Origin of the sequence: Streptomyces sp. NRRL S-378 (genome assembly GCF_000720645.1) — a bacterium.
GTDB lineage: Bacteria > Actinomycetota > Actinomycetes > Streptomycetales > Streptomycetaceae > Streptomyces.
Map to the genome: position 1 here is coordinate 110,842 of NZ_JOBX01000001.1, position 227,724 is coordinate 338,565.

A 227,724-nucleotide genomic window follows, 5' to 3' on the forward strand; every position below is an offset into this window, starting at 1 on the left:
GGCATCCGCCCCAGGCCCGCGATGCCCGCGGCCCGGTCGGGCCGTACGGCGAGGGCCGCGACCCCGGTGGGGTGGACGCGGGGCAGGAGCTCCTTGAGCACGGCCGGCCGCACCAGGCGGACCACGTCCGCCTCCACGTCCGGAGCCAGCGCGCGGGCCAGGGCCCGTACGGCGCCGGGGTCGTCCGCGACGGCCATGCGCACGTCGGCCCCGAAGCGCAGGGCGTGCTTGAGCGCGTGGAAGCCGTCGAGGAACACGAGGTCCCCGCGGCCGGACGCCTCGTGCCAGTCCCGCGCGATTTCCCCGGACCCCTGATCCTCACTCATGCCCCGACCCTACGGCCCCGGCCCGGGCCCCCGGACATCCGCCCACGGGCCTCTCGCCGGGCGGAGCCCCGCCCCGGCCCCGCGCTCAGCCCGTCCCGCGGTCGAGGGCCGGGTCGGGGCGGAGCCCGGTTTCGGGCCGCGGCGGGGCGGGGGAAGGTGCCGCAGGGCTCCGCTCCGGCCGCCGGACCACCCGCTGCGCGACCCGCAGCGCCGCGGCCCGCGCACCGAGCCACACCAGGAAGCCCGTCGGCAGGAACACCGCGTCGGCGGCGATCATCGCCAGCGAGAAGAACGGCAGCCCCAGCAGCACCGCGATCCCCGCGTGCTCCAGCATCATCAGGACCAGCAGCACGTTCTTGATGCGCCGGTTGAAGAGCGTGAACGGGAAGGCCACCTGTACCGCCACCGTCCCGTACGACAGCAGCATCACCAGCGTCCCGCTGCCCGCCAGCAGCGCCGACAGGGCCGGCCACGGGGTGAAGTAGTCCAGCCCCAGGGGGTAGTACAACGCCGTCCCGTCCTGCCACCGCGAGCCCTGGATCTTGTACCAGCCGGCCGTGGCGTAGATCAGGCAGACCTCGACCATGATCACCAGCATGCCGGCGTTGTGCAGCAGGTTCGCCAGGACGTCCAGGACCGCCCGCGCCTCGCCGTCCGGCTCGTGGCGGTCGACCAGCCACCACAGTCCGCAGGCCACCCACACCGCGGCGAACGCCGCCAGCCAGCCGGGACCGAACCGCCCGGTGGCGGCGTCGTGGGCGCAGACGACCCCCAGCGCCCCCCACAGCACCGGCCCGGCCGCCCCCGCCGTCGCGGAGCCGCGCCTGCGCGCCCTGCGCGCGTCCAGCGACCACACCTGCGCGCACCGGGTCAGCACCAGGTAGATCGCGACCAGGTGGATGACGTTGTCCCCGCCGTCGCCCATGAACACGCTGCGGTTCTGCAGGGACAGCACGCCGATCATGAACACCACGGACGTCGCCCGGGTCCGCCAGCCCAGCAGCAGGCCGGCGCTCGCCAGCACGGCCACGGCGTAGACGGTCTCGAACCACAGCGCCGAGCCGGACCACGTCAGGACCGTGAAGGCACCGTTGGAGTCGAGCAGGCGCTGCGCCAGGTCCAGGCTCCACGGCCCGTCCGGGCCGTACAGCTCGGCGCGGTGGGGGAACTCCCGCAGCAGGAAGAAGAGCCAGGTGCCGGCGAAACCGATGCGGACGACGGCGCTCTGGTACGGGCCCAGCGCCTGCCCGCTGACCTCGGCGACGGCCCGCGCCAGCCGGGCACGGGCCCGTCTCACACCTTCCACCACGGCAGCTCCCGGTAGTAGGTCTGGGTGTCGGTGGTCTCGGTGCTCCACTTCGGCGCGGGCACGGCCGTCGTCGCCGAGCGCATCTGGATCCGCAGGATGCGCCCGCCGCGGTGGTCCGGCGCGAGCCGGTCGACTGCGATCCGCCGCAAGTACTCCTCGGAGAGCTCGCCGCGCTCGCCGACGGGCTTCTCGTCCTCGTCGTGGGAGCCGGTGTAGAAGTCCCAGGCCCTGCGCAGCTCGTTCTGCTCGGTGTGGCTCGGCAGCAGGCTGTGCCGGATGGCGGCGGCGTCCTCGGCGCTCAGGTCCCGCCAGCCGGTGGTGAGCAGCTCGCCGGCGGCGGTCCGCACCTCCGCGCGGACCTCCACGGCGATGTTCTGCTGGAGCGGGTTGGGCGCGAAGAGCTTCCAGTTCTGTTCGAACTCGGGGTAGATCCAGGCGTCGACCGTCCCCGCGTGCTGCTTGCTCAGCGTGTTGGAGGGGGCCACGTGCAGGAAGACCAGCGCGAGGTGGGTGCACGCGGCGATGCCCACGGCGCCCAGGGCCAGGGAGGTCAGCACCCGGTACGGGGTGGACAGACCGGCGATTCCGGGCGCCCTCGGGGGTGGTGGAGCGGCCCCTTCGGCGAGCTCGTGCTCGTTCGAATCCATCCCGCCCCGATCGTCCGGCGTCCACAGGGTTGACCACAGAGGTTGACACCCTACGGGCCGCCGTCTCACCATTGAAGCGAAGGAACCGAACGATCGGTCGGTCGGGTGGACGGACGGCCGACATACACCGACAAGGGGCCGTAATGGTGGCAGTGACCCCGGAAACGGGCCCGGACACGGCCCTGGGGACAGACGGGACGGACGGGACGCGCATGACGGCTGATCTGGGCGCACAGCTCGCGGCGGCGTTCGACGCCGCCGTGGCGGCGGACGAGCGCGTGGAACCGCGCGACTGGATGCCGGAGGAGTACCGCGCATCCCTCGTCCGGCAGATGGCGCAGCACGCCCACTCCGAGATCATCGGCATGCAGCCCGAGGCCAACTGGATCACCCGCGCGCCCTCCCTGCGCCGCAAGGCGATCCTGATGGCCAAGGTCCAGGACGAGGCGGGCCACGGCCTCTACCTCTACAGCGCGGCCGAAACCCTCGGCACCAGCCGCGACGAGCTTCTCGACAAGCTCCACTCGGGCAAGCAGAAGTACTCCTCGATCTTCAACTACCCCACCCTGACCTGGGCGGACGTCGGCGCCATCGGCTGGCTCGTGGACGGCGCGGCGATCACCAACCAGGTGCCGATCTGCCGCTGCTCCTACGGGCCCTACGCCCGTGCCATGGTCCGGATCTGCAAGGAGGAGTCCTTCCACCAGCGCCAGGGCTTCGAGCTCCTCATGGCCCTCTCCAAGGGCACCGAGGAGCAGCACGCCATGGCGCAGGACGCGGTGAACCGCTGGTGGTGGCCCTCCCTGATGATGTTCGGCCCGCCGGACGACGAGTCGGCGCACTCGGCGCAGTCGATGGCCTGGCGCATCAAGCGCCACTCGAACGACGAGCTGCGCCAGCGGTTCGTGGACATCGCCGTCCCCCAGGCCGAGTCCCTCGGCCTGACCCTGCCCGACCCGGACCTGAAGTGGAACGAGGAGCGCGGCCACCACGACTTCGGCGCCATCGACTGGGCCGAGTTCTGGGACGTGCTCAAGGGCAACGGCCCCTGCAACGAGCAGCGGATCGGCCAGCGGCGCCGGGCCCACGAGGAAGGCGCCTGGGTGCGCGACGCGGCCGCCGCGTACGCGCAGAAGCAGGCGGCACAGCAGCAGACGGCGAAGCCCGCCGGACAGAACGAGGAGGCACGGGTATGACGCAGAACTGGCCCCTGTGGGAGGTGTTCGTGCGCTCGCGCCGCGGCCTCTCGCACACGCACGCGGGAAGCCTGCACGCCCCCGACGCGGAAATGGCCCTGCGCAACGCCCGCGACCTCTACACCCGGCGCAACGAAGGCATCTCGATCTGGGTGGTCCCCTCCACCGCGATCACCGCCTCCTCGCCGGACGAGCGGGACCCCTTCTTCGCCCCGTCCGCCGACAAGCCCTACCGGCACCCCACCTTCTACGACATCCCAGAGGGAGTGAGCCACCTGTGACCGGCACCGACACCACCACCACCGCCCCCGCGACGGCGGCCCTCGCCCTCGGCGACGACGCGCTGATCCTCTCCCACCGCCTCGGCGAGTGGGCCGGCCACGCCCCCGTCCTGGAGGAGGAGGTCGCCCTCGCCAACATCGCCCTCGACCTGCTCGGCCAGGCCCGCATCCTGCTGTCCATGGTCGGCGACGAGGACGAGCTGGCCTTCCTGCGCGAGGAGCGGTCCTTCCGCAACCTCCAGCTGGTCGAGCAGCCGAACGGCGACTTCGCCCACACCATCGCCCGCCAGCTGTACTTCTCCGTCCACCAGCACGAGCTCTACTCGGAACTGGCCCGCGGGGACGGCCCGTTCGCGCCGCTCGCGGCCAAGGCCGTCAAGGAGACCGCGTACCACCGCGACCACGCCGAGCAGTGGACCCTGCGGCTCGGCGACGGCACCGAGGAGAGCCACGCCCGCATGCAGGCGGCGCTGAAGGCGCTGTGGAAGTTCACCGGGGAGCTCTTCCAGCCGGTGGAGGGCCTCGACGGCGTGGACTGGGCCGCCCTCGAAGAGCGCTGGCTGGCCGCCCTGACCGATCTCGTGGAGCGTGCCGGGCTCACCCTGCCCGAAGGACCGCGCACCGGCGCCTGGGCGGCCGGCGCCGGCCGCCAGGGCCTGCACACCGAGTCCTTCGGCCGGATGCTGGCGGAGATGCAGCACCTGCACCGCAGCCACCCGGGGGCGTCATGGTGACCACCGCCGACGTCGCGACGACCCGCCTGGAGGCCGAGCTGGCCGAGCTGGCCGGCTCCGTCCCGGACCCCGAACTGCCGGTGCTCACCCTCGGCGAGCTGGGCGTGGTGCGCGGGGTGCGGATGCACGAGGACGGCCACGCCGAGGTCACCCTCACCCCCACCTACACCGGCTGCCCGGCCATCGAGGCCATGTCCGCCGACATCGAGCGGGTCCTGACCGGCCACGGCATCCCCGAGGTGCGGGTGACCACCGTGCTGGCCCCGGCCTGGTCCACGGACGACATCAGCGCCGAGGGCCGACGCAAGCTGGCCGAGTTCGGCATCGCCCCGCCCAGGCCGCACGCGGCCGGCGGGCCGGTCCCGGTGACCCTGTCCGTCCGCTGCCCGAACTGCGGATCGACCGACACCGAGCTGCTCAGCCGTTTCTCCTCCACCGCGTGCAAGGCGCTGCGCCGCTGCACCGCCTGCCGCGAACCGTTCGACCACTTCAAGGAGCTGTAGATGGCCGCCCCCCGCCACGGCGCGTTCCACCCGCTGACGGTGGCGGAAGTCGACCGGCTCACCGACGACTCGGTGGCGCTGACCCTCCGGGTCCCCGAGGAGCTGCGCGAGGACTACCGGCACGCCCCCGGCCAGCACCTGACGCTGCGCCGCACCGCCCCGGAGGGCGGCGTCGAGGTCCGCCGCACCTACTCGATCTGCTCGCCCGCCCCCACGGCGGACGGCCCGGGCCCGGCGCTGCTGCGGGTCGGCGTGCGGCTGGTGGAGGGCGGGGAGTTCTCCACCTTCGCGCACAAGGAGATCGCGGCCGGCGACGTGCTCGACGTCATGGTCCCGGCCGGGCGCTTCGTGCTGGACCCCGCCGCGGCCCCCGCCTCCGGGCACTACGCCGCGATCGTCGGCGGCAGCGGGATCACGCCCGTGCTGTCGATCGCCGCGAGCCTGCTGGCCGCGCGGGCCGACGCCCGCTTCTGCCTCGTGCGCAGCGACCGTACGGCCGCTTCGACGATGTTCCTGGAGGAGGTCGCCGACCTCAAGGACCGCTATCCCTCGCGGTTCCAGCTCGTCACGGTGCTCTCCCGGGAGGAGCAGGAGTCGGGTCTGCCGTCCGGCCGGCTCGACGAGGAGCGCCTGGCGTCCCTGCTGCCCGCCCTGCTTCCGGTGGCGGAGGTCACGGGCTGGTTCCTGTGCGGGCCGTACGGTCTGGTGCAGGGCGCGGAGCGGGCCCTGAGCACGCTCGGCGTCGCCCGGACCCGGGTGCACGAGGAGATCTTCCACGTCGAGGACACCACCCCGGCGCCGGTCCGCTCGGCGGCGTCGGCCGCGGCCGCGCAGGGCCGGGTCACCGCACGGCTCGACGGGCGCTCCGGCACCTGGCCCGTCCAGGAGGGCGAGTCCCTGCTGGACGCGGTGCTCCGCAACCGCGCGGACGCCCCGTACGCCTGCAAGGGCGGCGTCTGCGGCACGTGCCGGGCATTCGTGGTGTCGGGTGAGGTCCGGATGGACCGGAACTTCGCCCTGGAGGCCGAGGAGACGGACGCCGGCTTCGTCCTGGCCTGCCAGTCGCACCCGGTCACCGAGGAAGTGGAGATCGACTTCGACCGCTAGGGAGCGTCCGCGGTCCCTCTCCCCGCCCCCGTCCCTGCCGTCCTCCTCCCCTGTCCATTTCCAGGAACCTGTTCTATCTTGACGCCCCGTCAGGTCAGAACGGGAGGACAGGCAGTGGACTTCACCTTCACCGAGGAGCAGCGGGCCGCCGTCGAGGCGGCCAGGGCCGTGTTCGCGGACGTCGCACCCGACGGCGTGCCCAGCCCCGCGCTCACCCCGGGAGCCGTAGCGGACGACTTCGACCGCCCGCTGTGGGCCCGGCTCGCCGCGTCCGACCTGCTGGGCCTGGTCCTCGCCGAGGAGCACGGCGGCGCCGGCCTGGACACCATCGCCCTGTGCCTCGTCCTGCGCGAGGCCGCCCGGGTGCTGGCCAGGGTCCCGCTGCTGGAGCACTGCGCCACCGCCATGGCCGTCCAGGCCTACGGCAACCCCGAACTGGCCGCCGCCCTGCTGCCCGGCGCCGGGCGCGGCACGCTCGTCCTGACCGCCGCCGCACACGGGCGCTCCGGCCACGACCCGGCCGAACTCGCCGTCACCGCACGGCTCGACGGTGAGGCCTGGGTCCTGGAGGGCACCCAGACCGCCGTCCCCTGGGCGCACACCGCCGACTGGATCGCCGTGCCGGCCCACACCGGGGAGGGCCAGGGCGTCCTCGCACTGGTCCCGCGCACGGCCGACGGCCTCGCCCTCGCCGAGCAGGTCTCCACCAGCGGGGAGCGGTTCGCCGAACTCGCCCTGGACGGCGTGCGGGTGGACCCGACCCACCTGATCGACACCCCGGCAGCCGGGGAGCGCCTGCGCCAGATCCTCACCACCGGCACCTGCGCCCTGGCGCTCGGGCTGGGCGAGGGCGTCCTCGGCATGACGAGCCGGTACACCAGCAAGCGCGAGCAGTTCGGCTTCCCGGTGGCCACCTTCCAGGCGGTCGCCGTCCAGGCCGCCGACCGCTACATCGACCTGCGCGCCATGGAGGTCACCCTGTGGCAGGCCGCCTGGCGGCTCGATGCCGCAACGGGCGGCGCCGGCGGGCCGCTGCCGAGCGCCGGTGACGTGGCGGTCGCCAAGATCTGGGCCTCGGAGGGCGTGCGCAGGGTCGTCCAGACCGCCCAGCACCTGCACGGCGGCTTCGGCGCCGACACCGACTACCCACTGCACCGCTACCACGCCTGGGCCAAGCAACTGGAACTCCAGCTGGGCCCGGCGGCCGCGCACGAGGAGGCCCTGGGCGACCTGCTGGCCGCCCACCCCCTCGCCTGAAGCCGCCCCTCACGGGGTCAGAGCACGAAGGCCGGGCTTCCGTTGTCCGTCACCATCGGGCGCCCCGCCCCGTCCCAGGCCTGCATACCGCCGTCGACGTTCACGGCGTCGATGTCCTGGCGCACCAGGTACTGGGTGACCTGCGCGGAACGCCCGCCGACCCGGCACATCACGTACACGCGGCGGCCGTCCTCGACGGCCTCCGTCAGCTCGCCGAAGCGGGCCACGAAGTCGCTCATCGGAATGTGCAGAGCGCCCTCGACGTGGCCGGCCGCCCATTCGTCGTCCTCACGGACGTCGAGGACAAAGCCTTCGGAGGGCACCGCGGCGGCGTCCACCGAGGGAAGCGGTCCGAAGTTCATAACTGTCGCCTTCTCTCTTCACAGGTCTGCTGCCAACCTATCCGACCAGCAGCCCCGCCCGTGCGTGCGCGAACGGCCCCGTCCTCACTGGGCGGCGAGCTCGGCCGCCAGCTCCGCCTCGCGCTCGGACACCTGCGCGAGCAGCTGCTCCGCGATCTCCTCCAGCAGCCGGTCCGGGTCGTCGGGAGCCATCCTCAGCATCGACCCGATCGCGCTCTCCTCCAGCTCCTTGGCCACGAGCGACAGCAGCTCCTTGCGGCGCGCCAGCCACTCCAGCCGGGCGTACAGCTCCTCGCTCTCGCCGGGCCCGGCCGTCTCGGGCACCGGCCCGGCCGCCCACTCCTCGGCCAGCTCGCGCAGCAGCCCCTCGTCGCCCCGGCCGTACGCGGCGTTGACCCGCGCGATGAAGGCGTCGCGGCGCTCCCGCTCGGGCTCCTCCTGGGCCAGGTCGGGGTGGGCCTGGCGGACCAGCTCGCGGTACAGGCGGCGCACCTCCTCGGAGGGGCGTACCCGCTCCGGCGGCCGCACCGGCCGGTCGGTGAGCATCGCGGCGGCGTCGTCGGAGATGCCCTCCGAGTCCAGCCAGTCGTGGAAGAGCTCCTCCACCCCGGGCATCGGCATGACCAGCGAGCGCGCGTCACGCGCCCGCCGGAGGTCATCGGCATCGCCGGTGCGCGCAGCCTTCGCCTCGGCGATCAGCGCGTCCAGTTCGTCGAGCCGCGTGTACATGGGGCCGAGCTTCTGATGGTGCAGGCGGGAGAAGTTCTCCACCTCCACGCGGAAGGTCTCCACCGCGATCTCGAACTCGATCAGCGCCTGCTCCGCGGCCCGTACGGCCCGCTCCAGGCGCGCCTCGGGGCGCTCCTCACTGGTGACGGAGGAGTCGCCGGATCCACCGGGGACTGTCTGCTCGGGCTGCTCGGTCTGCTCGCTCACCCGGCCAGGGTACGGCCCGCCCGCGCGGGCGATGTTTCACGTGAAACATCGCCCCTCGCGCAGGGACCGGCGCGACTGCGCGATCTAGACCCCGGTTTCCGCGGCGATCCGGCCGGCCCGCACCGCGGCGACCAAGTCGGCGTGATCGGCTTCGGTCCGGTCGGCGTAGGCCACCGCGAAGGCCGCCATCGCCTCGTCCAGCTCCTCGTTCTTGCCGCAGTACCCGGCCAGCAGCCGGGGGTCGACGCTGTGCGCGTGCGCCCGGGCCAGCAGGGCACCGGTCATCCGCCCGTAGTCGTCGATCTGGTCGGGAGCCAGCGCCGCCGGGTCCACACTGCCCTTGCGGTTGCGGAACTGACGGACCTGGTACGGGTGCCCGTCCACCGTGGTCCAGCCCAGCATGATGTCGGAGACCACCTGCATCCGCTTCTGCCCGGCCACCACCCGGCGGCCCTCGTGCTCCTCCGGCGGCGAGACGAAGCCCAGCCCGGGCAGGTGCGGGAGCAGCACCGAGGGCCGTGCCTCCTTCACCTGGAGGACCAGCGGTTCGCCCCGGTGGTCCAGCAGCAGGACCACGTACGAGCGGGTGCCGACGCTCCCGGTGCCCACCACGCGGAAGGCCACGTCGTGGATCGCGTAGCGGGCCAGCAGCGGCAGCCGGTCGCCCTGGAGGGTCTGCAGGTAGGGGCCGAGCGAGGCCGCCACGGCCGCCGCCTCCCCGTCCGTGACGCGGCGCAGTACGGGCAGCGCGTCGACGAAACGGCGGCCGCCGTCAGGCCCGATCTCCGTCGACTTGGTGGCGAACCGGGCGGAGGTGTTGTTGCGGGCCTTCTCGGAGACCCGCTCCAGGGTGCCCAGCAGATCGCGGGCATCGGCGTGCGAGACCAGTTCCTCGTCGGCGATGGCGTTCCACGCGTCGAGCGCGGGCAGCTTGGCCAGCAGCCGCATGGTCCGCCGGTAGGCGCCCACGGCGTCCAGCGCGGCCGCCCGGCAGGTGCCCTCGTCCGCTCCGGCCACCCGCCCGGCGAGCACCAGGGAGGCCGCCAGCCGCTTCACGTCCCACTCCCACGGGCCGAACACGGTCTCGTCGAAGTCGTTCAGGTCGATGACGAGCTGGCCGCGCGGGTCCCCGTACAGACCGAAGTTCGCCGCGTGCGCGTCACCGCAGATCTGCGCACCGACACCGGTCACCGGACCACCGGACAGGTCGTGCGCCATCAGCCCGGCCGCACCGCGCAGGAACGCGAAGGGGTTGGCGGCCATCCGGCCGACCCGTATGGGCGTCAGCTCGGCCACCCGCCCGGCGTTGGACTCCTCCACCGCCCGCACCGCGTCCGGCCGCCCGGCCGGCACCGTGAAGCCGGCGTGCGCCGCCCTCGGCACGCGGGCGCGCAACGCCTTGCCCGCCTCCTTCGGCGAGTCCGCCGTCACGCGCGGCGCGAACCCCGCCACGTCCGGAATCCGCTGTCCCGCTGTCGCCGCCATCGGCGCCGCCCCCACCCGTTCATTCATGTGATCGCTTAGAGAACGGGCTGACCGTACCGACAGCCCGGTGTCCCTGGCCAGCACCCAGGGCCCCGGCTTCCCGGCCGGTGCCGCAGCCCGGCGCCCCCGGCCGGCGTCTACAACCCGGCGTCCCTGGCCAGCAGCGCCGCCTGGACCCGGTTCTCACAGCCCAGCTTCGCCAGGATCCGGCTCACGTACGTCTTCACGGTCGCCTCGCTCATGTGCAGCCGCCGGCCCGCGTCCGCGTTGGACAGGCCCTCCCCGAGCAGCGCCAGGACCCCCCGCTCCCGCTCGCTGAGCTCGGCGACCTGACGGCGGGCCTCCTCGCCGCGCGCCGCCGCCTTCCCGGACGCCAGTTGGTCCACCACGTGCCGGGTCGCCCCGGGCGAGAGGTAGGCGTCCCCGGCCGCGGCCGCCCGGACCGCGCCGATCAGCTCGCCCGGCGCCGAGTCCTTGAGCAGGAACCCCGCCCCGCCCTGACCCAGCGCGCGCAGCACGTTCTCCTTCTCGCCGAAGGTGGTCAGGATCAGGGCCCGCACCTCCGGCGCGGCCCGCCGCAGCTCCCCCAGTGCGGTCAGACCGTCCATCACCGGCATCTGGATGTCCAGCAGCATCACCTCGGGGGCGTGCGAACGGGCCAGCTCGACCGCCTCCCGGCCGTTCGCCGCCTCCGCGACGACCTCGATGTCCGGCGCCGAGGTCAGGATCATCCTGATCCCGGCCCGGATCAGCGGCTCGTCGTCGGCGATCACCACTCTGATCACTTCGGCTGTCACCCCGTGCTCCTACTGCTTGACCTCGTACGCCTGCTTGTCCACGAGCTTGCCGTCCTTGAAGCAGAACCGGAAAACCAGGTCCGTGGTCAGGCTCTGGCCGGACTGGTCGTTGGCCAGCAGCGCCAGGCACTCCGAGCCCTCCGGCCGGGGCGGCCCCTTCCGGTCGGCTCCCGCGGTCAGGAAGCTCTCGCCGGTCGGCAGCCGGTCGCGGACCGTCTTCTCGGCCTCGCCGACGTGCACGGCGTCGTACTCGTCCCTGCCGATCATCGACTCGCCCGCCGAGTCCATCAGCATCACCGCCGCTGCGACCAGCACGATCACCAGCACCACCACCGCCGCGAACGCGATCCCGCAGCCCACGGCGATACCACCGGCACGGCTGGGCACCCGTACGGCCAGCTCCCGGTCCACCGCCGCCCAGTCCATCGGCTGCTGCCCGCCCCGCCGCCCCCGCGCCAGGGGCAGGGTGCCCTTCTGCGCCTGCGCCTGCTGCCCGAAGTCGTCGGCCACGTCCTGGGCTCCGGCCGGCTCGGCGCCGTACGGCAGCACGCCGGCCACCCGGAACCCGCCGCCCTCGGCAGGGCCCGCGTGCACCATGCCGCCGACCAGCCGGGCCCGCTCGCGCAGCCCCGTCAGCCCCTGCCCGCCCGACACCACGTCCTCGCCCGGTCCGGCCGACGGCCCGTTGGCGATCTCCACCACCAGGGAGTCGTCCTCGTACCGCAGCTCCACCGTGATCGGGGCCCCCGGAGCGTGCTTGTAGGCGTTGGTCAGGGCCTCCTGCACGATCCGGTAGGCCGCGTGGTCGCAGGCCGCGACCAGCTGCCTCGGCCGCCCCGAGGTGGTCATCCGCACCTCGGTCCCGGCGGCCCGCGCCGCCTCCACGACCCCGGCGATCCCGGCCACACCGCGCGCCGCGGGCTGTGCCTCCTCCACGGGCGGGGGCGCCTCCACGCCGTCCCGCAGGATCCCGACGACCTCGCGCAGTTCGTGCATGGCGGACACCGAGGCCTGCCGCAGCACGCCCACGGCCTCCCGCTGACGGTCGGTGAGTTCGGGGTCCACCTCCAGCGCACCCGTGTGCACGGAGATCAACGCCAGCTGGTGGCCCAGGCTGTCGTGCATGTCCTGGGCGATGCGCTGCCGCTCGCGCAGCCGCGCCTGCCCGGCGACCATGGCCCGCTCGCGCAGGAGTTGCCCGTTGCGTTCGTGCAGGGCCGCCAAGAGGGTGCGGCGCTGGGACCAGTACCGGCTGGCCAGGCCCGGCATCACGGTGACGGCCAGGAACATCAGCGTGGAGAACACGATGATCAGCAGCGGTCGCATCTGCGACCACTGGTCCAGGACGCTGAAGGCGAGCGCCGCGACGAAGGCCAGGGTGAAGGCGCCCAGCGCACGCCCCACGCCGACGATCCGCCGCCCGGCCGACCAGCCCAGCAGCGGCAGGACGAAGAACAGCCCCGGGAGGGCCGAGCTCAGCGCCGAACCGGCCACGAGCGTCGCCGCCGGCAGCCGCCTGCGCAGCAGGGTCAGCGCCACCACGACCACGGCGCCCAGCAGCATCCGCTGCCCGGACCCCCGGTCGAGTTCCTCGACGCCCAGCCCGAGTATGGCCAGCACGGCGGCGAGCGCGAGGTCCCCGGCCAGCATCCGCCGCGTCCACGCCTCGGGCCCCCGCAGCCAGTCCCGGCCCGCACGTGTCTTCGCCATCACATCCACGCGCCCGACCCTAGACATCCGGCCACCGCCCCGGCCGCCCTCTTTCGTCTCACCCGCCGCGACGAAAGTCTGATCGCGCACCAGCAGTTGGCCCCGCACGCATCCACGGCCGGCTCCGCCGTGACCGACACCACACAGGAAACACCGGACACCGCACGCCGATCCGCCGGCCCGTCACGGATCCCGTGCACACCGGGTCACGGCCACAAAGCGAAACGGCCGCCACCGCTTTCGCAGTGACGACCGTCTCGTCGATGTGGGCGAGGGGGGATTTGAACCCCCACGTCCCGAAGGACACTGGCACCTGAAGCCAGCGCGTCTGCCGTTCCGCCACTCGCCCGAGCAGCGTCCCAGTGGTCTCTCCCTTTCGGGCCGTTCCCCTGGCGACGTCGAAACATTAGCACGTAGAACGGGGTGGATTCACATCGCTTTCCCCCGGGGCATACGCCCCCGTGCGGACAGCCCCTCCCGCACTCCGCTCCGGGTGCGGGACACTGTTCCTCGAGGCGCCCCTACGATCCCTTGTGAGGACCAACACTCGTCCCCACAGGTACGAAGGGGAACCACCCGAATCCGCCACGCGTGGATACGATCAGTAAGCAGTACAGGGCGACAACGACGGAGGAGGTGCCCCATGGGAGTTCTGAAGCGGTTCGAGCAGCGACTCGAAGGTCTGGTGAACGGCACCTTCGCCAAGGTGTTCAAGTCCGAGGTCCAGCCGGTGGAGATCGCCGGAGCCCTCCAGCGCGAGTGCGACAACAACGCCACCATCTGGAACCGCGAGCGGACCGTCGTCCCCAACGACTTCATCGTGGAGCTCAGCGCCGGCGACTACGACCGCCTGAGCCCCTACTCCGGGCAGCTCGGCGACGAGCTCGCGGGCCTCGTCCGCGACTACGCCAAGCAGCAGCGGTACAGCTTCATGGGCCCCATCAAGGTCCATCTGGAGAAGGCCGAGGACCTCGACACCGGGCTCTACCGGGTCCGCAGTCGCACCCTCGCCTCCAGCACCTCCCAGCCCCAGGGGGCGCCGCCGTCCCCTGCGAGCGGCTACGGCTATCCGCCGGTCGCCGCACCTCCCATGCCCGCCGGCCCGCCCCCGGGCGGACCCGGCGCCCGCAGGCCCGCCCCGGGCGGTCCCGGCGCGGCGGCTCCGGGGGCAGGATCCGGCGGCCCGCGGCGGCACTGGATCGAGATCAACGGCACCCGCCACCAGATCTCGCGCCCCACGCTCGTACTCGGCCGAAGCACCGAAGCCGACGTGCGGATCGACGACCCCGGCGTATCGCGCCGGCACTGTGAGATCCGGACCGGAACGCCCTCGACGATCCAGGATCTCGGGTCCACCAACGGCATCGTGGTGGACGGGCAGCACACCACCCGCGCTACGCTCCGCGACGGCTCGCGGATCGTCGTGGGCAGCACCACCATCATTTACCGGCAAGCCGAAGGGTGAAGCGGGGGCAATGTCAGAGCTGACCCTGACGGTCATGCGGTTGGGTTTCCTGGCCGTTCTGTGGCTGTTCGTCATCGTGGCCGTCCAGGTCATCCGCAGCGATCTCTTCGGCACGAGGGTGACCCAGCGCGGCTCCTCCCGCCGCGGCGGCGCCGGCGGCGCCCCGCAGCAGGGCGGCCGCCAGGCCGCGCCTCCGCAGCAGCGCCAGCGTCGCGGTGCACCCACCAAGCTCGTCGTCTCCGAGGGCATTCTCACGGGCACCACCGTGGCCCTCGCCGGACAGACGATCACCCTGGGACGCGCCCACGACTCCACGATCGTGCTGGACGACGACTACGCGTCCAGCCGCCATGCCAGGATCTACCCCGACCGTGACGGCCAGTGGATCGTCGAGGATCTCGGGTCCACCAACGGCACGTATCTCGACCGGACCCGGCTGACCACCCCGACGCCCATTCCGCCGGGCGCACCGATCCGCATCGGCAAGACCGTCATCGAGCTGCGGAAGTAGTACGACAATGAGCGAGCGGAGCGAGCGCGCGGCGGTGATCCGTGCCAGCGAGGACACGGACACGAGCGCGCTCCCGACCGGAGGGTGGGCAGTGTGGCTCGAGACCGGTTGTACCCGGAGCATGCTTCGTCGACAGGGCAGGTGCGCATGAGTCTGTCCCTGCGGTTCGCAGCCGGATCCCACAAAGGCATGATCCGCGAGGGGAACGAGGACTCCGGCTACGCCGGCCCACGTCTCCTGGCGATCGCCGACGGCATGGGAGGCCAGGCCGCCGGCGAGGTCGCGAGCTCCGAGGTGATCTCCACCCTCGTGCAGCTCGACGACGACGTACCGGGCTCCGACATCCTCACCTCGCTGGCCACCGCCGTGCAGCGCGCCAACGACCAGCTGCGCGTCATGGTCGAGGAGGACCCCCAGCTCGAGGGCATGGGCACCACCCTCACCGCCCTGCTGTGGACCGGCCAGCGCCTCGGCCTCGTCCACGTCGGCGACTCCCGCGCCTACCTGCTCCGCGACGGCGTCCTCACGCAGATCACCCAGGACCACACCTGGGTGCAGCGCCTGGTCGACGAGGGCCGCATCACGGAGGAGGAGGCGACGACCCATCCGCAGCGCTCCCTGCTGATGCGCGCGCTGGGCAGCGGCGACATCGTCGAGCCCGACCTCTCCATCCGTGAGGTCCGCGCCGGCGACCGCTACCTGATCTGCTCCGACGGGCTCTCCGGCGTCGTCTCCCACCAGACCCTGGAGGAGACCCTCGCCGACTACCACGGCCCCCGCGAGACCGTGCAGTCCCTGATCCAGCTCGCGCTGCGCGGCGGCGGACCCGACAACATCACCTGCATCGTCGCCGACGTCCTCGACACCGACAGCGGCGACACCCTCGCCGCCCAGGTCAGCGACACCCCGGTGGTCGTCGGCGCGGTCGCCGAGACCCAGCACCAGCTCTTCGACAACAACAACGCCATGCAGACGCCGGCCGGCCGCGCCTCCGGGCTCGGCCGCCAGGCCCCGCCGCCCGCGGGCGCCTTCGGTCCCCCCGGCAGCGGCGACGCCCCCGGCTACGGGTACGGCGACCACGGCCAGGGCGGCGGCTACGGCTCCTTCGGCGAGGCCGACGGGTACGACTCCGACTCCGGCTACGACGACACGTACGACCACCCCCGCAGGCGCCGCAGCAAAGGGCGCAAGTGGACCACCCGCACCCTGACCCTGCTCGTCGTCGCCGGTGTCATCGGCGGCGGCCTCTACGCCGGCTGGCGCTGGACCCAGACCCAGTTCTACGTCGGCGTGAAGGGCGAGCACGTCGCGCTCTTCCGCGGCATCAGCCCGAAGCTCGGACCGCTGGAGCTCTCCAAGGTGGAGACCGACCGCCCCGACATCGAACTGAAGTACCTGCCGCCCTTCAAGCGGAAGCTGGTCGAGGCCACCATCAGCGAGGGCAGCCTCGACGGTGCCCGCAAGAAGCTGGACGACCTCGGCGTCCAGGTCTCCGCCTGCAAGAAGGACGAAGAGCGCAGAGGCGCCGAGGCGCAGAACAGCCAGACACCCGGCCCCAGCCTGACTCCCGAGGAGCAGCAGCTGGTCGGCCTGTGCGGAAAGTAGCCCGCGGGCACAGGGGGCCTGCCACACCATGAGCGTTGTCACCAATACGACCACCATCGGCGCCATCGAGCTGCCGAGCCGGCGGAACACCGAGCTCCTGCTGCTCGCCTTCGCCGTGGTCATCCCGATCTTCGCCTACGCCAACGTGGGTCTGGCGATCCACGGCGAGCTGCCCCCCGGCATGTTCGCCTACGGGGCCGGCTTCGCCGTGCTCGCCGGCATAGCGCACTTCGTCGTACGCCGGTACGCGAAGTACGCCGACCCGCTGCTCCTGCCGCTCGCCACCCTGCTCAACGGCCTCGGCGTCGTGCTCATCTGGCGCCTGGACCAGTCCGAGCGGCTGCAGAACCTCGCCAAGCGCAGCTTCGGGGCCTTCTCGCCCTCCGCGCCCCGTCAGATGATGTACACGGCACTGGCGATCGCCCTGTTCGCGGCCGTGCTGCTGATCCTCAAGGACCACCGCGTCCTGCAGCGGTTCACGTACATCTCCATGGCCGGCGCGCTGGTGCTGCTGATCCTGCCCGTCGTCCCGGGCCTGGGCGCCGACGTCTTCGGCGCCAAGATCTGGATCAGCGTCGGTGGTTTCTCCATCCAGCCCGGTGAGTTCGCCAAGATCGTCATCGCGATCTTCTTCGCCGGCTACCTGATGGTGAAGCGCGACGCGCTCGCGCTGGCCAGCCGCCGCTTCATGGGCCTCTACCTGCCGCGCGGCCGCGACCTCGGCCCGATCCTGATGATCTGGGCGATGAGCCTGCTCGTCCTGGTCTTCGAGAACGACCTCGGCACCTCGCTGCTCTTCTTCGGCATGTTCGTGATCATGCTGTACGTGGCCACCGAGCGCACCAGCTGGATCGTCATCGGTCTGCTGATGTCGGTCGGCGGCGCGGTCGTGGTGGCCTCCTTCGCCAGCCACGTCCAGGCCCGCGTCAACGCCTGGCTCGACCCCTTCGGCTGCTACACCACCTCGGGCGCCTGCGAGCAGGTCGGCCAGTCGATCATGAGCTTCGGTTCCGGCGGGGTCCTCGGCGCCGGATGGGGCCAGGGCAACTCCGACCTCATCGGCTTCGCCGCGAACTCCGACTTCATCTTCTCCACCGTCGGCGAAGAGCTCGGCCTCTCCGGTGTGATGGCCTTCCTGCTGATCTACGGGCTCATCATCGAGCGGGGCGTCCGCACCGCCCTCGCCGCCCGCGACCCCTTCGGCAAGCTCTTCGCCATCGGTCTCTCCGGCGCCTTCGCGCTCCAGATCTTCGTCGTCGCCGGCGGAGTCATGGGGCTCATCCCCCTCACCGGCATGACGATGCCCTTCCTCGCTTCCGGCGGTTCCTCCGTCCTCGCGAACTGGATCCTCATCGCCGTCCTCATCCGGATCAGCGACACCGCCCGCCGACCGGCACCGGCCCCGGCCCCGTCCCCCGACTCCGAGATGACCCAGGTGGTCCGCCCGTCATGAACAAGCCCCTGCGCCGCATCTCGCTGTTCTGCGGGCTGCTCGTCCTCGCGCTGCTGATCCGGACCAACTGGCTGCAGTACGTCCAGGCCGAGGAACTCAGCACGCGCAAGGAGAACCGACGGGTCCAGATCGCCCAGTACGCGACCGAGCGCGGCAACATCATCGTGCAGGGCCAGCCGATCACCGGCTCCGCGGTCACCGACGGCAGCGACTACAAGTACAAGCGCACCTACACCGAAGGGGAGCTCTGGTCCCCGGTCACCGGGTACGCCTCGCAGGCCTTCGGTGCCACGCAGCTCGAATCGCTCGAGGACGGCATCCTCACCGGCAACGACGACCGGCTGTTCTTCGACCGCACCATCGGCATGTTCACCGGCGAGAAGAAGCAGGGCGGCAACGTCGTCACCACGCTGAACCGCGCCGCGCAGCAGGCCGCCTTCGAGAAGCTCGGCACCAAGAAGGGCGCGGTCGCCGCCATCGACCCGCGCACCGGCGCCATCCTCGCGCTGGTCTCCACCCCCTCCTACGACCCGTCCAGCTTCGCCGGCAACTCCAAGGCCGACGAGAAGGCCTGGGTCGAGCTGAAGGACAGCGAGGACAAGAAGCTCGTCAACCGCGCCCTGCGCGAGACCTACCCGCCCGGCTCCACCTTCAAGGTGGTCACCGCCGCGGCCGCGCTGGAGCACGGGGTGGTCAACGGGATCGACGACCCGACGGACACCCCCGAGCCGTACATCCTCCCCGGCACCAAGACCCAGCTGCCCAACTCCCACACCGGGTGCGAGAAGGCCAGCCTGAACGAGGCGCTGCGGATCTCCTGCAACTCCGTCTTCGCGAACCTCGGCGACAAGGTCACCCGCGACAAGATGGTGGAGACGGCCGAGAAGTTCGGCTTCAACAACGACAAGATCGACACCCCGGTCCGCGCCTTCGCCAGCGTCTACGACAAGAAGATGGGCCGGGACGGCAACGCCCAGAGCTCGATCGGCCAGTTCAACACCGCCGCCACTCCGCTGCAGATGGCCATGGTCACCGCGGCGATCGCCAACGACGGCAAGCTGATGAAGCCGTACATGGTCGACCACCTCACCGCGCCGAACCTGGACATCGTCGAGAAGCACGAGCCGCAGGAGATGAGCCGGCCGCTGTCCGCGGGCAACGCGCAGAAGGTCCAGCAGATGATGGTCAACGTCGTCGCGAAGGGCACCGGCGAGAAGGCCCAGATCAAGAACGTGACGGTCGGCGGCAAGACGGGTACCGCCCAGCACGGCGAGGGCAACAAGAAGCGCCCGTACGCCTGGTTCATCTCCTACGCCGAGAACGCGGACGGCACCTCGCCGGTCGCCGTCGCCGTCGTGATCGAGGACAGCGAGGGCACCGCCCGTGACGACATCAGCGGTGGCGGTCTCGCCGCCCCGGTCGCCAAGGCGGTCATGGAAGCGGTGCTGAAGAGCCAGGGGTGACCGGGGGATCACGGGGCGGCCGACGTGACGCACGTCACTGAATCCGCCCCGGATCCGAGCGTACGGTACCGGTCCTGTATCAGGCTGTGGCCACGATCCGATCACGGACGATCGGCCGGTAGCCTTTGCGCGAACAGCACACCGCCGGACCACACACAGGTGCGGTCGGGACTGACGGAGAGGGCTGCAACGTTATGGAAGAGCCGCGTCGCCTCGGCGGCCGGTACGAGCTGAGCCACGTGCTCGGCCGCGGTGGCATGGCCGAGGTGTACCTCGCCCACGACACCCGGCTCGGCCGTACCGTCGCCGTCAAGACCCTGCGCGCCGACCTCGCCCGCGACCCGTCCTTCCAGGCCCGGTTCCGGCGCGAGGCCCAGTCGGCCGCGTCGCTGAACCACCCGGCGATCGTCGCCGTTTACGACACCGGCGAGGACTACGTCGACAACATCTCCATCCCGTACATCGTGATGGAGTACGTCGACGGTTCGACCCTGCGCGAACTGCTGCACTCGGGCCGCAAGCTGCTGCCCGAGCGCACGCTGGAGATGTGCATCGGCATCCTCCAGGCGCTGGAGTACTCGCACCGCGCCGGCATCGTGCACCGTGACATCAAGCCCGCCAACGTGATGCTGACCCGCACGGGCCAGGTCAAGGTCATGGACTTCGGCATCGCCCGCGCCATGGGCGACTCCGGCATGACCATGACGCAGACGGCCGCCGTCATCGGCACCGCCCAGTACCTCTCCCCGGAGCAGGCCAAGGGCGAGCAGGTCGACGCGCGCTCCGACCTCTACTCCGCGGGCTGCCTGCTCTACGAACTCCTCAGCGTGCGGCCCCCGTTCGTCGGCGACTCGCCGGTGGCCGTGGCCTACCAGCACGTGCGGGAGGAGCCGCAGCCCCCGTCGAACTTCGACCCCGAGATCACGCCCGAGATGGACGCCATCGTCCTCAAGGCACTGGTCAAGGACCCCGACTACCGCTACCAGTCGGCGGACGAGATGCGCGCCGACATCGAGGCCTGCCTCGACGGCCAGCCCGTCGCCGCCACCGCCGCCATGGGCGCGGCCGGCTACGGCTACCCGCACGACCAGGGCCACGGCTACGGCCCGCAGGGCTACGACCAGCCCACCACCGCCCTGCGCACCACCGACCCCGGCGCCCAGACGTCGATGATGCCGCCCATGCCCCCGGGCGACGGCGGCTACGGCTACGGCGACCAGGGCCACGGCGGCTACGACCAGGGTTCGAACCGCCGCCAGAGCCAGAAGAAGAGCAAGGCGTCCACCGTGCTGCTCGTGGCGGCGGGCATCCTCGTGCTGGTCGGCGCGATCCTGATCGGCCGGGCCCTGTCCTCGAACACGGCCGACAACCGGCCCAGCGTGCCCAAGCTCATCGGCCAGACCCTGGAACAGGCGACGAAGAGCGCCGAGAACTCCAAGCTCAAGGTGGTCAAGGGCGCCGACGCGCCCTGCGACGACCAGCCCAAGGGCAACGTCTGCAAGCAGGACCCGGCGCCCGACACCAAGGTCGAAGAGGGCTCCACGGTCACGATCACCATCTCCTCGGGCGCCCCGAAGGTGTCCGTGGTCGACGTGCTCAACATGAAGTACGAAGAGGCCGAGAAGGCGCTGAAGGACAAGGGTTTCCAGGTCGACCGCAAGACGCAGGAGTCCGACCGCACGCCGGGGACCGTCCTGGACCAGAACCCGAAGGCGGGTTCCGAGGCCGAGAAGAACAGCGTGATCACGCTGACGGTGGCCAAGGAGCAGTCCAAGTCCGAGGTCCCCGAGCTGAAGGGCAAGACCAAGGACGAGGCGGAGAAGGCCCTCAAGGCCGTCAACCTCCGGCTCGGCAGCGTCACGGAGTCCGACCAGCAGCCCGGAGCCCTTCCGGGCACGGTCATCAGCCAGCAGATCGCGGCGGGCCAGCAGATCGAGCAGGGCAAGACGGTGAACGTCACCATCGCCAAGGCCGCGCAGGCGACGGTCGTCCCGAACTTCGCCGGCCGGACCCTGGGCCAGTACAAGAACGACCTCCAGCGGGCCAACCTGCGGGTCGGCATCGTCACCGGTCCCTCGGACGACAACGCGATCGTGGTGGGCACCGACCCCCAGCCCGGCACTCCGGGCACCTCGGGGCAGGCCGTGAACGTGTTCACGATGGCCGGTCAGCAGGGCGGGAACAACGGCAGCATCTTCGACGGCCTGACCGGCGGCGGAGGCCGCCGCTGACATCGGCACGGCGCGAAAAGGTCCGGCCCCTCCTCTCCGCGAGAGGGGGGCCGGACCTTTTCGTACGCGGGGGCCCGCAGGCGGCCTCCTGCGGCCCTTTCCGGGACGGGTGGGCTCCCGGGGCCGCCCGGGACCCGCAGTGGCTCCCGGGGCCGCTCAGGGCCCCTGGTGCGCCCCTGTCAGCGCAGTTCCGCCGGCAGGGTGCGCTTCGCGTCCACCTTCTCCGTGCGGACCAGCTCGCCCCACACGATGTAGCGGTACTTCGACGTGTAGACCGGCGTGCAGGTGGTGAGCGTGATGTACCGGCCCGCAGCGGTCCTGCCGGACTCCTTGGGGACCGGGTTGATCACGTCGGTGTTGTACTTCGAGGTCTGGCGCAACTCCGCGAAGACCTTGTAGACGTACCAGGTGTCCCGGGTCTCGAAGACGATCGCGTCGCCGTTCTTCACCTTGTCGATGTTGTGGAACTTCGCCCCGTGCCCGTCCCGGTGCGCGGCCAGCGAGAAGTTCCCCTTCTCGTCCCAGGGCAGCGCGGACTTCACGGGCTCCGTGTAGTAGCCGGCCACGCCGTCGTCGAGGACGTCCGGCGCCGTGCCCGCCTTGACGAGCACCTCGCCGTTCTTCATCGCCGGTACGTGCAGGAAGCCGACCCCGCCCCGGGTGTCGAGCGCCCCCGGCCCGGCCTGCTCGGGGGCCGGGGCCTGCCACTGCCGGCGGATCTCGTCGCCCCGCGCCGCGGCCTGCCGGTCCGCGAGGACGTTGGTCCACCACAGCGAGTACGCCACGAACAGGCCCAGGACCAGGCCCGCCGTGATCAGGAGCTCTCCCAGCAGGCTCAGGAACCCGGCGAGCACACTGCGGCTGCCGGCGGGCGGGGCCGCGGCGCGGCGGCTGGCACGAGACACGCTTGATTCGTCCTTAGCTGGTCAGCGCGGGCGGCGGGCCCTGGCTGCGGGGGCGTTCCTCGGTCATCCTGCCCCATACGATCATCCGGTAGGTGCTGGTGAACTCCGGTGTGCAGGTGGTCAGCGTGATGTACCGGCCCTCGGAAGTGAACCCCGAGCCCTCCGGCACGGGTTTGATCACCCCGACGTTCGTCGGCGGTGTCTGCGCCAGCGACGAGGTCATCTCGTACGTGTAGTACGCGTCCCGGGTCTCGACCACGACGGGATCCCCGGGCACCAGCCGGTTGATGTAGCGGAACGGCTCCCCGTGGGTGTTGCGGTGTCCGGCCACCGCGAAGTTGCCCTGCTTGTCGGCGGGCATCGCGGTCTTCAGCGCGCCCTCGCCGTAGTGCCCGACCATGCCCTTGTCCAGCACCTTGGGCTTGCTGATGCCCTCGGCGACCGGGACCTTCACGTCCAGCTTGGGGATGTGGAGGATCGCGAAGCCCTGGCCCGGTTCGAAGGCCGTCACGGGCGGCGCGGCGGCCGCGCCGTCCGGCTGCCGCTCCCAGGTCTGCCGCAGCGAGCCGGCGGCACCGTTCGCCGTCCGCTCGGCCACCAGGTTCGTGTACCAGAGCTGGTAGGCGACGAACAGCAGCATCACGAGGCCCATCGTGATGAACAGCTCCCCGCCCAGCCGGCTCGCGATGACCACCGGGCCGCCCGACGCCGGTCGCTTGCGCCGCCGCCCGCCCCTCCTCCGGGAGTTCCTGGCGGCCCGTTTCGCGGCCTCCTGAGCTGCCCTGCGTCGCGCGGCCCGGCCCTCGGTGGGCGCGGACGGCGCGACCGTCGTCACGCGACGGCCTTGCCCACCACCGGGGCCAGCCCCACCGAGCGTTCCACCGCGCCGGCGTCGCCGCAGCGCACCAGCCAGTTCGCGAGCATCCGGTGGCCCCATTCGGTCAGCACCGACTCGGGGTGGAACTGCACGCCCTCGACGTCGTGCTCCCGGTGGCGCAGGCCCATGATGATCCCGTCCTCGGTCCGGGCCGTGACCTCCAGGGCGTCGGGCAGGGTCCCGGGCTCGGCGGCGAGGGAGTGGTACCGGGTCGCGGTGAACGGGGAGGGCAGCCCCTCGAACACGCCCAGGCCCTCGTGCACCACGGGCGAGGTCTTGCCGTGGAGCAGCTCGGGGGCCCGGCCCACGACGCCCCCGTAGGCGACCGCCATGGACTGCATGCCCAGGCACACGCCGAAGACGGGGACGCCGGTGTCGGCGCAGTGCCGGACCATGTCCACGCAGACGCCGGCCTCCTCGGGCGTGCCCGGCCCGGGGGAGAGCAGTACGCCGTCGAAGCCGTCCTGCGCGTGCGCGAGGGCGACCTCGTCGTTGCGCAGCACCTCGCACTCGGCTCCGAGCTGGTAGAGGTACTGGACCAGGTTGAAGACGAAGCTGTCGTAGTTGTCGACCACCAGAATGCGTGCGCTCACGGAGTGGCTCCCGATCCCTCGTCCACCGTCACATCGTTGAACGGAAGGAGCGGCTCGGCCCACGGGAAGACGTACTGGAACAGCACGAAGACCACGGCGAGGACCAGTACGAGGGAGATCAGCGCGCGTACCCACGCGTTGCCCGGCAGATGCCGCCAGATCCAGCCGTACATGCCGCCTGATTCCTTTTCGTCCACATTCGTTCAACGCACCGCGGGGGCGGTACGCGAACAGACTAAAGGCAGCGGCCGGGCGGGGAGGGTCACCTGGACGAACCCTCCGGTCCGCCCCGTCCGGCGGGGCGCGTCCCGGTCAGTTCCGCCCAGACCACAAGCCGGTGGCTGTGTCCCCATTCCGGATCGCAGGTGGTCAGCGTCAGGTACCGGCCCGGTGCCGTGAACGGGGACTTCAGCGGGACCGGATCGACCACGCCCACGTCGGTGGGCAGGGTGCGCAGGGGCCCGCCCCGGATCGTGTACGTGTACCGGGTGCCCGCGTCCTTGAGGATCACCTCGTCGCCCGGGCGCAGATCGGGGAAGTCCTTGAAGGGGTCTCCGTAGGTGCGGCGGTGGCCGGCCACGGAGAAGTTCCCGACGGCGCCGAGGCGGGCGGTGGCGGGGTAGTGGCCCAGGCCCTTCTTGAGCAGGTCGGGATCCGTGCCCTCCAGGACGGGCCGGACCCAGTCCGGGCCGAAGCGGGGGACGTACATCTCGGCGAAGGCCCGGCCCGCGGGGTAGCGCGGTTCCGCGGGGGCGGGGGATCCGGCCGGCGGCGGCGCGGACCCGGTGGCCGCGGCCGGGGCGGCCGGGGCCGTCGGCGGCGCCGCAGCCGCCCAGCTGTGGCGCAGCCGGGCCATCTCGCCGTCCGCGGCCCGGTCCGCCTTGACCCCCGTCCACACCAGGACGTAGGTGACGAAGAGCACGATCAGCGTGCCCGCCGTCAGGCACACCTCGCTGAACGTCCGTACCGCCAGGCGCAGGAGGACGTCGGGACGGACCCGGTCACGGGGTGGTGCCCACCGGCTTCGCATAGTGGAGGTCCACTGTGCCGGAGTAGGGGGGCAGTGTCAGCGCCCTGTGCTCGTCCACTTTCCAGCCCAGGCCGTAGGCGTTCACGTACGCCTGGTAGTTCTGCAGGGCCGGGGAGGCGGCGAGGGCCTTCTTGAGCGCCGCCGGGTCGCCGACCGCCGAGATCTTGTACGGGGGCGAGTAGACGCGGCCCTGGAGGATCAGGGTGTTGCCCACGCAGCGCACCGCGCTGGTGGAGATGAGCCGCTGGTCCATGACCTGGATGCCCTCGGCGCCGCCCTGCCACAGGGCGTTCACCACGGCCTGGAGGTCCTGCTGGTGGATCACCAGGTCGTTGGGCTGCGGCTCGGGCACGTTGGGGATGCGGGCGGTGGCGTTCGGCGGGGCGTCGTTGAGGGTGACGGTCAGGCCCTTGCCGGAGAGTTCCTCGGTGCCCGAGGCGGCGCGCAGGGCGGCCAGCTTCGCGTCCTCGGCCCTGGTGCTGCCGTCGTCGCGGTCGGCGGGGGCGTCCACGCGGGCGCGGGCCGCTCCGGTGCTCTCCTCCAGCTCCGCGTTGTCCTGGCTGCGTTCCTTGATCAGGTCCGACAGCTTGAGGAGCGAGGCGTCCGTGCGGATGTTCGTACCCTTGGAGGTGTTGAAACTGGTGACGAAGAGCAGCCCGGCCAGGGCAAAGACGGCGGCCGTCAGCAACCGGACCGGCCTGGCCCGGCGACGGGGACCCGTGGAGGAGTCGTCTGAATTGCTCAACGTACCCTTCTCCTTCAACGCCACAGGTCCACTACGCTAACGGACGCCCGGGGCAGGCAAGGTCCCCAGCGCATCGACAGGAGAGCCCCTCGTGCCGAAGTCACGTATCCGCAAGAAGGACGACTACACCCCGCCGCCCACGCGGCAGCCGCAGAACATCCGGCTGACGAACCGCAGCTGGGTCGCCCCGGTCATGCTGGCGTTCTTCCTGATCGGTCTCGCGTGGATCGTCGTCTTCTACGTGACCGAGACCCAGTTGCCGGTCGAGGCCCTCGGCAACTGGAACATCGTGGTCGGTTTCGGCTTCATCGCGGCGGGATTCGGCGTTTCCACGCAGTGGAAGTAGCACCCGGCAGTCCCTGAACGGAAGCTCTCCCCATGAGTTATCCACAGCGTCATCCACACCTGAGGAAAAGACAGAAGATCTGTGGATAACTCTGTGGAGAGTTGACGCCGGTGTGATCAGGTGAGTTCCGCCGTACGGAGCATGATCAGCGCCGCTGCCAGCAGGAACACCACCGCACAGGTGCCCCACTGGACGAATGCGCGACTGCGGACACCGGTCGGCAGGAGCATGCCCAGGCCCAGCAGCGCACCCGTGATCAGACCGCCCACGTGGGCCTGCCATGACACGCGCAGGACGCCGCCGAACGGCACGAAGGTCAGCACCAGCATCAGCACGACCATGATGATCACCGGACGCATCTCGTACCTCAGCCGCCGTGCCAGCACCACGGTGGCGCCGAGCAGGCCGAAGATCGCCCCGGAGGCGCCGACGGTCCGGATGTACGGCTCGGCCAGGAGATAGACGAAGGCGCTCGCGCCCAGGCCCGACAGCAGGTAGACGGCGAGGTACCGGGCCCGGCCGAGAGCCGCTTCCAGCGGACCGCCGATGACCCACAGCGCGATCATGTTGCTGATGATGTGCCACCACTCGGTGTGCAGGAACACCGAGGTCAGCAGCCGGTGGTACTCGCCCCCGGCGACGCCGTGGACGGGGCCGCCGAGGTACTCGAGGTAGCCGCCGACCAGCTGCAGCTGCCCCGCCAGCGCCGGGGCCAGCAGGCAGAGGAAGAACACGGCGACGTTGATCCCGATGAGGATCTTGGTGACCAGCTGGGGGTCCTCGGCGACCACACCGCCCGCGATGGTGCGCGGCGCGTTGGCGGTGGGCCGGTGCCCGGTCCCGGAGCCCTCGCGGACGCACTCGGGGCACTGGAACCCCACCGCCGCGCTGATCATGCACTCGGGACAGATGGGGCGTTCGCAGCGCGTGCAGCTGATCCCCGTGTCGCGGTCCGGGTGGCGGTAGCAGCCCGGCAGACGGTCGGTGTCCATCGGTCCCCTCGGTCGGCGGCGGGGCGAGCAGGGTGCACCCCGCCGGTCCGGTACGTATGCAGTACGGACGGGCGGGGCGGAAAGGTTCCCGGTACGCGGTGGCTCGGGTGCGCGGTGGCGTGGGCGGGCGGTGGCGCGGGCGGGCGGTGGCGCGGTGGCGCGGACCGGGCGTCAGCGCTTCTCGACCACGACGGACTTGATGATCACGTCGTCCAGCGGCCGTTCGGTGCGGGGGTTGGTGGCACCGGAGGCGATCGCGTCCACGACCTTCCTGCTCGCCGGGTCGGTGACCTCGCCGAAGATGGTGTGCTTGCGCGTCAGCCAGGCGGTCGGGGCGACGGTGATGAAGAACTGCGAGCCGTTGGTGCCCGGGCCGGCGTTGGCCATGGCGAGCAGGTACGGCTTGGTGAAGGCCAGGTCGGGGTGGAACTCGTCCGCGAACGCGTAGCCGGGACCGCCGGTGCCGTTGCCGAGCGGGTCACCGCCCTGGATCATGAAGCCGCTGATGACACGGTGGAAGACGGTGCCGTCGTACAGCGGGTCCGTGGTCTTCTGGCCGTCGGTGGGACGCGTCCACTCGCGGGCGCCCGTGGCGAGCTCGACGAAGTTCCGGACGGTCTTCGGAGCGAAGTTCTCCAGGAGCTCGATCTCGATGTCGCCGTGCGTGGTCTTCAGGGTGGCGTAGAGCTTCTCGGCCACGGATCTGCCTTCCATAGTCATCACTGTCGGTCCAGATGGTCGCACGGAGCGCTCCGCGGCACTGAAATCCTCCACTCGTATGCCCTGTCACGCATGCCTGTCGGCGCCATGGCAGGCATGATCCGACAAAGGGTGGAAAGGTGAACTGTGTCCGCCACCGAGGAGGAGGATCCCGTGACCGGCAAGGACAGCGCGCGCCTGGCAGCCGAGAGCGCCAGGGAGAGCGTGCGGTACGCGGCTGAAATGGTGGCGCCGTACGCGGAATCCGCCAGGGACGCTGCGGTGCACTACGCGCACGAGGCCAACGAACGGCTGACACCGATGGTGTCCCAGGCGGCCACCGGCGCTGCGCGCCAGGCCCGGATGACCTACGACTGCCATCTGCAACCACGGCTGAAAGCGGCGCGGGCGCACGTCCCGCCACCCGTGGACCGGGCGGCGACCCGCGCGGTCCACCAGACCCGCCTGGCGGCCCGTCAGGCCGCCGACTACACGCAGCCGAAGATCGAGAGCGCCCTCGCAGCAGCCACGCCCGTGGCCGAGGAGGCCGCGGCGCGGTCGACCGCGGCCCTGGCGGCGCTGCGCGGCCAGGTGACGGCCAAGGAAGTGCAGAAGCTCGTGCGCAAGCACGAGCGGGCGCGCCGCCGCGGCCGGACGCTGCGCGGTGCCGCGCTGGTCGGCCTGCTCGCGGCCGGCGCGTACCTGGCCTGGCGGTGGTGGGACCAGCAGTCCAACCCGGACTGGCTGGTCGAGCCGCCGGCGGCGACGGAGCTGTCGGACCGCGACGCCGCGCCGGCCAGCTTCGACGACGAGCTGGCGGAGAAGGAGCGCGAGGCGGGCTCCGGACCGGAGCCCGGCCCGGGCCACTAGCACGTCCCGGCAGTGGTGGGGCCCGGACCCCGAGGGGTCCGGGCCCCACCACTTTGTGCGGGCGGAGCCGGGGTCAGGCCGGGAGCGTCAGGACCGCGCCCGGCGGCAGGAGGTCGGGGTTGGCGCCGATGACGCCCCTGTTCATGGCGTAGAGCTCGCGCCAGCGCGCCTCGTTGCCGAGCTCGCGGCCGGCGATCGCGGCGAGCGTGTCGCCCTGCTGGACGGTGTACGTGCGCTTCGTGGCGGTGGGCCCCGGCTTGCCCACGGGGGCGGCGGGCACCGCCTTGTGCGCGGCCGAATGGGGCGTGGGCGTGTGTGCCGCCCCGGGCGCGGTCGAGGGCGGCGCGGGCTTCGGCATCGCGGCGGGCCTGGGCGGTGCGGGCACCGCCTTGTGCGCCGCCGAGCCGGGAGTCGGGGTCGCGGGGCCGGGCCCCCGCCTGGGCGGGGCGGCGGCCGCCATGCGCTCGGCGGCGGCCCGCGTCGCCGAGGCGGCGTCGGCCGCGGCGCTCCTGGACCGGCCCGCCCCCTCGTCCGCCTGCTGCTGCGCCTGCTCCTTCGCCCTGTCGGCGCTCTCGTGCGCCTTCTTCTTGTCGGACTTCAGGAAGTCGAAGAGTCCCATGTCTGTACGCCTCCGGCGTGAGGGTTCCCCCCTGGTGTCGATGCCCTTCTCCCCACTGTCCGCCACCGGGCGGCGGGAGGCCCAGCGACGGGGCCGTCCGGGGGACGCGCGGCCCGCGGGCGCTCCGGGAAGGGACCGGGAAGGGACCGGGAAAACGCGGCGCCGGCCTCGTGGGGCACGACGCTGGTGGTCTTCAAGTCGGCCGACGGGTCCGGCTGCTGGTGGACCGTACCGGTGCACGACCGACCCGGAGGAACAACTCCGTTCAGGACGGGGCCGGAAGGGCGCCCGGCGGCGGGGACCGCCGCGAACGGGCCGCGGTACGGGGGAGGCTGCACCGCAGGCCCCGCCCCCGGGGCCGCCGGGGGCACCCCGGGGCGGAACGGCCGGGCAGACCTTCGCCGTCCGCGGACATGAAAAAATGCCCCCTGAGCCGCGTTATCGCAGATCAGAGGGCATTTGGATGTGGAGCCTAGGAGATTCGAACTCCTGACATCTGCCTTGCAAAGGCAGCGCTCTACCAACTGAGCTAAGGCCCCATGGAACTGGACGCACCCGTCCCGCGTGAGGGATGTGGTCGTTCCGCAGAACAGAGTACCGGGTCTACCCCCTCATCTCGCAAAATGATAGGGACTCCCGCCCTGCGACCACTCTCCGTAAGATGCTCGCGAGGTTCGCACCAGCGAAGGGGAGTAGTAAGAGTGGACGCAGTGCAGCAAGAGGCCACGGCCAGAGCCAGAGAGCTCCAGCGAAGCTGGTACGGAGAGCCGCTGGGGGCGCTCTTCCGCAGGCTCATAGATGACCTCGGCCTGAACCAGGCCCGTCTCGCTGCAGTACTCGGGCTGTCGGCGCCCATGCTGTCCCAGCTGATGAGCGGCCAGCGCGCCAAGATCGGAAATCCTGCCGTGGTCCAGCGCGTCCAGGCCCTCCAGGACCTCGCCGGACAGGTGGCCGACGGCAGCGTCAGCGCGGCGGAGGCGACCGACCGGATGGACGAGATCAAGAAGACCCAGGGGGGCTCCGTCCTCAGCAGCAGCGGCCAGACCACCACCGGTTCCGGCGCACCCACCGTCAAGCGCGTGGTCCGCGAGATCCAGTCGCTGCTGCGCTCGGTCTCCGCGGCCGGCGACATCATCGACGCGGCGAACAGCCTCGCCCCCAGCCACCCGGAACTGGCAGAGTTCCTCCGGGTGTACGGAGCGGGCCGCACCGCGGACGCGGTCGCCCACTACGAGGCGCACCAGAACTGACACGCACGACGGCGGACGACGGGTGACGGGGGACGGGCGCAGCGATGGGTGAGGTCTTCGCCGGCCGGTACGAGCTGATCGATCCGATCGGGCGCGGGGGCGCCGGTGCCGTGTGGCGGGCCTGGGACCACCGCCGTCGCCGCTACGTCGCCGCGAAGGTCCTGCTGCAGAGCGACGCCCACACGCTCCTGCGGTTCGTACGGGAGCAGGCGCTGCGGATCGACCACCCGCACGTACTGGCGCCGGCGAGCTGGGCGGCCGACGACGACAAGGTCCTGTTCACCATGGACCTGGTCGGCGGCGGCTCCCTCGGCCATGTGATCGGGGACTACGGCCCCCTCCCTCCCCGCTTCGTGTGCACGCTGCTCGACCAGCTGCTGTCGGGCCTGGCGGCGGTGCACGCGGAAGGCGTCGTGCACCGCGACATCAAACCGGCCAACATCCTCATGGAGGCCACCGGAAGCGGGCGGCCGCACCTGCGGCTGTCCGACTTCGGCATCTCCATGCGCAAGGGCGAGCCCCGCCTGACCGAGACCGACTACGTGGTCGGCACGCCGGGCTATTTCGCACCCGAGCAACTGATGGGGGCGGAGCCCGACTTCGCGGCGGACCTCTTCGCCGTGGGCCTGGTCTCCCTGTACCTCCTCCAGGGGCGCAAGCCCGACTCCCGGGCCCTGGTGGACCACTTCCTCGCGCACGGGACCCCGGACGCCCCGCAAGGCGTCCCCGGCCCGCTCTGGGACGTCGTCGCGAACCTCCTGCAGCCCGACCCCCAGAACCGGTTCCGGACGGCCACAGGCGCGCGCAAGGCCCTTGCCGCGGCCGTGGAGCTGCTGCCCGCGCCCGCCCCGGACGAGGATCCGGTGGAGGTCTTCGACCAACTCGGCCCGCTGCCGCCCGGATTCGGTCCCGACGGACCCGAGCGACCGACGGGCACGGCCCGGTCCACGCCACCGTCCGCCGCTCCGTCCCCACCACCGTCCGCAGCCGCCTCCGGGTCCGCGGCTGCTGTCGCGGCGACCCCGCAGGCGACCGCAGCGGGCCCCGCGGTCACCGATCCCCGCAGCGCCGCCGCCACAGTGCCCCTGGTCCCGCAACAGGCCGCCGCCGCGGTCGAAGCGCCCGCGTACGGACCCCCGGACGGGCCCGCGTACGGACCCTCCTACGGGCCCGCGTACGGCCCTTCGGAGACGGGCAGCTTCCACCTGCCCCCGCCGGCCGTGCAGGCCGCGCCCGGGGTGCCGGGGGCGACCGGGGCACCCACCGCGGCGGTCCCGGCGCGCAGGGGCATCGCCCCGCCCCCGCCGAGGGCGGTGGTCTCGCTGCTCGCCGCAGCGCTGGTGTGCTTCGCGGTCGGCGTCTGGGCCCTCACGCAGATGTAGCGCCGCGCCCCCGCCGGCCGAGCAGGACCCAGCCGCCCAGCACCGCCAGCAGCAGCGTCCCGCCGCCGAAGCCGGCGCTCGCGACGACCCGCATCACCTTCCGGGTCCCGGCCGCTTCGGCGGCCTCCGGGGCCGTGAGGCCCTCCTTCGCCGCCGTCCGGTCGTCCGCCCCGACCCCGAAGCCGCCCGCGGCCGGATCCTCCTTGTACGCGGGCGCCTTGGCCGGGGTGCCGGCCACCTCCAGCCGCAGCGTGAGCGGGACGGGGACGGCGTCCTCGGTGAAGTCGGCGACCTTCGCGCCCATCGTCACGGCGATGTAGTACCAGCCCGCGACGCCGACGGGCCGCGTCTCCCGGTCGCCGGAGAAACGGTTCCCGTAGTCCACCGGGGGCGTCTTCTCCAGGGTCACCCCCGCCTGCACGCCGTCGTAGGACACCTCCTTGCCCGAAACCGCGGCCCGGTAGGGGTTGTAGAGGGTCACGGCCAGTCCGCCCGAGGCGGAGGTGTACTTCTTGGTCACCTGGGCGGCGGCGAGCTCCGCTCCCAGGCCGAGCCGCTGCCCCCAGTCCAGCGGGACGCGGTACCAGCGGGTCTGCCCGGGCCGCAGCTCGTCGCGCCACACTCCGGCGCCCAGGGCACGCGCGTCGTTGAAGCCGGTGCCGCCGACGCGGCCGACCGCCTCGGTGCCGGGCAGGGACGGCGCCTCCGTGGGCCGGCCACTGGGCGCGGTGGTCGGGGCACCCGCGCCGCGGCCGGGTTCGCGCTGCACCTTCAGTTCGAGCGGCCATGGGCTCTGGTCGGAGTCCTTGGCCGCAGTCCGGGTGACCTTCGCGTAGTAGACGCCGGTGGCCGCGCACAGCTCGTCCTCGGTACCCCAGCGGACGCCGGCGGCGGCGAGGGGCACGGCGTCGTAGCCGAAGGTCGCACGGCCGGTGCTGTTGTCGCAGGACCTGCCCGCGGTGGTCATCAGCTCGACCTCGATGCCGTCGCTGCCGGAGACCTTGGCACCCGCCGGGGGCCGGACCACGGCGCTGACGAAGGCGTTGGAGCCGTCGCCGGCCAGGACGAGGCGGTAGTAGCGCGGCCCGGGCCCGATGGTGTCCTCGTAGATGTTCCCGGCCTCGACGAGCGGGGCGTCGGCGGAGGAGGGCTTGCCCTCGACCGGCCTGGCGCCGTCGGCGGGGCGGTATGCGGGCAGCGGCTGGGGCGCGCTCTCCCCGGCGTACGCGGCGCCGGGCACGCCCGCCACCACCGTGCCGAGGGCCACCGCCCACACCGTCGTCCGTACCCGACCCATCACGCCCACCCCGAGTTTGCTACCGCAAGCCAAATCTTTGCAAAACGTAAGTTTTCGTCACAGAACAGCACAAAGCCCCGGCCGCTGCGGCAGCCGGGGCTTCATGTACTCAGCCTTTGGTCTCACACACCGGAACCAGAGGGCACGGAGTCGGTTGCCTCCGTCCACAGGTCCTGCTCGGCGCGGTCCGCCTGGATCTGGCGGTACACGAGGAGCCCGCCGATGGCGGCCAGTGCGACCAGGAGCAGCTTCTTCACCGCGCGACCTCGTCTTTCGTTGACGTAGGGGACTTCTGGCGCCCAACAATACACACCGACCGATACCGATCGGTGACCTGCCGGTCCACCAACTGGCCCGACGAAGAAGACCCCCAGGCCTGGGGCCTGGGGGTCTTCGACACTGTGGGGCTAACAGGATTTGAACCTGTGGCCTCATCCTTATCAGGGATGCGCTCTAACCAACTGAGCTATAGCCCCATCCGCGCTGCGCGCTGACTCCTGAAGATTAGCGCACAGACCCGGTCAGGCCAAAATCCGTTCCCGGGGGGCGTCTGCGCAGGTCATCCGACCCCTCACAGGCGCTCCACCGGAGGCCTACTCGTCCTCGGCGAGGGTGAGCTCGACACCGCCGACGAATCCCGCCGACAGGTTGTAGATGAACGCGCCCAGCGTCGCCAGCGCCGTCGCCAGCACCACGTCGATCACCGCGATCACCGACGTGAAGATCAGCACGCGCGGCAGCGACATGAACGCCTGGAGGTCGAAGCCGTTGCCCTCGTTCGAGCCGGTCGCCTCGCTGATCGTGCCGCCGACGGTCGAGAAGACGCCCATCGCGTCCATGACCATCCACAGGACCGCCGCCGCCACGATCGTGCAGATGCCCAGCGCGATCGACAGCAGGAAGCTGACCTTCATCACCGACCACGGGTCGGCCTTGGCCACCCGCAGCCGCGCCTTGCGCGTCCTGGGAGCCGTCCGCACCGGCGTACGCGGCTTGCGCTGTGTGGTGGCGCCCGCACCGCCGCCGCGCGGCGCACCCGGGCCCGCGGGGGCCGCGTAGGCCTGCGGCGGCTGGTACGGCTGCGCGGGCTGGTCCGTTCCGGCAGCGGGCTTGGCCTCGGCCTCGTCCGGTGCCTGCGGTCCTCGGGTGTCCGTCACGGTTCCCCCCTGGGAGTCCGCGGCGGGGCCACGGGCACCGTTCGCTCCAGTCTTGGCCGGTCCGGCGCCCGTGGCTCCACTCACGACTTACTCCTCGTGCTCCCCGGCCGAAGGCTGCGTGCCCTCGGCTGCCTCGACGGCCTGTGCGTCGGCCGCCTCGGTCTCGTTCTCGTCGGCCTCGACCTCGTCAGCTTCCTGACCGGCCTCGGCGTTGCGGGCGATGCCGACCACGGCATCGCGCTTGCCCAGGTTGATCAGCTGGACGCCCATGGTGTCACGGCCGGTCTCCCTGACTTCATTGACGCGCGTACGAATCACACCACCGCTGAGCGTGATGGCGAGAATCTCGTCCGTTTCGTCCACCACGAGGGCACCGACGAGGGACCCGCGGTCCTCCACGATCTTCGCGGCCTTGATGCCCAGACCGCCACGACCCTGGACGCGGTACTCGTCGACCGCCGTCCGCTTGGCGTAGCCGCCGTCGGTCGCGGTGAAGACGAACGTACCGGGCCGGACCACGCTCATGGAGAGCAGTTCGTCTCCTTCTCGGAAACTCATGCCCTTCACGCCCGAGGTCGCGCGGCCCATCGGACGCAGCGCGTCGTCGGTCGCCGTGAAGCGGATCGACTGCGCCTTCTTGCTGATCAGCAGCAGGTCGTCCTCGGCGGACACCAGCTCGGCACCGATCAGCTCGTCGTCGCTGCCGTCCTCGGTCTCCCGGAGGTTGATGGCGATGACGCCACCGGAGCGCGGCGAGTCGTAGTCCTTGAGCGCCGTCTTCTTCACCAGGCCGCCCTTGGTGGCCAGGATCAGGTAGGGCGCCGCCTCGTAGTCGCGGATGGCGAGGATCTGCGCGATCTTCTCGTCCGGCTGGAAGGCCAGCAGGTTCGCCACGTGCTGCCCGCGGGCGTCGCGGCCGGCGTCCGGCAGCTCGTACGCCTTGGACCGGTAGACCCGGCCCTTGTTCGTGAAGAACAGCAGCCAGTGGTGCGTGGTGGAGACGAAGAAGTGGTCGACCAGGTCGTCCTGCTTCAGCTTCGTCCCGCGCACGCCCTTGCCGCCGCGCTTCTGCGAGCGGTAGTCCTCGGTCTTGGTGCGCTTGACGTAACCGCCGTGCGTGATGGTGACGACGATGTCCTCTTCGGCGATCAGGTCCTCGATGGACATGTCACCGTCGAAGGGCACCAGCTTGGAGCGCCGGTCGTCGCCGAACTTCTCGACGAGCGCGGCCAGTTCCTCGCTGACGATGGAGCGCTGGCGGTCCTCGGAGGCCAGGATCGCGTTGTACTCGTTGATCCGGGCCTGGAGCTCGTCGTGCTCGGCGACGATCTTCTGCCGCTCCAGGGCTGCGAGGCGGCGCAGCTGCATCTCCAGGATCGCGTTCGCCTGGATCTCGTCGATCTCCAGCAGGCCCATCAGGCCCTCGCGCGCGATCTCGACCGTGTTGCTGCGCCGGATCAGCGCGATGACCTCGTCGATCGCGTCCAGGGCCTTGAGCAGACCGCGCAGGATGTGCGCGCGCTCCTCGGCCTTGCGCAGGCGGAAGCGCGTGCGCCGGACGATGACCTCGATCTGGTGCGTCACCCAGTGGCGGATGAAGGCGTCGATCGACAGGGTGCGCGGCACCCCGTCCACCAGCGCCAGCATGTTCGCGCCGAAGTTCGTCTGCAGATCGGTGTGCTTGTAGAGGTTGTTCAGCACGACCTTGGCGACGGCGTCGCGCTTGAGCACGATCACCAGGCGCTGGCCGGTCCGCGAGGAGGTCTCGTCGCGGACGTCGGCGATGCCGCCGATCTTGCCGTCCTTGACCAGGTCGGCGATCTTCTGCGCGAGGTTGTCGGGGTTGGTCTGGTACGGGAGCTCCGTGACCACCAGGCACTGGCGGTTCTGGATCTCCTCGACCTCGACCACCGCGCGCATCGTGATGGAGCCGCGCCCGGTCCGGTACGCCTCCTCGATGCCCTTGCGGCCCACGACGAGCGCGCCCGTCGGGAAGTCCGGGCCCTTGATGCGCTCCAGGAGCGCGTCCTGGAGCTCCTCGTGCGTGGCGTTCGGGTGCTCCAGCGCCCACTGGGCACCGGCGGCGACCTCGCGCAGGTTGTGCGGCGGGATGTTGGTCGCCATACCGACCGCGATGCCGGCGCTGCCGTTGACCAGCAGGTTCGGGAAGCGCGCCGGGAGGACCGTCGGCTCCTGGTTGCGGCCGTCGTAGTTGTCCTGGAAGTCGACGGTCTCCTCGTCGATGTCCCGGAGCATCTCCATGGCCAGCGGCATCAGCTTGCACTCGGTGTAGCGCATGGCGGCCGCCGGGTCGTTGCCCGGGGAGCCGAAGTTGCCGTTGGAGTCCACCAGCGGCATGCGCATCGACCACGGCTGGGCCAGGCGGACCAGGGCGTCGTAGATGGAGCTGTCACCGTGCGGGTGGTAGGTGCCCATGACGTCGCCGACGACGCGGGCGCACTTGTAGAAGCCCTTCTCGGGCCGGTAGCCGCCGTCGTACATCGCGTACAGCACGCGACGGTGGACGGGCTTGAGGCCGTCCCGCACGTCGGGCAGCGCACGGGAGACGATGACGGACATCGCGTAGTCGAGGTAGGAGCGCTGCATCTCCGTCTCGAGCCCGACGGGCTCGATGCGCAGCACGGGCTGCTCCTCCGCGTTGTTCTCTGCGGTGGGGGTGGTTTCGTCGGCCATTGCCGGTCAGAAATCCTTTCAGGCGGCGGTCAGCGTCGGGCCGACTCAGATGTCGAGGAAGCGGACGTCCTTGGCGTTGCGCTGGATGAAGGAGCGCCGGGCCTCGACGTCCTCACCCATCAGCACCGAGAACAGGTCGTCGGCCTGCGCCGCGTCGTCGAGGGTGACCTGGCCGAGCACGCGGTGGTCCACGTCCATCGTGGTGACGCGCAGTTCCTCGGCGTTCATCTCGCCCAGACCCTTGAAGCGCTGGATCGAGTCTTCCTTGATGCGCTTGCCGTTCTGCTTGCCGATCTCGACCAGGGCGTCGCGCTCGCGGTCCGAGTACGCGTACTCGAAGTCGTCACGACCCCACTTGATCTTGTAGAGCGGCGGACGCGAGAGGTACACGTGACCGGCCTCGACCAGCGGGCGCATGAAGCGGAAGAGGAAGGTGAGCAGCAGGGTGTTGATGTGCTGACCGTCGACGTCGGCGTCGGCCATCAGGATGATCTTGTGATAGCGGAGCTTCTCGATGTCGAAGTCCTCGTGCACACCCGTGCCGAAGGCGCTGATCAGCGCCTGGACCTCGGTGTTCTGGAGGATCTTGTCGATGCGCGCCTTCTCGACGTTCAGGATCTTGCCGCGGATCGGCAGGATGGCCTGGTACATCGGGTTGCGGCCGGACTTCGCCGAACCGCCGGCGGAGTCACCCTCGACGATGAAGATCTCGCACTTGGTCGGGTCGTTCGACTGGCAGTCGGACAGCTTGCCCGGGAGCGAGGCGCTCTCCAGCAGACCCTTGCGGCGCGTCAGGTCGCGGGCCTTGCGGGCCGCGACGCGCGCCGTGGCCGCCTGGATCGCCTTGCGGACGATGTCCGCGGCCTCGACCGGGTTGCGGTCGAACCAGTCGTTGAGGTGCTCGTGGACGACCTTCTGCACGAAGGTCTTGGCCTCCGTGTTGCCCAGCTTGGTCTTCGTCTGGCCCTCGAACTGCGGCTCGCCCAGCTTGACCGAGATGATCGCCGTCAGACCCTCGCGGATGTCCTCGCCGGCGAGGTTGTCGTCCTTCTCGCGCAGCAGCTTCTTGTCGCGCGCGTAACGGTTCACCAGACCCGTCAGCGCGGCGCGGAAGCCCTCCTCGTGGGTGCCGCCCTCGTGCGTGTGGATCGTGTTCGCGAAGGAGTAGACGCCCTCCGTGTACTGCGAGTTCCACTGCATCGCGATCTCGACCGAGAGCATGCGCTCCTTGTCCTCGGCCTCGACGTCGATGACGGTCGGGTGGATCAGCTCGCCCTTGCGCGAGTTGAGGTACTTCACGAAGTCGACGATGCCGCCCTCGTAGTAGTACTTCACCGTGCGCGCCGTGGGGTCCGCCGTGTCCGCGTCCGGGTCGTCCGCGCCCACGGTCGCCTTCGCGGACTCGCGCTCGTCGGTCAGCGACAGGGTCAGGCCCTTGTTGAGGAAGGCCATCTCCTGGAAACGCCGCGACAGCGTCTCGAAGGAGTACTCGGTCGTCTCGAAGATGTCGCCGTCGGCCCAGAAGGTGACCGAGGTGCCGGTCTCCGCCGTCTCCTCGTTCTTGGCCAGCGGAGCCGTCGGCACGCCCAGCTTGTAGTCCTGGGTCCAGCGGTGGCCGTCCGTCTTGACCTCGACCGCGACCTTGGTGGACAGCGCGTTCACAACGGACACACCGACGCCGTGGAGACCGCCGGAGACGGCGTAGCCGCCACCGCCGAACTTGCCGCCCGCGTGCAGGACCGTCAGGACGACCTCGAGGGCCGGCTTCCCCTCGGACGGAACGATGCCGACGGGGATGCCACGGCCGTTGTCGACCACGCGCACCCCGCCGTCGGCGAGGATCGTCACGTCGATGGTGTCCGCGTGCCCGGCCAGCGCCTCGTCGACCGAGTTGTCGACGACCTCGTAGACGAGGTGGTGCAGACCACGCTCGCCCGTCGAGCCGATGTACATACCCGGCCGCTTGCGGACCGCGTCCAGGCCCTCGAGGACCTGGATCGCACTGGCGTCGTAATTCTTCTCGTTGGAGTCGCCGGAATCGGCCACGAAGCGCCCTTTCTGGCACAGCGCAGCCCGTACTCCGGACCAGCAAGTGCGCCGGCGGGAGCGGCCGCGTCGATCTGCGTTGTCTGCGTGATCCCGCGAACGGGGCGGGATTTCCTCCAGTCTACCGGTACCACGGACATGAATGGGGGTTTGCCGGTACCTGAGTCCGCATGTGCCGCCCTGAACCGCCACTCTCCGACTCCCCATATCCGGGAAGGGGCTCAAAGAGGCTCACACGGGCACCCAGCGCTTCGGCCTGTCAACCTCCGGCTACCGTGAGGGACGCCACCCGCCGACGCGCGCGCGACAGCGGTCCACGGGTGCTACTCACCCGTAGGTGTCGCCGGGTCCGGTGCTCCCGGGAGCCCGCCAGGGCCCGTACCCCTTCGGGCGTCCGCCCGGTCCCTGCACCTTGATCATGCGGACCGTGCCCTGGCCCAGATCCGCGTTCAGCCGCGCCACCAGCTGCGGGGCCAGCAGCTTCAGCTGCGCCGCCCACGCCGAGGAGTCGCACCTCACGACCAGCTCACGGTTCTCGTAGCGCTGCGGTTCACAGTGGGCCGCGATCTCGGGCCCGACGATCTCCGGCCAGCGCTCCATCACGCCCGCCACCGCCATCGGCATCTCCCAGCCGCGCTCGGTGCGCAGCCGGTCCAGCGCCGCCATCAACGGCATCGGGTCGCGGCCGTCCGCGCGGGCGCCCGACCGCAGCCCCGGCTGCTGCTGGCGCTTCCTGCCGCCCGCCGCGTCGCCGCGGGCCCGCGCCTGCTCCCGGGCCGCCGCGAGGGCCTGGCGGGCCAGGTCCACCCCGGAGGCCTCCGGTGCCCTGCGCGCCTGCTGCGGGTCCTTGCCCTGCTCGTTCACAACCGGGTCACCTCACCGCCGGACACCCCGTACCGGGCTCCCACCAGCACGCCGGGGACGTCGTCGTCCACGGCCGCCGTCACGAGCACCTGCTCGCCCGGCGCCACCAGCTCCGCCAGCCGCTCCCGGCGCCGCGCGTCGAGTTCCGCGAACACGTCGTCCAGGATCAGCACCGGCTCGCTGCCCTCGGAGCGCAGCAGCTCGTAGGAGGCCAGCCGCAGCGCCAGCGCGTACGACCAGGACTCGCCGTGGCTGGCGTACCCCTTGGCCGGCAGGTCTCCCAGGCGCAGGGCCACGTCGTCGCGGTGCGGGCCGACCAGGGTCACCCCGCGCTCGATCTCCTGCTTGCGCACCTCGCCGAGAGCGGCCAGGAGCACCTCGTACAGGGCCTCGCGGGTGCGGGCCGCCCCGCTGTCCACCGGCTCGCCCGCCGAGCACTTGTACGCCAGCCCCAGCGGGCCGCCGCCGGGCGCGAGCTGCTCGTACGCCTTGTCGGCCAGCGGCAGCAGCGTCGCGATCAGGTCGAGGCGCTGCGCCAGCAGCTCCGCGCCCGCGCGGGCGAGGTGCTGGTCCCACACGTCCAGCGTGGACAGGTCCATCGAGCGTCCGCCGTGCCGGCGGGCCATCGCCGCGGACTTCAGCAGGGTGTTGCGCTGCTTGAGGACGCGCTCGTAGTCGGAGCGGACCCCGGCCATCCGCGGCGAGCGCGCGGTGACCAGCTCGTCGAGGAACTTGCGGCGTTCGCCCGGGTCGCCCTTGACCAGGGCCAGGTCCTCCGGGGCGAACAGCACGGTCCGTACGATCCCCAGCACGTCCCGCGGCCTGACCTGTGAGGACCGGTTGATCCGGGCCCGATTGGCGCGGCCCGGGTTCAGCTCCAGCTCGACCAGCTGCTGGCGCTCGCCCTGGGTGACGGCCGCCCGGATCACCGCCCGGTCCGCGCCCATCCGTACGAGCGGGGCGTCCGAGGAGACGCGGTGGCTGCCCAGGGTCGCGAGGTAGCCGACCGCCTCGACGAGGTTGGTCTTGCCCTGGCCGTTGGGACCCACGAACGCGGTGACGCCCGGGTCGAGGGGAACCTCGGCCCGGGCGTACGAGCGGAAGTCGGCCAGTGAGAGATGCGAAACATGCATACGGCGCCGACCTCCCCCGGCTTTCCACTGCTCTTTCGTGCTGCTGTGCTGCTGAGCTGCTACTTCTTCTCGACCGCGTGGCCGCCGAACTGGTTGCGGAGGGCGGCGATCATCTTCATCTGCGGGGAGTCGTCCTGACGCGAGGCGAACCGCGCGAACAGCGACGCCGTGATCGCGGGCAGCGGTACGGCGTTGTCGATCGCCGCCTCCACCGTCCAGCGGCCCTCGCCCGAGTCCTGCGCGAAGCCGCGCAGCTTCTCCAGGTGCTCGTCCTCGTCGAGGGCGTTCACGGCCAGGTCCAGCAGCCAGGAGCGGATGACGGTGCCTTCCTGCCAGGAGCGGAAGACCTCGCGGACGTCGGTGACCGAGTCCACCTTCTCCAGGAGCTCCCAGCCCTCGGCGTAGGCCTGCATCATGGCGTACTCGATGCCGTTGTGGACCATCTTCGCGAAGTGGCCCGCGCCGACCTTGCCGGCGTGCACGGCGCCGAACTCGCCCTCGGGCTTGAGGGCGTCGAAGATCGGCTGGACGCGGGCGACGTGGTCCTTGGCACCGCCGTACATGAGCGCGTAGCCGTTCTCCAGGCCCCACACGCCACCGGAGACACCGCAGTCGACGAAGCCGATGCCCTTGGCCGCCAGCTCCTCGGCGTGCTTCTCGTCGTCCGTCCAGCGGGAGTTGCCGCCGTCGACGACGATGTCGCCGATCGAGAGCAGCTCGGCCAGCTCGTCGACGGTGGACTGCGTCGCCGCACCGGCGGGGACCATCACCCACACGACGCGGGGGGCCTGCAGACTGTCCACAAGTTCCCGCAGGCTGTGGACATCCGCGAGGTCCGGGTTGCGGTCGTATCCGATGACGGTGTGGCCTGCGCGGCGGATGCGCTCGCGCATGTTGCCGCCCATCTTGCCGAGACCGACGAGACCAAGCTCCATCAGGTGGTTCCTTAAGCGTTGTGGCCGTCTTTGCCGGGGCTGCCCCGGCCGTGCCCTCGCGGGACGCGCGGGGGCCGCCCACCGGATCCGAGCCTACGCCGGGCCGCGGCGACGGGCCCCGCGGGCGCTCCATGGCGAGCGGTCCGGCTTTCCCGGTGTCCTCCCCAGCCTGTGGACGACGCCGGGCCCGGTCCGCAGCGGTGTGCGCAACCGGGCCCGGCGTCGACGGGCGGGACGTCAGCCGGACAGGCGCACCGGCATGATCAGGTACTTGTAGGCCTCGTCGGCCTCCGCGTCGATCGCCGGGCGGCCGCTGAGCAGCGCGGGCTTGGTCGACGTGGTGAAGCTGAGCTGGGCCACCGGGGAGGCGATCGCGCTCAGGCCGTCCAGCAGGAAGGTCGGGTTGAAGGCGATCGAGATGTCGTCGCCGTCGAGCTGGGCGTCGACCCTTTCCACAGCCTGTGCGTCGTCGGAGGAACCGGCCTCCAGGATGAGCACGCCCTTCTCGAAGCTGAGCCGGACCGGGGTGTTGCGCTCGGCCACCAGGGCCACGCGCTTGACGGCCTCGACGAACGGCGCGGTCTCGATCACGGCGATCGAGTTGAACTCCGTCGGGAACAGCGTGCGGTACTTGGGCAGGTCGCCCTCGAGCAGCCGGGTGGTGGTGCGGCGGCCGGCACCCTCGAAACCGATCAGGCCCTCGCCCGCGCCGGAGCCGGACAGCGCCAGGGTGACGGTGTCACCGCTGGTCAGAGAGTTGGCGATCTCCTGGAGCGTCTTGGCGGGCACCAGGGCCACGGCCGACGCGTCCGGGTTCTCCGGCTTCCACAGGAACTCGCGGACCGCGAAGCGGTAGCGGTCGGTGGAGGCCAGGGTGACGCGGTCGCCCTCGATCTCGATGCGGACACCCGTCAGGACCGGCAGCGTGTCGTCACGGCCGGCGGCGGTGGCGACCTGCTTGGCGGCGGAGGCGAAGACCTCGCCGGCCACGGTGCCGGTGGCGGTGGGCATCTGCGGCAGCGCCGGGTACTCCTCCACAGGAAGGGTGTGGAGTGTGAACCGCGAGGAGCCGCAGACCACGGTCGCCCGTACACCGTCTGTGGAAATCTCCACCGGTCGGTTGGGGAGGGCGCGGCAGATGTCGGCGAGCAGCCGGCCGGAGACCAGGACCGTGCCGTCCTCCTCGACGTCCGCCTCGACCGAGACGCGGGCCGAGACCTCGTAGTCGAAGCCGGAGAGGCTCAGGGTGCCTTCCTCGGCCTTGAGCAGCAGGCCCGCGAGGACGGGCACCGGCGGCCGGGCCGGGAGGCTGCGGGCCGCCCAGGCCACCGCCTCCGCGAGTACGTCGCGCTCCACCCGGATCTTCACCGGAACCGCCTCCTGCTGTTGCTCGCTCGTCTGCCGGCCTTCGTCGTCGGCTCGTCGATGCCTCGACCGATGCCGGGGACCAGTCTGACGTACGGCGCCGACACTCGGTGCGGCCGGCGGTCAAGTCGGGAGCGGGGCGGCGGGACGGGCGAGCGACGAGTTGTGCACAGGACCCGCTTGAAAACCGAAACCGGGCTAACTCTCTATGGGGGTAGTAGTAGGGCCTGTGGAAACGGTGGATAAGCCCGTCGACGCAGGTCAGAGTGCGTTTTTTATCCACCGGCCCTGTGGGTGACACCGGTGGACAACACGGTGTCCCTGTGGAGAACGGAAAGTTCTGCACAGGCTGTCCCCAGGTGCCCCCCATTACTCCACAGGTGTGTCCCCAGCTTTCCCCCGGTACTCCACAGCCCAAACGTCTACATCCATGTGACGCCTTTCACTCCGGGCGGTGAGAGGGGGTGGCGGGTTGCCGAACAGTGGACAAGGGTGTGGAGAAGTCCGCAGAACCTGTGCACAGCATGAGGGAACCTGTGGGGTGGCGGTGGACAACGGCGTGGAAAGGCCTGTGGACGAGATTTTTGTCCACAGCCTGTGGATGACGCTTGCGCACAAATCCACAGGGTTCTGACCAGGCCTGATGGATCCTCAACAGTCACCCCTGTGGACAGATTGTGGGCGACGCGGGCGGTCCCCAGGGTGTGGACGGAAGAAAGTCCCCGAATCTGTGGATGAGTTGCTCCTCAGGGGGCGTATTCGAACAGGTCAGGGGCGCACGCATGAAGAAGGGCGCCCCCGTTGTGGACCGGGAGCGCCCTCTGAGGGTGTTTGAAAGGGGCCTGACGCGGCGCCGGTCCAGCCGGCCGGCGCCCGCGCTCAGCCGTTCTTGATGCGGTTGGTGAGCTCCGTGACCTGGTTGTAGATGGAGCGCCGCTCGGCCATCAGAGCCCGGATCTTGCGGTCCGCGTGCATGACCGTGGTGTGGTCGCGGCCGCCGAACTGCGCCCCGATCTTCGGCAGCGACAGGTCCGTGAGCTCCCGGCACAGGTACATGGCGATCTGGCGGGCGGTGACCAGGACCCGGCTGCGCGAGGAGCCGCACAGGTCGTCCACGGTCAGGCCGAAGTAGTCCGCGGTGGCCGCCATGATGTCGCTGGCCGTGATCTCCGGCGCGCTGTCCTCGCCGCCCGGGATCAGGTTCTTGAGGACGTCCTCGGTGAGCCCCAGGTCCACCGGCTGCCGGTTGAGGCTCGCGAAGGCCGTGACCCGGATCAGCGCCCCCTCCAGCTCGCGGATGTTGCGCGAGATGCGGGAGGCGATGAACTCCAGTACCTCCGGAGGGGCGTTGAGCTGCTCCTGGACCGCCTTCTTGCGCAGGATCGCGATGCGGGTCTCCAGCTCGGGCGGCTGGACGTCCGTGATCAGGCCCCACTCGAAACGGTTGCGGAGCCGGTCCTCGAGGGTGACGAGCTGCTTGGGCGGCCGGTCGGAGGAGAGGACGATCTGCTTGTTGGCGTTGTGGAGCGTGTTGAAGGTGTGGAAGAACTCCTCCTGCGTCGACTCCTTGCTCGCGAGGAACTGGATGTCGTCGACGAGCAGGATGTCCATCTCGCGGTAGCGCTTGCGGAACGCGTCGCCCTTGCCGTCGCGGATCGAGTTGATGAACTCGTTCGTGAACTCCTCGGAGCTCACGTACCGCACGCGGGTGCCGGGGTAGAGGCTCCGCGCGTAATGCCCGATGGCGTGCAGCAGGTGCGTCTTGCCGAGGCCCGACTCCCCGTAGATGAAGAGGGGGTTGTAGGCCTTCGCCGGTGCCTCGGCGACGGCCACCGCGGCGGCGTGCGCGAAGCGGTTGGACGCACCGATGACGAAGGTGTCGAACAGGTACTTGGGGTTCAGCCGGGCGGTCGGCTCCAGCGGGCCGGAGGTGGAACCGCCGGACGGGGCCGGGGGCGCGGCGGGCCGGCCGGGGGGCTGGCGCGGTGCGGGCTGCTCGTAGGACTGCTGCTCGTATTGATGGGCCTGGTGGGGCTGGTGGGACTGCTGCTGCTCGTACGGGGCCTGCTCGTACTGCTTCTGGTCGTAGGAGCCCTGGTCGTACTGCTGCTGGTCGTACTGCTGCTGGTCGTAGCCCGAGGGCTCGGCCTGCTGGAGGTAGCCCGGCTGCGGGGAGGCGTAGGGGTCGCGCTCGGGGAAGCCGCCCAGGCGCGGCTGCTGCCAGCCGTAGTCGTCCTGCTGTCCGCCGCGGGGCCACGCGCCGGGCTCGGAGCGCGGCTGCTGGTAGTCCGGGTACGCGGGGCGGGCCGTGGGGAGCTGGTCGTCCGAGGGGCCGCCGCCGGGGCGCTGGCCGCCGTACGGTTCGTAGCCGCCGGGCTGCTGGGCGGGAGGCGCGGCGGGGGCGGGCTCGCCGGCGGAGTCGTCCACCGTGATGGCGATCCGGATGGGGCGGCCGCACTCCCGGCTGAGAGCGTCACTGATCAGCGGGGCGAGGCGGCCTTCGAGGACGCGCTTGCCCCACTCGTTGGGGACGGCGAGCAGGGCGGTGTCGGCGACGAGTGCCAGGGGCTGGCACCGCTCCACCCACTGCTTGTCCTTGGGCTCGATGCCCGGCTGTCCCTCCCCGAGGAGCTTCTCGAGCACCCTTGGCCACACTGCGGCAAGATCGGCAGGTACGTCAGCCACAGAGCACGCTCTCTCACAGGGGGTCCCACGAATGTGTGGTTCTTTGGGACGGTCGGGACGAAAAATCCGGGGTCAAGCAACGGTAGTCAGGCCAGAGGCTGCGGTTCAAGTCGTTGTCCACAGCCTGTGCACAGTGCGGCGTCGGGCAGGCTCGGTTTGACCGGATGGCGTAGCCGCGCGTACCGTAACGAGGTCGAGTTGTCGATGGCTGCTGCCGCCTGCCTACCGATGGGCGAAGGTCACTGATAGTGATCCATTAGCGGTGCCACTCGGGCGAACACGCGAGTTTCCTCGTGGGCGCACGGTGACAGCCAGGCGATGTCCCGCCACAACGATTCATTCTCTGGAGCCCCCGAGTGAGCAAGCGCACCTTCCAGCCGAACAACCGCCGTCGCGCCAAGACCCACGGCTTCCGCCTGCGGATGCGTACCCGTGCCGGTCGCGCGATCCTCGCGAACCGTCGTTCCAAGGGCCGCGCCGCCCTTTCCGCGTAACAACGCGCAGGTCGTGACGTCGTGCTGTCTCCCGAGAATCGGCTGAGGCGGCGCGAGGACTTCGCGAGCGCGGTACGCCGAGGACGCCGGGCCGGTCGCCCACTCCTCGTCGTCCACCTACGTACAAGCGGTGCAACGGACCCGCACGAGTCGGGGGAGATCGATCCCTCGTCGCGTGCGGGTTTCGTCGTCAGCAAGGCCGTCGGCAATGCCGTCGTACGGAACCGGGTGAAGCGCCGTCTTCGCCATCTGGTCCGCGAGCGGCTGTCGCAGCTGCCCGCCGGTAGCCTGGTGGTGGTACGAGCGTTGCCCGGAGCGGGCGAGGCCGGCCCCGACGAACTGGCCCGGGACCTGGATGCCGCTCTGGTGCGGCTCCTGGGAGGCGTGGCTCGATGAAGTACCCGCTGCTCGCTTTGATCAAGCTGTACCAGTGGACGATCAGTCCGCTGCTCGGGCCGGTGTGCCGCTACTACCCGTCGTGTTCGCACTACGGGTACACGGCCATCGACCGGCATGGTGCGGTGAAGGGGACAGCGCTGACCGCCTGGCGGATCCTGCGGTGCAATCCGTGGTCCCCGGGCGGCGTGGACCATGTCCCACCCCGTAAACGCCCGCGTTGGCACGAGCAGCTGCGCAGTGCGTTGCGTAGATCTCGCAATGCTCAAGGAGCCTGATTAGTGGACACGATCGCCGGTCTGTTCAGCTTTATCACCACACCCGTTTCATGGATCATCGTTCAGTTCCACTCGCTGTACGGGGCGGTCTTCGGGCCGGACAGCGGATGGGCCTGGGGCCTGTCCATCGTGTCCCTGGTGGTCTTGATCCGTATCTGCCTGATCCCGCTCTTCGTGAAGCAGATCAAGGCGACGCGTGGCATGCAGGCGCTCCAGCCGAAGATGAAGGCGATCCAGGAGCGCTACAAGAACGACAAGCAGCGTCAGTCCGAAGAGATGATGAAGCTGTACAAGGAGACGGGTACCAACCCGCTCTCCTCGTGCCTTCCCATCCTGGCGCAGTCGCCGTTCTTCTTCGCGCTGTACCACGTGCTGGCGAACATCGCCGACGGCAAGACCATCGGCGTCCTGAACCAGCAGCTCGTCGACAGCGCCCGTGAGGCCAAGATCTTCGGCGCGCCGATCGCCGCCAAGTTCATGGACAGCTCCGAGAAGGTCGCCGCCCTCGGCGCCTCGCTGACGGACGTCCGGATCGTGACCGCGGTCATGATCGTCCTGATGTCGCTGTCGCAGTTCTACACCCAGCGTCAGCTGATGCAGAAGAACGTCGACCTGTCGGTCAAGACGCCCTTCATGCAGCAGCAGAAGATGCTGATGTACATCTTCCCGGTGATCTTCGCGGTCATGGGTATCAACTTCCCCGTCGGTGTCCTCGTCTACTGGCTGACCACCAACGTCTGGACCATGGGTCAGCAGATGTACGTGATCAACCAGAACCCGACGCCGGGCAGCAAGGCGCAGGACCAGTACCTGACGCGGCTGCTCAAGCACGCCACCTCGCACGGTGAGGTCAAGGGCCGGGGCAAGAAGAAGATCGTCGCTGCCATCGTGGCCAAGGGTCCGGACCGCAACGACATCGAGCGGAAGTTCATCACGTCCCTGTCCAAGCAGGGCCTGGCCGCTCAGGCGGACGGTTCCGTGATCAAGAGTTCCGAGGCCACGGCGGACTCGGATGCTGCGAGCGGCGGTGCCGCGAAGCGGCAGCAGCCGAAGCGGCAGACGAAGTCGCAGCGCCAGACGCCCAGCAAGCCCTCTCCCAAGAAGTAAGAAGGAGTCCCTCCCGTGACGGAAGGCACCACCACCGCCGCCGCTGAGAGTGGCGACACCCTGACCCGCCTCGAGCAGGAGGGTGAGATCGCGGCCGACTACCTCGAGGGTCTGCTGGACATCGCAGACCTGGACGGCGACATCGACATGGACGTCGAGGCCGACCGGGCCGCGGTGTCAATCGTCAGTGACTCCGCCAGCCGCGACCTGCAGAAGCTCGTGGGTCGCGACGGTGAGGTCCTGGAGGCCCTGCAGGAGCTGACGCGTCTGGCCGTCCACCGGGAGACCGGGGACCGCAGCCGGCTGATGCTCGACATTGCCGGGTTCCGTGCGAAGAAGCGCGAGGAACTGGCGGCCCTGGGCGCGAAGGCGGCGGCGGACGTGAAGGCGTCCGGCGAGCCGCTGAAGCTGGCTCCGATGACCCCGTTCGAGCGGAAGGTCGTCCACGACGCCGTGGCGGCCGCCGGTCTGCGGAGCGAGTCGGAGGGCGAGGAGCCGCAGCGCTTCGTCGTTGTGCTCCCGGCCTGATCGCCGGCATGAGTGTTCGGCCCCGTCTGTGTCGCAGGCGGGGCCGAAGTTTGTCAGCCTGGCATGTGAACGACGCGGCATCTTGAATACGTGGTCTGCAGGACCACGAGGTACGGAAGGACGGTCCCGTGACGGAGGCAGCTGAGCTTCCCGAGGCGCCCGAAGAGGCGCGCGCGGTGTTCGGTGAGTTTTTCCCGGAAGCTGTGCGGTATGCGGAGCTGCTCGCGGACGCGGGAGTCAAGCGCGGCCTGATCGGGCCGCGCGAGGTGCCGCGGCTGTGGGAGCGGCACCTGCTGAACTGCGCAGTGCTCTCGGAGGTGGTGCCCCAGGGCGTCACCGTGTGCGACGTGGGCTCGGGTGCGGGCCTGCCCGGCATTCCGCTCGCCCTGGTGCGGCGGGATCTCAAGATCACACTGCTGGAGCCGCTGCTCCGGCGGACGACCTTCCTCCAGGAGGCCGTGGAACTGCTCGGCCTCGACCACGTCACGGTGGTGCGCGGGCGGGCCGAGGAGGTCCTCGGCAAGCTGCAGCCGGTGCACGTGGTGACGGCGCGGGCGGTGGCTCCGCTGGACCGGCTGGCCGGCTGGGGCGTTCCCCTGCTGCGTCCGTACGGAGAGATGCTGGCACTCAAGGGCGACACTGCCGAGGAAGAGCTGGTGTCCGCCAAGACGGCGCTGACGAAGCTGGGTGTGGTGAAGACCTCGGTGCTGCAGGTGGGCGAGGGCCTGGTGGACCCGCTGTCGACGGTGGTCCGGGTCGAGGTCGGAGAAAGCCCCGGTGGGGTGAGGTTCGCGGCCAAGCGGGCTAAGGCCGCCAGGGTCGGACGGTCTCGTCGCCGTCGTTGATTCACTGGCTGTGTGGGGCCCATGCGGAGATTTCGTCTGGGTTGGGCCCTATAGGTATGGATTTCGGAGTGTCGTAGAGGCCTGAAGACTCCGTCCGGGCATCGTGTTTCACGTGAAACGTCGCTCTCTGCTGCACGGAATCATCAGCCGCGGTCGTGCGGCTGCGTCCCCCCTCCAACGCAAGGACGCAAGGGGGACGGAGTTGTCCACATCGGTGGATTCATCCACAGGAGTACGGGCCCCGCTGGTTCGCGACCCCGGTGACATGGCAGGCTCTGTTCATCGCGAGCCTGATGTCGAGGAGAGTGACACCGTGCGGTCCGACGCCAACCTCGCGGGGCCGATGGCCGACCCGGTCCCCGGTCCCCGCTCTGAACAGGTGGGTGAGGATGTTTCACGTGAAACATCGCCCCCACCCCTTGTAGACAATGAGACCCCCCTCGGCAGAGCCGCCCAGCTGGCGGTGGAGGCCATGGGGCGCTCTGGTGCGGTCATGCCGCGCCCGGAGCAGACCCGTGTCATGGTGGTCGCCAACCAGAAGGGCGGCGTGGGCAAGACCACGACGACCGTGAACCTGGCGGCCTCGCTGGCTCTGAACGGAGCTCGGGTCCTCGTGGTCGACCTCGACCCGCAGGGGAACGCGTCCACCGCACTGGGTATCGACCACCACGCCGATGTGCCGTCCATCTACCACGTGCTCGTGGACAGCCGACCGCTCATGGAGGTCGTCCAGCCGGTCGTGGACGTCGAGGGCCTCTTCTGTGCTCCCGCCACGATCGATCTGGCGGGTGCCGAGATCGAGCTGGTGTCGCTGGTGGCGAGGGAGAGCCGCCTCCAGCGGGCGATCCAGGCGTACGATCAGCCGCTCGACTACATCCTGATCGACTGCCCGCCCTCACTCGGACTGCTGACGGTGAACGCCCTGGTGGCCGGCGCCGAGGTGCTGATTCCGATCCAGTGCGAGTACTACGCGCTGGAGGGACTGGGCCAGCTGCTGCGCAACGTCGATCTGGTGCGGGCCCACCTCAACCCTTCTCTCCACGTGTCGACCATCCTGCTGACGATGTACGACGGCAGGACCCGGCTGGCATCGCAGGTGGCGGAGGAGGTGCGCAGCCACTTCGGCAAGGAGGTGCTGCGCACGAGCATCCCCCGCTCGGTGCGCATCTCGGAGGCACCGAGCTATGGGCAGACGGTGCTCACGTATGACCCGGGTTCCAGCGGTTCCCTCTCCTATCTGGAGGCGGCGCGGGAGATCGCGTATCGGGGGGTCGGAATGCAGTACGAGTCCCAGCACGCCCATCTGGGCACGGGCATGAACGGCACGCAGAGTGTGGCGGAGGGGATCCAGTGAGTGAACGACGTAGAGGGCTGGGACGGGGGCTCGCTGCACTGATCCCGCAGGCTCCGCAGGAGAAGACGCTGCCGGCGAGCAGTGCCGGTGCCACCTCCCCGGCGGCGGTACCGGAGCTGACGTCCGAGCGCGGCATCGCGGCGGCGAAGCTCGCGGCTCTGGCCCAGGCCGATGTTTCACGTGAAACATCGCTTGCGGTCCTTCCGGTGGATGAGCCGGGTCCGGAGCCGGAAGCGAACCTGGTGGCGGGAGCGACGTTCGCGGAGCTTCCGATGGACGCGATCACGCCCAACCCGCGGCAGCCGCGGGAGGTGTTCGACGAGGACGCCCTCGCCGAGCTGGTCACCTCTATCCAGGAGGTGGGCCTGCTCCAGCCGGTGGTGGTGCGCCAGGCGTCCCCCGGTCGCTATGAGCTGATCATGGGTGAGCGGCGCTGGCGTGCCTGTCGGGAGGCCGGGCTCGAGGCCATCCCGGCGATCATCCGTGCGACGGACGACGAGAAGCTCCTGCTGGACGCCCTCCTGGAGAACCTGCACCGGGCGCAACTGAACCCGCTGGAAGAGGCCGCGGCCTACGACCAGCTGCTCCAGGACTTCAACTGCACGCACGACCAGCTGGCCGACCGGATCGGTCGTTCACGTCCCCAGGTGTCGAACACCCTGCGGCTGCTGAAGCTGTCGCCGCCGGTGCAGCGCCGGGTGGCTGCCGGGGTGCTGTCGGCAGGGCACGCGCGTGCGCTGCTCTCGGTGGAGGACTCCGCGGAACAGGACCGGCTCGCCCACCGGATCGTCGCCGAGGGACTGTCGGTGCGCGCGGTCGAGGAGATCGTGACGCTGATGGCCTCGGAGTCTTCGAGCGCGGTGAAGCCGAAGGGCCCGCGCGCGGGAGCCCGGGTGTCACCGGCGCTCAGCGAGCTGGCGACGCGACTCTCGGACCGGTTCGAGACCCGGGTGAAGGTTGATCTCGGGCAGAAGAAGGGCAAGATCACCGTCGAGTTCGCTTCGATGGAGGATCTGGAGCGGATCCTGGGCACGTTGGCACCGGGCGAGGGCCGGGTGCTGGATCAGGGTCTCTCCGGGGAGTGACCTCCCGGTCGGCCGAGGGGCGGATCCTGCCGGTGTGAAACGGCGCGATCCGCCCCTTCGCTTGCTGTCGAAGAACGCTGGACCAGTGGATACGATGCCGTCATGGGTCGTCGGCTGGTACCGCTCACGCTGGACAACCTCCAGGATCTGCCCCGACGTTGCCGGTCCTGCGTCTTCTGGGAACTGGACCCGGTCAGCGGTGAGGCCGCCGTGAAGGCGGGCACCTCGGCGACGGAGAAGGAGGCGTGGATCTCCGCTGTCCTGCTGGAGTGGGGATCCTGCGGCCGTGTGGTCTACGTGGACGAGGTCCCGGTCGGCTTCGTGCTGTACGCGCCGCCGGCGTACGTTCCCCGGGCCACGGCCTTCCCGACGAGTCCGGTCTCACCGGACGCCGTACAGCTGATCACCGCATGGATCATGCCCGGATACCAGGGGCAGGGGCTGGGCCGCGTCATGGTGCAGACGGTGGCCAAGGACCTGCTGCGCAGGGGGTTCCGGGCGATCGAGGCGTTCGGGGACGCACGGTGGGAGGGTCCGGCCTGCCTGCTGCCGGCGGACCATCTCCTGGCGGTGGGCTTCAAGACCGTACGGCCTCATCCGGCCCATCCGCGGCTGCGACTGGAGCTGAGGTCGACCCTGTCCTGGAAGGAAGACGTCGAGCTCGCCCTGGACCGGTTGCTGGGAGCCGCGCGCAAGGAGCCGGCACTACGGCCTCTCTGACGAGGCACGTGAGGCTCTGACGGCCTATGCGAAACGGGCCCGCCCCTTGGAGGGGGCGGGCCCGTTTCACGTGAAACATGGCCGCGGTCAGGCGGTCTTGACCTCGACGAAGTCAGCGAGGTCGCGCAGGATGGCGGCCTTCGGCTTGGCGCCGACGATGGTCTTGGCGACCTCGCCACCCTGGTAGACGTTCAGCGTCGGGATGGACATGACGCCGTACTTGGCGGCGGTGGCCGGGTTCTCGTCGATGTTGAGCTTGACGATCTCGATCTGGTCGCCGTACTCGGCGGCGATGGCCTCGAGGGACGGCGCGATCTGGCGGCACGGTCCGCACCAGGCGGCCCAGAAGTCGACCAGTACGGGCTTGTCGCTCCTGAGGACCTCGGCGTCGAAGTCGGCGTCGGTCACGTTCTTGAGGGTGCCGGCCACAGCGGCCTCCTTGTTCTTCCTGCGGGGTGGGGTGTGGGGCTGGTGCGGGGGTGGGACCGGTCAGACCGCTGCGTGCGCCTTCTCGGCGTCCGCGAGGGCGGCGAGGAAGCGCTCGGCGTCGAGGGCGGCGGAGCAACCGGTGCCCGCGGCGGTGATGGCCTGACGGTACGTGTGGTCCACGACGTCGCCGGCGCCGAACACGCCGGTGACGCTGGTGCGGGTGGAGGGGGCTTCGACCTTGAGGTAGCCCTCGTCGTCGAGGTCCAGCTGGTCCTTGAAGAGCTCGGTGCGCGGGTCGTGGCCGACGGCGATGAAGAGGCCGGTCACGGGCAGCTCGGAGGTCTCACCGGTCTTGGTGTTGCGCAGGGTGAGGCCGGAGAGCTTCTGGTCGCCGTGGATCTCGGAGACCTCGCTGTCCCAGGCGAACTTGATCTTCGGGTCGGCGAACGCGCGGTCCTGCATGGCCTTGGAGGCGCGCAGGCTGTCACGGCGGTGGACGATCGTGACGGACTTGGCGAAGCGGGAGAGGAAGGTGGCTTCCTCGATCGCGGTGTCACCGCCGCCGACGACGGCGATGTCGTGGTCCTTGAAGAAGAAGCCGTCGCAGGTGGCGCACCAGGAGACACCGCGACCGGAGAGCGCGTCCTCGTTGGGCAGGCCGAGCTTGCGGTGCTGCGAACCGGTGGTGACGATGATGGCCTTCGCGCGGTGCACGGTGCCGGCGGTGTCGGTCACGGTCTTGATCTCACCGGTGAGGTCCACGGACACGATGTCGTCCGGAACCAGCTCGGCACCGAAGCGCTCGGCCTGGCCACGCATGTTGTCCATGAGGTCCGGGCCCATGATGCCGTCCTGGAACCCGGGGAAGTTCTCCACCTCGGTGGTGTTCATCAGGGCGCCACCCGCGGTGACGGCACCTTCGAAGACCAGGGGCTTGAGCGAAGCGCGTGCGGTGTACAGGGCGGCGGTGTAACCGGCCGGCCCGGAGCCGATGATGATCACGTTTCGAACGTCGCTCACGGGTTTCTTCCTCGTCTCTGCGGACTGCGTGCTGCCTACCGGGGGCCGGTGCGGACTCTCACCCCACCCAACGGATCCTACGGCGCCCGCATTCCCCACCCGTCGCAGCGGACCTGAACGGGTCAGCTATCGGGGATAGGTGTTCTTCAGGAGGACCTTTCCCGGCGTGCCTGAAGCGGTGCTCTCGCACGTGGTGTCGACGAGGTAGGCGTCCACGCGGGAGGCGTCGTCCGGGTGCGGCAGGACGAGGAGGTAGACGGCAGCGCCCTGGTAGCTGCCGCGTTCGGCGGCGAGCGGGGCCTCGGAGCGGCTGGTGGCGTCCTGGACGCAGGGGGGAACCGCGGACACCGCCCGCTTGTCGCCGGGAGCGACACCGGGGGCGCCGGTGGTTTCCTCCACCCCGTACGTGTTGTTCTGCTCGCCGGGGTCGGTCTTGGCAGCCGCTCCGGAGGCGATGAGCCGCTGCACGCTGCCCTGCAGACCCTGTGCCGTGTAGGTACCGCCGGCAGCCGCGCTGGCGGGCGGGTGGGCTGCCGAGTCCGAAGCCGCGCTGTTGGGGTGGGGGGTGCCGGCGAAGTCGACGAAGAGGAAGACGCCGAGGGCGCATGTGGCGGCGCCGGCCAGGCCGCCGAGGACGGCCATCCGACGGCGGGCGCGGCGTCGCCCGGGACCGGTTGGGCCGGTCGGGTGACCGACGGGCGCTGTTTCACGTGAAACGGCGCGTTCCGTCGTGCGGGGACGGGGGGCCGGCGCGGCTTCGTCCCGCGGCTGGGTCGCGTCGAGCAGGGCCTCGGCGGCTAGGGCCGCGTCGATCCGTCCGGCGATGTCGCCGGGCATGCGGGCAGGCCCGGGCAGGGTGCCGAGGAGGCCGCGGATCTCCTCCAGGGAGGAGCGGACGTCGGCGCACAGGGCGCAGCCGTCGAGATGGCGGCGGATCTCCGCAGTCCGGGACGGGGAGAGCAGCCCTTCGGTCAGGTCGGAGATCTCCGAGACGTCCGGATGCCGGATCGTGCCGGTCGTGCCGGGCGTGCCAGTCGCAGGGCTCACGGTCGTCCACCTCCGCCCTTCACAGCGTCTGGGTCTGATTGCCGGGGTTCTGCTGCCGCTGGTGGGACGGGCGTGCCCGGCGTCCGGTTCCTTCCCCGCTCGGCGGTGGTGTTATCCCCGGCATTCGTGCGCAGATGAGTGAGGAGCGGCAGGAGTTTCGCCCGGCCGCGTGCACACCTGCTCTTCACGGTTCCGGTGGGCACTTCGAGGATGTCGGCGGCCTCGGCGACGGGGTATCCCTGCATGTCGACGAGGACCAGCGCGGCCCGCTGCTCGTCCGGGAGCGTCCTGAGTGCGGCCAGGAGCTGGCGGTGGAGGTCCTGGCGTTCCGCGGGTGCCTCTGCGGACTCATGGGGCTCCAGGAGACGCTCCAAGCGCTCCGTGTCGTCCAGGGGAGCGGTCCTGCGCGAGGCGGCCTTACGGGCTCGGTCGAGGCAGGCGTTGACGGTGATCCGGTGCAGCCAGGTGGTGACGGCGGAATCCCCGCGGAAGGTGTGCGCGGCCCGGTACGCGGAGACCAGGGCGTCCTGCACGGCGTCCGCGGCCTCTTCCCGGTCCCCGAGCGTCCGCAGCGCCACGGCCCACAACCGATCCCGATGCCGCCGCACCAGCTCTCCGAAGGCATCAGGATCCCCGGCCGCGTGCAGCGCCAGGAGATCCTGGTCGCTGGTGCCCTCGGCCTTCGCTTCGTGCATCACACCTCGCCTCCCCGGGGGAGATTACGGCCTGGGCTCGGGAAACACGAGGGTCCGCCGTGCCGGTGGCGCGGCGGACCCTGCGGGAACGGACCGGCTAGGAGGGCTTGCCCAGGACCCTGATCTCGTTGATGCCTCCGCGGTAGCCGCCTTCGCCGTCGGACGGCAGATCGGTGATGTGGATCAGGACGAACCGCGTGCGAACCGGCTTCTCGAGGGTGGCGGCCAGCTTCTTCGGCGCGACCTCCAGCTTGGTGAGCTGCTGGGAGAAGGCGGAGAGGGAGTTCGGGTTGGAGGCATCCTCGGGCGCGGCGAGGACCTGGACCTTCTGTCCCTCGACGTAGAGGTCCACGTCGAGCCCCGTCACGTCCTTGACCTTGCCCAGGTCCACGACGATGCCACTGCCGTCCTTGCGGCCGGGCAGGTTGCCGAGGTTCGAGTACCCGAGGTACTGCGGGGTGACCCAGCCCGGTTCCGCGCTGCCGTCGATGGCTTTCGCGGCGAGTTCGGGCTTCACCTGGTCGTCGCCGCCTATGGCGAGGACCCTGGCGTGTGCCAGCGGCAGCTGCTCGCCGGGCTCGGCCTTCGGGTCGTCGTCGGCCGTGCCGGGCTTGGTGTTGTTGCTCGTGCCGCTGTTGCCCTTCTGGGTGCCGCGTTCCAGGAGGGTGTCGGCCAGCTGCCAGCTGCCCAGGCCGAGGGCGGCAATGAGCAGGGCGGCGACGCCCCACTTCAGCGCGCGGCCGGTACGGCTCTGCAGGGGCGGCGGCGGAGGCGCGACGGGCAGGCTCTGGACGGTGGTCATGCCGACGGGCGTGGTGCGGCCGTAGCTGCCCTGCTGGTAGGTGGTGTGCTGGTATTCCGGCGGGGCCGTGAAGGCGGGCTCCGGCGGCCGGATGCGGGGCATCGCGGCCACGGCCTTGGACAGCTCTTCCGGGGTGGTGCAGGCCGGCTCCTGACGGGAGGCGGTGGCCCCGTCGTTGGCCAGAGCGCGCATGGCGAGCTCGCCCAGGCCCCGGTGGACGCCTGCGCGGACCTGGTCGGGGGCGATCAGGCCGACCCCCTTGGGCAGCCCGGCCAGGCCGTACGCGTCGCTCTCGTAGGGCCAGCGCTGGGTGAGGGCGGCGTACAGCAGGGCACCGATGGCCTCGGTGTCGGCGCGCTGCGGGGTCTCACTGGTGATCCCGCGCAGCGCCGCGTTCACGGCGAGGCCGCGGATGCGCCACTGGCCCGTGGAGGTGCGCAGTATGGCGCTCGGCGTCAGCCGCAGGTGAGCGAGGCCCTCGCGGTGTGCGGCTGCCATCGCCTGGGAGACCTGGCTGACGAGCTGGTAGGCCTCGTGGGCCTCCAGCGGGCCGGCGGCGAGCAGGGCGGTGAGCTCGGTGGCGTCGGGCAGCCACTCGTGGACGACGTAGACGAGGTCGTTCTCCTCCACGGCATCGAGCACCTGCACGAAGCGCGGGTCGCCGAGGAGCGCGGACGAGCGGGCGGCGGCCAGGACCGAGCGCGCCCGCGAGTGGTCGGAGGGCATGAGGTGCACACCCACGGCCCGGCGCAGCTTCTCGTCCATTGCGCGCCAACTGCTGAATCCGTCCACACGGGTGACGCACTCTTCCAGCCGGTAGCGTCTGGCGAGCTTGTGGCCGCTGTGGAGTTCGGGTGCGGCCGTGGAGGCCGTGTTCGTGCGTTCGCCGTCCTTGTCGGGCATGGGTCCGTCCGCGGCTCGTCCGTTCTGGGTGTCCACCCCGTCGGACGTGGCCCTCGCCGCCTGAGCGGCAGACGGCTCGTCACCGTCGTTGTCGGCCACGTCGACGGCAGCCGTGCTACGTTCCGCCACCGTCGTTCCTGCCTCCCCATCCGTTGCGCGCTGTAGGCCAGTCTGCGAAGCCATGCCAATTGTGCCCACAGTCCGACGCTATGCACGACACACGAAAGGGGGCGACGGTTGTGCGCATCAGCGCCCCAAACGTCCGCGGACCATTCCGACCATCGCGTTGAGCTCTTCGATCCGCATCCGCTTGGCGGCGATGAGGAAGACGGCAGCCAGGGCGATACCGCCGGCGACCAGGGCCGTGGCGGAACCGAGAACTCCGCTGCCGAGCCACTGGGTGACCCCGTAGGCGGCGGCGCCGGCCACCACGGCCGCCGGGACGCAGGCCCCGGTGAGGCGGGCGTAGGTCCGCATCACGTGGGCTCCGTCGAGGTCGCCGCCGAGCCGGGTACGCAGGCGGCGCCAGGCCACGCCGACACCCACGGCGTAGCCGAGACCGTAGGAGGCGGCCATGCCGACGACGGCCCAGCGGGAGGGGAGGACGAAGAAGGAGATCGCCGAGCCCGCCGCGTTGACGGCGGCGACGATGACGGTGTTGTAGAAGGGCGTCCGGGTGTCCTCGTAGGCGTAGAAGCCGCGCAGGACGACGTACTGGACGGAGTACGGGATCAGTCCGAGGCCGAAGGCCATCAGGACGTAGCCGATGTTCTGGGCGCCGGCGCCGGAGCCCGCGTACAGCAGGGTGGCCATCGGGACGCCGAGCGCGAGGAACGCGAAGGCGCAGGGCACGATCGCGACGGCCGAGGTGCGCAGTCCGTAGGAGATGTCGTCGCGGACCGCGGCGGCGTCCCCGTCGTGCGCGGAGCGGGAGATACGGGGCAGGACGGCCGTCATGACGGAGACGGTGATGATCGCCTGCGGCATCTGCCACAGCAGCAGTGCGTAGTTGTAGGCGGTGATACCGGTGCCGGGGTGGCCCTGCTTCTCGGCGACCGCACCGGCCCAGGTGGCGAGCTGGGTGACGATGACGAGGCCGACCTGGTTGGCGAGGACGAAGAAGAACGTCCACTTGGCCAGGCGGGCGGCCTTGCCGAGGCCGTGGCCCTTCCAGTCGAAGCGCAGGCGTGGCTTGAAGCCGGCGTCGCGCAGGTACGGGAGCATTGCGAGGGCCTGGACGGTCAGGCCGAGCAGAGTGCCCAGACCCAGCAGGCGGATGCCTTCCGGGGTGACCGTGGTGGCGTTGACGCCGGAGGTGGTGAAGCCGCCGAAGGCCCAGATGAAGGCGCCGAAGGTGGCGATGACCACGATGTTGTTGAGGACCGGGGTCCACATCATCGCGCCGAACCGGCCGCGGGCGTTCAGGATCTGACCGAGCACCACGTGCACGCCCATGAAGAACATGGTGGGCAGGCAGTAGCGCGCGAAGGCGACGGCCACGTCCATCTGCTGCGGGTCGGAGGCGATCTTCGGCGACATCATCGTGATGAACACCGGGGCGGCCAGGACGCAGATGGTGGTGATGCCGGCCAGCAGGACCACGACGAGGGTCAGCAGCCGGTTGGCGTATGCCTCTCCCCCGTCGTCGTCGTTCTTCATCGCGCGGACCAGCTGCGGGATGAAGACCGCGTTGAGGGCGCCGCCGCCGACCAGGACGTAGATCATCGTGGGCAGCGTGTTGGCGATCTGGTACGTGTCGTTGAAGGTGCCGACGCCGATCGCCGCGGCGATGACCAGGGTTCTGAGGAATCCGGTGATGCGGGAGACGATCGTGCCCGCGGCCATGAGTGCGCTGGACTTCAGCAGGCTCGCGGCGCGGCCGGCCGGCTTGCTCGGAGCCGGTGCCGCGACGGGGGCGTCCTCGGTGGGGGTACGGGGCGCCGCCTCCTGGTCCCGGTAGAGGTGGGCGAAGGCATCCGGTTCGGGCTGCTCCTCCGAGGCCCGTGTGACGAGGGAGTCCACGCCCACGAACTCGGTGGTGGCGGCACGGTCGCCGTACGGCAGGTGCCGTGAGGGGCCGTCCGGCTCCGGCGGCGGGGTCTGGGCCCAGACGCGCGGGTCGGGGGAGTACATGGGTGCGGTCGGGGCCGCGTAGAGCGGACCGGGCTCCTGGAAGGTGCCGGGGGGCGGCGGCGGGTGCGCGGCACGGTCGTAGAGGACCTCGCCGACGGGGTCCTGGGCGGAGAGGTCCTGGGACCGGTACGGGTCGTAGTCGTAGGCATCCTGGACATACGGGTCACGGTCAGGCGCGGGCGCGGGCAGGGGAACCTGCCCGGGCACCGGGGCGCCCGGGGCAGTGCCCTGGGAGGGCGCAGGCCCGCCAGTGCCCTGCGCGCGGTCACCGTCGTACGGCGCGTTCATCGAAACCCCACCTCATCGTCCCCAGGCCGACCGGCCACGGCATCGCTCAACGGTCCACTGTCTCACTCGTGCCGGACCCCTCGGTGCTTTGCGGTTCGGTGTCCGGGGACTCGTCACTCGGCTGCGTGCTCTCCTCGGCGGCGGCGCGGGCCGCGACACGCTTGCGACTGGCGTACATCTTGATGCCTGCCAGGACCAGGAGGAGCACGCCGCCGGCGATCACGAGCATCACGGTGGGAGTGATCTCGGTGGCCTCCACGGTGAACCGGCGTTCCTTGCCGTAAGGAATGCCGTCCTTGGTGAAGAGCTGCGCGGTGACCTCGACAGGTCCGCTCGCGGTGGCGTTGGCGGGGAACTTCACCGTCTGGGTGTGGTCTCCCTGCACGGTGACCTGCTGCTCCGCCTGGCCGCTGTCGCCGAACATCAGGCGGGACGGGTTGGCGGACTTCACCCGCAGGACCAGGTCGTGCACGTCCTGCACGAGGCTGTTCTGGACGCTGACCGGGATGGTGGCGCTGTGTCCGGACAGGGTGGCGTCGGACTTGGGGATGACCTTGACCTTCTCGGTGAGACCGATCAGGTATTCCTGCACCTGGTCCCGGTAGAGGCGGGCCTCGTCGGGGCGTCCTCGCCAGGAGGCCGACATCTCCCGGTTGATGGTGTTGCCGAAGGGGATCTCCACGCGGTCGGGTGCGGCGAGGATCACCTTGAAATGGTCGAGCGTGTTCTGGGTGGTGCGGATCTTCTCGAAGGCCGACACCGGCAGCTCCTGCTTGCGCAGGTCCTCCGGGTACTGGCCGGCGCCCGGCACCTGGGTGGCGGCGCCGGGGTCGGGCTTGGCGGCGGCGGCCGCCTCGAGGTCCGCCGGCTGCGTCCAGCGGCCCCCCTGGAGGCCGCGCACGGCGGCGGCCATCGTCTGCGCCTGGCTGACGGTCGGCGTCCGCTGCGGGGCCACGACGAAGCTGCGCTGCTCGTCGGTCTTCTGCAGGTTGAGCGCGAGGCTGTGGGCGAGGAACCGCTGTACGGCGAGCGTGGAGCTGCCGGCGTTCAGCATGTCGCCCTCGAAGGCGGTGGACAGCTCGGCGTCCGCCACGACGGCGGTGGTGCCGGCCCCGATGGGGCGGGCGGCCGACGGGGTGTAGCCGAGGGCGCCGCTCTCCACGAGGCTGTCGCTGCGGGTCAGGACGTTGTGGGCGCCGGCCGAGGTGGCCACGTTGACGATGGCCGGGTCGATGGCGCCGTTCACGGGCCAGGAGAAGTCGGTGGACGCGGGGACGTGCAGGACGGTCTGGACGGCGGCCTTGGCCTTGTCGGTGGCAGGGCGCAGCTGTCCGAGGGTGCCGGAGACGTCCTTGCCGTGGTGTGCCAGGGAGGCGAGGTCGGGGTCGGCGAAGGGCAGGGCGACGACCTTCTTGCCCTGGACGGCCGCCTCCAGTGAGCTCAGCCACTGTTCGGCGACGGCCTTGTTCTTGCCCTGGACGGACTTCCCGTTGGCGGTGCGGACCCGGTAGCCCTTGGTCATCGCGTCGACCGTGTACAGCAGGTCGGGATCGATGACCCAGGTGATCGGCAGGTCCTTGCCGAGCGTCACCATCTGTTCCAGGCGGCCGCCGGGCTTGATCTCCTCGGAGAGGGAGTCGTCGAGGAAGACCGGCGTCTGGAGCTCGTCCGACCCGGTCTCGGCCGTGACGCGGGTGGTGGAGATCAGCGGCCACACGTAGGTGAGCTGCGAGCGCTTGGCGGCCGCCTCGGGCTGCCAGGGCAGGAAGGTCCGCTTGATGCCCAGCACCTGCTCGGACGGCCGGCTGTCGGTCACCCCGGACAGGGAGACCCCGAGCTGGTAGACGCCGTCCTTGTCGAGCTCGAGCTTGTTCACCGGGACGGTGAGGGTGAAGTTCTGGGTGACCTTGGACGGCAGGGAGGCGATCTTCACGGCGTAGGCCGAGTCGATCTCGCCCGGGTCGGTGCCGGCCCGGAAGCCGTTGCGGTCCGCCGTCTCGTCGATGGACGAACGGTCCGTGAGCGCGGGTCCGACCCGCAGCCCGACGTGGGCGTCGGTGATCGTCTCGGAGCCGGTGTTGACCACCGTGCCCTGGATGGTGAGGGTGTCGCCCTTCACCGGGGCGGTGGGGGCCATGGAGACCAGCTGGACGTCGACGGAGGAGGTCTGCGCGGCCTCGGCCTGTGGAGCGGGGGCGTAGACGAGAGCGGCCAGCACGGGGGTCCCGGCGAGCAGGACGATCGCGCGCCGCAGCCATCGGCGCCGGACAGGGGCGGGGGAGGCCCCTTGGATGTCTGCCGCCTCGGCCACGCGCTAGCCCGTCCCTAGAAGTGTCAGTGGTCGTCTTTTGTGCGTCCACGAATGGTAACGAGGTGCGCTGTGTGCGAGTGCCGCCCCTTGCTCCACATGATCGGCACAGCCCCACCGCGGCCGGGTACCGGGGTCGCCGATAAACGGGGCGGTCCCGGGTGGGCCGGGCACGTACCCTTTTCTGTTGTGCCGAACGCCAACGAAGACAATCCCAGTGCCCTGAGTCAGGTGCAGCGCCGCGCGGTCAGTGAACTGCTGCGGGTCGCTCCTGTCGCCGACGAGCTCGGCCGCCGGTTCCAGGAGGCGGGCTTCCGCCTCGCCCTGGTCGGCGGGTCCGTCCGCGATGCGCTGCTCGGGCGTCTCGGCAACGATCTCGACTTCACCACCGACGCCCGCCCCGAGGACGTCCTGAAGATCGTCCGGCCGTGGGCCGACTCGGTCTGGGACGTCGGCATCGCCTTCGGCACCGTCGGGGCCCAGAAGAACGCGCGCGTCGGAGACGTCGTGCGGAACTTCCAGATCGAGGTGACGACGTACCGCTCGGAGGCCTACGACCGCACGTCGCGCAAGCCGGAGGTCTCCTACGGCAACTCGATCGACGAGGACCTCGTGCGCCGTGACTTCACGGTCAACGCGATGGCCCTGGCCCTGCCCGAGCAGGAGTTCATCGACCCGCACGGTGGCCTGGACGACCTGGCCGCGGGTGTGCTGCGCACCCCGGGAACCCCTGAGGACTCCTTCTCCGACGATCCCCTGCGAATGCTGCGGGCGGCGCGCTTCTCGGCCCAGCTGGACTTCGAGGTCGCCCCGGAGGTCGTGGCGGCGATGACGGCGATGTCCGACCGGATCGAGATCGTCTCGGCCGAGCGGGTCCAGGGCGAGCTGAACAAGCTGATCCTCTCCGCCAACCCGCGCCGGGGTCTGGGACTGCTGGTGGACACCGGGCTGGCCGACCGGGTGCTGCCCGAACTGCCCGCCCTGCGGCTGGAGAGTGACGAGCACCACCGGCACAAGGACGTCTACGACCACTCGCTGATCGTGCTGGAGCAGGCGATCGCGCTGGAGGAGGACGGCCCGGACCTCGTGCTGCGGCTGGCCGCCCTGCTGCACGATATCGGCAAGCCCCGCACCCGCCGTTTCGAGAGCGACGGCCGGGTCTCCTTCCACCACCACGAGGTGGTGGGCGCGAAGATGACCAAGAAGCGGCTGACCGCGCTGAAGTACTCCAACGACATGGTCAAGGACGTGTCCCGGCTGGTCGAGCTGCACCTGCGCTTCCACGGCTACGGAGACGGGGAGTGGACGGACTCCGCGGTGCGGCGCTACGTCCGTGACGCCGGCCCGCTGCTGGACCGCCTGCACAAGCTGACCCGGTCCGACTGCACCACGCGCAACAAGCGCAAGGCCAACGCGCTCTCCCGCACCTACGACGGGCTGGAGGAGCGAATCGCACAGCTGCAGGAGCAGGAGGAGCTGGACGCGATCCGGCCCGACCTGGACGGCAACGAGATCATGCGCGTCCTGGACGTGGGCCCGGGGCCGGTGATCGGCAAGGCCTACGCCTTCCTGCTGGAGATGCGCCTGGAGAACGGCCCGATGGGCCATGACGCCGCCGTCGCCGCGCTCAAGGAGTGGTGGGCGGCCCAGGCCTGACCCGCGGGAGGCGGTGCCGATGTTCACGTGAAACATCGGCACCGGCGGTCCCGGCTTCGCCGATGTTTCACGTGAAACATCGGCTGCGTCGGCCGAGGAGCACCGCGGTCAGGGCATAGAGGACGGACACGCAGGCGAGCAGGACCACGGACCGCCCGTCCGCGGGGAGCATCAGGGCGGCCACCGCTGCCGCCCCGACGAAGGCGACGTTGAACAGCACGTCGTAGACGGAGAACACCCGGCCCCGGTAGTCGTCGTCCACCCGGGACTGCAGTTCGGTGTCGGTGGAGATCTTGGCGCCCTGGGTGGCGAGGCCCAGGACGAACGCGGCGACCAGCATCGGACCCGGGGCGAAGAACAGGCCCAGGGCCGGCACCAGGACGGCGGAGCCCGCGGCGCAGGCGGTGATCCAGCCGAGGGTCCCCAGCCGCCCCACCAGCCACGGGGTCACGACGGCGGCTGCGAAGAATCCCGCTCCGGAGGCGCCGACCGCGATGCCCAGGAGGGCGAGCCCGTCGGCCTCGTTGTCCGACCAGGCGTAGCGGCAGAGCATCAGCAGCATGACGAACAGGGCCCCGTAGCAGAACCTCATCATGGTCATCGCGGTGAGTGCCCGGGCCGCCCGGCGCCGGGAGGCGAGGTGGCGGAGGCCTTCGGTCATGCCCCGCACGGTGAGGGCGATGCCCTGGGCCACCGAGGGGTGGGCCTGCCCAGCGGAGTGGTCGGGACCGAGCAGCCCGATGGCCAGTCGCAGGGAGACGAGGGCCGCACACAGATAGAGGCAGGCCCCGAGCAGTACGACGAGGGCATTGGAGCCGGATGCGAGCAGCCGGACGAGGAAGGCCAGTCCTCCGCCGGCCACGGCCGCGAGGGTCCCCGCGGTGGGGGAGAGTGCGTTCGCGGTGACCAGCTGATCGGCTCCGACGACGCGGGGCAGCGAGGCGGCCAGCCCGGCCAGCACGAAGCGGTTGACTGCGGTCACGGACAGCGCCGAGGCGTAGAACAGCCAGTCGGGAACGTGGGCGACGATCAGCACCGCGGTGATGCAGGCGAGGAAGGCCCGCAGCAGATTGCCGTAGAGGAAGACCTGGCGGCGCCGCCAGCGGTCGAGCAGCACCCCGGCGAAGGGGCCGATCACCGAGTAGGGGAGCAGCAGGACCGCCATGGCCGAGGCGATGGCCGCGGGCGAGGTCTGCTTCTCGGGGGAGAAGACGACATAGGTGGCGAGCGCGACCTGGTACACGCCGTCCGCCGCCTGGGAGAGCAGCCGTACGGCGAGCAGGTTGCGGAAGTCCCTCAGGCGCAGGAGTACGCGCAGATCACGTACGACAGGCATGAGGGAAAGGGTCACATACGCGGAGGGTCCCCGGGCACATTGCCCGGGGACCCTCCGCGGAAGAACAACCGAAGTCCAGGTGTCGACAGGACTCTCGGGGCTTCGACTAGCGCTCGACCTCGCCCTTGATGAACTTCTCGACATTGGCCAGGGCCTCGTCGTCGAAGTACTGGACCGGCGGGGACTTCATGAAGTAGCTGGACGCCGACAGGATCGGGCCGCCGATGCCGCGGTCCTTGGCGATCTTCGCGGCGCGCAGGGCGTCGATGATGACACCGGCGGAGTTCGGGGAGTCCCACACCTCGAGCTTGTACTCGAGGTTCAGCGGGACGTCGCCGAAGGCGCGGCCCTCGAGGCGGACGTAGGCCCACTTGCGGTCGTCGAGCCACGCGACGTAGTCGGACGGGCCGATGTGGACGTTCTTCTCGCCCAGCTCGCGGTCGGGGATCTGCGAGGTGACGGCCTGCGTCTTGGAGATCTTCTTCGACTCGAGGCGGTCGCGCTCGAGCATGTTCTTGAAGTCCATGTTGCCGCCGACGTTGAGCTGCATGGTGCGCTCAAGACGGACACCGCGGTCCTCGAACAGCTTCGCCATCACGCGGTGTGTGATGGTGGCACCGACCTGGGACTTGATGTCGTCGCCGACGATCGGGACACCGGCCTCGGTGAACTTGTCGGCCCACTCCTTGGTGCCGGCGATGAAGACCGGGAGGGCGTTGACGAAGGCGACCTTGGCGTCGATGGCGCACTGCGCGTAGAACTTCGCCGCGTCCTCGGAGCCGACCGGCAGGTAGCAGATCAGGACGTCGACCTCACGGTCCTTGAGGACCTGGACGACGTCGACCGGGGCCTCGGCGGACTCCTCGATCGTCTGGCGGTAGTACTTGCCCAGACCGTCGTAGGTGTGGCCGCGCTGAACGGTCACACCGGCGTTCGGGACGTCGCAGATCTTGATGGTGTTGTTCTCGCTGGCGCCGATGGCGTCCGAAAGGTCGAGGCCGACCTTCTTCGCGTCGACGTCGAACGCGGCGACGAACTCGATGTCACGCACGTGGTAGTCGCCGAACTGGACGTGCATCAGCCCGGGGACCTTGGACGCCGGGTCGGCGTCCTTGTAGTACTCGACGCCCTGCACCAGCGAGGCGGCGCAGTTGCCCACGCCGACGATGGCTACGCGAACCGAACCCATTCCGGTTGCTCCCTGTTTGTTCTCGGACGAGGTCTGCAAGATGCAGTCCTCATTTTTCGGTTTCGTCGGACGGACCTGATCGTCGCCGATCCCGTCCCGCCCGCTCACTCTCGATGAGCTCGTTCAACCAGCGCACTTCGCGCTCCACGGACTCCATGCCGTGCCGCTGCAGCTCAAGCGTGTAGTCGTCGAGGCGCTCCCGCGTTCTGGCGAGGGAGGCGCGCATCTTTTCCAGGCGCTCCTCCAGCCGGCTGCGGCGGCCCTCCAGCACCCGCATGCGCACGTCTCGTTCGGTCTGGCCGAAGAAGGCGAAGCGGGCGGCGAAGGACTCGTCCTCCCAGGTCTCGGGGCCCGTGTGGGAGAGGAGCTCCTCGAAGCGCTCCTTACCCGCGGCCGTCAACCGGTAGACGATCTTGGCGCGGCGCCCTGCGAGTGAAGCGGCGAGAGCGTCTTCCGGGGCGTTGCCCGGTTCTTCGATCAACCAGCCGTTGGCGACGAGCGTCTTGAGGCAGGGGTAGAGCGTCCCGTAGCTGAAGGCCCTGAACACTCCCAGCGAGGTGTTGAGCCGCTTGCGCAGCTCGTAGCCGTGCATGGGGGATTCGCGGAGCAGCCCGAGGACGGCGAACTCGAGGATGCCGGAGCGTCTGCTCATCCGCCTGCCTCTCCTCCACCCCTGAGTCCTTATGTCGAGCTGATGTATCGACTCGATACATCCAGACGATAGAACGGGCTGCCTTCATCGACAAGGGGAGACATGGTGACCGGCATCACATCACCGATTCGCACCAGGCAGGTTGCCTGATTTGGGGTGAACTTCGGCACTGGGCGGGTTTTGAGCGTGCGTAGTCTGTGCGCCATGACACCGGGGGGAACCGGAATTGATCTGCCGCTTCCAGGCCACTCGCCTGCCCGAGGAGTAGTCGTTCGATGAGCGAGCACCGCCGCAAACCGCCGCAGCCCCAGGGCGGGGGGCGGGCCTCTGCCCGCCGCGCCGCCCCGCCGCGCCCCGGCAGGGGTGCCCCGGCCGGACGTGACGTCCCCACCGCGTCACACAGCGGCCCCTACGCACAGCAGCCCGCGCAGGGCAGTCGCGCCGATGCCCGCCGGGCCGCGCAGAGAGGATCCTCGGGCCGTGGCAGAGGAAGCGCCGGCAGCGCACGCGGTGCGGGCCGTCCGGACAAGCGGCTGATCAACTACCCGCGCTCCGACCGGGACGGCTGGAAGCGCTTCGTGCCCTCCTGGAAGCTGGTGTCCGGCACCGCCCTGGGCTTCTTCGCGGTCATCATCGCCGGTACCGGCATCGGCATCGCCATGGTGAGCACGCCCGACCCCAACAAGGCGGCCCAGGCGCAGAACAACGTCTTCTACTGGGCCGACGGCAGCCAGATGGTGGCGACGGGCGGTTCGATGAACCGGCAGATCGTCCCCATCTCGAGCATCCCCCGGTCGATGAGGGACGCCGTGATCGCGGCGGAGAACGAATCCTTCGAGACCGACAAGGGCGTGGACCCGATGGGCATCGCCCGCGCCGTATGGAACATGGGCACGGGCGGCTCCACCCAGGGCGGCTCGACCATCACCCAGCAGTACGTGAAGAACACGTACCTGGACTCCGACCAGACGCTCAAGCGCAAGGTCACCGAGCTCTTCATCGCGATAAGGCTTGGCGTCACGGAGGAGAAGGACACGGTCCTCGCGGGCTACCTCAACACCGCCTACTACGGGCGGGACGCCTACGGCATCCAGGCTGCGGCCCGCGCCTACTTCGGCAAGGACAGCCAGGACCTGAACCCCTCCGAGTGCGCCTTCCTCGCCGCCGTGCTCAAGGGACCCAACCTCTACAACCCGGACGGCGGCATCGGTGCCGCCGCCACCCCCGTCCTCAACGAGGACCGGGCCCGCAAGCGCTGGGCCTGGGTGCTGGACCGCGAGGTCGAAGTGGGCCGCATGGACCCCGCGGAGCGGGCGAAGTACACGGAGTTCCCGGCGCGCGTCGAGTCGGAGCAGGCCCGCGGCATGACCGGTCAGATCGGCTACCTGGTCGACACGGCCAAGGCGTACGTGATGAAGACCAAGGGCATCACCGCCGAACAGATGGCCATGGGCGGCTACCGGATCAAGACCACCTTCGACAAGCCCAAGGTGGACGCCATGACGAAGGCGGTCGAGGACATCCGCGCCGGGCTGATCGACGAGAAGAAGCGCCCGGAGACCGACACCTTCGTACAGTTCGGCGCCGCCTCCGTGGACGTGAAGACCGGCGCGCTCGTGGCCCTGTACGGCGGCCCGGGCTGGGACAAGAAGTACTTCAGCAACAACGCCAACACCAGCGGCGTCCCGGTCGGCTCGACCTGGAAACCGTACGTGCTGGCGGCGGCCATGGAGTACGGCACCCAGAACTCCAACGGCAAGGGCATCTCGGTCGACAGCAAGTACCAGGCGAACGACCTCACGGTGATCAACAACCGTGACGGCAAGCCGCTGCGCGACTCCTCGGGCAATCCGTTCAGGCAGAAGAACGAGAGCCCGACCGCCTTCGGGTACGTGACCCTCAACGAGGCGATGGAGAAGTCCATCAACGTCCCGTTCGCCCAGCTCGTCTTCGACGTCGGCCACGACAAGGTCAAGAACGTGGCGAAGTCCACGGGCATCCTCGAGGAGTCGATCAACCCGAACAACGACGCCTCCTTCGCCCTGGGCACCTCCACCCCCAGCGCCATCCGCATGGCCGACTCGTACGCGACCTTCGCCGCCTCCGGCATGCACCGCGAGCCGTACTCCGTGACCGCGGTCGAGAAGAACGGCGAGAAGCTGACCGGCTTCGAGGCCCCCAAGGACCAGCGGGCCATGGACAACGCGGTCGCGGACAACATCACCAAGGTGCTGCAGAACGTCGTCGAGAACGGCACCGGCAAGAAGGCCAAGAAGCTGGGCCGGCCCGCCGCGGGCAAGACCGGCACCACGGACGAGAACAAGTCGGCGTGGTTCGTCGGCTACACCCCGGAACTGTCCACTTCCGTGGTCCTCTTCCGCACCGACCCCAACTCGGCCGAGAAGAAGTTGATCTCCATGAAGGGCGTGGGCGACATCCCCTCCCTGCACGGTGGTGACATCCCGGCCGAGATCTGGACCGAGTACATGGGCGAGGCCCTCAAGGGCGCCCCGGTCAAGGACTTCCCGGAGGCGGAGGACATCGGTGTCACAGCCGACTCCGCCGGCGCCCCCTCCCCGACGCCCGCGGCACCCGTGACGCCGTCCCAGTCCCCGTCCTCGCTCCCGCCGAGCAGCCCGCCGCCGTCCCCGACGCCGTCCAAGGGCGGCCGGCCGTGCAAGCCGTGGGAGCTGTACTGCGACCCGGACACCACGCGCGGGACCACCGACGGAGGCACGAACAGCGGCAGCACGAGCGGGATCATCGGCGGACCCAGCGGATCGCCGTCCCCGTCGCCCAGCGGCAGACCGGGCCGCCCGGGCGGCCTGACCGGAGGGTCCACCACCACCGGCAGCACGCAGGACTGATCCACCCCACCGCCCCGTGGACCGAGGAAGGCCGTCGCACCCGTCCGTGCGGCGGCCTTCCCCCGTGCCGGTCCCCGTACGGCAGGATGACCCCCATGACGAAGGTGCACGAGGACCGCCCCGTACGGCCCACGCAGCAGGACGAGGTCGCCGCAGCCGGCAGCGAGCTCATCGGCGGCCCCATCGGCCGCTACGCCCGCCTCGGCGGACACTGGCTGGGACCGGTGCGCGTCGTGGCCCTCATCGCCATCGGCATGTTCGCGCTCGGCATGGTGCAGAAATTGCCCTGCTACGACTGGGCGTGGTTCCAGGGCGCGACCTCGCAGTACACCCACGCGTGCTACTCCGACATCCCGCACCTGTACGCGGTCCGCGGCTTCGCCGACAACCTCACGCCCTACTTCGACCGGCTCCCCGGGGACATGGAGTACCTGGAGTACCCGGTGCTCACCGGTCTCTTCATGGAGATCGCCTCCTGGCTGACCCCCGGCAGCGGCTCCATGCAGCACCGCGAGCAGATGTACTGGATGGTCAACGCGGGCATGCTGATGGCCTGTACCGCCGTCATCGCCGTGTGCGTCGCCCGCACCCACCGCCGCCGGCCCTGGGACGCCCTGCTCTTCGCCCTCGCGCCCGCCTTCGCCCTCACGGCGACGATCAACTGGGACCTGCTGGCCATCGCCCTGACCGCGACCGGGATGCTCATGTGGTCCCGGGGGCGGACGGTCCTCTTCGGGGTCTTCATCGGTCTGGCGACCGCGGCGAAGCTCTACCCCGTCCTGCTCCTCGGGGTCCTGTTCGTCCTGTGCTGGCGGGCCGGCACGTGGCGTGCCTTCGGCGGGGCGGCCCTGGGCGCGGCCGGTGCCTGGCTCGTGGCGAACCTGCCCGTCATGCTGTTCGCCTGGGAGGGCTGGACGAAGTTCTACACCTTCAGCCAGGAGCGGCCCATCGACTTCGGCTCCGTCTGGCTGCTGATCTCCCAGCGCTCGGGCAACCCGCTGCACGACGCCAACACCTACGCGACCGGGCTGACGCTCCTGCTGTGCGGGGCCATCGGACTGCTCACCCTGACCGCCCCCCGCCGCCCCCGCTTCGCCCAGCTGGCCTTCCTGGTCGTCGCGGCCTTCATCCTCTGCAACAAGGTCTACTCACCGCAGTACGTGCTGTGGCTGATCCCGCTCGCCGCGCTGGCCCGGCCGCGCTGGCGGGACTTCCTCATCTGGCAGGCCGGCGAGGTCGTCTACTTCCTCGGCATCTGGTTCTACCTCGCCTACATCAACAGCGGGGACAAGCACCAGGGGCTGCCCGTGGAGGGCTACCAGCTGGCGATCGCCGCCCACCTGCTGGCCACGCTGTACCTCTGCGCCGTCGTCGTCCGCGACATCCTCCTCCCGGAGCACGACGTCGTACGCCGGGACGGCTCGGACGACCCCTCCGGCGGCGTCCTGGACGGCGCCGAGGACGTGTTCGTGCTGTCGGACGCAGCGAGGGCGCCGCGGTACGCGACGCCCTCGGAGGGACAGCGGGTCGACTGGGGCACCGGCCCCGGGAACTGACCGGGACGGCTCAGGAGTCGAGCATCCGGTCGAACTGCGTGGTCGTGTGGCGCAGGTGGGCGACCAGCTCGTCGCCGACCTTCGGCTCGGCCGCGTCGGCCGGCACGAAGAGGATCGACACCTGCATGTGCGGCGGCTCGGCGAACCAGCGCTGCTTGCCCGCCCACACGAACGGCGACAGGTTCCTGTTGACCGTGGCGAGGCCCGCCCGGGCGACACCCTTGGCGCGCGGCATCACACCGTGCAGCGCCTTCGGGGCCTCCAGACCGACACCGTGCGAGGTACCGCCGGCGACCACGACCAGCCAGCCGTCCGAGGCGGCCTTCTGCTGGCGGTAGCCGAACCGGTCCCCCTTGGCCACGCGGGTGACGTCGAGCACCGATCCGCGGTACTCGGTCGCCTCGTGGTCGCCCAGCCACAGCCGGGTGCCGATCCGGGCCCGGAAGCGGGTCTGGGGGAACTGCTGCTGGAGCCGTGCCAGCTCCTCGGCCCGCAAGTGGCTGACGAACATGGTGTGCAGCGGCAGGCGGGCCGCGCGCAGCCGGTCCATCCAGCCGATGACCTCCTCCACGGCGTCCGAGCCGTCCGGGCGGTCCAGCGGCAGGTGCAGGGCGAAGCCCTCCAGCCGCACGTCCTCGATCGCACCGTGCAGCTGGCCCAGGTCCTGCTCGGAGATGCCGTGGCGGCGCATCGAGCTCATGCACTCGATGACCACGCGGGCGCCGACCAGGCTGCGGACGCCTTCCAGCGAGGACACCGAGCGGATGACCCGGTCCGGCAGCGGCACCGGCTCCTCACCCCGGCGGAACGGGGTGAGGACGAGCAGGTCGCCGCCGAACCAGTCCTTGATGCTGGCGGCCTCGTACGTCGTGCCGACCGCGAGCACGTCGGCGCCCATCCGGGTCGCCTCCTCGCACAGCCGCTCGTGGCCGAAGCCGTAGCCGTTGCCCTTGCAGACCGGGATCATCCCGGGGAACTGGTCCTGGACCTGCTTCTGGTGCGCACGCCAGCGCGCGGTGTCGACGTAGAGCGTGAGCGCCATGCCCGTCCGGAACCTCTCCGATGAAGCTGCGCGGTGCAGCGGGACTGTGTGGGGAAAGCGGGGTGGATCTGGGTCAGCGACGCGACATGTAGATGTCGAGCGCCTTGTGCAGCACCTTGTTCAGCGGGAAGTCCCACTCGCCGACGTACTCCACGGCTTCGCCGCCGGTACCGACCTTGAACTGGATCAAACCGAACAGGTGGTCGTTCTCGTCCAGCGTGTCAGAGATTCCGCGCAGGTCGTAGACGCTGGCACCGAGTGCGTAGGCGTCGCGCAGCATCCGCCACTGCATCGCGTTCGAGGGCCGGACCTCACGCTTGTGGTTGGCGGAGGCGCCGTACGAGTACCAGACGTGCTGGCCGACGGTGAGCATCGTGGCGGCGGCCAGCGGCTCTCCCTCGTGCGTGGCGATGTACAGGCGCATCCGGTTGGGGTCCTCGGAGTTGAGGGCCGTCCACTGGCGCTGGAAGTAGCTGAGGGGGCGCGGGCGGAACTTGTCGCGCTCGGCCGTGATCTCGTAGAGGTGCTGCCAGGTCGGCAGGTCGTCGTAACCGCCCTGGACGACCTCGACGCCGGCCTTCTCCGCCTTCTTGATGTTGCGGCGCCACAGCTGGTTGAAGCCCTTGAGGACGTCGTCCAGGGAACGGTTGGCGAGCGGTACCTGGAAGACGTAGCGCGGCTGGACGTCGCCGAACCCGGCGCCGCCGTCCTCAGCCTGCTGCCAGCCCATGCGGCGCAGCTTGTCCGACACCTCGAAGGCGCGCGGCTCGATGACCGAGGCCTCCACGTCGCGCAGGCGCTTGACGTTCGGGTCCTGGATGCCGGCCTTGATGGCCGCCGAGTTCCAGCGGCGGATGACGACGGGCGGGCCCATCTTCACCGTGAAGGCGCCCTGCTGCTTGAGGTGGGCCAGCATCGGCTGGAGCCACTCCTCCAGGTTCGGGGCGTACCAGTTGATGACCGGGCCCTCGGGGAGGTACGCGAGGTAGCGCTTCACCTTGGGCAACTGCCGGTACAGCACGAGTGCGGCTCCGACGAGTTCATCGGACTCGTTGAACCAACCGAGGTTCTCGGAACGCCACTCGTTCTTGACGTCGGCCCACGCCGGGACCTGGCAGTGGCTCGCCGAGGGCAGGCTCTGGAGGTAACCCAGATGCTGCTCTCGGCTGATGGTCCTCAGGGACAGGCTCATGTCGGGGCGTCTCCTCGGCGGCTTCGCTGGCTATGGCGCGAAGCCTACTGCGACAGGGGCGCCACCCTTCTGGGGGACGGGCCGTGGTCCCGGGCCGGAGTGCGGCCGGCGCCCTGCCGCGGAGGTGCCGCGGGCAGCAGGGTCAGCCCCCGAAGAGGCCGCCGTGGAACATGCCGAGGTAGAAGCCGATGGCAGATGCGCCAAGGCCGATGATCAGCGCGAAGCGCTCGCGTGTCGTGACGGAGACGAACTGTCCGTACGCGCCGGTCAGGATTCCGATCAACCCGGCCCACGAGCTGATCAGGTGCAGGTTGTGGAAGAAGGCCGTGACGAACGCCACGACGCCGAGGGTCAGAGTGACCGCCATCAGGGCGTCCTGCAGCGGATGGGGCTTTCCGTCGGTCGAGAGCAGGGAGATCTGAGGGGACCGCATTGCCTGTGCCATCGGAAGGCACCTCCTGGCTGAAGCTGGCGGTGCTGCGGGCTGCCTCCGGCAGGGGGCCGGGGGCATAGCACCGAGCACACCCGATGGATACAGATTGTGGCCCTCTCCTGCCGGATTTCAACCGGAAGGACGCGAGCAGGTAGTCTGTACAGCTGCGCGGTGTCTGCTCTGCGGACGCCGTGCTCACGCATCACGACCCTCCTGCCACGGAACGACCGTGGCCGCTGAGTCCAAAGGAGGTGGGTTCCACATGCGTCACTACGAAGTGATGGTCATCCTCGACCCCGATCTCGAGGAGCGCGCTGTCTCCCCGCTGATCGAGAACTTCCTCTCCGTCGTCCGTGAGGGCAACGGAAAGGTCGAGAAGGTCGACACCTGGGGCCGTCGTCGTCTCGCTTACGAGATCAAGAAGAAGCCCGAGGGCATCTACTCGGTCATCGACCTCCAGGCCGAGCCTGCGGTCGTCAAGGAGCTTGACCGACAGATGAACCTGAACGAGTCGGTTCTCCGGACCAAGGTCCTTCGCCCCGAGACCCACTGAACTTCGGTTCAGCGGTAATCGGGATCGAGTAGCACAGCAGCCCAGCAGCAATCCCCGCCGAGAGGTTCACCCATGGCAGGCGAGACCGTCATCACGGTCGTCGGCAATCTCGTCGACGACCCCGAGCTGCGCTTCACCCCCTCGGGTGCGGCGGTCGCGAAGTTCCGTGTCGCGTCCACCCCCCGCACCTTCGACCGTCAGACCAATGAGTGGAAGGACGGCGAGAGCCTGTTCCTGACCTGCTCGGTGTGGCGGCAGGCGGCGGAGAACGTCGCCGAGTCCCTCCAGCGAGGCATGCGCGTCATCGTGCAGGGCCGGCTGAGGCAGCGGTCGTACGAGGACCGTGAGGGTGTCAAGCGCACGGTCTACGAGCTGGACGTCGAGGAAGTCGGCCCCAGCCTGAAGAACGCCACGGCCAAGGTCACCAAGACCACCGGTCGCGGTGGCCAGGGTGGATACGGCGGCGGCGGTCAGCAGCAGGGCGGCGGCGGCTGGGGCGGAGCCCCCAGCGGCGGCCAGCAGGGCGGCGGAGCTCCCTCCGACGACCCGTGGGCGTCCAGCGCGCCGGCCGGTGGCCAGCAGCAGGGCGGCGGCGGGGGCGGTTGGGGCGGAAGCTCCGGCGGCTCCGGCGGTGGCTACTCGGACGAGCCGCCCTTCTAGGGCAGCTCCATCCAAACTTCTTGATCACACAGGAGAGACACAATGGCGAAGCCGCCTGTGCGCAAGCCTAAGAAGAAGGTCTGCGCGTTCTGCAAGGACAAGACCGCGTACGTGGACTACAAGGACACGAACATGCTGCGGAAGTTCATTTCCGACCGCGGCAAGATCCGTGCCCGCCGCGTCACCGGCAACTGCACGCAGCACCAGCGTGACGTCGCCACGGCCGTGAAGAACAGCCGTGAGATGGCGCTGCTGCCCTACACGTCCACCGCGCGATAAGGAAAGGGTGACCGACCAATGAAGATCATCCTTACCCACGAGGTCTCTGGCCTCGGTGCCGCCGGCGATGTCGTCGACGTCAAGGACGGTTACGCTCGCAACTACCTGGTCCCGCGCGGTTTCGCGATCCGCTGGACCAAGGGTGGCGAGAAGGACGTGGCGCAGATCCGCCGCGCCCGCAAGATCCACGAGATCGCGACCATCGAGCAGGCCAACGAGGTCAAGGCCAAGCTCGAGGGCGTGAAGGTCCGTCTGGCCACCCGCGCGGGTGACGCCGGTCGTCTCTTCGGCTCCGTGACCCCGGCCGACATCGCCACGGCGATCGAGGCTTCGGGTGGCCCGAAGGTCGACAAGCGCCGCGTGGAGCTGGGCTCCCCGATCAAGACCCTCGGTTCGTACCAGGTCTCCGTGCGTCTGCACAGCGACGTGGCCGCGAACGTGGGCATCGAGGTCGTCGCCGCCTAAGGGCTGCACGCGAAGGGCCGCACCCCGCTGGGGTGCGGCCCTTCGCCGTTTCGTGAGCTCCTCCGCGCGGGCCCATGCCTCGCCCAGGTGTTTCACGTGAAACATGACCACGGCCCGGCGTTGTTTCACGTGAAACACCTACCGGGAGGCGCCCGCGATCGCCCATCGGCCGGAGCGGGCCCGCAACTGCAGGGTGACCATCCGGACCAGCATCATCAGGGTCATGGCCCACCAGAGCGTCGTCAGACCGCCCCCCAGGGCCGGCACGAGCAGCGCGACCGGAGCGAAGACGGCGAGCGTCACGAGCATGGCCCGGGCCAGGTAGGGGCCGTCCCCCGCGCCCATCAGGACCCCGTCCAACACGAAGACGATGCCGGACACGGGCTGGGAGAGGGCCACGACCAGCAGGGCGGGCAGCAGGGCGTTTTCGACCGCCGGGTCGCTGGTGAACAGCGGAATGAAGACGGGGCGGGCCAGCACCACCAGCAGGCCGAGCACGATGCCCGTGGCAATGCCCCACTGCACCATCCGGCGGCAGACGGCCTTCGCGCCCTCCGTGTCCCCCGCTCCCAGGTAGCGGCCGATGATCGCCTGCCCGGCGATCGCGATGGCGTCGAGCGCGAAGGCGAGCAGGCTCCACAGGGAGAGCAGGATCTGGTGGGCCGCGATGTCGGCGTCGCCGAGCCGGGCGGCCACCGCGGTGGCGATCATCAGGATGGCGCGCAACGACAGCGTGCGGACCAGGAGCGGAGCCCCCGCCTGGGCACAGGCGCGGATGCCGACGGCGTCGGGACGCAGGGAGGCTCCGTGCCGACGGGCTCCGCGTACGACCACGAAGAGGTAGGCGGCCGCCATGGCGCACTGGGCGAGGACGGTGCCCCAGGCGGAGCCGGCGATACCGAGACCTGCACCGTAGACGAGCGCGACGTTCAGTCCCGCGTTGAGGGCGAAGCCGCCGATGGCGACGTAGAGGGGTGTGCGGGTGTCCTGAAGGCCGCGGATGACACCGGTCGCGGCCAGGACCACGAGCATCGCCGGGATCCCGAGGGCGGAGATGCGCAGATAGGTGATCGCGTGCGGGGCGACGCTGTCCGAGGCGCCGAAAAGGGAGATCAGCGAGGGAGCGGCGGGAAGGACCACGGCGATGACGGCCATACCGAGCAGGAGGGCCAGCCAGATGCCGTCCATGCCCTGCCGGATGGCCGCCTGGAGGTCTCCGGCGCCGACCCGGCGGGAAACGGCGGCCGTGGTGGCGTAGGCGAGGAAGACGAAGACGCTCACGGCAGTGGTGAGCAGGGCGGCGGCGATGCCGAGGCCGGCCAGCTGGGGGGTGCCGAGATGTCCCACGATGGCGCTGTCGGCCATCACGAAGAGGGGCTCGGCGACGAGGGCGCCGAAGGCGGGGACGGCGAGTGCGAAGATCTCTCGGTCGTGCCGTCTCGGCCCGGCCGTGGGTGCTGCGAGGGCCTGGGTCATGCGCCCAAATCTAATCTTCCACAGGTAATGGACGCAACCTTGCAGGGATCCTTACTAGCGCGCTGACCCGGGCGTTCTTCCCGACCCGTTGGAGGCGTTCTCGAGAGTGCGCCGAAGAAATTTCCCCCACACTCCCGGTGGAAGACGAAATCCCAGGTCAGGTGGGGTAATGGGGTGCCCCAGGTGATTTTGTCCACAGCGTCGTCCCCCGGTCCGTGCACAGCTTCGGGGGAGTTACCCACAGCATTGGCGCCGTCGTCCACATCTCATCCACAGAGCCTGTGGATAACAAGATTGGCTGACGCCGCTCGCGGCCCTACCGTGGTGCGTTGCCCGACTCGCCGACAGCCGATTCGGGTGCCCCAAATGTCAGAGCCGTGTCGTAGAAAGAGTCGCACGGCGAGGTCCGCTCTGCGGACGGGAGGAGGCGGCCCGGTGAGCATGCCCGAGCCCATGGACGACCCCTGGGCCGACAGCGGTCCGAGCGACCGTCTGCCCGCCCGTCCGCGCCGTAACAGCGAAGGCCGGGGCCGCGGTGACGAGCAGCACGACCGGGGCCGCGAGGGCGGCTCCTGGGACGGTGGCGGTGGCGGCTTCGAGCGCGTCCCCCCGCAGGACCTCGACGCCGAGCAGTCGGTGCTGGGCGGCATGCTCCTCTCCAAGGACGCCATCGCCGACGTGGTCGAGGTCATCAAGGGCCACGACTTCTACCGGCCCTCGCACGAGACGATCTACCAGGCCATCCTCGACCTGTACGCCAAGGGCGAGCCGGCCGACCCGATCACCGTCGGCGCCGAACTGACCCGTAGGGGCGAGATCAGCAAGGTCGGCGGGGCCTCGTACCTGCACACGCTGGTCCAGTCCGTGCCGACGGCGGCGAACGCGGAGTACTACGCGGAGATCGTCCACGAGCGGGCCGTCCTGCGCCGCCTCGTCGCCGCCGGTACGAAGATCACGCAGATGGGGTACGCCGCCGACGGCGATGTCGACGAGATCGTCAACAGCGCCCAGGCCGAGATCTACGCCGTCACCGAGCAGCGGACCTCCGAGGACTACCTGCCGCTCGGCGACATCATGGAAGGCGCCCTCGACGAGATCGAGGCCATCGGTTCGCGCAGCGGGCAGATGTCTGGCGTGCCCACCGGCTTCACCGACCTGGACTCGCTGACCAACGGACTGCACCCGGGTCAGATGATCGTCATTGCCGCACGTCCGGCCATGGGCAAGTCCACACTCGCGCTCGACTTCGCCCGGGCCTGCTCCATCAAGAGCAACCTGCCCAGCGTGATCTTCTCCCTGGAAATGGGGCGCAACGAGATCGCCATGCGCCTCCTGTCGGCCGAGGCCAGGGTGGCGCTGCACCACATGCGTTCGGGCACGATGACGGACGACGACTGGACCCGGCTGGCCCGCCGGATGCCCGACGTCTCCGCCGCCCCGCTCTACATCGACGATTCCCCCAACCTGTCGATGATGGAGATCCGGGCCAAGTGCCGTCGGCTCAAGCAGCGCAACGACCTCTCGCTCGTGGTCATCGACTACCTCCAGCTGATGCAGTCGGGTGGCTCGCGCCGGCCCGAGAGCCGTCAGCAGGAGGTCTCGGACATGTCCCGAAACCTGAAGCTGCTGGCGAAGGAGCTCGAGGTCCCGGTGATCGCGCTCTCCCAGCTGAACCGTGGTCCGGAGCAGCGGACCGACAAGAAGCCGATGGTCTCCGACCTGCGTGAGTCGGGCTCCATCGAGCAGGACGCCGACATGGTGATCCTGCTGCACCGAGAGGACGCCTACGAGAAGGAGTCGCCTCGTGCCGGTGAGGCCGACCTGATCGTGGCCAAGCACCGTAACGGCCCCACCGCGACGATCACGGTCGCCTTCCAGGGCCACTACTCGCGCTTCGTGGACATGGCCAACACGTAGCATCCGATCATGGATGAGCTTGCCGAGGACCGTGAACTGCTCCCCGCCACCCGGCGTGCGCTGAGGCACCGGATCGCCGTCGCCCAGAGCACGGGACGGGCCCCGTCGGTCGTCGCGGCCGTGCTGCGCGGCGGGGAGGTGGTCTGGGAGGGTTCCCGGACCTCCGTCGAGGGCCACGGCCCGGACGGGAACGTCCAGTACCGGATCGGGTCGATCAGCAAGACCTTCACCGCCGTCCTCGTCATGCGCCTGCGTGACGAAGGGCTGTTGAGGCTCGACGACCCGCTGGAGAAGCACCTCCCGGGGACCGCCGCCGGCCACGTGACCATCGCCCAACTGCTGTCCCACACCGCGGGGCTGGCGGCGGAGACCCCCGGCGAGTGGTGGGAGCGCACGCCCGGCTCGCAGCGGCCCGACCTCGCCGACGTTCTGGGCGAGGAGCCCTTCAAGCTCGCCCCGGGCCGCAGGCACCACTACTCCAACCCCGGTTACACCCTGCTGGGTTCGCTGGTGGAGGCGCTGCGCGGCAGGACCTGGGAAGAGGTCCTGCGGGCCGAGGTGCTGGAGCCCCTCGGCCTGGACCGTACGAGCGGACTGCCGCAGGCGCCGCACGCCGGCGGCTGGGCGGTGCATCCGTGGGCCGACGTGATGATGCCCGAACCGCTGGAGGACCTGGGGCTGATGGCCGCGGCCGGTCAGCTGTGGTCCACGACCCGTGACCTCGCACGGTTCGCCGCCTTCCTGCTGCGCGGTGACGAGCGGGTCCTGAGCGTGGAGTCCGTACGGGAGATGAGCCGGCCGGCGGCGCCCCCGGAGCCCGGCCTCGCCGACCTCGGCTACGGGCTGGGGATGCAGCTGGCGGCCCAGGGCGCGCGCAGGCTGGCGGGCCACAGCGGTTCGCTGCCCGGGTTCGTCGCGGGGCTGTGGATGAGCGAGGCGGACGACGTGGCCGCGGTGGTGCTGGCCAACTGCACGTCGGGGGTGCCGGCCTCGGCCGTGGCGGTTGATCTCGTCGGGATCGTGGCGGACGCGGAGCCCCCGTTCCCCCGCCCGTGGCGGCCGTCCACGGCTGCGGATCAGGTGCCCCTCGAACTGTGCGGCCCCTGGTACTGGGGGACTTCGGCCCAGGTGGTGCGGCTGCTCGCGGACGGGTCCCTGGAGCTGGGGCCGGTCGCGGGGGCGGGGCGTACTGCGCGGTTCCGCTCCGAGGCCGACGGCAGCTGGACCGGGCTGTCCGGGTATTACGCCGGTGAGACGCTGCGGGCGGTCCGCCGCGAGGACGGCTCGGTGAGCCATCTCGATCTGGCGTCGTTCGTGTTCACGAGGGAGCCGTACGACGCCGCTGCTCCGGTGCCCGGCGGCGTCGACCCACAGGGCTGGCGCGGGATCGGCTGAGGGCCCCGGAAGCCCCTCTCAGGCGACGAGTTCACGCTCCAGCGGAGTGCGGAAGCGGGGGGTGACACGGGCGTCGCCCACCCAGGCGGCGAGGCGCGCGGCCTCGGCGGCGATCGCCTCCTCGGCGGTGCGGCCGGGGTCGCCCAGCAGCCGCCAGACGATCTCTCCGGCCGGGCGCTGGGCCCAGCCCCCGACGATCTCGCCGTTCCACCACACGGTGGGACCGATGTTGCCCGCGTAGTCGAAGAGGGCGGGCCTGTGGGCGGCATCGAGGTGGAACCCCCGGTCGGCCCAGCCCATGCCCGCGGGATCGAGCGCGGGCAGCAGCGCTGCCCAGGGCTCGGGAGTCGGTTCGGGCGCGGTGTCCCCGGGGCTGACCAGGGCGGTACGGCCGTCTTCGAGGCACACCTGGTCGGGGCCGACGGCGGCGAGGGCCTTGCGGACGTCGGTGAGGGTCCAGCCCGTCCACCACTTGAGGTCGGCCTCGGTGGCCGGGCCGTACGCGTCCAGCCAGCGGCGGGCGATCTCCGCGCGGGCCTCCGCGGCCGGGACGGCGGGCGAGGGTGCGCTGTGGACCCACCGGAACTGGCTGGAGGTCCACGACCCGCGCGGCCGGTCGCGGCGGATCCTGCCGTCGGCGGCCAGTAGGCGGATGACGCGGGTGGCGACGCCCTGCTCCGTCTCGTACTTCTTGCCCCGGCTGATGGTGATCTTCCGGCGCAGGGCGGGCACGGCTGCGGAGAGCTGACTGCCGGTGAGGGGTCCGCTGGTGTCCAGGGTGTCCAGAGCGGCGGCCTCCACCCCGGCCAGCCATGCGGCGTCGAGCCCCTGTCCGTCCTCGGCGAGGTGCTTGAGGAGGGTGCGGCGCTCCTTGACGGCGATGGCGCGGGCGGTCGACGCGTCGACGTACGGGGCGAGGTGCGTCGACACCGCGAAGAGGGTGTTGCGCATGCTGAGCAGCCGTACGAGGCGGACGTCCTCGTAGAGCGCGTGCTCGATCGCTCCGGGGCCGCCCTCGGCCAGCCGGGCCCGGGCGGAGAGGAAGACGGTCGCGGCGTCGGTGGCGTGCAGGGCGACGACGGAGTCCGCGGCCTCCGCGACCGTCGCGGCGTGGGCCGACGGGGCCAGACGGTGGCGCCGGCCGAGGCGGTTCCGGCGTTCGATGGTGCCGAGGAGGGGGAGACGGGCGCTCATCCTCCCGATCGTAGGCCGGGCCACCGACGCCGCGGTGCGGCCCGGCCCACGATCCTGCCGGTCAGAGCTGGAGCTTGAACCCGACGTGCGAGGCGGTGAACCCGAGCCGTTCGTAGAAGCGGTGGGCGTCGGTCCGGGTCACGTCCGACGTGAGCTGGACGAGTGCGCAGTTCTCGGCGCGGGACTTCTCGACCGCCCACTCGATGAACCGGGTGCCCAGTCCGCTGCCACGCTCGTCCGCGTGGACGCGGACGCCTTCGACGATGGCGCGGGTGGTTCCCTTGCGGGAGAGGCCGGGGACGATCGTCAGCTGGAGGGTGCCCACGACACGGCCGGCCCGCACGGCGACGACCACATGCTGGTTCGGGTCGCCGACGAGGCGTTCCAGGGCTGTGCGGTACGGGGTGAGGTCGTCCGGGGACTCGCGGGTCGCGCCCAGCGGGTCGTCGGCGAGCATGGCGACGATGGCGGGCAGATCGGCCTCGGTGGCCGGCCGGATCTCCAACGCAGGAGAGTCGGTCATATCGGAAGCCCCTTCTCAGCCGGCGGCCACGGTCAGCGGTGCCCAACGGCGGGTCCAGTCACCGGGCAGCTCGGGCATGTCCCGTGTCATCACGGCGTTGAAGGCGACGGACTCCAGGCCGCGTTCCTTGAGCCACGCGAGCAGTTCCTCGTGCCGTACGTCGACATCGGTGCGCAGCACACGGTCCGTGCCCCTGGCGAGAGAGGTGACCAGGGACATGGCGGTCTCGGTGTCCCGGGCGATCAGGGGGCCGATGACATGGGTGTGCATGTTGGGCCAGGCCGCCGCGTATCCCGTGAGCGTGCCGTCTCCGGTCTGGTTCTCAGCGACGAGCAACTGGTCGGCGAAGGCGGGCAGTCGCGTGATCATGTGCGTGCGGTCGGCGCCGAAGACCTCGGCGTCCAGGCTCAGGATGCGCGGGAGGTCCTCTGCGACCGCCCGTCGGACCCGAGCGGTACCGGGCGCGCCGGAGCCGTCCTCCTGGAAGGCCCCCACCAGCATTTCGGCGCGGCCTGTGGTCTTGAACCCGAGCTCCTCGTAGAGCGGGCGCCCATAAGGAGTGGCGTGCAGGGTGAGCGGGACTCCCTTGAGCACGTCGTTGCAGACGTGGGTCATCAGGGTGCGTCCGAGCCCCTGGCGTGCGTAGCGGTCGGCCACGAGGACCATGCCGATGGCGGCGAGGCCGGGGTCGGTGGAGGTGCTGCCGTAGCGGGTGACGACGCAGGCGGCGGCGAGGCCCCGGCCGTCCGGGGCATCGATGCCGTAGCCGTTTCCGGCGGCGAGCAGCAGTCCCCACTTGTGGTCCTCGCGGAGCCAGCCACGATCTTCGGACAGGTCGGCGCAGTGGTGGAGATCGTCCACGGTCAGCGCTCGGATCGGCAGATCGGTGATGTGTGGTGGTGTCACCGGCCCAGACTGGATCATGGGCCCGGAGTCGTCCAGGGGATTTGGTCGATGTTTCACGTGAAACATGAGCTGGGCGGGCGGTCGCTCCGGCCGGGTGTTTCACGTGAAACACGGTGTTTCACGTGAAACCGAGCCACTAGCCTCGACAGCCATGACGCGCCTGCACCTCTTCGATCTCGACGGCACACTGATGTACGGCTCGGCGGCTCCGGTGGAAATTTCCCGCCAGCTCGGCGTGAGTGCCGAAATCGCCGCGCTGGAGCGGTCCTTCGCCGCGCGGGACATCGGGCCGCACCAGTTCTCGGTGGCGGTGCACGCGCTGTGGGCCGAGCTGACGCCGGGGCACGTCCGGGCGGCCTTCGACGCGGCTCCCTGGCTCGCGGGCATCCGGGACGTCTGGCAGGAGATCCGCCGACGCGGGGAGTACTGCGCGGTGGTCTCCCTGTCCCCGTCCTTCTTCGTGGAACTGCTGCTGGAGTGGGGCGCTCATGCCGCCCACGGCTCGGTCTTCCCCGAGGTGCCGTTCACCCGGCCCGTGGAGGAGGCCGGGATCCTGACCCCCGAGGGCAAGGTCATGGTGGCCGACCGGCTGTGCGAGCAGTTCGGTGTGACCCGGGGCGACTGCGTGGCGTACGGGGATTCGGGGACGGACATCCACCTCTTCGAGGCGGTGTCCGTTTCGGTGGCGGTCAACGCGCGACCGTATCTGGCCGCCCGCGCGACCCATGTCTACGAGGGGCGGGATCTGCGGGAGGTATACCAGCTCGTGGCCGTGGCACGCCCGGGAGTTGACGCATCTTAGGAGGAAAGTGGGTTCGAATCGCGGATTTTCCGCGTTTCCCCGCAGGCCTCTGGGGCGGCTGGCACGCTGTGAAACCGGGAACCACGGATTTATGACCGTGGCGTGTGCAGACCGACCGAGATGCTCGAAGCGAGGCACCGCATGGACGCTCCGCCCACCAGATCGGCCAGACGCGAAGCGGCCCGGATACCTTCCGAGGGCGGTGCCGCCGAGCCCTCTCCGGATGCCGTACTCATCCGCCGCACCCTCGCGGAGATCGCCCCGGTCGCCGACAAGGTGACCTCGTACTTCTACGCTCTGGTCTTCACCGGGCACCCGGAAGTACGGGGCATGTTCCCGGCGGCCATGGACACGCAGCGCGACCGCCTCCTGAAGGCGCTCCTGACCGCCGCCGAACACATCGACAATCCCGCCGTGCTCGCCCCCTACCTCTGCCGACTCGGCACCGGACACCGCAAGTACGGCACCATGGCCTACCACTATCCCGCGATCGGCGAAGCCCTCGTGGGAGCCCTGGCCCGGTTCGCGACGCAGAGCTGGGGGCCCGAGACCGAGGCCGCGTGGGTGAGGGCGTACACCGCGATTTCCCAGATCATGATCGACGCGGCGGCGGAAGACGAGGCGAAGGCCCCGGCCTGGTGGCACGCGGAGGTGGTCTCCCACGACCTGCGCACTCCGGACATCGCGGTGCTGACCGTCCGTCCCGATCAGCCGTACGCCTTCGTGGCCGGTCAGTACGCGAGTCTGGAGACCCCGTGGTGGCCGCGGGTCTGGAGGCACTACTCCTTCGCCTCGGCCCCCCGTGCCGACGGGCTGCTCTCCTTCCATGTCAAGGCCGTCCCGGCGGGCTGGGTCTCCAACGCCCTGGTACGCCACGCCCGCCCCGGGGACGTGCTGCGTCTGGGACCGCCGGCCGGGTCGATGGTGGTGGACCACACCACCGACAACGGAATGCTCTGCCTGGGCGGGGGCACCGGCATCGCCCCGATCAAGGCGCTGATCGAGGATGTGGCCGAACACGGGGAGCGGCGGCCCGTCGAGGTGTTCTTCGGCGCGCGCAGCGACAACGACCTGTACGACAAGGACACGCTTCTGGGGCTGCAACGCTCGCACCCGTGGCTGTCGGTGCGGCCGGTGGTGGGTGACGGGCTGGCGGGCCAGCTGCCGCACGCCGTGGGTGAACACGGGCCGTGGAGCTCGTACGACGCGTTCATCTCGGGACCGCCCGCGATGATCCGCAGCGGGGTCGACGAGCTCCTGCGCATCGGTATTCCCGGCGAGCGGATCCGGCACGACGCCGTCGAGGAACTGGTGGGCATCGCCGGATGAGACCGGCGGGCACAGCCGGTCCGTGGACCGGCGGCGGCCCACCGGCCCCCGGAGGGCCTAGCCCAGGTCGGGCGCGTGCATGGCGCGCACGCCCTCGATGTTCCCGTCCAGGTAGTGCCGTAGGGACAGCGGGACGAGATGGACCGCGGCGATGCCCACCCGGCTGAAGGGCACCCGGACGATCTCGTACTCGCCCGCGGGTTCGTCGACCTCGGGGCCGTGCCGCAGGCTCGGGTCCATCGATTCGAGGCGGCAGACGAAGAAGTGCTGCACCTTCACGCCGGTCACCCCGCCGCCGGCGATGTGCTCGACGGTGTCGACGAAGCAGGGCACGACATCGGTGATCTTTGCGCCGAGTTCTTCGTGGACCTCTCGGTGGAGGGCGTCGACGACGGTGGCATCCGAGGGCTCCACTCCCCCGCCGGGGGTGAGCCAGTACGGGTCGACGCCGGGCTTGGTGCGTTTGATGAGGATCAGATCGTCACCGTCGAGCAGGATCGCGCGGGCGGTGCGTTTGACCACGGGACGTTCGGTCATGGGAGAAGAGTGGCCCGCCGCTCCGCTTCTGAAACGCGCCAGGGGCCGGAAACAGGGGGCTCACCAGTGCACGGCGGCGTCCAGGAGCCGCTCGCGGGCCCGGGCGAGGTGGGCGAGGGAGAGGCTCCCCGTCCGCAGAACCAGGAACCAGGTGCGCAGCGGTGGTACGGCAGGCTCCGCCACCGCCGCGATCCGGCCACTGTCGAGGGCGTCCTGGCACAGGTAGCGGGGCAGCACGGCGAGCCCCGCGCCCGCGAGGACGCATTCCAGTACGGCACGCAGATCGGGTACGACCACGGTGGCGGCCAGGGACCTCGCGTCCGGCAGGGTGTCGAAGACGGCGCTCCAGTACCGGGTGACGAGCGGCAGGGTCTCGTGGACCTCGACGAGCGGGATGCCCTCCAGCGCCCCCGGACCGTCGTCCCGCAGCCGGTCGGTGTCGACGAGGGCGGCCCAGTAGGGCGCGGCGACCAGAACGTGCTCCTCGTCGCACAGGGCGGTGGCGGTGAAGGGGCCGCCGCGGGGGCGGGCGGTGGTGACGACGAGGTCGTGGTGGCCGGCGGCGAGCCCGTCGAGAACGGTCCCGGCGTCGCCCTGCAGGGTGGCGCGGAGGGTGTGGCCCTGGCCGACCAGGGGTGCGAGGGCGGGGAGCACCCTCAGGGACAGGAACTCCGGCGGCCCGGCGACGTGGAGGGACCGCAGCCCGCCCGCGTCCTCCCGCTCCGCCTCGGTGATCCGGAGCAGGGCGTCGAGGTGCGGGGCGGCCTTGTGGGCGAGTTCGTCGCCGACGGCGGTGGGCGTGACACCGCGGGCCCGGCGGTGGAAGAGCGGCCGGCCCAACTGGCGCTCCAGCGTGCGGATCTGCGAGGTCACGGCGGGCTGGGACAGTCCGAGGAGGGCGGCGGCGCGCGTGAACGAGCCCGCCCGGTGAACGGTGACGAAGGTGCGCAGCAGGGCCAGATCCATCGCGACACCTCTCGGTGGGGGCCTACAACTATAAATATGCAGATAGGCCCCTGTCGCTACCGTGATTGGACTCTGACGCAGAGTCAACTAGCCTTGTCGCGTGGTTCTTCGCGCGCGGAACCCGGGGCGGTCCGAGCCACTAGGGGGGAGGCTCGGACCGCCCTTTCACAACGTGTTCAGCCGTCCTGACCGGCCGGGTCGAGGGCTCGGTCGAGGGCCCGCAGGACGTCCGCGACCAGGTCCTCGGTGTCCTCGGCCCCGGCGGAGAAGCGGATGAAGCCCTCGGGCACGGCGTCTCCGCCCCACCGCCCGCGCCGCTCGGCGGTGGAGCGCACGCCGCCGAAACTCGTGGCGTCCTCGACCAGGTGCAGGGCGGCCATGAAGCGCTGTGCGTGGGCCCGGTCGGGCAGGGTGAAGGAGACCACCGAGCCGAAGCCCCGCATCTGACGGGCGGCCGTCTTGTGGGAGCGATCGGTGGTCAGCCCCGGGTAGCGGACCCCGCTCACCTCACGGCGGTCGCTCAGGGCCTCCGCGACGGCCAGGGCGTTGGTCCACTGGCGCTGCGCGCGCAGCTGGATGGTGGCCAGCGAACGGTGGGCCAGCCAGGCCTCCATGGGACCCGGGATCGCACCGACGATCTTGCGCCATCCCCGGACGCGGGCCGCGAGTTCCGGGTCGCGGCACACGACGTATCCGAGCAGCAGGTCGCCGTGGCCGGTGAGGCCCTTGGTGCCGCTGGCCACGGAGAAGTCCGCCCCGAGCTCCAGGGGCCGCTGTCCGAGCGGGGTGGCGAGGGTGTTGTCGACGGCGACCAGGGTGCCGCCAGCATGCGCGGCCTCCGCGAGGCGTCGTACGTCGCACACGTCGAGCCCGGGATTGGACGGGGTCTCGATCCACAGCATCCGGGCCCCGTCGAGGACCTCGAGCTGGGCGTCCCCTCCGGTGGGCGCGGTGCGCACGTGGATCCCGTACGCCTCCAGCTGCTCGCGCAGCAGGGGCAGGGCCTGGTATCCGTCGTCGGGCAGGACGACGGTGTCGCCGGTGCGCGCCTGGGAGAGGAGGACGCCGGAGACCGCCGCCATGCCGGAGGCGAAGACGATGGTGTGCACGTCCTGGCCGGGGGCCTCCAGCTCTCCGATCGCCCGTTCCAGCAGGGTCCACGTCGGATTGGTGTCGCGGCCGTAGGCGTACGGGCCCTCGACGTCTCCGGGGAGGTGGAAGTGGGCGGCGAAGACCGGCCCGGGCAGGGGCGGTTCGTTCTTGACGACCTCGGGCAGACCGGCGCGCACGGCTCGGGTGCCGTCGCCGATCGACTCACCGGGTCCTTGGGGGGCGTGCTCGTTCACGCGGTGTGCTCCTTCATCGCCTCGCGTACGGCGTCCAGCAGACCGGGGCCCGCCGCCTCGATCAGCTCCAGGCATTCCTCGAACCCCTCCAGCGACCCGTAGTAGGGGTCCGGTACGTCGACCTGCCCGGCCGTCGCCGCCGGATCGTAGGACCGCAGCAGCCGGACCTTGGCGGCGTCCTGCGCGGTGGGCGCGAGTGCCCGCAGGTCCCGCAGGTGTCCGGAGTCGAGCGCGATGACCAGGTCCAGGCGGGAGAACCAGGAGGCACGGAACTGCCGGGCCCGGTGGTCCTGTGCGTAGCCGGCGGCCTCCAGGACGGAGACGGTGCGCGGGTCGGCGCCGTCGCCCTCGTGCCAGCCACCGGTTCCGGCGCTGTCCACCTCGACGAGGGCGTCCAGTCCGGCCCGCTCCACATGGGCGCGGAAGACGGACTCGGCCATGGGCGAGCGGCATATGTTGCCCGTGCAGACGAAGCAGACGCGGTACATGTGCGGCCGCGCTCAGTCGTTGTCGGGCAGGAGCATGTTCACGGCCCAGGAGACGACGGAGATGATCAGGCCGCCGATCAGCGCCGACCAGAAATTGTCCACATGGAAGCTCAGGTCGAACTGGTCGGCCAGCCACGAGGTCAGCATCAGCATCAGCGCGTTCACGACGAGCGTGAACAGGCCGAGCGTGAGGATGAAGAGCGGCAGCGAGAGCAGCTTCACCACGGGCTTGACGATGAGGTTGACCAGGCCGAAGAGCAGGGCGACCAGGATCAGGGTCAGCGTCCGGCGGCCCATCGTGCTGCCGTCGTCCAGGGTGATGCCGGCGACCAGCCAGATGGCGACGGCCAGGGCGGCCGCATTGGCGAGCGTCTTGACTACGAAATTCGTCATGTGTCTGATCGTGGCAGAGAAGATCCCGGTGGGACATCCGCAGATCAGCGGATGTGAGGGAACGATCGAGGCAAGGGGCACAACGAGGATGAAAGCCTTTCGGCTTGACGAGCTCGAAGCGGAACGGGCCGCCAACGACGGCGCTTATCTGCAGTTCCTGCGTGAGCGGAACATGTCCGTCGGGCTGTACGCGCTCGACGCCGGCCAGACCGATCCGCAGCGGCCGCACGGTCAGGACGAGGTGTACTTCGTCGTCAGCGGGAGGGCCTCGATCACGGTCGGGGAGGAGACCACCACCGTGGCGCGCGGCAGTGTCGTCTACGTTCCGGCGGGCGTCCCGCACAAGTTCCACCACATCACCGAGGACCTGAAGGTGATGGTGGTGTTCTCCCCGCCGGAGGGCTGAGCCGGCCCTCGGATGAGGGCTGCGTCCCTGATCCCCCTAAGGGGCGGATCAGGGGACTCCGGGGGCTCGCGGGCCCCGATCGGAGCCCGCGGCCTCCTAGCATCGAGAGCAGGAAGTCACAGACGGGAAGACCAGGAAGAGGTCGAGGACATGAACGGCATCCGAGAGATATTCGCAGGCATGCCCTGGTGGGTTAAGTGGGTCGCCGTTCCGCTGCTGGCCCTGTTCGTCTTCGGCGGTGTCATCACGAGCGTCCTGGGCGCACTGATCTCGTTCGCCTTCAAGCTGCTTCTCTTCGTCGGCCTCGTCGCCGGTCTGATCTTCGTCGTGAAGAGGCTCGGCGGTGGGCGTTCGAAGTCCTCCTCCGGCGAGTGGTAGGTGACCTCGGGGGGCGGTTCCCCCGTTAACCCAGCTGAGGGAACGTGACGCCCTAAACCGCTCACGGCCCCGGAACCGGTGGATAGAGTCGCGACCTGTGCCGATCCCTGGGTACCGAGAGCCGCCCTCACCGCCTGACCTGTGGTGATGGCGACGAACCGCCGAGCGCGACCCCCAGGACCCGGCATGCGCGGGGGCGGCCCCCGCAGGGCGGGCCACCCCTGAAGGCCCGCAGCCACGCCTGGGGGTGAGCTTTGTCTCCGGTCCACAATGCCGGTGTGCCGACACTGATCGGTTCGGTGCAGAGGGCGCTGAGGCTGCTCGAAGCCGCGGGATCCCACAGCGGGGGAGCCCCGGCGAAGCAGCTGGCGCGGGAGGCCGGGCTCCCGCTCCCCACCGCCTACCACCTGTTGCGCACCCTGACGCACGAGGGCTATCTGCGCAGACAGGGCGGAGTCTTCGTACTCGGTGACGCAGCCGGCAGGCTGGCCGTCGGGGGACTCCAGCAGAAACGTCGCAGCATGATCCTCGACTCGCTCGCGCACTTCCGCGACGTGGTCGGGGCGCCCGTCTACTTCGCGGTCTACCGCGAGGGTGAAATCGAGGTCGTGGGGGTCTCGGACACCCCGGGCCGTCCGGCGTGCGAGGAGTGGGCCGACTTCCGGGAGACCGGATACGCGCACGCCATCGGGCAGTGCCTGCTCGGCCAGCTCGACGAGAGCGAGCGCAAGGACTATTACGACCGCCATCCGGTAGAGGCCATCACCCCTTATACAGTGCGCGATCTGCGCTCCCTGGAGAACCGGATCGGGGCCCTCGGGCGAATGCAGCCTGTGATCGAAAGGCAGGAATATGCCCTCGGCACGGTCTGCGCCGCCATCCCCATCACGGCCGGGGACGCGGCGGCGACCATGGCCATTTCTTTGCCCCTGCACCAGGAGGATCGATTGCTGTATGTAGTCGATCGGCTACGGAGTGAAGTAGGCGCGCTGTTGAGCACCCTCTCCTTCTCTATCAGTATCTGAAAACTCACTCCTTGTGATCTGCGAGCGCTTCCACCACTCTTGTCAAGAGGGCCCTGGGGGATCATTCCTGGCCACTTCCACTACAGCGGGGTAGGCAATGCGCGAGTCGGTACAGGCAGAGGTCATGATGAGCTTCCTCGTTTCCGAGGAGCTCTCGTTCCGGATCCCGGTGGAACTCCGGTACGACGCCCGTGATCCCTACGCAGTCCGCCTGACCTTCCACCTTCCCGGAGACGCGCCCGTGACCTGGGCGTTCGGCCGGGAGCTGCTCCTCGACGGCATCAACAAGCCGTGCGGTGACGGCGATGTGCACATCGCTCCCACCAGCCCCGAGGAGCTGTCCGACGTCCACATCCGGCTCCAGGTCGGCGGCGACCGGGCCCTGTTCAGGGCCGGCGCGGCACCGCTCGTCGCGTTCCTCGACCGCACCGACCGGATCGTTCCGCTGGGACAGGAGCGCAACACCGGGGACTTCGAGGAGCACCTGGACGAGGCGCTCGGCCGGATCCTCGCCGAGTCGAAGCACAACGAGCAGAACGCCGGCTGAACAGCCGTTCAGCGCTTGCGCCGCCGGCCCCGGCCGCCGCGCACCGGTCCCGAGCCCGGTGCGACGGCCGGGGGTTCCGGCCGGTCGGCCGAAACCACCAGCGCGGCCAGCGCCGTCGTCACGGGCACCGAGGCGACCAGCCCGATCGAGCCGACGAGGGTGCGCACGATCTCCACCGCGACCAGCTCGCTGTTCGCGACCGATCCCACGCTGCTGTTGGCGATGGAGAACAGCAGGAGCAGGGGGAGCGCGGCGCCCGCGTAGGCCAGCACCAGGGTGTTGACCACCGACGCGATGTGGTCGCGGCCGATCCGGATGGCGGCCCGGTAGAGGGCCCGCGGCCCCATCGACGGGTCGGCCTGGTGGAGCTCCCAGACCGCCGAGGTCTGGGTGACCGTCACGTCGTCGAGCACGCCCAGCGATCCGATGATGATGCCGGCGAGCAGCAGACCGCTCATGTCGATGTCCGGGTACAGCCCGTGGATCAGCCCGGTGTTGTCGTCGGTGTTGCCGCTGAGGAACGCCCAGTCGATGAACACCGAGCCGAGCAGGCCGATCAGCAGCAGCGACACGAGCGTGCCGAGGACCGCCACCGAGGTGCGGGCGGTCAGGCCGTGGCACATGTAGAGCGCGATCAGCATGATCGCGCTCGCCCCGACCACCGCGACCACCAGGGGGTTCGATCCCTGGAGGATGGCGGGCAGGATGAACAGCGTCAGCACGCCGAAGCTGACGACCAGTGCGATCAGCGCGAACAGCCCGCGCATCCGCCCGACGAGGACGACCGCGAGCGCGAAGATGCCGGCCAGCACCGCCAGCGGGAGTTTGCGGTTCACGTCGATCACCGAGTACTGCAGGTCGCGGGGCGCGTCCGGGGCGTAGGCCACCACCACCTCCTGGCCGTCCGCCAACTGCCGTGGCGCGCCCGGCTGGACGATCTCGACGAAGGTGCGTCCCTTGTCCGGGCCGGTGCCGATCTCGACGGTGGCCTTCTTGCAGTCCCCGGTCTGCGCGGCCCGCGCCGCGCCGCCCGACGGCGACCCGCCGGGCGGCGCTGCCTGAGAGGCGTTCACGGACTTGCAGTCGACCTCTTCCAGCGAGACGACCCTGGCCTGCTGGGTCTGCCGGTCGAAGCCCACCCCGGTCCGCTCGTGGCCGGGCGTGCCGCCCGGCCACAGCACCACCAGGCCGACGAGGACGGCGGCGGCGAAGGGGATCAGCACGGCCGCGATGACCTTGCGCAGGTGCTTCGAGACAGGGGCCGCCGGCCCGTGTCCATGGCTGTGCGCATGGCCGTGGGAATGGCCGGACGAGTGACCATGGCCGTCGTGCGCGTGGCCGGAGTGGGCACTGGGCTCATTGGGCTCGGTGGGGGGCTGCGGCGATGACGTCACCAACAGATCATCGCAAGAGATGAGGGGGCCCACTGTTCAGCACGCCATGGATGACGCTAGCGTGGGGGCTACTTTGCACAACGCGGGAGCTCGGAGCACCGGGCTGAGAGGACGCTGATCACCGTACGCGCATCACGGATGCGCACGGGAGGAGGCTGCGTCGACCGCCGAACCTGTTACCGGGTAATGCCGGCGTAGGGAGATAGGTCTCATGACCATTCAGGACGCACGCACGCCTGCCGTCAGCCAGGACGCCGACGGCTCGACCGAGCGCAAGCCGGGCTGGCACAAGGGCTACGTGGCGGGCTCCCGCCCCGACATCCGGGTGCCGGTCCGCCAGGTCCACCTCACCAACGGCAAGGACGTGACGCTCTACGACACGTCCGGTCCGTACACCGACCCGCAGATCGACACCGATGTGCGACGGGGCCTCGCGCCGCTGCGCGAGAACTGGATCATCAGCCGCGGCGACACCGAGGAGTACGCCGGGCGCCCGGTCCGCCCCGAGGACGACGGCATCAAGCACACCTCACCGCGCGGTGGCCTCAAGAACCTCGACGCGGTCTTCCCGGGCCGTCCCCGCCAGCCCCGCCGGGGCCGTGACGGCGCCGCCGTCACGCAGCTCGCGTACGCCCGCCGCGGCGAGATCACCCCGGAGATGGAGTACGTCGCGATCCGCGAGAACGTCTCCCCCGAGGTCGTCCGCGAGGAGATCGCCGCAGGCCGCGCGGTGCTCCCCGCGAACGTGAACCACCCCGAGATCGAGCCGATGATCATCGGCAAGAAGTTCCTGGTGAAGGTCAACGCCAACATCGGCAACTCCGCCGTCACCTCCTCCATCGAGGAGGAGGTGGAGAAGATGACCTGGGCGACCCGATGGGGCGCGGACACGGTCATGGACCTCTCGACGGGCCGCAACATCCACACCACCCGCGAGTGGGTGCTGCGCAACTCCCCCGTCCCGATCGGCACCGTGCCGCTGTACCAGGCGCTGGAGAAGGTCGACGGCCGTGCCGAGGACCTGACCTGGGAGATCTACAAGGACACGGTCATCGAGCAGGCCGAGCAGGGCGTCGACTACATGACGGTCCACGCCGGCGTGCTGCTGCCGTACGTGCCGCTGACCGCCCGCCGCAAGACCGGCATCGTCTCGCGCGGCGGCTCGATCATGGCCGCGTGGTGCCTCGCGCACCACAAGGAGAACTTCCTCTACACGAACTTCGAGGAGCTCTGCGAGATCCTGGCGACGTACGACGTCACGTACTCGCTGGGCGACGGCCTGCGCCCCGGTTCCATCGCGGACGCCAACGACGCGGCGCAGTTCGCCGAGCTGAAGACGTTGGGCGAGCTCAACACCATCGCCAAGCGCCACAACGTGCAGACGATGATCGAGGGTCCGGGCCATGTCCCGATGCACAAGATCAAGGAGAACATCGACCTCCAGCAGGAGATCTGCGAGGAGGCGCCGTTCTACACGCTCGGCCCGCTGACCACCGACGTCGCGCCCGCCTACGACCACATCACGTCGGGCATCGGCGCCGCGATGATCGCCTGGTGGGGCACGGCAATGCTCTGCTACGTCACGCCCAAGGAGCACCTGGGCCTGCCCAACCGGGACGACGTCAAGACCGGCGTCATCACGTACAAGATCTCGGCGCACGCCGCGGACCTCGCCAAGGGGCACCCGGGCGCCCAGGAGTGGGACGACGCCCTGTCCGACGCGCGGTTCGAGTTCCGCTGGGAGGACCAGTTCAACCTGGCGCTGGACCCGGACACGGCCCGTGAGTTCCACGACGAGACCCTGCCCGCCGAGCCGGCCAAGACCGCGCACTTCTGCTCCATGTGCGGTCCGAAGTTCTGCTCGATGAAGATCTCGCAGGACATCCGCCGTGAACACGGCGGGGACCTGAAGGCCGATGAGATCGAGGCCGGCATGGCGGAGAAGTCCGCCGAGTTCGCGGCCTCGGGCAACCGCGTCTACCTGCCGCTGGCCGACTGAGGCCGGCCGGCAGGACCCGACTGCGGACGGGCGGACCCGCGACCCATGGGGGGAGTCGCGGGTCCGCCCGTTTTCGTGCCGTCGGACGGAGGGGGCCGGGCCGTGGTCCGGCAGGGGAGGCCATTGGTGTCGCATCAATAGTCCGATAAGTGGACTTTTCTGCGAGGTGTCCCGCCTGCTCATGGCGGCGGTTCACACGCTACCGATGTGGCCGGAGAGGCCCGCCACCATCGTTCGACCGGTTTCGAGAAGGAGTGGTATGCGCCCCGAGAACAGGACCAGGTCGCCCCTTGGCCCCCTGCCGAGGAGTACGTGGCGCAAGGCCGGCACGCTGGCGTCGCTCGCCCTGGTGATGATGGGAGTGGCCGGCCCTTCCATCGCCGTGGCGCAGGGCGTCCGGGCGGCCGAGCGGGTCGACGCGGCGAGCCGCGCGGGCGGGGACGGCTGCGAACCGGACGGGCACCACCACCGGGACCGGGAGCCGGACCCGTGGGCGGACCTCGAGCCGGACCGGGGCCCGGACTCCGCCCCGGACGACGGCCGGACGGCGTTGGACCTCCTCCTGGCCGGCCCCCGCGGCGGCGACCGGTGCGAGCCGGGCAGGCCCGGACCGACAGGACCGACCGGAGCCACGGGGGCGGACGGCGCGGACGGTGCCGATGGCGCGGACGGCGCGACGGGCCCGACCGGCCCGACGGGCGCCACGGGTGCCGACGGTGCGACTGGGGCTACGGGTGCGGATGGTGCCACCGGGGCTACAGGTGCCACTGGTGCCACTGGTGCGACGGGTATGGCTGGTGCCGACGGTGCTACCGGGGCCACGGGTGCAGATGGCGCGACCGGTGCTACGGGCGCCACGGGTGCAGATGGTGCGGTCGGTCCTACGGGTGCTACCGGTGCTGATGGGGCTGCCGGTGCTACGGGCCCCACTGGACCGACCGGGGCCACCGGTTCCACCGGTGCGACGGGGGCCACGGGCGGGGTCGGTGCGACCGGGGCCACGGGTGCCACTCTTCGCTGCCGGGACATCGATTCCGTCGCAACCTCGAACAGCGAGTCGTTCGGTGTCGTCCTCGTGAACGGCGCCGCCTACGCCGGCCGCGCGGCCACGGCCGGAGGCGTGCCCGTCTGGCAGAACGTCTCGGACGGCGACAACCCCGGCTTTCCCGCCGCCACGGCCTGCGGAATCGCCCTCGTCAACCAGGGAACGAACACCTACATCAGGGTCCTGACCACGGACAACCGGGTCTACCAGACACACGGTGACACCAACGGCACCACCTTCGTCTGGGACGAGGGGTGGACCGAACTGACCCCCGGTCCGGTCGTGGCCCTCCGCGGCAAGGGCTTCCCGAACCGCACCGGACGGTAGGGACAGGGCCGAGGGGCCGGACGCATCCCCCGCCATGGACGCGTCCGGCCCCTCGGCCGTGCCGGAACAGTGGCCCTCAGGCCACCACCTGGTACTCCGGTCCCAGCTTGCCCAGGGCGAACGCGCGGTTCTCAACGACCCGTTCACGCTGGCTCTCCGGCAGCCTGCCCTCCCGCAGGAGCCGCTCGCAGCACTGCAGCGACTCCTCGTACGCCCCGACCCAGTAGGCGGACACGGCGAGCTCGTCGAGCGCGCGCCATTCGTACCAGTCGAACTCGACGAACAGGATGTCGTCCGGCCTCGGGATCCGCGCCGCCTGACGGGCGAACAGGTACGCCAGCGGGAAACGTCCGTCGAGACGGCACAGGCGTGCCAGATCGCCGAGCGCTTCGGCCCGCCCGGGACGGCTCTCGTGGGCGCGGAGGTAGCGGTCCATCACCTCGGCCGGCGGACGCCGGAGGCCCGCCGCGAGGCGTGCCGCGTAGAGCCGGGCGCAGTAGGCCTCCTCGGCGAAGCCGCCCATGGAGGCCCGGTGGTCGTAGGCGGCCAGGGACTTCTCCGGCTCGCCCGCGTCGCGCCAGCTCTGGGCCAGGTAGAAGGCGTAGCGGGCGTTCCCGGGTTCTTCGCGCAGGCCCTTTTCGAGGATCCCGGCGTCGCGGAGGTACTTCTCCCGGTCGCCCCCTTCGCCCTGGCGGGCTCCGCCGCCGACGATGCGGATATGGAAGCCTTCGAGTTCTCCTCGGGTGAAGGACTCCTCGCAATCGAGGTACTCGTGCAGCACACCGACGTATTTCCAGGGCAGTCGGGTCGAGACCAGAGCCGGCCGCCAGTGAATGACGGGCTGGTGGTGCACGGCGACGCCGTACGCGTCGAAAGTGAGCTCCGGCATCCGGAATCCGGGCTCCACCTCGATCACGTCGTCCGCGTCGATGAACAGCAGGTAGTCCGCGCTGGAGCGGGCCAGGTCGATCGCCTCGCTGCGGCTGCCGTCGAAACCCTTCCAGGGGCGTTCGTGCAGGACACCGGGGAGATCACTGAAGAATTCCCGGATGATCTCCTGGGTGCCGTCGGTCGACCCGGTGTCGACGATCACCCAGGTGTCGATCAAAGGGCGTACGGATTCGAGACAGCGCCTGATCACCGCGGCCTCGTTCTTCACGATCATGTTCAGGCAGATTTTTGCTTTCAAGGATCCCGTCCACGGTGGTGGTGAAGACGATCGTGAGGCGACCGTAGGGATCCGGCCAATGGGGTGCAAGGAAGGCGCGATGAGAGCCGCCATTGGGGGTCTGTCGCTGGTCCGATGAGATGACTGCGGTGCGGGGCGCCTCATTTCTGCAATCCGATTTACCGACTATGAGCGAGGCGGCCCGTCCGGGCCGATCGCCCATCGTTCGTTTCGGTTTCGAGAAGGAGCGGCGTATATGAGCCCCGTGAACAGGACCAGGTCACCCCTCGGCCCGGTGGCCCGGCGGAGTGCTGTGGTGAAGGGAGGCACGCTGGCGTCACTGGCCCTGGTGATGGCGGGCATCGCCAGTCCGGCGTTCGCCACCGCGCAGACCGTCCAGGCGGCCGCCACGGTCCGGTCGGCAACTCCCACCGGCGGTGGTGACTGCACGACGAAGAAGAGCTCGAACCACGATCCGAGAGCGGTGGACGTCCAGGCCGGCCCACGCGGCGGCGGCGACAAGTGCGAGGGCCAGCGCGGTCCGACGGGTCCGACCGGCCCCACGGGTCCGCGCGGCGAGCCGGGTGCCACGGGCGCGACGGGTGCCACGGGCGCGACCGGTGCCACCGGCGCGACGGGTGCGACCGGCACGGGCGCCTGCGTGGACGTCGACGGGGTCCGGGACAACAGCGACCGCGAGTTCAAGGCGGCACTCACCCCCGACGGCATCACCTACGCCGGCGTCCGCGAGATCCAGAACACCACCGTGGGCCCCTGGATCTGGTACGACCTCACCACCAACGAAGAGGGAAACTATCCGGAAGGCGCCTGCGGGGTATCCATCTCCCACCAGGCCAACCGGCTGGAGATCGAAGTGATCACCGAAGAGGGAGAGATCTGGGAGACGTTCTGCACCGTGGTCCCGGGCACTCCCGACGCGCTCACGTGTGACGGAGTGTGGAACGACGCGGTACCGCAGCCCAACCCGGGCGACCCGCCGCCGCCGCTGCGGGCCAACGCGCAGCCGGTTCTCCCCATGGACCCCAACCACCTGCCGAAGGCGCTGAAGTAGGCCGCGGAGCCGGCCGGAGCCGTTACTCCGGCCTCTGCTCCTGACCGCCGAAGTCCGGACTCGTGAAGTCCGGTGACGTGTAGCCGGGCGGGGACCCCTGCGAAGGGGTTCCCGGACTGGTGAAGTCGGGCCGGGTGTACCCCAGACTGGGGATGCGCCCGGCCCCTGGCGTGCGGGGGGTCGGGAACCCCGGGCCCGCGCTCGGATCGGCCAGCGCGTCCCGCAGGAACGGGATGATGCCGCGCTCCAGAAGGGCGTGCCGCCAGGCCTCGCGGGCCCGCGCCACCTCGTCGGGTATGGCCTCGGTCTCGTCCGCGGCCACCTCGGTCGCGCTGTTGCGGACAGCCGTGACCAGCAGACCGATCACGGCGAAGAGGAGGGCGGCCGCGGTGAGCGCCCCGAAGAGCCAACCCGCCGTCAGCATGGTCTGCGCGAAGGCCGGTTCGGGCTCGATCATCTTCAGGATGTAGCCGACGAGCAGGAAGATCAGCATGGCGGTGCCCGCCAGGACCGGTGCGAGGACCGCGACCACGGCGCTGACGCCCGCGCCGCCGCCGCTGCTCCCGTCGCCGTCCTCGTCCCCCGTCGTTGCGGGGCCGGAGAGCGTCTCGTCGCGTCGTTCCTCGCGGACCTTCACGTAGTGGCCGTACTCGGCGGCCGCTGCGGCCGCCAGCAGGGCGCTGGCGCCCTGGGCCATGGTGCGCAGCTGTTCGGCGTTCAGCCGTTCGCCGAGAGTGGCGAGCTCGGGCCGTTCGCTCGCGGCGCGCAGTGCTTCGTCGATGAGCCGGTCGAACTCGGGCCGGTCCTCGGTCAGCAGGTGCGGAGCGCTGGTCATGTGCATCCCCCGATGCTCCGTAGAAGCCGGTTTGCCGCGCGTAGACCCGGGTGCCGGCTGAAACGGAGGAGAGCCTGCTACGGATAGTGCGATGGTAGAGCGACCACACCGCGCCGTGACAGGGGCTTTCCGGAAATACCCCTCTGCGTAAGCTCTCAGTCGCTCAGCGGAAGCCGTACGACGAGCAGCTTGCCCGCCATCGTCACCCCGCCGTCCATCGCGATGGCGAGCCCGTCCGCGTAGACGTGCGGGCCGTCCACGGCTTCCGGTCCGCGTGACTCGTCGCCGTCCTCGGTGCCCACTTCGCCCAGCAGGTACGGGATCGGGCTGTGGCCGTGCACGACGCGGCTGCCGCCGTAGGTGTCGAGCAGTTCGCGGACCGCCTGCGGGCCGGTCTCCTCGTCGCGGAAGGCGAAGCGCTTGGTGAACTTCCGGAAGAGGTCCCAGGTGATGTCGACGTCGCCCCGGTTGAGGAGCTCGTGGATCGTGTCGTTGACGTCCTCGATGGAGTCGCCGTAATCGAGGTAGGCCGTGGTGTCGGAGTGCAGCAGCAGGTGGTCCTCCTCCAGCACGGCCGCGTCCAGTCTCGACATCCACTGGATGTGCACGTCCTGCAGGCGCTCCATGTCGGTGCGCTGGCCGCCGTTGAGCAGCCAGGCGGCCTGGAAGGTGGCGGTGCCGGCGCCGGAGACGACGGGGGTGTCGCCGAACCGCTTGGCGCCGATGAGCAGCAGTTCGTGGTTGCCCATCAGGGCCTTGCAGTAGCCGCCGGCCGCGGCCGCCTCGGCGGACAGCCGCATGACGAGGTCGATGACGCCGATGCCGTCGGGGCCGCGGTCGGTGAAGTCGCCGAGGAACCAGAGCCGGGCGTTGCCCGCGGACCAGCGGCCCTCCGCGTCGATCAGGCCCTGGGCGCGCAGCTCGGTGACGAGCTCGTCGAGGTAGCCGTGGACGTCGCCGACGACGTACAGCGGGCCGGGGCCGGAGGCGTCCTGCGGGACGTACTGGACCTGGACGGTATCGCCGGGGCCGCCGAGCGGGGTGCGGCCGATGACGGGGAGATCCCGGTAGGTCGGGGTGTAGCCCTCGGGCTCGTCCTCCTCGGGGCCCTTGGTCATCGAGTGCACCGGTTCGGCGTCGGTGTGCGCGTGGGGGTGCGGGTGACCCTGGGGGCGGCCGTGCGGGTGCTCCTCGTGGCGCGGGTCCTGCCGCGGGTCGTGACGCGGATCGCGGTGCTGCTCGCGGTGCGGTTCGGGCTGCGGGACCGGCGTCGCGGGCGGCTGCGGCGCGTACCCGGGCTGGGGCGGCACGGCGGCCCGCGCGCCGTCCTCGTAGTACGCGGGGTACTCGCCGTACACGGGGGCCTCGTCGGGCAGACCGGTGGATACGGCGTACGGGGCGGCGGGTTCGGTGACTGGCACCCGGAAGTCCCGCAGCGTTTCCGTCCGCATCGCGGGTCCCTGACCGGCCCCCTGAGTCATCGACCCCTCCACCACCGTCGCGCTGCCGTACACCTGCGGACCCTCCTGACCTCCTGGGAGGAGGGTCCGTGATGTCGTGCGCCCATCATAGGAATGCGGCTCGCGCTGTGTGACGCACCAGGGGTGGTGAATCCTTTGCGGAGCGTATCGTTCCTACCGTTTTTGCCCGATATTGCCGGTTGTTGAAATTCCGGACGGCCGCCGATCAGGCCGACCGGACGGTCCGGCCGTCAGTCCTGGGCCGGAGTCCGGGGCGGGCTGACCGTCGTTCGGGGCTGCCTGCGCTGGGACGAGGTACGGATGATCAGCTCGGTCGGGACGACCTGTTCGACCGGGCGTCCGGTGTCCACGCCCTCGATCGCGTCGATGAGCAGCTGCACGACGGCGGTGCCGATGCGGCGCGGCTTGAGGGACAGCGTGGTGATGGGCGGCTCGGTGTTGGCGTACACGGTGGACTCGCTGCAGCAGACGAGCAGCAGGTCCTCGGGGACGCGCAGGCCGTAGCGGCGCGCGGCGGCGAGCAGGTCGGTGCCGTTGGGGTCGAAAAGACCGTAGACGGCGTCGGGGCGGTCGGGGCGGGCGAGGAGCCGGTCGGCGGCGACGGCGCCCGCGCACGGATCGTGGGCCGGGTAGGACTCGTACACGGGGTCCTGGCCGACGCGCTCGCACCAGTTGAGGTAGGCCGTGGTGGACAGGCGGGTGTACGTGTCGGTGGTGGTGCCGGTCAGCAGCCCGATCCGGCGGGCGCCGGCGGCGGCGAGGTGGTCGAGGAGGCCGAGCACGGCGGCCTCGTGGTCGTTGTCGACCCATGCGGTGACGGGGAGGGAGCCGGCGGGCCGGCCGTCGGAGACCACCGGCAGGCCCTGGCGGACCAGCTCGGTGACGACGGGATCGTGGTCGGAGGGATCGATGACGACGGTGCCGTCGAGGGCGACGTTGGACCACACGTCGTGGCGGGAGGTGGCGGGGAGGATGACGAGGGCGTACCCGCGGGCCAGCGCCGCCGAGGTGGCGGCCCTGGCCATCTCGGCGAAGTAGGCGAATTCGGTGAAGGTGAAAGGTTCATCCCCGTACGTCGTGACGGTCAGGCCGATGAGGCCCGACTTGCCCGTACGGAGGGTGCGGGCGGCGGCCGACGGGCGGTAGCCCAGCCGGTCGGCTACTTCGCGAACGTGGCGGCGGGTGGCATCGGGCAGCCGTCCCTTGCCATTGAGCGCGTCGGAGACGGTCGTGATGGAGACGCCCGCCGCGGCGGCCACGTCCCTGATGCCGGCCCGGCCCTGTCGGCCGGCGGCCCGCCGGGTGGTCTCGGTCCGGCTCACCTGATGCTTCCCTGCTGCTGTCATGGCGAGCCGATAGTAGGGCTCGGTGGGGTGGGCGGTCCGGGTGCATATGCACGCGTTGACAGGCACGTTTCTGCATGGTTCGCCACCCCCAATGACCTTGGAAATAAAGGCTTTTGGTCGCCCATGCTGACGGTGGAGCTTGTCGGCGGGACCGGGCATGCCAAAACGGCGCGCTTTCGTGTCGCCCGCAACTCACCTGCACGAGGGATGCGCGCCACGGCGCAGGCCACCGGCGCGCGCATATATGCGCGCGCTCCCCCACAATCCAGGCGCCCCCATTCTCGGGAGGGCGGAATCCTCATAAGGTGAGCAGTATTGAGTCGACGGCGACGTCGGACGGGACGGTCGAGGAGGACCTGCGGTGAGCGAGAAGAGCCCGAAGCTGCGCGCCGAGCTGGACGGCATTCCGACGTACAAGCCCGGAAAGCCGGCTGCCGCGGGCGGGCCCGTCGCGTACAAGCTGTCCTCGAACGAGAACCCGTACCCGCCGCTGCCCGGGGTGCTGGAGAGCGCCGTCACGGCGGCGGGTGCCTTCAACCGTTACCCGGACATGGCCTGCACCGGCCTGGTGAACGAGATCGCCGAGCGGTTCGGTGTGCCGGTCGAGCACGTGGCCACGGGCACCGGCTCGGTGGGTGTGGCCCAGTCGCTGATCCAGTCCACGGCGGGCCCGGGCGACGAGGTCATGTACGCCTGGCGGTCCTTCGAGGCGTACCCGATCATCACGCAGATCTCGGGCGCGACCTCGGTGCAGGTCCCGCTGACCGAGGGCGACGTGCACGACCTGGACGCCATGGCCGCGGCGATCACCGAGCGGACCCGGCTGATCTTCGTCTGCAACCCGAACAACCCCACCGGCACCGCCGTGCGCCGGGCCGAGCTGGAGCGCTTCCTGGACCAGGTGCCCTCGGACGTCCTGGTGGTCCTGGACGAGGCGTACCGCGAATTCGTGCGCGACACGGACGTCCCGGACGGCATCGAGCTGTACCGCGACCGCCCCAACGTCGCCGTGCTGCGTACGTTCTCCAAGGCGTACGGGCTCGCCGGCCTGCGGGTCGGATTCGCGGTCGCGCACGAGCGGGTGGCGGCGGCGCTGCGCAAGACCGCGGTGCCCTTCGGCGTCAGCCAGCTCGCCCAGGATGCGGCGGTTGCCTCGCTGCGCGCCGAGGACGAGCTGATGGGCCGGGTCGGTGCGCTGGTGGGCGAGCGTGCGCGGGTCCACGCGACGCTGCTGGCGCAGGGCTGGGCCGTGCCGGACACGCAGGCGAACTTCGTGTGGCTGCGCCTGGGCGAGCGGACCGTCGATTTCGCGGCGGCCTGCGAGAAGGCCGGTGTGGTGGTCCGGCCCTTCGCGGGCGAGGGCCTTCGGGTCACGATCGGTGAGCCCGAGGCGAACGACCTCTTCCTGCACACGGCGGAGGCGTTCTTCAAGGAGCTCTAGGTTCCGCGGCGCGGGTTCCGGCAGCGGCGCGGGCCGCGTCCCGTCCGGCCGGCCGGCGGGAGCGCCGTGAGGACGGGTGGGGCGGGGGTCTAGGCCAGTTCCACGCGAACGGGATCGCCGTCGCGAACGGTGGAGAGCAGGCGGGGGTCGCCGTCGAACGAGCCGAGCACGTTGCACGGGCTCGCCAGGCGGCTCTCGCCCGCGCGCGATATCGGCGTCGGACCGTAGGGCAGCGCGAGGGCGTCGCCCTCGGTCCAGAACGCGACCGTGCCGGGTTCGACGACCTGCCGGGCGTCGTGCTCCAGGGCCACGGAGACGCCGGTGTCGAAGTAGACCTCCTCGCCCCACGTGTGCGCGGAGGCGGAGATCGGAAGGGCCTCGGTCAGCGCCTTGCTGGTCGGGGTCTCGTCGAGGGTTGCGGTGAGCTGGCCCGCGGGCCAGGAGATTCGAATCTGCATGAGCCAGATTCAACAATCTGTTGAATCGATTGGCTAGAGGGGTACCCCGCTGGAAGGTGGCCGAATGCGATGCGCCATAATGCTTGTGAATGTGAACGCGTTCACAAGCGTGTCTGCTTCCTCCCGGAATGGGCGGGCTCGGAAGGCAGGCTGCCGCTGTGATCACGGCGACGCGAAGGAGACGACGTGGACCTGGCTCTGGCGCCAGAAACCCTGGCGCGATGGCAGTTCGGCATCACCACCGTCTATCACTTCCTCTTCGTACCCCTGACGATCTCGCTCGCCGCCCTCACGGCCGGCCTGCAGACCGCCTGGGTGCGCACCGAGAAGGAGAAGTACCTCAGGGCCACGAAGTTCTGGGGAAAGCTTTTCTTGATCAATATCGCGATGGGTGTCGTCACCGGCATCGTCCAGGAGTTCCAGTTCGGCATGAACTGGTCCGACTACTCGCGGTTCGTCGGTGACATCTTCGGCGCGCCCCTCGCCTTCGAAGCACTGATCGCCTTCTTCTTCGAGTCCACCTTCATCGGACTGTGGATCTTCGGCTGGGACAAGCTGCCCAAGAAGATCCACCTGGCGTGCATCTGGATGGTGTCCATCGGCACCGTCCTGTCCGCCTACTTCATCCTGGCGGCCAATTCCTGGATGCAGCACCCGGTCGGCTACCGGATCAACGAGGAGCGGGGCCGGGCCGAGCTCACCGACTTCTGGCTGGTGCTCACCCAGAACACCGCGCTCACGCAGTTCTTCCACACCATCACGGCCGCCTTCCTCGTCGGCGGTGCGTTCATGGTCGGCATCTCCGCCTACCACCTGGCGCGCAAGAAGCACGTCCCGGTGATGCGCAGCTCGCTGCGCCTGGGCCTGGTCGTCCTGATCATCGCCGGCCTGGGCACGGCGATCAGCGGTGACCTGCTCGGCAAGGTCATGTTCAAGCAGCAGCCCATGAAGATGGCCGCCGCCGAGGCCCTCTGGGACGGCGAGGCCCCCGCGCCCTTCTCCGTCTTCGCCTACGGCGACGTCGAAAAGGGCCACAACAAGGTGGCCATCGAGATCCCGGGTCTGCTGTCCTTCCTGGCCAACGACGACTTCACCTCCTTCGTCCCGGGCATCAACGACGTCAACAAGGCCGAGCAGGAGAAGTTCGGCCCGGGCGACTACCGGCCCAACATCCCGGTCGCCTACTGGGGCTTCCGCTGGATGATCGGCTTCGGCATGGCCTCGGTCGGTATCGGCATGCTGGGGCTCTGGCTCACCCGCAGGAAGTTCCTGCTCCCGACGGGGCTGCGCACCGGGGAGGACGAGGTCCCCCACCTGGTGCTCTTCAAGAAGGCGTTGAGCCCCAAGATCGGCAACCTTTACTGGATCGTCGCCCTCTGGACCATGGGCTTCCCGCTCATCGCCAGCTCCTGGGGCTGGATCTTCACCGAGATGGGCCGTCAGCCGTGGGTGGTCTACGGGGTCCTGCGCACCCGGGACGCGGTCTCGCCGAACGTCTCCCAGGCCGAGGTCCTCACCTCGATGATCGGCTTCACCCTGCTCTACGCCGTGCTCGCCGTGATCGAGGTCCGGCTCCTCGTCAAGTACGTCAAGCTCGGCCCGCCGGAGCTCACCGAGGCCGACCTCAACCCGCCCACCAAGATCGGCGGGGACGACAAGAACCCCGACCGGCCGATGGCCTTCTCGTACTGAGGCTGAGGAGAACGCACCATGGAGCTCCACGACGTCTGGTTCGTGCTGATCGCCGTCCTGTGGACCGGCTACTTCTTCCTGGAGGGCTTCGACTTCGGCATCGGCGTGCTGACCAAGCTGCTCGCCCGCGACCGTACGGAGAAGCGGGTCCTGATCAACACGATCGGGCCCGTGTGGGACGGCAACGAGGTCTGGCTGCTCACGGCGGGCGGTGCGACCTTCGCCGCTTTCCCCGACTGGTACGCCACCCTCTTCTCCGGCTTCTACCTGCCGCTGCTGCTCATCCTGGTCTGCCTGATCATCCGCGGGGTGGCCTTCGAATACCGGCACAAGCGCCCCGAGGACAGCTGGCAGACCAACTGGGAACACGCGATCTTCTGGACCTCGCTGATCCCGGCCTTCCTGTGGGGCGTGGCCTTCGCCAACATCGTGCGCGGAGTGAAGATCGACCAGAACAAGGAGTACGTCGGCAGCTTCCTCGACCTGCTCAACGTCTACTCGCTCCTCGGCGGGCTGGTCACCCTCACCCTGTTCACCTTCCACGGCGCGGTCTTCGCCTCGCTCAAGACCGTCGGTGACATCCGGGAGCGGGCACGCAGGACGGCGACCGTGCTGGGCCTCGTCGCCGCCGTGCTCGCCCTGGTCTTCCTCATCTGGACCCAGGTCTCGCGCGGCGACGGCAAGAGCCTGGTCGCGATGGCCGTCGCGGTGCTGGCCCTGCTCGGGGCGCTCGGCTTCAACCTGGCGGGGCGCGAGGGCTGGTCGTTCGCACTGTCCGGGATCACCATCGCGGCGGCCGTCGCCATGCTCTTCCTGACGCTCTTCCCGAACGTGATGCCGTCCTCGCTCGACGCGGCCTGGAGCCTCACCGTCACCAACGCCTCGTCCAGCCCCTACACGCTGAAGATCATGACCTGGTGCGCCGCCGTTGCCACCCCGCTCGTACTGCTCTACCAGGGCTGGACGTACTGGGTGTTCCGCAAGCGGATCGGGACGCAGCACATCGTCGACGCGCACTGATTCCGTGCCCGTGGACGCGACCGTCTTCTCGCGCCGCCCGACCCGCCGGCCCGGCCGGCCCTCCCCCGGAGGATGTTTCACGTGAAACCGATCGACCCGCGCCTGCTCCGGTACGCCCGTTCCACCCGCCTCTTCCTGGGGGCGGTGGTGGCTCTCGGGCTGGCCGGGGCGGGGCTGGTCGTCGGCCAGGCGATGCTCATCGCCGAGATCGTGGTGGGAGCCTTCGAGCAGGGCCTCGGCGGCGCTGCGCTCCGCACGCCGCTGTTGCTGCTCGCAGCGGTGGCGCTCGGTCGCGCTCTGATCGCATGGCTGACGGAGCTGGCCGCGCACCGCGCCAGTGCGGCGGTCAAGTCGGAACTGCGGGGCCGGCTGCTGGACCGGGCCGCGGAGATCGGGCCCGGACGTCCGGGCGGACAGCGGACCGGGGCGCTGGTGTCGCTGGCGACCCGGGGCGTGGACGCGCTCGACGACTACTTCTCCCGCTACCTGCCCCAGCTGGGCCTCGCGGTCGTGGTGCCGGTGGCGGTGCTCGCCCGTATCGTCACCGAGGACTGGGTGTCGGCGGCCATCATCGTGGTCACCCTCCCCCTGATCCCGGTGTTCATGGTCCTCATCGGCATGGCCACCCAGTCCCGGATGGACCGCCAGTGGCGCCTGCTGTCGCGGCTGTCCGGGCACTTCCTCGACGTGGTGGCTGGGCTTCCCACGCTGAAGGTCTTCGGCCGGGCCAAGGCGCAGGCCGAGTCGATCCGCAAGATCACCGACGACTACCGGCGGGCGACCATGCGGACGCTGCGCATCGCCTTCCTCTCGTCCTTCGCCCTGGAACTCCTGGCGACCCTCTCGGTCGCGCTGGTCGCCGTGACGATCGGCATGCGACTGGTCCACGGCGAACTGGACCTCTACACCGGGCTGGTCATCCTGATCCTGGCGCCCGAGGCCTACCTGCCGCTGCGGCAGGTAGGGGCGCAGTACCACGCGGCCGCGGAAGGGCTGGCGGCCGCCGAGGAGATCTTCGAGATCCTGGAAGCCCCCGCCGCCGGTCCGGCCGGCACGGCGGAACTGACGGTCGGCACCCCCCTGCGGATCGAGATCGACGGGGTCGCCGTCCGCTACGAGGGCCGGGACGAGGACTCGCCCCGGCCGGTCTCGCTGACCGTCGCACCGGGGGAGTGCGTGGCCGTCACCGGGCCGAGCGGCGCCGGCAAGTCCACGCTGCTGCAGGTGCTGCTGGGATTCGTGCGGCCGACCGCCGGGCGGGTCCGCATCGCGGGTGTGGACCTGGCCGAGCTGTCGCCGGAGCACTGGCGGGAGCGGATCGCGTGGGTGCCCCAGCGGCCGCACCTGTTCGCCGGGACCGTCGCCGAGAACGTACGGCTGGCCCGGCCCGCGGCAGGTGACGGCGACGTGACCGCCGCACTGAAGGACGCCGGGGCCTGGGAGTTCGTGTCCGCACTGCCGCGTGGCGCCGAAACCCTCCTGGGCGAGGGCGGCGTGGGCCTGTCCGCCGGGCAGCGGCAGCGGCTGGCGCTGGCGCGGGCCTTCCTGGCCGACCGGCCGGTCCTGCTGCTGGACGAGCCGACGGCGGCGCTGGACGGCGAGACCGAGGCGGGGATCGTGGACGCGGTCCGGCGGCTCTCCGCGGGACGGACGGTGCTGCTGGTCGTGCACCGGCCGGCCCTGCTCGCCGTCGCGGACCGGGTGGTCCGCATGACGGCCGGTCCCGTTCCCGCCGAGCCCCTCTCCGGACCCGCGCTGCCCGAAGGACCGCTCCCCCGTCCCGGAGGGACCGGGACACGAGCCGAGGAGCCCCTCCCCGACGGTCTGGGCCCGGACGCCGGGGAGTGGATCCTCGGCGCCGCCCCCGAGCGGGTGAGGACCCGCGGCGCCACGTCCGACACCGGGGGCGCGGATCCGCTGCGCCGGGTGCGGGCGGTGGCGAAGGCATGGCAAGGACGGTTCAGGCTGGGACTGCTGCTCGGAGCGCTGGCCGTCGGCTGCAGCGTCGGCCTGATGGCCGTGTCGGGCTGGCTGATCTCCAGGGCCTCCGAACAGCCCCCCGTCCTCTACCTGATGGTGGCGGTCACCGCGACCCGGGCGTTCGGAATGGGCCGCGCCGTCTTCCGGTACGCCGAGCGGCTCGTCTCGCACGACGCCGTCCTGCGCATGCTCGCCGACCTCAGGGTGTCGGTGTACCGGCGGCTGGAGCGCATCGCGCCCGCCGGACTGCGCGAACACCGGCGCGGGGACCTGCTGGCCCGGCTGGTCGCCGACGCCGACGCCCTGCAGGACTACTGGCTGCGCTGGCTGCTGCCCGTCGGTACCGCGGTGCTCGTCGGCACGGGCTCCGTCGCCTTCACCACGTGGCTGCTGCCCGAGGCCGGGGCCGTGCTCGCCGTCGGGCTGCTCGCCGCGGGCGTCGGGGTACCGCTGGTCAGCGGTGCCTGCGCACGCCGTGCGGAGCGCAGGCTCGCGCCCGCCCGGGGCGAACTCGCCACCCGGGTGGCCGACCTGCTGACCGGCACCGCGGAGCTGACGGTGGCCGGGGCGCTGGCGGACCGCAAGGACCGGGCGCGGGAGAGCGACGGCGTGCTGACGCGCATCGCCGCGCGGGGCGCCGCCGCGGGCGGGCTGGGCGGCGGACTGTCCGCCCTGGTCTGCGGGCTCACGGTCGTCGCCGCCGCGGCCGTCGCCGCGAACGCGGTCCACGACGGACGGCTGTCCGGGGTCGCGATGGCCGTCGCTGTCCTGACGCCGCTCGCCGCCTTCGAGGCGGTGAGCGGACTGCCCCTCGCCGTCCAGTACCGCCAGCGGGTACGCCGCAGCGCCGAACGGGTCTACGAGGTCATCGACGCGCCCGTTCCCGTGGCCGAGCCCGAGCAGCCCGCCGCCGCTCCCGCCTCGCCCTTCCCGCTCCGGCTGGCCGGACTCACCGCCCGCCACCCGGGCCAGGAGCGCGACGCGCTGCGCGGGCTGGACCTCACCCTGGAGGCCGGCCGCCGCATCGCGGTCGTCGGCCCCTCGGGCTCCGGCAAGACCACGCTGGCCCAGGTCGTGCTCCGGTTCCTGGACCCGGCCGAGGGCTCCTACAGCCTGGCCGGTGTGGACGCGCGCACGCTCGACAGCGATGACGTACGGGCGCTCGTCGGTCTGTGCGCCCAGGACGCGCACCTCTTCGACAGCTCGGTCCGGGAGAACCTCCGGCTGGCCCGGACCGGCGCGAGCGAGGAGCAGCTGAGGGAAGCGCTGGCCGCGGCCCGGCTGTTGGAGTGGGCGGACGGCCTTCCGGACGGGCTGGACACGCTGGTCGGCGAGCACGGCGAGCGGATCTCGGGCGGCCAGCGCCAGCGCCTGGCCCTGGCCCGGGCGCTGCTGGCGGACTTCCCCGTACTGGTCCTGGACGAGCCGGCCGAGCACCTGGACCTGGCCACGGCGGACGCCCTGACCGCGGACCTGCTGGCCGCCACGGAGGGCAGGACCACCGTGCTGATCACGCACCGGCTGGCCGGCCTGGCGGCGGTCGACGAGGTGCTCGTGCTGGACCGCGGCGAGGTCGTGCAGCGCGGGGAGTACGCGGAGCTGGCCGCCGTCGAAGGGCCGCTGCGCCGGATGCTGGAGCGGGAACGGGAAACCGACCGGACTTTGGCCAACTTTCCCGTCTAATGGGGACTAACTAGGCTCAAGGACATGTCAGCGCAGTCGTCGCAGCACTCATCGGATCCGCTGCCGGATCCCTCGCAGGGGACACCGGATTCCCTGGCCGCCGCCACCGAGGCCACCAAGAGCCTGCACGGACTGTCGACCGAGCTCACGGCCCGGGTGCCGCAGCTGCTGGAGGCCATGCGGTCGGTCGGTACCGGGCTGGAGCTGCACTCGACGCTCGACCGCATCTGCGAGACCGCGGCCGAGCTCGCGGACGCCCGCTACGCGGCGCTCGGTGTCGTCGACAGGGAGGGCCGTGGGCTCTCCGATTTCGTCACGTACGGGATCAGCCCGGAGGTGGCCCGAAAGATCGGCCACCGTCCGGACGGGAAGCGGGGCCTGCTGGGAGCGTTGATCTCGCACTCGGACACCGTCCGGCTCGCCGACCTGACGAAGGACCCGCGCTCGGCGGGCTTCCCGGCGCACCACCCGCCCATGAAGACCTTCCTCGGTGTCCCGATCCGGGTGCAGGGGGAGATCTTCGGCAACCTGTACCTCGCCGAGAAGCACGGCGGCGTCGAGTTCAGCGACTACGACGTCCACATGGTCCGGGTGCTGGCCACCGAGGCGGGCATCGCCATCGGCAACGCCCGGCTGTACGAGGCGGCCACCCAGCGCGAGCGCTGGATCGACGGCTCGGTCGCCGTCACCACCGCCCTGCTGTCCGGCGGGGACGCCGACGACGCCCTCTCGGTGGTGGCCGAACAGGCCCGCCGCCTGGCCGACTCCGCCGCCGGGATCGTCCTGCTGCCGGCCGAGGATGGCGGGATGGAGATCGTCGCCGTATCGGCGGAGAGCGCGGCCACCTCGCTCGGCGTGGTGATCCCGGCCGAGAGCCCTGTGGTCGACCATCTGCTGTGCGGCGAGCCGGTCTTCACGGACGACGCCTCGTCCGACCCCCGCATGGCCAGTCCGCTCACCAGCGAGTTCGGTCCCTGCATGATGCTCCCCCTGCACAGCGGCGGGCGGGTCCTGGGCGCCCTGGTCACCCCGCGGGCCCGCGGCGGACGGCCCTTCAGCGAGTCCGAGCGGACCCTGGCCACTCAGTTCGCCTCACAGGCGGCCCTCGCGCTGATGATGGCCGAGGCACAACGCGACCGGGAGCGGCTGGCGGTCTTCGAGGACCGCGACCGGATCGCACGTGACCTGCACGACCTGGTCATCCAGCGGCTGTTCGCCACCGGGATGATGCTGGAGGGCGCCCAGCGCAGGTCGATCGTGCCCGAGGTCCGCGACGGCGTGGGCAAGGCCGTGGACGAACTGGACGTGACGATCCAGGAGATCCGGACGGCGATCTTCGCCCTCCAGCAGGGCCCCTCGGAAGCACCGTCCGGGCTGCGCACCCGCGTCCTGCGGGAGATCAACATGGCGGCCGTCCCGCTGGGCTTCAAACCGGCGCACCGCTTCCTCGGACCGGTCGACACGGTCGTCGGCGAGCTCGTGGGCAAGAACCTGATCGCCGCGCTGCGCGAGGCGCTGTCCAACGCCTTCCGGCACGCCGACGCTTCCCGGATCGAGGTGGTCCTGGACTGCACCGTCACGTTGACCGACGGCCGGCCCGGAGTCCGGCTGGAAGTCGCCGACGACGGGGTGGGCATCCCCGAGAGCGGGCGGCGCAGCGGCCTGCGCAACTTGCGGCGGCGGGCGGAGTCCCTCGGCGGTACGAGCTCCTACGGGCCGGGACTCGGGGAGGACGGCGGGGGGACCACCCTGGTGTGGGAGGCCCCGCTCCAGTAGCGCCAGTCGGCCGGCGGGCGCCTGCCCTGCCTGTGTCCGCCCGGCCTGCCCTGCCTGCGCCTGCCCTGCCTATGCGTCGTGCCGCGCGAGCCGTTCGGCCAGGATGCGTTCGATGACGAGGGCGACCCCGTCCTCGTTGTTGGCGACCGTACGGCCGGACGCGGCAGCGATCACATCGGGGTGGGCGTTGCCCATCGCGTAGGAGGTGCCGGCCCAGCTGAGCATCTCCACGTCGTTCGGCATGTCCCCGAAGGCGACCACCTGGTCCGGGGAGATGCCCCGTTCGGCGCAGCACAGCGCCAGCGTGCTCGCCTTGGACACGCCGTGCCCACTGATCTCCAGCAGGGCGGTGGGGCTGGACCGGGTGATCGACGCGTACGCGCCGGCGGCGGAGCGGGCCAGTGCGAGGAACTCGTCCGGGGCGATCTCGGAGTGGTGTGCCAGCAGCTTGAGTACGGGCGCTGCCCCTTCGTCCGTGTTCTCGTCGAGCAGTTGCTCGGCGGCTGCGAGCCTGGCGCCCGGATCCTTGAAGAAGGGCGGGTAGGCGGGCTCGTAGTTGATGCCGGTGGTCAGCTCGACCGCGAAGGACGTGCCGGGTGCTGCCGCGCGCAGGGCTTCGACGACGGAGAGTGCGGCCGCCCTGGGGAGAGCTCTGACCTGTACGAACTCCCGTCCGGAGTGCAGGTCGACCACCGCCGCGCCATTGGCGCAGATCGCGAGGCCGTGACCGTGGACGTGGTCGGCGACCACGTCCATCCACCGCGCGGGGCGGCCCGTGACGAAGAAGACCTCGATTCCCGCCTCCTCGGCTGCGGCGAGTGCGGCGACGGTACGCGGCGATACGGACTGGTCGTCGCGCAGCAGGGTGCCGTCGAGGTCGGTGGCGATGAGCCGGGGAGTGGGGGTGGGCCCGTCCGGGCACTGAGGAGCCGAGGTCACGGCTCCATCTTCGCCCATGGGCCGGGAGGACCGGACCATGATCAAGCCAGGCTGCCGCCGAGGGCGCTGTTTCACGTGAAACATTGAGTGGGCCGATGTTTCACGTGAAACATCGGCCCGCCGTAGGCTCGATGCATGAGTCTGCGTCTGAGCACGGTGATCCTTCCGGTACGTCGATGGCATGAGGGGGGCCGGGACCAGTGGCTGCGGGCCGAGCAGCTCGGGTTCCACACCGCCTACACCTACGACCACCTGTCGTGGCGGACCTTCCGCGACGGCCCCTGGTTCGGTGCGGTGCCCACCCTGACCGCCGCGGCCGCCGCCACCGAGCGGCTGCGTCTGGGCACGCTCGTGACCTCGCCGAACTTCCGTCACCCGGTGACCCTCGCCAAGGACCTCATCACCCTGGACGATGTCTCGGGCGGCCGTATCACCCTGGGCATCGGCGCCGGCGGAAACGGGTTCGACGCGACGGCCCTGGGCCAGGAGGCCTGGTCCCCGCGTGAGCGTGCCGATCGCTTCGCCGAGTTCGTGTCGCTCCTGGACCGGCTGCTGACCGAGGGCTCCGTGAGCCACGAGGGCACCTTCTACTCCGCCGAGGAGGCCCGCAACCTCCCCGGCTGTGTGCAGGCGCCGCGGCTGCCGTTCGCGGTCGCCGCGACCGGACCGCGCGGTCTTCGCCTCGCCGCCCGGTACGGGCAGGCGTGGGTGACCACGGGTGACCCGAAGCTCTTCGAGGACGGCACGCCCGAGCAGTCGCTGGAGGCCCTGCGCGGGCAGCTCGAACGGCTCGACAAGGCCTGCGCGGAGATCGGCCGGGATTCCGAGCCCATGGAAAAGATCCTGCTGACCGGCTTCACGCCAGAGGCCAACACCGTGCTGGCGTCCGTGGACGCGTTCGTCGACTTCGCGGGCCGGCACCGCGAGCTGGGCTTCACGGAGCTGGTGATCCACGCGCCCATCCCGGACTCCGACTTCGCCGCGGACGAGACCGTCTTCGAGAAGATCGCCACCGAGGCCGTGGCGCAGCTCGACAGCTGATCGCAAGGTCATCGCCGCTCCGCGCGGGAGCGGCGATGACCGTGCGGACTCCGGACCGTCAGCCGCCCTGGCGGTGGCTCCCCCGGCCGTTCCGGCTGTTCCGGCTGTTCAGCGGTTCCGGCTGTTCAGCTGTTCCAGCAGCCGCTCCGCGGAGGGCAGGAGCCAGTCCGGCGCTTCGTCCTCGGGAAGCCCCCGTGCCTCCTCGATCAGTGCGGAGACGCGGGCCGCAGCCGCCTCGGCGTCATCGCGTTCCTGCTCCGTCCAGGCCGCGTTGTTCAGGCACTGGAACCGGTCCCGCAGGTGGCCGGGGCTGAGCTCCGCATAGGTCCGGCCGGCCCGGTCCCACAGCTCGATCTCCTCCAGGCGCAGTGCGTCGACCTCTGCCGGGCTCAGCGGGGCCGGTCCCGTGCTCGCGTCCCCGGCGGCGGGCAGGGCGGTGGAGACGTACCGGTCGAGCACCTGCGCCAGCTGGTGCCAGGTCTGGGCGAGTTCGGACCGCAGGGCGGGGGCTCCGGGATCGGCGGCGAGGGCCGCCTCCAGTACCGCGGCGGCCTCTCCCATGCGGCCCCGGGCACCGTCCACCGTCGCGGCGGTGATCTCCTCGCGCAGACCCAGCCAGGCCAGGGAGCGCAGCACCCGGACCTCGGCGACGGGGTCCGCGCCCGTCCTGCGGTGCAGCTCCAGGGCCCGCTCGTAGGCGGCGACCGACTCCTCGGCCAAACCCGCGTCGTTCAGGACGTCTGCGGCCGACTGCGCGAGACTCGCCTGTGGGCGGGGGTCCTCCCACCCCTTGGTCACCTCCGCCGCCAGCAGGTACTGCTCCGCCGCCGGGCGCAGCTCGCCCAGCCGCCGCAGCAGGTCGCCCAGGAACTCCCGTACGGACACGGTCTGCCCGTCGCCGTGCTCCAGCAGGTCCGGCAGGGCGGACTGCAGCACCTCGGCCGCCTCGGCGGCGCGCTCGTCCCGCGCGTACGCCCTGGCCAGTACCAGCCGGGCCTGCGCACCGCCGTCGGCCCCGAGACCGGCCCGGTCGAACCAGTGGGCCGCCGTCAGCGCGTGCGCCGCCGCCTCGGCCCCCGTTCCGCCCCGCCGCAGCAGGACGTCCGCGAGGGTCAGCCGTACGACGGCCTGCGCCTCGGCGTCGGTCAGTTCGGAGGCATGTTCCAGTGCGGTGCGCGCCGCCTATTCCGCCTCATCGGTGCGGTCCAGCGACATCAGCACCCCGGCCCGCAGCACCAGCGGGTCCACCGCCTGCCAGGGGCGTCCCGCAGCGACGGCCCGCTCGGCGCTCGTTGCCAGCAGGGGCACGGCCCGTTCCGGGTCGCCCTGTGCCAGGGCCACCCGGCCCAGCATCTCCTCCGCCTCCGCCACCAGGTCGGGCGCCGCTTCCCGCCGGGCGGCGGCGAATGCGGTCAGTTCGGCGGCGAGCTCGGCGTGACCGTGCTCCTGGTCCCCGGCGTGGTGATGGCCGTGGTCGTGGTGCCCGTCCGGGCCGGTGGTCTCCACCGTGCGCAGGTACGACTCCAGGCGGATTGCGGACAGTTCCGCGAGGGCGATCCGGCGCGCACGCAGCGGCTCGGTGTGGTCCAGCGCCTCGGCGGACCGCAGGGCGGCCCGCAGCAGCGCGCGGATCTCGGCGGGTGCGGCCGCCGACTGAGCGGCCGCACCCGCCAGGCGAAGCTCCGCGAGCGCCGCCCGTTCCGCCCGGCCGAGCGCCCGGTACTCGTCCCGGACCGCGGTCAGCAGCTCGCGCGCGTCCTGCGCCCCGTGCCGCGCGGCGGCCAGCGCCTGCTGGTCCGCGAGGTCGGCGCGGACCAGCGGATCCGCCTCCGGCTGCGCCTCCAGCCGTACGGCCACTTCGGCCCACAGGGCGTCCGTACCCGGATGGCTCAGGTCCCGCGCCCGGCGGGCCCGCGCCACCAGCTCGGTGAACACGACGGGCGTTGCCGCGGTCGTGCCGGGTCCGGCGGGCGCGGAGACGGCGTCGACGAGGGCCGCCCCGGCGCCGGGCGTGGCCGGCCGGGGCAGCCCCGCGGTGCGCACCCCCAGCGGTAGGTCAGCCGCCAGCGGCTCCCGGACGACCCGCGCGAGGAACCGGTCCGAGACCCGGGTGGTGCCGTTGCGCGCGTCGAACTGTCCGGCGATGTCGACGCAGCCCGCGTACAGCACCTCGTACAGCTCGGAGACGGTGCGGGGGGTGCCCTCGTAGGAGACGGCCGGGAGATCCCCGTGCCCCAGGTCCCGCAGTCGGTGCAGCAGGACGAGGATGCCGCCGTGGAAGGCCAGCCGGTCGTCGAGGTTCGAGAGCGGGGCCACGTGGGAGGCGTGCTCGGCCAGGATCTCCAGGCCGCGCGCGGTGTTACCGGTGAGCGCGCAGAACTCGATGTGCCTGCCGACCGAGGGCAGCAGGCTGTCGTTGCCGCGGGCCATGCGGTAGCCGCGCAGGTGGTGCGAGCGTGCCTCGTCGGTCCGGCCGAGCCGAAGCAGCGGCAGCAGCGAGGCGGCGAGGACACGGTGCGGCTCCTCGGCGCAGACCAGCTCGCCCTCGAGGACCGGCTGCCACAGCTCCAGGGCACCGGCGTCGTCGCCCTGCAGGATGGCGTAGTGGCCCTGCCCCCCGAGCTCGCAGGCCTCGCAGTCGCTCATGTCGTCGCGCTCCGCCGCGAGCCAGCTGCGGAAGGCGCGTTCCGCGCGCTCGTCGTCGCCGGTGGCGTGGGCCAGCCACAGCTCGGCGTCGCGCACGGGCCGTTCGCTGTATCCGGCGAGCCGGTAGCGGCGCTCCATCTCGTCCAGCCAGCCGGTCGCCGAGTCCAGCGGAATGCCGGGGGAGTCGGCGATGGCCGTTGCCACCCACTTGAACTGCCAGAACAGCGAGTGGGTCTCCCACTCGGAGAACGCCGCCGGGTCCTTGTCGTACTCCTGGAGCAGCCGCGCGAAGGGGACGAGGATCTTCGGCGACTCGGAGCTGTAGAGGTATGCGTTGATCAGGTTGTCCAGGGCCTCGCGGAACAGGGCCCGGTCGCCGTGCGCCTCGGCCGCGCCCGCCAGGGCCTCCGCGTGCGCGTTGCGCGCGGCGCCGTTGGGCGCCTGGCGGTTCTCCGCCAGTCCCCGCACGATCTCTTCGTGCGTCAGGGTCGTCACTTCTGGTTCTCCTCGCCGTCGCGGGCGTCGGTGGGATGCGTGGTGGAGTGTGTCGCCCACTCCAGGAGCCCGAGGAAGGCCCGGTTCAGCAGGGCGGAGTCGGCGGGGCGCAGGGGGCGCTGGGACATCAGCAGGGCCTGTCCGTACAGCGATTCGACGGCGGTGCCGGTCAGCGCCTCGTCCTGCAGGCCCGAGATCCGGCGGATCAGCGGGTTGTCGTGGTTGAGGACCAGGCGTGCGCGGGGTGCGGATCCCCGCAGCGCCCCGAGGATGCCGCTCCACAGGGAGTCGGCGCTCTCCATCGCGGCGGTGCGGTCGCGTTCCTGGCGGGCCTGGCGGTCGTCCAGGTAGAGGGCGGGGACGGTGACGGGCTGGAAAGCGCGCAGCACCACGTCGCAGCTCTGGGGTTCGAGGCGGGTGCGTGCGGTGGCCAGGAAGGGCGCGAGCGCCAGCTCGGCGGCGGTGGGCACCGGATCGAGCCGTTCGGTGACGGCTCCGGCATCCAGCTCGGTCACCTTGAGCTCCGGCCGTACGGCGGGCAGCAGGGCGAGCAGATCCGCGTCGTAGGTGTAGCCGGCGTTGACGACACCGAGGCCGTGGGCCGCGGCGATCGGTGCGATCTGCCGGAACTCCTCGACGGTGCGCGTGAAGTGGATGTCGGTGTGGGCGGCCGCGAACTCCTGCAGGCTCATCGAACCGGCGCTGGTCTCGAACGGCAGCCACGGCAGCATCAGTCCGAGGAGTTCGGAGTCGTGCCGGGCCATGGACTTCACGCCGAGGTGGTGGACGCGCAGGAAAGCGGCCAGGCGGTCGGGGTCGCTCGCGGCGAGTTCGGCCAGCCACCCGCGGATGCGGGCGCCGAGGGCTTCCCGAACGGCGGAGAGGGTCTCGTCGTCGTACAGGTTCTCGCGGGAGGCGGTGGGCCGCAGGGTGTCCGTGTCGATGACGGCGCGGACGAAGAACGCCCAGTCCGGCAGCAGGTTGTCGGCCCGCTGGGTCAGCAGCATGCCCTTGAGGTGAACGCGGTGTCCGGCCCGGTGGGCCGGGCTGGTCGGGTCGGGCAGGACGTACGCCACTCCGCGCACACCGGCGACCGGGAGGTCGAGGTCGATGGTGTCGAGCGGGGTGAAGGCGAAGAGCTCCGCGCAGTGCCCGGCCAGTGCGACGCGGCGGGCGGTGGGTGTGGGGAAGGTGCGCTCCCACACGGCGGGCCGGTCGGTGACGGGGCGCGGATCGCCTCCTTCGCCGTCGTCGAAGGTGATGTCGTAGGGGAGCAGGGAGCCGTAGTCGCGGGCGAGTTCCTCGACCTTGGCCGCGGAGGTCCATTCCGCTGCTCCTGGACGGGTTTCCAGGACGACGGTGGTGCCGGGCTCGGGGCGGGCCGCGTGCGGCAGTTCGCGCACCGTGTAGGAGCCGTCGTCGGTGGCCAGCCATTCCACGGGGGCCGCGTGGGGGTCGCGGGCGGAGCGGGTGACGACGCGGATCTGGCGGGCCACGACGAAACAGGCGAGCAGTCCGATGCCGAACTGGCCCAGGAAGTCGCGACGGGTGGCCTCCAGGGCCTGGTCGTGGAAGGCGTCGTCGCCGCTCCGCTTGGAGCTGCGGCCGATGGTCGCCAGGAAGGAGTGTGCCTCGGCAGCGGTCAGGCCGATGCCGCTGTCCTCGATGGTCACGCGGCCGCCGGAGGCCGACAGCCGGATGTGGGCCTGCGCCTCCGGGTCGACGGCCCGGCGCGCGGTGACGGCGTCCACCGCGTTCTGCAGGAGCTCGCGGACGTAGACGCGCGGGCTGGAGTAGAGGTGGTGGGAGAGGAGGTCCACCAGACCGCGCAGATCGACCTGGAAGCTGTGGGGCGTGGACGTGGGTTCGGACAGGGGTCCGGACGTCATGGGGCGTCACCTCGCGTGCGTGCGTGAAGGGTTCGGCGATCGCGAGGTCCCCCCTCACTGATCCCGGAGTGGGAGACACATTAGGGGGCTGGTCAGACAATCTCTGAGCGATTTCGGGCGGGCGTGGAGGGGGTTCGGCTGCCGGCTACTGGAAGCGCAGGAACTGCGGCGGCACGGCGTCCACCAGCCATACTCCGTTGGCGCTGATCCGGAAGACGTGCCCTGCCGCACGCATCGCCGCAGCGTCCACGCTGAGCACGACGGGCCGGCCGCGGCGCGCGCCCACCCGGGTCGCGGTCTCCCGGTCGGGGGACAGGTGCACGTGGTGACGGGCCATCGGGCGCAGGCCCTCGGCGCGGATCGGGTCGAGGACGGCGGCCACGGTGCCGTGGTAGAGGTACGCCGGCGGTTCGGCCTCCGGAAGGTCCAGGTCCACGGCGACGGTGTGTCCCTGGCTGGCCCGGATGCGGGTTCCGTCGACGGCGAACCGCTGCTTGTCGTTGGCGGCCACGACGTGGTCGAGCTCGGCACGGCTGAAGGGGAAGCCGTGCGCGGCGGCGGCGCGCAGCAGGTCGTCGATCTCCACCCAGCCCTGGGGATCGAGCGCCAGTCCGATCCGATCCGGCTGGTGCCGCAGGTGTTTCGAGACGTACTTGGACACCTTCACGGTGCGTCTTTCATCCATGAACCCCAGCGTGCCCGCTCAGGGGACGCTCCGGCAGGGATTTTCCGGGGCGTGCGGTGCCGGACGACGGTGGACGCCCTCTTTTGTCATTCCAGGATGCGGAATATACTTTCCATTATCACTCTGCCCTGGGGGAGGACCCATGACAGCCCGTACCTCTCTGCCACGCCGTGCGGCTGCCGAGCTGATCGGAACCGCCGGCCTGCTCGTGGTCGTGATCGGCTCCGGGCTCAAGGCCACGGAGCTCAGCGCCGACACCGGTGTCGCCCTCATCGCCAACTCGTTCGTGTCGGCCATCGGCCTCGGGCTGATCATCACCCTCTTCGGGCCGCTGTCCGGCGCCCACCTCAACCCGGTGGTGACCCTCACCTCCTGGTGGACCCGCCGCACCGGCGGCGAGGGGGTCGGCGGTCGCGAGGTGCCCGTCTACGTCGCGGCCCAGACCGCCGGGGCCATCGGCGGCGCCGTCCTCGCGGAGGCCATGTTCGGCCGGACCCCGGGCGCCTTCGCCACGCAGGTCCTCGACGGGGGCCACCTGCTCGTCGGTGAGGTGATCGCCACCGCCGGTCTCGTCCTCGTGATCCAGGGGCTGGGGCGCATCGGGCGCGCCCGTCTCATCCCGGCGGCGGTGGCGGCGTACATCGCGGCCGCGATCTGGTTCACCTCCTCCGGTTCCTTCGCCAACCCGGCCGGCACCATCGGGCGCAGCTTCAGCGATTCCTTCACCGGTATCGCGCCCGGTTCGCTGCCGGGCTTCGTCGCCGCCCAGCTGTGCGGCGGGATCCTCGGGCTGGCCCTGGCCGCGTTCCTCTACGGATCCGGCGCGAAGAGCGGCGCGGGCCGTACGGGCGGCCATGGGGCCCGCGAGGCCGAACCGGCGCCGGGCGCAACGGCCGTACCGGCCGCGCTCGCCGCGACCGGGCCGGCGGACGGTGCGAGCCCCGACCCGGACTCCTACCAAACCGTAGGGTGAGACGCCGCCCCGGTTGCCCACAGGAAAGACCACTTGTCCACAGCCCTTTGGGTGGGTTTTGACGGCAAACGCGTGATCCGCCCTGTGGAACATGTGGACGTGTGGACCGATCCGCTCAGGTGCTGCCGGCCACCTCGCCACGGTCACCTCGGGACCGGTCACCCGTCACCGGTCCCACCGTCACCGATCCGCCCGCCGCGCCAGATCGTTCATCGTCCGGGCCTGGATCTCCCGCTCCGTCGCGGCCCGCACGAACTCCGCCACGTGTTCGGCGCCGACCAGCTCCTGCACCGCCCGTACCGTCCCGGCGGGCAGCGCCACCGGCGAGGGTCCAGTCGGCTGCGGCGTCCCCGCCGCTCCCAGGTGCCGCTGGAGGTGCCGGGTCGCGAAGAGCCGCATCGCCCGGGCCAGCTCCGCGTCCACGGTCTGCTGCGCCAGCGGCCGCAGCCGCCGCACCATCGTCGCCGCCTCCGCCGCGTCCGCGTCGGTGGGAGGCACCTGCCCGAGGTAGCGCGCGAAGACGTGCTCGGTGGTGAACTCCAGGAACCGCGAGGCGATGTGCTCCACCTGACCCCGCAGTTCCCGGAGGTGCCCGGTGATCGCCGCGAGCGGCACCCCGGCCGCGTACAGCTCGGCCGCCACTGCCAGTTCCTGCGGGGACGGCACCAGGAACTGGTCCGGGCGCCCCGGGATCCGCTCCAGCACACCCAGGGCGCAGGCCTCGCTCACCGCTTCGTCGTCGGGCAGCCCGCCGAACCGTGCGTTCAGCTCGTCCCGGCTGATCCGGGCCGCCTCCTCATCGGTCCACGGCCCGTGCACCTCGGCGACCAGCCCCAGGACGCCGCCCAGTCCGCGTCCCGCGTCCCACGCCTCCAACAGCTCCTTGATAGAGGCCAGGGTGTAGCCGCGGTCCAGCAGGTCGGCGATCTGACGCAGCCGCGCCAGGTGCGTGTCCCGGTACACATTGGAGCGGCCCCGCCGCTCCGGCTTGGGCAGCAGACCGCGGTCCTGGTACGCGCGGATCGTGCGCACCGTCGCTCCGCTGTGGTGCGCCAGATCCTCGATCCGGTACTCGGCTACGGCCTGATCGGACAATCCCGGCTCCCTACGACATGGCGGCTCGGCGGCCCGCGCCTGCTGCGGCCCGGGCGGCAGGTGAAGCCGCGAGGTACTCGACCGCCCTGCGCAGCGAGCCCTCCTGCGAGGGATGGTACGACCGCCGGAAGGAGCCGGGTATGGCCGTGCCGGGCTCTCTGCACGGGGGCACCGGTCCCTCGGCCCCCGCGCGGCCGTGCCCGCGCGACGGATCCACGGACCCGGTCACAGCCGGGGCTCCAGCCGGGCGATGCGCCGCAGGGCGCGCGGGGCGAAGCGGGACATCCACAGGGCGCCCTTGGACTCGGGCGTGACCGGCACGACCGCCTCGTTGCGGACGACGGCGCGCAGGATCGCGTCGGCGACCTTCTCCGGCGGGAAGTTGCGCAGACCGTAAAGTCGCGAGGAGCGCTCCTGGCGGCGCTTCTCCTCGGCCTCGTCCACCCCGGCGAAGCGCGAGGTCGCGGTGATGTTGGTGTTGACGATGCCGGGGCAGATCGCGGAGACGCCGATGGACTTCGAGGCGAGTTCCGCGCGCAGGCACTCCGACAGCATCAGCACCGCAGCCTTCGAGGTGCTGTAGGCGGGCAGGGTGCGGGAGGGCAGATAGGCCGCGGCCGAAGCGGTGTTGACGATGTGCCCGCCCTGGCCGCGCTCGGCCATCTGCTTCCCGAAGATCCGGCAGCCGTGGATGACGCCCCACAGATTGACGTCCAGGACCTTCTTCCAGTCCTCGGCCGTGGTGTCGAGGAAGGCCCCGGACAGGCCGATCCCGGCGTTGTTGACCAGGACGTCGACGAACCCGTACTCGGCGGCGACCTTCGCCGCCAGCTTCTCCATCGCCTGCTCGTCGCTGACGTCCACGCACTCCGCCCACGCCTCGGGGGCGCCGACGAGGCGGGCCATGTCGGCCGTGCGCGCCGCGCCCTCGGCGTCGCGGTCGACGGCCACCACCCGTGCTCCCGCCTCCGCGAACGCGAAGGCGGTGGCCCGGCCGATCCCGCTGGCCGCGCCCGTGACCAGGACGAGCTGGCCGCCGAAGCGGTCGGCGTACTTGCCCGGGGCCTTCTGCTCCGGTCCCCGCGCCGCCGGATCCTCCCGGGCCGTGACGAACTCGGTGATCCAGGAGGCCAGCTGGTCGGGCCGGGTCCGGGGTATCCAGTGCTTGGCGGGCAGGGTCCGCCGCAGCAGGTCCGGGGCCCACCGCTCCAGGCCGTCGTAGAGCCGCTCGGACAGGAACGCGTCCCCGGTCGGAGTGATCAGCTGCACCGGTACGTGGGCGTACGCGTCGGAGCGCGGCCGGCGCAGCCTCGGGCGTACGTTGTCGCGGTAGAGCCAGGCCCCGTGCGCCGCGTCCGAGGGCAGCGAGGCCGTCGGGTAGGAGCCGGCCGGCACCTTCTCGACGCGCTGCAGCATCTGGGGCCACCGCTTGCCGAGAGGTCCGCGCCAGGCGAGCTCCGGCAGCACGGGGGTGTGCAGCAAGTAGACGTACCAGGACTTGGCGCCCTGGCCCAGGAGCTGCGCCGCCGCCCGCGGGGTCGGCCGCGACATGCGCTTCTTGATCCAGTGTCCGAAGTGGTCCAGGGAGGGCCCCGACATCGACGTGAAGGACGCGATCCGCCCCTCCGTACGGCCGACCGTCGCGAACTCCCAGCCCTGTACGGAACCCCAGTCGTGGCCGACGAGGTGTACCGGCCGGTCCGGACTGACCGCGTCCGCCACCGCCAGGAAGTCGTCGGTCAGCTTCTCCAGGGTGAATCCGCCGCGCAGCGGCTGCGGCGCGGTGGAGCGCCCGTGGCCGCGCACGTCGTAGAGCACCACGTGGAAGCGGGTCGCGAGCCGCTCGGCGACCTCGGTCCAGACCTCCTTGCTGTCCGGGTAGCCGTGCACCAGCAGCACCGTCGGACGGCCCCGCTCGCCGAGCTCGACCACGCACAACTCGACCCCGCCGGTGCGCACCCAGTGCTCCCGCGCGCCCGTCGGCTCCACCGATCCCGCTCCGCTCATGCCGCTCATGCTGCCCTCTCCTCCTCGGCCCAGCGCCGCACGTGCGGCAGGTCGTCGTCCAGCCAGAACGCGCTCTCCTCGGGGTCCCGCGAGTCGGTGACCACGAGGATCTCCTCGAACTTCGCTCCCGTGCCCCGGAAGCCCAGGTGTGGTTCCACCGCCCACAGGCCGGGCTGCGGCGGGTGGTCGGAGAAGTGGTACGGGCTCCACAGCGGGGACCAGCCCTCACGGTGCCCGTGCAGGGCGTCACTGGCCAGCCCCTTGAGGGACTGGGTGCCGAATCCGAACGCCGTCGGCGACCAGCGCCGCTCCTTCACCCGGTCGATCTTGTGGGCGATCACGCCGAAGGGGTAGGCGCGGTGCCGGTTGGCGTACCCCTGCCGGTTCATCAGCCGCTCGACGTCCTCGTAGATCTCTCGCAGGGAGCGGCGCTCGCGCACCTGCTCCAGGATCAGCTCCCGGTGCGCCCGCAGGTCGGCCATGAGCCGGTCCTGCACCGGATTCAGGCCGAGGCTGCCCGAGTAGCCTATGTCCGCCGAGAAGCCCTTGTAGACGGGCGCCATGTCGAGGATGAAGGGCATGCCCGGCTCCAGCCGCCGGTTGGTCGGGAAGAACTGCAGCGGGATCCGGAAGTTCGCGAAGGCGGTGCGGTCCCCGAACCAGGCGAACGGCAGGTGGAACCAGTCCCGCACCCCGCGGTCGCGCAGCCACTCACGCTGCATGCGCGCGGCCTCGCGCTCGGTCACTCCGGGTCGCAGCTGGGCCGCGACCGCCTCGGCGCACTCGTACGAGAGGCGCTGCACCTCTCTGAACCCGCTCAGGTCGGCGGAGAGCCGTCCGGAGTGCAGCGCGGTGCGTTGCCTGGTGTCCCCAGCCATGTCAGCCCGTCCATCCGTGTAGCCGTACGCGCCCGTAAGTTGACACTGATGAATGTGACAATGACCGGAGATCACGTCAAGGGTCGTGCACGGCCCTGTGGACAAAGTTGTCCGGTCCACATCAGCCTCCAGTACGGGCATGTACGCCTGAAGGCTGAGACCGGATCCAGCTCCAGGTCTGACGCCTGAGGAAAGACGCGCCACTAACGTCGGTGCCGTGACTGTCATCGCGACTGAAAGCCTGAGCAAGCGGTACCCCCGAGTGACCGCCCTCGACCGGCTCTCCCTGGACATCGGCCCCGGCGTGACCGGGCTCGTGGGCGCCAACGGAGCCGGCAAGTCCACGCTGATCAAAATCCTGCTGGGACTGTCCCCCGCCACCGAGGGCAGCGCCGCCGTGCTCGGCCTCGACGTCCATACGCATGGCAGCGCCATCCGTGAACGCGTCGGATACATGCCCGAACACGACTGCCTGCCACCCGACGTCTCGGCCACCGAGTTCGTCGTCCACATGGCGCGCATGTCCGGGCTGCCGCCGACCGCGGCCCGCGAGCGCACCGCCGACACCCTGCGCCACGTCGGGCTGTACGAGGAGCGCTACCGCCCCATCGGTGGCTACTCCACCGGCATGAAGCAGCGCGTCAAGCTCGCCCAGGCACTCGTCCACGACCCCCAGCTGGTCCTCCTCGACGAGCCGACCAACGGTCTGGACCCGGTCGGGCGCGACGAGATGCTCGGCCTGATCCGACGCGTCTACACCGACTTCGGCATCTCCGTCCTGGTCACCTCCCACCTCCTCGGCGAACTGGAGAGGACCTGCGACCACGTCGTGGTCGTCGACGGCGGCAAGCTGCTGCGCTCCAGCTCCACCAGCGACTTCACGCAGACCACCGCGACCCTCGCGGTCGAGGTCACCGACTCCGACGCCCACCCGGACGGCACCGCCGCCCTGCGCAAGGCGCTCACCGAGGCCGGCCTCACCCTGCATGCGGGCGAGGAGCAGGGCCTGCCCGGAGCCGGCCACATCCTCCTCGTCGAGGCCACCGGCGAGAGCACCTACGACACCATCCGCGACACCGTCGCCGAGCTGGGCATCGGCCTGGTCCGCATGGAACAGCGCCGCCACCACATCGCGGAGGTCTTCCGCGACAACGACCAGCCCGCGTACACCGCCCAGCAGAAGGGAGCCGGTTCCGATGGCGCCTGAGACGTCGACGCAGATCCACAACATCGGCTACCGGTCCTACGACGGACCCCGGCTCGGCCGCGCCTACGCCCGCAAGTCGCTGTTCTCGCAGTCCCTGCGCGGCGCCTACGGGCTCGGCCGGTCCGCCAAGTCGAAGGTCCTCCCGATGCTCCTCTTCGCGGTGATGTGCGTCCCGGCGCTCATCATCGTCGCCGTGGCCATCGCGGTGCCCGGTTCCACGGACCTGCCGATCAAGTACACGACGTACGCCCTGACCACCCAGGTGGTCATCGGCCTCTACCTCGCCTCCCAGGCGCCGCAGTCCGTCTCGCGGGACCTGCGGTTCAAGACGGTCCCGCTCTACTTCTCGCGGCCCATCGAGCGCGTCGACTACGTCGTGGCCAAGTACGCGGCCATGGCCTCGGCCATGTTCATCCTCACCGCGACCCCGCTGCTGATCATGTGGATCGGCGCGCTCCTGGCGAAGTTCGATTTCGCCGACCAGACCAAGGGATTCGGGCAAGGACTCGTGTCGGTTCTGCTGCTGTCGCTGCTCTTCTCCGGGATCGGCCTGGTGATGGCCGCGCTGACTCCGCGCCGCGGGTTCGGCGTCGCGGCGATCATCGCAGTGCTCCTGATCCCCTACGGCGCGGTCACCGCGGTACAGGGCGTCGCCTACAGCACCGGCAACGCCGGATCCATCGACTGGCTGGGCCTGTTCTCCCCGATCACCCTGATCGACGGCGTGCAGACCGCGTTCCTCGGCGCCACCTCTGCCTTCCCCGGCGGTGAGGGCCCCTCGGCCGGCATCGGCTCCGTCTACCTGCTCGTCGCCCTCGGCCTCATCGCCGGCTCCTACGCCGCCCTGATGGCCCGCTACCGGAAGGCCGGGCTGTGACCACCATCGACATCGACCACACCTCCCGCTGGTTCGGGAACGTCGTCGCCGTCAACGACGTGACCATGCGCATCGGCCCCGGCGTCACGGGACTGCTGGGCCCGAACGGCGCGGGCAAGTCCACCCTCATCAACATGATGGGCGGCTTCCTCGCCCCCTCCACCGGCACCGTCACCCTCGACGGCGCCCCGATCTGGCAGAACGAGCAGATCTACAAGCACGTGGGCGTCGTGCCCGAGCGCGAGGCGATGTACGACTTCCTCACCGGCCGTGAGTTCGTCGTCGCCAACGCCGAGCTCCACGGCCTCGACGACGCGGCCGCACAGCGCGCACTGGCCACCGTCGAGATGGAGTACGCGCAGGACCGCAAGATCTCCACGTACTCCAAGGGCATGCGCCAGCGCGTGAAGATGGCGTCCGCCCTCGTCCACGACCCGTCCGTGCTGCTCCTGGACGAGCCGTTCAACGGCATGGACCCCCGGCAGCGCATGCAGCTGATGGACCTCCTGCGGCGCATGGGCGACGAGGGACGCACCGTCCTGTTCTCCTCCCACATCCTGGAGGAGGTCGAACAGCTCGCCTCGCACATCGAGGTGGTCGTGGCCGGCCGGCACGCCGCCTCCGGTGACTTCCGCAAGATCCGCCGCCTGATGACGGACCGCCCGCACCGCTACCTCGTCCGCTCCTCCGACGACCGGTCGCTCGCCGCCGCTCTGATCGCCGACCCCTCCACCGCCGGCATCGAGGTCGACCTGAAGGAGGGCGCGCTGCGCATCCAGGCCGTCGACTTCGGCCGCTTCACCGAGCTGCTGCCCCTGGTGGCCCGACAGCACGGCATCCGGCTGCTGACGGTCTCGCCCTCCGACGAGTCCCTCGAGTCGGTCTTCTCCTACCTCGTCACGGCCTGAAAGGAGCTGGCACCCATGTACGTGTACGACCCCACCGTTGCCCGGCTCACCTACCGGGCCCTGCTCGGTCGGCGCCGCGCGCTCATCCTCTTCGCACTTCCCGCCCTGCTGATCGTCATCGCCCTCGTGGTCCGTGCCTTCGTCGGCGTGGACGACAAGGTCGCGGCCGATCTCCTCGGGGGCTTCGCGCTCGCCACCATGGTCCCCCTGATCGGTGTCATCGCCGGCACCGGCGCCATCGGGCCCGAAATAGACGACGGCTCCATCGTCTATCTGCTGGCCAAGCCGGTGAAGCGGCCGAAGATCATCATGACCAAGCTGATCGTGGCGATCGCCGTCACCATGGCCTTCTCCGCGATCCCCACCCTGATCGCCGGATTCATCCTCAACGGCAACGGCCAGCAGATCGCCGTGGCCTACACGATCGCCGCCCTCGTGGCCTCGATCGCCTACAGCGCCCTCTTCCTGCTGCTGGGCACGGTCAGCCGGCACGCGGTCGTCTTCGGCCTGGTCTACGCCCTGATCTGGGAGTCGCTCTTCGGCAGCCTGGTCTCGGGGGCCAAGACCCTCAGCGTCCAGCAGTGGGCCCTGGCCCTGGCCGAAAAGGTCGCTGGCGAGGGGTACGTCGACGCCACGGTGGGCCTGCCCACCGCATCGGTCCTGCTGGTCGTGGTCACCGTCGGAGCCACCGTCTACGCGGGCCAGAAGCTGCGCCGCCTCACCCTGGCGGGCGAGGAGTAGACCCGGCCGCACGCACTCGCGCGACAGTGCCCCGCCCGGCCCACCGGCCAGGCGGGGCACAGCTTTGAGGGTCATCATCGGTGCATGATCGAGCACACCGCCCCGGAGCCGTCCCGGCCCCTGCGGTCCTGGATACGTTCCTCGCCCGGAACGCACATCTGGCTGCTGATCATCGCCGTTACCAGCATCATCGTCGCGATCGCGCCCGACCAACTGGACCGCGTCCTGCTGCACCGCAACAGCAGCAACATCCACCAGCTCGTCCAGCACCCCGTCCGGGCGCTCATCAGCAGCGCCTTCTGGATCGCGAACCCGGCCTCGCTCGCCCTCTACGCGCTGCTCTTCGAGGTCTTCCACGCACCCGTCGAGCGATGGCTCGGGACCCTGCGATGGTTCCTGATCGTGGCCACCGCGCATGTCGTCGCGACACTGATCAGCCAGAAGGTCCTCCTGACGGCCATCCAGGACCACCGTGCCCCGCGCAGCATGACCCATGTCGTCGACATCGGCGTCAGCTACGGGCTCGCCGCCTCCATCGGTGTCCTCACCTACCGGCTCCCCAGCCCCTGGAGGTGGCTCTACCTGGCCGGAGCGGTCGCCTTCTTCGGCATCCCCCTCGCCACCGGCGGCACCTTCACCGACCTCGGCCACGCCATCGCGCTCGCCGTCGGCCTGCTCTCCTGGCCGCTCACGCGCCACCTTGTTTCACGTGAAACACCGCCCGTTTCACGTGAAACGTGACTAGTCGGCGTCCGCTTTCGCGACGCCGTGCTCCCACGCCCATGCGGCGATACCCACACGGTTCCGTGCCCCGATCTTGGCCTGGACGTTCGCGATGTGCGTCTTGGCCGTGCCCGCGGTGATGAACAGCTCCCCGCCGATCTCGGCGTTGGTGAACCCCCGCGCCACCAGTCGCACGATATCCAGCTCCCGCTCCGTCAGGGGGTGGGCGGCGGGCCGGGCGACCGGACCCGGCTGTGTCAGCCGGCTCAGCAGCCGCACCGTGATCTGCGGACTGATCAGGGTGTCCCCCGCCATCGCGGCCCGCACGCCCTCGATCAGCAGCGCCGGTCCGGACCGCTTCAGCAGGAAACCGCAGGCGCCGTTGCGCAGCGCGGTGTGCACGTACTCGTCGAGGTCGAAGGTGGTCACGACCACCACCCGTGTCTCGGGCGCCAGCAGCCGGGTCACCTCCAGCCCGTCGAGCCGTGGCATCCGGATGTCCGCGAGCACCACGTCGGGCCGCAGCCGCCGGGCCAGCGCCACCGCGCTCTCCCCGTCCGCCGCCTCCCCCACGACGGTCATGTCCGGCTGTGAGTCGAGGATCAGCCGGAAGCCGCTGCGGATGTCCTCTTGGTCATCGGCTATCAGGATGCGTGTGGTCACCTCGTCATGATCACCTGAGGTCCTTCTCCTCCGCCGGGAAGACAGCGCAAACCCGCCATCCGCCGTCCTCGGCCGCCCCCGCCCGCAATGTCCCGCCCGCGGCTTCGACCCGCGCCCGCAGACCGGCCAGACCGGTACCGCCCCGTCGGCGGCGGGCCAGCAGCCCGCCCCCGCCGCGCGGGGCGGCGGAGTTGGTCACGCTGACCTCGGTGCCCGCGCCGGCCCGGCGTACGGCGACGCGGACCACGGCTGCCCCGGGCGCGTGCCGTCGTACGTTCGTCAGTGCTTCGACGGCCACCCGGTAGGCGGTGGTGTCCGTCTCCCTCGACAGCTCCCGCATCGCCTCGGGGTCGGCGTCCAGCGCTCCACCCTCGAACCGCTCCACCAGCTCGGGCAGGAGGTCCAGGCCCGGAACGGGAGCCGTCGGCCCGCCCGCGGCCTCCTGCAGCGCGTGCACGGTGCGGTCCATCGACGCCAGCGCGCTCAGCCCCGCCGTCTCGATCCGTTCCAGCGCCCGGACCGCCTGCCCGGGATCCTGTTCGGCGACGAACCGCGCCGCCTGCGCCTGCACCACGATGGCGCTGACGTCGTGCGCCACGAAGTCGTGCAGATCGCGGGCCAGTTCGAGTTGCTGGTCGCGCCGCGCATCCCGTACGGCCTGCTCCATGCGGGCGGCCTGGCGGCGCAGGTAGCCCCCGACCGCCGCGGCCCCGAGGGCCGGGACCGCCCAGAAGCCGGCCACACCGCTGATCTCCAGCCACGAACCGGTCTCCCACACCAGCGGCACCGGCCACACCGCGACCGCGACCACGCCGAGGACCCCCGCGACGGTCCCCGAACGCGCCGGTGACCAGCGGGCCACGAGGGCGAGCAGCAGGAGCAGGAAGCCCGACCAGAGCATCAGCCGCGCCGCGGGCACCACCAGGGCGGTGGCGACGATGCCGGCGAGTGAGGCCGAAGCCAGTAAGGGGGCCCACACCAGACGAAGGTTGACGGTCATGAACCGACCCTACGAGCGCACCCGGCGACTGCCCATCCCCCGTCCGGCAGACGTCCCGCCCCGGCGTGCTCGCCATCGCCTGGGCGGCGCCGGGTGCATGGCTGGGGGGCGGAAATTCGCTGGTACGGGGCGTCGGGGCGGGGCACAGTGAGGTGTGCGGGGAGCAACAAAAGGTCCGGGGCGGCCACTTCGAGCGCGCCTTCTGGCGCGGGCTGCCCCGGACCTCTCGTACGTCCGGCGCGTTATGCGGCGCCGAGCAGACGCTCCAGCACCACCGCGATCCCGTCCTCCTCGTTGGAGGTCGTCACCTCGTCTGCCACCGCTTTGAGTTCGGCGTGGGCGTTGGCCATGGCCACCCCGCGAGCGGCCCAGCCGAACATCGGGATGTCGTTCGGCATGTCACCGAAGGCGATCGTCTCCGCCGCCTTCACCCCGAGCCGGCGCGCGGCCAGGGACAGGCCGGTGGCCTTCGTCAGGCCCAGCGGCAGGATCTCGACTATCCCCGGACCCGCCATGACGACGTCGACCAGACTGCCCACGATCTCCCGGGCCATCTTGACGAGCTGGTCGTCGTCGAGCTCCGGGTGCTGGACGTAGAGCTTGTTGAGCGGAGCCGTCCACACCGCGGCCGTGTCCTCCAGGTAGAGGGCCGGGAGGCCTTCCTGCACCTGGTAGCCGGGCCCGAACAGGACCTCGCCGTCCACCCCGTCCCGGCTGGCGGCCAGGGCCAGCGGACCGACCTCGGCCTCCAGCTTCGACAGAGCCAGCCCGGCGAGCTGCCGGTCCAGCGTCACCGAGGTCAGCAGCCGGTGCGCACCCGCGTCGTAGACCTGGGCGCCCTGTCCGCAGACGGCGATCCCCTGGTAACCGAGATCGTCCAGCACGTGCCGGGTCCAGGGCACGGCGCGGCCGGTGACGATGATGTGGGCCGCGCCCGCCGCGGTAGCCGCGGCAAGCGCTTCACGGGTGCGTTCCGAGACGGTGTCGTCGCCACGCAGCAGCGTCCCATCGAGGTCGGTCGCGACGAGCTTGTACGGGAACGGTGCCGGGCTCACTTGTTGATCGGCTCCAGGACCTCGCGGCCGCCGAGGTACGGACGGAGCGCCTCGGGCACCCGTACGGAACCGTCGGCCAGCTGGTGGTTCTCGAGGATCGCGACGATCGTGCGCGGAACCGCGCACAGGGTGCCGTTCAGTGTGGACAGCGGCTGGGTCTTCTTGCCGTCGCGGTAGCGGATCGACAGGCGGCGGGCCTGGAAGCTGTCGCAGTTCGAGGCGGAGGTCAGCTCGCGGTACTTGCCCTGGGTCGGGATCCACGCCTCGCAGTCGAACTTGCGCGAAGCGGAGGCGCCCAGGTCACCGGTGGCGACGTCGATCACCTGGAACGGCAGCTCCAGGCTGGTCAGCCACTGCTTCTCCCACTCCAGGAGCCGCTGGTGCTCTGCCTCGGCGTCCTCCGGCGCGACATACGAGAACATCTCGACCTTGTCGAACTGGTGGACGCGGAAGATGCCGCGGGTGTCCTTGCCGTACGTACCGGCCTCGCGGCGGAAGCACGGGGAGAAGCCGGCGTACCGGAGCGGCAGCTTGTCGCCCTCGATGATCTCGTCCATGTGGTACGCGGCGAGCGGGACCTCGGAGGTGCCGACCAGGTAGTAGTCGTCCTTCTCCAGGTGGTAGACGTTCTCCGCGGCCTGGCCGAGGAAGCCGGTGCCCTCCATGGCGCGGGGGCGGACCAGCGCCGGGGTCAGCATCGGGATGAAGCCGGCCTCGGTGGCCTGGGCGATGGCGGCGTTGACCAGCGCCAGCTCCAGCAGGGCGCCCACACCGGTCAGGTAGTAGAAGCGCGAGCCCGATACCTTGGCGCCGCGCTCGACGTCGATGGCACCCAGGAGTTCGCCGAGCTCCAGGTGGTCCTTGGGCTCGAATCCCTCGGCGGCGAAATCGCGGATGGTGCCGTGCGTCTCCAGGACGGTGAAGTCCTCTTCGCCACCCACGGGAACGTCCTCGTGGACGATGTTGCCGAGCTGGAGGAGAAGGCGCTTGGCGGCTTCGTCGGCCTCGTTCTGTTCGGCCTCGGCGGCCTTGACGTCCTGCTTGAGCTGTTCGGCCTTCTTCAGCAGCTCCGTCCGCTCCTCCGGAGAGGCCTTGGGGATGAGCTTGCCGAGCGACTTCTGCTCATTGCGCAGTTCGTCGAAGCGCATGCCAGAGGACCTGCGGCGCTCGTCCGCGGAGAGCAGGGCGTCGACGAGTTCGACGTCCTCTCCACGAGCGCGCTGCGAGGCGCGGACACGGTCAGGGTCTTCACGGAGCAGCCGGAGGTCAATCACCCCTCCAGGCTACCGGGCTGGGCTTCCTGGGATCACACCGATATCACGCTGCGTGTCGCTATGTCCTAATTGCAACGTATGGATAAGTCTTGATCGCTGACCGGAAGTGACCCCTCTGCGGCGGTCAATAAAGGTGGGTTCATTCCCTGAAAAGGGATGTAATGCCGGATCCGGGGGCGCGCTCTGAGCAGGGCCGGAGAGGGTTCTTGTCCACAGGAATTGTGACGGTCCGCAGCTTATCCACAGGCTGTGTGTTGCATCTGTGGACACAGGAATAGATCATTCCTGATCGGCGGATGGTCGAGGTGAATCAGGGCTCAAACCCCCCTCACACACTCATTCGGGTGGGAATGACTCGCTCCAAAGAGTTGATTCGCGATGCTGGGGTGACACCGTTCACCTCCCGCTTCCCGGAGCGAAACCTGGGATCCCCTGCCGATATGTCGACCTTGTCGGGTCTCTCTGTCGACTTGTCCCCAGGTCCCCATCGCGGCCTGTGGATAACTCTGTGGACAGTGGACGATCCTACGCCCGCCCGTCGAGGCAGCGGGCCAGCCAGTCGGAGGCAGCCGTGAAGTCGCCATCGGAGGTTCCGGCCCGCGGGGAGCGGACGTCACTCTGAGCGACGCCGGCCCGCGGATAGGAGCCGAGGAAGCGGACCTGGGGACAGGTCCGCTTGAGACCCATGAGGGCCTCGCTGACCCGCCGGTCCGAGATGTGGCCCTCCGCGTCGACGGCGAAACAGTAGTTGCCGATGCCCTGTCCGGTCGGACGGGACTGGATCAACATCAGGTTCACCCCGCGGACCGCGAACTCCTGGAGGAGCTCCAGCAGCGCACCGGGGTGGTCGTCGCCGAGCCACAGCACGACGGACGTCTTGTCCGCCCCCGTCGGCGCGGCCGGCCGCGCGGGGCGGCCCACCAGCACGAACCGGGTCTCGGCGTTCTCCGCGTCATGGATCTCGGTGACCAGCGGGACGAGGCCGTACGTCGCGGCGGCGAACTCGCCCGCGAAGGCGGCGTCGAAGCGCCCCTCTTGGACCAGCCGGGCGCCGTCGGCGTTCGAGGCCGCCGACTCCCACACTGCGTCGGGCAGGTTCGCCCGCAGCCAGTTCCGTACCTGGGGCTGGGCGACCGGGTGCCCCGTGACGGTCTTCACTTCCGACAGGGCGGTACCCGGCCGGACGAGCAGGGCGAACGCGATGGGCAGCAGCACCTCGCGGTAGATCATCAGCGGCTCGCCCGAGGCCAGCTCGTCGAGGGTGGCCGTGACCCCGCCCTCCACCGAGTTCTCGATCGGGACGAGGGCGGCGGCCGCCTCCCCGCCCCGCACGGCGTCCAGGGCGGCCGGGACCGACACCATCGGGACGAGCTCCCGGGTCGCGGCTTCCGGCAGGGTGCGCAGGGCGGCCTCGGTGAAGGTGCCCTCGGGACCGAGATACGTGAAGCGGGTGGCTGACATGCGATCAGCCTAATGCCGGGGCGTCGGCCGCCGCGGTGCTGTTCACCCTTCGAGCAGCCGCTGCCCCACGTACTCGCCGCGGCGCGGACCGGGCGGAACCGCGTACAGGCCGCTGGACTCGTGCCGGATGAACGCCGACAGCGCGTCGCCGCGGTCGAGCTTGCGCTGTACGGGCACGAACCCGCGCAGCGGGTCGGCCTGCCAGCAGATGAACAGGAGCCCGGCATCGGGAGCGCCGTCGGGGCCGATCCCGTCGTGGAACGAGAAGGGGCGCCGCAGCATGGCCGCTCCGCCGTTCTGCTCGGGGGCCGAGATCCGGGCGTGGGCGTTGGACGGGATGACGGGCTTGCCGTCGGCGCCGATCTTGTCGAGCTGCATCTCGGTGGTCTCGCCGCCGCCCGTCAGCGGGGCCCCGGTGGCCTTGGTCCGGCCGATGACCTGCTCCTGCTCTGCGAGGGACTGCTTGTCCCAGTCGTCGAGGAGCATGCGGATGCGCCGCACGACGGCGTACGAGCCTCCGCCCATCCAGGCGTGTTCCGCGGGCCCGGGGCCCTGGGCGGGGACGAAGATCCGCTTGTCGAAGTCGGGCTCGGAGGGCTTCGGATTGCCGGTGCCGTCGACCTGCCCCATGAGGTTGCGGGCGGTCATCGGGGTGCCGGTCGCGCCGGGGGACCGGTTGAAGCCGTTCATCTGCCAGCGGACGCGCGCCGCCTCCCCGGCGTCCTTCTGGAGTGCGCGCAGGGCGTGGAAGGCGACCAGTCCGTCGTTCGCGCCGATCTGGACCCACAGGTCGCCATTGCTGCGCCGGGCGTCGAGCCGGTCGGAGGAGAAGTCGGGCAGCGGGTCGAGGGCGGTGGGGCGGCGGGCGGCGAGGCCCGTGCGGTCGAAGAAGGAGTGTCCGAAGCCGAAGGTGACCGTGAGGGAGGACGGCCCGGCGTCGAGCGCGATGCCGCTGTCGGCCGTCGGGGCGGTCTCGCCGGCCATGAGCCGCCGTGCGGTCTCGGACCAGCGTCGCAGCAGGGCGGCGGCCTCGGTACGGCCCGCTCCCGGGGCCAGATCGAAGGCGAGGACGTGCCCCTTGGACTGGAGGGGAGTGGTGATACCGGCCTGGTGGTCCCCGTCGAACGCCACCTGGGTGGCTCCGAGGGAGGAGAGGCTCCCTGCCGCTCCGGTGGCGGACCCGCCCCCGGAGCCGGCGAGCGCGGAGTGCGCGAGGGCGCCGCTGGCACCGCCCAGTGCCAGGCCTGCGGCGCCTGCGGCGCCGACCGTGCCCAGCAGCCTGCGCCGGGAGATCTCGATGTCGGGGTTGCTCTCGGTCACGCTGGTCAGCCGATCTTCACGGTCTTCTGGACGGTGGTCTGGTCGATGTCGGACGTGCGGACGGTCACGTCGATGCGCCATTCGCCGGCGAGCGGCAGTTGGACGCCCGATGCGGTCCAGTGCCCGGGGGAGGCCTGGTCGGGGACGACCGGCAGGGGGCCGATGTCCTTGGCGGGGAGGGTGAAGGCCACCTTGATCTCGGGGAGGGCGAAGGGCTGCCCGTCGCCTGAGTCCGCCCACAGGTGCAGGGTGTTGGTCCCGACCCGGCCCGGGTCGAGCTCCAGCCGGACGGATCCCTTGCCGTTCGGGCCGCCGCTGTCGAACGGCAGGGTGATCTTCACGGCGCGGTCGGGGACCGCGGTGGCGGTGGAGCCGCGGGCCGCCTCCTGCTCGACGGTGCGCCCGGGCTCGGTGCTCGTGAGGACCGTGGTCACGACGAGCAGGACCACGGCGATCGCCGCCTCGACGAGGACCGAGCGGCGCAGGCCCGCGCGGTCCGGGTCCGCGTCCCGCACCCGCTTCTCGCGTGCGTTGTCGAGGGCGGCGCGCTGCCGGGCGAGCTGGGCGGCGCGCTCCGGGTCAGCCGGAACGGTGGCGGGCTCTGTTTCACGTGAAACATCGGTGGCATCCGATGCGCCCTCCTCACTCGATGCCCCCTCCGCACCCGAGGCGTCCGAAGCGCCGGAGTCCGGACGTGTTTCACGTGAAACATCGTCGCCCGCGGTCACGTACGCGCCCACCTTCGCGTCGGGCTTCTGGGCGGCCGCAGGAGCATCGGCGAGCCGGGCGGTCCACTTCCGCGACATGGAGGCGACGCCGAGGAGAAGGGCGACCAGGGCGATCTTGAGGAGCAGCAGCCGCCCGTACTCGGTGCCGGTGAGCGCCGACCAGCTGCCGGTCTGCCGCCAGGCCTGGTAGACGCCCGTGACGGCCAGGACGACCACACTGACGAAGGCGACCCGGGAGAACCGCTGCACCGCCGAGCGTTCGATCCCCGGCACCTTGTGCAGGGCGACGAGCAGGGCGGAGAGACCGCCGAGCCAGGTGGCGACGGCCAGCATGTGCAGGATGTCGGCCGGCATGGCGAGGCCGGGCTGGATACCGGTGGAGGCGTGCTCGGAGAGGGCCCAGGTGGCCGCGATGCCGCCGGATACGACGGCCCCGCCGATGGCCAGCCCGAAGGTGAGGTCGTCGGTGTCCCTGGCCGTGTCCTCCTGGGTCCCGGCGTCCTGCTGCAGGCGACGCGCGTACACGCCGAAGAGGACCGCGACGAAGAGGGCGGCGGCCCCCAGCAGCAACAGCCGGGAGACCAGTGAAGCCCCCGTCTTGGTCTCCAGTACCGCCCTGAGCCCGTCCAGGTCGAAGGCGTCCGCGAACCGGCCGGAACCCGTGTACGGGGCCCGCAGCACCAGCATCGCGAGGGTGGCCGCGGTCAGGGCGACCCAGGCCCGCACGACGAGCTTCTGGAGCGGCCGCTCGGCGGCGCCCCGGCGCCAGCACAGCAGGATGAAGGCCGCACCTCCCACCAGGACGGTGAAGCCGGCGTAGGCGGCGTAACGGGCGATGCCGTAGGCGATCCCGACGGCTCCGCCGCCCGCCCGGGTGGTGGGGAGGGAGACCTCGGTGGCCGACGGCGCGCCGATGGAGAAGGTGAACGCGCCGGAGATCGGGTGGCTGTCCGCGGAGACGGCCTGCCAGGCGACGGTGTACGTGCCGTTGGGCAGACCGGAGTGCAGGGCGGTGCCGTAGCGGACGGTGTTCCCGCTGCACATGTCGCGCAGCTCACCGGTGTCCACCCGTCGGCCCTGGGGGTCGAGGACACGGATCGAATCGTCACCCATGGCGACCTGCTCCGAGAAGGAGAGCGAGACCTGGGCGGGTGCCGTGGCGACCACCGCCCCGTCCGTGGGGTCGCTCGCGGTGAGTGCGGCGTGCGCCGTGGCCGGTGAGGCCGCGGTGAACAGGGTCGCCAGCAGGGCTGCGAGGACCAGCGCGAGCCGCGGCAGGAATGCCGTGGCGAGGACGCGGGCCGTGGAGGGGGCGGGGGCGGTGGCCGTCATGGCGAGTCAGTCCTCGGTCCGTCAGTGGCCGTTGTGGCCCGTGGATGTCGGAGCCTGCGCGTTGTACGTCCGGTCCTTCACGTCCAGCTCGACCTTGACGGAGCCGGCCTTCTCGAAGCGGAGCTCGACGGTGACCTTGTCGCCGATCTTCGGGGTGTTCTTCAGCCCCATGAACATGATGTGGTTGCCGCCGCGCTCCAGCTTGAGCTCGCCGTTCGCCGGCACGTCCATCGACTGGACCTGCTGCATCTTCTGGTCCTTGGTCTCGTGGATCTGGAGATCGTCGGAGAGCGGGGAGGTGGCGCCGGTGAGCTTGTCGGCGGTGCCGGTGTCGTTCTTGATGACCATGAACCCGCCGGCCATCTTGTCGTTGACCGGCTGCGGCATGAAGGCGCCGCTGACGGTCATCGCGGGCTCGCTGTCGCCGGAGCAGCCGGATATGGCGAGCGCTGCCGCCAAGGAGAGGGCGGCGGCGAGGACACGGGTGGTGCGGGCGTTCACGGGTTCTCCCCCTTGATGAGCTTCGGCAGGTCCTTGGCGTAGTCGTCGACGGTCGTGCCCTCGCCGTAGAGGACGTAGCCCTCGTCGGTCTTGGGCGAGAACGCGATGACCTGCGCGCCGTGCATGGAGACGACGTCGCCGTTCGCCTCCTTCTTGGCGGGATCGATACCGATGCCGAGCGTGCGGGCGGCGGCCTGGATGGTCGCGAAGTCCCCGGTGAGCCCGATGAAGGACGGGTCCTGCGCCTTGAGCCAGGCGCCGAGGGATTCGGCGGTGTCCCGTTCGGGGTCGGTGGTCACGAACACCACCCGCAGGTTCTCCTGGTCCTCCTTGGGGAGGTTCTTCTTGGCGACGGCGATGTTGCTCATCGTCAGCGGGCACACGTCGGGGCAGTTGGTGTAGCCGAAGTAGATGAGCGTCGGCCTGCCCTTGGTCTGCTCGCGGAGGTTCCACGGCTTGCCGGTGGTGTCCGTCAGGACGAGCTCCGGCTTGGTGAAGGGGCGGTCCAGGACCGTGGCGGCCTTGTTGCCGTTCTGGCCGCCGGAGATCTGGGTGACCCCGCTGTTCTTGGCGGGTTCGCCACCGCCGCAGGCGGTGAGGGTGAGCGCGGCCGCGGCGAGGAGCGCGGCGACCGTCACACGTGTGGTGCGCATGGAGAGATGTCCCTGGGATCGGGGATGCAGGATGGTCGGGGATGTACGGAGGGAACGCGCCCGGGGGCGCGGTACGTCAGGCGGAGCGGCGGCGCGAGGCGACACCGAAGGCGACACCGCCGAGTCCGACGACGATGCCGGCGATGCCGAGAGCGCGCGCGGTGGTGTCGGAGCCGTGGCCGGCGGAGGCCTCGTCGTGGCCGTGCCCGGCGTCCTTGCCGCCGTCCTTCTCGGTGTTCTTCGCTTCGTCGGTCTTGCCGCCGGCGTGGTGGTCGTCGCCCTTCGCTGCGGTCAGCTTCAGCACGGGGGCCGGCGTCTGCGGTTCCGCCGCGCCTTCCTTGGCCTCCTCGATCCAGCGCACGACCTCGTTGTTGTCGTAGGTCTGGATCGCCTTGAACACCATCTGGTCGGCGTTCTCGGGGAGCTTGCCGACGGAGACCGGGAACTGCTGGAACATGCCCGGTCCGATCTTTCCGCCGGACCAGGTCACCTTGGTGACGACCTCGTTGACCTGCCTTCCGTGCACGGTCAGCGGCTTGTCGAGCTTCGTCTTCTCGACGTTCACGGTCCAGCCGGGAACGTCCTGCGGCATCACGGAGGTGAGCGGCTGGTCAACCGGGAAGTTGACCTCGAGCTGCGTGGTCGAGGCGTTGTCGCGCTCGTTGGGGACCTTGAAGTTGAGCGTCGCGTACCCGCCCTTGGCGGCTTCGCCGACCGGCTGCACACCGACGTGCGAGAAGGCGGTGCCGGACAGGACGAGGACGGAGCCGGCGGCGAGGGCAGCGGCGAAGGAGACGCGCGAGGTCTTCATGGCAGAAACACTCCACGGAAGCAGTGGTGGCGGTGGCTCCGCGCACGGGCGCGCGCGGAGTACGCGGCACCGGTGCTCCCGCTGTGTCCCGGGGAGGAGGGCGCCGCGTCAGGCTGCGAGGGCGAACACCGCAGGCGGCCCGCGGCGGATCACCGTGTGCTGGAGTGCTTCCCGGCCCGTGCAGGCCGCTGGGTCGGTTCCGGTCCTGCGCCCGGCCCGCGGGGTGCGGGCGGGCCCGCCGAGTCCGGCGCCGAGGGCGCGTACGAAGGCCAGGGCGGCGCGCAGCGGACGCATCGGGACGGCCTCGGCGGTGAGCCGGGACAGTTCGACGAGCCGGAAGAGCGCAGCGTCCCCACGGCCGAGCAGCCAGCCGGCGACGAGCGCGGCCAGCAGGTGCCCGAGCAGCATGGCCGGGCTGAACAGGCCGGTCTCGGGCGCGGTGGTGACGGCCTGGGCGACGTGCGCGCCATGCCCTTGTTCCGCGGCCTGCTCGGCCAGGGCGGCCGGGTCCAGGCCGGCGGCCTCCAGGATCCTGCGGGCGTCGGCCGGGCTCAGCGGTACGGAGTTGCCCCCGCACACCAGCCGCGCTGCGAGTTCCGCGAGCGAGCCGTCGGAGGCACCGCCGGGTGCCTGGGCGGCCGCGGTGCTGTGCTGGCCGATGCCGAACAGCGCGTGCAGCGCGAGCTGTCCCGCGGCGAGCCCGGCGGCCAGGCCGGGCAGCGTCCGGCGGCGTCCCGCGAGCGGCGCCGCGATCGCGAAGACGGCGAGGAAGCCGATGCACAGGGACCACCAGGGCACGCTGGCGCAGGAGGCCAGCGCGTGCCCGGCCGCGGACAGCACGACACAGACCGCGGTGAACACCGCGGCCCGGATCAGCCGGAGGCCGGCTCCGGCGTGCGTCGCGTGGGGGTCAGACATGGCCGGGTCATCATCGCACTGCGCTGATGTCCTCCATACGGCAGGTCCGGAAGGTCCGCATGAGTCCACTCTGCGAAGGGCGGAGGCGGCGTCGGCCGGTGCGCCCCGCCGCCGTACGGTGCGGACAGCGCGACCTCATACACGGCTCTCCGGGAGAGCCGCATCCGCCGGACGGGCGCATTGCCCTCCCGGACGGCCGAAGGGCGCTTACGGCCCCTCACGGGCGGCAATACGTATCCGTATGAGCATCTGGTGGTCTCTCCACTTGAGGCGCGAAGCCGCGAGCGTGTCGCTCGCCAGGCGACTGCTGCTGGGGACGATGGAGACCGCGGGGGTGGACCCGGACATCTCCTTCGATCTCTCGGTGGCGCTGAGCGAGGCCTGCGCGAACGCGGTGGAGCACGGCGGGGGCGCGGACGTCCCGGACGAGACCGAGGCGTACCACGTCACGGCCTATCTGGACGGGGACTGCTGCCGTATCGAGGTGACCGATTCCGGTCCGGGGTTCCCGCCCGCCACGGTGGCCCGTCGCAGACCCGCCCTGGCCGAGGACGGCCGGGGCCTGCACCTGATCGCCGAGCTCTCCGACCACGTCCGCTTCCGCAACGGGCCGGGCCGGGGAGCCGTGGTGAGCTTCGACAAGATGCTGAAGTGGCGCGACGACGCGCTGCTGAGGGTGTCGTAGTACGGCGACGGGCGGGACCCCGTTCGGGATCCCGCCCGCCGACGCCTTGCGGTGCGGACGCCGGTCCTGGGACGTCGGCCGTGCGGCCGTCGGCCGCGTGACCGCCGGTCCTCCTGACGTCAGCCCTTCAGGCGCGCCATCCAGGCCTCGACGTCGGTCGAGGCGCGGGGCAGGCCGGCCGACAGGTTCCGGTTGCCGTCCTCGGTGACGAGGATGTCGTCCTCGATCCGGACGCCGATGCCGCGGTACTCCTCGGGCACGGTCAGGTCGTCGGCCTGGAAGTAGAGCCCCGGCTCGACGGTGAGGCACATGCCCGGCTCCAGCGTCCCGTCGACGTACGCCTCGGTGCGCGCCGCGGCGCAGTCGTGGACGTCCATGCCGAGCATGTGGCCGGTGCCGTGCAGGGTCCAGCGGCGCTGCAGGCCGAGCTCCAGGACACGCTCGACCGGACCCTCCAGCAGACCCCACTCGACGAGCTTCTCGGCGAGCACGTGCTGGGAGGCGTCGTGGAAGTCGCGGAACTTCGCACCCGGCTTCACCGCGGCGATGCCGGCTTCCTGGGACTCGTAGACCGCGTCGTAGATCTTGCGCTGGATGTCGGTGTACGTGCCGTTGATCGGCAGCGTGCGCGTGACGTCGGCGGTGTAGAGGGAGTGGGTCTCCACACCGGCGTCGAGCAGCAGCAGATCACCGGAGCGGACGTCCCCGTCGTTGCGCACCCAGTGCAGGGTGCACGCGTGCGAGCCGGCGGCGCAGATCGAGCCGTAGCCGACGTCGTTGCCCTCGACGCGGGCGCGCAGGAAGAAGGTGCCCTCGATGTAGCGCTCGGACGTCGCCTCGGCCTTGTCGAGGACCTTCACGACGTCCTCGAAACCGCGGACGGTGGAGTCGACGGCCTTCTGCAGCTCGCCGATTTCGAACTCGTCCTTCACGGCACGCGCCTCGGAGAGGTAGACGCGCAGCTCCTCGTCGCGCTCCTTGGTCACCTTGTCGGTGAGGGCGGACTCGATCACCGCGTCGTGGCCGCGCACGGCGCGGACCGGGCCCTCGGCCTCGGTGAGGGCCTCGGCGAGCTCGCGCACGTCCTGGGCGGGGATGCCCAGGAGCTGCTCGGCCTCGGCGAGGGAGTGGCGGCGGCCGACCCACAGCTCGCCCTGGCCGGACAGCCAGAACTCGCCGTTCTCGCGGTCGGAGCGCGGCAGCAGGTAGATGGTCGCGGTGTGCCCGGTCTCGCCGGTCGGTTCCAGGACCAGGACGCCGTTCTCGGTCTGGTCGCCGGTGAGGTACGCGTACTCGGTCGAGGCGCGGAAGGGGTACTCGGTGTCGTTCGAGCGGGTCTTCAGCCGGCCCGCGGGGATCACCAGGCGGTCACCGGGGAAGCGCTCGGACAGCGCGGCACGCCGGGCGGCGGTGTGCGCGGCCTGCGCGATCGGCTCCAGGCCGTGGAGCTCGGTGTCCGCCCAGCCGGTGCGCATGTTCTCGGCGAGTTCGTCGCTGACGCCCGGGTACAGACCGTTCTTGCGCTGCTTGTGCGTCTTCTTGGGCTGCTCTTCTTCCGGGGTCTCCGGGGTGAGCTCGTCAGCCACGTCTTCTCCTCAGCTACGACGGTACGGACCTGGGTGTGGACCTCATCCATCGTATGCGTGTACGGGGAAGGCGTGGTCCGGATCGTGCGGGTTGTCACGGTCCGGGGCCCACGGCGGATCACTCGAAGCGGGCGGCGAGCAGCACGATGTCCTCGGGGGCGTCGGCCGGCCGCCCGTCGGGCAGCACGGTCCGCAGGATGTGGTCGCACAGGGCCGCCGGGTCCTCCCGGGCGGCGCGGGGGACCCCTGCGGCGGCAGCGTGCAGCCGCGCGTACGCCCGGTCCATCGGGTCGCCGGTGTGGCGCAGCAGCCCGTCCGTGTAGAGCAGCACCGTTTCTCCGGGTGCGGGTTCGATCTCCATGCTCGGCGCTTCCCAGCAGGACAGCATGCCCAGGGGAGCGGAGAGGGAGGTCTCCACGTACTCGGTGCGGTGCTCGCCGATGAGCAGCGGCGGGGTGTGTCCGGCCCCGGCCAGGATCATCTTGCTTCGACCGTCGTCCTGAGGGCCGCCGGCGGGCTCGCAGTAGGCGAAGAGCGCGGTGGCGCAGCGGGCGGGTTCGGTCAGCCGCAGCAGCAGTTCCAGGTCGGACAGGACCGCCACGGGGTCCTCGCCCTCCATGACGGCGTAGGCGCGCAGTGACGCGCGCAGCCGCCCCATGGCGGCGACGGCGCTCGGGCCGGATCCGGTGACGGAGCCCACGGCCAGTCCCAGGGCGCCCTCGGGCAGCGGCAGTGCGTCGTACCAGTCGCCTCCCCCGTGCGGTCCCGTGTGGTGGCGGGCAGCGAGCTGCACGCCGGGGATCCGGGGGAGCCGGCTGGGCAGCAGTTCCTCCGCGACGGTGGCCAGGCGCGTGCGGGATCGTTCCACCTCCAGCATCCGGGCCAGGTGCTCGGCGGCGTGCCGCACGTACAGCCCGGCCAGGTCGCGCTGGCGGTCGTTCGGCTCGGCCTGCTCGTCGTAGAGCCATACGGCCGCACCGAGCCGGCCGGTGGCCTCGGCGGTCAGTGGGAGCGCGTAGCTGGCGGCGTAGCCGAGCCGGGCGGCGACCTCGCGGTGGCGGGGGTCCACGGGGGCGGCGAACCCGCCGGTGCCGGGCGGTGCGTCCGGCTCGGGGAGGACTTCGGAGCCGCCCTTGGCGTCGGGCAGTCCGTCGAGGATCCGCCCGTAGGAGGTCGCACTGCGCGGCACGGTCTCGATGTGGCCCAGTTCGGCGTGGCCGAGACCGAGGCCGATGGTGGCGGTGGGACCGAGTCCGTCGGAGGGCTCCAGGACGATCAGCCCGCGGCGGGCACCGACGAGTGTGGCTCCGGCGCGCAGGAACTCGTGGAGGGAGGTGTCCAGATCGTCGGCGCGGGCCAGGCGCTCGGTCAGCTCGTGCAGGGTGGTGAGGTCCGAGACCATGCCCGCCAGCCGGTCCTGGATGAGGCTGCCCGGTGCGGGCGGCGGGGCCGGTGCGGGGGTGGTCCGGACGGGCGCGGGCGCAGCAGTGTGCGGCGACGACGGAACTGCTGGATCGATTCCAGCCACTTTCGGCAGGTGCGGGGCGCTCATGGCGTCCGCCTTTCCACCTGGTGCGATTCGCCAAATAGCATCGCAAACCCCCAGACCGTGCTGCGCCGCCATCAAGGAATCCACATCTACACGCACACATGGATGCATGTCCAGCATTGCCCAGGTGGGAATCCTGGTGTCCGTGGGGCGGCAACTCACTGTCGGGTCAAGGCTAGAACTTGGCCGGAAAAAGCGGGAAGCGGTCGGTTTTTGAGGTCGACTGGACGAGCTCCGCAGGGGGGTCGGGTACGTACTCGGTGTTGGCCGAGGACAGTTGGCGTACCGGGAACCGCTCGGTCGCGGGTGGTCGTCGTTAGCGACGACAGCCGGTCTCGGCAGTCGGCGCGGGTCGCGCTCCATCCCCGCCGGACGTTTGATGGACCCGTAAGAAAACTGCACGAACCGTGTGAACCTGCCTCCGGCGGACAGTGGCGGACAGTGACGCGAAACCTGCACGTGTGGTGAGTCACCGGTTACATGGTGTGATGTGGCCCTCGACGTTCAACGGAAAGGAACGAGCGCTCATGCGCGAGATCCTCGGAAGGCGTCTCCAGCGGCTCCGCGATCGCTTTCAGTCCCTGCGCCCCGACCGGGGACGCAGCGGCGGCACTTCCGCTCTCCTCGAAGCGGCGCTCACCTGCGCCACTACGTGGCGGTGGCCCGTCCTGCCCGGCGTCGGCCGGTCCGGTACGGACGGTACGCGTTGTGCCTGCCCCGACCCCGACTGTGTCGTTCCCGGCGCCCATCCCTTCGATCCGGGTCTGCTCGCCGCCTCCACCGACCCCCGGATGGTGGCCTGGTGGTGGACCAACCGGCCCACCGCGCCCGTCCTGATGGCGACCGGCGGAACCGCCCCCTGCGCGGTGAGTCTCCCGGCCGGCGCGGCCGCGCGGGCCCTCGTACGACTGGACGCGCAGGGCATGCGGCTCGGCCCGGTCGTCGCCACCCCCACCCGGTGGGCGCTGCTCGTGGCGCCGTATTCGCTGGAGCGGCTCGGGGAACTCCTCTACGCGAAGGACCACGTGCCTTCCTCGCTGCGGTTCCACGGTGAGGGCGGCTACCTGTTGCTGCCGCCGTCCGCCGCGTCCAGCGGCGGCCGGGTGCGCTGGGAGCGCGAACCGCGTGCGCTGCCGCCGTCGCAGTGTCCGGCGGATCCGAACTCCCCCGGGGTGCGGCCCTCGCAGGCCTCGGGGACGAGGCTATGGCTGCCCGATGTCGAGGCGGTCGTGGACGCGCTGGTCGAGGCGAGCAGCGGCGCCCCGGGTGGCGGCAGCCGACTCGCGTACTGATCTGCCGGGTTCCGCGGGATCACTCGTACGGGTGCCAGCAGGACGAGTTTCCAAGGGAATTGGGCGCGGGGATCTCCGCGCCCCTTTCCCGCATCGCTATCTTCGGCGAATGAATCTCCGCCTGATCGGTATCGGCGCCGGTGTGCTGATCATCTTGTCGCTCCCGCTCGCCGGCGCGATCGCCGGGCCTGATTTCGCCGGTCAGGACGACGGAAAGGGCGGTGGCCTGTTCCGGACCCTCGGCCTTTCGCACCCTGCCCGTACCTCTCCCGCGCCGGCCGGGCGCCCGGCGGCACCGGCCGGGACCGAGCGGACCGGCCCGGCGGAGCAGCCCCGTACGGATTCCCGCTGCGGCCCCGAACTGTCCTCGCCCCACGGAGTGGAGGCGCAGACGTGCGTGCTGGTGGCCGAAGGCCGGACGTGGGGCAGGAGTTACTACCGGAACACGAGTGGTCGGGCTCTGGATGCCGTGCTGACGATGATGGGCCCGGCCGGGCGCACGGTGCAGATCCGCTGTTCGGTCGGTGTCGGTGACGAACCCGGACTCTGCGAGACGCCGAAGGAGGACTCGGCCGGAGAGCCGGAGAGTTACTCCGCAGTTGCGGAGTTTGCAGTTCCGGATGATGAAGGGCAGCTGCTCTTGCGGTCCGGGAGCAACTCACCGGCACCGGGCGACGGTTGAGTACCGCCTGAAATGGAAGGGCCCGGTCGCTGGCGACGGGGGATGCACCAGCGACCGGGCTACAAGAACGGTAACAAGAGATCGCCTGTTCGCAAATTCGATCTCTGATATTCAGACACCGATTTGCAGACGATTAGCGGGAGTTGTGACTCCGGTCACCGGTCCCGCGCGTGCGCGCGACGTCAGCTGAGGGTTACCTGGCGGTTGGTGAGACCGCCGCGCGCCCGGCGCTCCTCCGTGGACAGCGGAGCATCCGTGGCCAGCGCCTTGGCCAGCCGCTCAGCGAACTCCGCCGCCGGCTTCTCGACGTCGTCGGCGGTCACTCCGGTCGGCAGGTCCCAGACCGGGACCATCAGCCCGTGGGCGCGGAAGGAGCCGACGAGCTTCGTGCCCTCGCCGAGCGACGAGGTGCCGGCCGCGTGCAGTCGCGCCAGGGCGTCGAGCAGCTTCTCCTCGGGGTGCGGCATGACCCAGCGCAGGTGGTTCTTGTCCGGGGTCTCGCACCAGTAGGCGGCGTCGACGCCGGTCAGCTTCACGGTCGGGATGGCGGCGGCGTTGGCGCGCTCCAGCGAGGCGGCGATCTCCGGGGACGCGCTCTGGCCGCTCTCGGATTCCGGAATCCAGAATTCGAAGCCGCTGTGCACAACCGGCTCGAAACCGCCGTCGGTGTCCAGGAGATCCTGAAGTCGGGGGCCCTCGGCCGGGACCCGGCGGGCAGCGACCGGAGTTCCCGGCTCCGCCACGAGTGCGCGCTCCAGGGTGTCGGCCATGTCGCGGCTCAGGTCCCCGGTGGAGGTCTCGTTCTGCAGGCCGAGCAGCACGGACCCGTCCTCGCGGCGCAGCGCCGGCCACGCCATGGGCAGTACGGTCACCAGCGTGACGGAGGGGACGCCCTCGGGCAGGCCGCCCTTCAGCGACAGCGGGATGGTCGCCGCGGGCACGAGCTCGCGCAGCGCGACCCAGTCGCACTCGCCCGGCAGGCCCTCGAAGGGGCGCCGCACCTGGCCGGTGACCGCGTGCGCGGCGGCTGCGCCGTGACACGCCTTGTAGCGGCGCCCGGATCCGCAGGGGCAGGGCTCGCGCGCGCCGACAACGGGGATCTCACCGTTGTTGAGCTGCGGCTTTGCAGACTTGGCTGCGGGGCGCTTCTTGGCCATCGTGCGTGTCTCCCGGTTGCGGCGGTACGGCGTCGTGTCTGGGCGCGAGCCTAGCCGTTCGTACCGCCGGAACCGGTGGAGTGCGGCCGGGAGCACGGTCGGCGTGCGCTCCCGGACGGCCGCCTGTACGGATGACCGGTACTGCTGTGCTGACGATGAGCTGTTGTGCGGTCAGGGATCCCGCTTCCGGAGGGTCCTGGCTCGCGGATCCACGCGTTCAGACATCGAGATCGTCGAACGCCGTGCTGAAGTCGATCGCCGGGGGCGCAACGCGCGTAGCGAAATCCTCGTGCCGGGGCCCACAGGCGACGACCACCCAGACGGTGACCTCACCCGCCGCACCGTCCCGGACACCCCAGTCCTGGGCGAGGGCACTGATGATGTTCAGCCCCCGGCCGCCGCGTGCGGTGACCGAGGGCGTGGAAGGAACGGGCCGGGTGGGCCCACCCCCGTCCGTGACCTCGACCGTCAGCCGCCCCGCTCTGTCGACGCGCCACGCGGCGCGTATCTCCCCGTCCCCGACCTCCCGTGCACCCAGGGGCCTGCCGTGTCGACAGGCGTTGCTGAGCAGTTCGGAAAGGATCAGTACGGCATCGTCCACGACCGATTCGGCCACCCCGCTGATACGCAATTGCTCGCGCATCCGGTGTCTGGCCTCGCCCACGCCCGCAGGACCATGGCGTACGTCCATGCACGACGACGTGGGCACTTCTTGTGCCACCACCAACGCCACCCCCGGAACCTCCTTAGCCCCACGCATGGTCTGGATGCCCCTTTGGCCTGGACCGGAAACCGCCGGAGCAGGCCGCTCTGACGCATTCACGGCGGCCGAATGCGGAGCGGATGCGCCGGGGCACGCCCTGTGACGAAGGGGGTGGGGGTGGCAGGTGGGCAAATGGGGACTTCAGCGCCCCAGTTGGGACAGAACCTGACGGGGTCTGTTCGTGATGATCGCTTCCACGCCCAGATCAGCGCAGAGCTGAACGTCTTCTGGCTCGTTCACTGTCCATACGTGAACGGAATGGCCCGAGCCCTGGAGCTTGCGGATGAAGCCGGGGTGATTGCGGACGATCCGCATGCCGGGGCCGGCGATCGTCACACCGGCCGGGAGCCGCCCGTCGCGCATCCGGGGCGAGATGAACTGCATCAGGTACACGGTCGGGACCGTCGGCGCGGCGGCCCGTACCCGGTGCAGGGAACGCGCGGAGAAGCTCATGATCCGGACCGGGTGCGGGCCCTCGGCCGGCGGGGCGTCCAGCCCGAAGCGCTTGAGGAGGAAGAGGAGGCGCTCCTCCACCTGTCCGGCCCAGCGTGTCGGGTGCTTCGTCTCGATGGCGAGCTGGACCGGCCGTCCGGTGTCCGCGACCAGCTCCAGCAGGCGCTCCAGGGTGAGGACCGAGGTGCGCTCGGGGTCGGCGTCCCAGTCGGGGGACTCCTCGCGGTCCTTCCAGGAGCCGAAGTCGAGGGCGGCGAGATCGGCCAGCTCCAGTGCGGACACGGCGCCGCGGCCGTTCGAGGTGCGGTTCACCCGGCGGTCGTGGACCAGGACCAGATGTCCGTCCGCGGTGAGCCGGACATCACACTCGAGGGCGTCGGCGCCGTCCTCGATGGCCTTGCGGTAGGCGGCCAGCGTGTGCTCAGGGGCGTCCTCCGAGGCGCCGCGGTGGGCGACGACCTGGATGGTGCGCGGCATTGCGTGGGTCACCGGGTCATGGTGCCACCGACAGCCCCCTGGGCGTCGAGGTCCGGCCTTGCGAGTGCGTCCGAAATGTCGGACATAAAGAATGGGGAGAGATGCACAGGTCCGGCTTACAGTGCTCTGACGGGTCATGGGAAAGGCTTCTGCCCAGGAACTTGTACGGCACGTCGAACGTTCAGCCGGATCGATATCGCCAGATTTCTTCAGCTGTGTGTGACGAGGAGAGAGAGCTGTGAGCACCGAGAACGAGGGCACCGCGGCCCCCACACCCCCCGCGGCCCCGTCCGTAACCCCTGCTCAGGGCTCCGAGACGGCGCCGGCGGCCTCCGCGCCCGCTCCGCGGCCGGACCACGCCCCGCAGGACGCCGTTCCGGCCGCACCGCCGGTCCCGCCGACGGCGCCCGCCGCGCCTGCGGCACCCGCCGCCGGTGAGCAGGTGACCCAGCAGCTTCCGCCGACGCCCGCGCCGGGCACCGAGCCGACCCAGCAGATCCCGCCCGCGACCGCGGCGCAGGTCCCCGCCTACGGTCAGGCTCCCGGTCCTGCCGCGCACGGAGCCGAGGGCTGGCCGCCCCCGCCGCCCACCGTGCCGGCGTACGGTGCCGGCGGTGCGGGCGGCGGCCCCGTCTGGGGCGCTCCCCCGGCCGCCGACGGCTATCCCGCGCCCAAGCAGAAGGGCAAGGGCGGCATGATCGCGGCCGTGCTCGTGGCGGCCCTCCTCGCCGGCGGCATCGGCGGCAGCGTCGGCTACTGGGCCGCCGAGCGCAGCAACAACGGCACCGGCTCGACCACCATCAGCGCGGCCAACACCCCGAAGGACCTCAAGCGCGAGGCCGGCTCCATCGCCGGACTCGCCGCCGGCGCACTGCCCAGCGTGGTCACCATCGAGGCCTCGGCCGGCGACGGCGAGGGCGGCACCGGCACCGGGTTCGTCTACGACCAGCAGGGCCACATCCTCACCAACAACCACGTCGTGGCCTCCGCGGCGAACGGCGGCAAGCTGTTCGCGACCTTCTCCGACGGCAAGCGGTACGACGCCGAGGTCGTGGGCCGGGCCCAGGGCTACGACGTCGCCGTGCTCAAGCTGAAGAACCCGCCGGCCGGCCTCAAGCCGCTGGCGCTCGGAGACTCCGACAAGGTCGCCGTCGGCGACGCCACGATCGCGATCGGCGCCCCGTTCGGCCTGTCCAACACCGTCACCACCGGCATCGTCAGCGCCAAGAACCGTCCGGTCGCCTCCGGTGACGGCACCGGCAGCAAGAACTCGTACATGAGCGCCCTCCAGACGGACGCCTCGATCAACCCGGGCAACTCCGGCGGCCCGCTGCTCGACGGACGCGGCGCGGTCATCGGCATCAACTCCGCGATCCAGTCGGCGGGCAACGGCGGCTTCGGCGGCGGCCAGGCCGGCTCCATCGGCCTCGGCTTCGCCATCCCGATCAACCAGGCCAAGAACGTGGCCGAATCGCTGATCAAGACGGGCAAGCCGGTCTACCCGGTGATCTCGGTCTCCGTGGACCTCCAGGCCAAGACCGAGGGCGCCAAGATCTCCGAACAGGGCGCGGCCGCCAACGAGCTCGTCGACCCCAACGGTCCGGCCGGCAAGGCGGGCCTCAAGCCGGGCGACGTCATCACGGACTTCGGCGGCAAGCCGGTCGACAGCGGCCCGACCCTGATCAGCATGATCTGGACGTACAAGCCCGGCGACACGGTGAAGCTGACCTACCTGCGCGACGGCAAGCCGACCACCGTCGACATCACGCTCGGCTCCAGGGTCGGCGACAAGTAGGAGCAGCACCGGCCACGGCGGTGGCCCGGTGACGAGGGGCCGTGGGCGGGATTCCGCCCACGGCCCTCCAACGTCCGCTTATGCTTCGCTGGTGTTCGATTCTCGGCACATACGGACCTTCCACACGGTGGTCGCCTCCGGCTCGTACTCGGCGGCCGCCCGCGTGCTGGGCTACACCCAGCCCGCCATCACCCAGCAGATGAAGGCGCTCGAACGCGCCGTCGGAACTCCGCTGTTCACCCGCGTGGGCCGCAGGATGCAGCTCACCGAGGCCGGGGAGTCCCTGTCCCGGCACGCCGAGACCATCCTCGGCAACCTCTCCGCCGCCGAGGCCCAGCTGCGGGCGTACGCCCGTCTGCGCACCGGCCGGGTCCGACTGTGCGGCTTCCCCAGTGCCAACGTCACTCTGGTCCCGGAAGCCCTGAGCGGCCTGGCCAAGGATCACCCGGGCGTACAGGTGGAACTGCTGGAGGGAGAGCCCCCGGACTCGCTGCGACGGCTGGAGCGCGGCGAGTGCGACATCACCCTGGCCTTCACCTATCCGGGCCTGCACGAGGAGGTACCGGAGGAGGTCGCCGAGGTCAGACTGCTGGAGGACCAGCTGACGGTGCTGCTCCCGAACGGGCATCCGCTGGCCCGGCGGCGCGCCGTGCACCTGGCCGACCTCGCCGAGGAGCGGTGGATCGCGGGCTGCCCGCGCTGCCGGGCGAACCTGCTGCACGAGTGTGCGGAGCTGGGCTTCGTGCCCGACATCCGCTTCGCCACCGACGACAACCTGGTGGTGCAGAGCCTGGTGGCGCAGGGCCTGGGCGTGGCGATGATGCCCGCGCTGGTGCTGCCGTCGCTCTCGCTGAACCGGGTGTGCGGACGCGCCCTCCAGCCCGCCGCGCGTCGGCACATCGCCGCGTACGTCTACCGGGACCACCTGCGGATCCCGGCGACGGCCGTGGTGCTGGACGCGTTGAAGCAGGTGGCCGCCAACCGGGTCGGCTGCTGACCAATCCATAAGCGCTGCTTGGGATTTCACGTCACAACTGTCGTTGGACGCGGGGGAACGACGCCCGCACGCTGCCCGTATGACCACTACCACACCGGCCCGTACCACCACGAGGATGGCCGCCCTCGTCAGTGAGATCCGCACGGTTGTGGAGCGGGGACTGGCTCCCGACCTCACCGCCCACCTCGTGGGCGAACGGCTCGCCCCGCACCTGGGGGCGCCCGACCTGCTGACGCCGATGCAGCAGGAGGGCGACTCCGAGCGCTACCGGCAGCACATCCTGCACGCGGAGTCGGACGGCAGCTTCTCCGTGGTGGCGCTGGTGTGGCTCCCCGGGCAGGAGACCTGCATCCACGACCACGTGTCGTGGTGCGTGGCCGGGGTGCACCAGGGCGAGGAGAGCGAACGTCGCTTCCGGCTCGCCCCCGGTGCCGGTCCCGCCCGCCTGGTGGCGACCGAGGACGTGGTCAACGCCCAGGGTGAGGTCTGCGGGTTCGCGCCACCTGGAGACATCCACAAGGTGCGCAACTCCTGTGCTGCAAAAGCTATATCGGTGCACGTGTACGGCGCCGACGTGTCCCGTCTGGGTACCAGCATCCGTCGCGTTTACAAGCTCCCCGTCGACTGATGGCTCTCCTTCATCGCCCGCAGAGCGCGGCGGTTCGGCATGTTTCACGTGAAACATCCACTCCCTGGCCGGGGTTGGTGCTCGCGGCGGGCGGGGCCCTGGTCGCCTGGTGCATCCACCGGCTCGTACCGGCCGTGCCCATGCTGACCGCGTCGGTCGTGCTGGGCATCGCGGTGGCGCACCTCCCCGGGCCGCGGACCTTCGTACGGGGAGCCGGGCGCGCGGGTCTGTCCCTGGCCGGCCGACGGCTCATGCGGATCGGCATCGTCCTGCTGGGCCTCGGCCTGGGGCTGGACCAGGTGCTGCGGCTGGGCTGGGCCACGGTGGCCATGGTGGTCGCGGTGGTCGCGGCCACGTTCTTCGGCACCCTCTGGCTGGGCCGCCGGCTCGGGCTTCCGGGCGATCAGCCGTTGCTGATCGCCACGGGGTACTCGATCTGCGGCGCCTCGGCGATCGGCGCCGTGAGCGAGGTCTCGGGCAGCGACGAGGAGGACGTGGCGGCGTCGGTGGCACTGGTCACCCTCTGCGGGACGCTCGCCATAGCCGTACTCCCCCTCCTCCAGGACCCGTTGGCACTTTCCGACCCGGCCTTCGGGCGGTGGGTCGGCGCCGGTGTCCACGACGTCGGACAGGTGGTGGCGACCGCACAGACCGCAGGCCCGGACGCCCTGGGCGAGGCGGTGCTGGTCAAGCTGATGCGGGTGGCCCTGCTCGCTCCGCTGGTAGCGGCGGTCGCCTTCTCGGTACGGGCCCGGCGGCGCGGGGCGCGCACCCCGTCGGGGCGTCGGCCGGCACCGGTGCCGCTGTTCGTCGCCGGATTCCTGGCCGCGGCCGGGCTGCGCGCCACCGGTGTGCTGCCCGACATGGCGCTGCAATGGGCGCACACCGCGCAGGAGGCCTTGCTGGCGGCAGCCCTGTTCGGCCTGGGAAGCGCCGTCCACCTCCCGACGCTGGCGCGGACCGGGGGCCGCGCGGCGGCGCTGGGACTGGGCGCGTGGGTGGTCGTCGCCGGGGTCTCGTACGCGGGAGTGGTCCTCACCGTATGACGCTGCAACGGCCGGGAGTTGGCCATTTCGTGGCCGGAACCGACCGAACGTTCTGACTGCCCGCTGACATTGACGCGGGGCCGTGCCACTCTGCCCCGGCAAGCCGCACCACGTACGACGCACCACGCACAGCCGATCCGCACCGACCGCTCTTCACCCCCACCCTGCCCGGCTCCGACCGGTCCGGGCACGGCAGAAGGAGTCATGCGTGAATCGTCATCGCACGGCCTTGTCCGTCCTGCTCTCGGCGGGCGCCCTGGTCGCGGGCGTCCTGACGGCGGCCACCCCCTCGATCGCGGCGGACACCCCTACGTCCTTCCAGCCGCAGCAGACCCAGGGCTTCTGGACCGCCGAGCGGATGCGGGGTGCCACCCCGCTCGACGTGACGGCGGTCCCCGGCGCCGCCCGCACCGTGGTGGCCGGCACTGCGGCTCCCACCGCCATCGCCCCGACGGCCGCCTCGTCCGCCGTATCACCCACCGCGTTCCCGCAGGCGGGCGGGGCCTGGACGGGGGGCGGCGCGGTCGTGAAGACCTCGGGCCGGGTCTTCTTCACGATGGGCAGCCGCACCGCCTCCTGCTCCGGCAACTCGATCACCAGCGCCAACGGCAGCACGGTCATGACGGCCGGCCACTGCGTGAAGTACCAGGGCGCTTGGCACACGAACTGGGTCTTCGTGCCCGCCTACGACAACGGGTCGGCGCCCTACGGCCAGTGGTCGGCCACCAAGACCTTCGCCACCGACCAGTGGGCGGCGAGCGAGGACATGAACATGGACGTCGGCCTCGCCGTCGTCGCCCCGCTGAACGGCCAGACCCTCAGCCAGGCCGTCGGCGCCCAGGGGGTCCTCTTCAACGGCGGCTACAACAAGAAGATGTACTCCTTCGGCTTCCCCGCGGCCGCCCCGTACGACGGAACGAAGCTGGTCTACTGCAGCGGCAACAGCGGCAAGGACTTCCTGCTCACCAAGGACCACAGCCTGGGCTGCAACATGACGGGCGGCTCCAGCGGCGGCCCCTGGTTCCAGGACTTCAACGAGGCCACGGGCCTCGGGACCCAGGTCTCGGTGAACAGCTTCGGCTACACCTTCCTGCCGAACCGGATGTACGGCCCGTACCTCGGCAACGAGGCCAAGGCCGCCTACGACAAGGCGCAGGCCTCCTGATCCAACAGTCGCCCCGCCACCCCCGCCCGGCCGGTACTCTGTACCGGCCAGGTGGGTTGCCCGAGCGGCCTAAGGGAACGGTCTTGAAAACCGTCGTGGCGCGAGTCACCGTGGGTTCAAATCCCACACCCACCGCACCAGGTCAGAGAACATGCTGATCAGAAGGGGTGTCCCGATAGCGGGGCGCCCCTTCGCCGTGTGCCCTGTCTCACCGTGATTCGCCCCTGTATCGCTTTGGATCATTGTCTATGGACCAGGTGTGGACCACGGTCCACCGGTCCGCAGGTCACTGACCTGCACTTACGCGGGCATGCGAAAGGGGCGCCCGCACCGGGGCGCCCCTTGTGTCGACTGCTGCCACTATCTGTCGACGGTTTGAGCGGTGACGCTGTTACATGTCCATCGCGTCGGCCTTGTCGTTCCAGGTGCCACCGTGGACGTAGCTGATGTTGGTCAGGTTGTGGCAGTTTGTGGCCCCAATGGACATGGTGGGGGCCACCATGAAGTCTCGGTAGTCGATCAGGGTCGCCCCGTAAGTCGGGCGGGCGACGCAGATAGAGGTCGCTTGGTCTCGGAAGCCCCAGTCAGCGAACTTCTTGTTGCCGCTAGCACTCCACTGAAGCTTGCGACCCTCGTAGTTGATGTCCTGCCAAACGCAGACCCACCCGTACCCGCAGTCGCTGGCCGACATTACTGAGGCCGGAGCCTCTTGGGCCGCCTTCGAGCCGAGCGCCTTGCGGGCTTCTTCCGTCGCCTTCTTGGCGACTGCGGCGTTGTCCTTGACCAGGCCGGCGTCCGCTTCGGCCTGGTTGTCGAAACACTTGACTTCGAGGTTCAGCGTCTCGACACAGACCTGAGCCCCCTGCCACCCCTCGGTAAGGTTGATGCGCTTGCCCTTGTACGTGGCGAAGACCGGCTTGGGCGTTTGCGCATCCGTGCGCGCCTGTTCATCAGCGGCGGGGCTCAGCGCCCCGGCCGAGGGCGCTACCGACGTAGGGGCAGGCGTCGTGGCACTGGCCGCCGGCGCGGTGATGATGATGGCGCCCAGAGCGGCACCCGTAGCAATAGCGACACGCAGTAAACGCATCGGCCCTCCCCTGATTGTCCGCCCGTTGGCGGTTACGCCTACACACTGCACGCGCAGTCACAACTTGTGTGGCTGCGCGTGCAGGAGGCTACGACTTGATCGGAGAGCCGTACGTGGCGAGGATCACATGGATGTTCGAATTGGCGGCGAGTCGGACAGGATCACAGGGTCTTTGGCCCGAACGCCTTTATTCGCGTGGTAGTTGTCCGGCGCGATCCGTGACTCCCTGGGTGACGATGGCCCGCGTGGATAGTGTCTCGCCGGCCTTGCCCCAGGCGCTGTCCTTGAGAGCGACCGTGCGGGAGCCGAGGAGCCGCAGGCTCTGCTTGTCGAAGATCCACTCGGTGCGCTCGTCCTTGTGGACCCGTGCGACCGCAACGCCCGTTCGCCCCGCGGCGTCCTTCGCCTCAGGGACCAGGACGACACCCGGAATGCGCGCCGCCGCGCGGTAGAGCGCCGCGCTCAATCCGGGCGGAGCCTGGAACTGCCGCAGTAGATCGCCGATGGCGACGAATGCCTGCTGATCGGGTCCGGTGGTCGAACCGGACCCTGCCCCGTGTTGCTTGCGCGTGTCCTCGTAGATGAACTTCAACAGCCGGTCGGGATCGGTCGGCAGCGATTCGAGGAATCGATAAGTGGGGTTGTTGAGATTCGGCGAACCCTCGGGGGGGAAGGTCTCGGACCCTCGCACGGTACGCATCGTCCATCCCGCCGAGCCGTCGACCGAGAACCAGCGTTCGGCCGAATCGTCTGAGGGGATCGCCTCCATCTTCCCCCCTCCGCCCGGGATCTCGGAGAGGGTGACGGACCGTCCGACGGACTTCGTGTACAGGAACTGTCCGTCGCGCACCACCGGGGCCGGCGCGGATCCGGCCGCCAGGGCGACGCGGTCCAAGAGCTGCACTGCCGCAGGCTCAGGGCGGGCGGCCTTGGCGGGTTTCTCCGGAGTGTTGCCGCTCAGAGTGAAGGTGACGGCCACCGCGCACGCTGCCGCCACCACCCCCAGGGAAAGAAACAGAGGGCGCCGGGACCGTCGGCGCGTGGTCTGCTCCGCTTGTGCGAATTCACGCATCAGGTGCTCCTTGATCGGACGCTGGGCGTGGAAGGGCAGGTCCCCATCGGAGATCCCATCCAGGCGCCGCAGGAGTTCGTCGTGCTCGGATCGTTCGGTCCGTGCGTCATCAGCGGCGTTCACAGGTGTCCCTCCCGTGCGGTGCGGGACGTGGACGCACGTCCCGCAGCTGGGTCTGCGGCCAGATTGGCGGTGGTGAGTTTGCGAAGGCGGCTGCGTGCCCGTGACAGCCGGGAGCGAACGGTCGACTCACTGACACCGCACGCCTTTGCCACTTCGCCATGGCTGAGCCCGGACCAGACGGTCAGGACGATGACTTCACGGTCGGCACGTCGGAGCTGATCCAAGGCGGCCAGGGCGGCCATCGCCTCCGCGGTGTCCGCGATCCGGGACACCACTCGGTCGGCCGGGTCCGGGACGGCATCCGGTAGAGGTAAGCGGGTCAGCGCCTCGCTGTGTCGCCGTGCGGCCCGACGGGTGTTGCGTATGACATTGCCAGCGACCCCGAGCAGCCAGGCGCGGTGACTTGTGACTTCGTCGAGCTTCCCCCGCAATCGCCAAGCTTCGAGAAACGTGAGGGAGACGATGTCATCCGCCCCCGCACGGTCGGAAGTCATGCGGACGACATGCGCGTACACCGCCTGGGCGTGCGCGTCATAGAGTTCCGCGAACAGTTGCTGGTCCACAGTGAGTAGTGTCCGCTCGGTGCCACCTGTTGCATGTGACGCTGGTCACGTATTGAAGCCTGGTGGGTCCCATCGTCACCCGGCTACCCGGTACGAAGTCCCGTCCAACGAGCCGCAGGCCTCTGACGTGGGCCTTCGATGACAGGAGGCAGGGGACTGCTGCGGGGGGCTTCCCACAGTGCCTTGGTTAACCTACGGGTCACTGTCGTCGTTCAGGGCCTTCTCGATCTGCTGGTTCGCGTGGTGCTGGTTGCGGCGGATGGCCTTGGCGTAGAACCGGAACAGCACGGCGATGCTGTGGCCGGCCCGGCGGGCGACCTCGGCCGGGGAGACGCCGGACTCCAGCCAGAGGGAGACGCACGCAGCGCGGAGTCCGTACGGGACCTCGGCCAGGGGAGTCTTCACTTCCTGCTTGGTGAGGATGGCCCGGCGAGCCGCCTTCCAGATGTCGCCGTACTCCTTGCTCAGGAGGCCGCCACCACGGGCTGCACGGAAGAGTCGGCCGTCCTCGGCGGTGCCGAACTCCTTGATGTGGTCGCGGATCATGCGTACCAGGATCGGCGGGATGGGGACCTCGCGGGTGGCCTTCCGGGCCCGCTTCTTGAGGCCCCGGGAGTCGTAGGACTCCCCCGAGTCGGTCCAGCCGGAGCCGACGCGCGGGGAGCTGGACGACAGCACTACCTCACCCCAGCCCTCTTCGGGCAGCGTGAAGTCCGATGCCCGAAGGATCACGGCTTCGCCAGGGCGGGTGGCCGCGTAGTAGAGGCACCCGAAGAACGCCTTGAGGTGCCGACCACGGTTTCCCTGCTCGCCCACAGCGTCAATCAGCTTGCGGGCCAGGGCCGGGCCGGGGACGTAGCGGAAGTCGATCTCGTCATCCGTTTCGGGCGGCGTCCAGTCCACCTTGGTCAGGGGCAGGGAGGGCAGGCGGTCCAGCTCGACGGCGTAGCGCAGGCAGTTGCTGAACACGGGCACCTTGCGGTTCACCGTGTTGTCCGCCGCAGCGGTCCCGTCCATCTTGCGGGCCAGCGCGTCCAGGGCGGACCGCACGACCGTCGGCGTGTTCAGGGCCGAGATGTCCACGGACTTCCGGCCGATCCAGTCGAGGGCCGCCACGATGGCTTCGGGTGCTTCCTCGGCGTCGATCCGGGCCACGAGTTCGCCGTCCTGGTCGAGGACGAGGCGGAAGGCCCAGGAGTAGAGGGCGGTCCGCAGAACCCGGGGAGCGGGGGCGCCACGGTTGTCCTTGACCAGGCGCGGTGTGACCGTGGCGAGCGCGTCCGCGATGCTCGCGCGGTGCTTGGCCGAGGCGTTCGGCCACTTCATCGCCACGTACTCCCGGGCGTGCGTGAACCAGGTGGGGGACTGGGCCGCCTGCACCTCGGAGGCCGGCAAGCCGGTCTCGGTGTCGAACTGTTCGCGCTTGCGTAGTGCGGCCAGCAGCTCGGAGCGTCGGCCGTCCGCCTGGGCCTTGATCTTGTAGCTCTTCGAGAACGGCTGCACGCCGACTCGCCAGCGCAGCTGATAGGCCGCAGCGCGGTCGGGGCGCTTGCGGATGCCCCAGATCTGCACGTCGAAGGTCAGCACGCGGGCACCTCGCAGCCCTCGAACCACGCGTCGAGGTCGGCACGGCGGATGCGGATCTGTCCGTTGGGGAGCTTGAGGCAGCGGGGCGCGTTGCCGCGAGCGCGGAGCCGGTAGAAGGCGGCCCGCGACATGCGCAGCTCGGCCAGCGCTTCCACCATGGTCAGCATGCGGGTGGTCGGTGCGGCGGTCACTGCCATACCTCCCCTTCGGTCTTGGCGCGTTCCTTGTCGGCGCGGGTCTGGTTGATTTCGTGGCGTGTCTGGTTGGCGAGGAGTTCTTCGCCGGGGCGGTAGCCGGAGGCGAGGTAGGCCCAGGAGGACTCGGTGACGAGCACGGTGTCCGGGGCTGGGGCGGGGTGGCCAGCGCGGACGCGGGCGGTGTCAGCCTGAGCAAGGCGCCAGGCGCGGCGGATGTCGCGGAGTGCGCCGAGGGTGGTGGAGTAGGCGCGGGACTTGGTGGAGAAGTGGCCGCGGAAGCCGAGCATGTGGGCCCACTTGCAGAGCTTGAGGTCTGCGAACTCGGGCAGGCCGCCCAGGTCCCAGGCGGTGCGGATCATCTGCCGGACGTGCCGGTGCACGGGCAGTTCCCGCAAGGGTTCGGCCTGGCGGGTGCCTTCGCAGTCGGGGCAGAGATCCTTCACACGGCCGCCGACCGTCCCCCGGCCGGAACAGGTCCGGCAGACCAAGGAGCGGTCCACGGTGCCGGAGTCCTCGGCGCTTTTGGTGGCGTACTTGGCGACGTACCCGGCCACGGCCGCATCTGTGAGTTTGCCGTCCCCGAGCGCGGTGATCTCGCGAACGTCGAGCATGTCGCCCCAGCGGATCTCGTGGTCTCCGACGGTGTCGGAGGTGACGGTGAGGGCGGTGCGAGGGACGGCGGTCCGGATGGCGTGGGTGAGGTCGTCCACGGTCGCCCAGGCGGGCGGGGCGCTGGTGTGGCCCTCGGGCCCGTCGAAGCGGACGACGGCGTGGAAGTGGACCAGGCCGCGCTTCTGGTATTCGGCGACCTTGGCGAAGGAGACGCGCAGGGCGGCCTTCATGTCCTTCTGGGTGATGCCGAAGTGGGCGGCCAGGGCCCGGCGGAGGTTGAGGGTGAAGCGTGCCCAAAGGGCTCCAGCGTGGGCGTTCCACAGCACCGCCCCGGTGTAGTCGTACGTCTTGGGAGCCAGCGGCGTGCCGAGTTCGGGAGCGTCCTCGGGGTGGTGGTCGCCGCAGCGGCAGGCACGGAGCTTGCCGTCCTTGGTGGTGGGGCGGTTGTGGACGGGGCCGAAGGAGGGGGCGGTGAGGGTGAGGAAGACGCGCGGGTGGGTGCGGACGGTCTCGGGGACGTCCTTGCCGCCGCAGAGTCCGGCGCGGACGAGGTGGAAGGTGTCTGCGGCGTAGGTGCGGGAGCAGGCGGGGCAGCGGGAGGCGCGGCGGTTGCCGCAGGTGGTCAGGAGACGCCCGGTGGGCTCGTTGCTGGTGGAGTAGGAGCGGATCGTTTCGCCTGTGGTGGCGTTGCGGGTGTGGGTGTGGCCGACGAGGTTGACGGGGCGGGTGCAGCCGCGCAGGCGGGTGATCTGATCGCGGGTGCGGTCGAAGTCTTCGAGGTTGGCCAGTTCGATCAGGTCCCGGACAGCGGGGCTGATCACGTGCCGCCGGTCGAGGTTGCGGGGCATCGGCGGGTGTCCTTTCCGCTGGTGGGGGATGGCTCCGGGCAGCACCACGGGAGGGGGTGGTGCTGCCCGGAGGCATGACGGGCCAGGCCCAGGAAGGGCCGAGGGGTGGAGAGGTGCCGGGAGGCCGGCGGGAGGGTCAGGCCGACAGGGCCGCGTGAGCGGCGGTGGCCAGGGGGAGGCTGACGCCGAGTCGGGCCTTGAGCTGCGGCGCGGTGATCGGCTGGCCGGTGGCCGCATGGTGGGAGTCGGCGATCTCGCGGGCGGAGTCCAGCACTGCCGGGGGCACCTTGACCGCAGGGAGGGCCGGGGGCGCCGGGGCAGAGGCCGGAGCGGTGACCGGGGCAGGGGCCGGGGCGAGGGCAGGAGCGGCAGCAGTGACCGGTTCCGGTACAGGAAGCGGTTCGGGTTCCGGTGCCCGCTCCAGGTCCGGCGCAGGCTCGGGGGCCGGTTCATTCTCGGGACACTCGGCCGGTTCCGGCGTCGCGACGGGTTCGGGGACCGGCACGGCGATGACCGAGGGCGGGATGGCCACGGCGTGGAAGTGGCGCAGGAGCGCGGGGCCGACGGCGCCCCAGCCGAGGAGGAGCAGGGGTGCCACGGCGTCCACGCAGGCGCGGCCGTAGTGCTTGGCGATGATCGGTTCTGCGACGTTGAGCGCGAGGGTGAAGAAGCCGGAGGCGTGCATCAGGCGCGTGGCCGCCTTGAGGTCACCGGCCGGTACTCCGCGCAGGGACAGGTAGCGCAGGGCGACCAGGAGGCCGACGACGGACAGGTCCACCATCGGGGCGATCAGCGGAGCAACCGGGCCCGGTACACCCAGGCGCAGGGCCAGGGACCACACGTTGCCGAAGGAGAACACGAAGGCCAGGGCCGCGATGATCGCCATGACCACGGTCACGGTGCGCTGTGTCATCCGGTCTTCAGACATGAGGGTTTTCACCTCCTTCCGGGGGGTGTTGGGGTGGTGTGGGGGTTAGGCGGCGAGGAGTTCGGGGCCGTCTTCGTCTTCGTCGGGCGCCTGCTTGGCGAGCTCTGCGACCGTCTGTCCGGTCAGCCCTTCCAGGAGCTTGAAGGGGTCGCGGACCAGGTGCGCGGTCTGCTCGGCGATGCGGGCGGCGTATTCGTCGGGGACGTAGGGGGTGCGGATGCGGACGAAGCCGGGGCGGCCTTGCGCGGACATGACCGCCACGCCGACATAGGCGGGGTCCTGGAGGTTGATCGGGGAAGCGTCGGGCCACTGGCGGATGTCTTCGCCGAGGGCGGCCACCGCGGCTTCGGCGGTCTTCTGCGCGAAGGACAGACCGACGGGGCACACGTCGCGGATGAAGGTGGGGATCGCATCCCCGGTGGTCTTCTGCGTGATGGGGATCGTCAGGAAGCCGAGCGCGCGGCCCTTCTTGGTGAGGTCTTCCACCAGACGGGCGTTGTCCGCCGCGAGGGCGGCCAGACGCTTGGTTTTCGGGTCGGAGCCCTTGTGGTCCCGGAAGAAGGTGTGGACCTCATCCATGGGGATGACGATCAGCGGCCACATCTCCGAGGGGCCGACGTGCCACATGTTCTTGACACCCAGGACCTTCTTCATGCAGGCCGAGCGGGCACGCCGCAGCTCCACGAGACGCTTGAGGAGCTTGGTCGCGGCCTCCAGGTCGTCGCCGCAGAAGGCGAACATCCGCTGGACGAGGTCGGCGTAGTCGCCCTCACGGGCACGGCTGACCTTGCCGTCGAAGGGGACGAACTGGATGGCCGGCGACGGGGCCCAGTCACAGATCAGCTTGTTCATCAGCGAGGTCTTGCCGTAGCCCGGCAGGCCGCCCACGGTGATACCGGATACGTCCTTGAGTGACACGGTGACAGGCGTGCCGTACTCGTCCACGCCCACTTCCCACTTCGCGAGTTCCTTCGGGGGACGGCCGGTGGGGACGTGTTCGGTCGGGACGATCAGCGGGTCCACCCGCACGCCGCGCATCAGCACCTTTCCGGGCCCGTCGGGCAGCACGGACACCCGCGTGCAGCGCCAGGCGTCCGCCAGGTAGGGGGCGGCCTTCTTGAACTCTTCCAGGCCCACCTTCGGCAGGCAGTTCGCCCGTACCATCACACCGAACTCGTCCGGGGTGACTTTCAGGGCCGGGATCAGCACCCGGGGCTTGTGCTGCTTCTTCCCATCTGTGTTGGCGAGTTCGGACATGAGCGTCGGGGTCTTGTCGGTGACCGACAGTCCGGCCATCGGAGCCAGGCGCTTCCAGGTGCGGCGGACACGGACCGCCTGCCGGATGCTGGCGCGCTTCATGGGCGTGGCCCGTATGTAGCGCACGATCCAGAGGAGAGACCAGATGACGAAGACGGCGAGGCCGAGGCCGACGGCGTACGGCGCGTAGCCGAACGCTCCGCTCAGATCTTCCACGGGGGGATTCCTTCGGTTGCGGGGGCGGGCTCCCGCTGCCAGCACGGAAGGCCGAGGGCCGAGCTGTGCTGGCAGCGGGAGGGGTGGGGAGCGGGCGGGTTCGTCACGCCGCGATCTCCTGAGGTGCCTCAGAGATGGCCGGGGCCTCCACCAGTTCGAGGGACTCGCAGCGGTAGGCCACGCCATCCTGGAGCTGGTTGTTGAAGATCCGGGCCCACGGGGTCGCGACCAGCTTGACCGGGCGGACGTAGCGGCCCGGGTGCAGGCCGTTCGGCAGGGCGTTCTTCGCGACGGTGATCTTCATCGTCTCCGCGCGCCCCTCCTCCATCACGACGAGCGTCAGGGTGACCAGCTCGGCGCCGGTCTCCCGGTCGGTGGCGCGGATGCCGTTCTCTTCGTCCTTCCACTTGGGCACCGGCGGCGTGACGACCATGTGGTTCGTGGAGTCGGAGACATGGACGGGGATACGGACCATGGGCATGGGGGTGAAACCTTTCGTCAGGGTGGGCCGCTGAGGTGCGGCGCCACAACAATTGATACATAGCCCTGCTAGCACTGTCAAGTGAGATTGATAGGTGCTGGCAGGGCCGGAGAGGGATCCAGGGGGGCGGGGCAGGATGGAAAAGGGGTGGAGGAAGTGTCAGAGCGGTGTGCTAGGCGTGCTAGGAGTGGCTACCCTGGAGGCATGACCCCTGCCCACACCGCCAAGCCAGACCGCCGGCCGCCGTACCAGCACGCAGCCGACGAGCTTCGGCGCGAGATCAAGGCAGGCCGGTTCAAGCCGGGCGAACAGCTCCCCTCGTACCGGGAGCTGCAAGACCGCTTCGGCATCGCGAGCATGACCGCCCGCAGTGCCGTGAACGTCCTACGGGACGAGGGGCTCGTCTACACCGTCCAGGGGCGTGGCAGCTTCGTTGCCGACGCTCCGGAACTGGCCCACGACATCCCCGCCGACTACGAGGCCCCAGCTTGGTACCTGGGATCCAAGCGAGCCGAAGCTCCGGCAGGGGTCCCCGGCGGTCGGGCGATACCTGCCGAGGCCCTTACCGAGATGCTTCGGTCGCTAAGGGACGAGATCCGTGCACTGAGCGCGGACCATCAGCAGCTCAAGCGGGAAGTCGCCGAACTTCGGGCCGAGCGGCAGGATCAGAATCCGGAATAGCGGCATTCCGCAGCTCCGCCACATCCTCGATGAGTACCGCAGCTTCCAGGCGCATCCGCCTCACCGCCGCCAGCATCTCCGCGACCATGGCCTGAGCCGATACCGCTTCCTGCGCACCCATCTGGTTCTCTTCCCCCTGCGTTGACATCTGTCCTGCCATCTCGCCCTGATCCGGTCCCTCACATCCGTACGCCTTCGCTGCCGGCCGACCGGGCGGCCCTTTCGCCCACCCCTGAGCTGAGGGTGCACCGAAACCCGCGGACATAGCGAGCCCATGCCCGTGAGGCGGGCGAAAGCGGGAATTTACGTCCAGGAATCCCGCCCCGTGCGTATTGCCCTGGACGGCGCATCCCGCCTGGCGGACAGCACGGGAAGACCTCGCACCACCGTCCTCACCACACGTCATCGGCCCTGCTTTCACTCGTTCGCTCGCGGCCCTGACACAAGCCTCCGGAGAATCCGTGAATTCGGAATTCACGGACCGCGTGATACAAACCGCCCGGACATGCGCCGCCCCCTCATCTGCTACAGGTGCGCCGACCGGCTTTCGTGTGACACTCCCTTGAGTGGCGTGCATCACATCTGGCTCCATTCGAGAGGGCGGGCACTTCGGGCAGGTGCTGACCAGGGTCCGGAGAATCCCCGGTTTCCGAAACCGGGGATCGTCGGGTATGTAGGTCCACCCCCGGATCGCCTATAGAGGTGTCGAAACAGCACGAGGTGTGACCCCGCATCGCAGCGACCTGCACCACACTCGACTCCTTCGCGGCCCAGGCGGTCCGGGCGACGTTCATAAGGGTCCGGACAATCCCCGGTTTGGCTAACCGGGGATCGTCGGTTATGTTCCGTCGCCCCCGGATGCGCCTCGCTTGTAGAGGTATTGCGATCGGCGCACGTGTGACCTCGGATGCGTGTGACCTGGATCACGTTTCTGGCTTTCTGTTTGCGCAGGCCCCGGAATTTCCGGCGCGAGCCGCACGCAATCAGCGAAAGCGGACACCTCCTCCGAACGGCCATCCCGCACCCCTCCCGCCTGTGGACAACTCCATGCGAAGAGCAGGCAACCACGCCAAGCCTGTGGATAAGGGAACGCGATTCCGCGAGCAGACCGGCCTAGACCTGGCGAAGTGACGATTCTGCGAATAGATCCGGCATAACATGATGAAACAGCCCATTCCCTAACGGCCGAAGCGGCCGAAGGGGTGAGCTGTCCAAAGTTTCTTTACTGGATCAAGGCGGCCCGCTGGCGCGGGCCGCGCGGCGCGGCGGCCCCAGGCCGCCGCTGGCTCCATGTCTCCGCCACCGCCCGCAGCGGCCCCCGCCCACTCGCGCCGCGAAAGGCCCGAGAAGCGGGCAGTCAGACCCGTGAAGAACCCCGACAGCCGCCCCACGGCGAGCACGGCCGACAGCAGCGGGACGTACGCCAGGCCCGCGCGGGTCACCGCGGATTGCTCTTCACCCTGACGTGGCCGGGGCGGCCGGCCTCCACGGCTTTACCCACCTGTTCGGGCCGGGGCCCGCGTCGGGCAAGTCCAGGGGGCCACTCGTTCAAATTCCGGGCAGGATCAAAGCCTGCCCGAGTTGCCGGGCCAGCGTACGGCCCCCTGAACATGCCCGACCCCAACCCGAACAGGACACCGGCCAAAGCCGCTCCGGCCGACCGCGATGCCAGGTGCAGCAGTCATCGTCAAACGCCAAAGACGGGGCGGGAGTTGACGCACGCGAGCCCCAGCGCGGAGGGGGGTGCGCTGGGGCTCGTGCAGGAGGCGCCGATCAGGCGGTCGGATGGGCGGGGGACGGAGCTGGAGGACGGACGCCTGTCAGGTCCTCCGCGCGTCGGCGCAGGAGCGGGGCCAGCTCGATGTACCAGCCACGGCCCACGGCCTGGAGCATCTCGGCGAGGGCGATCTGTTCGCCAATCCGGCCGGCGGGGGTGTCGAGGACGTGGGCGAACTCTGCGCGGATGGGGTCGGCGACGGCTGGGACGCGGAGGCTGTTGACGTAGAGCATCGCCGGGTCGTAGCCGACGGGGACGGCGCCCCACCGCTCCCAGTCCAGGATCACGAGGGGATCGTGGGTGAGGTTGGCCCACTGGAGGTCTGCGTGCCCCGTGACGCGTTCGGTGATGGCCGGCGCGGGGATGCCCAGGAACTCGGGGAAGACCCGGTCGGCCCAGGACTGGCGGATGGTCTCGCGGGGCGGTTCTGCGGTGCTGAGGGCGTCCAGGCTCTCCCGCAGAGTCGTCCACCAAGAGTCCGGCAGGCCCGGATCCCGGGTGAGGTCAGGCGTCTCCGGCGAGATGACGGGCTGGGCGATGTAGTCGATCAGCTCAGCCTCGAAGACGTACTCGCCGCCGTCCCAGCGGTACAGCTCGTGGAGGTGTGGGCGGGACACCTTGTCGGACACCCGCTCCTCGGCGAGGGCGATCCCCTCGTTCCGGGTGGCGGGGGTCTTGGCCGCCTCGCCGCAGTGGACGCGGAGCCAGTGGCCACCCTCGGTGCGGCTGCCGATGGTGCGGCCCAGCCATCCCCACGCCGGAATCCCCGTCGTCGTGGTGCACAGGCGGGCAGCGGCGTGGGTCAGGGCGTCCTCCATACGTGCCCTGGTGGTCTCATCCTTGGGCGAGTACATCAGTGACCTTCCTGAGGTGGCCCGGATCGAGCGGGGCGGCAACGGTGGCCTTTGCGGCAGCCCAATGAGGGGCGGTGCCAGCAGACAGCAGTACCACGTCCAGACTCGGACAGGAGGCCGCAGCGAGCAGGCAGGCCGTGGCCGGCGAGGCGCCCGGGCGGATGAACTCGGCGAGTTCAGGCGTGACGAGGCCGGGCAGCTCGCCCCCGTGCAGGGGCGAGGAGCCGAAGGTGATCAGCCCCGCAGCACGGGCCAGGACGAGGGGGCCCCGGCCGTCGAGGGCGAGGGCGATCGGCCGGGCCATGACGAGGCTGACAGGCTGTTGGATGGCCCGCAGGTGATGTTCACCCGATCCAGCGGCTTCGATGGCCAGGCCCAGGAGTTCGGACACGGCGAAGGCGTCGTGCTGGAACCCGGACCAGGTGGCCACGCCGTACCCGCCGATCCGGTCCGTGGCGGCGAACTCCTCCAGGACAGCGAACGCCTCACGAAGCGCCTGGTGAAGCTCCGTAGGGCGGAGGTCGGCGTGCTCCGGATTGTGGACGAAGACGAGGTCGATCCGGCCGAGAGCGGCCAGGGACCTTTCCGTCTGCCAGCGGACGAAGGCGGGGTCGAGGCTATGCCCGGTCCGGATCTGGGCAGCGGTGAGGACTCCGGCCCGGAGGGCAGCCGCGCCTTCATCCGGGGTGAAGAAGCCTGTCTTCGTCGCGACCATGGCGCGCGGGTGGTCGGCGATGACGGGGCCGAGCGCCTGGTGGGCGTCGCCGTAGTTGGGGGCGGTGTCGATCCACACCAACCCGTCGGCGCACGCGGTGCGGCCCGCTTGCTCGACGGCCCGCACCCGGTACGTCCCCAGTCCCAGGGAAGCGGTCACGAGGCGCCCCCGACCACGGCTACGGCCTGACCGGCAACCAACGCGGAGACAACCTCCGCCACCTGCACAAGGGTGAGATCAGACTCGGCGGCCAGGTCCGCCAGGGTCGCCGGCTTTCCACCCGCGAGGAGGCGGAGGACCGGGGCGACGGAGAGGGCGAAGGTCCACTCGTTCCCCGCCCCGGCGAAGGTCACCGCCTGGTCGTCCTGGTCGATCCGAGCACGGGGCACCGTGGCCTGCACGGTGATGCCCGGTTCGGCGGGAACGGCGGTGAGGTGTGGCAGTGACAGGCGCGGGCGCCCGGGGTGCGTGGCGTCCAGCGACCTTTCCCAGCGATCCAGAACAGCCGGGTCGTCCAGGGCGGCCAGCACCTCCTTCCGTACGGTAGCCAGATAGTCCGCCCGCTCCTCCGGAGTGCCGAAGCGCGGTACGTCCGCCCGGACGGTCACGCTCGCCCGGAGGTCGTCGCACAGCCAACCCAGGAACTCGGCACCGGTCTGCGTGGCGAGCCCGAAGGTGAGGTGGAGGGATGCGGCGCCCTGGTCGGCGCTCACGGCGTGCCACCAACCGCGCGGCAGATAGAGCACGTCGCCAGGCGCCAGGACGATGTCCGCGATCGGCTCGCCCGTCGGGGCGTCCGGAGCTTCCACGTCGCGCCAGGCGGGAGCCTGCCGGGTGGGGCCGTAGATCTTCCACCGCTTGGAGCCTTCGAGCTGGAGCACCACCACGTCGTGGTCGTCCCAGTGCGTGCCGAAGCCTTCCTCGGCGGTCCACGAGGCATACGCATTGACCTGCACGGGGGTGCGGAAGAACCGTTCGAGGCCGGCGGCGGCTTCCCGGACGGGCGGGTGGATCTGGTCGATCGCGTCGATGACGAGGGAGGCGCCCTCGGCGAGCCGGGCGTGGAACTCAGCAGGCTGCGGCTGGTACCAGGACACCCCACGACGATTCGTGCGGAGGATCGAGTACGCCGTGGTGGGGACGGCTTCCCCGGCGCGGGAGAGCCGCATCCGGGGCGGTTCGAGCCGGTGGGCGGCCACGATCTCGTTGAGGTCGTCCCAGGCGAGCAGCGAGAGGTGGGCGTGGCCATTGGAGCGGATCACTTTGTGGGCCCGGAAGCACATCTGGGCGAGGAACATGTCCCCGCCCAGACGCTCGGCCCACGATGCGGAATCAATCACCGTGGGTCTCCTCGGTCGATCAGGTGTCGTTCATGTCCGACTTGCCGCCCGTGTTGTCCGAGGCTTCCTCGGCACGCGAGCGGGCCGCGGCGATGCGGCGGACACCGATCAGCAGACCGCTGGTCTGCTCGGTGGGAGCGTTCTCGTTCATCCCGTACTCCTTCCTGATCTCGATGGGTCCCGCCGGGGTCCCGGCGGGAAATCTGTGGGTCAGCTTCCGGGGTCTCCGGCTACGGCCAGGGTGACCACCAGGACGCTGACGGCGACGGCGTACAGGAGGACGGCGAGCTGTTGACGCCAGCCCCACGGGGCGCGTGCGGTCAGCCGCGCTCCAGACTGGAGGGGTCCTCGACCACCCACTCCACCCCACCGCCCTCCGGCCGGGCGAAGACGGCGTTCTGCATGACCACGCGGGTCTTCGGGTCCTCGAATTCGCCGATGAACTGCACGATGCCGGTGCGGCCCCTCAGCGGATCGCGGATGCGGGTGCCCTCGCTGACCCAGCCGGGCACGGTCTGGCGCTGACGGTTGCGGCTCTTGGGGGACACGGCACCTCTCCTCGGTCTCGGTCGGGCACTGCACTCCAGGGACGCAGCGGGCCGCAGGTGTGACGTTGCGGACGGCCCTACGACCCGCTGCGAGGGGGAGACCGCCTCTCCGGGCGGCTGTGACCAGTCAACTGCCGTCAGCGTTTGGACGGATGGGCCAGAAGGCATGGCCATTCCGGGGACATGGCCAGGTTTTATGGCCAGGCTGGGATCCGGGCTCTGTGGACGGCCGAGGGATGGCGATGATGACCACGAACGAGAACGACGGCGTGGAACCGATCGGGCCGCTGTTGCGGCGCCTGCGGATGGCTGGCGGGCGCACTCAGGAGGAACTGGCGGCTGATCTCTCCGCGCGGCGGGGGTACCCGCTGGAGCAGGGTGCGGTGTCGCGGTGGGAGACCCACGAGCGTCTTCCGGACCCGGCTTCGCGGGCGCTGCTGTCGGCGGAGTTCGGCGTGCCGGAGGAGGAACTGCGGCGGGCCGTCACTCTCGCCCGGCGTCTGCGACGTCAGGAGAAGAAGGACGAGACCGACCAGGAGAACGATGTGTTCGACCGCCGCGGATTCATGACGGCTTCGGCCGGCGCCGGGATTGCCGTCATACAGCCCGCTTCTCTGCTTTCGTCGGGGAGGAGGATCGGGGCCGACGTCCCGAAGCAGTTGAGCCACCGCACCGCCCGGCTCCGCCGCCTGGACGATTTCGTGGGCGGCGGAGACACGTACCAGATGTACGTTCGGGAGCTGGAGGACACGACCCGGCTGACGGACGAAGGGGTCTACAGCGAGGCGACAGGCCGGGGCCTGCGCGGAATCATCGCTGAACAGGCCCAGCTTGCGGGCTGGGCGGCGTACGACGCGGGAAACTACGAGGGTGCCCGCGGGCACTACATGACGGCCTTAGCCGCGTCGCGGGCCGCAGAGGACACCGCGCTGGAAGGCAACTCGCTGGCGTTCCTGGCGTACCTGGAGTGGACGGTGGGCGGTGGCTCCGGGATCAGGTTCGCCACGGCCGCTTACGAGGCACTCGGCTCGGGGACGGCGCCCGTGGTGCGGGCACTACTGGCGGATCGGCTGGCGTGGCAGCACGCGACCTCGGGGAACGACCGGGAGGCGGACTACGCCTTGGGCGTTGCCGAAGAGGCCATCCACGAACACAGCGACGAGCCGGGCTCGGACTGGGCGTACTGGGTCGATCCCGACGAGATCGCAATCATGACGGGGCGCTGCTGGGCGGAGCTGCACCGACCGTTACGGGCCATCCCAGCCTTGGAGGGCGCTCTTGCCCGGTACGACGACACCCGGGCCCGGGACAAGGCGCTGTACCTGTCATGGCTGGCATCGGCGTACCTGGACGCGGGAGAGGTCGAGTACGCGACCGCGATCACGGCCCGGGTGTTCGACCTCTCCGAGGGACTCGCGTCGATCAGACCGATGGCACGGGCCCGTCTGATGGTCAAGCGGCTGGAGCCTCACCGGTCCCTCGCCCCGGTTGGCGCGCTACTGGAGCGCGCGCAGAGCTAGCGGGTGGCGCGAGTGATCCAATCCAGGTACTCGGCACGGCCGGCGTCGATCGTGAACGCGATGACCTCTGGCGAGTCGTATGGGTGGTTGTCCACCAGGTGCTTCTCGAGGGCCTCGCGCCGGTCACCGGTCGTACGGAACGTCACCTGATACTCGGTGCCATCGGAAACTTCACCCAGGTGTCGGTACGTCGTCTCGATGGGTCCGGTTACCTGCCCAGAAGCGGCTAGGCTCGCTTCCACCGCCGAGCGCGACAGCTTCCGCGCAGCGTCCTGATTGTCCACGGTCGTGATTACGATCAAGAAGTCAGCCATGAGGGCAACGTACCCGCCCCATGCATCGCGCCCATATGGGGCCAGTGGACCAGGTGTGGACCGCCGGAGGCCGTGAGTGGTCCGGAGGGCGGGGAACGAGCAGGTCAGGCGCGTTGAACACACTTCCCGCAGCACTCTCTTGAAAACCGTCGTGGCGCGAGTCACCGTGGGTTCAAATCCCACACCCACCGCAGATGAACGGCCCCTGACCGGTATGAACGGTCAGGGGCCGCTTTCATGCCCGGGGACCCCGATCGGGGTAGGGCGTGCGGCGGGATTCTCGGGTTGCCGGTCGACCGGTGGTGTGCGGGGCGGTGACCCCGGGCCGGGCCCCGTGCCCGGCGGCCCCGGAAGCCCGGCCGTCAGGGGGTGCGAGACGGGACGAAAGACCGGGTTGGGCCTTCTGAGTGGTGTTTGTCAGAAGATCGGCGCGTGTGATGAGCGCAGTGCGGTTGCCCCCACATCATGACGAATGTATTCAGATCCGCCCGTCGGAACATCGCGAATCGAGGCACTCCGTCATGGCTCACCGCAACGCCCTCACGTCGATCTGGACCTCCGTCCTCGCCGCCCTCGTGGCGGTCCTCTCCGCCCTCGGCTTCGGCGGCAAGGCGGCCTCGGCCGCCGCCTCCACCGCCGGTGGCTCCGCAGCCACCGCGGCCACCGTTGCCACCCCGGTCCGCCGGTCGGCCATGTCGGGCCCGCGGAGCTGGCGACAGATGATGCGGGGCGGTTCGCTGCCGCCGACCCTGAAGCAGCGCATCCGGGCCGAGGCCCACGGCAAGACCCCCGGTGTCCGTCGTTCGACCACCGCCGCCGCCATGGGTGCCGCCCCGGGAACCACTGCTCGCACCCTGACGCCTTCCGCGGTACCCGCCCCTCGCACCCCCCGCACCCCTCGCACCCCCCGCGCCGCACGTGCAATGGGTGCAGCTGCTGCCGCCCCCGAGACGCTGGCGCTCGCCGCGTAGCCCCGTACGGGCAGTCCGGACGAAGCAGGACCACAGACAACGGAGCACGGCGCACGAGCAGAAGCGCGACTGCAGAAGCAGGAACGCAGGAGCGCGACCCCAGGCAGAAGCAGGACCGCAGGAGCAGCAACGCAGCAGCAGGAATGCAGAAGAGAAGCAGGACCGCGGGAGTAGCAACGCAGAAGCAGGACCGCAGGAGCAACAACGCAGCAGCAAAAACGCAGGCAGGCGCTGGAGCCCGGTCGCTCGTGACCGTGGATCGCGTCGCCTGGTGCCCCGGCAGCGGGGCGCGGATGGATCACCCCGGCGTGGGCCGGGGAGCGTGCAGGGGGCGTGAAGTCTGGCATGGCAGGGCCGCAAGCCCGGGAGACGGTGGGGTTCCCGGACGGCGCGGCCCCTTCGGCATGTCCGGGAGCGGCGGCCTGGCGGAACACCAGGCCAACTCGAACCTCGCGGTCGACTTCCACCCCTGGTGGTAGCAGCGGCACCAGTCGCCCTCGCGCGTGCCCGCCCCTTCCCGACCTTGACACCGCGGGTAAATCTGACGGACAGTCAGGTACCTCGACGATGTGGATGCCGGGAGGCCTGCGCCGTGCACCTCGCCCCGACCGAAGGCCAGTTGCGGCTCCGTGCCGAACTGCGCGCTTACTTCAAGGAACTCCTGCCCGACGGGGTCCCCGACGACCCCGCCCGCCAGCGCGCACTGCTCCGCCGCATCGGCGCCGACGGCCTGCTCGGCCTCGGCTGGCCCGTCGAGTACGGCGGGCAGGGCCGCGGCGCGGACGAGCAGTTCGTCTTCTTCGACGAGGCCTACCGGGCGGGCGCTCCCGTCTCCATGGTCACGCTGAACACCGTCGGCCCGACCCTGATGAAGTACGGGACCCGGGAACAGAAGGACTACTTCCTCCCCCGGATCCTCGCGGGTGAGATCGTCTTCGCCATCGGCTATTCCGAGCCCGAGGCCGGCACCGACCTCGCCTCCCTGCGCACCCGGGCGGTCCGCGACGGCGCCGACTGGCTGATCGACGGACAGAAGATCTTCACCTCCAACGCCCAGAACGCCGACTGGATCTGGCTCGCCTGCCGCACCGACCCCCGGGCCCCCAAGCACCAGGGCATCTCGATCATCCTCGTGCCCACCGAAGGCCCGGGCTTCTCGTGGACCCCGATCCACACCGTCGGCGGGCTCACGACCACGGCGACGTACTACGACTCCGTCCGCGTGCCGGCCGGGAACCTCGTCGGCCCCGAACACGGTGGCTGGGGGCTGATTACCAACCAGCTCAACCACGAGCGCGTGGCCCTCGCCGCGATCGGCATGCAGGCCGAGGACTTCTACGAACGAGCCCTCCGGCACGCCCGCACCTCCGACCCGGCCACCGGAGAGCGGCCCGCCGACCTGCCATGGGTACGGTCCCGGCTCGCCGAGGCCCACGCCCGGCTGGCCGCCGTACGCCTCCTCAACTGGCGTCTCGTCCAAGACGTGGGCAGCGGCACCCTGGCCCCCGGCGACGCCAGCGGCGTGAAGTTCCTCGGCACCGAGTCCACCGTCGAGGTGTACCGGATGTGCCAGGAAGTGGTGGGCGAGGAGGCCCTCGTACGCGGTCCCGCGGCCTTCGCGGGCGGCGAACTCGAGCGGATGAACCGGGCCGCCCAGATCAACACCTTCGGCGGCGGGGTGAGCGAGGTCCAGCGGGAGATCGTCGCCATGATGCGGCTCGGCATGAAGGGGAGGAAGCGATGACGGCGGACGCGACCGGTACGGCCGAGGAGGCGGCCCGGTTCCACGCACTGCTGGTGGCTTTCGAGGGCCGGCCGGCCGCCGTCGCCGGCCGCGGCAAGGACGCGGTCAACGAGCCGATGATCCGCCACTGGTGCGAGGCGATGGGCGACACCAACCCCGCCTACACCGGGCCGGACGCCATCGCTCCCCCCACCATGCTGCAGGCCTGGACCATGGGCGGGCTCTCCGGCCACTCCGACCGTTCCTCCGCCCACGACGAGCTCTTCGCGCTCCTCGACGGCGCCGGTTTCACCTCCGTGGTCGCCACCGACTGCGAACAGGAGTACCTCCGCCCCCTCCGGCCCGGCGACACGATCACCTTCGACGCCGTGATCGAGTCCGTGTCACCGCGCAAGACGACCAAGCTGGGCACCGGCCACTTCGTGACGACCCGCATGGACGTCCGGGCGGGCGGGGAGCCCGTCGGCACGCACCGCTTCCGGATCCTCAAGTACGCCCCCACAGGCCGGCCGGCGAAGCGGCCCGAGCCTCGCGGGAAGACCGGGGCGCAACGCCCCCGCCCCGTGGTCAACCGCGACAACCAGGGTTTCTGGGACGGGGTGCGGGACCACAGACTGCTGATCCAGCGCTGCACCTCCTGCGCCACCCTCCGCTTCCCCTGGCTCCCCGGCTGCAACACCTGCGCGAGCCCCGACTGGGACACGGTCCAGGCGTCCGGCGAGGGCACCGTGTTCAGCTACGTCGTCATGCACCACCCGCCGTTCCCGGCCTTCGATCCGCCCTATGCCGTCGCGCTGGTCGAGCTCGCCGAAGGGGTCCGCATGATCAGCAACATCACCGGTGTCCCGTACGACAAGGTGCGCATCGGCATGCCCGTCCGGCTGGAGTTCCAGCGCGTCGACGAGGACCTCGAACTCCCCGTCTTCCGCGGGAGCGAGGGCTGATGGACTTCCACCCCACCGAGGAACAGGCCGCTGCAACCGGCCTCGCCGCCCGGATCTTCTCCGACCTCGCCACCCACGAACGCCTCGCCGCCACCGGCACCGGCAGCGACGCCGAACTGTGGAAGGCCCTCACCGCCGCCGGACTGACCGCCGCCGTCGAGGAGATCGGCCTGCTCGGGCTGGTCCTGCTGCTGGAGGAGCAGGGCCGTACCACCGCCCAGGTCCCCTACGCAGCCACCTGCGTGTACGGGATCCTCCCCGTGGCCGCCCACGGCAGCCCGGAGCAGCGCGCCCGCCTGCTGCCTGCGCTCGGCAGCGGGGAGGCGGTGGCCACCGGCGCCTTCCCGGCCCGCGGCCGGATCACCGCCGAACACGGCCGGCTCACCGGTACCGTCCCCGCCGTCCCCTGGCTGCGCGATGCCACGCACGTGCTGGTCCCGGACGCCGACCGGGCGCTGTGGCTCGTACGGACCGACGCGCCCGGCTTACGGACGTCCCCCGTCGAGACCACCGCCCCCTGGTCCGCGGGCCGACTGTCCCTGGAGGGGGCCGACGCCGAACGCATCGGCTCCGCCGGCGCCTACGGGCACACCCTCGCCGCCGCACGCACCGCCTTCGCCGGGCTCCAGGCGGGCGTCTGCGCGGGCTCGCTCGCCCGCGCGGTGGAGTACACCTCCACCCGTGAGCAGTTCGGCCGGCCGCTCTCCACCAACCAGGGGGTCATGCTGCGCGCGGCCGACGCCTACATGGACACCGAGGCGATCAGGGTGACCACCTACGAGGCGGCCTGGCGCATCGACCAGGGGCTCCCGGCGCACGAGCACGCGCTCACGGCGGCCTGGTGGGCCTCGGAGGCGGGCAAGCGGGTCGTGCACGCGGGCCAGCACCTGCACGGCGGAACGGGCGCCGACCTGGACCACCCCGTCCACCGGCATTTCCTGTGGGGGCGCCAGCTGGACGCCTACCTGGGCTGCGGCAGCGAGCTGCTCGCCGAGCTGGGAGCTTCGATAGCCGAGGGAGAGCAGGCATGAACGTCGGCGACACGCTGCCGCCGCTGGAGATCGCGATCACCCGCACGCTGATCATCGGGGGCGCGATCGCGTCCCGCGATTACCAGGACGTGCACCACGACGCGGCGCTCGCACGCGAGAAGGGCTCCCCGGACATCTTCATGAACATCCTGACCACCAACGGTCTGGTCGGCCGCTACGTCACCGACCACCTCGGGCCCCGGGCCGTGCTGCGCAAGGTGGTCATCCGCCTCGGCGCCCCCAACCATCCGGGGGACACGATGACCCTCACCGGCACCGTCACCGCCGTGCTCGGCAACACCGTCGAGATCCGGGTCGTCGGAGCCAACGGCATCGGCCACCACGTGTCGGGAACGGTCGTCGCGGAGGTGGCGGCATGAGCGTCCGCACCCGGGACCAGCTCGGCGGCCGGGCCGCGATCGCCGGCATCGGCGCGACCGAGTTCTCCAAGGACTCCGGCCGCAGCGAGCTCAAGCTCGCCGTCGAAGCCGTGCACGCGGCCCTCGACGACGCCGGGCTCACCCCTGCCGACGTTGACGGCATGGTCACCTTCACGATGGACACCAGCCCCGAGATCACCGTCGCGCAGGCGGCAGGCATCGGGGAGTTGTCCTTCTTCTCCCGAATCCACTACGGCGGGGGCGCCGCCTGCGCCACCGTCCAGCAGGCCGCCCTCGCCGTCGCCACCGGAGTCGCGGAGGTCGTCGTCTGCTACCGCGCGTTCAACGAGCGCTCCGGACGCCGCTTCGGGTCCGGCGTCCAGCAGCGCGACCCCTCGGCGGAGGGCGCGGCGCTGGGCTGGTCGCTGCCCTGGGGGCTGTTGACACCCGCCTCCTGGGTGGCCATGGCCGCGCAGCGCTATCTGCACGCCCACCACCTCACCCCCGAAGCCTTCGGGCACGTGGCGGTCACCGACCGCCGGCACGCCGCGAACAACCCGGCCGCCTACTTCCACGGCAAGCCGATCACCCTCGCCGACCACGCGGCCTCGCGCTGGATCGTCGAACCGCTGCGGCTGCTGGACTGCTGCCAGGAGACCGACGGCGGCCAGGCCCTCGTCGTCACCACGACCGAGCGGGCCCGCGCCCTGCGGCACGCGCCCGCCGTGATCACCGCAGCGGCGCAGGGCGCCGGACGCCGCCAGGAGGGCATGACCTCCTTCTACCGCGACGACCTGACCGGCCTGCCGGAGATGGGTGTGGTCGCGCGCCAGCTGTGGCGCACCAGCGGGCTGCGGCCCTCCGACATCGACGTCGGCATCCTCTACGACCACTTCACGCCCTTCGTGCTGATGCAGTTGGAGGAGTTCGGCTTCTGCAAGCCGGGCGAGGCCGCCGACTTCGTGGCCGCGGACGCGCTCCCGCTCAACACCCACGGCGGCCAGCTCGGAGAGGCGTACCTGCACGGCATGAACGGCATCGCCGAAGCCGTCCGCCAGCTACGCGGGACCTCCGTCAACCAGGTGGCCGGGGCCTCGCACGCACTTGTCACGGCCGGCACCGGGGTGCCGACGTCCGGGCTGATCCTCGGCGCCGACGGCTGAGACCCTGGTCCTTGCCCGGGCCCCGCCCCCTCCACCTTCAGGGGGTGGGGATGGCCCTACTCCTACAACCTGAGATGGATCCCCCATCGGCACCTGCGGGCGATTCCAGGGCCGGCGGGCGCTCCTAGCGTGGAGACATGACCCCGCCTGTGTGCACGCTCGCCTCGAATCCGACGCCGTACCCGTCGTTCTCGGCGTACGTCCGGACCCGCGGCACGGTCCTGTTGCGCACCGCGCGCTCCCTCACCGCCAACCCGTGCGATGCCGAGGACCTGCTCCAGACAGCCCTCACCAAGACGTATGTGGCCTGGGACCGCATCGAGGACCACCGTGCCCTGGACGGCTACGTCCGGCGGACGCTGGTCAACACCCGGACCTCCCAGTGGCGCAAGCGCAAGGTCGACGAGTTCGTGTGCGACGAGCTCCCGGAGACCGAGGAGGCACCCGCCTCCGACCCCGCCGAGGCCCAGGCGCTGCGCGACGCGATGTGGCGTGCGGTGACCCGACTGCCGGACCGGCAGCGGGCCATGGTCGTTCTGCGCTACTACGAGGACATGAGCGAGGTGCAGACCGCCGAGCTGCTGGGGGTCTCGGTGGGCACGGTCAAGAGTGCCGTCTCCCGCGCGCTCGGCAAGCTCCGCGAGGACCCGGAGCTCAGCCCGGTCCGCTGAGGCCGGCGATGTTTCACGTGAAACGAGGGAATGTTTCACGTGAAACACGAAGCGGTTTCTACCCTCGGGTAGTGACAGACCGACTGGTACGTGCGCAGAATCTGCTGCATCCGTAGCCGCCGCAGCGCCGCAGCGCTCACCGGGAGGACGCTTTGCTCAGCACCATGCAGGACGTACCGCTCCTCGTCACCCGCATACTCCGTCACGGGATGACGATCCACGGAAAGTCCCAGGTCACGACCTGGACCGGGGAGGCAGAGCCGCACCGCCGCAGTTTCGCCGAGATCGGCCTCCGAGCCAACCGCCTCGCCGGTGCCCTGCGCGACGAGCTCGGGGTGCAGCAGGACGACCGGGTCGCCACCCTGATGTGGAACAACGCCGAACACGTCGAGGCGTACTTCGCGATCCCCTCCATGGGTGCGGTCCTGCACACCCTGAACCTGAGGCTTCCTCCGGAGCAGCTGGTCTTCATCGTCAACCACGCCGCCGACCGGGTGGTCCTGGTCAACGGCACGCTGCTGCCCCTGCTCGCGCCGCTGCTGCCGCACCTGCCGACCATTGAGCACGTCGTCGTGACCGGTATCGGTGACCGCTCGGTGCTCGACGGCCTGAACGTGCGCGTGCACGAGTACGAGGAGCTCCTCGAAGGCCGCTCCGACAGCTACGACTGGCCCGAGCTGGACGAGCGCCAGGCGGCCGCGATGTGCTACACCTCCGGCACCACCGGGGACCCGAAGGGCGTCGTCTACTCCCACCGCTCGCTGTACCTGCACTCCATGCAGGTCAACATGACCGAGTCGATGGGCCTGACCGACAAGGACACCACCCTCGTGGTGGTTCCGCAGTTCCACGTGAACGCCTGGGGCTTGCCGCACGCCACCTTCATGACCGGCATCAACATGCTGATGCCGGACCGCTTCCTGCAGCCCGCCCCGCTCGCCGAGATGATCGAGCGGGAGAGGCCCTCGCACGCCGCGGCCGTCCCCACCATCTGGCAGGGGTTGCTGGCCGAGGTCACCGCCAACCCGCGCGACCTGACCTCGATGAAGCAGGTCACCATCGGCGGCGCTGCCTGTCCGCCCTCCCTGATGGAGGCCTACGACAAGCTCGGCGTGCGCGTCTGCCACGCCTGGGGCATGACGGAGACCTCCCCGCTGGGCACGATGGCGCACCCGCCGGCCGGTCTGAGCGCCGAGGAGGAGTGGCCCTACCGGATCACGCAGGGCCGCTTCCCCGCCGGTGTGGAGGCCCGTCTCGTCGGCCCCGGCGGCGACCTGCTGCCCTGGGACGGGGCGTCGGCCGGCGAGCTCGAGGTGCGCGGCAACTGGATCGCGAACGCCTACTACGGCGGTGCCTCCGGCGAACCCTTCCGGCCCGAGGACAAGTTCAGCGCCGACGGGTGGCTCAAGACCGGTGACGTCGGCGTCATCAGCCCCGACGGCTACCTCACCCTCACCGACCGCGCCAAGGACGTCATCAAGTCCGGCGGTGAGTGGATCTCCAGCGTCGAGCTGGAGAACGCCCTCATGGCGCACCCCGAGGTCGCCGAGGCCGCGGTGGTCGCCGTTCCCGACGAGAAGTGGGGCGAGCGGCCGCTGGCGACCGTCGTCCTCAAGCCCGGTGCGACCGTGGACTACACGGGGCTGCGCGAGTTCCTCGCGCAGTCGATCGCCAAGTGGCAGCTGCCGGAGCGCTGGACGATCATCGACGCCGTGCCGAAGACCAGCGTTGGCAAGTTCGACAAGAAGGTGCTCCGGCAGCAGTACGCGGACGGCGCACTGGAAGTCACCAAGATCGCCTGATGGCGCCGGCCCCGACGGGGGCTAGCCCCGCGTGAGCCATGGCCGCAGCAGCCTGCTGACGGCGGGCATGGCCACGTAGGTCATCAGCGTGCTGAAGACGACGGCGAAGGCGGCCGTTCGCAGCACGAAGTGCAGATCCACCAGGTACGGCCCGAGCAGCGCGTTGCCGGCGAGCGAGATCGGGAAGATGGCCAGCCCCGAGCTGATCGCCATTTTCCACCGCGGCGGCGCGGGCCGGGTCGTACCCGGCTTGGCGAACCAGGTCTCCATGCCGTGCAGTTCCCGCCGGGCTATCTCCGTGTGGTGGTGGCCCAGGCAGTTGGAGAACCACTGGGCCCGCTCAGGGGAGTCCTGCCAGCGCTGGAAGGCGGCCTGGTTGCGGAAGCGGTGGACCAGGAACCACGGCCCGCCCTCCGTCGCAGGGCGGAAGAGCCCGTAGCCCAGGTGGTCCGGAAAACCGGCGGCCGTCTCCAGGATCCCGTGGGCCCAGGCCTCGAACGTCTCCTCGTGCCCCGGCTCCACCTGTCGCGCGATGAGCAGGTTCACCTCCCCGTTGTCGGCGGGGACGGTGTGCTCGGTCGTCTTGATGATGGCCATCCGGCCAGGATCGCTAGTTGGTGCCGATCTTGGCCAGCAGGTCCACGATGCGACCCTGGACGTCCGCCGTGGTGGCCCGCTCGGCGAGGAAGAGCACGCTCTCGCCGGAGGCCAGCCGCGGCAGTTCGGCCGGATCGATGCCGGTCGCCGTGTAGACCACCAGCGGGGTGCGGTTCAGCTGTCCGTTCGCCCGCAGCCAGTCCACGATCCCGGCCCGCCGACGGCGCACCTGCATCAGGTCCATGACCACCAGGTTGGGCCGCATCCGCGTCGCCAGCTCCACGGCGTCCGTGTCCGCGCCAGCCCGGGCGACCTGCATCCCGCGCCGCTCCAGGGCCGCGGTCAGCGCGGTCGCGATCTCGTCGCGCTCCTCGATCAGCAGGACCCGCGAGGGGTGCTGCTCGCTGTCACGCGGTGCCAGCGCCTTCAGCAGCACGGCGGGATCGGCACCGTACGCCGCCTCGCGCGTGGCGTGCCCCAGCCCGGCCGTGACCAGCACGGGCACCTCGGCGGCCACGGCGGCCTGCCGCAGCGACTGCAGCGCGGTCCGGGTGATCGGCCCGGTCAGCGGGTCGACGAACAGGGCAGCCGGGAAGGCGGCGATCTGCGCGTCCACCTCCTCACGGGAGTGCACGACCACCGGGCGGTAGCCGCGGTCGCTGAGCGCCTGCTGGGTCTGCACGTCGGGCGCCGGCCACACCAGGAGCCGGCGCGGGTTGTCCAGCGGCTCCGGCGGGAGTTCGTCGTCCACGGGCTGCGGCACGGGCCGGTTGACGACCTCGACCGCACCGCCCGGGCCGTCCAGCGGCTCGGGACCCTCGTCGGAACCCGCCTCGGGGGCCCCTATGGCGAAGGCCCGGCCCTGCGCACCTGGCTCGGCGAGCCTGCGACGGCGGCCGGAGCCGGAACCCGTGGCGGGCCCCGCCGCGGCGGGGTCGACGGCGATGCCCTGGCCGAGGGTGCCCAGAGCACGCACGCTGATCGGCTGCGCGGTCTGCCCCTGCGCCGGTGCGTCCTGCGCCTGTCGGGCCCCGGGGACCGCGACCTGGCCGGAGGCCCCGTCGTCCTCGGAACCGGTACGGGCCCCAGGAGCCGGCCACGCCGGGGCGCCGGCCAGTGCGCGCCGCCGCCCGGTCGGGTTCTCGGCGGGCGCGTCGGACGGTGCGGCCGGCGGCTCGGGCTCGGCTCCCGGGGCACCCAGCGCCCGGCGGCCACGCCGCCCGGACGGCGCCCCGGCGTCGGATCCGCCCTCGCCCTCGGAAACGGCCACGGACGTGCCGGCTCCCGCGGGGGTCGGGGGAGCGGAGGGAACCGGAGACGGACCGGCGGGCAGCGCGAAGCCGCCCTCCGGAGCGATGGGCCGTGCCGGAGCGGGCGTCGGGCCGAGCCCTGTCGCCGGCACCGGCCCGCCGGGCTGTGCCGGCCCGGCCGGACCCAGCGCCCGCCGCCGGCCGGCGGGGTGTTCGGTCACCGGAACCGGGGGCACCGCGGGTACGGGCGGGAGCGCGGGCATGGCGGTGCCCTGCGGCTGCACGGGCCGGCCGGGACCGGCCTGGCCCTCAGAGCCGCCCTGGCCCCCGGGACCGCCTTCACCGCCGTCGTCGCCGGCCCGGCCGCGCCTGCGCCCGGTTCCGAGGCCCGCGGGGTTCACCGGGGACTGCGCGAGCTCGGGACCCGAGGGCGGGGCGGCCTCGCCCGCCCGCCGACGGCCCGAGGGCAGCGCCAGCGCGCCCCCGCCCTGACCGGCCTGCGGACCCGAGGTCTCGTCCTCCAGGAAGGCGTCCACCCCGCGCCGGCCCCGCCGGCCGCCGGAGACCCGGCCGGGGGCGGCACCCGCGGCCGTCCCGGCGCCGTCCGGCCCGCTGCCCGCCGGGGGCTCCTCCGGCGGCTCCGGCAGGGTCACCGTCCCGGCACCCGCGCCGAGCGGCAGTTCCAGCACGTAGGCGCCGCCGGGCGCGCCCGGGACCTCCACCGTCTGCAGTACGCCGCCGTGCGCGGCCACGATGCCCCGGACGATCGGCTCGTGGACCGGGTTGCCGCCCTCGTAGGGGCCGCGCACCTCGATCCGTACGACGTCGCCGCGCTGCGCGGCGGCCACCACGATCGTCGAGTCGCTGTAGCCGCTGCCCTGACGGGTCTTGCCGGTGGCGTCCACCCCGGCGACGTCCGCGACCAGGTGCGCGAGCGCGGTCGAGATCCGCTCGGCGTCCACCTCGGCCTCGATGGTCGGCGCGTGGACGGCGAACTGCGCACGACCGGGCCCGATCAGCTCGACCGCGCCGTCGACGCCGGCCGCGACCACGCCGTTGATCAGGACCTTCTTCTTCGCGAGCTTGTCGCGGCCGGAGTCCAGGCGCTGGAAGCCGAGCACGTTGTCCACCAGGGTGGTCATCCGCGAGTACCCGGCGGCCAGGTGGTGCAGCAGCTGGTTGGCCTCCGGCCACAGCTGTCCGGCGTCGTCGGCCGCCAGGGTCGCCAGCTCGCCGCGCAGCTCGTCCAGCGGCCCGCGCAGGGAGTCACCGAGGACGGCGATCAGCTGCGCGTGCCGCGCTGCCAGGGCGTCGTAGGGCCGCCGGTCCGTGAAGGTCATGACGGCGCCCACCAGCTGCTCCCCGTCCCGCACGGGAGAGGTGGTCAGGTCGACGGCGACCGGCTGCCCGGCCTTGTTCCAGAGCACCTGGCCGCGCACGCGGTGCTTGCGTCCGCTGCGCAGGGTGTCGGCGAGCGGGGACTCCTCGAAGGGGAAGGGCGAGCCATCGGCGCGGGAGTGCTGGACCAGGCCGTGAAGTTCGCGGTTGCCGAGGTCGGTGGCGCGGTAGCCGAGGATCTGGGCGGCCGCTGGATTGACGAGCACCACGCGGCCGTCGGTGTCGGTGCCCACCACGCCCTCGGCAGCGGCGCGCAGGATCATCTCGGTCTGCCGCTGGGAGCGGGCCAGCTCGGCCTCGGTGTCGACGGTCTGCGAGAGGTCCCGGACCACCAGCATCAGCAGCTCGTCACCGGTGTAGGCGGGTTGCGGCTCCCGGTAGGCGTCGCGGCCGTCGAGGTGGGCGCTGGTGACCTCGACGGGGAACTCGGAACCGTCGGTGCGGCGGGCGACCATCCGCTTGGGTTTGGTGCGGCCGCCGTCGTCCTCGCCCGGCCGGCGCATGGAGCCGGGGATCAGCTTGGAATCGAACTCGGGCAGGAGGTCGAGCACGCCCCGCCCCACCAGTCCGGTGCCGGGGCTCTCCATGACCTCGAGCGCGATCGAATTGGCGTTGACGACCGTGCCGTTGGCGTTGACGAGCAACAGCGCGTCCGGAAGGGCGTCGAGTATTGCTGCGAGGCGAGCAGCGCCTCGGGATGGCCTGCTGCTCACGACGAGCTTCCTCCCTGACCAACGACTACCGGCAAGTCACGGGAGGAGTCTAAGGCCACGGGCCCGCGGCGAGGTGGCCGATGTGCGGCCGACGACGCCCCTTCCGGGCATCCTCCCAGGTCAGGAACGCCCACTCGGAAGCAGAGGTTCCAAGTCGTTCCAGCGCTTGATCTCGCATCCGTCCGTCCGGCGGAAGGTGGCGTTCACCTTGTGTCCGTTCCACGTTCCGGTGATGCGCGCGGTGGCGGGTCCGCCGTACTGCTTGGTGCAGATCTGGTCCGGGGGGACGGGTGCGAAGGGGTTGCGCCCCTCCCCGGCGAGCTGGTCCAGCCGCGCGCAGGCGCCCTCGGCCTCGGGGTGGTCGCCGCCGACGGGGCCGCATTGGAGCGTGTACTCCCGGTCCAGCTGACGGTTACCGGTGTCGGCCATGGTCATGGTCAGCCGGTCGGGCGTCGCCAGCAGCTGTCCCAGGGGCAGCGGGGGCAGCGGCCCGGCGGCCGCGGTGGCCAGGGCCGAGGTGACGGCGAAGGCAGCGAGACGCAGCATGGGGCACTCCAGGTCGTCCGTAGGTCATACGCCTGACCAACGACGCGGGCCCGCCGATGTTGCGTGCGGCGGGGCCTTTAAGGCTTTGCCCTCGGCCCGTCCCGCCTAGTACCGTGGGACCGGATTGGTGAGGGGCCCTGCGCCTGTGTCATCATCTGCACGCACCTTCGTACGCGAGGGTGTGCTGGAGGCGTCGCCTAGTCCGGTCTATGGCGCCGCACTGCTAATGCGGTTTGGGTCTTACCACCCATCGAGGGTTCAAATCCCTCCGCCTCCGCAGTTCATCGAAGCCCCGGTCCGTCAGGACCGGGGCTTCGATGCGTTCCGGTCTGTTCGCCCGGCGGGGCGTTCCGGCTGGTTCCGAGCGTTGCCCGACCGCTGTCCGTCCCTTGTGCGAGCTCGTACGGATGATCTTCATCCGGAGCGTTTTCGCAGGTCAGCTGGGGTTTGGGTAATGGATTTCGCGTCCCGGCGAGGTCCATGTATTGTTGTTCTCGCAAGGCCAACGGGGCGAAAAACCCCGGGAAGCCCAAGCACTCGTAGCTTAACGGATAGAGCATCTGACTACGGATCAGAAGGTTGCAGGTTCGAATCCTGCCGAGTGCACAGCAGGACAGAGGCCCCGGACAAAAGTCCGGGGCCTCTGTCGTGTGCGTATCCCGTCTTCCGTATGCCGGTCTTGCTTCCGTATGCCGGTCTTGCGTGTGTCCCCGACGTGCCCGGCGGGATGCGGGAACTCCTCCTTGATGGGGAGGGGGTCCCCCGGAAGATGTCAGGGGCGGGATGGCTCTGGCGGGGGACGTCGACCACCCGGTGGCGTCGGTACGGTTCTTGAAGATCGTCCGAAGCTGGAAAACGGGGGCAACCATGGGACTGTTCGGGAACGCGCACACCGTCGACCCCGTGTCGGCGCAGCGGGACTACGCGCGGCTGCTGGGGCAGGGGGAGCAGGTGCACGCCGCCTTCCTGCTGATCCGGGACACGATCCTGTTCACCGACCGGCGCCTGGTGCTCGTCGACAAGCAGGGGCTCACGGGCAAGAAGGTGGAGTACCACTCCGTCCCGTACCGCAGCATCACGCACTTCTCCGTGGAGACCGCCGGCCACTTCGATCTCGACGCCGAGCTGAAGATCTGGATATCCGGCAGCCCGACGCCGATCGAGAAGACCTTCACCAAGGGCGTCGACATCTACGAGGTGCAGGCGATCCTGACGCAGTTCGTCGCCCGGTAGCCGGCTGTCCGGCCGGGCTCAGAGGACCCGGGGGAGGCCGGTCACCGACATCACCAGCGAGTAGAGGGAGGTGGTGGCGGTGATGAAGAGACGGTTGTTCTTGGGGCCGCCGAAGGCGATGTTCGAGACGGGCTCGGGGACACGCAGGCGGCCGATCAGGGTGCCGTCGGCGGCGTAGCAGTGGACGCCGTTCTCCATCGCGGCCGCCCACAGCCGGCCCTCGTCGTCGAAGCGGATGTTGTCGACGCGGGGGCAGGTGGTGAAGACGCGGTCGCCGGTGAGGGTGCCGTCGTCGGTGACCTTGAAGGCGCGGATGTGACCCGCCCTGGTGTCCGCCGCGAACAGCTCGCTCTCGTCGGGGGAGAAGACGAGGCCGTTGGGGCCGAGGAAGCCGTCGGCGGCCAGACGCACTTCGCCGGTCGAGGGATCGGCTCGGTAGAGGTTGCAGGCGCCGATCTCGCCGGGCGCGCGGTGGCCCTCGTAGTCGCTGGTGATGCCGAAGTCCGGGTCGGAGAACCAGATGGAGCCGTCCGAGCGGACCACCGCGTCGTTCGGGCTGTTGAGCCGCTTGCCGTCGAAGCGGTCGGCGATCACGGTGATGCTGCCGTCGGGTTCGGTGCGGGTCACGCGCCGGTTGCCCTGTTCGCAGGAGATCAGGCGGCCTTCGCGGTCGAGGTGTTGCCGTTGGAGTGGCCGGCCGGCGACCGGAAGACGGAGACCGCGCCGGTCGCCTCGTCCCAGCGCAGCATCCGGTCGTTGGGGATGTCGCTCCACACCAGTTGCCGCCAGGCCGGCAGGTACAGCGGGCCTTCGGCCCAGCGGCAGTCGTCGTAGAGCCGTTCCAGCCGGGCGTCGCCGTTGGCGCAGCGGCCCGTCTTGAAGCGCTCGTCCAGAATCTCGTACAAAGTGAGGTCGGCTACGCCGGACATGATTCCCCCTGGAGAAGAATTGCAGAAATTTGTTCGGTCTGAGGGTGAGATTGCAGGATCATGTACCGTCTTCGCAAGGGTTGTCAGGCCCATGAGAGGAAGATTGCGTGGACGACATCGACCGGGCGCTCGTCCTGCGCCTGCAGCAGGACGCCGGGCAGTCCTACGCGGCTCTCGGTACGGCTGTCGGCCTTTCGGCCGGGGCCACCCACGAGCGCGTACGCAAGCTGCGCGAGCGCGGGGTGATCCGGCGGACCACCGTCGACGTCGACCCGGCCGCGGTCGGCAGCGGGGTCCTCGCCTACGTGATGGTCGACTCCAACGCATGGATGGGCGAGTCCGGAGACGACTTCGCCGCGATCCCGGAGATCCAGGAGGCGCACATCATCGCGGGCAGCGCGTCCGTACTGGTGAAGGTCCGCACGGCCTCGACCGAGCAGCTGCAGGACGTCCTGCGCCGCCTCTACGCCATCGACGGGGTCAGCGGTACTCACGCGACCGTCGTCCTGGAGACCTTCTTCGAGCGGCCGCTCCCGCTGTGACCTGGCGCTGCACCGGGATCCGGTGGAAGGACTCCGTCCCCGCCATCGGGTGGTACGGCCAGGAGCGCGGCGAACGGGCGAGTGCCCTCGTGTACGGGCAGCGGCTGGCCTTCGTCGCACGCGGGGAGCGGTGCTGCCTGGGCGTGCGGAGGGCGGGGAAGCGGACGCCCTGTCCGACCTCCGCCACCGTGCCCGGCCGCGGCGGGAGCGCGCAGTGCCCGGAGTGCGCGCGCCTCGACCGGTCGTTCTCCGTGGCAGCCGACACCAACGCCGCCGATCCGCGGCCCTACCGGGTCTATCTGGCCTGGTTCGGGCCCGGCTTGGTCAAGGTGGGCATCACCGCCGAAGAGCGCGGCTCCGCCCGGCTGCTGGAGCAGGGGGCGATGTCGTGGACGTGGCTGGGGCGTGGGCCGCTGATGGCCGCCCGGCGCACCGAGGAGCTGTTGCGGGCGGCGCTCGGGGTGCCCGACCGGATCGCGTACGCCCGCAAGCGTGCCGTGCGGGCGCACCTGCCCGGCGCGCCGGAGCGGGCGCGGGAGGTCGCCGAGCTGCACGGCCGGGCGGCGGAGCTGGCCGGGTGGCCGGAGTCCCTGGAGCGGCTGGGGTGCGAAGTCACCGACCACGCGACGGTGTTCGGGACGGACGGCTGGGAAGGGCTCCCGGACCCGGACCGGGTGATCGCGGAGATGGCGGCGGACCGGGCCGTCGTAGGGCGGCTGGTCGGCGCCGCCGGGCCCGACCTGCACTTCGAGGACGGGCTCGTGGTCGACACCCGGCTGCTGGCCGGATGGGAGCTCGCCGTGCCGGGTGAGGGGGCGGTGACCTCGGTGCCGTTGGCGCGGATCCCGTCCGCGGCCGCTCCTCCGGCGGGGCAGGACGGGCTGTTCTGACGTTGCGGACGCGGAGGGCTGCGAGGGATCATGGCGGTCCGTGAGGGCCGCCGACACCTACGGGCTCCATGGACGCCATGGTCAAGAATTGGATCCCTTTGGTCTCCCGGGGCTGATTCGGGTGGACATGCCGGGGGCGCTCCGCCGAGGGTGGTGGGCATGACCACTCAGCCGGTGGCGGCCTTCGAACCGCCCTATGTCATGGCCGTCTTCAGCAGCGTCCGCACCGCGGACGACACCGGACTCGACGAACTCAACGACCGGATGGAGGAGATCGTCGAGACGATCCCCGGCTACCTCGGCTACGAGTCCGCGCGCACCCCTGATGGTCTGGGCATCACCGTCGCCTACTTCCGGGACCACGAGGCCCTCACGGTGTGGCGCGAGAACCTGGAACACCAGGCGGCCATGAAGAAGGGCCGCGCCGACTGGTACGAGAGCTACACCCTGCACGTCGCCACCGTCGAGCGGAGCCACGGCTTTGTCCGCAACGGCTGATGCGGTCCGCGCCTTCAGGGAGCGACTCGGACTGCCCGGACTGGTCGACGTCCACACGCACTTCATGCCCGGGCGGGTCCTGGAGAAGGTCTGGGACTACTTCGACGCGGTCGGCCCGCTGACCGGCGTCGAGTGGCCCATCACCTACCGCCACGAGGAGGAGCAGCGCGTCGCGCTCCTGCGGGAGTTCGGGGTCCGGGCCTTCACCTCCATGCTCTACCCGCACAAACCGGAGATGGCCGCCTGGCTCAACGCCTGGTCCGCCGATTTCGCGGCCCGCACCCCCGACTGCCTGCACACCGCGACCTTCTTCCCGGAGGAGGGCGTCGACGACTACGTCCGCCAGGCCGTCGTCTCGGGCGCCCGGATCTTCAAGGCACACCTCCAGGTCGGCGGCTACGACCCGAACGACGACCGCCTCGACCCCGTCTGGGGGCTGCTGTCCGAGGCCGGTATCCCCACGGTGATCCACTGCGGGTCCGGTCCCGTCCCGGGCAAGCACACGGGTCCCGCCCCGATCGCCCGCCTGCTGGCCCGCCATCCGCGGCTGCCGCTGATCGTCGCCCACATGGGCATGCCCGAGTACGCGGACTTCCTCGACCTCGCCGACCGCCACGGGACGGTGCGCCTCGACACGACCATGGCCTTCACCGACTTCTCCGAGCGGTTCAGCGGCTTCCCGCCCGCAGGTCTCGGACGGCTCGCTGACCTCGGCGACCGGATCCTGTTCGGCACCGACTTCCCGAACATCCCCTACCCGTACGAGCACCAGCTCGCCGCCCTCGAGCGGCTGGGCCTGGGCGACGACTGGCTGCGGGCGGTCTGCCACGACAACGGCGCCCGGCTGTTCCGCCTCGACGGCTGACCCGCCTCCGCCCGCCTCCGCCTGCCGTCCCCGTCCCTGTTCCCTGTCTCGCGTCTCTTTGGCTCGACAGGACGGGGGCCGTTGCCCTTTCTCAGGAAATTCACAGGTTGGGGCAAGAACGCTCTCAGAGGCACGGGGGAACGTGTGCGTATGACTGCGACGACCGCCTCCCATGCGTCCACGTCCACCGGCAACCACACGGCCCTGGTACGGCCCGACGGCGGGCCCTGCCGGGTGCTCGTCGTCGACGACGAGGCCTCGCTCTCCGAGCTGCTGTCCATGGCCCTGCGCTACGAAGGCTGCGAGGTCCGCAGCGCCGGCGACGGGGCCGGGGCGCTGCGGGCCGCCCGCGGCTTCCGCCCGGACGTGGTGGTCCTCGACGTCATGCTCCCCGACATGGACGGCCTCACCGTCCTCGGGCAGCTGCGCCGGGAGATCCCCCAGGTCCCCGTCCTGTTCCTGACCGCCAAGGACTCCGTGGAGGACCGGATCGCCGGCCTCACCGCGGGCGGCGACGACTACGTCACCAAGCCCTTCAGCCTGGAGGAGGTCGTGGCCCGGCTGCGCGGCCTGGTGCGGCGTTCGGGCGCGGCACAGGCCGCCCGCGGCGGCTCGGTCCTGACCGTCGGTGATCTGCGCCTCGACGAGGACAGCCACGAGGTGGTGCGCGCCGGCCAGGACGTCCACCTGACCGCCACCGAGTTCGAGCTGTTGCGCTATCTCATGCGCAACCCGCGGCGTGTGCTGAGCAAGGCGCAGATCCTGGACCGGGTCTGGTCCTACGACTTCGGCGGCCAGGCCAATGTGGTCGAGCTCTACATCTCCTACCTGCGCCGCAAGCTGGAGAGCGGCCTCGGGCTGCCGTCGATGATCCACACCCGGCGCGGCGCCGGCTATCTGATCAAGCCGGCCGAGTAGTGGCACGGCGCGGCCGCCGGCGACCGGGCGGCCGACGGCCCTGGTCGCTGCGGACCCGGCTCGTCGTCTCGGCGGTGGCCCTGATCGCCGTGGTGGGAGCGGCCATCGGCACCGTCACCACCCTGGCGCTGCGCTCGTACCTGGTCACCCAGCTCGACGAGCAGCTGGCCACCTCCGTGAGGATGGCGGCCCGGGCGCCGGGCGGCAAGGCGGCCCGTGAGAGCAGTGCGGGCTTCGTCGTGGCCCCCGGCAGCCCGGTGGACGCCGCCGGGATCCGGCTGGACCACACGGGAGCGGTCCTCGGGAGCGCCCGCAACACCCGCCACGAGGGCTGGTCGCCCGACCAGGTTCCGCCGTCCCTCACCGAAGCCCAGAGCGCGACCCTCGCCCGGGCCGCCCAGAGGGCCGCGCAGGGCCCGCCCGAGCGGGCGGTGGGAGCGGAGCTTCCGGGCCTCGGTGCCTACCGGGTGCACGTCTCACCCGACCGGACGCTCGTGCTCGCCTTCCCGCTCCGGGAGGTCGACTCCACGGTCCGCACCCTCGTCGGGGTCGAGCTCTGCGTCACCCTGGCCGGACTGATCGCCGCTTCGCTCGCCGGGCAGGCCCTGGTCGGTGTTGCCCTGCGCCCGCTGCGCAGGGTCGCCGCCACCGCCACCCGCGTCTCCGAACTCCCCCTGCACCAGGGCGAGCCCGCCCTCCACGAACGGGTCCCTGACGCCGAAGCCGACCCCCGCACCGAGGTGGGCCAGGTCGGCGCCGCCCTCAACCGGATGCTGGGTCACGTCTCCTCCGCCCTCACCGCGCGCCAGCACAGCGAGATGCGGGTGCGGCAGTTCGTCGCCGACGCCAGCCATGAGCTGCGCACGCCGCTGGCCTCCATCCGCGGCTACGCCGAACTCACCCGTCGGGGCCGCGAGGAGCCCGGCCCCGACACCCGGCACGCCCTGGGCCGGATCGAGTCGGAAGCCACCCGGATGACCGGACTGGTCGAGGACCTGCTCCTGCTGGCCCGGCTCGACGCCGGCCACCCGCTGTCCATCGGCGACGGCGACGGCGACACCGGCACGGGCACCGGTACCGACCTCGCTCCCCTCGTCATCGACGCCGTCAGCGACGCCCGGGCTGCCGGGCCCGAGCACCACTGGCGCCTGAACCTGCCCCAGGAGCCCGCGCCCGTACGCGCCGACGCGGCCCGCATTCAGCAGGTTCTGGTCAATCTGCTCGCCAATGCCCGGACGCACACGCCGCCCGGCACCACCGTCACCGCCCATGTTTCACGTGAAACATGGGCGGTCCGGCTGCGCATCGAGGACGACGGCCCGGGCATCGCGCCCGAGCTGCTCCCCCGGGTTTTCGAGCGCTTCGCCCGTGGTGACGCCTCCCGCTCCCGGGCCGCCGGTTCGACCGGCCTCGGGCTGGCCATCGTCCAGGCCGTGGTCACGGCCCACGGCGGGAGCGTCGCCGTGCGGAGCCGGCCGGGCCGGACCTGCTTCGAGGTCGTGCTGCCGCTCGCGGCGGAAGGGGACGTGGAAGCGGACGTGGAAGCAGGTGCGGCAGGCATGAGGGCAGCAGCCATGGGGGCGGATCCGGACTCACAGACGGGCCACAGGCTCAGCACACTGAGGTGACAGGCGGTTCCACGAGGGTCGGAGCATGCCAACCGACACCTCTCCCGGGGCCCTTCCGGCACGGACGCCCCTCGCGCCCGCGCCCGGCGAGCCCGTCCTCGACGTGGTGGTCCCGGTCTTCAACGAGGAGAAGGACCTCGAGCCGTGCGTGCGCAGGCTGCACGACCACCTGACACGGACCTTCCCCTATCCCTTCCGGATCACGGTCGCCGACAACGCGAGCACCGACCGCACCCCCGAGGTCGCGGCCGGGCTCGCCGCGGCACTGGACTGCGTACGCAGCACCCGGCTGGAGGAGAAGGGCCGGGGCAGGGCCCTGCGTACGGTGTGGTCCGGTTCCGACGCCCCCGTCCTCGCCTACATGGACGTGGACCTCTCCACCGATCTGAACGCGCTGCTGCCGCTGGTCGCCCCCCTGATCTCCGGTCACTCCGACCTCGCCATCGGCACCCGCCTGGCCCGCTCCTCACGGGTCGTGCGGGGAGCCAAGCGGGAGTTCGTCTCCCGCGCCTACAACCTCCTGCTGCGGTCCTCGCTCGCCGCCCGGTTCAGCGACGCGCAGTGCGGTTTCAAAGCCATCCGGCGCGAGGTCGCCGAGCGACTGCTGCCCCTGGTGGAGGACACGGGCTGGTTCTTCGACACCGAGCTGCTGGTGCTCGCCGAGCGGGCAGGGCTGCGGATCCACGAAGTGCCCGTCGACTGGGTCGACGACCCCGACTCCACCGTGCACATCGTCAGGACCGCCACCGAGGACCTCAAGGGTGTCTGGCGCGTGGGCCGGGCGCTGGCCGTGGGGGCGCTCCCCCTCGACCGACTGGCCCGCCCCTTCGGTGACGACCCGCGCGACCGCACCGCGGTGCCCGGAGTGGACGGCGGACTGGCCCGCCAGTTCATCGGCTTCTGCACCGTCGGAGTCCTCTCCACCCTGCTCTACCTGGTGCTGTACTCCGCCTTCCGGGCCGGAGCCGGCGCCCAGCTCGCCAACGGCGCAGCACTTCTGCTCTCCGCCGTGGCCAACACCGCGGCCAACCGCAGGCTCACCTTCGGGGTCCGCGGCAGGGAACGGGCCGTACGCCACCAGGCCCAGGGTCTGGTGGTCTTCGGTATCGGGCTGGCCCTCACCAGCGGCTCCCTCGCCGCCCTCGCCGCGGCCACGCCCCATCCCGCACACGGCACCGAGCTGGCCGTCCTGATCACCGCGAACCTCGCAGCCACCGTGCTGCGCTTCCTGCTCCTGCGCGCGTGGGTCTTCCCCGAGCGGCGCGCCACCGATCCCCGCATCCCCCGCCCCCGCCCCCGCACAGCCACGTCCACGTCAGCCACGTGCACGTCCACGTCCACGTCCAAGGAGGGCCGATGACCACGGCAGCACTCCCGATCCTTCCGGCCGCCGTGGCCGGCGCCCGTACTGCCCGGCCCCGCTGGGAACGGCCCGCTCTCGCCGGGCTGCTGATCGCCACCGCGGCCCTGCTCCTGTGGGACCTGGGGGCCTCCGGCTACGCGAACTCCTTCTACTCCGCCGCCGTCCAGGCCGGCAGCGAGAGCTGGAAGGCCTTTTTCTTCGGCTCCTCCGACGCGGGCAACTCCATCACCGTCGACAAACCCCCGGCCGCGCTGTGGCCGATGATGCTCTCGGTCCGGCTCTTCGGACTGGGCTCCTGGCAGATCCTGGTCCCGCAGGCCCTGATGGGGGTGGCGACCACCGGTGTGCTGTACGCCGCCGTACGCCGCCAGTTCGGGCCGGGAGCCGCGCTGCTGAGCGGGGCCGCCTTCGCGCTGACACCCGTCGCCGCGCTGATGTTCCGCTTCAACAACCCCGACGCACTGCTGACCCTGCTGCTCACCGTCACCGTGTACTGCCTGCTGCGGGCCCTCGAAGGGGCGCCCACCCGCTGGCTGGTCTGGGCGGGTGTCGCGGTCGGGTTCGCCTTCCTCACCAAGACCCTGCAGGCCTTCGTCATCCTGCCGCCGCTCGCCGTGCTGTACGCCGTCTGCGCGCCCACCGGGCTGCGCCGCAGACTCGGGCAGCTGCTGCTCGCAGGCGGCGCGATGGTGGTGGCGGGCGGCTGGTGGGTCGCCGTCGTCGAGCTGTGGCCCGCCTCCTCCCGGCCGTACATCGGCGGCTCTCAGAACAACTCCTTCCTGGAGCTGACCCTCGGCTACAACGGCCTCGGCCGGATCAACGGCAATGAGACCGGCAGCGTCGGAGGCGGCGGTGCGGGTGGCCCCGGGGGCGCCGACGGTGGCGGACGATGGGGCGAGAGCGGCATCGACCGGCTGTTCTCGGGCACCATCGGCGGGCAGATCTCCTGGCTGCTTCCGGCGGCCCTGGTGCTGCTCGTGGCCGGGCTGGTGATCACCTGGCGGGCCCGCCGCACCACGGACTCGGTGGACGGCATGGCGCGCGCGGCCTTCCTGGCCTGGGGCGGCCCCCTGCTGATCACCGCGGTGGTCTTCAGCTACATGCAGGGCATCTTCCACGAGTACTACACCGTGGCCCTGGCCCCCTTCGTGGCCGCGCTGATCGGCATGGGCGTCGCCGTGCTGTGGGAGGAGCGGGGCAGCGCGGTGGCCGCACTCACTCTCTCCGGCACGCTCGCGCTGACGGCGGTCTGGTCGTACGTCCTGCTCGGCCGGGCCCCCGGCTACCTGCCGTGGCTGCGCTGGGCGGTGCTGGTGGGCGGGCTGCTCGCCGCGGTCGGGCTGCCGTTCGCGGGGCGGGCAGGCCGGCGGATGCTGAGGGCCACCGCGGGTCTCGGGGTGGTGGCGGCCCTGGCCGGGCCGTTCGCGTACTGCATGACCACCGTGAGCACCGGGCACACCGGCTCCATCGTGACCGCCGGACCGGCGGTGGCGGGAGGCCGGGGCGGCCCCGGCGGGATGATGGGTGGCCCGGGCGGGTTCGGTGAAATGCCGCGGGGCGGCCGGGACGGCGGACAGCAGCCCGGTGGCGCGCTGCCGCAGGGCGCCGTACCGCCGGGCCTGGGCCAGTGGCAGGGCGGCCAGGGCGGCGGCCAGGGCCAGGGCGGCCAGGGCGGCCAGGGCGGCGGCCAGGGTCAGGGCGCACAGGGCCTGGGCGGCATGCCCGGAGCGGACGGCCGCGCAGCCGAGCGCCCGGGAGGCTTCCCCGGAGGCATGACCGGCGCAGGGCCGGGCGGACGCGGCGGCGGCGCCGGTGGCCTGCTCAACGGCGCCCGCGTCAGCGCCGAGGCCAAGGCGGCGCTCACGGCGGGAGCCCACTCCTACACCTGGGCGGCGGCGGCCATCGGCTCGCAGAACGCGGCCAGTTACCAGCTGGCCTCCGGCGTCCCCGTCATGCCGGTCGGCGGCTTCAACGGCAGTGACCCCTCGCCGACCCTGGAGCAGTTCAAGGAGTACGTGCGGGACGGGAAGATCCACTGGTTCATCGGCCAGGGTGGCACCGCCACCGATGCCACCGAGGACGGCGGACGTCGTGGCGGAGGTGGTCCCGCGGGCCCCGGCGGTGGCACCAGCACGGAGATCGAGAACTGGGTCAAGGCCACGTTCAAGGAGTCCACGGTCGGCGGAGCCGGCTTCTACGACCTGACGGCCCCGGCGTCCTGATCCCCCGATCCCCCGTCATTCGGCCCGGCGGGCGGACATCCCCAGGGGGTCTCCCGCCGATCAGCCCGCAATGCCCGGCCCACCCCCTAGCATCAAGGGGGCGGACCGGGCATTCCGGCTGGTCCAGCCGTCGCGAGGAGGGTGCCCGCATGGTGACCGCGGCCGATCCAGGCGAGATCCGGACCAGTGTGTGGCTGGTGGCCAGGCCCGCCACACCCGCCAGACGTCGCACCGAGGCACCCTCAGGGCTCGACCGGGAGCGGATCACCGCGGCCACCGCCCGGCTCCTGGACGCCGACGGGCTCACCCGGTTCTCGATGCGGCGGCTGGCTGCCGGGCTCGGCGTCACCGCGATGTCCCTCTACTGGTACGTGGACACCAAGCACGATCTGCTCGAACTCGCCCTGGACCGGGTCCTGGGGGAGCAGTCCCTGCCGGCCGGGCCGTACGGCTCCGGCCGAGCGTCAGGGTCCGGCGGGGCGGGCTGGCAGGACGGGCTGAGGGATCTGGCCCGGGGCTACCGGCGGGTGCTGGCCGACCACCCGTGGGTGGCTCCGCTCAGCGCCGCCTACCCGAACATCGGCCCCCACGCCCGGGCCTTCGACGCCGCCCTCCAGCGGCTGATGGACGCCACCGGCCTGGTGGACGTCGCCCGGACCGGTGCCCACCTGGCCGTCCGGCAGTTCCTGCACGGCTGCGGGGGCGCGGCCCGGCGGGCGCCCGAGGGCGACTTCTGCCTGGCACTCGACGTCCTGATCGCGGGCATCGAGACCAAGGCCGAGACCAAGGCCGAGACCAAGGCCGAGACCAAGGCCGAGACCGAGCCCAGGGACAAGGCCGAGACCGAGGCCAAGGCCAAGGCGGACAAGGACAAGGCAGACGCCTGAGCGCCGCCCGGGCTGTCGGGCGCCGCTCGGGCGGGGATCAGGCCTTGACGGTGGCGGCCGCGACCTCGTCGGCACCGGCCGTCCCGGCGGGCGGGGCACCGGCCGAAGCCGCCGCCGGGCTGTGGACCGCGGGCTTCGACTTCAGGGCGACCTCCTTGATGAACACCACCAGCACCAGGCCGAGGAGCGCGAACGGGGCGGCGTAGAGGAAGACGTCGCCGACGCCGTGCCCGTACGCGGACTCGATGACCTCACGGATGGGCGCGGGCAGCTTGTCGAGGTCGGGGATCCCGCCCCCGGCCGTACCGTTCTGGCCCATGGCCGCCGCGGCCTTCGGGCCGAGGGCGGTGAGTCCGTCCCGCACGTAGTCGGTGACCCGGTGGGCCATGACCGCACCCAGCGCCGAGACGCCCATGGCGCCGCCGAGGGAGCGGAAGAAGGTGACGACCGAACTGGCCGCGCCCAGGTCCTCGGGAGCCACCTGGTTCTGGGTGGCGAGGACCAGGTTCTGCATCATCATGCCGAGTCCGAGGCCGGTCAGGGCCATGTAGACCGCGATGTGCCAGTACGGGGTGTCGTGGCGCAGGGTGCCGAGCAGACCCAGACCGGCCGTCAGCAGCACACCGCCGGAGACGAGCCAGACCTTCCACTTGCCGGTCTTGGTGATCACCTGACCGGAAACGGTGGAGGAGACGAAGAGCCCGCCGATCATCGGAATCGTGAGGATTCCAGACATCGTGGGGGACTCGCCGCGGGCCAACTGGAAGAACTGGCTGAAAAACACGGTCCCCGAGAACATCGCGATGCCGACGAACAGCGAGGCCGTGGAGGCGAGGGTGATGGTCTTGTTCCGGAAGAGCCGCAGGGGGATGATCGGGTCGCTCGCCCGGGACTCGACGAGGACGAAGAGCAGTCCGAGGACCACCGAGCCCCCCGTCATGGCCCATGTCTGCCAGGAGATCCACTCGTAGGAGTCGCCGGCCTGGGTGACCCAGATCAGCAGCAGCGAGACGGCAGCGCTGATCAGGAAGGCGCCCAGCCAGTCGACCTTGACGTCGCGCCGTACGACCGGCAGCCGCAGCGTCTTCTGCAGGACGATCAGCGCGATGATCGCGAAGGGCACGCCGACGTAGAAGCACCAGCGCCAGCCCAGCCACTCGGTGTCGGTGATGACGCCGCCCAGCAGCGGGCCGCCGACCGTGGCGACGGCGAAGACCGCGCCGAGGTACCCGCTGTACCGCCCGCGCTCGCGCGGGGAGATCATCGCGGCCATCACGATCTGGGCGAGCGCCGAGAGGCCGCCGACGCCAATGCCCTGCACCACGCGGCAGGCGATGAGCGTGCCGGTGTTCTGGGACATGCCCGCGACCACCGAGCCGAGGACGTAGATCACCAGGGATATCTGGACCAGCAGCTTCTTGCTGAAGAGGTCGGACAGCTTGCCCCACAGCGGGGTGGCGGCCGTCATGGACAGCAGGGCGGCGGTGACGACCCAGGTGTACGAGGACTGGGTGCCGCCGAGGTCGCTGATGATCTGGGGCAGGGCGTTGGAAACGATCGTGGAGGACAGGATCGCGACGAACATGCCGAGCATGAGCCCGGACAGCGCCTTCATGATCTGGGGATGGGTCATGTCCACGGAGGTGGACGTGGACGTGGACGCGGGGTCGGTGGTCTTCTCCGACGGGGCCATGTCCTTCCTTTCTCTAGAAGCTCGATCGGAGTCGGGCCAGCAGGGTGTTGAGTACGTCGATGTCCTGGGTGGACCAGTCGTGGAGGGCTCTCTCCAGGGCGGCCGTGTAACGGGCGCCGATCTCGGCGAGCAGCGCCCGTCCGGCAGGGGTGAGCCGCAGGATGCGGCAGCGGCCGTCGCCCGGGTCCGGCTCGCGCTCGATCCAGCCGCGGGCGGTGATGTGGGTGACGTGCCGGCTGGTGACCGAGATGTCGACGGCCATGAGGTCGGCCAGCCGGCTCAGCCGCATCTCCCCGTGCCGGTCGAGCACGGTGAGTACGGCGGCGGTGCCGGGCGGGCAGTCCGGGGGCAGGCTGCGGGCCAGCTCGCGCTTGACCGCACCGATTCCGGTGAGCCGACGGGCCAGCTCTTCGTGCGGAGTGGTCCGCGTCGTCTGCGTGGTCTGTGTCGGCACCGGGCGACCCCCATCTTGTTGCTTGAGGCAACCATAAGAGTCAGTGGTTGCTACAGGCAAATGAATTCGGGGGTGGGGCGGTAAAGGAATCGGAAAACCGGCTAGGGTCCTGCTCCATGGCTGACAACCACAACTCACAGGTCCCCGACGGCAACTACGACCCGGCGGGCAGCACCCAGATGTTCCGGGCCTTCGTCGAGGAGGCCGCACCGGCCCGGCAGGCGGGCCCGGGGTCGCGCCAGCAGCGCCGTGCCGAGCAGGAAGCCGCCAAGGGGTCGGGCCCGGCCGCGAAGGTGGCGCTGGTCCTCGCGCTGGTGCTCGTGATCGGCGCGGCCGCCTGGGTGGTCCTGCGCTGAGCCCGCGGGCCGCGGGCCGCGGGCTGCGGAACCGGCCGGCTCAAGACGGCCGCGACCGGTCGGGACCGGGTGGCCGGGGCCGGCCGGCTTCAGGCGGCCGCGACCGGATGCCGGGTGGCCGGGGTCGGTCGGTGCCGGGGGGCCGCGACCGGTCAGTTCCAGGTCGCGGTGACCTTCCGGGTGTCCACGTGCATGCCCAGGGGCACCCGCCAGGCCTCCAGGCACACCGTGTAGGTCTGCGTCTTCGAGGCTCCGCCCGCGAGGGGTGCGGGGAGCGGCTGGGTCGTGGTGAGCGTGGCCCAGTCGATGCCGAGGGCCCCGATGACGTGCGTCGCGAACGTGACCGTGCCCGAACGGGCCGCGGTGCTGCCGGTGTTGGTGAAGGTCACGGTGACCCGCTCGCACCAGCGGTCGGCCGCGGCGGACCGGACCGGCGCGGACAGCGTCAGTTGCGCAGGGGTGGCCGGTGGCGGCGCCGGTGGCGTGGTGCCCGGCCTGCTGGGCGGCCCGCCGGGGCTCGTCGGACCCGTGGGGCCGGTGGGGTTTGCGGGGGCCGGTGAGCCGTGAGTGCCGGGTGATGTGGGAGTACGTCCTGGGCCGCCGGTGGACCCGGGGGTGCTCGCCGGACCGCCGGGGGCGGTGTCCGTCGCTCCGCCCGGGGTGGAGCCGCCCGCGCGGTCCGGTCCCGGGGGCGCGCCCGACGTACCGGACGGCGCGGCGGATCCGCCCGTCGCGGCCGGGCCGCCGAGCTGCTGGAACTCCACCCCACCCTGCGGCGCGACGTTCTCCCCCGCCCCCCGTTCGGGTCCCGGGGCGGCGGCGCCCACGGCGGAGAAGCCCTCGCGCCCCGGGCCGCCACAGCCGGTGAGGCCGGCGGCGGCCGTGCAGCACAGGGCGAGCAGGGCGGTGGCCGCGCGCGATCCCCTTCGCATCGCGCCAGTGTTCCTGACGGCTCGTCAATTGGGAAGTGCTCGCCATCGGATCGCCCGGCCGACGGTCAGGTCGCTCGGTCAGGTCGCGCGATCAAATCGGGCCGGGCGGTCAGGTCGGGCGGGGTCGGGCCGGGCGGCAGGCCGACGGGCGGACGGCCGGATGCCGGACCGCCCGCCCCCCTCGCGTCAGTCCCCGATGAGGCCCACGCGCAGCTGCGCGAGCGTGCGCGTCAGCAGCCGGGAGACGTGCATCTGGGAGATGCCGACCTCCTCGCCGATCTGTGACTGCGTCATGTTCGCGAAGAACCGCAGCATGATGATCTGCCGCTCCCGGGGCGGGAGTTTGGCGAGCAGCGGCTTCAGGGACTCGCGGTACTCGACGCCTTCGAGCGCGGTGTCCTCGTAGCCGAGGCGGTCCGCGAGCGAGCCCTCGCCGCCCTCGTCCTCCGGGGAGGGCGAGTCGAGCGAGGAGGCCGTGTAGGCGTTCCCGACGGCGAGGCCGTCGACGACGTCCTCCTCCGATACGCCGAGCACGGCAGCGAGTTCCGGGACGGTCGGCGAGCGGTCCAGCTTCTGGGCGAGCTCGTCGCTGGCCTTGGTCAGCGCCAGGCGCAGCTCCTGGAGCCGGCGCGGGACGCGCACGGACCAGGAGGTGTCCCTAAAGAATCGTTTGATCTCGCCCACGACGGTCGGCATGGCGAACGTCGGGAACTCCACGCCGCGTTCGCAGTCGAACCGGTCGATCGCCTTGATCAGCCCGATGGTGCCGACCTGGACGATGTCCTCCATCGGCTCGTTGCGGCTGCGGAAGCGGGCGGCGGCGTACCGCACGAGGGGCAGGTTCAGCTCGATCAGGGTGTCGCGTACGTACGCCCGTTCGGGGCTGTCCGCGTCCAGGGTGGAGAGTCGCTGGAAGAGCGAGCGGGAGAGGGTTCGGGTGTCGATGGCTTCCGAGCGTTCGGAAACAGCCGGCGGCGTCACGGGCTTTACGAGCGTGAGCACCTTGGAGCTGCCCTGGTCTACGGACATGCCACCCCCTTGAGGTCGCGGACGGTCGCGTACGGCGCGCCCGTCAGAGGAACGCAGCTTCCACCTGAATACCGGAGGCGGGGCCGCGGCAAACGCGGTTCAAGCAGAATGTCACATGTCGGCAACACGCTGTAGCGCCATGTCGACATATAGTTCCGACGACAGAAGGGGGCAGAGTGTGATCAGCCCGTTCTGTCGGGAAACGGGTGAATGATCTACGCCTGTTACGGTTACGCCTCGATCCTGTTTGCGGATCTCAGTCGGGCGAAGCTGCGCGCCAGGAGCCGCGAGACGTGCATCTGCGAGACGCCGAGCTCGGCACTGATCTGTGACTGCGTCAGATTGTTGTAGTACCGCAGCAGCAGGATCCTTTGTTCACGCTCGGGCAGCTGTACGAGGAGGTGGCGCACGAGGTCGCGGTGCTCGACCCCGGCCAGTTCGGGATCCTCGTAGCCGAGCCGGTCCAGCAGCCCGGGCATCCCGTCGCCCTCCTGCGCGGCCTCCAGCGAGGTCGCGTGATAGCTGCGCCCGGCCTCGATGCAGGACAGCACCTCGTCCTCGGTGATGCGCAGCCGCTCGGCGATCTCGGCAGTGGTCGGGGTGCGGCCGTGGAGGGTGGTGAGGTCCTCGGTGGCGGCGTTGACCTGCACCCACAACTCGTGGAGCCGGCGCGGCACGTGGACGGTGCGGACGTTGTCGCGGAAGTACCGCTTGATCTCGCCCACGACCGTCGGCATCGCGAAGGTCGGGAACTGCACGCCGCGATCCGGGTCGAACCGGTCGATGGCGTTGATCAGGCCGATCGTCCCGACCTGGACCACGTCCTCCATCGGCTCGTTGCGGCTGCGGAAGCGGGCGGCCGCGTAGCGGACCAGCGGCAGGTTCGCCTCGATCAGGGCCCCGCGCACCCGGGCGTGCTCGCTGCTGCCCGGCTGGAGGCCCTTCAGCTGGCCGAACAGGACCTGGGTGAGGGCCCGGGTGTCCGCGCCGCGGCCCGCGGGCCGTGGGGCTGCCGGAGGGGCTGCCGGAGGGGGCGTCGGAGGGGCTGTGGGAGAAGGGGCTGTCGGAGGGGCTGCCGGAGGCTCCTCGGGTGGCTGCCCCTGGCGCGTTCCGGTGCGGGGCTCCTGCTGGGGCGGTACCTGGGGGTCTTGCTGGGGTGGCACTTGAGGCGCAGTACTGGCCGGCACGGTCACGCCACCCCTTCAGTCAACTCATCCGTTAAAAGCGGTCATAGCATCACAAGAGATGTGCACTGTGTGCAAGCACCGTATATCGCCGTGTTGACGGCAAGTTGGGCATATCCGGGCATTATGCCCGGCGGTGGGTACGCAAAAGCCCCCCACCCGTCGAGTGGGGGGCCGGAAGTCCGGGAACCGCTTCGGCGTACGGGTCAGCGCACCAGTTCGGTTATGAACTCGCCGATGCCGGAAGCGGCATCCGATATCCCCTGGAAGCCTATTTCCACGATCTCGGCGGCTCGCTTCGGCTGGGTGATGATCACGAAGAGGGCGAATACGGTGAGGGCACCCGTGATGAGCTTCTTGGTGTCCACGTGCGGGCGGCCTCCCCAACCGGTCCTTGCAAGTCGGGTGAGTCTAACCGGTCGGGTTTGGGCACTCACCTGTCCTTTAAGGACCAATGACCCGGTGCTCCGGGTCCTTTGCCGGTCGGTCGCCGGCCGGGGCGGACGCAGGATGGATGGGAGCCCACCGGTTCTGGCAGGAAACCGGTGGGTGGGGGACAGGGCCTCACTGCGGGGTCCGGCCGCGAGCTTCCCCCTGAACCGCGGCCGGCCGGCAGGTCCGTCCTCGTCGGGGGAAGTGGCTTGTCCCCCCGATGCCACTTCCCCCGCAAACGCGTCGAAGGTCCCGGCCCCGGTCGGGGCCTTCTTCGTGTGCGCCCGCGGAGCAGCGGCTACTGGATGGCGCCGGCCAGGTCGGTGAGGGGCTGTACGGGGGCGATCACGGGCGCCAGCTGGTTGGGCAGGTCCGTCAGCGCGTTGAGCCCGTTCGCGCCGTCGCCGATCTTCCCGACGACCTCCTGGACGGAGGCGGGCTGGACCCCCGCGGGCGTCCCGGGCGACGGGATCGGCACGTCCGGGAGGGTCAGCGGGGAGATCGGGGCCGTGTCCGCGGAGGCGGCGGGTGCGGCGAGGCCCGCGGCGGCTCCCGCGAGGGCGAAGGCGGCGAGGATGCGCTGGGTCTTGGTCATGCCGTGACAACGGCCGAGGGGGCGGGCGGTCACGCCGCTGTCCTCCGGAGGGCCGATCGGGAGCGCACCCGAAAATGCCGAGAGCCCCGACCCTTGCGGGTCGGGGCTCTCGATCGAAGCGGTAGTGGAGGGATTTGAACCCCCGATGGGTTGCCCCATACTCGCTTTCGAGGCGAGCTCCTTCGGCCACTCGGACACACTACCGAGATGGATCCTAGCCTAAGGAACCCCATCCGCTGAAATCGGTGCGCGCCGACCCCTCCCGCAGGCCCTCTCCCGGCGTTCCGGGCCCGGCTCACAGGTCGCGGAAGAAGTCCGTCAGCTGCCGTGCGCACTCCTCGCCGAGCACACCGCGCACCACTTCCGGCCGGTGGTTGAGCCTGCGGTCCCGTACGAGGTCCCACAGCGACCCGGCGGCTCCGGCCTTCTCGTCGTCCGCGCCGTAGACGACCCGGGCGATCCGTGCCTGCACGAGCGCGCCCGCGCACATGACGCACGGCTCCAGGGTGACCACGAGGGTGCATCCCGGGAGCCGCCATTCCCCGAGTTCGGCGGCGGCCCTGCGCAGCGCCAGGACCTCGGCGTGCGCCGTGGGGTCGCCGCTCGCCTCGCGTTCGTTGTACCCGGTGGCGAGGAGTTCCCCGTCCGGGCCCAGCACGACGGCGCCGACCGGCACATCGCCGGCCGGCACCGCCCGGGCGGCCTCCTGGAGCGCCAGGCGCATGGAGTCCCGCCACGGGTCCCGCACGGGATCGACGGGATCGGTGGTGTTGGCGGTGAGCACTAGCGGACGGCCTCCAGGACCTCGGTGGCGCCGAGGGACTCGGCGATCTCCGTGAGGGCGTCCCCGTCCAGGGTCATCAGTTGCTTGTTCGTCACGCCGAGGTCGTCCAGCAGCCGGGGGTCGCCGAGCGGGCCGGCCGGTACCGGCTCCGAGCCGGCCCCGCGCTCCCCGTCCTCGTCGGCGTCCTCGTCCGTGAACGCGGCGATGGATTCCTCCTCGCCGTCCTCGGTGCCGTCCAGGTCCAGCTCGTCGAGTTCGTCGTCCTCCTCGTCGCTGCCCAGCAGCTCTTTGGTCAGCATCGAGCCGTAGGAGCTGCGGGCGGCCGCGGCGGCGTTCGAGACGAAGTACCGCGGGTCCTCCTCGCCGTCCACGCGGACGACGCCGAACCAGGCGTCCTCCTGCTCGATGAGGGCGACCACCGTGTCGTCGTCGACAGCGGCGGAACGGGCGAGATCGATCAGATCACTGAGGGACTCGACGTCGTCGAGTTCCATGTCGCTCGCTTCCCACCCGTCTTCGGTGCGCGCGAGCAGTGCGGCGAAATACACCGTGACTCTCCCACTGGTCTTAGGCGTGCCGGTTGGAGGTCCCCCCGGCCGGAGGACGGGACGAAAGCGGCCGTGCTGCTCGCCGCCCTGCCCCGCCCAATCGGCATCGTGGCAGAAACGGCGGCGTTGCGAGAGGTCTTCCGCGCTTGCGTCGTGCCGCGCCGTCACCCGCCGGGGCCGGTGCGGGGTTGCGGCGCCGGGGCGTTCCGGGGTGCCGGGGGCCGCGCCGGTTGCCCGTCGGGCCGCTCGTGTCGCGCCGCGCGGCTCCCGCATCACCAGCGGAACGTGCGCATGCGCATCTGCTGGCGCATGCGGGCCGCACGCGCGCGGCGGGGCTGTACGCGATCGCGCAGCGCGCGGGCCTCCATCAGGTCACGCAGGAACTGCGCGCGGCGTGCTCGGCGCTGCGCCGCCGTCTCCGGAGCGTCGTCGCTCGGCTGCGTGTCGGGCATCGGCCACCACCCTGGGCTGGTCGGTCGTTTCCCCCTGCACCCACCTTCCCCCGGACAGGGCGTTTGATGCCACCCCTGTGCAGGTCAGACGTCGTCCTTGAGGGTCGGGACGATCGCCACGGGGCCGTGCGCGTGGTGCAGTACGGCGTGGGCCACGGAGCCGATCTGCAGCGACATGGCGGTGCGCCGCGGGTGGTGGCGGCCGACCACCACCAGGGCCGCCGACCGGGAGGCGTCGACCAGCCGTCCCGCCGCGTCGCCGGGGACCGCGGCCTGCTCCACGGGGACGTCCGGGTAGCGCGTGCGCAGCGGTGCCAGCCGCTCGGTCTGGGACCGGAGCATCTCCCGCTCGGCCGGCACGCCGTCCCCCTCGTCGGCGAGCCCTTCCGGCGGGATCACCTCGAAGGGCCGGTCGATCACGAGGGCCGGCGCGGGCGGGACGGCGTACGCGGAGACCACCTGGACGGTGGTCCCCCGCACGGCCGCTTCCGCGAAGGCGAAGGACAACACGTCGTCGGGGGTCTCGGCGGCGTGCAGACCGAGCACCACGCGTCCGGCGGACTCCTCGGAAGTGGTCGCGGCGGCGTTGCGCTCGGCGTGCGGGACCACCACCACCGGGCACGGGGCGGTCGACGCCACCGCCCTGCTGCTCGATCCGAGCAGCAGGCTGGCGAAGCCGCCGCGCCCCCGCGAGCCCATCACCAGCATCAGGGCGCCGGAACCGATCACGCGCAGTGCCTCGGGGACGGAGCCCTCCAGCGACTCGTACCGGACCCCATCGGGCAGCGCGGGGCCGTCGCCCAGCACGCCGCGGACCCAGTCGCCCACGGGGTCGGCGAACTCGTCGGGCTGCCGGGCATCGTGCAGTGACGCCCGGCGGCCCGCGTACAACTGGGCGTGGTCGGGCAGTACATGGGCGATGAGGAGTTCCGCACCGTGTCGCAGGGCGGCGCCCCGCGCCCACTGGAGGGCCACCAGGCTGTGCTCGGACCCGTCGACGGCTGCGATCACCGGTGCGTTGCTGCTCATCAGTCCAGCGTGCTGGGCGCCCGCGCGGGCCGCATCCGCAGGCCGCCGCGGGCCTGGCCGCCGCTCGGGACGCGAGGGGGCCGCGTCAGCGCGTAGCCTTTTGGGTGCAGGTCGCGTCGAGCGGCCGTTTTTGCTGGTCGCAGGCTGAGTTTTGGAGGATGTTGTGCGTTTGCAGGTCGTCGATCACCCCTTGGTGGCGCACAAACTCACCACCCTGCGCGACAAGCGCACCGACTCCGCGACGTTCCGGCGCCTCGCGGACGAGCTGGTGACCCTGCTCGCGTACGAGGCCACCCGCGACGTGCGCACCGAGCAGGCGGACATCGAGACCCCGGTGGCCCCGACCACGGGTGTGAAGCTCTCGGCCCCCAGGCCGCTGATCGTCCCGATCCTGCGGGCGGGCCTCGGCATGCTGGACGGCATGGTGCGGCTGCTGCCGACCGCCGAGGTGGGCTTCATGGGCATGGTCCGCAACGAGGAGACTCTGGAGGCCTCCACGTACGCGACCCGCATGCCGGAGGACCTCTCCGGACGCCAGGTCTACGTCGTGGACCCGATGCTCGCCACCGGCGGCACGCTCGTCGCGGCGATCCAGGAGCTGATCAAGCGCGGCGCCGACGACGTCACGGCCGTGGTGCTGCTGGCGGCGCCCGAGGGCGTCGAGGTCATGGAGCGCGACCTGGCGGGCACGCCGGTGACGGTCGTGACAGCCGCGGTGGACGAGCGGCTCAACGAGCACGGCTACATCGTGCCGGGCCTCGGCGACGCCGGCGACCGGATGTACGGCTCGGCGGAGTAGTCCCCGGGCGCTGCGGCGGCCCCGTCGGGCCGCCGCAGGCGCCGTACGGCGGGCTCAGCAGTTCTTGGCGGGCGCGGGCACGGGGTTGGCCAGGAGGGCCAGGGCCTTGTCCGCGTCCTCCTTCGTGCTGAGTTCCTTGAAGGCGTCGCCCAGGATCAGGTCGACGTCCGCGGTCTCACGGGCGTCGGTCTGCTGGGTGGTGCCGGGGAGTTGGGTGCCGAGCACCGCGAAGACGGCCTTGTCGGTCGTGGGGGAGCCCAGCAGTATCCCGGTCCCGGGGACCTTCTTGTCGAAGTCGGCCGGGGCGTTGCCGACGCTGCCGATGACGAAGCCGCGTTTGGCGAGTTCGTCGCCGACGGCCTTGGCCAGGCCCGCGCGCGGGGTCGCGTTGTAGACGTTGACCGTGATCGTGCCGGGCTGGGGGAGCACGACCGCCGGTTTGGCGGGTGCGGACGCCGTGGAGGCGGCCTCGGGGCCGCCTCCCTTGGCAGCGGCCTCGGGAGATTTCGTAGGGCAGTCCTTGGCACCGGCAGCCGTGTTCCGTTTGGGGCCATCGCCCCGGAACACGTCGATGAGCTGCAGTGCCCCGTAGCCGACCAGGGCAAGCGCGAGGACCGAGCCGAGCACGCCGAGGACGATCCGTCGTCGGCTCCGCTTACGGCTCATGCGGGGGTAGGCGGTCCCCGTGACGCGGTACTTTCCGCCCATGCCGGGGGGAGTGAGCATGCTCATGGGCGCAGCGTAGTGCGACCCGGTGGCGATGCCTACTAAATGATCTGCTGATAGGTCAATGGTGACCCGAAAGGCGCAATCTACGCGAAGCGTCAGTCCATCTCGAGGACGCGGGCGTGCAGCACCTGACGCTGCTGCAGGGCGGCGCGCACGGCGCGGTGCAGCCCGTCCTCCAGGTAGAGGTCGCCCTGCCACTTCACGACGTGGGCGAAGAGGTCGCCGTAGAACGTCGAGTCCTCGGCGAGCAGCGTTTCGAGGTCCAGCTGGCCCTTGGTCGTCACGAGCTGGTCGAGCCGGACCGGGCGCGGCGCGACGTCCGCCCACTGCCGGGTGGTTTCCCTGCCGTGGTCGGGGTACGGCCGCCCGCTTCCGATGCGCTTGAAGATCACACGGAAAGCCTACCGGGCCCGTGCCTGCGGGCGCAGCCTCGCAAGGCTGGTGCAAAAGTGGCAGACAGTGCTATTTGGGGAGTGATCCATGAGCGAGAGCACCGATGCCACCGCCGCTGAGACGGGCAAGGCGGACAAGGCGGGCGTGGTGGACAGGGCGGACGCGGCGGGCACCGCAGATACGGCGGATACGGCGGGCACCGCGGATACGGCGGACACCGCGGACACCGCGGACACGGCGGACACCGGGGCTACGGCGGACGCGGCGGGCCCGGCCGGGCAGATCGCCGCCGGGTACGCCTTCACCGGACCCGCGCTCGACCTGGGGGCCCTCCTCTGGGACGGCGTCTGCCTGCCCGACCGTCAGATCCGCATCCCCCTGTCCATGCTCAACCGGCACGGGCTGGTCGCCGGCGCCACCGGCACCGGCAAGACCAAGACGCTCCAGCTCATCGCCGAGCAGCTGTCGGCGAACGGCGTCCCCGTCTTCCTCGCGGACATCAAGGGCGACCTCTCGGGGATCACGGCACCCGGGGCGCCCGGAGAGCGGATCGACCGGCGGGCCCGGGACGTGGCCCAGAGCTGGGAGCCCGCCGGATGCCCGGGCGAGTTCTACTCGCTGGGCGGGATCGGCCCCGGCATCCCCGTCCGGTCCACCGTCACCGCCTTCGGCCCGGTGCTGATGTCGAAGGTGCTCCAGCTCAACCAGACGCAGGAGCAGTCCCTCGGCCTGATCTTCCACTACGCCGACACCAAGGGCCTGGAGCTGATCGACCTCAAGGACCTGCGCGCGGTCGTCGCCTTCCTCGTCTCCGACGAGGGGAAGGCCGAGCTCAAGGGCATCGGCGGACTGTCCACGGTGACCGCAGGGGTGATCCTGCGGGCGCTGACCGCCTTCGAGGCGCAGGGGGCCACGGAGTTCTTCGGCGAGCCCGAGTTCGACACGAGCGAGCTGCTGCGCACGTCCGCCGACGGCCGCGGGGTCGTCTCCGTACTCGAACTCCCGGCGGTCCAGGACAAGCCGCAGCTCTTCTCCACGTTCCTGATGTGGCTGCTGGCCGACCTCTACACCGACCTGCCGGAGGCCGGCGACCTGGACAGGCCCAAGCTCGTCTTCTTCTTCGACGAGGCCCACCTGCTCTTCAGCGGGGCCTCGAAGGCCTTCCTCCAGTCGGTCACCCAGACCGTCCGGCTGATCCGGTCCAAGGGCGTCGGCGTCTTCTTCGTGACGCAGACCCCCAAGGACGTGCCCGCCGACGTGCTCGCCCAGCTCGGCAACCGCGTGCAGCACGCCCTGCGGGCCTTCACCCCCGACGACGCCAAGGCGCTGAAGGCGACCGTGAAGACCTTCCCGCACTCCGCCTACGACCTGGAGGAGCTGCTCACCGCACTGGGGACCGGTGAGGCGGTCGTCACCGTGCTCAGCGAGAACGGCGCCCCCACCCCGGTCGCCGCGACCCGGCTGCGCGCGCCGCAGTCGCTGATGGGGCCCGTCCCGGCGGCGGACCTGGACCGGGCGGTGAAGTCCTCGCTGCTCTGGTCGCGCTACGCCGAGCCGGTCGACCGCGAGTCGGCGTACGAGAGGATCAGCGCCGCACAGGCGGCTGCGGAGGCCCGGGCGGAGGCGGCCGCGGCGGAGGCCGAGGCCGGGAAGCAGGCCAGGGCGGCGGAGAAGGAGGCCGCGAGGGGGGCGGGACGCGGCGCCCCGAAGGAGGACCCCTCGCTGGTCGAGCAGGTGGTGGGCAGCGGGCTGTTCCGCTCGCTGGCCCGGTCGGTCGGTACGCAGCTGGGCCGGGAGATCTCGCGCTCCGTCTTCGGGACGGCGCGCAGGCGCAGGTGACGCGGTGACAGACTCGGTACATGCGGACCGAACTCACCGACACCACGTCCAGCAAGGTCAACCGGGCCCTGCTCGCAGCACGCCGGGCGATAGGCAGCCCCACCATGGGGCTCGTGCTGACGCTCGTCGTCGTCACCGACGAGGAGAACGCCTACGACGCCGTACGCGCGGCCACCGAGGCCTCGCGCGAGCATCCCTGCCGCATCATCGTGGTCATCAAGCGGGTGTCGCGCGGCCCGCACAAGCTCCGCGCGAGCCGGGTCGACGCCGAGCTGCGGGTCGGATCGGACGCCGGAGCCGGGGAACTCGTGCTGCTGCGCCTGCACGGGGCGCTGACCGAGCAGGCCGGGTCGGTCGTCCTGCCGCTGCTGGTGCCGGACGCGCCGGTGGTGGCGTGGTGGCCGGCCGCCGCCCCCGCCGACCTGGCGCGGGACCCGCTCGGCGCGCTCGCGCAGCGCCGGATCACCGACGCGGCCGCCGCCTTCGACCCGGTGGGCGTGCTCGACGAGCGGGCCGCCGGCTACCAGCCCGGCGACACCGACCTGGCCTGGACCCGGCTCACGCCCTGGCGGGCCCTGCTGGCAGCGGCCCTGGACCAGACGCCGCTGCCGGTGACCGGCGCGGCGGTGGAGAGCGAACCCGACAACGCGAGCGCCGAGCTGCTGGCGCGCTGGCTGGAGGACCGGTTCGGAGTCCCGGTGGACCGCGTCGCGACCGACGGCCCGGTCATCACCGCGGTGGTACTGCGCACCACCGGCGGGGAGGTCCGGGTGGACCGGCCCGCGGGCGCGCTGGCCACCCTGACCCTGCCGGGGAGCCCCGACCGCAGGGTGGCCCTGAAGATCCGCAGCGGCGCCGAACTGATCGCGGAGGAGCTGCGCCGCCTCGACGCGGACGTGGTCTACGGCTCCGCGCTGCGGCGGCGGCCGCTCCAGACGGGGCTCTCGGCGTAGTGGTTGTCGTAGGTCGCCGAGCTGTCCTTGATGTCCTGCACGGTGGCCTCGCCCGCGTGGACCCGGCCGAGGAGGCGGTAGTAGTCGAAGCGGCCCATGCCGGGGGTGAAGCCGACGAAGACGCTCGCCGTATGGCCGGCGGCGGGGGCGAAGGCGTGCTTGACGCCCGGCGGGACCGCGATGAAGTCGCCGGCGTCCAGGGTCTGGATCTCGTCGCCGACGAGGACGTCGAGCCGGCCCTCGGTGACGTGGAAGAACTCGGTGGCCCGGGTGTGGAAGTGCACCGGGGCGCCCGCCGCGCCCACCTCGAAGGCGGCCGTGTTGCAGGTGAGCTCGGCGGTGTCGGTCAGCAGGGTGATGAGGCTGCCGGGGGCGTCCTGGATGGCTTCGGCGGTGGCGGCGCGGGTCGGGATCTCTGTCATGTCCTTCAATCTACGGACCCGATCGACCGGGATCAGGGGGCAATCAGGGCCCCGTACCACCGGTCAATTCTTTCACCCCTCTATCCCTTCGCGGCCTTGGCGGCCTTGGCGGCGGCCTTCATCTCCTGCTTGTGCGCCCGCACCTTGGCCAGGGACTCGGGACCGGTGATGTCGGCCGCCGAGCGGTAGACGTTCGCCTGGCCGTAGCCGCCGGCGGCCTCCCGCCAGCCCGGCGGCCGCACCCCGAACCGCTTGCCCAGCAGGGCGAGGAAGATCTGCGCCTTCTGTTCCCCGAAGCCCGGCAGCGCCTTGAGCCGCCCCAGCAGCTCCCGCCCGGTCGGCGCGTCGGACCAGACCGCCTCCGCGTTCCCGTCGTAGTGCTCCACCAGGTACGCGCACAGCTGCTGGATCCGCGTCGCCATCGACCCCGGGTACCGGTGCACGGCGGGCTTCTCGGAGAGCAGCGCGGCGAAGGCCTCCGGGTCGTACGCGGCGATGGCCTGCGCGTCCAGGTCGTCCGAGCCCAGCCGCTGCGCGATCGTCCAGGGCCCCGAGAACGCCCACTCCATCGGCACCTGCTGGTCCAGCAGCATTCCGACGAGCGCGGCGAGCGGGCTCCGGCCGAGCAGCGCGTCGGCCTCCGGCTGCTGCGCCAGCCGGATGGTGATGTCCTTGTCCATGGCTCCAGCGTCCCGCGCGGTCGCGCTCCCCGCGCGGTCGGCACACCGCGCGCCTAGCGTGAGTACGACGACAGCGACGAACGAGCCGAGGAGTCGACGATCATGCTTGAGTTCCCCGAGGGCGCGCCGTGCTGGGTGGACGCGATGTTCCGGGACGTGGAGGGCGCCAAGACCTTCTACGGCGACGTGCTGGGCTGGACCTTCGGCGAGTCCGGCAGTGAGTACGGCAACTACACGCAGGCCTACTCCGACGGTAAGGCCGTCGCGGCCGTCGTACCGCCGATGCCCGGGGTCGACGCTCCCTCGCAGTGGTGTCTGTACGTCGCCTCGCCCGACGCGGCGGCCACGGCCGGGAAGGTGACCGCGAACGGCGGCGAGGTCCTGATGGGCCCGATGCAGGTCGGCGCCTTCGGCACCATGCTCATCGCGAAGGAGCCGAGCGGCGCCGTCTTCGGTGTCTGGCAGCCGGGCGAGCACAGGGGATTCGAGAAGATGGGCGAGGCGGGCTCCTACGCCTGGGCGGAGGTCTTCACCCGGGAGCCGGCCAAGCCGGACGCCTTCCTGACGAAGGTCTTCCCGTACAGCGCCGAGCGGATGGACCCGGGCGACGACCCGGAGGCGGCCGACATGGACTTCATGGTCTTCAGCGCCGGCGACCCGGGACAGCCGGTGCTGGGGCGGATGAAGATGGGCGACGACTTCCCGCCGGAGCTGCCGTCCTACGTCCAGGTCTACTTCGCGGTCCCGGACTGCGACGAGGCGGTGTCGAAGACGCAGAAGCACGGAGGGAAGCTGCACTTCGGCCCGATGGACAGCCCGTTCGGCCGGTTCGCGGCGGTGTCGGACCCGCAGGGCGCCGCCTTCGCGGTGATCGACCTGACGACGACGGTCGGGGAGATGCCGGCCTTCGGCTGATCCCCCCCGCGAGCGGGAGGCACTCGCCTGCCTCGCTCTTCACCGGGAGGCTCACGAGCGCCGGAACCGGCATCGATCCACCCGATGCGCTGATCGCCGCCACCGCCCTGGCGACCGGCCGGACGCTGGTGAGCCGCAACATCAAGCATCCGGCGCGATCAGGCGCCCTCCTGCTGAACCCTTGGGAGTACGAGGGATAGGCCATCGAGGCCGGAACGCACGGAACTGTCCGGTTGCGAGGCAGGTGAAACGAGACTCGAACTGAGACCACGGAACGCAGAAGGCCCCGGCCGGTTTCCCGGTCGGGGCCTTCAAGTGCCCGGTGAGGCACTGGCGGAGGATACGAGATTCGAACTCGTGAGGGGTTGCCCCCAACACGCTTTCCAAGCGTGCGCCCTAGGCCTCTAGGCGAATCCTCCGCCGCAAACAATACAAGACGTGGAGGGGTGCTCGCGAACGTGATCGTTCGCCGGGGATCCGGCGGGGGTCGGGGCGGGGGGCGGGGTCGATTCCGGGGGTGTGGATCCGCTAGGGTGGGGCCCAGCCCCTCACGTGGCGCTATCTCACCCAACTCCCCCAGGGCCGGAAGGCAGCAAGGGTAAGTGGGCTCTGGCGGGTGCGTGGGGGGCCCTTTGCGTTCCCGGGCCCTGCTGCCCCCGGCCCGGTCCCCCTGTTCCGGAGCCGCCGGTGGCGTCCGCGGGCGCCCGTTGTCGGTGGGCCCGGATAACCTCGTAGACGTGTCGTCCCTTGCGCTGTACCGCCGCTACCGCCCCGAGTCGTTCGCCGAGGTCATCGGTCAGGAGCATGTCACTGCGCCCCTGATGCAGGCCCTGCGGAACAACCGGGTCAATCACGCGTACCTGTTCAGCGGGCCGCGCGGGTGTGGAAAGACCACCAGCGCGCGCATCCTCGCCCGGTGCCTCAACTGTGAGCAGGGTCCCACTCCGACCCCCTGCGGGGAGTGCCAGTCCTGCCGCGACCTCGCCCGGAACGGGCCGGGGTCCATCGACGTGATCGAGATCGACGCCGCCTCGCACGGTGGTGTGGACGACGCCCGCGACCTGCGCGAGAAGGCCTTCTTCGGCCCCGCGTCCAGCCGCTACAAGATCTACATCATCGACGAGGCCCACATGGTCACCTCGGCGGGCTTCAACGCCCTGCTGAAGGTGGTCGAGGAGCCGCCGGAGCACCTCAAGTTCATCTTCGCCACCACCGAGCCGGAGAAGGTGATCGGGACCATCCGGTCCCGGACGCACCACTACCCCTTCCGGCTGGTCCCGCCCGGGACCCTGCGCGAATACCTGGGCGAGGTCTGCGGCCGGGAGGGCGCCCTGGTCGAGGACGGCGTGCTGCCGCTCGTCGTGCGCGCCGGAGCGGGCTCCGTGCGTGACTCGATGTCCGTCATGGACCAGCTCCTCGCCGGCGCCGGCGAGGAGGGTGTGACGTACGCCATGGCCACCTCGCTCCTCGGCTACACCGAAGGCTCGCTGCTCGACTCCGTCGTCGACGCCTTCGCCTCCGGCGACGGCGCGGCCGCCTTCGAGGTCGTCGACCGGGTCGTCGAGGGCGGGAACGACCCGCGCCGGTTCGTCGCCGACCTGCTGGAGCGGCTGCGTGACCTGGTCATCCTCGCCGCCGTGCCCGACGCCGGGGAGAAGGGGCTGATCGACGCCCCCGCCGATGTCGTGGAGCGGATGCAGGCCCAGGCGTCCGTGTTCGGTGCCGCCGAGCTCTCGCGCGCCGCCGACCTGGTCAACGCCGGGCTCACCGAGATGCGCGGCGCGACCTCGCCGCGGCTCCAGCTGGAGCTGATCTGCGCCCGCGTGCTGCTCCCCGCCGCCTTCGACGACGAGCGGTCCTTCCAGGCCCGCCTGGACCGCCTGGAGCGCAGCGGGGCCGCCGCATTCGCCGCGGGGCCGCCCGCCATGGGCTACGTGCCCGGGCCCGAGGCGCACGCCATGGCACCCGCCGGCCCGGGCGGGGGGCCCGCCGCCGCGCGGGCCGCCGCTGCCGCCGCGGTGCCGGCTCCGGCTCCTGCCGCGCCGGTCGCCGCTCCCGTGCAGGCCCCCGTGCAGGCTCCCGCGCCCGCTGCGGCTCCCCCGGCGCAGCCGCAGGCAGCGCCCGCCGCTCCCGTCGCTGCGCCCGTCCAGGCGGCGCCCGCCCCCGGCGCGTGGCCCGGAGCCGCGCAGCCCGGCGGCGGTGCCCCGGCCGCCCGGCCCGCCGCGGCCCCCGCTCCCGGCGCCTGGCCCAGTGCGGCCGCTCCCGGCCAGGGCGCGCCCGCACCCGTGCAGGTTCCGGCCACCCCGGCGCCGTCCCCCGCCGCCCCGGCCGCGGCGGCCGCCCCCGCGCCCTCCCCGGGAATGGCCGCCGGCGCCGGACAGGTGCAGGCGATGTGGCCCGGCGTCCTGGAGGCCGTCAAGAACCGCCGTCGCTTCACCTGGATCCTGCTCAGCCAGAACGCCCAGGTCACCGGCTTCGACGGGACCACCCTGCAGCTCGGCTTCCCCAACGCCGGAGCCCGCGACAACTTCGCCAGCAGCGGCAGCGAGGACGTGCTCAAGGCGGTCCTGGCCGAGAACTTCCAGGTCAACTGGAAGATCGACGCCGTCGTCGGCGGTGGCTCCCCGGTCCCGGCGTCGGCCCCCGGAACGTCCTACGGCCCGTCCTACGGCGCTCCGTCCGCGCCCGCCCCGGCCTACAGCCCGCCGCCCCCGCCGCCGCAGACCTCCGCGCCGCAGGCCCCGGCCGCGCCCCAGCAGCAGCCGTCCCAGCAGCCTCAGCAGCCGCAGCAGTCGGTCTCCGCGCCGCCCCCGCCCGTACAGCAGGCACCCCCGCCGGTCGCCCCCGAGGACGACTTCGCGGAGGACGACGACCCCGACCTCGTCGAGAGCGCGCTGACCGGACACGACCTGATCGTGCGCGAGCTCGGGGCGACCGTTGTGGAGGAATACACAAATGAGTAGCCCCTTCTGATTGGGTGGCCGCACGAAGCCGTCGCCGCCGTCCGGGCTAGGCTGAGCAGCGTGAAGGTCCTCGTCATCGGCGGCGGCGCCCGCGAACACGCCCTGTGCCGCTCTCTGTCCCTCGACCCCGACGTCTCCGCGCTCTACTGCGCTCCCGGCAACGCCGGCATCGCCGAGGTGGCCGAGCTCCGCCCGGTCGACGCCCTCGACGGCGAAGCCGTCGCCGCTCTCGCGACGGAACTCGGCGCCGGCCTGGTCGTCGTCGGCCCGGAGGCCCCGCTGGTCGCCGGCGTCGCCGACGCCGTGCGCGCCGCCGGCATCCCCGTCTTCGGCCCGTCCGCCGAGGCGGCGCAGCTCGAAGGCTCCAAGGCCTTCGCCAAGGACGTGATGGCGGCGGCCGGGGTCCCGACCGCGCGCAGCTACGTCTGCACCACCCCGGAGGAGGTGGACGCGGCCCTCGACGCCTTCGGCGCCCCCTACGTCGTCAAGGACGACGGCCTGGCGGCAGGCAAGGGCGTCGTGGTCACCGAGGACCTGGAAGCGGCCCGCGCGCACGCGCTCGGCTGCGACCGCGTCGTCATCGAGGAGTACCTCGACGGCCCCGAGGTCTCCCTCTTCGCCATCACCGACGGCGTCACCGTGGTCCCGCTCCAGCCGGCGCAGGACTTCAAGCGCGCCCTGGACGGCGATCAGGGTCCCAACACCGGCGGCATGGGCGCGTACTCCCCGCTGCCCTGGGCCGACCCGAAGCTGGTCGACGAGGTCATGGAGCTGGTGCTCCAGCCGACCGTCGACGAGCTGCGCCGCCGCGGCACCCCCTTCTCGGGGCTGCTCTACGCCGGCCTCGCGATCACCGGCCGCGGCACCCGTGTCATCGAGTTCAACGCCCGCTTCGGCGACCCCGAGACCCAGGTGGTCCTGGCCCGGCTGCGCACCCCGCTCGCGAGCGTGCTGCTGAACGCCGCCAAGGGCACCCTGGCCGACGAAGCGCCGCTGGTGTGGCGCGAGGACGCGGCCGTCACGGTCGTCATCGCCTCCCACAACTACCCCGACACCCCCCGCACCGGGGACCCGATCGAGGGCCTGGCCGAGGTGGCCGCCGAGGACGCGCCCGACGCCTACGTGCTGCACGCCGGCACCCGGCGCGAGGGCGACACCGTCGTCAGCGCGGGTGGTCGCGTGCTGTCGGTGACGGCGACCGGTTCCGATCTGGCGCAGGCGCGAGAGAAGGCGTATAGGGCGGTCGGGCGCATCCGGCTGGACGGCTCGCAGCACCGTACGGACATCGCCGCGAAGGCGGCCGGGCTCCGCTGAGCAGCGGCTCCGCAGACCCGCGGGCCCGGTGCGCACTTCCCGCGCCCGGGCCCGCGGGCGTGTCCGCGTGCGACTGCATCCGGCCTCGTTCGAACGCATCCACCTTTACCCAAAGCCATTCCATCGGGTGATCGTCAGCTTGTCTGCCTGACGGCCGGGCGCGCCCCAACTAGGGTGCGGCGCAAGCATTCCGGCACTTGGCCCACCGACCTTGCGATGTCGGTGGCGGGTGTCACAGTGGGGGAGTGAGCAACGCAGCCGCAGGGCAGAGGGGGTGAGACCGGCCGTGTCCGGAATCGGTTCGATCATGGAAGCGGGCGTTCCGTCCGCGCGGTCCCGCGCCCTGGCCGTGCTGCGCGTGCGCAGCCGGGCCCTGGCCGTCGCGCTGCTGCCGGCCGCCCTCGCGGTGGTGCTGGTGGCGGCCCGGACGACGGGCCGGCTGGCGGGCGAGACCTGGGGCACCGTGACGCTCGTGGTGTGCGCGGTCGCGGCGCTGGTGCTGCTCCTCGGCGGGATCTTCGCCGCGGTGGTCCTGCGGGCGAGTCCGGCGCTGACGCCGACGGTGCCGCTGTCCGAGGCCGCCGCCCCCGATCTCTACCGCCTGGTGCGGGACCTGGCCGACCGGATGGACGTGCCGCCGCCCTCCGCGATAGCCCTGACGCCGGACTGCGACAGCTGGCTGGAGGACCGCGCCCATGCGGCCCACCGCCGGGGCGGCATAGCCGGCGGCCCCCAGTCCGCCCGCGGCGCGGCCCCGGTGCTGGTGATCGGCTCGCCGTTCCTGTGGTGGATGCGGGTCGCGGAGCTGCGGGCGGTCCTCGCGCCGGTCGTCGCCGGTACGGGTCCTTCCGCGCACCCGGACATAGCCGACGCGCGGGGCTTCGTGCGGGGCCTGGACGCGGCCGTGGACGTGGGCAGCCGTCGCGGGCTCGGCTGGATCGCCGCCCCGGCCCGGCTGCTGCTGAGGCTGTGCCGGACGGACGCCGCCGAGATGGAGCGCGGGGTGGCCGCCGCCGCGTCCGACCGTGCCCAGGGTGTGGACTACGGGCTGCGCATCGTCGCCCAGGAGCAGGTCGGCCTCGCCTACGCGGGCTGGGACCGGCTGCTGACCCGGGTGGCCCTGCCCGCCTGGCGGATGGGCCGCTGGCCCGCGCACCTGGACGCCGGGGTGGTGTCGGCGCTGACCGAGCTGTCGCGGCGCGACCGGCTGGCGGAGGGCTTCACCTCGCGGCTCGGCGAGCGGCCCGCCTGCGACCTGCTGGAGCAGCCCGGCGTGATCGACGAAGCGACCTCGCTGCTGGCCGCGCGGCTCTTCCACGGCGGACCGGCCGAGGCCGGGCCCGACTGGTCCCCGGTGGAGTGGGCGGCGTATCCGGAAGAGGTCGTGGACCGCAAGTGGCGTACGGAGGCGGCCCGCCTGCACACGGCACTGGACGCGCTCGCCGGTCCGGCGGGTCTGGCCGGTCCGACGGGTGCGGGCGGGTCCTCCGGGGCCGCGGGCTCCGTGAGCCCGGCCGGTGCCGGTTCCGCCGCCCCTGCCGCCTCGGTGGCCCCCGCCGCTGCCGGCGCCTCCGGCTCACCCGCCCCGTCCGGTCCGTCCGGTGCGGCGGGGCCCGCCACGATCGAGGCCTCCGACGCGGCGCCCCCCGCCGTGGACGGCTTCGCCGGGCCCACGCTGGAGCGGGTGCTGGGCTGTCTCACCGGCGCTTCGGGAGAAGGAGCGCTCGGCGAGGCCCTGGCCGGCCGGCTCAGCGCCGACCTGGCCCGTGAGGATCGGGCCGCGGGCACCCCCGGCGGGGCCGGGAAGGCGCGCGGCGCGGACGCCGTACCGCTGTTCCCGCTCCAGCAGCCGCGCAGCGGCCGGGACCTGCTGGCCGACCACGTGACGGCGATGGTGTGCTGCGCGGCCGTGGACTCGGCCGGGGCCGCCCCCGGCATGGACTGGCTCGACGGGCCGGTCCTGCTGGTCGACGGCGACCGCCGGGCGGATCTGGCGCCCCGCGTGCTCTGCCTGGTCGAGGACGGCGATCCCGAGCCCCTGCGCGAGTGGCTGTCGGCCCTGGGCGTCCGTACGGAGAAGCCGGTCCGCCTGGTGTGAGACGGTCATCGCCCCTCCCCCGGCGGGGCGACGGATCGCACACGCAAGCGGATGCCAATGTTCCGGTCTCGTCAATTCGCGACGAACGGTGACGGACTGCGTGCGTAATGTGATGTGCTGGGACCGGTCGCGGCTGGACGCTCCCGAAGCGGAGGTCCGGGCAGTGCCGTACCGGTGCCGACGGGCGCCACGCACCGAGGCGAACCACGCCGGCCGGGGGAGCGAGGGAGGGGAGCGGTCATGGGTACGGACCAGATCCGGCGTTGGGAGTCGGGTGCGCTCGCGCACGCGGTGAACGACCCCTTCGGACAGGGCCCCCTGCCCTGGTTCCGGGGCAGCGAGCTCTACTTCGACGACACCGGCCAGGTCGTCCCCTGGTACGTGGACCCGGCCGCCGCGGCCGCCGGAACCGGCCAGATCCCCCGGGCCCGCGGCAACGGCGGCCCCCGCACGGCCGACGACGTGCACCGCCAGATCAAGGGCTTCGCCTCCACCGGAGCCGTCGCCCCGGGCGAGGCCATCGACTTCCACATCACCGTCGACCCGCCCCAGCAGTTCTCCGTCGACGTCTACCGGATCGGCCACTACGGCGGCGACGGCGCCTCGAAGATCACCACCAGTCCCCGGCTGTCCGGCATCGTCCAGCCCGCCCCCCTCGCGGCGGACCGCACCGTCTCCTGCCACCACTGGTGGCTCTCCTGGCGCCTGCAGGTCCCGTCGTACTGGAGCGTCGGCGCGTACGTCGCCGTCCTCACCACCGCCGACGGTTACCGCTCCCACATCCCCTTCACGGTCCGCGACGACCACCCCGCCGACCTCCTGCTCCTGCTCCCCGACATCACCTGGCAGGCGTACAACCTCTACCCGGAGGACGGCCGGACCGGCGCCAGCCTCTACCACGCCTGGGACGAGGCCGGCCGGCTCCTCGGCGAGCAGGACGCGGCCGTCACCGTCTCCTTCGACCGGCCCTACGCGGGCGCGGGCCTGCCCCTCCATGTCGGCCACGCCTACGACTTCATCCGCTGGGCCGAGCGCTACGGCTACGACATCGCCTATGCCGACACCCGCGACCTGCACGCCGGCCGCGTCGACCCCACCCGCTACCGGGGCCTGGTCTTCCCCGGCCACGACGAGTACTGGTCGGCCCCGATGCGCCGCACCGTCGAGCGGGCCCGCAACCACGGGACGTCGCTCGTCTTCCTGTCGGCGAACACCATGTACTGGCAGGTCGAGCTGGCCCCGTCGCCCTCCGGGGTCGAGGACCGGCTGCTCACCTGCCGCAAACGCCGCGGACCGGGCCGCCCGAGCCTCTGGCGCGAGGTCGACCGCCCCGAGCAGCAACTGCTCGGCATCCAGTACGCGGGCCGCGTCCCCGACCCCGCGCCGATGATCGTGCGCAACGCCACGCACTGGCTGTGGGACGCCACCGGCGCCGGCGAGAACGACGAGCTGCCCGGCCTGGTCGCGGGCGAGGCGGACCGGTACTTCCCGCGCACCCAGCTCCCCGAGCACCAGGACCGGATCCTGCTCGCGCACTCCCCGTACCTCGACAGCGAGGGCCAGCGCCGCCACCAGGAGACCTCCCTCTACCGGGCTCCCAGCGGGGCCCTGGTCTTCGCCTCCGGCACGTTCGCCTGGTCCCCGGCCCTCGACCGCCCCGGCCACGTCGACGAGCGCGTGCAGCGGGCCACGGCCAATCTCCTCGACCGGATCTGCAAGCACGACTGACACGGCGGCGGGCCCCGGCGCACCCCTGTCCCCGGGAGGGGACCCGGGTGCGCGAGAATCGGGGTGCGCCTCAGACAGAACCACAGGGAGACCCCGTGTCCGGATTCGTAGAAAAGCCCGAGCCGGTTCAGGTTCCGGGCCTCGTCCACCTCCACACCGGGAAGGTGCGCGACCTCTACCGGGACGAGGACGGCCGCCTCGTCATGGTCGCCAGCGACCGCCTGTCCGCTTTCGACTGGGTGCTGCCCACCGAGATCCCGGACAAGGGGCGTGTCCTGACCCAGCTCTCCCTGTGGTGGTTCGACCAGCTCGCAGACCTCGTCCCGAACCACGTGATCTCCACCGAGCTGCCCGCCGGAGCCCCCGCCGACTGGGCCGGCCGCACGCTGATCTGCAAGAACCTCGACATGGTCCCGGTCGAGTGCGTGGCCCGCGGCTACCTCACCGGCTCGGGCCTCGCCGAGTACAAGCAGACCCGCACGGTCTGCGGACTCGGACTCCCCGAGGGCCTCGTGGACGGCTCCGAGCTGCCCGGCCCGATCTTCACCCCGGCCGCCAAGGCCGAGGTCGGCGAGCACGACGAGAACGTCTCCTACGAGGAGGTCGCGCGCACCACCGGCGCCGAGACGGCCGCACTGCTGCGCCAGACCACCCTCGCCGTGTACAGCCGCGCCCGGGACATCGCCCGCGAGCGCGGGATCATCCTGGCCGACACCAAGTTCGAGTTCGGCTTCGACCCGAAGGACCACACGCTGGTCGCCGCGGACGAGGTGCTGACCCCGGACTCCTCCCGCTTCTGGCCGGCCGACCAGTGGGAACCGGGCCGCGCGCAGCCCTCCTTCGACAAGCAGTACGTCCGCGACTGGCTGGCCTCCGCGGCCTCCGGCTGGGACCCGAAGGGCGAACTCCCGCCGCCGGCCCTCCCGACGCAGGTCGTCGCGCAGACCCGCGCGAAGTACATCGAGGCGTACGAGCGGCTGACCGGTCTGGACTGGTCGTAGGGAAACGAAGAAGCCCCGGTCCGAGGACCGGGGCTTCTTCCTTGCAGAGCGGACAACGCGACTCGAACGCGCGACATCCACCTTGGCAAGGTGGTGCTCTACCAACTGAGCTATGTCCGCAAGCGCCGTAAGGCGAGACCTACTATACCCAACCTCGCTCCCTCGCGAGACGCACTGCGGTGTGCCGGTTCTCGGCGCCGAGCTTCGTGGCCGCCGAGGACAGGTAGTTGCGGACGGTCCCCTGCGAGAGCGAGGCCCGCTCCGCGATCTCCGCGATCGGCGCCCCGTCCCCCGCCAGTTCCAGCACTTCGGCCTCCCGGGCGGTCAGCGGGGAGTCCCCGGCGCTGATCGCGTCGGCCGCCAACTCCGGGTCCACGTAACGGCCTCCGGCGTGCACGGTCCGGATCAGCTCGGCCAGCCGCTGCGCCGAGACCGTCTTCGGGGCGAAGGCCCGCACCCCCGCGGCCAGGGCCCGCTTCAGGTGTCCGGGACGGCCGTGGCTGGTCACGATCATCGCCCTGCAGTCGGGGAGTTCGGCCCTGAGGGATGTGGCGACACTCACACCGTCCGCCCCCGGCATCTGCAGGTCCAGCACGGCCACGTCCGGGCGGTGCGCCCGCGCCATCGCCAGCGCCTCGGGGCCGGACGCCGCCTCCGCCACGACCAGCAGGTCGTCCTCCAGTGCGAGGAGCGCGGCCAGCGCCCCGCGGATCAGGTGCTCGTCGTCGGCGAGCAGTACGCGTACGGGGCTCACGCCCGCACCTCCAGTCCATCGAGCCGTGGGCCCGGTATCTCGGCACGCAGCCGGAACCGGCCGTCGCCGACCAGTCCCGCCTCCAGCGTCCCTTCCAGTACGGCGAGCCGTTCCCGCAGCCCGGCGAGTCCCGAGCCGGGCGGCCCGGCAGGGGTCTCCGGCGCGCCGTCGTTCTCCACCAGCAGCGTCACGGAGCCGCTCTCCGGGGCCGTCAGCCGGATCCGGCAGTGCTGCGCGTCCCCGTGCCGCAGCACGTTCGTCGTGGCCTCGCGGACCACCCAGCCGAGCGCGGACTGGACTTCGGAGGGGAGCTCCCGGGCAGGCCGGAAGTCGACCCGGCAGTCCATTCCGGCCGCGCTCAGCACGCCGCGCGCGCCTTCCAGCTCCACCGCCAGGTCCGCCTCCCGGTAGCCGCGCACCACGTCCCGTACCTCCCGCTGGGACTCCCGGGCGATCCGCTGGACCTCGATCATCTGATCCACCGCCTCCGGGCGTTCGCGCCGGGCCAGTTGGACCGCCAGCTCGCTCTTGAGGGCGATGACGGCCAGGTTGCGGCCCATCACGTCGTGCAGGTCGCGGCCGAAGCGCAGCCGCTCCTCGGCCACCGCCAGCCGCGCCTGGACCTCGCGGGAGCGGTCCAGTTCGTACACGGTCCTCAGCAGCCAGCCCGAGAACCCGCAGGTGGCGCCGAAGAACAGGCCTCCCAGCAACACGCCGACGGCGTACCCGAGGGCCTTCGCCGCCGGCATCCCGAGGCCCAGGGCGGCCAGTCCGGTGGCGACCGCCGCCGCCGCGGAGACGTACCACATGCGCCGTACCGACTTCAGGCACAGGACGAGCGCTCCGGAGGTGAACCAGGCCAGTCCCGCCACCATGGTCGGGGCCACGGTCGCCTGGGACTCCCCGGTGGTCCGCAACGCGAGGACGGCCAGGACGCATCCCGCCGTCACCACGGCGGTGGCCACCGCGAGCCGGGTGGGGCGTTCGCGCCGCCCCACCACCCAGTGCAGCGCCCGGGAGCTGAGCACCCCGCACAGGGCCGCGTGCGCGCACATCATGAGGAAGAGCGCGAGGGGCACCACGTGGGAGGTCCGTTCGGCGGCCGCGGCGACCAGCGGGGTCAGCCCGAACGACAGGACTTCCAGGATCACGAAGAGGTAGAACGACCCGCGGGTGTACAGCTCGACCTTCCCCGCGGTGCTGCGGTTCTTCCACCATCCGGTCAGCTTCGACACGGCCCCGTCCCCCGACTCGTCCTAGCGGCGCGGTTCCCAGCGGAACCACCGCTGGACAGCAAACACGCTGATCATGATCCAGGCCAGTGCGGTGAGCGCGGCCCCGAGCAGGTCCCCGCCCCCGGCGCCGCCGCTCCAGCCGGCCCGTACGAGGGTCATCACCCCGCTCAGCGGCAGCAGTTCGCACAACGAGGCCGCGAGGTCGGGCAGCGCGTCCGTCGGGGCGAACAGCCCCGAGCCGAGCACGGTCGCCAGGAACAGCGGCAGCGTGGTGAGGCCGGCGGTCTCCACGGTGCGGGTGAAGGAGCTGGTCACCGCGGACAGCGCGGCGAGCATCAGGACACCGGCGAGGACGGCCGCCACGAGCAGCAGCGGGTTCTGCGGCATGCGCACGTCCAGGGCTGCCGCCCCGGCGACCGCGAGGACGGCGATCTGCGCGAGTGCGAGAGCGGCGGCGGGCAGCGCGGTCCCGGCCAGGATCTCCAGGTCGCTCGCCTCGCCGGTCCGCAGCCGCTTGAGGACGAGCTCCTCGCGGCGGGCGACGTAGGAGGAGACCAGGTTCATGTGGACGACGAGGAGCAGCACCATGCCGATCCCGCCGGTCAGGGTCGCCTCGCCGACGGCCCGGGCGCCCTCGGCGTCGCCGAGGGAGGAGCGCAGGACGAACACCATCAGCAGCGGCATCAGGAGGGCCAGGGCCAGGGTGGCCCGGTTGCGCACCAGCAGGGTGAGCTCGGAGCGGCCGAGTGCGGTGACGCGGCCGGCGTTCAGGGTGGGCGTGTTCATCGGGTCCCCGCCATCGTGTCCTCGGTGCGGTCGCCGGCGCCGCGGTGGTTGCGGGCGATCTCCAGGAAGGCCTCCTCCAGGGAGGCCGACCGGGCGTCGAGCCCGGTCAGCTGCACGCCGTCCTCCCGGGCCCAGCCGAGCAGCTCGGTCAGGTCCTCCTGGAGCCGTTCGGTACGGATCTCCACGCGCTGCCCGAAGGCGGCCGCCCGCAGGGTCAGCGGGAGCCGGGCCGCGGGCACCCCGTCGGGCAGGGTGAACCGGATCCGGGCGGGCCGGGTCGCGGTCACCTCGGCCGGACTGCCCGACAGGACCAGCTCGCCCTCGTGGAGGATGGCGAGGCGGTCCGCGAGTTCCTCGGCCTCCTCCAGGTAGTGGGTGGTCAGCAGCACCGTGGTGCCCTGTTCCCGCAGTTCGCGCACCAGGGCCCAGGTGTCCCGGCGCCCCTCGGGGTCCATGCCGGTGGTGGGCTCGTCCAGGAAGAGCACCTCGGGCCGGCCGAGCAGGGCCAGCGCCAGGTCCAGGCGCCGCCGTTCGCCGCCGGACAGCTGCTTGACGCGTACGGAGGACCGTGCGGCCAGCCCGACCAGTTCCAGCACCTCGGCCGCCGGGCGGGCGCCGGTGGTGACCCCGCCCCACATCCGTACGGTCTCGGCGACCGACAGGTCGGAGGGGAAGCCGCCCTCCTGGAGCATGACCCCGGTGCGCGGCCGGACCTCGGCCCGCCGGGTGAGCGGGTCGAGGCCGAAGACGCGGACCTGTCCGCCACTCGGCGCGGCCAGCCCCTCCAGCAGTTCGACGGTGGAGGTCTTGCCCGCGCCGTTGGTTCCGAGCAGGGCGAAGATCTCACCGCGCGCCACGGAGAAGGAGACGCCCCGTACGGCCTCGAACCCTCCGGTGTAGCCGCGGCGCAGGTCCCGGGCTTCGATCACGGTGTCAGTCATGATCCAAGCGTCCCGGCGCCCGGACCGGGCCGGCAGTGCGCGCTGTCATGACCGGTCATGACATTTGTCAGGAGGCCTGGTGCCGGATGCGGCCGCATACGACGAAGGCCCCGATCGTGATGATCGGGGCCTTCGACTTACAGAGCGGACGACGCGACTCGAACGCGCGACATCCACCTTGGCAAGGTGGTGCTCTACCAACTGAGCTACGTCCGCAAGCAGTGCACTGCCGGAGCAGTACGTGCATCACTCTACCCGATCCACCGGAGTGGTCGGAAAGTCATGCAGAGCGGGTGACAGGAATCGCACACTGCGCCTTCCCTCTGGAAGAGGGATGTTCTGCTACTGAACTACACCCGCACGACCTCGGAGGCTCTGACCTGCGGCCTCGCCCCTCGGCGTGATCCACACATTAGCCGAAGGGTGGGGGTGGATGGCAAATCGGCCCTCAGTGGGCCGCGTTGTAGGCCTCGTAGATCTTCTTCGGGATGCGGCCCCGGGGCGGCACGTCGTGCTGGTGGGACCGGGCCCAGGCGCGGACGACCGCCGGGTCGGGCGCGACCGAGGTGTGCTTGAAGGCCTTCCCCGAGCGTGACTGGCGGCGGCCGGCGGCCACGAAGGGCGCGAGGCTCTTCCGCAGTTTCTTTGCGTTGGCCACATTGAGGTCGATCTCGTACGACTTACCGTCCAGGGCGAACATGACCGTTTCCGCCGCTTCTCCCCCGTCGATGTCGTCGGAGAGCGTGACCACTACGCGCTGCGCCACGGATATCGGTCCCTTCGTGCGACGCCGCCACCTGCTGACGTGCGGCGATGTCGCCTGTTCGGATGTTTTGGGGCAATGAAACTTTCGGCCGGAATCCCGGTTGATTCCTTTGTACCCCGATTCCCATTGCATTGCGAAGCTCAGTTAATTCTCTCCGCGTGTCCCGCCGCAATGCCGGGTACGTGGTTTTCCTGGGGATTTTGCGAAGCGTTGGTGAAGCTGAAACGGCCCGGTGATCAAGGCCCTCGCATATCTACCCGCGTAGAAATTTCGGGCGGGTACGCTGAAGGAACCGCCTTGCACCAACCACCTCATCGGGAGTGCCAGTGGCACGCGTCGTAGTCGACGTCATGCTCAAGCCGGAGATCCTCGACCCCCAGGGCCAGGCGGTGCAGCGTGCA

At 71.0% G+C, this 227,724-nt stretch carries 209 protein-coding genes, 11 tRNA genes, 1 other RNA gene, 3 pseudogenes and 1 riboswitch (2 of these 225 cut by a window edge); of the genes and pseudogenes, 97 read left to right on the forward strand and 127 right to left on the reverse strand.

All coding sequences use genetic code 11. The features are described from left to right. The 3 genes from IH80_RS0100550 to IH80_RS0100560 form a co-directional block, all read right to left on the reverse strand. A protein-coding gene (locus IH80_RS0100550; protein WP_030956709.1) for a TrmH family RNA methyltransferase crosses the window boundary here: on the reverse strand, positions 1-326 show its start. 460 nt of this gene lie to the left of the window's left edge; the window shows 326 of its 786 coding nt (coding positions 1-326); its start codon is at positions 324-326; the stop codon falls past the left edge of the window. Positions 327-411: 85 nt separating this feature from the next. Further along, positions 412-1,623 (reverse strand): HTTM domain-containing protein, encoded by a 1,212-nt coding sequence (locus tag IH80_RS0100555; RefSeq protein ID WP_051808591.1) that lies wholly within the window; start codon positions 1,621-1,623, stop codon positions 412-414. Then, positions 1,620-2,282, reverse strand: a complete 663-nt coding sequence (locus tag IH80_RS0100560; RefSeq protein WP_234432069.1) for a DUF5819 family protein — start codon at positions 2,280-2,282, stop codon at positions 1,620-1,622. Before IH80_RS0100560 ends, IH80_RS0100555 begins: the two co-directional genes overlap by 4 nt. A 143-nt stretch (positions 2,283-2,425) precedes the next feature. On the opposite strand from IH80_RS0100560, the gene paaA reads away from it, so the two are divergent. From paaA to IH80_RS0100590, 6 genes are all read left to right on the forward strand, one after another. After that, on the forward strand, positions 2,426-3,478 hold the full coding sequence (paaA, locus tag IH80_RS0100565) for a 1,2-phenylacetyl-CoA epoxidase subunit PaaA (RefSeq protein WP_078906236.1): 1,053 nt from the start codon (positions 2,426-2,428) through the stop codon (positions 3,476-3,478). Next, positions 3,475-3,759 (forward strand): 1,2-phenylacetyl-CoA epoxidase subunit PaaB, encoded by a 285-nt coding sequence (paaB, locus tag IH80_RS0100570; RefSeq protein ID WP_030026914.1) that lies wholly within the window; start codon positions 3,475-3,477, stop codon positions 3,757-3,759. Before paaA ends, paaB begins: the two co-directional genes overlap by 4 nt. Further along, complete coding sequence (paaC, locus tag IH80_RS0100575) at positions 3,756-4,493, forward strand: 1,2-phenylacetyl-CoA epoxidase subunit PaaC (RefSeq protein ID WP_030956717.1); 738 nt, start codon at positions 3,756-3,758, stop codon at positions 4,491-4,493. Before paaB ends, paaC begins: the two co-directional genes overlap by 4 nt. Beyond that, on the forward strand, positions 4,487-4,996 hold the full coding sequence (gene paaD, locus IH80_RS0100580) for a 1,2-phenylacetyl-CoA epoxidase subunit PaaD (protein ID WP_030956718.1): 510 nt from the start codon (positions 4,487-4,489) through the stop codon (positions 4,994-4,996). The genes paaC and paaD overlap by 7 nt, the downstream gene beginning before the upstream one ends. Beyond that, positions 4,997-6,103 carry a 2Fe-2S iron-sulfur cluster-binding protein gene (locus tag IH80_RS0100585; RefSeq protein ID WP_030956720.1) on the forward strand — a complete coding sequence of 369 codons (1,107 nt, stop codon included), beginning with the start codon at positions 4,997-4,999 and terminating at the stop codon, positions 6,101-6,103. Between the two features lie 114 nt (positions 6,104-6,217). Then, positions 6,218-7,360 (forward strand): acyl-CoA dehydrogenase family protein, encoded by a 1,143-nt coding sequence (locus tag IH80_RS0100590; RefSeq protein ID WP_030956724.1) that lies wholly within the window; start codon positions 6,218-6,220, stop codon positions 7,358-7,360. Between the two features lie 17 nt (positions 7,361-7,377). Here the strand turns inward: IH80_RS0100590 and IH80_RS0100595 are convergent, their stop codons facing one another. From IH80_RS0100595 to IH80_RS0100620, 6 genes are all read right to left on the reverse strand, one after another. Continuing rightward, positions 7,378-7,722: a rhodanese-like domain-containing protein gene (locus IH80_RS0100595; RefSeq protein WP_030026908.1), complete on the reverse strand. Its 345-nt coding sequence runs from the start codon at positions 7,720-7,722 to the stop codon at positions 7,378-7,380. An 84-nt stretch (positions 7,723-7,806) separates the two neighbouring features. Further along, on the reverse strand, positions 7,807-8,568 hold the full coding sequence (locus IH80_RS0100600) for a J domain-containing protein (protein ID WP_234432077.1): 762 nt from the start codon (positions 8,566-8,568) through the stop codon (positions 7,807-7,809). Between the two features lie 174 nt (positions 8,569-8,742). Then, positions 8,743-10,170, reverse strand: coding sequence for a DUF2252 domain-containing protein (locus IH80_RS0100605; RefSeq protein WP_078906237.1), 1,428 nt, complete (start codon positions 10,168-10,170; stop codon positions 8,743-8,745). A gap of 110 nt (positions 10,171-10,280) precedes the next feature. Continuing rightward, positions 10,281-10,940, reverse strand: a complete 660-nt coding sequence (locus IH80_RS0100610) for a response regulator (RefSeq protein WP_037878450.1) — start codon at positions 10,938-10,940, stop codon at positions 10,281-10,283. A gap of 9 nt (positions 10,941-10,949) precedes the next feature. Continuing rightward, positions 10,950-12,650 (reverse strand): sensor histidine kinase, encoded by a 1,701-nt coding sequence (locus IH80_RS0100615; RefSeq protein ID WP_030956728.1) that lies wholly within the window; start codon positions 12,648-12,650, stop codon positions 10,950-10,952. A 266-nt stretch (positions 12,651-12,916) separates the two neighbouring features. Beyond that, a tRNA-Leu gene (locus IH80_RS0100620) sits at positions 12,917-12,999 on the reverse strand. A 294-nt stretch (positions 13,000-13,293) separates the two neighbouring features. Between IH80_RS0100620 and IH80_RS0100625 the strand changes: the two genes are divergently transcribed. The 6 genes from IH80_RS0100625 (at position 13,294) to pknB (ending at position 21,378) form a co-directional block, all read left to right on the forward strand. Further along, the gene (locus tag IH80_RS0100625) at positions 13,294-14,115 is read left to right on the forward strand and encodes an FhaA domain-containing protein (protein WP_030956730.1); all 822 of its coding nucleotides are present in this window, start codon (positions 13,294-13,296) and stop codon (positions 14,113-14,115) included. A 10-nt stretch (positions 14,116-14,125) separates the two neighbouring features. Next, positions 14,126-14,626, forward strand: coding sequence for an FHA domain-containing protein FhaB/FipA (locus tag IH80_RS0100630; RefSeq protein ID WP_030647603.1), 501 nt, complete (start codon positions 14,126-14,128; stop codon positions 14,624-14,626). A gap of 93 nt (positions 14,627-14,719) precedes the next feature. Next, positions 14,720-16,231 carry a PP2C family protein-serine/threonine phosphatase gene (locus IH80_RS0100635; RefSeq protein ID WP_078906238.1) on the forward strand — a complete coding sequence of 504 codons (1,512 nt, stop codon included), beginning with the start codon at positions 14,720-14,722 and terminating at the stop codon, positions 16,229-16,231. 28 nt (positions 16,232-16,259) lie between these two features. Then, on the forward strand, positions 16,260-17,684 hold the full coding sequence (locus tag IH80_RS0100640) for an FtsW/RodA/SpoVE family cell cycle protein (RefSeq protein ID WP_030956738.1): 1,425 nt from the start codon (positions 16,260-16,262) through the stop codon (positions 17,682-17,684). Beyond that, positions 17,681-19,147 carry a peptidoglycan D,D-transpeptidase FtsI family protein gene (locus IH80_RS0100645; RefSeq protein ID WP_030956739.1) on the forward strand — a complete coding sequence of 489 codons (1,467 nt, stop codon included), beginning with the start codon at positions 17,681-17,683 and terminating at the stop codon, positions 19,145-19,147. The genes IH80_RS0100640 and IH80_RS0100645 overlap by 4 nt, the downstream gene beginning before the upstream one ends. 194 nt (positions 19,148-19,341) lie before the next feature. Beyond that, a complete protein-coding gene (pknB, locus tag IH80_RS0100650) occupies positions 19,342-21,378 on the forward strand; it encodes a Stk1 family PASTA domain-containing Ser/Thr kinase (protein WP_030956741.1) in 2,037 nt (678 codons plus the stop codon). 179 nt (positions 21,379-21,557) lie between these two features. On the opposite strand, the gene IH80_RS0100655 is transcribed toward pknB, so the two are convergent. From IH80_RS0100655 to IH80_RS0100680, 6 genes and pseudogenes are all read right to left on the reverse strand, one after another. Beyond that, positions 21,558-22,283: a class E sortase gene (locus IH80_RS0100655; RefSeq protein ID WP_030956743.1), complete on the reverse strand. Its 726-nt coding sequence runs from the start codon at positions 22,281-22,283 to the stop codon at positions 21,558-21,560. A 13-nt stretch (positions 22,284-22,296) separates the two neighbouring features. Continuing rightward, positions 22,297-23,121: pseudogene (locus IH80_RS38690) on the reverse strand (class E sortase); the annotation flags it as partial. Beyond that, positions 23,115-23,753, reverse strand: a complete 639-nt coding sequence (locus IH80_RS0100665) for an aminodeoxychorismate/anthranilate synthase component II (protein ID WP_030956745.1) — start codon at positions 23,751-23,753, stop codon at positions 23,115-23,117. The gene IH80_RS0100665 and the pseudogene IH80_RS38690, both read right to left, overlap by 7 nt. Next, on the reverse strand, positions 23,750-23,926 hold the full coding sequence (locus tag IH80_RS45225) for a hypothetical protein (protein WP_030011120.1): 177 nt from the start codon (positions 23,924-23,926) through the stop codon (positions 23,750-23,752). The genes IH80_RS0100665 and IH80_RS45225 overlap by 4 nt, the downstream gene beginning before the upstream one ends. Positions 23,927-24,015: 89 nt before the next feature. Further along, a complete protein-coding gene (locus IH80_RS0100675; protein ID WP_051808595.1) occupies positions 24,016-24,783 on the reverse strand; it encodes a class E sortase in 768 nt (255 codons plus the stop codon). Further along, positions 24,755-25,528, reverse strand: coding sequence for a DUF881 domain-containing protein (locus IH80_RS0100680; protein ID WP_030956748.1), 774 nt, complete (start codon positions 25,526-25,528; stop codon positions 24,755-24,757). The genes IH80_RS0100675 and IH80_RS0100680 overlap by 29 nt, the downstream gene beginning before the upstream one ends. Positions 25,529-25,619: 91 nt before the next feature. Here IH80_RS0100680 and crgA point away from each other — a divergent pair, with 91 nt between their 5' ends. Then, on the forward strand, positions 25,620-25,874 hold the full coding sequence (gene crgA / locus IH80_RS0100685; protein ID WP_030956751.1) for a cell division protein CrgA: 255 nt from the start codon (positions 25,620-25,622) through the stop codon (positions 25,872-25,874). 116 nt (positions 25,875-25,990) lie between these two features. On the opposite strand, the gene IH80_RS0100690 is transcribed toward crgA, so the two are convergent. Next, a complete protein-coding gene (locus IH80_RS0100690) occupies positions 25,991-26,866 on the reverse strand; it encodes a rhomboid family intramembrane serine protease (protein ID WP_030956753.1) in 876 nt (291 codons plus the stop codon). A gap of 171 nt (positions 26,867-27,037) precedes the next feature. Beyond that, positions 27,038-27,565: a peptidylprolyl isomerase gene (locus IH80_RS0100695; protein ID WP_030956755.1), complete on the reverse strand. Its 528-nt coding sequence runs from the start codon at positions 27,563-27,565 to the stop codon at positions 27,038-27,040. Positions 27,566-27,712: 147 nt separating this feature from the next. On the opposite strand from IH80_RS0100695, the gene IH80_RS0100700 reads away from it, so the two are divergent. After that, entirely contained in the window at positions 27,713-28,435 is a 723-nt protein-coding gene (locus IH80_RS0100700; RefSeq protein ID WP_107056720.1) for a DUF5324 family protein, read from the forward strand. A 73-nt stretch (positions 28,436-28,508) separates the two neighbouring features. Here the strand turns inward: IH80_RS0100700 and IH80_RS40525 are convergent, their stop codons facing one another. Together IH80_RS40525 and IH80_RS0100710 are read right to left on the reverse strand one after the other, a co-directional pair. Beyond that, positions 28,509-29,054, reverse strand: a complete 546-nt coding sequence (locus tag IH80_RS40525) for a LysM peptidoglycan-binding domain-containing protein (RefSeq protein WP_051808597.1) — start codon at positions 29,052-29,054, stop codon at positions 28,509-28,511. A gap of 466 nt (positions 29,055-29,520) precedes the next feature. Further along, positions 29,521-29,593, reverse strand: a tRNA-Ala gene (locus IH80_RS0100710). Positions 29,594-29,755: 162 nt separating this feature from the next. Here IH80_RS0100710 and IH80_RS0100715 point away from each other — a divergent pair. Then, positions 29,756-30,304, forward strand: coding sequence for a helix-turn-helix domain-containing protein (locus IH80_RS0100715; RefSeq protein ID WP_030647515.1), 549 nt, complete (start codon positions 29,756-29,758; stop codon positions 30,302-30,304). Between the two features lie 44 nt (positions 30,305-30,348). Further along, entirely contained in the window at positions 30,349-31,686 is a 1,338-nt protein-coding gene (locus IH80_RS0100720) for a serine/threonine-protein kinase (protein ID WP_030956758.1), read from the forward strand. On the opposite strand, the gene IH80_RS0100725 is transcribed toward IH80_RS0100720, so the two are convergent. The 11 genes from IH80_RS0100725 to dnaA all read right to left on the reverse strand — a co-directional run bounded on the left by IH80_RS0100725 (position 31,673) and on the right by dnaA (position 45,862). Beyond that, positions 31,673-32,983, reverse strand: coding sequence for a hypothetical protein (locus IH80_RS0100725; RefSeq protein ID WP_158943234.1), 1,311 nt, complete (start codon positions 32,981-32,983; stop codon positions 31,673-31,675). The genes IH80_RS0100720 and IH80_RS0100725 overlap by 14 nt on opposite strands. A 122-nt stretch (positions 32,984-33,105) precedes the next feature. Continuing rightward, positions 33,106-33,240, reverse strand: a complete 135-nt coding sequence (locus tag IH80_RS45605) for a DLW-39 family protein (RefSeq protein WP_208809277.1) — start codon at positions 33,238-33,240, stop codon at positions 33,106-33,108. 145 nt (positions 33,241-33,385) lie between these two features. Continuing rightward, positions 33,386-33,459: transfer RNA gene (locus tag IH80_RS0100735), tRNA-Ile, on the reverse strand. A gap of 117 nt (positions 33,460-33,576) precedes the next feature. After that, entirely contained in the window at positions 33,577-34,140 is a 564-nt protein-coding gene (locus IH80_RS0100740; RefSeq protein WP_030956760.1) for a DUF3566 domain-containing protein, read from the reverse strand. 87 nt (positions 34,141-34,227) lie between these two features. Continuing rightward, positions 34,228-36,834, reverse strand: coding sequence for a DNA gyrase subunit A (gene gyrA / locus IH80_RS0100745; RefSeq protein WP_030956761.1), 2,607 nt, complete (start codon positions 36,832-36,834; stop codon positions 34,228-34,230). Positions 36,835-36,879: 45 nt separating this feature from the next. Beyond that, positions 36,880-38,901, reverse strand: coding sequence for a DNA topoisomerase (ATP-hydrolyzing) subunit B (gene gyrB, locus IH80_RS0100750; RefSeq protein WP_030956763.1), 2,022 nt, complete (start codon positions 38,899-38,901; stop codon positions 36,880-36,882). Positions 38,902-39,207: 306 nt separating this feature from the next. Continuing rightward, positions 39,208-39,744 (reverse strand): DUF721 domain-containing protein, encoded by a 537-nt coding sequence (locus IH80_RS0100755; RefSeq protein ID WP_030956765.1) that lies wholly within the window; start codon positions 39,742-39,744, stop codon positions 39,208-39,210. After that, positions 39,741-40,877, reverse strand: coding sequence for a DNA replication/repair protein RecF (recF, locus tag IH80_RS0100760; protein WP_030956766.1), 1,137 nt, complete (start codon positions 40,875-40,877; stop codon positions 39,741-39,743). The genes IH80_RS0100755 and recF overlap by 4 nt, the downstream gene beginning before the upstream one ends. A 59-nt stretch (positions 40,878-40,936) precedes the next feature. Then, entirely contained in the window at positions 40,937-41,812 is an 876-nt protein-coding gene (gene gnd, locus IH80_RS0100765) for a phosphogluconate dehydrogenase (NAD(+)-dependent, decarboxylating) (RefSeq protein ID WP_030956767.1), read from the reverse strand. Between the two features lie 237 nt (positions 41,813-42,049). Further along, positions 42,050-43,180, reverse strand: a complete 1,131-nt coding sequence (gene dnaN / locus IH80_RS0100770) for a DNA polymerase III subunit beta (RefSeq protein ID WP_030956769.1) — start codon at positions 43,178-43,180, stop codon at positions 42,050-42,052. 876 nt (positions 43,181-44,056) lie between these two features. Continuing rightward, a complete protein-coding gene (gene dnaA, locus IH80_RS0100775; protein ID WP_078906243.1) occupies positions 44,057-45,862 on the reverse strand; it encodes a chromosomal replication initiator protein DnaA in 1,806 nt (601 codons plus the stop codon). A 356-nt stretch (positions 45,863-46,218) separates the two neighbouring features. Here dnaA and rpmH point away from each other — a divergent pair, with 356 nt between their 5' ends. From rpmH to IH80_RS0100810, 9 genes are all read left to right on the forward strand, one after another. Further along, positions 46,219-46,356, forward strand: a complete 138-nt coding sequence (gene rpmH, locus IH80_RS0100780; protein WP_018547628.1) for a 50S ribosomal protein L34 — start codon at positions 46,219-46,221, stop codon at positions 46,354-46,356. 21 nt (positions 46,357-46,377) lie between these two features. Then, a complete protein-coding gene (rnpA, locus tag IH80_RS41675; protein WP_078906244.1) occupies positions 46,378-46,752 on the forward strand; it encodes a ribonuclease P protein component in 375 nt (124 codons plus the stop codon). Continuing rightward, positions 46,749-47,030: a membrane protein insertion efficiency factor YidD gene (yidD, locus tag IH80_RS41680; RefSeq protein ID WP_076043740.1), complete on the forward strand. Its 282-nt coding sequence runs from the start codon at positions 46,749-46,751 to the stop codon at positions 47,028-47,030. The genes rnpA and yidD overlap by 4 nt, the downstream gene beginning before the upstream one ends. Positions 47,031-47,033: 3 nt before the next feature. Further along, positions 47,034-48,137, forward strand: coding sequence for a membrane protein insertase YidC (gene yidC / locus IH80_RS0100785; RefSeq protein ID WP_030956773.1), 1,104 nt, complete (start codon positions 47,034-47,036; stop codon positions 48,135-48,137). Between the two features lie 15 nt (positions 48,138-48,152). Further along, positions 48,153-48,665, forward strand: coding sequence for a protein jag (locus IH80_RS0100790; protein WP_030025736.1), 513 nt, complete (start codon positions 48,153-48,155; stop codon positions 48,663-48,665). Between the two features lie 128 nt (positions 48,666-48,793). Continuing rightward, positions 48,794-49,510 (forward strand): 16S rRNA (guanine(527)-N(7))-methyltransferase RsmG, encoded by a 717-nt coding sequence (gene rsmG, locus IH80_RS0100795; RefSeq protein WP_030817076.1) that lies wholly within the window; start codon positions 48,794-48,796, stop codon positions 49,508-49,510. Between the two features lie 265 nt (positions 49,511-49,775). After that, the gene (locus IH80_RS0100800) at positions 49,776-50,864 is read left to right on the forward strand and encodes a ParA family protein (protein WP_078906245.1); all 1,089 of its coding nucleotides are present in this window, start codon (positions 49,776-49,778) and stop codon (positions 50,862-50,864) included. Further along, a complete protein-coding gene (locus IH80_RS0100805) occupies positions 50,861-51,949 on the forward strand; it encodes a ParB/RepB/Spo0J family partition protein (RefSeq protein WP_030956776.1) in 1,089 nt (362 codons plus the stop codon). Before IH80_RS0100800 ends, IH80_RS0100805 begins: the two co-directional genes overlap by 4 nt. Before the next feature lie 102 nt (positions 51,950-52,051). Continuing rightward, positions 52,052-52,669: a GNAT family N-acetyltransferase gene (locus IH80_RS0100810; protein ID WP_030956777.1), complete on the forward strand. Its 618-nt coding sequence runs from the start codon at positions 52,052-52,054 to the stop codon at positions 52,667-52,669. Between the two features lie 87 nt (positions 52,670-52,756). Here the strand turns inward: IH80_RS0100810 and trxA are convergent, their stop codons facing one another. The 7 genes from trxA to IH80_RS0100845 form a co-directional block, all read right to left on the reverse strand. Further along, positions 52,757-53,098, reverse strand: coding sequence for a thioredoxin (gene trxA, locus IH80_RS0100815; RefSeq protein WP_030839308.1), 342 nt, complete (start codon positions 53,096-53,098; stop codon positions 52,757-52,759). 60 nt (positions 53,099-53,158) lie between these two features. Next, positions 53,159-54,118: a thioredoxin-disulfide reductase gene (gene trxB / locus IH80_RS0100820; protein ID WP_030956778.1), complete on the reverse strand. Its 960-nt coding sequence runs from the start codon at positions 54,116-54,118 to the stop codon at positions 53,159-53,161. 126 nt (positions 54,119-54,244) lie between these two features. Then, complete coding sequence (locus IH80_RS0100825; RefSeq protein WP_037878461.1) at positions 54,245-55,165, reverse strand: zf-HC2 domain-containing protein; 921 nt, start codon at positions 55,163-55,165, stop codon at positions 54,245-54,247. Continuing rightward, on the reverse strand, positions 55,162-55,860 hold the full coding sequence (sigM, locus tag IH80_RS0100830; RefSeq protein ID WP_030956785.1) for an RNA polymerase sigma factor SigM: 699 nt from the start codon (positions 55,858-55,860) through the stop codon (positions 55,162-55,164). Before sigM ends, IH80_RS0100825 begins: the two co-directional genes overlap by 4 nt. 97 nt (positions 55,861-55,957) lie before the next feature. After that, positions 55,958-57,694 carry a protein kinase family protein gene (locus tag IH80_RS0100835; protein ID WP_030956787.1) on the reverse strand — a complete coding sequence of 579 codons (1,737 nt, stop codon included), beginning with the start codon at positions 57,692-57,694 and terminating at the stop codon, positions 55,958-55,960. A gap of 117 nt (positions 57,695-57,811) precedes the next feature. Beyond that, positions 57,812-59,986, reverse strand: a complete 2,175-nt coding sequence (gene murJ, locus IH80_RS0100840; protein WP_030956789.1) for a murein biosynthesis integral membrane protein MurJ — start codon at positions 59,984-59,986, stop codon at positions 57,812-57,814. A 46-nt stretch (positions 59,987-60,032) separates the two neighbouring features. Next, positions 60,033-62,297 (reverse strand): DUF6049 family protein, encoded by a 2,265-nt coding sequence (locus IH80_RS0100845; RefSeq protein ID WP_030956791.1) that lies wholly within the window; start codon positions 62,295-62,297, stop codon positions 60,033-60,035. A gap of 186 nt (positions 62,298-62,483) precedes the next feature. On the opposite strand from IH80_RS0100845, the gene IH80_RS0100850 reads away from it, so the two are divergent. Then, a complete protein-coding gene (locus IH80_RS0100850; RefSeq protein WP_030956792.1) occupies positions 62,484-63,950 on the forward strand; it encodes a CCA tRNA nucleotidyltransferase in 1,467 nt (488 codons plus the stop codon). Between the two features lie 67 nt (positions 63,951-64,017). On the opposite strand, the gene IH80_RS0100855 is transcribed toward IH80_RS0100850, so the two are convergent. The 3 genes from IH80_RS0100855 to IH80_RS0100865 all read right to left on the reverse strand — a co-directional run bounded on the left by IH80_RS0100855 (position 64,018) and on the right by IH80_RS0100865 (position 67,127). After that, complete coding sequence (locus IH80_RS0100855) at positions 64,018-65,286, reverse strand: MFS transporter (protein ID WP_030956796.1); 1,269 nt, start codon at positions 65,284-65,286, stop codon at positions 64,018-64,020. Positions 65,287-65,392: 106 nt separating this feature from the next. Further along, on the reverse strand, positions 65,393-66,475 hold the full coding sequence (locus IH80_RS0100860) for an inositol-3-phosphate synthase (RefSeq protein WP_030956798.1): 1,083 nt from the start codon (positions 66,473-66,475) through the stop codon (positions 65,393-65,395). A 49-nt stretch (positions 66,476-66,524) separates the two neighbouring features. Next, on the reverse strand, positions 66,525-67,127 hold the full coding sequence (locus IH80_RS0100865; RefSeq protein ID WP_030839336.1) for a PadR family transcriptional regulator: 603 nt from the start codon (positions 67,125-67,127) through the stop codon (positions 66,525-66,527). 275 nt (positions 67,128-67,402) lie between these two features. Here IH80_RS0100865 and IH80_RS0100870 point away from each other — a divergent pair, with 275 nt between their 5' ends. Both IH80_RS0100870 and IH80_RS0100875 read left to right on the forward strand, forming a co-directional pair. Continuing rightward, the gene (locus IH80_RS0100870) at positions 67,403-69,994 is read left to right on the forward strand and encodes a transglycosylase domain-containing protein (protein WP_030956800.1); all 2,592 of its coding nucleotides are present in this window, start codon (positions 67,403-67,405) and stop codon (positions 69,992-69,994) included. Positions 69,995-70,089: 95 nt separating this feature from the next. Continuing rightward, positions 70,090-71,550: a glycosyltransferase family 87 protein gene (locus IH80_RS0100875; protein WP_030956801.1), complete on the forward strand. Its 1,461-nt coding sequence runs from the start codon at positions 70,090-70,092 to the stop codon at positions 71,548-71,550. Positions 71,551-71,560: 10 nt separating this feature from the next. Here the strand turns inward: IH80_RS0100875 and IH80_RS0100880 are convergent, their stop codons facing one another. The 3 genes from IH80_RS0100880 to IH80_RS0100890 form a co-directional block, all read right to left on the reverse strand. Then, complete coding sequence (locus IH80_RS0100880; protein ID WP_030956802.1) at positions 71,561-72,592, reverse strand: alanine racemase; 1,032 nt, start codon at positions 72,590-72,592, stop codon at positions 71,561-71,563. A gap of 73 nt (positions 72,593-72,665) precedes the next feature. Beyond that, a complete protein-coding gene (locus IH80_RS0100885) occupies positions 72,666-73,784 on the reverse strand; it encodes a lipid II:glycine glycyltransferase FemX (protein ID WP_030956809.1) in 1,119 nt (372 codons plus the stop codon). A gap of 142 nt (positions 73,785-73,926) precedes the next feature. Further along, a complete protein-coding gene (locus tag IH80_RS0100890; RefSeq protein WP_030956811.1) occupies positions 73,927-74,229 on the reverse strand; it encodes a hypothetical protein in 303 nt (100 codons plus the stop codon). 250 nt (positions 74,230-74,479) lie between these two features. On the opposite strand from IH80_RS0100890, the gene rpsF reads away from it, so the two are divergent. The 4 genes from rpsF (at position 74,480) to rplI (ending at position 76,174) form a co-directional block, all read left to right on the forward strand. Next, complete coding sequence (gene rpsF / locus IH80_RS0100895; RefSeq protein WP_004950685.1) at positions 74,480-74,770, forward strand: 30S ribosomal protein S6; 291 nt, start codon at positions 74,480-74,482, stop codon at positions 74,768-74,770. A gap of 72 nt (positions 74,771-74,842) precedes the next feature. Continuing rightward, positions 74,843-75,430 carry a single-stranded DNA-binding protein gene (locus IH80_RS0100900; RefSeq protein ID WP_030956812.1) on the forward strand — a complete coding sequence of 196 codons (588 nt, stop codon included), beginning with the start codon at positions 74,843-74,845 and terminating at the stop codon, positions 75,428-75,430. A 42-nt stretch (positions 75,431-75,472) separates the two neighbouring features. Then, positions 75,473-75,709, forward strand: a complete 237-nt coding sequence (gene rpsR, locus IH80_RS0100905; protein ID WP_005315025.1) for a 30S ribosomal protein S18 — start codon at positions 75,473-75,475, stop codon at positions 75,707-75,709. Positions 75,710-75,727: 18 nt separating this feature from the next. Beyond that, positions 75,728-76,174: a 50S ribosomal protein L9 gene (gene rplI / locus IH80_RS0100910; protein ID WP_030956813.1), complete on the forward strand. Its 447-nt coding sequence runs from the start codon at positions 75,728-75,730 to the stop codon at positions 76,172-76,174. 138 nt (positions 76,175-76,312) lie between these two features. Here rplI and IH80_RS0100915 read toward each other — a convergent pair whose 3' ends face one another. After that, on the reverse strand, positions 76,313-77,650 hold the full coding sequence (locus tag IH80_RS0100915; protein WP_030956815.1) for an MATE family efflux transporter: 1,338 nt from the start codon (positions 77,648-77,650) through the stop codon (positions 76,313-76,315). Positions 77,651-78,103: 453 nt separating this feature from the next. On the opposite strand from IH80_RS0100915, the gene dnaB reads away from it, so the two are divergent. Together dnaB and IH80_RS0100925 are read left to right on the forward strand one after the other, a co-directional pair. Continuing rightward, the gene (gene dnaB / locus IH80_RS0100920) at positions 78,104-79,567 is read left to right on the forward strand and encodes a replicative DNA helicase (protein ID WP_030647415.1); all 1,464 of its coding nucleotides are present in this window, start codon (positions 78,104-78,106) and stop codon (positions 79,565-79,567) included. A gap of 9 nt (positions 79,568-79,576) precedes the next feature. Continuing rightward, entirely contained in the window at positions 79,577-80,962 is a 1,386-nt protein-coding gene (locus IH80_RS0100925; protein WP_030956822.1) for a serine hydrolase domain-containing protein, read from the forward strand. An 18-nt stretch (positions 80,963-80,980) separates the two neighbouring features. Here IH80_RS0100925 and IH80_RS0100930 read toward each other — a convergent pair whose 3' ends face one another. From IH80_RS0100930 to IH80_RS0100940, 3 genes are all read right to left on the reverse strand, one after another. Beyond that, positions 80,981-82,156, reverse strand: a complete 1,176-nt coding sequence (locus IH80_RS0100930) for a winged helix DNA-binding domain-containing protein (RefSeq protein ID WP_030956824.1) — start codon at positions 82,154-82,156, stop codon at positions 80,981-80,983. A gap of 61 nt (positions 82,157-82,217) precedes the next feature. Next, the gene (locus IH80_RS0100935) at positions 82,218-82,679 is read right to left on the reverse strand and encodes a GNAT family N-acetyltransferase (RefSeq protein ID WP_030956825.1); all 462 of its coding nucleotides are present in this window, start codon (positions 82,677-82,679) and stop codon (positions 82,218-82,220) included. A gap of 15 nt (positions 82,680-82,694) precedes the next feature. Beyond that, entirely contained in the window at positions 82,695-83,585 is an 891-nt protein-coding gene (locus IH80_RS0100940) for a GNAT family N-acetyltransferase (protein ID WP_030956826.1), read from the reverse strand. A gap of 151 nt (positions 83,586-83,736) precedes the next feature. Here IH80_RS0100940 and IH80_RS0100945 point away from each other — a divergent pair, with 151 nt between their 5' ends. Both IH80_RS0100945 and IH80_RS0100950 read left to right on the forward strand, forming a co-directional pair. Continuing rightward, positions 83,737-84,387, forward strand: a complete 651-nt coding sequence (locus IH80_RS0100945) for an HAD family hydrolase (protein WP_030956827.1) — start codon at positions 83,737-83,739, stop codon at positions 84,385-84,387. A 120-nt stretch (positions 84,388-84,507) separates the two neighbouring features. Beyond that, positions 84,508-85,716: a globin domain-containing protein gene (locus tag IH80_RS0100950; RefSeq protein ID WP_078906246.1), complete on the forward strand. Its 1,209-nt coding sequence runs from the start codon at positions 84,508-84,510 to the stop codon at positions 85,714-85,716. A gap of 57 nt (positions 85,717-85,773) precedes the next feature. On the opposite strand, the gene IH80_RS0100955 is transcribed toward IH80_RS0100950, so the two are convergent. From IH80_RS0100955 to IH80_RS0100975, 5 genes are all read right to left on the reverse strand, one after another. Continuing rightward, the gene (locus IH80_RS0100955; RefSeq protein ID WP_030956831.1) at positions 85,774-86,253 is read right to left on the reverse strand and encodes an NUDIX domain-containing protein; all 480 of its coding nucleotides are present in this window, start codon (positions 86,251-86,253) and stop codon (positions 85,774-85,776) included. A gap of 60 nt (positions 86,254-86,313) precedes the next feature. Further along, complete coding sequence (locus IH80_RS0100960; RefSeq protein ID WP_030956833.1) at positions 86,314-87,219, reverse strand: LysR family transcriptional regulator; 906 nt, start codon at positions 87,217-87,219, stop codon at positions 86,314-86,316. Positions 87,220-87,395: 176 nt separating this feature from the next. Then, a complete protein-coding gene (locus IH80_RS0100965; protein ID WP_234432070.1) occupies positions 87,396-88,565 on the reverse strand; it encodes a cystathionine gamma-lyase in 1,170 nt (389 codons plus the stop codon). Next, positions 88,562-89,053: a low molecular weight protein-tyrosine-phosphatase gene (locus IH80_RS0100970; RefSeq protein WP_030956835.1), complete on the reverse strand. Its 492-nt coding sequence runs from the start codon at positions 89,051-89,053 to the stop codon at positions 88,562-88,564. The genes IH80_RS0100965 and IH80_RS0100970 overlap by 4 nt, the downstream gene beginning before the upstream one ends. Positions 89,054-89,065: 12 nt before the next feature. After that, the gene (locus IH80_RS0100975; RefSeq protein ID WP_030956837.1) at positions 89,066-89,446 is read right to left on the reverse strand and encodes a phage holin family protein; all 381 of its coding nucleotides are present in this window, start codon (positions 89,444-89,446) and stop codon (positions 89,066-89,068) included. Between the two features lie 88 nt (positions 89,447-89,534). Between IH80_RS0100975 and IH80_RS0100980 the strand changes: the two genes are divergently transcribed. The 4 genes from IH80_RS0100980 (at position 89,535) to IH80_RS0100995 (ending at position 91,802) form a co-directional block, all read left to right on the forward strand. Next, the gene (locus IH80_RS0100980; RefSeq protein WP_030956841.1) at positions 89,535-89,852 is read left to right on the forward strand and encodes a cupin domain-containing protein; all 318 of its coding nucleotides are present in this window, start codon (positions 89,535-89,537) and stop codon (positions 89,850-89,852) included. 150 nt (positions 89,853-90,002) lie between these two features. After that, positions 90,003-90,230, forward strand: coding sequence for a DUF5326 family protein (locus IH80_RS0100985; RefSeq protein ID WP_030956842.1), 228 nt, complete (start codon positions 90,003-90,005; stop codon positions 90,228-90,230). Positions 90,231-90,508: 278 nt separating this feature from the next. Beyond that, entirely contained in the window at positions 90,509-91,255 is a 747-nt protein-coding gene (locus IH80_RS0100990) for an IclR family transcriptional regulator (RefSeq protein WP_107056722.1), read from the forward strand. A gap of 97 nt (positions 91,256-91,352) precedes the next feature. Beyond that, positions 91,353-91,802 carry an SsgA family sporulation/cell division regulator gene (locus tag IH80_RS0100995; RefSeq protein WP_030956844.1) on the forward strand — a complete coding sequence of 150 codons (450 nt, stop codon included), beginning with the start codon at positions 91,353-91,355 and terminating at the stop codon, positions 91,800-91,802. Between the two features lie 8 nt (positions 91,803-91,810). Here the strand turns inward: IH80_RS0100995 and IH80_RS0101000 are convergent, their stop codons facing one another. Continuing rightward, the gene (locus IH80_RS0101000) at positions 91,811-93,229 is read right to left on the reverse strand and encodes a YibE/F family protein (RefSeq protein ID WP_030956846.1); all 1,419 of its coding nucleotides are present in this window, start codon (positions 93,227-93,229) and stop codon (positions 91,811-91,813) included. 39 nt (positions 93,230-93,268) lie between these two features. After that, a riboswitch (TPP riboswitch) is annotated at positions 93,269-93,414 on the forward strand. Between IH80_RS0101000 and thiC the strand changes: the two genes are divergently transcribed. Further along, positions 93,408-95,195 carry a phosphomethylpyrimidine synthase ThiC gene (thiC, locus tag IH80_RS0101005; protein WP_030956847.1) on the forward strand — a complete coding sequence of 596 codons (1,788 nt, stop codon included), beginning with the start codon at positions 93,408-93,410 and terminating at the stop codon, positions 95,193-95,195. It overlaps the preceding riboswitch by 7 nt. A 1,075-nt stretch (positions 95,196-96,270) precedes the next feature. Next, positions 96,271-96,567 (forward strand): hypothetical protein, encoded by a 297-nt coding sequence (locus IH80_RS45610; RefSeq protein ID WP_030956850.1) that lies wholly within the window; start codon positions 96,271-96,273, stop codon positions 96,565-96,567. Between the two features lie 76 nt (positions 96,568-96,643). On the opposite strand, the gene IH80_RS0101020 is transcribed toward IH80_RS45610, so the two are convergent. After that, a complete protein-coding gene (locus tag IH80_RS0101020) occupies positions 96,644-97,732 on the reverse strand; it encodes a glycosyltransferase (protein WP_030956852.1) in 1,089 nt (362 codons plus the stop codon). Positions 97,733-98,051: 319 nt separating this feature from the next. Here IH80_RS0101020 and IH80_RS43450 point away from each other — a divergent pair, with 319 nt between their 5' ends. Continuing rightward, positions 98,052-98,807 carry a hypothetical protein gene (locus IH80_RS43450; protein ID WP_037878476.1) on the forward strand — a complete coding sequence of 252 codons (756 nt, stop codon included), beginning with the start codon at positions 98,052-98,054 and terminating at the stop codon, positions 98,805-98,807. A gap of 22 nt (positions 98,808-98,829) precedes the next feature. Here IH80_RS43450 and IH80_RS0101030 read toward each other — a convergent pair whose 3' ends face one another. The 3 genes from IH80_RS0101030 to IH80_RS0101040 form a co-directional block, all read right to left on the reverse strand. Further along, on the reverse strand, positions 98,830-99,648 hold the full coding sequence (locus IH80_RS0101030) for a hypothetical protein (protein ID WP_030956853.1): 819 nt from the start codon (positions 99,646-99,648) through the stop codon (positions 98,830-98,832). A gap of 149 nt (positions 99,649-99,797) precedes the next feature. Then, the gene (locus IH80_RS0101035) at positions 99,798-101,123 is read right to left on the reverse strand and encodes a metallophosphoesterase (RefSeq protein ID WP_030956854.1); all 1,326 of its coding nucleotides are present in this window, start codon (positions 101,121-101,123) and stop codon (positions 99,798-99,800) included. A 230-nt stretch (positions 101,124-101,353) separates the two neighbouring features. Next, entirely contained in the window at positions 101,354-102,469 is a 1,116-nt protein-coding gene (locus IH80_RS0101040) for a LacI family DNA-binding transcriptional regulator (RefSeq protein WP_030956856.1), read from the reverse strand. A 361-nt stretch (positions 102,470-102,830) separates the two neighbouring features. Here IH80_RS0101040 and hisC point away from each other — a divergent pair, with 361 nt between their 5' ends. After that, positions 102,831-103,910, forward strand: a complete 1,080-nt coding sequence (gene hisC, locus IH80_RS0101045) for a histidinol-phosphate transaminase (RefSeq protein ID WP_030956857.1) — start codon at positions 102,831-102,833, stop codon at positions 103,908-103,910. A gap of 89 nt (positions 103,911-103,999) precedes the next feature. Here the strand turns inward: hisC and IH80_RS0101050 are convergent, their stop codons facing one another. Further along, entirely contained in the window at positions 104,000-104,368 is a 369-nt protein-coding gene (locus IH80_RS0101050; RefSeq protein WP_030956858.1) for a cyclophilin-like fold protein, read from the reverse strand. 186 nt (positions 104,369-104,554) lie between these two features. Between IH80_RS0101050 and IH80_RS0101055 the strand changes: the two genes are divergently transcribed. The 4 genes from IH80_RS0101055 to IH80_RS0101070 all read left to right on the forward strand — a co-directional run bounded on the left by IH80_RS0101055 (position 104,555) and on the right by IH80_RS0101070 (position 112,519). Beyond that, positions 104,555-106,060 carry a cytochrome ubiquinol oxidase subunit I gene (locus IH80_RS0101055; RefSeq protein WP_030956860.1) on the forward strand — a complete coding sequence of 502 codons (1,506 nt, stop codon included), beginning with the start codon at positions 104,555-104,557 and terminating at the stop codon, positions 106,058-106,060. A gap of 18 nt (positions 106,061-106,078) precedes the next feature. Then, positions 106,079-107,080 carry a cytochrome d ubiquinol oxidase subunit II gene (gene cydB / locus IH80_RS0101060; RefSeq protein WP_030956862.1) on the forward strand — a complete coding sequence of 334 codons (1,002 nt, stop codon included), beginning with the start codon at positions 106,079-106,081 and terminating at the stop codon, positions 107,078-107,080. 81 nt (positions 107,081-107,161) lie between these two features. Beyond that, on the forward strand, positions 107,162-110,743 hold the full coding sequence (gene cydD / locus IH80_RS0101065) for a thiol reductant ABC exporter subunit CydD (RefSeq protein ID WP_030956866.1): 3,582 nt from the start codon (positions 107,162-107,164) through the stop codon (positions 110,741-110,743). 24 nt (positions 110,744-110,767) lie between these two features. After that, entirely contained in the window at positions 110,768-112,519 is a 1,752-nt protein-coding gene (locus IH80_RS0101070) for a GAF domain-containing sensor histidine kinase (RefSeq protein WP_078906249.1), read from the forward strand. Positions 112,520-112,588: 69 nt separating this feature from the next. Here IH80_RS0101070 and IH80_RS0101075 read toward each other — a convergent pair whose 3' ends face one another. Beyond that, entirely contained in the window at positions 112,589-113,476 is an 888-nt protein-coding gene (locus IH80_RS0101075) for a Cof-type HAD-IIB family hydrolase (RefSeq protein ID WP_037878571.1), read from the reverse strand. A gap of 117 nt (positions 113,477-113,593) precedes the next feature. Here IH80_RS0101075 and IH80_RS0101080 point away from each other — a divergent pair, with 117 nt between their 5' ends. Beyond that, a complete protein-coding gene (locus tag IH80_RS0101080) occupies positions 113,594-114,499 on the forward strand; it encodes an LLM class flavin-dependent oxidoreductase (RefSeq protein WP_030956870.1) in 906 nt (301 codons plus the stop codon). 108 nt (positions 114,500-114,607) lie between these two features. On the opposite strand, the gene IH80_RS40540 is transcribed toward IH80_RS0101080, so the two are convergent. The 4 genes from IH80_RS40540 to IH80_RS0101095 all read right to left on the reverse strand — a co-directional run bounded on the left by IH80_RS40540 (position 114,608) and on the right by IH80_RS0101095 (position 120,214). Further along, the gene (locus tag IH80_RS40540; protein WP_051808604.1) at positions 114,608-115,435 is read right to left on the reverse strand and encodes a hypothetical protein; all 828 of its coding nucleotides are present in this window, start codon (positions 115,433-115,435) and stop codon (positions 114,608-114,610) included. Positions 115,436-115,681: 246 nt separating this feature from the next. Beyond that, a complete protein-coding gene (locus tag IH80_RS38715) occupies positions 115,682-117,640 on the reverse strand; it encodes a hypothetical protein (protein WP_051808606.1) in 1,959 nt (652 codons plus the stop codon). Further along, on the reverse strand, positions 117,637-119,529 hold the full coding sequence (locus tag IH80_RS0101090) for an HSP90 family protein (RefSeq protein WP_030956872.1): 1,893 nt from the start codon (positions 119,527-119,529) through the stop codon (positions 117,637-117,639). The genes IH80_RS38715 and IH80_RS0101090 overlap by 4 nt, the downstream gene beginning before the upstream one ends. Before the next feature lie 145 nt (positions 119,530-119,674). Continuing rightward, positions 119,675-120,214, reverse strand: a complete 540-nt coding sequence (locus IH80_RS0101095; RefSeq protein ID WP_030956874.1) for an RNA 2'-phosphotransferase — start codon at positions 120,212-120,214, stop codon at positions 119,675-119,677. A 142-nt stretch (positions 120,215-120,356) separates the two neighbouring features. Between IH80_RS0101095 and IH80_RS0101100 the strand changes: the two genes are divergently transcribed. Next, a complete protein-coding gene (locus tag IH80_RS0101100) occupies positions 120,357-121,187 on the forward strand; it encodes an aquaporin (protein WP_078906250.1) in 831 nt (276 codons plus the stop codon). A gap of 180 nt (positions 121,188-121,367) precedes the next feature. Here the strand turns inward: IH80_RS0101100 and IH80_RS0101105 are convergent, their stop codons facing one another. The 3 genes from IH80_RS0101105 to IH80_RS0101115 form a co-directional block, all read right to left on the reverse strand. Continuing rightward, positions 121,368-122,282, reverse strand: a complete 915-nt coding sequence (locus IH80_RS0101105; RefSeq protein WP_030956878.1) for a MerR family transcriptional regulator — start codon at positions 122,280-122,282, stop codon at positions 121,368-121,370. 225 nt (positions 122,283-122,507) lie between these two features. Beyond that, positions 122,508-124,289 (reverse strand): SDR family oxidoreductase, encoded by a 1,782-nt coding sequence (locus tag IH80_RS0101110; RefSeq protein ID WP_030956879.1) that lies wholly within the window; start codon positions 124,287-124,289, stop codon positions 122,508-122,510. 5 nt (positions 124,290-124,294) lie between these two features. Beyond that, complete coding sequence (locus IH80_RS0101115) at positions 124,295-125,167, reverse strand: M24 family metallopeptidase (RefSeq protein ID WP_037878479.1); 873 nt, start codon at positions 125,165-125,167, stop codon at positions 124,295-124,297. A gap of 217 nt (positions 125,168-125,384) precedes the next feature. Here IH80_RS0101115 and IH80_RS0101120 point away from each other — a divergent pair, with 217 nt between their 5' ends. From IH80_RS0101120 to IH80_RS0101140, 5 genes are all read left to right on the forward strand, one after another. Further along, complete coding sequence (locus tag IH80_RS0101120) at positions 125,385-126,374, forward strand: ABC transporter ATP-binding protein (protein ID WP_078906251.1); 990 nt, start codon at positions 125,385-125,387, stop codon at positions 126,372-126,374. Continuing rightward, entirely contained in the window at positions 126,364-127,251 is an 888-nt protein-coding gene (locus IH80_RS0101125) for an ABC transporter permease subunit (RefSeq protein WP_030956883.1), read from the forward strand. Before IH80_RS0101120 ends, IH80_RS0101125 begins: the two co-directional genes overlap by 11 nt. Then, positions 127,248-128,159, forward strand: a complete 912-nt coding sequence (locus IH80_RS0101130; protein WP_030956885.1) for an ABC transporter ATP-binding protein — start codon at positions 127,248-127,250, stop codon at positions 128,157-128,159. Before IH80_RS0101125 ends, IH80_RS0101130 begins: the two co-directional genes overlap by 4 nt. 21 nt (positions 128,160-128,180) lie before the next feature. Further along, a complete protein-coding gene (locus IH80_RS0101135; RefSeq protein ID WP_030956887.1) occupies positions 128,181-128,900 on the forward strand; it encodes an ABC transporter permease in 720 nt (239 codons plus the stop codon). A gap of 84 nt (positions 128,901-128,984) precedes the next feature. Then, entirely contained in the window at positions 128,985-129,641 is a 657-nt protein-coding gene (locus IH80_RS0101140) for a rhomboid-like protein (protein ID WP_030956888.1), read from the forward strand. Here the strand turns inward: IH80_RS0101140 and IH80_RS0101145 are convergent, their stop codons facing one another. The 11 genes from IH80_RS0101145 to IH80_RS0101195 all read right to left on the reverse strand — a co-directional run bounded on the left by IH80_RS0101145 (position 129,642) and on the right by IH80_RS0101195 (position 141,339). Next, positions 129,642-130,286 carry a response regulator gene (locus tag IH80_RS0101145; protein WP_030956889.1) on the reverse strand — a complete coding sequence of 215 codons (645 nt, stop codon included), beginning with the start codon at positions 130,284-130,286 and terminating at the stop codon, positions 129,642-129,644. Positions 130,287-130,296: 10 nt separating this feature from the next. After that, positions 130,297-131,286 (reverse strand): sensor histidine kinase, encoded by a 990-nt coding sequence (locus IH80_RS0101150; protein ID WP_051808608.1) that lies wholly within the window; start codon positions 131,284-131,286, stop codon positions 130,297-130,299. A gap of 242 nt (positions 131,287-131,528) precedes the next feature. Further along, positions 131,529-132,341, reverse strand: coding sequence for an HAD family hydrolase (locus tag IH80_RS0101155; RefSeq protein ID WP_030956893.1), 813 nt, complete (start codon positions 132,339-132,341; stop codon positions 131,529-131,531). Next, complete coding sequence (gene serS, locus IH80_RS0101160; RefSeq protein ID WP_030816969.1) at positions 132,338-133,615, reverse strand: serine--tRNA ligase; 1,278 nt, start codon at positions 133,613-133,615, stop codon at positions 132,338-132,340. Before serS ends, IH80_RS0101155 begins: the two co-directional genes overlap by 4 nt. Positions 133,616-134,140: 525 nt before the next feature. Further along, entirely contained in the window at positions 134,141-135,076 is a 936-nt protein-coding gene (gene pheA, locus IH80_RS0101165) for a prephenate dehydratase (RefSeq protein WP_030956895.1), read from the reverse strand. Positions 135,077-135,118: 42 nt separating this feature from the next. After that, positions 135,119-136,477 (reverse strand): iron uptake transporter deferrochelatase/peroxidase subunit, encoded by a 1,359-nt coding sequence (gene efeB, locus IH80_RS0101170; RefSeq protein ID WP_078906252.1) that lies wholly within the window; start codon positions 136,475-136,477, stop codon positions 135,119-135,121. Then, entirely contained in the window at positions 136,402-138,456 is a 2,055-nt protein-coding gene (locus IH80_RS0101175; RefSeq protein WP_030956898.1) for a copper resistance CopC/CopD family protein, read from the reverse strand. Before IH80_RS0101175 ends, efeB begins: the two co-directional genes overlap by 76 nt. A gap of 21 nt (positions 138,457-138,477) precedes the next feature. After that, positions 138,478-138,957, reverse strand: a complete 480-nt coding sequence (locus IH80_RS0101180; protein ID WP_030956899.1) for a copper chaperone PCu(A)C — start codon at positions 138,955-138,957, stop codon at positions 138,478-138,480. Then, complete coding sequence (locus IH80_RS0101185) at positions 138,954-139,610, reverse strand: SCO family protein (protein ID WP_030956900.1); 657 nt, start codon at positions 139,608-139,610, stop codon at positions 138,954-138,956. Before IH80_RS0101185 ends, IH80_RS0101180 begins: the two co-directional genes overlap by 4 nt. Positions 139,611-139,686: 76 nt before the next feature. Then, a complete protein-coding gene (locus IH80_RS0101190) occupies positions 139,687-140,421 on the reverse strand; it encodes a YcnI family protein (RefSeq protein WP_030956901.1) in 735 nt (244 codons plus the stop codon). A gap of 108 nt (positions 140,422-140,529) precedes the next feature. Then, the gene (locus IH80_RS0101195; RefSeq protein WP_030956903.1) at positions 140,530-141,339 is read right to left on the reverse strand and encodes a hypothetical protein; all 810 of its coding nucleotides are present in this window, start codon (positions 141,337-141,339) and stop codon (positions 140,530-140,532) included. 241 nt (positions 141,340-141,580) lie between these two features. Here IH80_RS0101195 and IH80_RS0101200 point away from each other — a divergent pair, with 241 nt between their 5' ends. Further along, positions 141,581-142,024: an ATP-binding protein gene (locus tag IH80_RS0101200; protein ID WP_030956905.1), complete on the forward strand. Its 444-nt coding sequence runs from the start codon at positions 141,581-141,583 to the stop codon at positions 142,022-142,024. A gap of 119 nt (positions 142,025-142,143) precedes the next feature. On the opposite strand, the gene IH80_RS0101205 is transcribed toward IH80_RS0101200, so the two are convergent. Continuing rightward, positions 142,144-143,610, reverse strand: coding sequence for an aminopeptidase P family protein (locus IH80_RS0101205; protein ID WP_030956908.1), 1,467 nt, complete (start codon positions 143,608-143,610; stop codon positions 142,144-142,146). Between the two features lie 118 nt (positions 143,611-143,728). Next, the gene (locus IH80_RS0101210) at positions 143,729-145,279 is read right to left on the reverse strand and encodes a PP2C family protein-serine/threonine phosphatase (RefSeq protein ID WP_078906253.1); all 1,551 of its coding nucleotides are present in this window, start codon (positions 145,277-145,279) and stop codon (positions 143,729-143,731) included. Between the two features lie 407 nt (positions 145,280-145,686). On the opposite strand from IH80_RS0101210, the gene IH80_RS0101215 reads away from it, so the two are divergent. Continuing rightward, on the forward strand, positions 145,687-146,451 hold the full coding sequence (locus tag IH80_RS0101215) for a bifunctional DNA primase/polymerase (protein WP_030956911.1): 765 nt from the start codon (positions 145,687-145,689) through the stop codon (positions 146,449-146,451). 19 nt (positions 146,452-146,470) lie between these two features. On the opposite strand, the gene IH80_RS44500 is transcribed toward IH80_RS0101215, so the two are convergent. The 4 genes and pseudogenes from IH80_RS44500 to IH80_RS0101235 form a co-directional block, all read right to left on the reverse strand. Then, entirely contained in the window at positions 146,471-146,704 is a 234-nt protein-coding gene (locus IH80_RS44500; protein ID WP_158943236.1) for a hypothetical protein, read from the reverse strand. 611 nt (positions 146,705-147,315) lie between these two features. Then, positions 147,316-148,290, reverse strand: a complete 975-nt coding sequence (locus IH80_RS0101225) for a DUF5926 family protein (protein WP_030956913.1) — start codon at positions 148,288-148,290, stop codon at positions 147,316-147,318. A 217-nt stretch (positions 148,291-148,507) separates the two neighbouring features. Further along, positions 148,508-149,109, reverse strand: a pseudogene (locus IH80_RS0101230) (ATP-binding protein). Between the two features lie 85 nt (positions 149,110-149,194). Further along, positions 149,195-149,983 (reverse strand): glycerophosphodiester phosphodiesterase, encoded by a 789-nt coding sequence (locus IH80_RS0101235; protein ID WP_199819196.1) that lies wholly within the window; start codon positions 149,981-149,983, stop codon positions 149,195-149,197. Positions 149,984-150,221: 238 nt separating this feature from the next. On the opposite strand from IH80_RS0101235, the gene IH80_RS0101240 reads away from it, so the two are divergent. The 6 genes from IH80_RS0101240 to IH80_RS0101265 all read left to right on the forward strand — a co-directional run bounded on the left by IH80_RS0101240 (position 150,222) and on the right by IH80_RS0101265 (position 155,749). Beyond that, entirely contained in the window at positions 150,222-151,778 is a 1,557-nt protein-coding gene (locus IH80_RS0101240) for a S1C family serine protease (protein ID WP_030956918.1), read from the forward strand. A gap of 91 nt (positions 151,779-151,869) precedes the next feature. Then, positions 151,870-152,775, forward strand: a complete 906-nt coding sequence (locus tag IH80_RS0101245; protein ID WP_030956920.1) for a LysR family transcriptional regulator — start codon at positions 151,870-151,872, stop codon at positions 152,773-152,775. 79 nt (positions 152,776-152,854) lie between these two features. Continuing rightward, positions 152,855-153,403, forward strand: coding sequence for a cysteine dioxygenase family protein (locus IH80_RS0101250; RefSeq protein ID WP_030956922.1), 549 nt, complete (start codon positions 152,855-152,857; stop codon positions 153,401-153,403). Next, positions 153,403-154,449, forward strand: coding sequence for a YeiH family protein (locus tag IH80_RS0101255; RefSeq protein WP_030956924.1), 1,047 nt, complete (start codon positions 153,403-153,405; stop codon positions 154,447-154,449). Before IH80_RS0101250 ends, IH80_RS0101255 begins: the two co-directional genes overlap by 1 nt. 208 nt (positions 154,450-154,657) lie before the next feature. Further along, complete coding sequence (locus tag IH80_RS0101260; RefSeq protein ID WP_030956925.1) at positions 154,658-155,614, forward strand: trypsin-like serine peptidase; 957 nt, start codon at positions 154,658-154,660, stop codon at positions 155,612-155,614. Between the two features lie 50 nt (positions 155,615-155,664). Further along, positions 155,665-155,749 (forward strand) — tRNA-Ser (locus IH80_RS0101265). Positions 155,750-156,005: 256 nt separating this feature from the next. On the opposite strand, the gene IH80_RS0101270 is transcribed toward IH80_RS0101265, so the two are convergent. From IH80_RS0101270 to IH80_RS0101310, 9 genes are all read right to left on the reverse strand, one after another. Further along, positions 156,006-156,701: a peptidase inhibitor family I36 protein gene (locus IH80_RS0101270; RefSeq protein ID WP_030956926.1), complete on the reverse strand. Its 696-nt coding sequence runs from the start codon at positions 156,699-156,701 to the stop codon at positions 156,006-156,008. Between the two features lie 187 nt (positions 156,702-156,888). Continuing rightward, positions 156,889-157,896 (reverse strand): CU044_5270 family protein, encoded by a 1,008-nt coding sequence (locus IH80_RS0101275; RefSeq protein ID WP_051808610.1) that lies wholly within the window; start codon positions 157,894-157,896, stop codon positions 156,889-156,891. Next, complete coding sequence (locus IH80_RS0101280; protein ID WP_030956929.1) at positions 157,893-158,459, reverse strand: RNA polymerase sigma factor; 567 nt, start codon at positions 158,457-158,459, stop codon at positions 157,893-157,895. The genes IH80_RS0101275 and IH80_RS0101280 overlap by 4 nt, the downstream gene beginning before the upstream one ends. A 192-nt stretch (positions 158,460-158,651) precedes the next feature. Next, positions 158,652-160,046 carry a tyrosine-type recombinase/integrase gene (locus IH80_RS0101285; protein ID WP_030956931.1) on the reverse strand — a complete coding sequence of 465 codons (1,395 nt, stop codon included), beginning with the start codon at positions 160,044-160,046 and terminating at the stop codon, positions 158,652-158,654. Next, positions 160,040-160,243, reverse strand: coding sequence for a helix-turn-helix transcriptional regulator (locus IH80_RS0101290; protein WP_030956933.1), 204 nt, complete (start codon positions 160,241-160,243; stop codon positions 160,040-160,042). The genes IH80_RS0101285 and IH80_RS0101290 overlap by 7 nt, the downstream gene beginning before the upstream one ends. Next, complete coding sequence (locus tag IH80_RS0101295; protein ID WP_030956934.1) at positions 160,234-161,703, reverse strand: replication initiator; 1,470 nt, start codon at positions 161,701-161,703, stop codon at positions 160,234-160,236. Before IH80_RS0101295 ends, IH80_RS0101290 begins: the two co-directional genes overlap by 10 nt. Before the next feature lie 136 nt (positions 161,704-161,839). Beyond that, the gene (locus tag IH80_RS0101300) at positions 161,840-162,631 is read right to left on the reverse strand and encodes a DUF2637 domain-containing protein (RefSeq protein ID WP_030956936.1); all 792 of its coding nucleotides are present in this window, start codon (positions 162,629-162,631) and stop codon (positions 161,840-161,842) included. Between the two features lie 45 nt (positions 162,632-162,676). Further along, positions 162,677-164,104 carry a cell division protein FtsK gene (locus IH80_RS0101305; RefSeq protein ID WP_030956938.1) on the reverse strand — a complete coding sequence of 476 codons (1,428 nt, stop codon included), beginning with the start codon at positions 164,102-164,104 and terminating at the stop codon, positions 162,677-162,679. Between the two features lie 103 nt (positions 164,105-164,207). After that, the gene (locus IH80_RS0101310; protein WP_051808612.1) at positions 164,208-164,585 is read right to left on the reverse strand and encodes a hypothetical protein; all 378 of its coding nucleotides are present in this window, start codon (positions 164,583-164,585) and stop codon (positions 164,208-164,210) included. A 204-nt stretch (positions 164,586-164,789) separates the two neighbouring features. Between IH80_RS0101310 and IH80_RS41395 the strand changes: the two genes are divergently transcribed. Then, positions 164,790-165,266 (forward strand): GntR family transcriptional regulator, encoded by a 477-nt coding sequence (locus IH80_RS41395; RefSeq protein ID WP_063757232.1) that lies wholly within the window; start codon positions 164,790-164,792, stop codon positions 165,264-165,266. A 1,773-nt stretch (positions 165,267-167,039) separates the two neighbouring features. On the opposite strand, the gene IH80_RS0101320 is transcribed toward IH80_RS41395, so the two are convergent. From IH80_RS0101320 to IH80_RS0101340, 5 genes are all read right to left on the reverse strand, one after another. Beyond that, positions 167,040-167,897 (reverse strand): hypothetical protein, encoded by an 858-nt coding sequence (locus IH80_RS0101320; protein ID WP_030956942.1) that lies wholly within the window; start codon positions 167,895-167,897, stop codon positions 167,040-167,042. Next, positions 167,878-168,771, reverse strand: coding sequence for an aldo/keto reductase (locus tag IH80_RS0101325; protein ID WP_030956944.1), 894 nt, complete (start codon positions 168,769-168,771; stop codon positions 167,878-167,880). The genes IH80_RS0101320 and IH80_RS0101325 overlap by 20 nt, the downstream gene beginning before the upstream one ends. Beyond that, positions 168,768-169,952, reverse strand: a complete 1,185-nt coding sequence (locus IH80_RS0101330) for a cupin domain-containing protein (RefSeq protein ID WP_030956945.1) — start codon at positions 169,950-169,952, stop codon at positions 168,768-168,770. The genes IH80_RS0101325 and IH80_RS0101330 overlap by 4 nt, the downstream gene beginning before the upstream one ends. 19 nt (positions 169,953-169,971) lie before the next feature. Further along, positions 169,972-170,103: a hypothetical protein gene (locus IH80_RS46775; protein WP_267883507.1), complete on the reverse strand. Its 132-nt coding sequence runs from the start codon at positions 170,101-170,103 to the stop codon at positions 169,972-169,974. A 169-nt stretch (positions 170,104-170,272) separates the two neighbouring features. After that, on the reverse strand, positions 170,273-170,500 hold the full coding sequence (locus tag IH80_RS0101340) for a hypothetical protein (protein ID WP_030956948.1): 228 nt from the start codon (positions 170,498-170,500) through the stop codon (positions 170,273-170,275). A gap of 236 nt (positions 170,501-170,736) precedes the next feature. On the opposite strand from IH80_RS0101340, the gene IH80_RS38720 reads away from it, so the two are divergent. Beyond that, on the forward strand, positions 170,737-172,020 hold the full coding sequence (locus IH80_RS38720; protein WP_051808614.1) for a helix-turn-helix domain-containing protein: 1,284 nt from the start codon (positions 170,737-170,739) through the stop codon (positions 172,018-172,020). Here the strand turns inward: IH80_RS38720 and cutA are convergent. Further along, positions 172,017-172,334: a divalent-cation tolerance protein CutA gene (gene cutA / locus IH80_RS0101350; RefSeq protein ID WP_030956950.1), complete on the reverse strand. Its 318-nt coding sequence runs from the start codon at positions 172,332-172,334 to the stop codon at positions 172,017-172,019. The two genes, IH80_RS38720 and cutA, sit on opposite strands and share 4 nt — an antisense overlap. Before the next feature lie 521 nt (positions 172,335-172,855). On the opposite strand from cutA, the gene IH80_RS43455 reads away from it, so the two are divergent. The 8 genes from IH80_RS43455 to IH80_RS0101390 all read left to right on the forward strand — a co-directional run bounded on the left by IH80_RS43455 (position 172,856) and on the right by IH80_RS0101390 (position 181,040). Further along, positions 172,856-173,305, forward strand: a complete 450-nt coding sequence (locus tag IH80_RS43455) for a DUF6344 domain-containing protein (protein ID WP_030956951.1) — start codon at positions 172,856-172,858, stop codon at positions 173,303-173,305. Positions 173,306-173,897: 592 nt separating this feature from the next. Next, positions 173,898-175,049 (forward strand): acyl-CoA dehydrogenase family protein, encoded by a 1,152-nt coding sequence (locus IH80_RS0101360; protein WP_030956954.1) that lies wholly within the window; start codon positions 173,898-173,900, stop codon positions 175,047-175,049. Continuing rightward, a complete protein-coding gene (locus IH80_RS0101365; RefSeq protein ID WP_030956956.1) occupies positions 175,046-175,993 on the forward strand; it encodes a bifunctional MaoC family dehydratase N-terminal/OB-fold nucleic acid binding domain-containing protein in 948 nt (315 codons plus the stop codon). The genes IH80_RS0101360 and IH80_RS0101365 overlap by 4 nt, the downstream gene beginning before the upstream one ends. Beyond that, positions 175,993-177,024, forward strand: coding sequence for an acyl-CoA dehydrogenase family protein (locus IH80_RS0101370; protein WP_030956958.1), 1,032 nt, complete (start codon positions 175,993-175,995; stop codon positions 177,022-177,024). The genes IH80_RS0101365 and IH80_RS0101370 overlap by 1 nt, the downstream gene beginning before the upstream one ends. Then, the gene (locus IH80_RS0101375) at positions 177,021-177,404 is read left to right on the forward strand and encodes a MaoC/PaaZ C-terminal domain-containing protein (protein ID WP_030956964.1); all 384 of its coding nucleotides are present in this window, start codon (positions 177,021-177,023) and stop codon (positions 177,402-177,404) included. The genes IH80_RS0101370 and IH80_RS0101375 overlap by 4 nt, the downstream gene beginning before the upstream one ends. Then, positions 177,401-178,567, forward strand: a complete 1,167-nt coding sequence (locus tag IH80_RS0101380; protein WP_030956967.1) for a lipid-transfer protein — start codon at positions 177,401-177,403, stop codon at positions 178,565-178,567. The genes IH80_RS0101375 and IH80_RS0101380 overlap by 4 nt, the downstream gene beginning before the upstream one ends. A 137-nt stretch (positions 178,568-178,704) precedes the next feature. Further along, on the forward strand, positions 178,705-179,238 hold the full coding sequence (locus IH80_RS0101385; protein ID WP_030956968.1) for a SigE family RNA polymerase sigma factor: 534 nt from the start codon (positions 178,705-178,707) through the stop codon (positions 179,236-179,238). 152 nt (positions 179,239-179,390) lie between these two features. Then, the gene (locus IH80_RS0101390) at positions 179,391-181,040 is read left to right on the forward strand and encodes a long-chain fatty acid--CoA ligase (RefSeq protein ID WP_030956969.1); all 1,650 of its coding nucleotides are present in this window, start codon (positions 179,391-179,393) and stop codon (positions 181,038-181,040) included. Between the two features lie 21 nt (positions 181,041-181,061). Here the strand turns inward: IH80_RS0101390 and IH80_RS0101395 are convergent, their stop codons facing one another. The 3 genes from IH80_RS0101395 to IH80_RS0101405 form a co-directional block, all read right to left on the reverse strand. Next, complete coding sequence (locus tag IH80_RS0101395; RefSeq protein ID WP_030956970.1) at positions 181,062-181,637, reverse strand: antibiotic biosynthesis monooxygenase; 576 nt, start codon at positions 181,635-181,637, stop codon at positions 181,062-181,064. 13 nt (positions 181,638-181,650) lie between these two features. Next, complete coding sequence (locus IH80_RS0101400) at positions 181,651-184,998, reverse strand: PAS domain-containing protein (RefSeq protein ID WP_030956973.1); 3,348 nt, start codon at positions 184,996-184,998, stop codon at positions 181,651-181,653. Positions 184,999-185,118: 120 nt separating this feature from the next. After that, positions 185,119-185,544, reverse strand: a complete 426-nt coding sequence (locus IH80_RS0101405; protein WP_030956975.1) for an SSI family serine proteinase inhibitor — start codon at positions 185,542-185,544, stop codon at positions 185,119-185,121. A gap of 186 nt (positions 185,545-185,730) precedes the next feature. Between IH80_RS0101405 and IH80_RS0101410 the strand changes: the two genes are divergently transcribed. The 3 genes from IH80_RS0101410 (at position 185,731) to IH80_RS0101420 (ending at position 186,777) form a co-directional block, all read left to right on the forward strand. Then, positions 185,731-185,821, forward strand: a tRNA-Ser gene (locus tag IH80_RS0101410). 256 nt (positions 185,822-186,077) lie between these two features. Beyond that, positions 186,078-186,150, forward strand: a tRNA-Arg gene (locus IH80_RS0101415). A gap of 261 nt (positions 186,151-186,411) precedes the next feature. After that, entirely contained in the window at positions 186,412-186,777 is a 366-nt protein-coding gene (locus IH80_RS0101420) for a PH domain-containing protein (RefSeq protein WP_030956977.1), read from the forward strand. A gap of 18 nt (positions 186,778-186,795) precedes the next feature. On the opposite strand, the pseudogene IH80_RS38725 reads toward IH80_RS0101420, so the two are convergent. Then, positions 186,796-187,706: pseudogene (locus IH80_RS38725) on the reverse strand (SMP-30/gluconolactonase/LRE family protein). A gap of 107 nt (positions 187,707-187,813) precedes the next feature. Here IH80_RS38725 and IH80_RS0101430 point away from each other — a divergent pair. From IH80_RS0101430 to IH80_RS0101470, 9 genes are all read left to right on the forward strand, one after another. Beyond that, complete coding sequence (locus IH80_RS0101430; RefSeq protein WP_030956979.1) at positions 187,814-188,248, forward strand: Lrp/AsnC family transcriptional regulator; 435 nt, start codon at positions 187,814-187,816, stop codon at positions 188,246-188,248. Next, complete coding sequence (locus tag IH80_RS0101435; protein ID WP_030956980.1) at positions 188,245-189,138, forward strand: DUF2797 domain-containing protein; 894 nt, start codon at positions 188,245-188,247, stop codon at positions 189,136-189,138. Before IH80_RS0101430 ends, IH80_RS0101435 begins: the two co-directional genes overlap by 4 nt. Positions 189,139-189,297: 159 nt before the next feature. After that, positions 189,298-189,636: an antibiotic biosynthesis monooxygenase family protein gene (locus tag IH80_RS0101440; RefSeq protein ID WP_030956981.1), complete on the forward strand. Its 339-nt coding sequence runs from the start codon at positions 189,298-189,300 to the stop codon at positions 189,634-189,636. Continuing rightward, positions 189,620-190,501, forward strand: a complete 882-nt coding sequence (locus tag IH80_RS0101445) for an amidohydrolase family protein (RefSeq protein WP_030956983.1) — start codon at positions 189,620-189,622, stop codon at positions 190,499-190,501. The genes IH80_RS0101440 and IH80_RS0101445 overlap by 17 nt, the downstream gene beginning before the upstream one ends. A gap of 150 nt (positions 190,502-190,651) precedes the next feature. After that, entirely contained in the window at positions 190,652-191,419 is a 768-nt protein-coding gene (locus tag IH80_RS0101450; RefSeq protein ID WP_030956985.1) for a response regulator transcription factor, read from the forward strand. After that, entirely contained in the window at positions 191,419-193,047 is a 1,629-nt protein-coding gene (locus IH80_RS0101455; protein ID WP_030956986.1) for a sensor histidine kinase, read from the forward strand. Before IH80_RS0101450 ends, IH80_RS0101455 begins: the two co-directional genes overlap by 1 nt. A 25-nt stretch (positions 193,048-193,072) precedes the next feature. Next, positions 193,073-194,407: a bifunctional glycosyltransferase family 2/GtrA family protein gene (locus tag IH80_RS0101460; RefSeq protein ID WP_051808615.1), complete on the forward strand. Its 1,335-nt coding sequence runs from the start codon at positions 193,073-193,075 to the stop codon at positions 194,405-194,407. Further along, on the forward strand, positions 194,404-196,632 hold the full coding sequence (locus IH80_RS0101465) for an ArnT family glycosyltransferase (RefSeq protein WP_030956989.1): 2,229 nt from the start codon (positions 194,404-194,406) through the stop codon (positions 196,630-196,632). The genes IH80_RS0101460 and IH80_RS0101465 overlap by 4 nt, the downstream gene beginning before the upstream one ends. Positions 196,633-196,781: 149 nt before the next feature. Further along, positions 196,782-197,519, forward strand: a complete 738-nt coding sequence (locus IH80_RS0101470; protein WP_051808616.1) for a TetR/AcrR family transcriptional regulator — start codon at positions 196,782-196,784, stop codon at positions 197,517-197,519. Positions 197,520-197,556: 37 nt separating this feature from the next. On the opposite strand, the gene IH80_RS0101475 is transcribed toward IH80_RS0101470, so the two are convergent. Then, positions 197,557-199,212, reverse strand: a complete 1,656-nt coding sequence (locus IH80_RS0101475; RefSeq protein WP_051808617.1) for an MDR family MFS transporter — start codon at positions 199,210-199,212, stop codon at positions 197,557-197,559. 13 nt (positions 199,213-199,225) lie between these two features. Continuing rightward, positions 199,226-199,666 (reverse strand): MarR family winged helix-turn-helix transcriptional regulator, encoded by a 441-nt coding sequence (locus IH80_RS0101480; protein WP_030956993.1) that lies wholly within the window; start codon positions 199,664-199,666, stop codon positions 199,226-199,228. 116 nt (positions 199,667-199,782) lie between these two features. Between IH80_RS0101480 and IH80_RS0101485 the strand changes: the two genes are divergently transcribed. Then, the gene (locus IH80_RS0101485; RefSeq protein ID WP_030956995.1) at positions 199,783-200,022 is read left to right on the forward strand and encodes a hypothetical protein; all 240 of its coding nucleotides are present in this window, start codon (positions 199,783-199,785) and stop codon (positions 200,020-200,022) included. A gap of 152 nt (positions 200,023-200,174) precedes the next feature. On the opposite strand, the gene IH80_RS43460 is transcribed toward IH80_RS0101485, so the two are convergent. The 10 genes from IH80_RS43460 to IH80_RS0101535 all read right to left on the reverse strand — a co-directional run bounded on the left by IH80_RS43460 (position 200,175) and on the right by IH80_RS0101535 (position 207,007). Further along, positions 200,175-200,954, reverse strand: coding sequence for a hypothetical protein (locus IH80_RS43460; RefSeq protein WP_030956997.1), 780 nt, complete (start codon positions 200,952-200,954; stop codon positions 200,175-200,177). Between the two features lie 186 nt (positions 200,955-201,140). Beyond that, a complete protein-coding gene (locus IH80_RS0101495) occupies positions 201,141-201,983 on the reverse strand; it encodes an RNA polymerase sigma factor SigF (protein WP_030956999.1) in 843 nt (280 codons plus the stop codon). 230 nt (positions 201,984-202,213) lie between these two features. Then, entirely contained in the window at positions 202,214-203,170 is a 957-nt protein-coding gene (locus IH80_RS0101500; RefSeq protein ID WP_078906267.1) for an RNA polymerase sigma factor SigF, read from the reverse strand. 203 nt (positions 203,171-203,373) lie between these two features. Then, entirely contained in the window at positions 203,374-203,535 is a 162-nt protein-coding gene (locus IH80_RS45235; RefSeq protein ID WP_167344740.1) for a hypothetical protein, read from the reverse strand. A gap of 362 nt (positions 203,536-203,897) precedes the next feature. Beyond that, entirely contained in the window at positions 203,898-204,227 is a 330-nt protein-coding gene (locus tag IH80_RS0101510) for a hypothetical protein (protein WP_030957003.1), read from the reverse strand. An 86-nt stretch (positions 204,228-204,313) separates the two neighbouring features. Next, positions 204,314-204,398 (reverse strand) — tRNA-Ser (locus IH80_RS0101515). Between the two features lie 91 nt (positions 204,399-204,489). Then, on the reverse strand, positions 204,490-204,918 hold the full coding sequence (gene tadA, locus IH80_RS0101520) for a tRNA adenosine(34) deaminase TadA (protein ID WP_030957004.1): 429 nt from the start codon (positions 204,916-204,918) through the stop codon (positions 204,490-204,492). A 59-nt stretch (positions 204,919-204,977) separates the two neighbouring features. Then, positions 204,978-205,526: a hypothetical protein gene (locus IH80_RS0101525; protein WP_030957005.1), complete on the reverse strand. Its 549-nt coding sequence runs from the start codon at positions 205,524-205,526 to the stop codon at positions 204,978-204,980. A gap of 272 nt (positions 205,527-205,798) precedes the next feature. After that, positions 205,799-205,978, reverse strand: coding sequence for a hypothetical protein (locus IH80_RS0101530; RefSeq protein WP_030027564.1), 180 nt, complete (start codon positions 205,976-205,978; stop codon positions 205,799-205,801). A gap of 84 nt (positions 205,979-206,062) precedes the next feature. Continuing rightward, complete coding sequence (locus IH80_RS0101535) at positions 206,063-207,007, reverse strand: universal stress protein (protein WP_030957006.1); 945 nt, start codon at positions 207,005-207,007, stop codon at positions 206,063-206,065. Positions 207,008-207,170: 163 nt separating this feature from the next. On the opposite strand from IH80_RS0101535, the gene upp reads away from it, so the two are divergent. Continuing rightward, entirely contained in the window at positions 207,171-207,806 is a 636-nt protein-coding gene (upp, locus tag IH80_RS0101540) for a uracil phosphoribosyltransferase (RefSeq protein WP_030647077.1), read from the forward strand. A gap of 54 nt (positions 207,807-207,860) precedes the next feature. Here upp and IH80_RS0101545 read toward each other — a convergent pair whose 3' ends face one another. Next, positions 207,861-208,538, reverse strand: a complete 678-nt coding sequence (locus IH80_RS0101545) for a LytR C-terminal domain-containing protein (RefSeq protein WP_078906260.1) — start codon at positions 208,536-208,538, stop codon at positions 207,861-207,863. A 92-nt stretch (positions 208,539-208,630) separates the two neighbouring features. Further along, on the reverse strand, positions 208,631-208,927 hold the full coding sequence (locus tag IH80_RS0101550; RefSeq protein WP_008740979.1) for a type II toxin-antitoxin system VapB family antitoxin: 297 nt from the start codon (positions 208,925-208,927) through the stop codon (positions 208,631-208,633). An 88-nt stretch (positions 208,928-209,015) separates the two neighbouring features. Between IH80_RS0101550 and IH80_RS0101555 the strand changes: the two genes are divergently transcribed. Continuing rightward, positions 209,016-210,767 carry a helicase HerA-like domain-containing protein gene (locus tag IH80_RS0101555; protein WP_078906261.1) on the forward strand — a complete coding sequence of 584 codons (1,752 nt, stop codon included), beginning with the start codon at positions 209,016-209,018 and terminating at the stop codon, positions 210,765-210,767. A 20-nt stretch (positions 210,768-210,787) separates the two neighbouring features. Further along, entirely contained in the window at positions 210,788-211,720 is a 933-nt protein-coding gene (gene opcA, locus IH80_RS0101560; protein WP_030957009.1) for a glucose-6-phosphate dehydrogenase assembly protein OpcA, read from the forward strand. Here opcA and IH80_RS0101565 read toward each other — a convergent pair. Further along, positions 211,669-212,142 (reverse strand): cupin domain-containing protein, encoded by a 474-nt coding sequence (locus tag IH80_RS0101565; protein ID WP_030957010.1) that lies wholly within the window; start codon positions 212,140-212,142, stop codon positions 211,669-211,671. The two genes, opcA and IH80_RS0101565, sit on opposite strands and share 52 nt — an antisense overlap. Before the next feature lie 80 nt (positions 212,143-212,222). Next, positions 212,223-212,822 (reverse strand): HhH-GPD-type base excision DNA repair protein, encoded by a 600-nt coding sequence (locus tag IH80_RS0101570; protein ID WP_030957011.1) that lies wholly within the window; start codon positions 212,820-212,822, stop codon positions 212,223-212,225. Between the two features lie 102 nt (positions 212,823-212,924). Here IH80_RS0101570 and IH80_RS0101575 point away from each other — a divergent pair, with 102 nt between their 5' ends. Beyond that, complete coding sequence (locus IH80_RS0101575) at positions 212,925-213,737, forward strand: VOC family protein (RefSeq protein WP_030957013.1); 813 nt, start codon at positions 212,925-212,927, stop codon at positions 213,735-213,737. 331 nt (positions 213,738-214,068) lie between these two features. Here IH80_RS0101575 and IH80_RS0101580 read toward each other — a convergent pair. Next, positions 214,069-214,156: transfer RNA gene (locus IH80_RS0101580), tRNA-Ser, on the reverse strand. 121 nt (positions 214,157-214,277) lie between these two features. On the opposite strand from IH80_RS0101580, the gene ffs reads away from it, so the two are divergent. From ffs to IH80_RS0101605, 6 genes are all read left to right on the forward strand, one after another. After that, an RNA gene (ffs, locus tag IH80_RS41400) (signal recognition particle sRNA small type) lies at positions 214,278-214,372 on the forward strand. Between the two features lie 102 nt (positions 214,373-214,474). Continuing rightward, entirely contained in the window at positions 214,475-216,700 is a 2,226-nt protein-coding gene (locus IH80_RS0101585) for a DNA polymerase III subunit gamma and tau (RefSeq protein WP_030957015.1), read from the forward strand. A 60-nt stretch (positions 216,701-216,760) separates the two neighbouring features. Continuing rightward, positions 216,761-218,014, forward strand: a complete 1,254-nt coding sequence (gene purD, locus IH80_RS0101590; RefSeq protein ID WP_030957017.1) for a phosphoribosylamine--glycine ligase — start codon at positions 216,761-216,763, stop codon at positions 218,012-218,014. Between the two features lie 307 nt (positions 218,015-218,321). Next, positions 218,322-220,112 carry a hypothetical protein gene (locus tag IH80_RS0101595; protein WP_063757234.1) on the forward strand — a complete coding sequence of 597 codons (1,791 nt, stop codon included), beginning with the start codon at positions 218,322-218,324 and terminating at the stop codon, positions 220,110-220,112. A gap of 240 nt (positions 220,113-220,352) precedes the next feature. Next, on the forward strand, positions 220,353-221,840 hold the full coding sequence (locus IH80_RS0101600; protein ID WP_030957021.1) for a N,N-dimethylformamidase beta subunit family domain-containing protein: 1,488 nt from the start codon (positions 220,353-220,355) through the stop codon (positions 221,838-221,840). A 95-nt stretch (positions 221,841-221,935) separates the two neighbouring features. After that, entirely contained in the window at positions 221,936-222,841 is a 906-nt protein-coding gene (locus IH80_RS0101605) for a phosphoribosylaminoimidazolesuccinocarboxamide synthase (protein WP_030957022.1), read from the forward strand. A gap of 47 nt (positions 222,842-222,888) precedes the next feature. Here the strand turns inward: IH80_RS0101605 and IH80_RS0101610 are convergent. The 8 genes from IH80_RS0101610 to IH80_RS0101645 form a co-directional block, all read right to left on the reverse strand. After that, positions 222,889-222,961: transfer RNA gene (locus IH80_RS0101610), tRNA-Gly, on the reverse strand. A 22-nt stretch (positions 222,962-222,983) separates the two neighbouring features. Beyond that, on the reverse strand, positions 222,984-223,595 hold the full coding sequence (locus IH80_RS0101615) for a response regulator transcription factor (protein WP_030957023.1): 612 nt from the start codon (positions 223,593-223,595) through the stop codon (positions 222,984-222,986). Then, positions 223,592-224,830, reverse strand: coding sequence for a sensor histidine kinase (locus tag IH80_RS0101620; protein WP_030957025.1), 1,239 nt, complete (start codon positions 224,828-224,830; stop codon positions 223,592-223,594). Before IH80_RS0101620 ends, IH80_RS0101615 begins: the two co-directional genes overlap by 4 nt. A gap of 21 nt (positions 224,831-224,851) precedes the next feature. Next, the gene (locus IH80_RS0101625) at positions 224,852-225,616 is read right to left on the reverse strand and encodes an ABC transporter permease (protein ID WP_030957027.1); all 765 of its coding nucleotides are present in this window, start codon (positions 225,614-225,616) and stop codon (positions 224,852-224,854) included. Next, the gene (locus tag IH80_RS0101630; protein ID WP_037878486.1) at positions 225,613-226,557 is read right to left on the reverse strand and encodes an ABC transporter ATP-binding protein; all 945 of its coding nucleotides are present in this window, start codon (positions 226,555-226,557) and stop codon (positions 225,613-225,615) included. Before IH80_RS0101630 ends, IH80_RS0101625 begins: the two co-directional genes overlap by 4 nt. A gap of 143 nt (positions 226,558-226,700) precedes the next feature. Further along, positions 226,701-226,773, reverse strand: a tRNA-Gly gene (locus IH80_RS0101635). A gap of 72 nt (positions 226,774-226,845) precedes the next feature. Continuing rightward, positions 226,846-226,917, reverse strand: a tRNA-Gly gene (locus IH80_RS0101640). A gap of 88 nt (positions 226,918-227,005) precedes the next feature. Beyond that, positions 227,006-227,323 (reverse strand): histone-like nucleoid-structuring protein Lsr2, encoded by a 318-nt coding sequence (locus tag IH80_RS0101645; RefSeq protein ID WP_030957032.1) that lies wholly within the window; start codon positions 227,321-227,323, stop codon positions 227,006-227,008. A gap of 320 nt (positions 227,324-227,643) precedes the next feature. Here IH80_RS0101645 and purS point away from each other — a divergent pair, with 320 nt between their 5' ends. Next, positions 227,644-227,724: the start of a phosphoribosylformylglycinamidine synthase subunit PurS gene (purS, locus tag IH80_RS0101650; protein WP_008740952.1), read on the forward strand. 171 nt of this gene lie beyond the right edge of the window; only the first 81 of its 252 coding nucleotides appear in the window; its start codon is at positions 227,644-227,646; its stop codon lies off the right edge, out of view.

Coding starts and splice junctions, on each gene's coding strand:
- IH80_RS0100970 (WP_030956835.1), bottom strand. CDS start 89,053: ATGTACCGCGTCTGCTTCGTCTGCACGGGCAACATATGCCGCTCGCCC.
- IH80_RS0100885 (WP_030956809.1), bottom strand. CDS start 73,784: ATGAGCCTGTCCCTGAGGACCATCAGCCGAGAGCAGCATCTGGGTTAC.
- IH80_RS0100690 (WP_030956753.1), bottom strand. CDS start 26,866: ATGGACACCGACCGTCTGCCGGGCTGCTACCGCCACCCGGACCGCGAC.
- IH80_RS0101090 (WP_030956872.1), bottom strand. CDS start 119,529: ATGACGTCCGGACCCCTGTCCGAACCCACGTCCACGCCCCACAGCTTC.
- IH80_RS0100925 (WP_030956822.1), top strand. CDS start 79,577: ATGGATGAGCTTGCCGAGGACCGTGAACTGCTCCCCGCCACCCGGCGT.
- IH80_RS0100645 (WP_030956739.1), top strand. CDS start 17,681: ATGAACAAGCCCCTGCGCCGCATCTCGCTGTTCTGCGGGCTGCTCGTC.
- IH80_RS40525 (WP_051808597.1), bottom strand. CDS start 29,054: ATGGGACTCTTCGACTTCCTGAAGTCCGACAAGAAGAAGGCGCACGAG.
- IH80_RS0101575 (WP_030957013.1), top strand. CDS start 212,925: ATGCTTGAGTTCCCCGAGGGCGCGCCGTGCTGGGTGGACGCGATGTTC.
- IH80_RS0101020 (WP_030956852.1), bottom strand. CDS start 97,732: ATGATCGTGAAGAACGAGGCCGCGGTGATCAGGCGCTGTCTCGAATCC.
- IH80_RS0100955 (WP_030956831.1), bottom strand. CDS start 86,253: ATGACCGAACGTCCCGTGGTCAAACGCACCGCCCGCGCGATCCTGCTC.
- sigM (WP_030956785.1), bottom strand. CDS start 55,860: ATGCACGAAGCGAAGGCCGAGGGCACCAGCGACCAGGATCTCCTGGCG.
- IH80_RS0101100 (WP_078906250.1), top strand. CDS start 120,357: ATGACAGCCCGTACCTCTCTGCCACGCCGTGCGGCTGCCGAGCTGATC.
- IH80_RS0101545 (WP_078906260.1), bottom strand. CDS start 208,538: ATGAGCATGCTCACTCCCCCCGGCATGGGCGGAAAGTACCGCGTCACG.
- rpsF (WP_004950685.1), top strand. CDS start 74,480: ATGCGTCACTACGAAGTGATGGTCATCCTCGACCCCGATCTCGAGGAG.
- IH80_RS0101200 (WP_030956905.1), top strand. CDS start 141,581: ATGAGCATCTGGTGGTCTCTCCACTTGAGGCGCGAAGCCGCGAGCGTG.
- IH80_RS43455 (WP_030956951.1), top strand. CDS start 172,856: ATGGCTCACCGCAACGCCCTCACGTCGATCTGGACCTCCGTCCTCGCC.
- IH80_RS0101270 (WP_030956926.1), bottom strand. CDS start 156,701: ATGCGTTTACTGCGTGTCGCTATTGCTACGGGTGCCGCTCTGGGCGCC.
- IH80_RS0101225 (WP_030956913.1), bottom strand. CDS start 148,290: ATGGCCAAGAAGCGCCCCGCAGCCAAGTCTGCAAAGCCGCAGCTCAAC.
- IH80_RS0101555 (WP_078906261.1), top strand. CDS start 209,016: ATGAGCGAGAGCACCGATGCCACCGCCGCTGAGACGGGCAAGGCGGAC.
- IH80_RS0101290 (WP_030956933.1), bottom strand. CDS start 160,243: ATGGCAGTGACCGCCGCACCGACCACCCGCATGCTGACCATGGTGGAA.
- IH80_RS0100675 (WP_051808595.1), bottom strand. CDS start 24,783: ATGCGAAGCCGGTGGGCACCACCCCGTGACCGGGTCCGTCCCGACGTC.
- murJ (WP_030956789.1), bottom strand. CDS start 59,986: ATGAACGCGCCGTACGACGGTGACCGCGCGCAGGGCACTGGCGGGCCT.
- IH80_RS0101030 (WP_030956853.1), bottom strand. CDS start 99,648: ATGCACATGACCAGCGCTCCGCACCTGCTGACCGAGGACCGGCCCGAG.
- IH80_RS0100870 (WP_030956800.1), top strand. CDS start 67,403: ATGAGCGAGCACCGCCGCAAACCGCCGCAGCCCCAGGGCGGGGGGCGG.
- paaD (WP_030956718.1), top strand. CDS start 4,487: ATGGTGACCACCGCCGACGTCGCGACGACCCGCCTGGAGGCCGAGCTG.
- thiC (WP_030956847.1), top strand. CDS start 93,408: ATGACCATTCAGGACGCACGCACGCCTGCCGTCAGCCAGGACGCCGAC.
- IH80_RS0101035 (WP_030956854.1), bottom strand. CDS start 101,123: ATGACTCAGGGGGCCGGTCAGGGACCCGCGATGCGGACGGAAACGCTG.
- IH80_RS0101485 (WP_030956995.1), top strand. CDS start 199,783: ATGGCTGACAACCACAACTCACAGGTCCCCGACGGCAACTACGACCCG.
- IH80_RS0101385 (WP_030956968.1), top strand. CDS start 178,705: ATGACCCCGCCTGTGTGCACGCTCGCCTCGAATCCGACGCCGTACCCG.
- IH80_RS0100860 (WP_030956798.1), bottom strand. CDS start 66,475: ATGGGTTCGGTTCGCGTAGCCATCGTCGGCGTGGGCAACTGCGCCGCC.
- IH80_RS0100720 (WP_030956758.1), top strand. CDS start 30,349: ATGGGTGAGGTCTTCGCCGGCCGGTACGAGCTGATCGATCCGATCGGG.
- IH80_RS0101535 (WP_030957006.1), bottom strand. CDS start 207,007: ATGAGCAGCAACGCACCGGTGATCGCAGCCGTCGACGGGTCCGAGCAC.
- IH80_RS0101195 (WP_030956903.1), bottom strand. CDS start 141,339: ATGTCTGACCCCCACGCGACGCACGCCGGAGCCGGCCTCCGGCTGATC.
- IH80_RS0101310 (WP_051808612.1), bottom strand. CDS start 164,585: ATGCCCATGGTCCGTATCCCCGTCCATGTCTCCGACTCCACGAACCAC.
- IH80_RS0101630 (WP_037878486.1), bottom strand. CDS start 226,557: ATGACTGACACCGTGATCGAAGCCCGGGACCTGCGCCGCGGCTACACC.
- IH80_RS0100915 (WP_030956815.1), bottom strand. CDS start 77,650: ATGACCCAGGCCCTCGCAGCACCCACGGCCGGGCCGAGACGGCACGAC.
- gyrA (WP_030956761.1), bottom strand. CDS start 36,834: ATGGCCGACGAAACCACCCCCACCGCAGAGAACAACGCGGAGGAGCAG.
- IH80_RS0101110 (WP_030956879.1), bottom strand. CDS start 124,289: ATGAGCGGAGCGGGATCGGTGGAGCCGACGGGCGCGCGGGAGCACTGG.
- IH80_RS0101190 (WP_030956901.1), bottom strand. CDS start 140,421: ATGAAGACCTCGCGCGTCTCCTTCGCCGCTGCCCTCGCCGCCGGCTCC.
- pknB (WP_030956741.1), top strand. CDS start 19,342: ATGGAAGAGCCGCGTCGCCTCGGCGGCCGGTACGAGCTGAGCCACGTG.
- IH80_RS0101570 (WP_030957011.1), bottom strand. CDS start 212,822: ATGGACAAGGACATCACCATCCGGCTGGCGCAGCAGCCGGAGGCCGAC.
- IH80_RS0101600 (WP_030957021.1), top strand. CDS start 220,353: ATGGGTACGGACCAGATCCGGCGTTGGGAGTCGGGTGCGCTCGCGCAC.
- IH80_RS38720 (WP_051808614.1), top strand. CDS start 170,737: ATGGCGATGATGACCACGAACGAGAACGACGGCGTGGAACCGATCGGG.
- IH80_RS0100960 (WP_030956833.1), bottom strand. CDS start 87,219: ATGGATCTGGCCCTGCTGCGCACCTTCGTCACCGTTCACCGGGCGGGC.
- IH80_RS0101125 (WP_030956883.1), top strand. CDS start 126,364: ATGGCGCCTGAGACGTCGACGCAGATCCACAACATCGGCTACCGGTCC.
- IH80_RS0100950 (WP_078906246.1), top strand. CDS start 84,508: ATGCTCGAAGCGAGGCACCGCATGGACGCTCCGCCCACCAGATCGGCC.
- IH80_RS0100605 (WP_078906237.1), bottom strand. CDS start 10,170: ATGAATGAACGGGTGGGGGCGGCGCCGATGGCGGCGACAGCGGGACAG.
- IH80_RS0100985 (WP_030956842.1), top strand. CDS start 90,003: ATGAACGGCATCCGAGAGATATTCGCAGGCATGCCCTGGTGGGTTAAG.
- IH80_RS0101080 (WP_030956870.1), top strand. CDS start 113,594: ATGAGTCTGCGTCTGAGCACGGTGATCCTTCCGGTACGTCGATGGCAT.
- efeB (WP_078906252.1), bottom strand. CDS start 136,477: ATGGCGCATCGACGTGACCGTCCGCACGTCCGACATCGACCAGACCAC.
- IH80_RS0101460 (WP_051808615.1), top strand. CDS start 193,073: ATGCCAACCGACACCTCTCCCGGGGCCCTTCCGGCACGGACGCCCCTC.
- IH80_RS0101255 (WP_030956924.1), top strand. CDS start 153,403: ATGGCTCTCCTTCATCGCCCGCAGAGCGCGGCGGTTCGGCATGTTTCA.
- IH80_RS0101250 (WP_030956922.1), top strand. CDS start 152,855: ATGACCACTACCACACCGGCCCGTACCACCACGAGGATGGCCGCCCTC.
- IH80_RS0101040 (WP_030956856.1), bottom strand. CDS start 102,469: ATGACAGCAGCAGGGAAGCATCAGGTGAGCCGGACCGAGACCACCCGG.
- IH80_RS0101050 (WP_030956858.1), bottom strand. CDS start 104,368: ATGCAGATTCGAATCTCCTGGCCCGCGGGCCAGCTCACCGCAACCCTC.
- rplI (WP_030956813.1), top strand. CDS start 75,728: ATGAAGATCATCCTTACCCACGAGGTCTCTGGCCTCGGTGCCGCCGGC.
- IH80_RS0100810 (WP_030956777.1), top strand. CDS start 52,052: ATGGGTCGTCGGCTGGTACCGCTCACGCTGGACAACCTCCAGGATCTG.
- gnd (WP_030956767.1), bottom strand. CDS start 41,812: ATGGAGCTTGGTCTCGTCGGTCTCGGCAAGATGGGCGGCAACATGCGC.
- IH80_RS0101395 (WP_030956970.1), bottom strand. CDS start 181,637: ATGGCCATCATCAAGACGACCGAGCACACCGTCCCCGCCGACAACGGG.
- IH80_RS0101075 (WP_037878571.1), bottom strand. CDS start 113,476: ATGGGCGAAGATGGAGCCGTGACCTCGGCTCCTCAGTGCCCGGACGGG.
- IH80_RS0101495 (WP_030956999.1), bottom strand. CDS start 201,983: ATGTCCGTAGACCAGGGCAGCTCCAAGGTGCTCACGCTCGTAAAGCCC.
- cutA (WP_030956950.1), bottom strand. CDS start 172,334: ATGGCTGACTTCTTGATCGTAATCACGACCGTGGACAATCAGGACGCT.
- IH80_RS0101185 (WP_030956900.1), bottom strand. CDS start 139,610: ATGCGCACCACACGTGTGACGGTCGCCGCGCTCCTCGCCGCGGCCGCG.
- IH80_RS0100880 (WP_030956802.1), bottom strand. CDS start 72,592: ATGGCGCTCACGCTCTACGTCGACACCGCGCGCTGGCGTGCGCACCAG.
- IH80_RS0100930 (WP_030956824.1), bottom strand. CDS start 82,156: ATGAGCGCCCGTCTCCCCCTCCTCGGCACCATCGAACGCCGGAACCGC.
- IH80_RS0101405 (WP_030956975.1), bottom strand. CDS start 185,544: ATGCTGCGTCTCGCTGCCTTCGCCGTCACCTCGGCCCTGGCCACCGCG.
- pheA (WP_030956895.1), bottom strand. CDS start 135,076: ATGTCAGCCACCCGCTTCACGTATCTCGGTCCCGAGGGCACCTTCACC.
- IH80_RS0100630 (WP_030647603.1), top strand. CDS start 14,126: ATGTCAGAGCTGACCCTGACGGTCATGCGGTTGGGTTTCCTGGCCGTT.
- IH80_RS0101375 (WP_030956964.1), top strand. CDS start 177,021: ATGAACGTCGGCGACACGCTGCCGCCGCTGGAGATCGCGATCACCCGC.
- yidD (WP_076043740.1), top strand. CDS start 46,749: ATGAAGTACCCGCTGCTCGCTTTGATCAAGCTGTACCAGTGGACGATC.
- IH80_RS0101595 (WP_063757234.1), top strand. CDS start 218,322: ATGGAAGCGGGCGTTCCGTCCGCGCGGTCCCGCGCCCTGGCCGTGCTG.
- IH80_RS0100595 (WP_030026908.1), bottom strand. CDS start 7,722: ATGAACTTCGGACCGCTTCCCTCGGTGGACGCCGCCGCGGTGCCCTCC.
- IH80_RS0101115 (WP_037878479.1), bottom strand. CDS start 125,167: ATGGCTGGGGACACCAGGCAACGCACCGCGCTGCACTCCGGACGGCTC.
- IH80_RS46775 (WP_267883507.1), bottom strand. CDS start 170,103: ATGAACGAGAACGCTCCCACCGAGCAGACCAGCGGTCTGCTGATCGGT.
- IH80_RS0100865 (WP_030839336.1), bottom strand. CDS start 67,127: ATGAGCAGACGCTCCGGCATCCTCGAGTTCGCCGTCCTCGGGCTGCTC.
- IH80_RS0101365 (WP_030956956.1), top strand. CDS start 175,046: ATGACGGCGGACGCGACCGGTACGGCCGAGGAGGCGGCCCGGTTCCAC.
- IH80_RS0100945 (WP_030956827.1), top strand. CDS start 83,737: ATGACGCGCCTGCACCTCTTCGATCTCGACGGCACACTGATGTACGGC.
- IH80_RS0100585 (WP_030956720.1), top strand. CDS start 4,997: ATGGCCGCCCCCCGCCACGGCGCGTTCCACCCGCTGACGGTGGCGGAA.
- IH80_RS0101215 (WP_030956911.1), top strand. CDS start 145,687: ATGCGCGAGATCCTCGGAAGGCGTCTCCAGCGGCTCCGCGATCGCTTT.
- IH80_RS0100800 (WP_078906245.1), top strand. CDS start 49,776: ATGGCAGGCTCTGTTCATCGCGAGCCTGATGTCGAGGAGAGTGACACC.
- IH80_RS0101300 (WP_030956936.1), bottom strand. CDS start 162,631: ATGTCTGAAGACCGGATGACACAGCGCACCGTGACCGTGGTCATGGCG.
- IH80_RS0100725 (WP_158943234.1), bottom strand. CDS start 32,983: ATGGGTCGGGTACGGACGACGGTGTGGGCGGTGGCCCTCGGCACGGTG.
- IH80_RS0101450 (WP_030956985.1), top strand. CDS start 190,652: ATGACTGCGACGACCGCCTCCCATGCGTCCACGTCCACCGGCAACCAC.
- IH80_RS0101470 (WP_051808616.1), top strand. CDS start 196,782: ATGGTGACCGCGGCCGATCCAGGCGAGATCCGGACCAGTGTGTGGCTG.
- IH80_RS0101175 (WP_030956898.1), bottom strand. CDS start 138,456: ATGACGGCCACCGCCCCCGCCCCCTCCACGGCCCGCGTCCTCGCCACG.
- IH80_RS0101440 (WP_030956981.1), top strand. CDS start 189,298: ATGACCACTCAGCCGGTGGCGGCCTTCGAACCGCCCTATGTCATGGCC.
- IH80_RS0101465 (WP_030956989.1), top strand. CDS start 194,404: ATGACCACGGCAGCACTCCCGATCCTTCCGGCCGCCGTGGCCGGCGCC.
- cydB (WP_030956862.1), top strand. CDS start 106,079: ATGGAGCTCCACGACGTCTGGTTCGTGCTGATCGCCGTCCTGTGGACC.
- IH80_RS0100855 (WP_030956796.1), bottom strand. CDS start 65,286: ATGCCTGTCGTACGTGATCTGCGCGTACTCCTGCGCCTGAGGGACTTC.
- IH80_RS0101095 (WP_030956874.1), bottom strand. CDS start 120,214: ATGGATGAAAGACGCACCGTGAAGGTGTCCAAGTACGTCTCGAAACAC.
- opcA (WP_030957009.1), top strand. CDS start 210,788: ATGCGGACCGAACTCACCGACACCACGTCCAGCAAGGTCAACCGGGCC.
- IH80_RS0101380 (WP_030956967.1), top strand. CDS start 177,401: ATGAGCGTCCGCACCCGGGACCAGCTCGGCGGCCGGGCCGCGATCGCC.
- paaB (WP_030026914.1), top strand. CDS start 3,475: ATGACGCAGAACTGGCCCCTGTGGGAGGTGTTCGTGCGCTCGCGCCGC.
- dnaB (WP_030647415.1), top strand. CDS start 78,104: ATGGACGACCCCTGGGCCGACAGCGGTCCGAGCGACCGTCTGCCCGCC.
- IH80_RS0100995 (WP_030956844.1), top strand. CDS start 91,353: ATGCGCGAGTCGGTACAGGCAGAGGTCATGATGAGCTTCCTCGTTTCC.
- IH80_RS45225 (WP_030011120.1), bottom strand. CDS start 23,926: ATGTACGGCTGGATCTGGCGGCATCTGCCGGGCAACGCGTGGGTACGC.
- IH80_RS0100615 (WP_030956728.1), bottom strand. CDS start 12,650: ATGGCGAAGACACGTGCGGGCCGGGACTGGCTGCGGGGGCCCGAGGCG.
- IH80_RS0101320 (WP_030956942.1), bottom strand. CDS start 167,897: ATGTACTCGCCCAAGGATGAGACCACCAGGGCACGTATGGAGGACGCC.
- IH80_RS41395 (WP_063757232.1), top strand. CDS start 164,790: ATGACCCCTGCCCACACCGCCAAGCCAGACCGCCGGCCGCCGTACCAG.
- recF (WP_030956766.1), bottom strand. CDS start 40,877: ATGCATGTTTCGCATCTCTCACTGGCCGACTTCCGCTCGTACGCCCGG.
- IH80_RS43460 (WP_030956997.1), bottom strand. CDS start 200,954: ATGCGAAGGGGATCGCGCGCGGCCACCGCCCTGCTCGCCCTGTGCTGC.
- IH80_RS0101625 (WP_030957027.1), bottom strand. CDS start 225,616: ATGAACACGCCCACCCTGAACGCCGGCCGCGTCACCGCACTCGGCCGC.
- IH80_RS0101370 (WP_030956958.1), top strand. CDS start 175,993: ATGGACTTCCACCCCACCGAGGAACAGGCCGCTGCAACCGGCCTCGCC.
- IH80_RS0100625 (WP_030956730.1), top strand. CDS start 13,294: ATGGGAGTTCTGAAGCGGTTCGAGCAGCGACTCGAAGGTCTGGTGAAC.
- tadA (WP_030957004.1), bottom strand. CDS start 204,918: ATGCGCCTGGCGCTCCAGGAGGCCGCCCGGGCGGTGCCGGCCGGCGAT.
- IH80_RS0100975 (WP_030956837.1), bottom strand. CDS start 89,446: ATGACGAATTTCGTAGTCAAGACGCTCGCCAATGCGGCCGCCCTGGCC.
- IH80_RS0100980 (WP_030956841.1), top strand. CDS start 89,535: ATGAAAGCCTTTCGGCTTGACGAGCTCGAAGCGGAACGGGCCGCCAAC.
- IH80_RS0101150 (WP_051808608.1), bottom strand. CDS start 131,286: ATGACCGTCAACCTTCGTCTGGTGTGGGCCCCCTTACTGGCTTCGGCC.
- IH80_RS0101140 (WP_030956888.1), top strand. CDS start 128,985: ATGATCGAGCACACCGCCCCGGAGCCGTCCCGGCCCCTGCGGTCCTGG.
- IH80_RS0101420 (WP_030956977.1), top strand. CDS start 186,412: ATGGGACTGTTCGGGAACGCGCACACCGTCGACCCCGTGTCGGCGCAG.
- IH80_RS0101475 (WP_051808617.1), bottom strand. CDS start 199,212: ATGGCCCCGTCGGAGAAGACCACCGACCCCGCGTCCACGTCCACGTCC.
- IH80_RS0100640 (WP_030956738.1), top strand. CDS start 16,260: ATGAGCGTTGTCACCAATACGACCACCATCGGCGCCATCGAGCTGCCG.
- IH80_RS0100875 (WP_030956801.1), top strand. CDS start 70,090: ATGACGAAGGTGCACGAGGACCGCCCCGTACGGCCCACGCAGCAGGAC.
- IH80_RS0101210 (WP_078906253.1), bottom strand. CDS start 145,279: ATGCTGGACATGCATCCATGTGTGCGTGTAGATGTGGATTCCTTGATG.
- IH80_RS0100935 (WP_030956825.1), bottom strand. CDS start 82,679: ATGACCGACTCTCCTGCGTTGGAGATCCGGCCGGCCACCGAGGCCGAT.
- IH80_RS0100890 (WP_030956811.1), bottom strand. CDS start 74,229: ATGGCACAGGCAATGCGGTCCCCTCAGATCTCCCTGCTCTCGACCGAC.
- paaA (WP_078906236.1), top strand. CDS start 2,426: ATGGTGGCAGTGACCCCGGAAACGGGCCCGGACACGGCCCTGGGGACA.
- IH80_RS0101565 (WP_030957010.1), bottom strand. CDS start 212,142: ATGACAGAGATCCCGACCCGCGCCGCCACCGCCGAAGCCATCCAGGAC.
- IH80_RS0101070 (WP_078906249.1), top strand. CDS start 110,768: ATGTCAGCGCAGTCGTCGCAGCACTCATCGGATCCGCTGCCGGATCCC.
- IH80_RS0101295 (WP_030956934.1), bottom strand. CDS start 161,703: ATGCCCCGCAACCTCGACCGGCGGCACGTGATCAGCCCCGCTGTCCGG.
- IH80_RS0101530 (WP_030027564.1), bottom strand. CDS start 205,978: ATGCCCGACACGCAGCCGAGCGACGACGCTCCGGAGACGGCGGCGCAG.
- rpsR (WP_005315025.1), top strand. CDS start 75,473: ATGGCGAAGCCGCCTGTGCGCAAGCCTAAGAAGAAGGTCTGCGCGTTC.
- IH80_RS0100560 (WP_234432069.1), bottom strand. CDS start 2,282: ATGGATTCGAACGAGCACGAGCTCGCCGAAGGGGCCGCTCCACCACCC.
- IH80_RS0100900 (WP_030956812.1), top strand. CDS start 74,843: ATGGCAGGCGAGACCGTCATCACGGTCGTCGGCAATCTCGTCGACGAC.
- IH80_RS0101235 (WP_199819196.1), bottom strand. CDS start 149,983: ATGCCGCGCACCATCCAGGTCGTCGCCCACCGCGGCGCCTCGGAGGAC.